This is a genomic window from Pseudomonas sp. BLCC-B112 (assembly GCF_028550695.1).
GTDB classification, from domain to species: Bacteria; Pseudomonadota; Gammaproteobacteria; order Pseudomonadales; family Pseudomonadaceae; genus Aquipseudomonas; species Aquipseudomonas danubii.
This window is the reverse complement of the sequence record NZ_JAQQGK010000007.1, coordinates 111770-335945: the sequence shown is the minus strand read 5'-3', so window position 1 is coordinate 335945 and position 224176 is coordinate 111770. Positions and strand designations below refer to the sequence as shown.

Here is a 224176-nt window from a genome sequence, read left to right as displayed (position 1 = left end):
TTGACTTCGACAAGATCGACAGCGCTCCAGAAGAAAAAGCTCGTGGTATCACCATCAACACTGCACACGTAGAGTACGATTCGCACATTCGTCACTACGCGCACGTTGACTGCCCAGGTCACGCCGACTACGTCAAAAACATGATCACCGGTGCTGCCCAGATGGACGGCGCGATCCTGGTTTGCTCGGCTGCCGATGGTCCGATGCCACAAACTCGTGAGCACATCCTGCTGTCCCGTCAGGTAGGCGTTCCGTACATCGTTGTCTTCCTGAACAAGGCTGACATGGTTGACGACGCTGAGCTGCTGGAACTGGTTGAGATGGAAGTGCGCGACCTGCTGAGCACTTACGACTTCCCAGGTGACGACACTCCGATCATCATCGGTTCGGCTCTGATGGCCCTGAACGGCCAAGACGACAACGAAATGGGTACCACCGCTGTTAAGCGTCTGGTAGAAACTCTGGATACTTACATCCCAGAGCCAGAGCGTGCAATCGACAAGCCGTTCCTGATGCCAATCGAAGACGTATTCTCGATCTCCGGTCGTGGCACCGTGGTAACTGGCCGTGTTGAGCGTGGCATCGTTCGCATCCAGGAAGAAGTTGAGATCGTTGGTCTGCGCGATACTCAGAAGACTACCTGCACCGGCGTTGAAATGTTCCGCAAGCTGCTCGACGAAGGTCGTGCTGGCGAGAACTGCGGCGTTCTGCTGCGTGGTACCAAGCGTGACGACGTTGAGCGTGGTCAGGTTCTGGTTAAGCCAGGCACCGTTAAGCCGCACACCAAGTTCACCGCTGAAGTTTATGTTCTGAGCAAAGAAGAAGGCGGCCGTCATACTCCGTTCTTCAAAGGCTACCGTCCACAGTTCTACTTCCGTACTACTGACGTGACCGGTAACTGCGAGCTGCCAGAAGGCGTTGAAATGGTAATGCCAGGTGACAACATCCAGATGACTGTCACTCTGATCAAAACCATCGCGATGGAAGATGGTCTGCGTTTCGCTATCCGTGAAGGCGGTCGTACCGTCGGCGCCGGCGTCGTAGCCAAAGTTATCGAGTAATCGACGACTCATGAAGAAGCCCCCGCTTGCGGGGGCTTTTTTATTGGGTTGACACTCTGTGGGGCCGTCTATAGAATTGCGCCTCCTTTTAACGGGCGTATTGCGCCCGGTGGGAATAGCAGCCTGGAGTCTGAAATCCAATGCAAAATCAGCAAATCCGTATCAGGTTGAAGGCTTTCGACCATCGCCTGATCGACCAATCCACCCAGGAAATCGTGGAAACCGCGAAACGTACTGGTGCTCAAGTGCGTGGTCCAATTCCACTGCCTACCCGTAAAGAGCGGTTCACCGTTCTGGTCTCCCCGCACGTCAACAAAGACGCGCGTGACCAGTACGAGATCCGTACTCATAAGCGCGTACTGGACATCGTCCAGCCAACGGATAAAACCGTTGATGCTCTTATGAAGCTTGATCTTGCGGCAGGTGTGGAAGTGCAGATCAGCCTCGGCTAAGACTCGGTCTTAGTCGTGTAACGCTCTGAAATGGGCGGCCATAGCGGGTGAAAGCCCCGTACACTCATGAGGTTTACAACATGACTATTGGTGTAGTCGGTCGTAAATGCGGTATGACCCGTATTTTCACCGAAGAAGGTGTCTCCATTCCGGTCACGGTCATTGAGATCGAGCCGAATCGCGTCACCCAGTTCAAAACTGAAGAAACCGATGGCTATCGTGCAGTGCAAGTCACTGTAGGTGAGCGTCGTGCTTCGCGCGTGACTGCTGCTCAAGCAGGTCACTTCGCTAAAGCGAACGTTGCTGCCGGTCGTGGCGTTTGGGAATTCCGTCTTGAAGAAGGCGAGTACCAAGCTGGCGATCTGATCAATGCAGAAATCTTCGCAGCTGGCCAACTGGTAGATGTTACCGGTCAGTCGAAAGGTAAAGGCTTCGCCGGTACCATCAAGCGTTGGAATTTCCGCGGTCAAGATAACACCCACGGTAACTCCGTTTCCCACCGCGTCCCGGGCTCTATTGGCCAGTGCCAGACTCCTGGTCGTGTATTCAAGGGCAAAAAAATGTCCGGTCATATGGGCGCTGAGCGCGTGACCGTGCAGTCCCTGGAAGTAGTGCGCGTCGACGCTGAACGCAATCTGTTGTTGGTCAAGGGTGCTGTTCCTGGCGCTACTGGCGGCAACCTGGTTGTACGTCCGGCGGCCAAGGCTCGCGGTTAAGGGGAAGCTGACATGCAATTAAATGTAAATGACGCTCAAGCGATCGAAGTTTCCGAACTGACATTTGGCGGCGAATTCAACGAGACGCTGGTTCACCAAGCAGTCGTGGCCTACATGGCTGGCGGCCGTCAAGGTAGCAAGCAGCAAAAGACCCGTTCCGACGTTTCCGGTGGCGGCAAGCGCCCATGGCGTCAGAAAGGTACTGGCCGTGCTCGTGCCGGTACTATCCGTAGCCCAATCTGGCGTGGCGGCGGTACCACTTTCGCAGCTCGTCCTCAGGATCACTCCCAGAAGCTGAACAAGAAGATGTATCGCGCAGCAATGCGTTCCATCCTTGCTGAGCTGGTGCGTACTGATCGTCTGGTCGTGGTTCAGGATTTCGCTGTTGAAACTCCGAAAACCAAAGATCTGCTGGGCAAACTGAACAACATGAGCCTGACCGACGTTCTGATCGTGTCGGACGCTGTTGATCAGAACCTGTACCTGGCTGCTCGTAACCTGCCACACGTTGATGTTCGTGACGTGCAAGGTTCCGATCCAGTTAGTCTGATCGCATACGACAAAGTGTTGATCACTGTGTCGGCCGTGAAGAAATTCGAGGAGCTGCTGGGATGAACCAGGAACGCGTATTTAAAGTTCTGCTTGGCCCGCACGTTTCCGAGAAGGCTACGGTTCTGGCAGACAAGAAAGGCCAGTTCGTTTTCAAGGTTGCTACTGACGCAACCAAGCTGGAAATCAAGAAGGCCGTCGAAAGCCTGTTCAGCGTGAAAGTGGAGCGCGTTACTACCCTGAACGTTCTGGGTAAGAGTAAGCGTACCGCTCGCGGTCTGGGCAAGCGTAATGACTGGAAGAAGGCAGTTATCTCCCTTCAGCCAGGCCAAGATCTCGATTTCAGCAGCAGTGCTGAGTAAGGAAGGGGTGCATCATGGCAATCGTTAAATGCAAACCGACTTCCCCTGGCCGCCGTTTTGTGGTCAAGGTGGTCAACCAGGAGCTGCATAAAGGCGCTCCTCACGCACCGCTGCTCGAGAAGAAATCGAAGTCTGGTGGTCGTAACAACAATGGCCGCATTACCACTCGTCACGTTGGTGGTGGTCATAAGCAGCATTACCGTCTGGTCGACTTCCGTCGCAACGACAAAGATGGCATCGCTGCCACTGTCGAGCGTATCGAATACGATCCAAACCGTACTGCTCACATCGCTCTGCTGCTGTACGCAGATGGCGAGCGTCGCTACATCATCGCCCCTAAGGGTGTGAGCGCTGGCGACCAGCTGATCGCAGGTGCTCTGGCACCGATCAAGCCGGGCAACGCTCTGCAACTGCGCAACATTCCAGTTGGTAGCACCGTACACGGCATCGAACTGAAGCCAGGTAAAGGCGCGCAAATCGCTCGTTCGGCTGGTGCTTCGGCTCAGCTGGTCGCTCGTGAAGGCGTCTACGTGACCCTGCGTCTGCGTTCTGGTGAGATGCGTAAAGTGCTGGCTGAATGCCGTGCGACCCTGGGCGAAGTCTCGAACTCCGAGCACAGCCTGCGTTCGCTGGGTAAAGCTGGTGCCAAACGCTGGCGTGGCGTTCGCCCAACCGTTCGTGGTGTTGCCATGAACCCGGTTGACCACCCACATGGTGGTGGTGAAGGTCGTACCTCTGGTGGTCGTCATCCGGTATCGCCATGGGGCTTCCCGACTAAGGGCGCGAAGACTCGTGGTAATAAGCGTACCGACAAAATGATCGTCCGTCGTCGCAAGTAAATAGAGGGATACGACAGTGCCACGTTCTCTGAAAAAAGGTCCTTTTATTGATCTTCACCTACTGAAGAAGATCGAAGTGGCGGCGGAAAAGAACGATCGCAAACCAGTTAAGACCTGGTCGCGCCGTTCCATGATCCTGCCACAAATGGTCGGTCTGACCATCGCTGTGCATAACGGTCGTCAACATGTTCCAGTTCTCGTGAACGAAGACATGGTCGGCCACAAACTGGGCGAGTTCGCCGGTACCCGTACATATCGCGGGCACGTGGCTGACAAGAAAGCCAAGCGTTAAGGGGTAAGGAATGATGGAAGTAGCCGCTAAGTTGTCGGGCGCTCGAATCTCCGCCCAGAAAGCCCGCTTGGTCGCCGACCAGATCCGCGGGAAGAAGGTGGGCGAAGCGCTCAACCTGTTGGCTTTCAGCAGTAAGAAAGCCGCCGAGATCATGAAGAAAGTGCTGGAGTCGGCCGTAGCCAACGCCGAGCATAACGAAGGCGCAGACGTTGATGACCTGAAGGTCTCCACCGTTTTCGTCAACGAAGGGCGTTCGCTGAAGCGTATCATGCCACGTGCCAAAGGCCGTGCTGATCGCATCGTCAAGCGGTCTTGCCATATCACTGTCAAGGTTGCTGACAAGTAACGGAGTCGAAGAGATGGGTCAGAAAGTACATCCCATTGGCATTCGCCTGGGAATCGTCAAGGAGCACACCTCCGTCTGGTACGCAGACGGTCGGACTTATGCGGACTATTTGCTCGCAGATCTGAATGTGCGTGAGTATCTCCAAGACAAACTAAAAAGCGCGTCCGTAAGCCGTATCGATATCCATCGTCCGGCTCAAACTGCACGCATCACCATCCACACCGCTCGTCCCGGCATCGTGATCGGCAAGAAAGGTGAAGATGTTGAGAAGCTGCGTCAGGACCTGACCAAGCAAATGGGTGTGCCTGTGCACATCAATATCGAAGAGATCCGCAAGCCGGAGCTCGACGGTATGCTGGTTGCGCAGAGCGTAGCTCAGCAGCTGGAGCGTCGCGTAATGTTCCGTCGTGCTATGAAGCGCGCCGTACAGAACGCCATGCGCATTGGTGCCAAAGGCATCAAAATCCAAGTGAGCGGTCGTCTCGGCGGTGCTGAAATCGCACGTACTGAATGGTATCGCGAAGGTCGTGTGCCACTGCACACCCTGCGTGCCGATATCGACTATGCCACCTACGAAGCTCACACCACTTATGGTGTGATCGGTGTGAAGGTTTGGATCTTCAAAGGCGAAGTAATTGGTGGTCGCCAAGAAGAGCTGAAGCCGCAAGCACCTGCGCCTCGTAAAAAAGCTGCTAAGTAAGGGGTACGCCAAATGTTGCAACCAAAGCGTACGAAGTTCCGCAAGCAAATGACCGGCCACAACCGTGGTCTGGCATTGCGCGGTAGCAAAGTCAGCTTCGGCGAGTTCGCGCTGAAGTCTGTTGCTCGTGGTCGTCTCACCGCTCGTCAGATCGAGTCAGCGCGTCGTGCTCTGACCCGTCACGTAAAACGTGGTGGCAAGATCTGGATCCGTGTATTCCCGGACAAGCCTATTTCCAAGAAGCCACTCGAAGTTCGGATGGGTAAAGGTAAGGGTAACGTCGAATACTGGGTTGCCCAGATTCAGCCAGGCAAAGTCCTGTATGAAATCGAGGGTGTTTCTGAAGAGCTGGCGCGTGAGGCTTTCGCCCTGGCTGCTGCAAAGCTGCCGCTCGCCACCTCCTTTGTTAAGCGGACGGTGATGTGATGAAAGCGAATGAACTTCGTGAAAAATCCGCACAGCAGCTGAACGAGCAACTGCTCGGCCTGCTGCGCGACCAGTTCAATCTGCGTATGCAGAAAGCAACTGGCCAGTTGGGGCAGTCTCATCTGCTCTCGCAAGTTAAGCGTGACATCGCTCGCGTGAAGACTGTGCTCAACCAGCAGGCAGGTAAGTAATCATGGCTGAAGCCGAAAAAACTGTCCGTACGCTGACTGGCCGTGTTGTCAGCGACAAGATGGACAAGACCATCACCGTTCTGATCGAGCGTCGCGTTAAGCACCCTATCTACGGTAAATACGTTAAGCGTTCGACTAAGCTGCACGCGCACGACGAAACCAATCAGTGCCACATCGGCGACAAAGTCACTATTCGTGAAACTCGTCCGATGGCCAAGACCAAGTCTTGGGCTCTGGTTGATGTTCTCGAACGCGCTGTGGAAGTCTAAGGGCTAGGGGTCGGAGAAATTATATGATTCAGACTCAATCCATGCTCGATGTGGCCGATAACAGCGGCGCTCGCCGCGTTATGTGCATCAAGGTGCTGGGTGGCTCCCATCGTCGTTACGCTGGTATCGGTGACATCATCAAAGTTACTGTCAAGGAAGCAATTCCTCGCGGTAAGGTGAAAAAAGGCCAAGTGATGACTGCAGTAGTAGTCCGCACTCGCCATGGTGTTCGTCGTGCAGACGGCTCCATCATCCGCTTTGATGGCAACGCTGCTGTTCTGTTGAACAACAAGCAAGAGCCGATCGGCACCCGTATCTTTGGGCCAGTGACCCGTGAACTTCGTACTGAGAAGTTCATGAAGATCGTCTCGCTCGCCCCAGAAGTGCTGTAAGGAGATCCGACATGCAAAAGATTCGTCGTGACGACGAGATCATCGTGATCGCCGGCAAAGACAAAGGTAAGCGCGGTAAGGTGCTTAAAGTTCTGGCTGATGACCGTCTGGTTGTCGGTGGCCTGAACCTGGTCAAGCGTCATACCAAGCCTAACCCGATGTCGGGCGTACAGGGCGGTATCGTCGAGAAAGAAGCGCCACTGCACGCTTCCAACGTCGCCATTTTCAACGGCGAAACCAACAAGGCTGACCGCGTTGGTTTCAAAGTAGAAGACGGCAAAAAAATTCGTGTCTTCAAGTCGACCCAAAAAGCGGTTGATGCTTGAACACTGCTAGGTAGAAGACCATGGCACGACTAAAAGAGATTTACCGGAAGGAAATCGCTCCGAAACTTAAGGAAGAACTTAAGCTTTCGAACGTGATGGAAGTTCCGCGCGTTACCAAAATCACCCTGAACATGGGTCTGGGCGAAGCTATCGGCGACAAAAAAGTCATCGAGCATGCTGTTGCTGACCTGGAAAAGATCACCGGCCAGAAAGTCGTTGTGACCTACGCTCGTAAATCCATCGCTGGCTTTAAAGTCCGCGAAGGATGGCCGATCGGCGTCAAAGTGACTCTGCGCCGTGAGCGTATGTACGAGTTCCTGGATCGTCTGCTGTCGATCTCCCTGCCTCGGGTTCGCGACTTCCGCGGCCTGAATGCCAAGTCCTTCGATGGTCGTGGTAACTACAGCATGGGCGTGAAAGAGCAGATCATTTTCCCGGAAATCGATTACGACAAGATCGATGCTCTCCGCGGTCTGGACATTACCCTGACCACCACTGCCAAGAACGATGATGAAGGCCGCGCTCTGCTGCGTGCTTTCAAATTCCCGTTCCGCAACTGATTGGAGTAGGAAAATGGCCAAGAAGAGCATGAAAAACCGTGAGCTGAAGCGTCAGCTCACCGTTGCCAAGTACGCCACCAAGCGTGCAGCGCTGAAAGCTATCATCGTGGATCTGAACGCAAGTCCAGAAGCCCGTTGGGAGGCTACCGTAGCGCTGCAGAAGCAGCCACGTGACGCAAGTGCCTCGCGCATGCGTAACCGCTGCCGCTTGACTGGTCGTCCGCACGGCGTTTACCGCAAGTTCGGCCTTGGCCGTAACAAGTTGCGTGAAGCTGCAATGCGTGGTGACGTACCAGGTCTGGTTAAAGCCAGCTGGTAATAGCTATCAAAGTCGCGGTGGTCGGGCTCGTAAGATCCCGATCACCGGTGGCCTTGAATCTGAATCAAGCCCCTTTTGGGGCTTGATTCATTTCTGGGGTGTGTCTAGAATGACCGGCTCGCCTGAGCCCGTGTTTTTTGCCCGGAATTTCTCGGCGACAGTTGTAGCCGCAAGGCTAATTCTTTTTGTATCAGGAGCATCTAGCCCATGAGTATGCAGGACCCGTTAGCGGACATGCTAACTCGAATCCGTAATGCCCAGATGGCTGAAAAGTCCGTCGTAAGCATGCCGTCTTCCACGCTGAAGGTGGCTGTAGCAAAAGTCCTGAAGGACGAAGGTTACATCGCGGGTTATCAGATCAGCAGCGAAATCAAACCTCTGCTGTCCATCGAGCTGAAATACTTCGAAGGCCGTCCGGTCATCGAGGAAGTGAAGCGCGTTAGCCGTCCAGGCCTGCGTCAGTACAAGTCCGTTGAAGAGCTGCCGAAAGTACGTGGCGGTCTTGGCGTGTCTATCGTCTCCACCAACAAAGGTGTGATGACTGATCGTGCTGCGCGCGCTGCCGGTGTCGGCGGCGAAGTTCTTTGCACTGTGTTCTAAGGGGGGATAAGCATGTCTCGCGTCGCTAAGAACCCCGTTAAGCTGCCAGCTGGTGTCGAAGTTAAATTCGCCGGCCAACAGCTTTCGGTGAAGGGTGCCAAGGGCACTCTCGAACTGAACGTTCACTCGTCCGTTGAAATTGTTGAGGAAGCTGGTGAGCTGCGTTTCGCTGCTCGCAATGGCGACCAACAAACTCGTGCAATGGCCGGTACCACTCGTGCTCTGGTAAACAACATGGTCCAAGGCGTTAGCCAAGGCTTCGAGCGTAAGCTCCAGCTGGTCGGTGTTGGTTACAAGGCACAAGCAAAAGGCACAGTGCTGAACCTGGCCCTCGGCTTCTCGCATCCAGTGGATTACGAACTGCCGGAAGGCATCACCGCTGAGACTCCTAGCCAGACCGATATCCTGATCAAGGGCATCGATAAGCAGCTGGTAGGTCAAGTGGCCGCTGAGATCCGCGACTTCCGTCCACCAGAGCCTTACAAAGGTAAAGGTGTGCGCTACGCGGACGAAGTCGTCCGTCGTAAAGAAGCCAAGAAGAAGTAGGGCATAGCAAATGACCGACAAAAAAGTTACTCGACTGCGTCGCGCTCGCAAAGCACGCCTGAAAATGCACGAACTCGAAGTCGTGCGTCTCTGCGTGTTCCGCTCTTCGCAGCACATCTACGCCCAGGTCATTTCGGCCGACGGCAACAAAGTCCTGGCGAGTGCCTCGACTTTGGATAAAGAACTGCGTGATGGCGCCACTGGCAACATCGACGCGGCCACTAAGGTTGGCCAGCTGGTCGCTACGCGTGCAAAAGCCGCTGGCGTCTCGCAGGTGGCTTTCGACCGCTCTGGCTTCAAGTATCACGGCCGCGTCAAGGCGCTGGCTGATGCTGCTCGTGAAGCTGGGCTGGAGTTCTAAGTTATGTCAAATAACGACCAAAAGCGCGACGAAGGCTACATCGAGAAGCTGGTTCAAGTTAACCGCGTAGCCAAAACCGTTAAAGGCGGCCGTATCTTCACTTTCACCGCGTTGACCGTGGTTGGTGATGGTAAGGGCCGTGTTGGCTTCGGCCGTGGCAAGTCGCGTGAAGTGCCTGCTGCGATCCAGAAGGCAATGGAAGCTGCTCGCCGCAACATGATCCAAGTTGATCTGAACGGCACCACTCTGCAGTACGCTATGAAGTCCGCTCATGGCGCTTCCAAGGTGTACATGCAGCCTGCTTCTGAAGGTACCGGTATCATCGCTGGCGGCGCTATGCGTGCTGTCCTCGAGGTTGCTGGTGTTCAGAACGTTCTGGCCAAGTGCTACGGCTCGACTAACCCAGTAAACGTGGTTCATGCCACTTTCAAAGGTTTGAAGGCTATGCAGTCCCCTGAATCCATTGCCGCCAAGCGTGGCAAAAGCGTCCAGGAGATCATCTGATCATGGCTACCGTTAAAGTAACGCTGATCAAAAGCATGACCGGCCGTATCCCTAACCACAAACTGTGCGTTAAGGGTCTGGGCCTGCGTCGCATCGGTCACACTGTAGAAGTCCAAGATACTCCCGAGAATCGCGGGATGATCAATAAGGCTTACTACATGCTGCGTGTCGAGGGTTAATCGATGAAACTCAATGATCTGAGTCCAGCGCCGGGTTCCCGTCGCGAAAAGCATCGTCCGGGCCGTGGTATCGGTAGTGGTTTGGGTAAGACTGGTGGCCGTGGTCACAAAGGTCAGACTTCCCGCTCCGGTGGCACCATCGCTCCAGGCTTTGAAGGCGGTCAACAGCCGCTGCATCGTCGCCTGCCGAAGTTCGGTTTCGTTTCCCTGAAAGCCATGGACCGCGCAGAAGTGCGTCTGTCCGAACTGGCCAAAGTGGAAGGCGACATCGTCACCGTGCAGTCCCTGAAAGATGCCAACGTGATTAACCAGAACGTTCAGCGTGTGAAAATCATGCTGTCCGGCGAAGTTACTCGCGCTGTGACCATCAAGGGTATCGCAGCCACCAAAGGTGCGCGTGCGGCTATCGAAGCAGCTGGCGGCAAGTTCGAGGAATAAATGGCTAAGCAAGGTGCTCTCTCTGCGCTCGGCAAAGGCGGTATGTCTGAACTCTGGGCTCGTCTGCGTTTTCTGTTCCTGGCGATTATCGTCTACCGAATAGGCGCACACATCCCGGTTCCAGGTATCAACCCGGACCGACTCGCAGACCTGTTTCGACAGAATGAGGGGACCATTCTTAGCTTGTTCAACATGTTTTCCGGCGGCGCGCTGGAGCGGATGAGCATTTTTGCACTGGGGATCATGCCGTACATCTCGGCTTCGATCATCATGCAACTTATGACAGCCGTCAGTCCGCAGTTGGAGCAGTTGAAGAAGGAAGGTGAAGCTGGCCGTCGCAAGATCAGCCAGTACACCCGCTACGGCACTGTCGTCCTAGCTCTGGTTCAGGCCATCGGCATGTCCGTTGGTCTGGCAGGGCAGGGCGTTGCGTTCACTGGTGACTTTGGCTTCCATTTCGTCGCGGTATCCACGTTTGTGGCTGGTGCGATGTTCATGATGTGGCTGGGTGAGCAGATTACTGAGCGTGGTGTTGGCAACGGTATCTCGATGTTGATTTTCGCAGGTATCGTCGCCGGTCTTCCGAGAGCGATCGGGCAGTCTTTCGAGTCTGCGCGTCAGGGTGATATCAACATTTTCGCCTTGGTTGCGATCGGTTTGCTGGCAGTAGCGATTATCGGTTTTGTGGTGTTCATTGAGCGTGGCCAGCGTCGTATTGCTGTTCACTACGCCAAGCGTCAGCAGGGCCGCAAGGTTTTTGCTGCGCAGACCAGCCACTTGCCGCTGAAAGTGAATATGGCCGGTGTAATTCCTGCTATCTTCGCGAGCAGCATTTTGCTGTTTCCGGCTTCGTTGGGTGCCTGGTTCGGTCAGTCTGAAGGTATGGGCTGGTTGCAGGACATCTCGCAGTCGATCGCTCCTGGTCAGCCGTTGAATATTCTGCTGTTTAGTGCAGGGATTATTTTCTTCTGCTTCTTCTATACGGCGTTGATGTTCAATCCGAAAGACGTAGCGGAAAACCTGAAGAAGTCCGGTGCCTTTATTCCGGGCATCCGTCCAGGTGAGCAGTCGGCGCGCTACATTGACGGCGTTCTGACCCGCTTGACCATGTTCGGTGCTCTATATATGACGGCCGTGTGTCTGTTGCCCCAGTTCCTGGTGGTTGCTGCAAACGTTCCGTTCTACCTTGGCGGGACCTCGTTGCTGATCGTGGTCGTGGTTGTTATGGACTTTATGTCGCAAGTACAATCGCACCTCGTTTCCCACCAGTACGAATCCCTGATGAAGAAAGCCAACCTGAAGGGTTACGGCAGCGGCATGCTGCGCTAATCCATAAGGTTCGAGGAGTTGGTGATGAAAGTTCGTGCATCGGTGAAAAAGCTGTGCCGTAACTGCAAGATTATTCGCCGCGAAGGTGTTGTTCGAGTAATTTGCAGCGCGGAACCGCGTCACAAACAGCGCCAAGGCTGAGTGTGATTGTGCTTCAAGCCCGGCAGCTAGTGCGCTGCCGGGTTGATTATTTGTTATTACAGCGATATTATCTCGCGCCCTATTTCTTGGCTTCCGGGGCGTAGGTAGCTGTCAATTGGAGTCCCACTGAATGGCCCGTATTGCAGGCGTTAACATTCCAGATAACAAGCATACTGTTATCTCGCTGACCTACATCTATGGTGTTGGTCGCACTACTGCGCAGAAAATCTGTGCAGTGACTGGGGTCAACCCAGCTGCGAAGATCAAGGATCTGAGCGACGAGCAAATTGAACAGCTGCGTGGCGAAGTGGCGAAGTTCACCACTGAAGGTGACCTGCGTCGCGAAATCAACATGAAAATCAAACGCTTGATGGATCTGGGCTGCTACCGCGGTCTGCGCCATCGTCGTGGTCTTCCAGTGCGCGGTCAGCGTACCAAGACCAACGCGCGTACTCGCAAAGGTCCGCGTAAGCCGATCCGCAAGTAATCGCACCAGCGAATCGACAGGAATTTAGTCATGGCAAAACCTGCTGCTCGTCCTCGTAAAAAGATTAAAAAGACAGTGGTTGATGGCATCGCCCACATCCACGCGTCTTTCAACAACACCATCGTGACCATTACCGACCGTCAAGGTAACGCTCTTTCCTGGGCAACCTCCGGTGGTTCGGGTTTCCGCGGTTCTCGCAAGTCCACCCCGTTCGCTGCTCAAGTAGCTGCCGAGCGTGCTGGTCAAGCTGCGCTGGAATATGGCCTGAAGAACCTCGACGTTAACGTCAAGGGCCCAGGTCCAGGTCGTGAATCCGCAGTCCGCGCTTTGAACGGCTGTGGCTACAAGATCGCCAGCATCACCGACGTGACGCCAATCCCGCACAACGGGTGCCGTCCGCCGAAGAAGCGCCGCGTGTAATCCAGGAGATTGTAAAGAATGGCTCGTTACATTGGTCCAAAATGCAAACTGGCTCGTCGCGAAGGCACCGATCTCTTCCTGAAGAGCGGCGTGCGCGCTATCGAATCCAAGTGCAACATCGAAGCAGCTCCTGGCATCCACGGCCAGCGTCGTGGTCGTCAGTCCGACTACGGTACTCAGCTGCGTGAAAAGCAAAAAGTTCGTCGTATCTACGGCGTACTCGAGCGTCAATTCAGCGGCTACTACAAACAAGCAGCTGGCAAGAAGGGCGCAACCGGCGAAAACCTGTTGCAACTGCTCGAATGCCGTCTGGACAACGTTGTATACCGCATGGGCTTCGGTTCTACTCGTGCCGAGTCCCGTCAGCTGGTATCGCACAAGTCGATCAGCGTAAACGGTCAGACCGTTAACGTTCCGTCCTACCAGGTTCGTGCTGGTGACGTGGTCGCTGTTCGCGAGAAAGCAAAAAATCAACTTCGCATTGTCCAAGCTCTCGATCTGTGTGCTCAACGTGGCCGCGTAGAATGGGTAGAAGTAGACACTGAGAAGAAGTCGGGCGTTTTCAAGAACGTTCCAGCTCGCAGTGATCTGTCCGCCGACATCAACGAAAGCCTGATTGTCGAGCTCTACTCCAAGTAAGGGCTAGAAAATAGGTGCATCCATGCAGATTTCGGTAAATGAGTTCCTGACACCCCGCCACATTGATGTGCAGGTTGTCAGTCCAACCCGCGCCAAGATCACTCTCGAGCCTCTCGAGCGTGGCTTTGGCCACACCCTGGGCAACGCGCTGCGCCGCATCCTGTTGTCCTCAATGCCCGGCTGTGCAGTAGTCGAGGCCGAGATTGACGGTGTGCTCCACGAGTACAGCGCCATCGAAGGTGTACAGGAAGACGTAATTGAAATCCTGTTGAACCTTAAAGGTCTGGCTATCAAGCTGCACGGCCGTGACGAAGTTACGCTGACCTTGTCGAAGAAGGGTTCGGGGGTGGTTACCGCTGCCGATATTCAGCTGGATCATGATGTCGAGATCGTTAACCCCGATCACGTAATCGCTAACCTGGCGTCTAACGGCGCCCTGAACATGAAGCTCGTAGTAGCTCGTGGTCGTGGTTATGAACCGGCCGACTCGCGTCAGAGCGATGAAGACGAAAGCCGCAGCATTGGTCGCTTGCAGCTCGACTCTTCGTTCAGCCCGGTTCGCCGCATCGCATACGTGGTGGAAAACGCCCGTGTCGAGCAGCGTACTAACCTGGACAAGCTGGTTATTGATCTGGAAACCAACGGTACTCTGGATCCTGAAGAGGCTATCCGTCGTGCTGCAACCATCCTGCAACAGCAGTTGGCTGCGTTCGTCGACCTCAAAGGTGACAGTGAGCCAGTGGTAGTCGAGCAGGAAGACGAGATCGATCCGATCCTGCTTCGCCCGGTTGACGATCTGGAACTGACTGTACGTTCGGCTAACTGCCTTAAGGCGGAAAACATTTACTACATCGGCGACCTGATTCAGCGTACCGAAGTAGAACTGTTGAAGACTCCGAACCTGGGTAAGAAATCCTTGACCGAAATCAAGGACGTTCTGGCCTCCCGCGGTCTGTCCCTCGGCATGCGCCTCGACAACTGGCCGCCTGCAAGTCTTAAGAAGGACGACAAGGCGACTGCCTGATCGTCGTAATCACCGAACGTTGTGTTTGGTAAGGAATGAACCATGCGTCATCGTAAAAGTGGGCGTCACCTGAGCCGCACCAGCTCGCACCGCAAGGCCATGTTCCAGAACATGGCGGTGTCGCTGTTCGAGCACGAGCTGATCAAAACTACACTGCCGAAAGCTAAAGAACTGCGCCGCGTTGCCGAGCCGCTGATCACTTTGGCCAAGACAGACAGCCTGGCTAACCGCCGTCTGGCTTTCGACCGTACTCGTTCGAAAGCTATCGTTGGTAAGCTCTTCAACGACCTGGGCAAGCGTTACGCTACCCGTGAGGGTGGCTACCTGCGCATCCTCAAGTGCGGTTTCCGCGCTGGCGACAACGCTCCTATGGCGTACGTTGAACTGGTTGATCGTGCTGTCGGCGGTGAAGCTGTATCCGCTGAGTAAGACGTCAGTCTGAAACAAGGAACCGGGCCTAGTGCCCGGTTTTTTGTGTCTTTATGTATTAGATATTTCTATCGTTAGCTAATGTGTAATGCATTGGATGTTGTAACACTGGTGGTCAATACTCTTCATCAGCCGATTAGCCGGCAGTTTCACAGACTGACAGAGGAAGATTGTGCATGAGCCAGACCAAAACTCTTACTACCGCTAGTGGCGCTCCTGTCGCTGATAACCAGAATTCCCGTTCCGCCGGCCCTCGTGGCCCGCTGCTTCTCGACGATTTTCACCTGATCGAAAAGCTCGCCCATTTCAATCGCGAGAATATCCCTGAGCGTCGCGTGCACGCCAAGGGCTCGGGTGCCTACGGCACTTTCACGGTCTCTCGCGACATCACCCAATACACCAGTGCCAAGTTGTTTGAAGCGGTTGGCAAGAAAACTCCGACCTTCCTGCGTTTCTCCACAGTAGGTGGCGAACGTGGTTCGGCTGACACCGAGCGCGATCCCCGCGGCTTTGCCCTCAAGTTCTACACCGAAGAAGGCAACTGGGACATCGTGGGTAACAACACCCCGGTCTTCTTCATTCGTGACCCGCTGAAGTTTCCCGATTTCATCCACACCCAGAAGCGCCTTCCTCAGAGCAACCTGAAAAGTGCTCAGATGATGTGGGATTTCTGGTCGCATTCGCCTGAGGCGCTGCACCAGGTAACCATTCTGTTTTCCGATCGGGGCATTCCAGACGGCTACCGTCATATGCACGGCTTTGGCAGTCACACCTACAGCCTGATAAACGCCAAGGGCGAGCGGCACTGGGTCAAGTGGCACTACAAGACCAAGCAAGGCATCAAGAACCTGGCGCCGGCAGAGGCTGCACGTCTGGCGGGTACCGATCCGGATTACGCTCAGCGCGATCTGTTCAACGCGATCGAGCGCGGCGACTTTCCGAAGTGGAGCGTGTGCATCCAGATCATGACTGAGGCGCAAGCCGCGGCGCACTATGAGAACCCGTTCGATGTGACCAAGACCTGGTCGCAGAGAGAATTTCCGCTGATTGAAGTTGGCGAGTTGGAGTTGAACCGCAATCCGCTGAACTACTTCGCTGAGGTCGAACAGGCCGCTTTCGGACCAAGCAACATGGTGCCAGGGGTCGGGCTTTCTCCAGATCGCATGCTGCAGGGCCGGGTGTTTGCTTACGCCGATGCTCACCGTTATCGCGTTGGTACCAATCACCAGCAACTGCCAGTGAATGCGCCGCTGAGCCCGGTGAACAGCTATCAGCGCGACGGCTCCATGGCTTTTGGAAGCAATGGCGGTGCTGCGCCGAACTACGAGCCCAACAGCTACAGCGATGCGCCTAAGCAGGCTCCACGCTACGCAGAACCGCCCCTGGCCCTTAGCGGCGGTGCAGACCGCTACGATCATCGCGAAGACACCGACTATTACAGTCATGCAGGAGCTCTGTTCCGCTTGATGAGTGATGAGCAGAAGGCTCTGTTGATCAACAACATTGCCGGTGCCATGACTGGAGTGACTGCTGATGTGGTTGATCGTCAGCTGCAACATTTCTATAAGGCTGACCCGGCTTACGGCGAGGGTATTGCCAAGGCTTTGGGTGTATCGCTCAAGTAAGTCTAAATAAGAAGCAGAACCGCCCTCATTTGGGCGGTTTTTGCGTTATTTATACTGCTTTTCTCAGATAATCTTCACTTTTTTGGTTATTTCTAAGTGACCTGCAAGTCAGCTTGGTTCACACTATCGACTTTCAAGCAGGGAGATGTAGGGCGATGCAAGGTCACCCGGACGTAATCGATTACCTCAACACGTTGCTGACGGGCGAACTGGCAGCACGCGACCAATATTTCATCCACTCGCGGATGTACGAAGACTGGGGCTTTACCAAGCTCTACGAGCGTATCAACCACGAAATGGAAGAAGAGGCGCAACACGCCGATGCCCTGATGCGCCGCATTCTGATGCTGGAAGGCACGCCGCGCATGCGGCCTGACGATCTCGACACCGGGACCACGGTGCCGGACATGCTGGCCAGCGACTTGCGCCTTGAATACAAGGTTCGCGCTGCGCTGTGCAAAGGCATCGAGCTGTGTGAACTGCACAAGGACTACGTCAGCCGCGACATTCTGCGTATCCAGTTGGCAGATACCGAGGAAGATCACACCTACTGGCTGGAGAAGCAGTTGGGCCTGATCAAATCCATCGGGCTGGAGAACTACCTGCAGTCGCAGTTCTGACTGCATAAGGCGTGGATACCGGTTTGCGAGCAAGCTCGCTCCTACGGTAGATGCGTCAATCCTGAGATGTAAAAAAGCCCCTGTCACCGTGAGATGACAGGGGCTTTTTCATGGGGCTCAGGCTCGATCGCGAGTTAGCAGCGGCTTGAGGTAGTGCCCGGTGTGGGACTGCGGCATTTCCGCTACCTGTTCCGGGGTGCCGACGGCGATGATCTGGCCGCCTTTGGAGCCGCCTTCCGGCCCCAGGTCCACCAGCCAGTCGGCAGTTTTGATCACATCCAGGTTGTGCTCGATCACTACCACGGTGTTGCCGTGATCACGCAGGCGGTGCAGGACGTCCAGCAATTGCTGGATATCCGCGAAGTGCAACCCAGTGGTCGGTTCATCGAGGATATACAGGGTCTTGCCAGTGTCACGCTTGGACAGCTCGCGTGACAGCTTGACCCGTTGTGCCTCGCCGCCAGACAGCGTGGTAGCCGACTGGCCGAGCTTGATGTAGGATAGGCCCACATCCATCAGGGTCTGCAGCTTACGCGCCAGGGCCGGGACGGGAGCGAAGAACTCGCGGGCCTCCTCGATGGTCATTTCCAGCACCTCGTGGATGCTCTTGCCCTTGTACTTGATCTCCAGAGTTTCGCGGTTGTAGCGCTTGCTCTTGCACACATCGCAGGGCACGTAGATGTCCGGCAGGAAGTGCATCTCGACCTTGATCAAGCCATCACCCTGGCAGGCTTCACAGCGTCCACCCTTGACGTTGAAGGAGAAGCGTCCAGGCCCATAGCCCCGGGAACGGGACTCTGGAACCCCGGCGAACAACTCGCGGATCGGCGTGAACAGCCCGGTGTAAGTGGCCGGGTTGGAACGGGGAGTACGACCGATCGGGCTCTGATCGATATCCACGACCTTATCCAGGTGCTGCAGACCATTGATGCTGTCGTGAGGCGCCGCCTCCAGGGTCGTGGCGCCGTTCAACGCCGTGGCGCTCAAGGGGAACAGGGTGTTGTTGATCAGCGTCGACTTGCCCGAACCGGAAACTCCGGTCACGCAGGTCAGCAGGCCGATGGGGATTTCAAGGTCGACATTGCGCAGGTTGTTGCCGCGAGCGCCCTTGAGTGTCAGGGACAGCTTCTTGTTGCGCGGCGTACGTTTGGCTGGAACCACGATCTTCACCCGACCCGACAAGTACTTGCCGGTCAACGAGTCCGGGTGCGCCATGACTTCAGCAGCCGTGCCTTCGGCGACGATGCGTCCACCGTGCACACCGGCGCCCGGGCCGATATCCACCACATAGTCGGCCAGGCGGATAGCGTCTTCGTCGTGTTCAACCACGATTACGGTGTTGCCGATATCCCGCAGGTGTTTCAGGGTCCCCAGCAGCCGATCATTGTCCCGCTGGTGCAGGCCAATGGATGGTTCGTCGAGGATGTACATGACCCCCACCAGGCCGGCACCGATCTGGCTGGCCAGGCGAATACGCTGAGCTTCGCCGCCGGACAGGGTATCGGCGCTGCGATCCAGGGTGAGGTAGTCGAGCCCGACGTTCACCAAGAACTGCAGGCGCTCGCGGATCTCCTTGAGGATCTTGTCGGCAATCTCACCACGGCGTCCGGTGAGTTTCAGCGTACCGAAGTAGTTCGTGGCATCGCCGATGGGCAGGCTGGTGACCGCCGGCAGGGTCTTCTCGCCGACCCAGACGTGGCGAGCCTCGCGACGCAGGCGTGTGCCACGGCAATCCGGACAGGGCTGGGTGCTGAGGAACTTGGCCAGCTCTTCACGGACGGTGGCCGATTCGGTCTCCCGGTAGCGCCGCTCCAGGTTCGGCACTATGCCTTCGAAGGGGTGGGAGCGCTTGACGATGTCGCCCCGGTCGTTGAGGTACTTGAAGTCGACGTTCTGGGTTCCACTGCCGTGCAGGATGACCTTCTGCTGATCCGCCGGCAGTTGGTTGAACGGTACTTCCAGGCTGAAGCCGTAATGAGAGGCCAGTGAACCGAGCATCTGGAAGTAATAGACGTTGCGTCGGTCCCAGCCGCGAATCGCCCCTTCGGCCAAGGTCAGTTCGCCATTGACCAGGCGCTTGATGTCGAAGAACTGCTTGACCCCCAGACCGTCGCAGGTAGGACAAGCGCCGGCGGGGTTGTTGAAGGAGAACAGCTTGGGTTCCAGTTCGCTGATGGCATGACCGCAAATCGGGCAGGCGAAACGCGCGGAGAAGATCATCTCTTCCCCCGGCTCGTCGTCCATCGGCGCTACCAGGGCAATCCCGTCCGCCAGTTTCAGCGCGGTTTCAAAGGACTCTGCTAGGCGTTGTTGCAGATCGCCACGCACCTTGAAGCGGTCGACCACCACATCGATGGAATGCTTCTTCTGTTTATCCAGCTTCGGCAGCTCGTCCAGTTCAAACAGCTTGCCGTTGACCCGGGCCCGCACGAAGCCCTGGGCCCGCAGCTCTTCAAAGACCGAGAGGTGTTCACCCTTGCGCTCACGAATGACCGGGGCCAGCAGCATCAGCTTGCTGCCTTCGGGCTGCGCCAGCACCAGGTCGACCATCTGGCTGACGGTCTGGGCTTCCAGCGGAATGTCGTGGTCCGGGCAGCGCGGGGTGCCCACGCGAGCATAGAGCAGGCGCAGGTAATCGTAGATTTCGGTAATGGTGCCGACGGTGGAGCGCGGGTTGTGAGAGGTGGATTTCTGTTCGATGGATATCGCCGGCGACAGCCCTTCGATGGTGTCGACATCGGGCTTTTCCATCATCGACAGGAACTGTCGGGCGTAAGCCGACAGCGATTCGACATAGCGGCGCTGGCCTTCGGCATAAAGCGTGTCGAAAGCCAGGGACGACTTGCCGGACCCAGACAGCCCGGTGATGACGATCAACTTGTCCCGCGGCAGGGTCAGGTCGATGTTCTTCAGGTTGTGGGTGCGGGCCCCACGAATCAGAATCTTGTCCAAAAGTGGCCTCGATCGGCGGGCGTAAAGGCAGGAGTATAAAACCAAACACTGGATGGATGCACACTATCATGCGGTGCTTTTTTGCTCGCTGATGGGGCTGCGCGGCAAAGCGTCGCCATATACCCCCTCAATCGATCGGACTGGTAGAATCGCCGCCGGTTCACATGAGGTTTATCCATGCACGATCCCCACAGCGAACGCATGAGTGGCAGCGAGACCCGCGCAGCGAGCGGTCTGGCCCTGGTGTTCGCCTTCCGTATGCTTGGCATGTTTATGGTACTGCCGGTCCTGGCGACCTATGGAATGGATCTCGCAGGAGCGACCCCGACTCTGATCGGCTTGGCGATTGGCGCCTATGGTCTGACCCAGGCGGTTTTCCAGATTCCCTTCGGCATCATTTCCGACCGTATCGGTCGTCGCCCAGTGATTTACCTGGGGTTGATCGTGTTCGCCCTGGGCAGCGTGCTGGCGGCCAATGCCGATTCGATCTGGGGCGTGATCGCCGGACGAATCCTGCAAGGTGCCGGGGCGATTTCCGCGGCAGTGATGGCGCTGCTTTCGGACCTGACCCGCGAGCAGCACCGGACCAAGGCCATGGCCATGATCGGCATGACCATCGGCCTGTCCTTTGCCGTGGCCATGGTGGTCGGTCCGCTGCTGACCCGCAGCTTTGGTCTGTCGGGGCTGTTCCTGGCCACGGGTGCCATGGCCTTGGTGGGCATCCTGATCGTGGCTTTCATGGTCCCGCGCTCCACCGGCCCGTTGCAGCACCGCGAGTCCGGCGTGGCGCGCCAAGCGCTGATCCCGACCCTCAAGCATCCCGATCTGCTGCGCCTGGATCTTGGTATCTTCGTGTTGCACGCCATGCTGATGTCGAGCTTCGTCGCCTTGCCCCTGGCACTGGTGGAAAAGGCTGGTTTGCCCAAGGAGCAGCACTGGTGGGTCTACCTCACCGCGCTGCTGATTTCCTTCTTCGCCATGATCCCGTTCATCATCTACGGCGAGAAAAAACGCAAGATGAAACGAGTTCTGCTCGGCGCGGTCATTACGCTGCTGCTCACCGAGCTATTCTTCTGGGAGTTCGGCGACAGTTTGCGGGCGCTGGTGATCGGCACCGTGGTGTTCTTCACCGCATTCAACCTGCTGGAGGCGTCGTTGCCGTCGCTGATCAGCAAAGTCTCGCCGGCAGGCGGCAAGGGCACGGCGATGGGGGTGTATTCCACCAGCCAGTTCCTCGGTTCGGCACTGGGCGGCATCCTCGGCGGCTGGTTGTTCCAGCATGGCGGTTTGTCGGTTGTGTTCCTTGGATGCGCAGGTCTGGCTGCACTCTGGTTGGGCTTTGCTGTTACCATGCGCGAGCCTCCATATGTGACGAGCCTGCGCTTGCCGTTATCGCCTGAAGCGATCCGCGAAGCTGGTCTGGTTGAGCGCCTGAAAGCCGTCGCTGGAGTAACAGATGCCGTGGTGGTGGCCGAAGAGGCTGCCATTTACATCAAATTGGACACCGAATTATTGGATCGCGCGACGCTCGAGCAGTTGGTCAACTCAGCGCCGTCGCCGCGCGAAGCCTAGGAGAACGTTATGGCCCGTGGGGTTAACAAAGTCATATTGGTCGGTACTTGCGGCCAGGATCCCGAAGTTCGCTATCTGCCTAACGGTAACGCCGTGACCAACCTGAGTCTGGCCACCAGCGAACAGTGGACCGACAAGCAGACCGGTCAGAAGGTCGAGCGCACCGAGTGGCACCGTGTTTCGATGTTCGGCAAGGTCGCGGAGATTGCCGGTGAGTACCTGCGCAAGGGTTCCCAGGTCTACATCGAGGGCAAACTGCAGACTCGCGAGTGGGAAAAAGACGGCATCAAGCGCTACACCACCGAGATCATTGTCGACATGCAAGGCACCATGCAGCTGCTGGGTGGCCGTCCACAGGGCGACCAGCAAGGCCAGGGCGGCATGTCCAACTCGGCACCGCGTCCTCAGCAGTCCCGTCCTGCTCCGCAGCCACAGCGTGAGTCGCGTCCAGCGCCACAGCAGGCCGCTCCGCAGCCGGCACCGGATTTCGACAGCTTCGATGACGATATTCCGTTCTGATCGCTCCCTCGAGCATTCAGTATCGATAAGAAAGGGGCCCCGTACAGGGCCCCTTTTTTATGCCGGACTGTTTCCTTTCAGGCGCTGGGATTGGGCTCAAAGTTGCACTCGGCGCAATCGACCGCTCAGGGCAACCACCTGATGATCCGGCGTGGGAATCGGCCGTCCACTGAGGCCCATGCCTTCGCTCACCAGCACCGCTCCCTCGACGCAGCACAGATTGGACGGTGTATCCAGTTCGTTGGCGAGCACTTGCACACTGCGTTGCTGCAGGTCGCAGCGCAGCAGCCGTCCACTGAAGCGGGCAAAGCCGCCGTGCAAGGTCTCGCCGGACCAGTCGGGCTGCAGGGGCTGCAACAGCCGGTCGCACAGTTCCAGCACCAGAATCCGCTCCTGCGGGTCCAGCGCCAGCCCGGTGGGCAGTTGCAGCCCGCGAATCAGTACCTCGATCCTGCCACTCTCGGGCCAGACCCGGATTACCTGGCCCGCCTTGTCGGCGAAGTCGATGCCCTTTCGCGCCGGGTCACTGTGCAGCTCGCCAGAGAACAGGCTGATCAGCACCGCGTCGGTCTGTGGCTCATGCACCAGGGTCACGGGTACGGCTTCCTGGCCCTGATCCAGGTCGGGCAGTTGGGCCAGGATCTGCTCCTCACCCTGAGTGAACTCCACCAACTGGTTGGTATCGGGCTTGACCGCCATCCAGCTCTGGCGCGTGGGGTGATAGCACAATGAGTTGAGGTTGCCGTGGCTGTGGAACAGCGGCTCGGGCGGGCTGTATTGCAGGTCCAGAAGCTTGGAACCGGCGACGTAATCGGTCTGGCTGGCCAGGTAGCGCCCGGCACCGAAGGCAATGTCCGACAGCCCCATGATTTCATCGCGCAGCATCCGCGACTGCATGTTCATCGAGCGAAAACCCTTGGCCAGAACCTCGGGTGGCAGGTAGGTGCCGGGGGCGTGAGGATCTGGTCGCAGGCGACTGATGAGACCGCTGAACGCTTGGTCCGGGAGGCCTGAGCCAGCTTCCACCAGCAGCAGGCTGCCATCGTTTTCCACGCAGATACCGCGAGGGTTGAGCAGCCCCTGGGCGATGATGCTGCTTGAGCGCAGCAACTGTTCTGGCTGGGCGGGAATGTGTAAAGCAACGGGCATGGTCTTCTCCTTGTTCAGGGCTGCCAGGGCGTGCCGTTGAGATAGGCGGTCAGCAGGGAGCGTTGGCTCGGCGACATCGAACGCACCACGGACATGTACAAGGTGGTGTTCTGGTACTCGGGGGATATCCGGGCCAGGATCGCCTGTTTGTAGCCCATCACCGCGTCGGGTTGATTGAGCTGGATGTAGCGCGACATGGCAGGGAAGGCCAGGTAATGAAAGCGCAGCACGTTTTGAAACGCCTGCTCCCAGGTGACGATGCTGCCGGTTGGAATGCCGAAGTCGCTCCAGGCGTACTTGCGGAAGTTGCTGAAGCTCTGGGTCAGAAGGTTGTTGTCGATGGTGTAGGTCAGTGTGGTGAAACCGGCCTGGGTATTGGAACCGGCGACGGGGACGACGTTGAAGCTCACCGAAGGTTGACCGGCCGGCACCGTTACCGAGTTCGGTAGCTCCAGGAAGTTCCAGTAGCGATTGGCTTGATAGGCGGCGGTCGCCGAGGCGTCGATGCTGATTGGCGTATCTTCCTGTACCGGTGCTCCCAGGTAACGGACTTGCAAGGTGATCTGCACGCCGCTGCTGTTGGGGTCCAGGTAGGTGTTGCGCTGATCGCTGTAGACCCGATACGGGCATTCGGGGGCCGACAGCGCCGGGTTGCGGGTGGTCCCGGGGGCACTGATGCACAAGGGCGTGCTCTGCACCAACTGTGTCTGGGTCGAGTTGAGCGGCACGTCGATGATGCCGCCGTACCGGTAGTAGTCCTGCAGCAGCGGGTCGCTGGGCTCAAAGCTCGCCAGGGGCGTCGTTCCGGCCGCGATGGTGACGGTCCCGTAGTCGGCGTTGGGGCCGATGGGGCTGGTGATGTCGTCGCGTACAGCCCTGAACGTCTGCTTGGGGATCAGGTTGACCATGTCGATGCTCAGTTGCCCGTTGGCAACCTCGGCATAGGCAACGCTGTTGATGTTCAGGTCTTTGTCGGCATTGATGATTTGCCGGCCCGGCGGACAGATTTGCGGCTCATCGGTAAACGCCGTGGCCAGGGTGCCGATGACTCGGCCGATGCTCGGGTTCGGGCTGAACTGGTTGGCGGCGTAGTCGGCATTCAGTTGCTCGGTGGTCAGGGTCGGACACATTTCGAACATCACGAAACGCAGCACGATCCCAGTCGCGTTGGGCGCTTCGATCAGGGCCCTGAGCCCGGCACTCTCCTTGTTGTAGCTGACGATGCTGCTCAGCGGAAAGGTCAGTTGAAAGGTGCCGCTGGCATGGAAGGAGCCCGGTGAGTCCATGGTTGCCGGCTCCAGCACCCGGGTGTTGAGGTCGAAACTGCTGCACACGGTATCCCAGCGAATCAGTAGCTCAGGCGTGTTGCCGTTGCCGATCTGCAGGCCTCCGACAAAGATCTGGGTCGTGGTGCTGGCTGTGGGGTCCAGGTCGACCATCATCGGGCCGGAGTAGGGCCCTTGTCCGGTGCCGGGTGTAACGGAGCCGAGCAGGTAGACCGGCTGGCCGACCATATCCCCTTCCAGCGCAATGTTGCCCGGGGTGCCTTGGGAACTGATCAACGCGTTGTGCAGCGTCACCACGTGTTCGCCATAGTGGTTCCAGCCGCCGGCCGTGTACCGGCTGTTGGGGCCGATTCTCGGGTCCGGGGCGTTGATCAGTTGGTACAGGTGCTCATCGCTGTAGGTTTTGGCCTGGTCCGCCACGGTCGAGGTGGTCAGGTCGAACAGCTCAAGGGACGTGGTGATGCCGTTGGGCAAGGTCGGTGAGTTGTTCGGCACGCTGACGTCGGTGGAGATACCGCCCCAGAAGTTCAGTCGGGGTCCATTCAATATGCTCATGTTCTATTCCTTATCCTTGGTGACGCTGCTGACCGGGGCTTGGGCGAATCTGAACAGGAAGGAGAAGTCGCTCTTGTACTGGCTGTTGAGCGGTGCCGCCATGGAGTGGCAGTTCATGCAGCTGCTGTTGGGCTGGATGTAACTTTCCATGGTGACGTTGGCCGAAAGTGACGGCGTTGGCTGCCCCAACGGATTGCCGGGGTTGTCCGGCGACTGTGGGCGTTGGGTGGTGATCAACTGGTAGTACTTGAACACGCTCTGCTGTACCTGCGGATCGCTCTGGTACTGGGTATTGATCTGCTGGGTGACGTCCGTGATCGGGGTGACCCGGTTCAGCGGGTCAGGGGTGCTGAAGCTGCTACCGGGTTTGGGCGTACAGACCATCTTTCCCGCCTGTTGCTGCCACAGGCACGGGGACTGGTTGAGGCTTTCGGCGGGCGCCTTGGCGTTGAAGTAGGAGTAGAAAATCCCCGAGGCCGGTTGGTCTACCCAACGGCCCCCCAGCTGGGTCTTGGGCGGCACGTTGTCGACCTGCTCGAAGGTCGACCAGATCCACTGCGGGAACCCCTCCACCTTGCTGATGATGTGCAGCCCCACCAATCCCAAGTTGGCCTCGGTGGTGCCGTTGGGCTGTCCCTGACTGTCGAACTGGGTGACCAGTGCCTTCATCGTCAGATAGCGGCTGCTGTCGTCGGCGCTGGTGAGGATGCGCCAGCTGCTCTTGATCTCGCCGGCGTTGTTGGGAAAGCCGATGTTCTTCGCGGCATCGACGACCACCGCGTTGTAGAAGTCGTTAGCGACGATGTAGTTGTAGGAGACCTCGTTGGCGGCGATGTCGTAGTAGGTCGGATTGCCGCGCTGATCAATCAGCCAGCCGCCCACCGCCTGGTTGTCCGCTTGCACCACCTGAGTGTTCTTGACCGCGGCAATGTTGATCAGGCTGAGGTTTCTGCGGGGCAGTTGCGAGTTCCAGGGGCCCGGATTCTTGGCCCCGGGGAGGAAGGTCTCGCTGACGCTCTTGTAGGTCTGCCACACGGTATCGCCTGGGCTGCCCAGGGGCTTGCTGCAATCGGCCACTCCGCGCTGTCCCGCCTGGGCCGGCCAACTCAGGTTAATGAACATCTGCCAGCTGTATTGATCGAAAGCCTGCTGCGAGGCGCCGGCGGCAGGCACCGTGGCTGTGGGTGGGCAGCTGGTTTGCGCCCCCGCTGCGCTGGGTTGCAGGGCGCTGGCTTGCTGGCTGCCCAGGCCAAGCAACAACAGGGCGGTGAAACGGCTCCAACGGTTCATGAGGCTGCTCCTGTCACTGCGGGGTGGGTGAAAGTTGGTTCCACTGTGGCCGTGCACCGTTCTTCAGCGATGGCGGTGGCGTGAAGAGCTGGCAGTTAGGCGGGTTGGCCGGGCACATCTTCGCCACCTGGTCCCAGGTCTTGGCCGGGTCCGGCTTTGCATTGCTCCAGTTGCGGTAGTTCTGGCTGACGATTGGCGCGTTGGCGACGCTGGCATCACCGGAGAAATAGAACGACTGCGGATGTTGATAGGCCGGTTGGCCCGGACCGTCGCTGGTGGCCTGCTTGTAGAAGGCATAGCCGAAGAGGATGGGGGGGCTGCCTTTGCCGGGTTTGAGCTCCAAGGCGTAGGCCTGCACGCTGCCGTCCAGATGCTGGCTGCGGGCGGCGCTGTAGGGCAGGTGCTTGATGAAGTCCCGGCGTGGCGGATGGTTCATGGGCGAGAACAGGCAGCAGGCTGGCATGTCCTTGGGCCGGTCCTCAGGGTAGGTGAGGAAGTAGGCCTTGTTACCCAGGGAGACAAAGGAGCAGGTGTAGTTGTTGTCCTTGATCGGGAAGATCGGCAGGCAGTATTTCTCGTAGTGCTCCATCATCGCCCCGGAGCCGTCACCGTCGGCCGGGACATAGTCGTTGTCGTAGTAGCTGCTGCCCTGGGACACGGTGTAGTCGGCAGGTTGCAGGGTGCTGGGCGGGCTGCTGTAGGGCGGCGGGTTCTTCTCGTAGTTGGCGGTGACCCGGTACATGGTCCAGTCACTGACCCAGGTTGCCGGATAGAGCGGATCGGTCGGCTCGCCGGCCTTGCGCTTGATCACGCAGTTGTTGTTCAGGGCATTGCAGCCCTTGGTGTTGTGCACGCCCATGTTGAAGTAGACGTTGTCGGGGTATTTCTGGGCCCACAGTGTCTGGCTGGCGCACAGCAGGGTGGCGGCCAACAGCAGGCGCTTGAAGAAACTGGCGTTCATCTGACTCTCCTTTGCAAAGCCGGGCGACCCAGGTCGCCCGGTGTTCCAGTGCATGGCCGTTGCGGCTCAGCCTTGCTGATAGTCGTCGAGGTTCAGCGGGGTCGGCGGGTAGCCGGTGCTCACCAGGTCCTTGGCCCAGATTTCCAGCACCTGGCGCCGGCTCTGCGGCAAGTCCCGGGTGATGGGCATGGCCAGGGTGCTGGCCTCCTGATACTCCTTGCTGATCAGTTTGATGAACTGCTCGATCGCGCCCTCAATGCGTTGCAGGGAGTTGAGCGGCATGTACTTGTTCATGATCGGGTAGAGGTAATAGAAGGGCTGGAGGATCTGCGGAAAGATGAACTCCTTCCAGATCCGCACATTGGCGTCGTCGAACTGGTACACCCGGTTCCAGCAGTCGATGAAGTCCTTGAGCATCTGCGGCTCTTGCGGCAGCACCCGCAGCGGCGAAAGGAAGTCGGTGAAGGCTTCGGTGTAGGAGAAGCTGAACGGAATGCCCGTCGGATCGTCCTGGATGAAAAACCGCACAGTGGGGAAGCCCGGCGCCACGGCATGCACCGTCAACTGGGCAATGCCGTCGGCATTGGTCTGGATGCGGGTCAGGCTGTACTTCACGGTGGCGCCCATGCCGGCGTTATTATCCAGTTTCCCGCTCATCGCTTGCGGGTTCTCGAACCTCAGGCAGGGCCTCAGATCGACCGCGGCCGGGGTTTTCAGGAACTCCTGATAGGTGATGGCGTTGCTGACCGACTCATTGCACGCGGAACCCCTGACGGTCATGGCACTCAGGCGTCTGCCACTGCCCTCCATTAACAGGCTCGGATGCTGCGAACCGCCGATGAACTGGGGCATTCCCTGCTCGTTCTTGGCACGTGCATCGGGATAGTCAGTGATCAGCACGAAATCCGCCGGGTTGCTGAACGCCAGGTAGTAGTTGCTGGTGGTCAGCATAAAGGCGTTGTTGTACTCGGCGACCCACAAGGTGGTGCCGGCCGCTGCGGGCTTGCCGTTGTTTTGCACCATGATGTTCAGCGTCCGGCTGTCACCGACGTCGATGAAGCTGCCGCTCTCGATGACTTCCGCGGTCCACGTCTGCTGAGTGGCGGCGATGGTTTCGCTACCTTTCAGCCGCAGCGCCAGGCTGCCCTGTTGCAGCAAGGTTTGGGCGCTGGCGTCCAGGGGCAGGTCCAGCAGACCGGAGCGCTTATCGAATGCCGTTTGCTGATACTGCTCGAAGCCAAAACTGGTCAATGCCTTGAAGGTTTCCGAGTCGCTTCCCTGCAAGACACCCAGTTCATACGCGCCGACGTTGAATTTGGCGGCGACCGGAAGGCCGGTGTTCAGCCGGTCCGGATCGGGGTCGACTGCTCCGTCATGGATGGCCGGGTAGATTGGGAAGGTGTTGCCCAAGTCCAGGGACAAGATGTTGTCATGCAGTTGGGCGCTGGTTACCCCCAGATTGATCACGGTTCTCGGATCGTCTGGCGCGCCGATCACCGTGTCTCCCGGTGTCACTTTATAGAACGGTACCCGAGCATTGGGCACCAGGCGCGGGCCTGCCGGCGCGGTAGGGAACTCATTTTTCAGCCACAGGCCCAATATGCCGGCTGTGCGGCTGTGGGCCGGGTTGAAAAAGGTTTCGGTCGGGTTGTCCAGGCCCATCTGGTACAGCATCTGCAGCCTGGATATGTCCCAGGGCGCCTGCGAGTGGCTGTTGACCACCTTGAAGTCATTGAACAGACCATTCTTGTCGTAAACGGTCAGGTAAGTGGTGAACCTGAGCATCAGGCCCTGGGCGTCCTTGTTCTGCTCCATTTCATCTTTCAGGCTCTGCAGCAATGGCGAACCGCCGACGACCCAGTCCACCTGATCCTTGGTAAAGCAGGTCTGCCAGGTGCAGGTCACATAAACCAGGCCGCCGAACGCCCCCCACTTGAAGTCAAGGAAGCGGTTGAGCATGCGGCAGCCTTGTTTCAGGGTTACACCGCAGGTGGCATCGCCCAGCGTTATCCTGTCGAAGTACAGGGCGGTGAAGGTGTTCTGCCAGGGGCTGACGTCGACAAAACGTGCCGCAGTCGGGCTCGGGTTACCGAACGAGTTGCCCAGCAGTTGGTAGGGCTTGTTGATCAGCGGATCACTGTCGATGTAGCTGTCGACCTTGGATTCCCCGCCAATGATCACCGAGCGGGCCTTTTGGTAATTGACGGTGCCGCAGGCGTTGTCGCCGAACAGATCCCACTCGGCGGGAATCATCGGGTAGTTGTCGGGATCGCCGTTGGTGGGCACCTGCAGCACGTAGTCGGGGACGTTCTTGTAGGCCAGCGGCGTGATGCCCCAGGGCATCAGCGTTTGCGGGGCATTCTTGTCGTTGATCCCGTACCGGTTCAGGAAAGGCCAGTTCATCTGCATCTTCACCGCGTCGTATAGCGGCAGCACATCGTTGTTGTTGAAGGTTGGCGGGTTCCAGAACATGAAACCGTTGAGGTAGATCCGTGGAAAGTTCAAGACGCTCATGGGCTGCTCTCCTTAGCGTTTCCACTGGGCGCGTTTGAGCGACCAGACGTAATCCAGTTTTTGATAACCGATGAAGTCTTTGTCCGGCAGTACGCTGGTGGGGTAGAGGATTCCGCCTGTGTGGTCGATGTTGAACGAGAAGAAGGTGTTCTTCTTCGTCGAATAGGCCGCCGTGCTGTGGCAGGCCAGGCACGATGAGGAGCCTTGGAACGCCGACTCCAGTTGGGAGTTGGCCAGCAGCTTGGGTTCGGCAAGGTTCTGGTCGTACTGCACACCGATCAGTTCGTACTGGGCCAGGTTCGAATACTGCTGCTGGAAGCTGGTGTTCACCGGTTTGGCCGCCTCGGTGGGGCCGGTGATGTTGGTCATCGGCTTGGGTGGGGTGTCATTGGTGACGGTGTACTTGGGATTGTTGCGGTTTTCGAAGGTGGTCCAGACCCAGTCCGGGGTCAGCTTGTTGATCACATGCATGCCGCTCAGGGCGGCGTAGCCCACCTGATACTGACCCGTGCTGTCCACGTAATAGGCCTGGGAGATGTAGTACCCGTCCTGGGTCAACAGGGCCTTGAAGTCCTGGTCGGTTCCGATCCAGAACCAGGAGGTTTTCAGCTCCCAGGCCGTGTCCGGGAAGTCCAGGTTGCTGGTGAGCTTGGCCAGGCCATCGCGGTTGTAGATCTTGTTGGCGACGATGTAGTTGAAGGTGTCCTCGCCCATCAACAGGTGAAAGCGCACCAACTGTTCGTTTTTCGACGGTGGCACCGGTGGGCCGCTGCGCATTTTCAGAGCCAGGCCATCCACCTGCTGGATGCCGTTCTGCGGGCTGCCTGGCATGTCGTTGCCGAGAAACTGAAACAGCCCTTTGGGGTCCATGCCCTGCTTTTGTGCCAGTTCCGGGACTTCGCTCGGCAGGTTTTCATGGTCGGAGTAGGGCAGGGGCTCGGCCCCCTTCAACAGGTAAACCTGATCGGAAGGCTTGAACGTTTCCCAGACCCGATTGTTGTTGTGGCTGGCATCCGGCTGGTTGAGGCAGACAAACCAGTTCCAGGCCATGGTTTCCGGGCTCTGCTTGAACGTCGCCAGAGTGGTCGTGGGGTCGTCTGCGAAGGTCAGGAACTTGTTGCAATCGAAGGTGTTCGGGCTCTGTGCCTGAGCGAGACCGCTCAACACACTGAGTACCGCTATAGGGATGGTTCGCCGCATGGAATCTCCTTGGCTTGAGCCGTGTCGTCATAGGGGCGCCCTAGGAAATGCTCTAGGAGCAGGTGCTTTACCGCAGTGGCCGGCAGATGCTCCGGCAGTGGTAAATCGCAATCGGTGATCAATAGCGGCCCCACCTCATCGTTGCTCGGCAAGCGTCCGTGGCTGCCGCGAATCAGTCGGGTGTCCAGGGGAATCAGGTCCATGTAGTAGCGAAAGCCGAGCTTCTTCTGCAGCAGGCGGCGGGCGACCCGCAGCTTGGGAAAGCGGATCGCCGGATCGATGAACAGCTCCAGCGGGTCATAGCCCGGCTTGCGGTGGATATCCACGGTGCGGGCGAAGTCCGGGGCCAGGCGGTCGTCGAACCAGTAGTAGTAATCGAACCAGAAGCCCGGGGCGGCCACCGCCACCAGCTCGCCGCTGCGCGGGTGATCCAGCTGCCAGGCCCGCTGTTCGGTTTTATCCAGCACCTGCTCGATGCCCGGCTGGCGCTGCAGCAGGGCCTTGACCCGAGCAATGTCCCTGGGCTGGCGCACGTAGACGTGGGCGATCTGATGGTCGGCCACGGCAAAGGCGGCACTGGCGCCGGGGTCGAGCAGCTCCCAGCTCAGGGAGCGGCGTACTTGCAGCAGGCCCTGTTCCCGTAGCACGCGGTTGATGGAGATTGATTGCTGCACCGCTTCGATGCCGTATTCGGAAACCAGCATCACCGCCGCGCCTTGTTGCTGGGCAAAGTCCAGCAGGCGCCCGACTTCATGGTCGATAGCCCGCACTTCGTCGCTGATGGACGGATGCTCGGGCCCCAGGCGTTGCAGGCTGTAGTCCAGGTGCGGCAGGTAGATCAGTTGCAGGTCGGGGCGGCTGATCTGGAACTCGGCGATGGCGCAGTCGACGATCCAGCGACTGGAGGCAATGCCCGCCGCCGGGCCCCAGAAGCCCGGAAAGGGAAACTCGCCAATCTGCCGTTCGATGCGTTCGTGCAGCCCGGGCGGTGACGAGTAGAGGCCGAACATCTTGCGCCCGTCGGCCGGGTAGTGGGGGCGTGGCGTAATGGCGGCATCCACCTCGGCGTACATGTTGAACCACCAGAACAGCTGGCTGCAGCGCAGGCCGGGGATCTCACGTTGCAAGGTCTGCCAGACCTTTTCACCCTGGATCAGCGCATTGGGCTGCAGCCAGAAGCGCACTTCGGCCTGATCGCGGAAATACCAGCCGTTGCCGACAATGCCGTGTTGCGAAGGCGGTAGGCCGGTGAGGATCGAGGCCTGTACCGTCGAGGTCACGGCCGGGAACACCGGGCGCAGCCGGGCCATTTTGGCCCGTTGCAGCAGGGCGTTGATCCGCGGCGTGGCCGGGCCCAGCAAGCTGGGGGTCAGGCCGACCACGTTGATCAGCAGCAGGGGCTGGCGCAGTGCTTCAGAGGGCATGGGCTGGCGCCTCCATGGGGGACGATTGCCCATGCAGCAAGTGCCGCTGGCGCAACTGTTGTTCAACCCACTGCAGCTCTGCGGCAATGCCTTGGAGCAGGGCTTGTTCGGTGTCCGGACGCAGGGTGCCGGGCAGTACGTTCCAGCTGTAGGTCTCGACTTCCAGCACCGGCTGGCACTGCGGATGGGCGGCGAGAAAGTCGAAGGTGCGCATCAGGGCCTGCTGGCTGCCGTTGAGCTCCGGCAACAGGAACTGTTCACTGAACAAGGGTACGTGAAAGTGAATGCGCAACTCGGGGCACTGGCCCTGCACCGGTTCCACCGCCTGCAGTGCCTTCGGCAGATCGGCCCAGGCCAGCAGTTGGCCTTTGCGGTCACGGGCTTTCACCTGATGCAGGTAGGTGGCTTCGGCGAAGTTGCCCAGGGCCTGCAGCACCTGCTCGCGGCGTGCCAGGTCCGTCACCGGCAAGTGACAGATCAGTGCATTGGACAGTTGGATCTTGCCCACCGGAATGCGCGCCTGCAGCAGCCGTTGCAGCGATTGGTAGCAGTCCTCGAAGACCACCGCCTGATGGCAGACGTCGAAGCACAGCGCCAGGTATTGATGGTGGGGATCGGTGGCTTTCCAGCGCTGAAAGAAGGCGATGGCCTGATCGGTGTTTTCCAGTACGCAGTCCGGCTCCATCTCCAGGCACAGCAGGATCTTCTTGCCGCTGCGCCGATGCAGGCTGGCCAGCCCGGCAGTCAACTGCAACAGTTGGGCCTCGGCCTGTTGTTGCTGGGCGTCGTCCCAAAGGGCGGCATAACCCAGGGGCACGCTGGAAATCACGCCCTGTTGGCAGTCCAGGGGCAGGGCGGCGGCGAGCAACTCCGCCAGTTGCAGGCTGTACTCCAGGCGTTGCGGTTCGGCCCAGGTCGGTCGGTAGACCTCGGCCTTCACCGCACCCTGATGGAACTGACCGTAGGGAAAGCCGTTGAGGGACGTCAGGCGCATCCCGCTGTCGTGCAACAGCCCGAGGAAGGATTCGCGCACTGCGGGCTGCTGCAGCTCGGCGGCCGCCTGGGCGCTGATCCACAGGCCGCTGTCCTGCACCGCCAGGCCACGCTGGCGGCGCACCCCCTGGAAGTGCTGGAGGATCGAACTCTTCAGGCCGGCCACGTCCCGCGCCGGGTGCACGTTGCTGCAGTAACCGATCTGCGCGGCGCTCCAACCGGCCCGGGCGCTCATTTGACCACCGGTTCCTGGCCGCGCAGGGCGGAGTTGTCCTGCCATTGGCGCCGCTGGTCGATGGGCAGCGGGGTGCTCACCTGTTGCTTGTCGAGTTGTCCGCTCTGGGCGAAGAAATCCACCGGGTTATGGAACAGCACCTGTTCCACCTGGGCTTCGCTGAATCCGGAGGCGAGCATGGCCTGGCCGGTCTTTGGCACCTTGAGCGGATCGCTGATGCCCCAGTCGGCGGCGCTGTTGACCACCATCTTCTCGGTGCCGTACTCCTTGAGCAGGGCCACCATGCGCTGCTCCGACATCTTGGTGTTGGGGTAGATGGAGTGCCCGCGCCAGCAGTCGCTGTCGAGCACCAGGGGCAGGGTCAGTTCGTTGAGGTGGTCGATGATCACCAGATGCTCGGCGATGCCCACTTCACGGATCACCGCCAGGGTGCGCTTGGTGCCGCCGATCTTGTCCCGATGTGGGGTGTGCACCAGCACCGGCAAGTTGAACTGCTTGGCCAGCTCCAGTTGCGCGGCGAGAAAGCGGTCTTCCTCGGGGGTGATGTCGTCGTAGCCGATCTCGCCCACCGCGACCACACCGTCCTTGACCAGATAGCGCGGCAGGATCTCCAGCACCTCGTTGGCCACCGACAGGTCATTGGCTTCCTTGGGATTGAGGCCGATGGTGCAGAAGTGGTGAATGCCGAACATGCTGGCGCGAAAGCGCTCCCAGCCCAGAAGGGTGTCGAAGTAGTCAATGAAGCTGCCGACGCTGGTGCGCGCCTGGCCTTGCCAGAAGGCCGGCTCGATCACCCCGGTGATCCCGGCGGCGGCCATGTTCTGATAGTCGTCGGTGGTGCGGCTGACCATATGAATGTGCGGATCGAAGTACTTCGGCATGGTGAGTCCCTGATGCAGTGGTAGAGAAAATTGAGTGGGTGCGCCGGTGTCGAATCAGGCGTCGGGTGGCAAGTGCTGGAGCCAGTGCGGTGGCAGTCGTCGCTGCTGGCACAGGTGGCGCAAGCGTTGGCGCTGGGCCTGGCTCAACAGCTCGAAGGCGATGGCATGGGGCAGCCCGTCGCTGACACTGCGGAACGCCGCCAACTGTTCTTCCATATGCTCCAGGGCCAGTTGGTTGAGGTCGACGCTGTGGCGCTGGGCCAGGCCTTTGACGCGGCCACTGTCCAGGCCCATGCCCAGGGTCTTGAGCAGCAACTGGTGAAAGGCCCGGTCGTGGTAGTGGCGAGCGGGAAAGGGGTTGTCCAGGGCGAGGGCGGCGAACACTTCACGGTTGTTGGTACGTCCTGCCTGGAGCGCCAGTTCGAGGCTGCGCCCTTCTGTGTCGAGGTCATCGAGGACCCTGAGCAGTACGCTTTTTTCCTGGTCATCGCCCCACAGAAACAGCTGGCGCAGCAGGGCCAGTTGATCGCCGCCGGCCTGCTGTTCCAGCAGTTGCTCCAGGAGCAAGGCGCGGGCCAGTTGAGTCCGGTTCCAGCCTGGGCTGGCGCTGACCTCGGCGTTGCCAAAGCGACGCTTGCACTGGCTGCTGAGCAGCACCAGGGTGTTGGCCGACGGTTGGCTGGCCAGTTGCTCCAGGGCGGCGTACCACCAGCGGCGGTTCTCGTCGTCGAGCTGGTCATCCAGTTGGCGGCGGCGTTCGGCAAAGGCCTCATGGCGCATGACGAGCGGGAGCGAGGCGGGGAAAGTGACGTCCATGGTCATGTCGGCTTGATCCAGCGTTGAAGGTGGGGCAGCAGAAAGAACACCAGCACGCACAGCAGGCTGCCCAGGGGTTGATTGGCCAGGGCCAGCACCAGGGCATCGAACAATGGCAGGGCGGCGAGGCCAGCACCGATAAAGGCACGAATCTGCCGCTGTCGCGGGTTGGCCAGGTGGCGCCGGTAGTGCCAGCCCAACCAGCCCAGCCACAGCAGCAGGACCAGCCAGAACACCCCGTTGTCTGCGTAAGCGGCGAGGGCCAGGGGGCTGAGCATCAGCAGCAGCGGCAGGCGGCTGAGCAGTTGGTTGCGATGCTCCAGCCGCGCCAGGTAGGTCAGGCCGGCGATGTAGGTGCCCAGCAGCGCGGCACATAGCCACAGCGGCTGCGGTGGCATGGCCAGGCTGGCGGCGGCGGTCAGGTACAGGGCCGAGCGGCAGCCGCCCATGAGCCAGACGCTGTGGGGGTATTTTTTGTGCAGCAGGTTGTAGGCCAGGATGAACAGCAGCAGCAAGCCGGCGCTGGCCAGCAGCCAATGAGGCTGCGCGATCAGGTGGCTCAGGCCCAGTACCGACAGCGCCGCCAGCAGCAACAGGGCGGCGGTGGCCAGGCTGACCTGAGTCCGGCTGACCAGGCCCAGGACAATCGGCCGCGGGTTCTGATGTTGCTGGTCCCAATCGGCATCCAGCAGGTCGTTGAGCAGCATCCCGGCCAGGTACAGCGCCGAGAGCGCCACCAGCAGCAGGGTCCACACCAGTGGCGAGGGCGGTGCCAGGGTGGTGGCGCTGCTGGCCAGCAGCGCGGCGGCCAGGGCGTTGGTCCACACCGTCGGCAGGTTGGATACCCGGCCTAGGGTCAGCCAGGTGGTCAGGGAGGAGTGGCTCATTGGGCGCAGCCTTCGGTCCAGGCGAAGTCCGGCCCACCGAAACTGCTCAGACGCAGCAGGGCCTGCTCCATGACCGGCAGTTCGATGTGGTGCACATCGGTGGACTGGCCCAGGCGGTTGAGCATCGGGATCGACAACTGGCCCCCCAGGTGCTGGCGAAACTCCTCCAGCCCCAGCAGCACCAGGGAGCGGCCCTGGGCATCCTGCAAGCGCAACTCCGGCGGGCACAGGTTGAAGCCGAGCTTGTCCAGCAGTTGCAACAGGCGCTGGGTTTCAGCATGGCTCAGCAAGCCGGTGGCATTGGCATAGAGCGCGTCCAGGGCCATGCCCACCGCCACCGCCTCACCATGGCGCAAGCGATGCTGGCTGAGGTTCTCCAGCTTGTGCGCAGCCCAGTGCCCATAGTCCAGGGGGCGGCCATTGCCCCGTTCGAAAGGGTCGCCGGCCCCGGTGATATGGCCCAGATGCAATTGCGCACAGCGGAAGATGGCGTAGCGGCTGGCGCTGTGTTCAAAGCTCGCCAGGGCCTCGGCCTGCTGCTCCATCCACTGGAAGAATGCAGCGTCCTTGATCACGGCCACTTTCACCGCTTCGGCCAGCCCGGCGATCTGGTCCCGGGGTGACAGGCTGAGCAGCAGCTGGAAGTCGTTGATCACCGCCGTGGCTGGGTAGAAGGCGCCCAGCAGGTTCTTCTGGGCGAACGCGTTGATGCCGTTCTTGACCCCGATGCCGGCGTCGTTCTGGGCCAGCACCGTGGTCGGGATGCGGATCAGCCGCATCCCCCGATGAAAGGTGGCGCAGGCATAGCCGACGGCGTCCAGTACCGCGCCGCCGCCCAGGGCCAGCACATAGCAGTGGCGGTCCAGGCCGTGTTCAAGCATGTGGGCATACAACCGCTGGAGCACGTCCGGGGTCTTGCTCAGTTCGCCCGCCGGCACCGGGATCGGTGCGGCCTGCAGATGCAGGTCGGCAGCGTGGGCGCTGAAATAGGCGTCGATCTGTTGCGGCAGTTGTGGGCAGCACTGCAGCAATTGTTCATCGATGAACACCAGCACGGTGGTGCGTCCCTGTTGCGCCTGGACCAGTTGCCGGTGCAGGCAGGGATTGTCGGCCTGGAAAATGTGATCGGTGAACAGCACCGGGTAGTGGTAGCTCACCTCGAAGCGTCCTTCCAGAGTATGGTTTTGCTCCATCGGCGGCTGCGCAGCGCGAGGCTTGAGCAGGCTGCGGGCGCCCAGGACCAGCCCCGGCAGCACCATGCTGGCGAGAATGGTCGCCAGCAGTGCGTTCTGCTCCACCAGCAAACTGCCGATGGCGGCGTAGGCCAGGGCCAGCCCGGCATTGGCCAGGGTGGTGACCAGCAGGAACTGGCGCAGTGGATAACGCTGCATGCCCGCGGCCAGCACCGAGGTCTCTGCCAGCACTGGAACTCCGCGCAGGCAGATCAGCGACAGGGTGCTGAGGCGATAGGCCAGTTGCCCCGGCTGCCAGCTCCTGAGCCCCAGCCAGTTGGATAACAGGCGAAAGTAGCCGGCCCCCAGCCAGTAGCCCAGACAGGCTCCCAGGCACAGGCCGATGAAAATCACCAGATAGCCGCCAACGGCGCCCAGGACCGCAACGGCCAGCAGCGCCACCAGGCTGGAAGGCACCGGCAAGAGCACGTCCAGGGCCAGCAGGGTGACCAGCAGCAGAGCGAGGCTGGTGCGTTGCACGGGATCGGAAGGGAGGAAGTTGCCAAGGTGATTCAGCAACTGTTGGATCTGTTGTTCAAACAGCAGGAAGCTGGCGACCACCAGGATCGAAAACAGCACTAACGAGAGCCAGTAATTTTCGGCCGCACCCTTGAATGAAAAAACTCGAGGCAATGAACTGCGCTTCATCAAGCATCCCTCTTGATTAATATGACTAATTCCGTGTCAGTCTCAGCTGGGGCAGGCGGGGGGCGTCCGGTTATTGAACTCCTCGACAGTTATTATTGGTTTTCTGGCGGCTGAAGAGCACTTCAGTGGCGAGTAGCTATCAACTTAGCCAAGGCCGCTGGATTTGCAAGTAAGGTGATTGAAGTGGCTCGCAAGGCTCTTTTCTGGCGCGCTGGGAAAGTATCGGGTTCGGCTGCTGATACTGTTGAAAACACCCTCACAAGGGACGTGGTGCAACCTTGTTGCTTGGCTTTAAGGGCAATGAATCCGGGGTGGGGAGTCCTGTGATAGGTGAGTTCTTGTTTTTTGCTATATGTCTTATTTGCTTTGGTTATATTGAATTACAGGTAACCGTAAGAAGTAAGCACTGAGATTTATAAGTGTTGATGTTATTAGGCGCGAAGCGACTCTTGGTAAAGCTCAAGGCAGGATTTGAAATAATCAGGGGTTAAAACATTTCCATTAGTCAGCTATTGAATGTCGACCATTGTTAATGGCGCCATTTATTTGACCGCTTTGAGTTGTGACGGCGAGAGTTTGGTCGTAACTAACAATTAGCCTGGATAACAAGAATCATTCTTAAGTAGTTCGGGAAGTTGTCTTGCTGGCGACAACAGGCGGTGTGGCGTGCTTGCCTGTGGATACCTGTCCGGGGCAGGTCTGCCTGCCCAGACACAAACGGCGGTGAGGCTGAGCTCACCGCCATCGTCGGCGCAGAATGCAAGCGATCAGGCCGCGAGGAACTCTTCGGTGGACAGGACATCGGCGTAGGCGAATGACAGGGCCGACATCACCGCGCTTTGTACTTGCGCCGCCGGTACTCGCTGGCCGTTGAACTCCAGGTCGAGGGTGGCACAGGCGTCGTGTATCACCTTGACCGGGTAGCCCAGGTCGGCAGCAGCCCGTGCGGTGCCCTCTACGCACATGTGGCTCATGTTGCCCACGATCACCAGTTCATCGATGCCCTGTTGCTGGAGGATCGCCTGCAGCTCGGTTTCCCGGAACGAGTTGACGAAGTGCTTGAGCACCACGGGTTCGTCGGCGCGGTTCAGCACCTTGGGGTGCAAGTGCGCACCCTCGGAGCCTGGGGTGAAAAAGGGCGCGCTGTCGGAGGTGAATTCGTGGCGGATGTGCACCACCGCTTGCGCCTTCTGGCGAAAGGCCTGGATCAGCCTTGCCGCGTTGTCCGCCGCCGCGTCGACCCCGACCAGGGGCCATTTGCCGTGGGCGAAGTAGTCGTTCTGGATATCGATTACGATGAGCGCCTGTTTGGCCATGGGTGTTGCCTCCAAGTGAGTGGATAACCTGGGGCCCAGTATCGGTGGCCCTTGCTCCCAGGAGGATTGGCCGCATCGACATTAACAGGGGGAAAACTGACAGTGGGCATTCAAGGCTCGGTCGCCGAACTGGGCGTACTGCTTTATCCCGGGGTACAGATGGCGGCGGTGCATGGTCTGACCGATCTGTTCGAAGTGGCCAATCGGATTGCCGGTGAACAGCCCCTGGCGCAACTGCCGCGGTTGCGGGTCAGCCATTGGCAAGCCTCTGAGGCACAAGGCCCACGGCGGATCTATGACAGCCAGGAGGGAGAGAGCGGCAACCTGCTGGCCGTGGTGATACCGCCTTCGTTGGCAGGTTTTTCCGCGAACCAGTCGTCCTCTGCCCTGGTGAGCTGGTTGAGCCAGCAGCATGCGGCCGGCGCTACGCTTGGCGGGGTCTGTGTGGGCTCGATCCTGCTGGCCGAGAGTGGCCTGCTCGATGGCCGCAGCGCCACCACCCACTGGACCTCGGCCAAGGCGTTCGCCGCCCGTTATCCACAGGTGCGCCTGGAGGCCGACCAACCCATAGTCGACGATGGCGACCTGATCACCACGGCCGGGCTGATGGCCTGGGCCGAACTGGGACTGCGCCTGGTGGACCGCCTGCTGGGGCCGAGCATCGCCAGTGCCACGGCGCGTTTTCTAGTGATGGAGCACAGCGACAGCGCCAGCCAGTGCGGCAGCAATTTCGCGCCGATCCTCAACCATGGTGATGGGGCGATCCTCAAGTTGCAGCACTGGCTGCAGGCCAATGGCGCGGTGGATGTGTCGCTGCCGACGATGGCGCAACAGGCGGGTCTTGAAGAGCGCACCTTGCTGCGACGTTTCCGCGCCGCCACCGGCCTCAAACCGACCCAGTACTGCCAGCACCTGCGGGTGGGCAAGGCGCGGGAGATGCTGGAGTTCACCAACGGCACCATCGATCACATCGCCTGGACCGTGGGTTACCAGGACCCGGCGACCTTTCGCAGCCTGTTCAAGAAAATCACCGGTCTGGCCCCCAGCGAATACCGCAACCGCTTCGGTGTGTCTCCCAGTGCCGCCAATCGGGGGCAATAGACTCGGCGCCGGTTAAGTCTGATCCCATAGCCGTTGCGCAGGCGGGGCAATGGGCCGGGATTGACGGGGCCGCCTTCGCCGGCAAGCCGGCTCCTGCGGGGGAAGGTCAGTGCTGGATGAGTTTGTTGCGCAGGGCCTGGGCGGCCTCGGGTTCCAGTTCCAGCCACCAGTGTTGGGTGCCGCCGATCTCGGCTGCGGCGGGCAGGCCGTCGCGATACACCAGGCGGTTGCCACTGAGTGCCGCCACCTTGGGCCCGGGCAGCAGGGTGCCGGCAAGGTTCAGCGGGTCCACGCCACATACCGCGGTCAGGCTGCCGTCATGGGGCCGGCGGCGTACCTCCCGTAGCAGCGGGATGGCTTCCGGCAAGGCGAACTGCTCGCCGGCCAGACCGCTGACAAAGCGCCCGCCACGGATCTCTCCCCGGGCTTCCAGCCGATGGAAGGTGCGCAGCAGTTCGCGCCAGTTGGGCAGCCAGTCCGCCTCGCGTTCCAGCAGTCGCCAGAACACCACGCCGTAACGGCGCAGCAAGGTCATGGCCACCTGTTCCAGGGTGACTGTCGAGTCTTGAGTCGCTGAACGACGCAGCAAGGCCCAGCGTCCGGCATCGTCCATGCCACCGACAAAGGCCCCGCGACCTCGTCGGCTGCTGCGGTTCTGGCGTTTGCTCGCCGGTGTAATCAGGGCGCGCAGCCCGGCGAAACTGTCGGCGTTCACCAGGCCGGCGCCCACCAGTTCCTGGAGCACGCTTTCCAGTTCGCTGCGCAGCAGGTGGGCTTCGTGCAGCAGCTCATCGAAAAACAGAGCGCCTTGCTGGCTCAGTACGCTGTGGACTTTCTGCGCCCTGGGCGAGAGCTCGTGGCTGTCGGCCGGGCAGGTCAATGCGCTCCAGAGAGCGGCCTGGGAGCGTGGCAGCAGCACGATCGGCGTACTGCGCAGGGCGCTGCTGGCGGTCTTGCCCGTGCTGTTGATCCGGCTCCAGACTACCTTGCCGCTGCGGCACAGCTCATCCAGCCAATTGGCGGAGTAATCCTTGATCCGCGCCGGCAGCAGGTCGCTGTCCCAGGCTGAGGCCGCCGCCGGGTAGCCTGCGAGCTGGCTGACCACTTCGGCGAGCATGGCGCTGCCCTGGCCTTGGGTGCCTGGGGACAGGTGCTGCCAGTCGAACAGGAAGCGCATGAAGTCCTGCAGGGCCACGGGTTCGATCTCCCGGCGCAAGCGCTTGACCGTGTAGCGGTGAATTCGCGCCAGCAGATGGCGTTCGCACCACTGTTCTTCTTGGCAATCGGGGCTGAAGCGCCCCCGCAGTACATAGCCTTCGGTTTCAAGCTGGACCAGGGCCTGGGCGATTTGCCCGGGAGGCAGTCCCAGGGGGGCGGCGATCTGGCTCAGGGTCTGGGGGGCAAAGCCGCTGAGGCGCGCGCGAATCAGTTCCACTCGCGCAGGTTCCGGGTCCCAGGCCTGATCGAAGCCGGGCACGGGGTTCAGGGCCGGCTGCAAGGGAGCGTGGGGATACAGGGCTTGCAGGCAGGTAATGCGTTCCAGGGCCAGCCACAGCTGTGCACTGGGACCCACCGGCAAGCGGCAGGCACGGCCTTGGGCTGCCAGGGTTGCCAGCCATTGCGGCCACTGGGGGTTGGCTTGGGCTTCAGCCTCGCTGATGGCGGCGAGGCTCATCAGGGCTTCGTGCATTTCATCGGCCGTGGCCGGGTTCGGCCACGCCTCTTGAGCCACGGCGGTTATGGCGTCGGCATCCAGGGCGCCAAGGTCGTCGGTGGCTTGCGGGTCGCTCCAGCGCCGCGCCAATACCGCCTGGGTGCGGCGTTCCTCCAGCGGTGCATCATCGAGAAAGGTGTAGGGCTTGGCGCTGAGGATTTCCGCCGCCAGGGGCGAGGGCGCTGGTAACTCGCGGCTGAGCAGGCGCACCTGGCCCTGTTCCATGCGCCGCAACAGCTGCAGCCAGCCTTCGCTGTCCATGGCGTCGTGCAGGCAGTCGTCGAGGGTCTGTTCCACCAGCGGGTGATCGGGAACTTCCCGTTCGCCGGCGAGGTTTTCCAGGCAGGCGATCTGGTCGGGAAACACACTGGCGATCAAGTCTTCGCTTTTCATCCGCTGGATCTGCGGCGCCACTTTGCGCCCGCCGCTGTAGCGCGGCAGCGCCAGGGCGATCCCGGCGTTCCAGCGCCAGCGCACGCCGAACAGTGGGGCGTCCAGCAGCGCCTGGATGAGGATGTGCTCGGCGCTGTTGCTGTGCAGATACCGCCAGACTTCATCCAGGGCGAAGCTGTGGCTGGTAGACAGCGACAGGACGATGGCGTCCTCGCTGGCGGCAGCCTGCAGTTCGAAGTTGAAGGTGCGACAGAAACGCTTGCGCAGGGCCAGGCCCCAGGCGCGGTTGATGCGGCTGCCGAAGGGGCTGTGGATCACCAGTTGGGTGCCGCCGGATTCGTCGAAGAAACGCTCCATGATCAGCGTGTCCTGGGACGGCAGGGCGCCCAGGGCCAGGCGCGCGGGCGCCAGGTAGTCCACCAGTTGCTCGGCGCTGGCGCGGTTCAGCCCCAACGCCTGCTGCAGCCAGTCGATGGCCGGTTGCAACTGGCCCGGAGTCGCGCCGAGCAGGGCGTCGAGCTGCGCCAGCAAGCGGGCCACGGCGCTGGACAGCTCGGCGCTGCGCCCCGGGGCTTCACCGAGCCAGAAGGGAATGTTCGGCGGCTGGCCCTGGGCATCCTCGACCCGCACCTTGCCGGTTTCCACCCGCAAGATGCGGTAGGAGGTATTGCCCAGCTGGAACACGTCGCCGGCAATGCTTTCCACGGCGAAGTCTTCGTTGACGCTGCCGATGTTCAGGCCCTGGGGTTCCAGCAGCACGCTGTAGTCGGCGTTGTCGGGAATGGTGCCGCCGCTGGTGACCGCCGTCAGCTTGGCCCCACGACGGCCGCGCAGGGTGCGGGTCAGGGCATCACGATGCAGATAGGCGCTGCGCAGGCCCTGGCGACCGTTGAAGCCTTCGGCAAGCATCTGCAGCAGGGCCTGGTAGTGGGCTTGATCCAGGTCGGCGTAAGGCGTGGCCCGGCGCAGCAGGTCCAGAAGGGCTTCTTCCGGCCATTCCTGGCAGCTGACTTCGGCGACGATCTGCTGGGCCAGCACATCCAGCGGCGCATGGGGGATCAGCAGACTGTCCAGCTCGCCGCGGTGCACGCAGTCCAGCAGAGCGGCGCATTCGATCAGGTCGTCCCGGGTCAGGGCAAACAATCGGCCCTTCGGGGTGCCGCCGACCTGGTGGCCGGAGCGCCCGACGCGCTGTAAAAAGGCCGAGATCGAGCGCGGCGAGCCGATCTGGCACACCAGATCGACATCACCGATATCGATGCCCAGCTCCAGGGAGGCAGTGGCGATCAACACTTGCAGGTCCCCGGCCTTGAGCCGCTGCTCGGCCTCCAGGCGCTGCTCCTTGGCCAGGCTGCCGTGGTGCGCGGCCACCGCCTGTTTGCCCAGGCGTTCGCTCAGGTGCCGGGCCAGCCGCTCGGCCAGGCGTCTGGTGTTGACGAAAATCAGTGTGGTGCGATGTTCCCGGGCCAGGGCTGCGAGACGCCCGTACACCAGCTCCCAGACATCATTGGACATGACTGCCGACAGCGGTACGGGCGGCACTTCGATATCCAGGTCCCGGGGGCGGGCATGGCCGATGTCGACGATGTCGCAAGGCCGCTCATGCCCCACCAGAAAACGTGACACGGCCTCGATGGGCTTCTGCGTGGCCGACAGACCGATGCGCAACAGGGGCTCGGCGCACAGCGCCTGCAAGCGCTCCAGGCTCAGGGCCAGGTGGCTGCCGCGCTTGCTCCCGGCCAGGGCGTGGATCTCGTCGACGATCACGCTGCGGGTGCTGGCCAGCATCTTGCGCCCGGAGTCCGAACCCAGCAGCACGTAGAGCGATTCCGGGGTGGTGACGAGAATCTGCGGCGCGCTCTTGCGCATGGCGTTGCGTTCTTTCTGCGGGGTGTCGCCCGTGCGCACCGCGGTGCGGATGCACAGCTGCGGCAGGCCCATCAATCGCAGTTGTTCGGTGATGCCGGCCAGCGGCTGCTGCAGGTTGATCTGGATATCGTTGCTCAGGGCCTTGAGCGGCGAGACGTAGACCACCAGGGTGGCGTCCGGCAACTGGCCGCCAGCGGCCAGGCCCTGGCGCACCAGGTCATCGATCACGGCGAGAAAGGCGGTGAGGGTCTTGCCCGAGCCGGTGGGGGCGGCGATCAGGGTCGAGCGGCGCTGGGCGATCAACGGCCAGGCGCGGGCCTGGGCCGTGGTCACGGCGGCAAAGGTGCGCTCGAACCAGGCGCTGACGGCGGGATGAAAACCGTCCAGGACCGGGTTCATGGATTCGGCGAGGGTCATGGATGGGTTTATGCGGCCGCTCGGGGCAACTTGCAAGTAGCGTGCTGTGCAGCTGGCGCCGCAGTCGGCGCTGAGGGCACAAGGTCGCACCGACACTTTCTCAGTGACGCTTGCGCCACAAACCCGCAAAATGCAACGATTCCGGCAATTCTCGACGGTCAAACCCACGGGACTGGCCGATCCAAACCATCGTTCTGAACAGACTGGGCCTGCTGACTCTATGCGAATGCGCCTTATGTTACTGGGCGGCGGAAATGCCCTTGGGCAGGCGCTGATTCGCCTGGGTGCGGAGGAGGACATCGGTTTCCTCGCCCCCCGTCCGCCGCAAGACGGTTGGGATGCCGCGAGCCTCACGCAACTGCTCGACGACACCCGCCCGGATGCCTTGATCAACCTGGCTTACTACTTCGACTGGTTTCAGGCGGAGACGGTGAGCGAGGCACGCCTGAGTGCTCAGGAGCGCGCGGTCGAACGGCTGGCGGAGCTTTGCCAGCATCACAACATCATTCTTGCGCAGCCTTCGAGCTATCGAGTGTTCGACGGTTCCCGGGCCACCGCCTACAGCGAGAAAGACGAGCCGGTGCCCCTGGGGCTGCGCGGTCAGGCACTGTGGCGGATCGAGCAGAGCGTTCGCGCCACCTGTCCGCAGCACGTCTTGCTGCGTTTCGGCTGGTTGCTGGACGACAGCTCCGACGGCATTCTCGGGCGTTTCCTGGCCCGGGCCGAATCCCCGGAAGAACTGTTGATGGCGGACGACCGTCGGGGCAATCCGACCCCGGTGGACGACGCCGCGCGGGTGATCATCTCGGTGCTCAAGCAGCTCGATTGTGCCGCGCCGCTGTGGGGCACCTATCACTATGCCGGTCAGGAAGCGACCACGCCCCTGGCTCTGGGCCAGGCGGTCCTGACAGAAGCACGGCAACTGCACCCGCTGGCCATCGAGGCCCCTACTGCCCAGGCCCATGCCGCCTGTGGCGATGCTGCCGAAGAACCGCAGCACGCGGTGCTGGCCTGCAAGAAGATTCTTCATACCTTCGGGATCAAGCCGCGCGCCTGGCGTGCCGCGCTCCCGGCCTTACTGGATAGGTTTTATCGTCATGGCTGATGGCCCTGTATTGATCACCGGCGGCGCCGGTTTCATTGGTTCGCACTTGACCGACGCCCTACTCGCCAAGGGCTACTCGGTGCGGGTGCTGGACGACTTGTCCACCGGCAAACCGAGCAACCTGCCGCTGGACGACCCGCGGGTAGAACTGATCGAGGGCGACGTCGCCGACGCGGATCTGGTGAGCCGTGCCATGCAAGGCTGTTGCGCCGTGGCGCATCTGGCGGCAGTGGCCTCGGTACAGGCCTCGGTGGACGATCCGGTGCAGACTCACCAGAGCAATTTCATCGGCACCCTGAATGTCTGCGAGGCCATGCGCCAGTGCGGCGTCAAACGGGTGTTGTTCGCCTCCAGCGCGGCGGTCTATGGCAACAACGGCGAAGGCCAGTCCATTGATGAGGACACGGCCAAGGCGCCGCTGACCCCTTATGCGTCGGACAAGCTGGCCAGCGAGCATTATTTTGATTTCTATCGGCGCCAGCATGGCCTGGAACCGGCGATCTTCCGCTTCTTCAATATCTTTGGCCCGCGTCAGGACCCGTCCTCGCCCTATTCCGGGGTCATCAGCATCTTCAGCGAGCGGGCCCAACAGGGGCTGCCCATCACCGTGTTCGGCGATGGCGAGCAGACTCGGGACTTTGTTTACGTCGGTGATCTGGTGCAGGTGCTGGTGCAGGCCATCGAGGCACCGCAGCTTGAAGTGGGGGCGGTCAACGTCGGCCTGAATCAGGCCACCACCCTCAAGCAGATGCTTGCGGCCCTGGCCGAGGTGGTCGGCGAATTGCCTGTCATCAGCTACGGTCCGGCCCGGGCCGGTGACATCCGTCATTCCCGTGCCAGCAACCAGCGTCTGCTGCAGCGCTTCACGTTTCCCGAGCCGACTCCGATGAGTGTCGGCCTCGCCCGCCTGATGGGGCGCTGAGGGAAAGTGCAGGCATGAAAAAGGCGCCTTTCGAGGCGCCTTTTTTCATTGTCGGCGGGCTTAGAACTTGTAGCCCAGACCCACCATGTAGACCCAAGGATCAACGTCGACATTGACCTTGGCGCGGGTGCCGGCGGCCAGGGCGTTGTTATCCACATACGCACGGGTATCGATATCGATGTAGCGCACCTGGGCGTTGACCATGATCTTGTCGGTCAGCATGTAGTCGGCACCGACCTGCCAGGCCAGGCCCCAGGAGTTCTTGGCGCGGAAATTGTCGAAACCTGCGGCCTGGGCGCGGCTGCCGACGTGCTCGTCGTAGATCCAAGTGTAGTTGATACCGGCACCGACGTAGGGTTGGAACGCCGATTTGCTATCCAGCGGGTAGTACACAACGCTCAAAGTCGGCGGCAGGTGCTTGAGGGTACCGAGCTTGCCGTTGGCGGCGGCCAGCGAGGTGTCCTTGATCTTCACATCGTGTTCGAACGGGGTGGCGGCCAGCAGTTCGATACCGACGTTATTGGTCACCATGTAGGCGAAGTTCAGACCCAGCTGAGTGTCGCTGCTCATGGTCGCCTTGCCGCCCAGGTTGGCGCCGGCCAACGGGCCGCTGTCGACCTTGACGTCGGAGCTGTTGGCTTTTGGGTTGACGGTAATGGCACCGGCGCGGATCAGGATATCGCCAGCTTCATGGGCGTTGGCAATCGGGGCGGCGAGTGCGAGCGCGATCAGGGAAGCGCTAAGCAGAGACTTGTGCATGGGAGCTCCAAAGGACGATTCAAATTGGCTATGTCCAATGGTAAGGATCGTCAAGTTGACTGCCTTGACTCAGCTCAATGAAATGGCGAACCCCGGTGGCAGGGCTGAACTATTCTTTTGTTCTGCACTCTTTTGGCCTGGTGCCCGAACCTTGTCCGAGCCGGCACCGCTGCTGCACTCACTCCTGCAACTCATAGACATAGATCTTCTGCGCCGCCATCTGGTAGCCGGCGTCCGCCAGCTCGCTGGTAGAGGGTTTGACCTGCATGGCGCCCTCGATCCAGTAAGGCTGATACAGCTCGTCGAGCTTTACCCCGAGCTCGCTGGTGACGTGGACGATCTGGTTCGACGGCGGGGGTGGCACGTGGATGCAGGCGCCGAAGTAGGGCACCAGGAGAAATTCCGTGGTGCGGCCTTCCTCGTTTACTTCCAGGGGCACTATATAGCCGGGCAGGCGCACCGTCTGGCCGTCCAGGCTCTTCACCACCGGCGCATTGGGCAGGTCCTGCTTGGCGGCGGGGGCCGATTCGGCGGCCAGTGCATCGCTCATCTGCGACAGGTCGTGCAGCGGCTGCATGTTCGGCACTTCCGGCGGTGCGTCCGGCGGGATCATTTCCGACCAGGTCAGATCCTTCGGTGCTCCGGCCGCCCACAACGGCGTGGCGATCAGCAGCGACAGGGCAAGCAGGGGGCGCAGCAGGCGTTGGGCTTTCATAAAGCGATGCTCATAAACGAATCGACAGGCCATCGGCCAGGGATTGCCGGTAGGCGCGCCAGGCCGGCACGCTGCCCATCAGCAGCGCGGCGATCAGGATACCGCCCAGCAACGTCCACTCATACTGGCTGGGCCAGGACAGCGGCAGGTACAGGCCGTAGTTCGATTGCACGTAGCCCTGGGCCAGGGCGATGCCCAGGTACAGCAGGCCCAGACCGGCCAGGACCCCGAACAGTGCCAGGGCGAACGCCTCCAGTACCAGCAGGGTTGCAATATGCCAGGGACGGGCGCCTACCGAACGCAGGATGGCCATCTCCCGACGACGCTCGTTGAGGCTGGTGAGGATCGCCGTGAGCATGCCGATCAGGCCGGTAAGAACCACGAACAGCGACACCACGAACAAGGCTTTCTCGGCGGTGCCCATCAGGCTCCAGAGTTCCTGCAGGGCCACGCCGGGCAGGATCGCCAGCATCGGCTCGCCGCGAAATTCGTTGATCTCCCGTTGCAGGGCGAAGGTCGAAATCTTGCTGTTGAGGCCAAGCATGAAGGCGGTGATCGCCTGGGGCGTCAGGTCCAAGTTGCGCGCCTGATCGGCAGTAATACGACCGTCGCCACGGGCTGGCACGCCGTTGTGCCAGTCGATGTGGATCGCCTCCATACCGCCCAGGCTGATATGCAGCGTGCGGTCCACCGGAGTACCGGTGCGCTTGAGGATACCCACCACGGTGAAGGGCTTGTCGTCATGCTTGACCAGGCTGATGGCCGCCACGCCGTGGGCCAGCACCAGCTTGTCGCCAAGTTTGTAGTGCAGGGCATCGGCGACTTCGGCCCCCAGTACCACCTCGAAAGGATCACTGGCGAAAGCCCGGCCCACGGCCAGTTGCAGGCTCTGCTGATGACCGTACTGGTAGTGCTGGAAGTAGGCCTCGGTGGTGCCCATGACCCGGTAGCCACGATGGGAGTCGCCCAGCGAAATCGGGATCGCCCACTTCACCTTTGGGTTGTTGGCGAAGTGCTCGAAGCTGTCCCAGCGGATGTTGTTGGTGGCGTTGCCGATGCGAAACACCGAGTACAACAGCAGGTTCACCGAGCCGGAGCGGGCGCCGACGATCAGGTCGGTGCCGCTGATGGTGCTGGCGAAACTGGCCCGGGCTTCGGTGCGGACCCGTTCCACCGCCAGCAGCAGGCAGACCGAGAGAGCAATGGCGAAGGCGGTGAGGATCGCGGTGAAGCGGCGGTTAGCCAGGCTGGCCATGGCTAGACGGAACAGATACATCTCAGACCTCTGCGGGCGTGGCGGCGCGATTGAGTTCGGCCAGCGACAGGTTGCGATCAAACAGCGGCGCCAGGCTCTGGTCATGGCTGACGAACAGCAGGCTGGCTCCAGCCTCGCGGCACTCGGCGAAGAGCAGTTGGATGAAGGCTTCCCGGGCGTCGTAGTCCAGCGCCGAGGTGGGTTCGTCGGCGATCACCAGCTCTGGCTGGCCGATCAAGGCCCTGGCGGCGGCGACCCGTTGCTGTTGACCGATGGACAGCGAGTCGGCACGACGGCCGAGCAGGTCGGGGTCCTTCAGACCCAGATGGGCCAGCAAAGTGGCGGCCGCCTGATCGACGCTGCCGTGGCGCTGAATGGCGCGGCTGGCCCGCAGTTTGGAGAAGTGGCAGGGCAGTTCGACGTTCTCGCGCACCGAGAGAAACGGCAGCAGGTTGAACTGCTGGAAGATGTAGCCGGTGTGATCGACGCGAAAGCGATCACGTGCTCCGGCGGCCAGCTCGGTCAGCTCCTGGCCCAGCAGGCGGATGCTGCCCTGATTGGGTTTCTGCACCCCGCCCAGCAAGCCCAGCAGCGTGGTCTTGCCGCTGCCGCTGGGGCCCTTGAGGAACAGTGTTTCGCCGGCTTCCAGGCGGAAACTCGGGATGTCCAGCAACTGAGGGTGGCCGGGCCAGCTGAAGCCCAGGTCGGACAGTTCGATAAGTGCTTGGGTCATGTTGGGCCGATCATGCAGTGAGTGGTGTAGCCGCTGCTGGAGCCGCGGCTACAGGCGCAGCGCTTAGAACTTCAGGGTGGCAGCCTTGGCGGTGGCTTCGACACCTTGCTGGCCGTTTGGCGAAATCAGTTGTACCTGAATTTTCTGGGTGGCGGGGAAGGTCTTGAAGACTTGTCCCAGGTCGAGGTTCTTCAGGGCGTCCGGCTTGGCGCAGGTGAACTGGTAGTGAGCGTGGATCTCGCTGTGTTCGTGGTGATGTTCATGACCTGCCGCGTCCTTGTCATCGTCATCGTGGGCATCGGCATCGGGCTTGTCGCCGAACAGCGGGCTCTCCAGTTCCTGTTTGGCCACGGTGCAGGCGGCGGCCTTGGGCAGGCTGAACAGCACCAGGGGCTGTTCCAGTTGAGTGCGGGCGGCAGCGACCTTGGCCTTGTCGGCGTCGGTGCTGGGGGCGTGTTCGAAACCCACCAGGTTCATCGCCGGGCTTTCCAGTTCCAGATCCAGGGCCTGGCCATCGAGCACCGCATTCAAACGGGCCACGCCGTGTTCATGGGCGCCGAGGCTGCCGTGTTCATGCTCGTGATCATGGGCTTGCGCGGCCTGGGCAACGGCCAGCGGCAACAGGGCGAAGGGCAGGGCGAGTAGCAGACGGCGCATAGCAAGTCTCCAGGGCGAAGATGAAATAAATGTTATGTGATCTTATAACAATTGGCCGCAGAGTTTGACCGCCCGCTTGGCGTTGCGCAAGACGCGTGGGAGCATGCTCGTCAGAAAAATGTGGGAGCACAGCGATGTTGCGGATTCGTGGAAGCATCGGCGATTGGCCGGTGGATTTGACCCTGGAACTGGACGAAGGCGATTGGGCGCAACTGGGCGCGCAGTTGCAGGCGGCCAAGCCTGAAAGTGTCGCGGTAGCCACCCGGCCGGCCAGTCAGGACGATGCGTTGTGGCAGACCGCCAAGGATCTGTTGCGCAAGGCGGGCCAGATCAGCGGGCCCGAGTTGCTGGAGCAGTTGCAGGGGCTGACCGGCAGCGCGGCGGCGGGCAAGCGTTTGCTGGTGCGCTTGCGCCACTGCGCCGAGGTCAAGGTGATCAGCGGCGCCGATACGCCGCTCTACAGCTGGGTGCAATGATCCTGTAGGAGCCAGCTTGCTGGCCAATGGGTTCTGTCTGTCAGAACCCTTTCGCTGGCAAGCCAGCTCCTACATAAGTCGGCAGATCAGTCTCAGTACAGCGCGGCGAACAGTTTGCGGCGATACGCGGTCACTAGCGGGTGATCGTTGCCCAACAGGTCGAAAACTTGCAGCAGGGTCTTGTGGGCAATGCCTTCGTTGTAGCTGCGGTTGCGCATGAAGAGTTTGAGCAAGGCTTCCAGCGCCGCTTCGTATTGCTGGCGGGCCAGTTGCTGGATCGACAGCTGGTAGGTTGCCTCGTCGTCCAGCGGGTCCTTGGCCAGGCGCGCCTTGAGGTCGGCGGCATCCGGCAGATCCGCCGCTTGCTTGAGGAAGGTGATCTGCGCCTTGGCACCGGCCAGGGCAGCCTTGTGTTCATCGCTCTTGACCGCGTCGAGCACGGTCTGGGCTTCGCCCAGTTCGCCGCGTTCGGCCAGGCAGCGGGCGTAGAGAATCAGGGCCTTGGCGTTGCTGTTGTCTTCCCCCAGCAGCACTTTGAGGAGGGCCTCGGCGTCGCCGATACGAGCGTCGTTGAACAAGGCTTCGGCCTGCTCCAGCGGGTCGGCGGCAGGGGGTGGCGGCATCTGCACATGGGGTTCGAGCATGGCCCGTACTGCGGACTCCGGTTGTGCGCCGGCAAAGCCGTCCACCGGTTGACCGTCCTTGAACAGCACCACAGTGGGCAGGCTGCGGATGCCGAAGCGGGCGACGATGTCCTGCTCGATATCGCAGTTGACCTTGGCCAGCAGCAACTCGCCCTGATAGCTCTCGGCGATCTGTTGCAGCATCGGCATCAGCGCCTTGCAGGGCGCGCACCATTCTGCCCAGAAGTCCACCAGGACTGGTTTGTGGAAGGAGTTCTCGATCACCGACTGGTCGAAATCAGCGGTGCGGGCGTCGAAGATATACGGCGTGTCCTGACTCATGGGGTATCTCGAATAAGCGGGAATGGAACCACTATAAAGTTGCGCGAAGTAGATCGCTATTGCCCGTGGCAGCCGGGTCGCCGGTGAATGGCCGCAGCGCGTGATACAGGCTCACATTGCGAAACTCCCAAGGCTCGGCCAGGTCAGGCAGAGTCAGGGCGTTGAGCATTTCCAGGCGCTGATACAGCGGGTGCTGGAAGTCCCTGACCCGGGAATCCGCCACCAGGGCTTCGCGGCCGCGGCTGAGGAATTCATCCAGCAGCGGCAGGTTGGCTCGGTCATAGAGCACGTCCGCCACCAGGATCAGGTCGAAGCGATCAGCCTCGGCGAAAAAGTCCGTTGAATAGCTCAGTTCGACGTCGTTGAGTGCGGCGTTGGCCCTGCAGGCGGCGATGGCCAGTGGGTCGAGGTCGCAGGCCACCACTTCCAGGGCGCCGGCCTTGGCCGCGGCAATCGCCGCCACCCCGGAACCGGCACCGAAGTCCAGCACCCGCTTGCCTTGCACCCAGTGCGGGTGTTCGGCCAGGTAACGGGCCAGGGCCAGGCCGCTGGCCCAGCAGAAACTCCAGTAAGGCGGTTCATGGAGAATGCGTCGGGTTTCTTCCGGGGTGAAGGCGCGGTCCATGTTCTGGGCGTCGATCAGCCAGAGTTTCAGGCGCGTGTCGGGCAGCTCGCAGGCCACCAGTTGCGCATCACCCAGCAGATCACTGAGGGCGTCTTGCAGGTCGAGCGGTACCTTCATGGGGCTTTGACGAATTGCAGTGGTCCCAGGGCCTGGGTGGTGGGTTGGTCGATGCGCACCGCCGGCAGGTGCAGGATCAACTGGCCGGATTGGCTGGCGCGGCCGCGCAGTTCGACCCGGGCGCCGGCGGGGAAGGCGTCGGGAGCGAAACGCAGGCGAAAGGGCAGGGCCTGGTTGGTGCCGGTCAAGTTGTTGCTGGCCAGCAAGCGTTGCGGACGGCCGCGCTCATCGATCACCAGCAGCGCCAGCTCGACGTTGGCGCCGGCCGGCACCCCGTCGAGGGTACCGCTCAGTTCGCGCTGGTAGGCCGGCAATGGCCCAAGATCGGCAGGTTCCTGATTTTTTTGCGTGGTCTGTTGCTGTGAAGAAGAGGGGGCCGCAGGTTTCGGGGCATCGCTGCTGCAAGCGACCAGCAGGCTGACGAGACTGAGCAAAACGAGCGGTCTGAGCGGCATCTGAAGCTCCAACAAGGCGAATGTCCATGTGCGAAACATAATAGTCGGTCTGTATACCGTAAAGGCTATGGCTTGTCTTGCCAGTGGGATGCGCTACCATGGCCCTCCCTTTTTTTGTTGCCTGCCACCATGCACTGTCCCTTCTGCGGTGCCAACGACACCAAGGTCATCGACTCGCGTCTGGTCGCCGAGGGCGAACAGGTGCGCCGCCGGCGTGAATGCCTGGCCTGTGGTGAACGTTTCACCACCTTCGAAACCGCCGAACTGGTGATGCCGCGCCTGATCAAGACTGACGGCAGCCGTCAGCCCTTCGACGAAGAAAAACTGCGCGCCGGTATGCAGCGCGCCCTGGAAAAACGCCCGGTCAGTGTCGAGCGTCTGGAGGCGGCGCTGGTGCACATCAAGCACAAGCTGCGGGCCACTGGCGAGCGCGAAGTCAAATCCCTGGTCGTGGGTGAACTGGTGATGACCGAGCTGCAGAAGCTTGATGAAGTCGCCTATATCCGTTTCGCTTCGGTCTATCGACGTTTCCAGGACCTCAACGAATTCCGCGAAGAGATCGACCGTCTCGCCCGCGAGCCGGCCAAGCAATGAGCCTGTCCCCGGAGCAAGCGGTACTCGACGCGCACTACATGGCCCGTGCCCTGGAACTGGCGCGCAAGGGCCGGTATTCCACCCATCCCAACCCCCGCGTCGGCTGTGTCATCGTTCGCGACGGCCAGGTGGTAGGCGAAGGCTGGCATGTGCGTGCCGGTGAACCCCACGCTGAAGTCCATGCCCTGCGTGCCGCCGGGGAACTGGCCCGTGGCGCCACTGCCTATGTGACTCTCGAGCCTTGCAGCCATCACGGCCGCACACCGCCTTGCGCCGATGCCCTGGTCAATGCCGGGGTGGCGCGGGTGGTTGCGGCGATGCAGGACCCGAACCCGGAAGTGGCCGGTCGCGGTTTACAGCGTCTGGCCCAGGCCGGCATCGATACCCACAGCGGTGTACTGGAAGCCGAGGCCCGTGCGATCAACAAGGGTTTCCTGAAACGCATGGAGCACGGCCTGCCTTATGTGCGGGTCAAGCTGGCGATGAGTCTCGACGGTCGCACTGCCATGGCCAGTGGCGAGAGCCAATGGATTACCGGGCCTGCCGCTCGTTCTGCGGTGCAGCGTCTGCGGGCCGAATCTTCGGTGGTGCTGACCGGTGCCGACACAGTGCTGGCGGATGACGCCCGGCTGACCGTCCGCGCCGCTGAGCTGGACCTGGACCCTGAGCAGACTGCCCTGGCCATGAGTCGCCCACCGCTGCGGGTGTTGATCGATGGTCGTTTGCGGGTGCCTCTCGACGCGCCGTTCTTCAAGGCCGGACCGGTGTTGGTGGCCACCTGTGCGGCCGTGGAAGAGCAATATGCCAACGGCCCGGAGTGCCTGATCGTTCCCGGTCCCGATGGCCAGGTCGACCTGCATCGCTTGCTGTTGGAGCTGGCCGCCCGTGGCGTCAATGAAGTGCTGGTGGAAGCCGGCCCGCGGCTGGCGGGAGCCTTTGCCCAGCAGGGGCTGGTGGACGAGTACCAGATCTTCGTCGCCTGCAAGTTCCTCGGTTCCTCGGCGCGGCCGTTGCTGGACTGGCCGCTGGCGCAGATGAGCGAGGCACCGTTGCTCAAGATCATTGAAATGCGTGCGGTGGGCGATGACTGGCGAGTCACTGCCATCCCGGCCCCGCCAGCGAGCGTATAATTCCCGACTTTCGCCTACCCGGCGGCCCTGTTCTCGAGGAGGACTCCATGTTCACCGGCATCATCGAATCCATCGGCAGTATTCGCGCATTGACCCCAAAAGGCGGAGATGTGCGGGTCTATGTAGAAACCGGCAAGCTTGATCTGGCCGACGTCAAACTGGGCGACAGCATCGCGGTGAACGGCGTCTGCCTGACTGCGGTTGAGCTGCCTGGCGATGGTTTCTGGGCCGATGTCAGCCGCGAGACCCTCGATTGCACGGCCTTCCATCAGTTGAAAGCCGGCAGCCGGGTCAACCTGGAGAAAGCCCTGACCCCGACCACCCGTCTGGGCGGTCACCTGGTCAGCGGTCACGTCGACGGTGTCGGCGAAGTGGTGGCGCGGGAAGAAAATGCCCGGGCCATTCAGTTCCGCATCCGCGCACCGAAAGAACTGGCCAAGTACATCGCCCATAAAGGCTCGATCACCGTCGACGGCACCAGCCTGACGGTCAACGCGGTCAATGGCGCCGAGTTCGAGCTGACCATCGTGCCCCACACCCTGGCGGAAACCATCATGGCCGACTACCGGCCGGGTCGGCAGGTCAACCTCGAGGTCGACCTGCTGGCGCGCTACCTGGAACGCCTGCTGTTGGGTGACAAGGCGGCTGAAGCCACCACCGGCGGCACCATTACCGAAAGTTTTCTGGCCGCTAACGGCTATCTCAAATCCTGACCCAAGGGGGTGCCGCGTGGCGCTCAACAGCATCGAAGAACTGGTTGAAGACATCCGCCAAGGCAAGATGGTCATCCTCATGGATGACGAAGACCGCGAGAACGAAGGCGACCTGATCATGGCCGCCGAGTGCTGCAAGGCCGAACACATCAACTTCATGGCCAAGCACGCCCGTGGCCTGATCTGCATGCCCATGAGCCGCGAGCGCTGCGAGCTGCTCAAGTTGCCGCTGATGGCGCCGCGCAACGGTTCCGGCTTCGGCACCAAGTTCACCGTTTCCATCGAGGCCACCGAAGGCGTGACCACCGGCATCTCTGCCGCTGACCGTGCGCGTACCGTACAAGCGGCAGCGGCCAAGGACGCCAAGGCCGAGGACATCGTCAGCCCGGGTCACATCTTCCCGCTGATGGCCCAACCCGGCGGTACCCTGGCCCGTGCCGGCCACACCGAAGCCGCCTGCGACCTGGCGCGCATGGCCGGTTTCGAGCCAAGCGGGGTGATCTGCGAAGTGATGAACGACGACGGCACCATGTCCCGTCGTACCGAACTGGAAGCCTTCGCCGCTGAACACAACATCAAGATCGGCACCATCGCCGACCTGATTCACTATCGGATGATCCACGAACGTACCGTTCAGCGGATTGCCGAGCAGCCCCTGGACAGCGAATTGGGCCAGTTCAACCTGGTGACCTATCGTGATTCGGTGGAAGGCGACGTGCACATGGCCCTGACCCTGGGCGATATCTGTGCTGAAGAGCCGACCCTGGTGCGCGTGCATAACATGGACCCGCTGCGCGACTTGCTGATGGTCAAGCAGCCGGGCCGTTGGAGCCTGCGCGCGGCCATGGTCAAAGTGGCCGAGGCCGGCAGTGGCGTGGTGCTGTTGCTGGGTCACCCGCTGGATGGCGATGTACTGCTGGCGCACATCCGTGAAACCGCGGAACACCAGCCGGTGAAGAAACCCACCACCTACAGCATCGTCGGTGCCGGTTCGCAGATCCTTCGCGACCTGGGCGTACGTAAAATGCGCCTGATGAGTGCGCCGATGAAGTTTAATGCGATATCCGGTTTCGACCTGGAAGTTGTAGAATACGTGCCCTCCGAATAAAAGCCGGTCGTTTCCGGCTTGAAATTCGCGGTTCAAATATCACTGAAGAGTGTGTGCTAGACACGCTCTGGCTCTTTAAGAGATTTGTCGAATGACCCTGAAGACCATCGAAGGTACCTTCATCGCCCCTAAAGGCCGCTATGCCCTGGTGGTCGGCCGTTTCAACAGCTTCGTCGTCGAAAGCCTGGTCAGCGGCGCGGTTGACGCCCTGGTTCGCCATGGCGTGAGCGAAAGCGACATCACCATCATCCGTGCCCCTGGCGCCTTCGAAATTCCGTTGGTCGCGCAGAAAGTCGCACAGAAAGGTGAGTTCGCGGCGATCATCGCCCTGGGCGCGGTCATTCGTGGCGGTACTCCGCACTTCGAATACGTGGCCGGCGAGTGCACCAAGGGCCTGGCCCAGGTGTCCATGGAGTTCGGCGTGCCAGTGGCCTTCGGCGTGCTGACCGTTGACTCGATCGAACAAGCCATCGAACGTTCCGGCACCAAGGCCGGCAACAAAGGGGCCGAAGCTGCCTTGTCCGCCCTGGAAATGGTCAGCCTGCTGGCGCAGTTGGAGGCCAAGTGATTAGCGACGATAGCGATCGTTTCAACCCGCGCGATCCCAAGCCTGCCAACGCCGGCAAGCCATCCAAGAGCGCCAAGCGTCGCGAAGCCCGTCAGCTCGCGACCCAGGCGCTGTACCAATGGCACATGGCCAAGCATTCGCTGAACGAGATCGAAGCACAGTTTCGGGTCGACAACGATTTCACTGACATCGACGGCGCCTACTTCCGGGAGATCCTGCACGGAGTTCCGGCCAACAAGAACGAGATCGACAACGCGCTCGTGCCTTGCCTGGACCTGGCCATCGATGAGCTGGACCCGGTTGAGCTGGCGGTCCTGCGGCTGTCCACCTGGGAACTGCTCAAGCGCGTCGACGTGCCGTACCGCGTTGTGATCAACGAAGGTATCGAACTGGCCAAGGTTTTCGGTTCCACCGACGGCCACAAGTTCGTCAACGGTGTTCTCGACAAGCTGGCCCCACGCCTGCGTGAAGCTGAAGTGAAGGCGTTCAAGCGCTGAACCGCGCTTGCAGCTGCCATGGGCGAGTTTGAGCTGATCCGTAACTTCTTCGCTGCCGCGCCTTGTGCGCAAGGCGGCGAGGGTGTTGCCCTGGGGATTGGTGACGACTGCGCCTTGCTGGCGGTTGCTCCGGGCGAGCAGTTGGCGATTTCCACCGACACCCTGGTGGCCGGTGTGCATTTCGCCGATCCCTGCGACCCCTATCTTTTAGGCCAACGCTCCCTGGCGGTGGCTGTCAGCGATCTGGCTGCCATGGGCGCCACCCCGCTGGCCTTTACCCTTGCCCTGACCCTGCCGACGGTAAGCGCCGATTGGCTGCAGGCCTATGCCCGCGGCTTAAACGCCATGGCCCAGAGTTGCGACGTGCGCCTGATTGGTGGCGACACCACTCGTGGCTCGCTGACCTTGACCCTGACCGTCTTCGGGCGAGTGCCCGCAGGCCTTGCCCTGACCCGCAGTGGTGCCCGTGTGGGTGATTTGCTGTGCGTCGGCGGTGAGTTGGGCAATGCCGCCGGAGCCCTGCCGCTGGTCCTGGGCCAGCGCAGCGCTGATGCAACCATCGCCGCCCCCTTGCTGGCTCACTACTGGTCACCGCAACCGCAATTGGCCCTGGGCCAGGCACTGCGGGGCAAGGCCACCTCGGCCCTGGATATCTCCGATGGCCTGCTGGCCGATTGCGGGCATATCGCGGCCGCTTCGAAGGTCGCCTTGCAGGTGGAGGTGGAGAAATTGCCACTGTCGCCAGCATTGTTGAGCTTTCTTGGCGAACAGGGTGCCCGCGCTGCGGCCTTGAGTGGCGGCGATGACTATGTCCTGGCCTTTACCTTGCCGCCTGCCGAGCTGGCGCCGCTGTTGGCGGCTGGTTGGCCGGTGCAGGTGGTGGGGCAAGTGGTGGCCGGGCAGGGCGTGACCCTGCTGGACGCCGGCGGCCAGGACATCACCCCCGGCACCCGGGGTTATCAACACTTTGCGGAGACACCGTGACAGATCATCCCAAACAGGTCCCGGCGGAGTTCGTACCGCCGTCGGTCTGGCGTAATCCCTGGCATTTCCTGGCGTTCGGTTTTGGTTCCGGCACCTTGCCCAAGGCGCCAGGCACCTGGGGCTCGCTGGTTGCACTACCCTTCATCCCGCTGTGGCAGATGTTGCCGGACTGGGGTTACTGGCTGATGCTCGGCGTCACCATGCTGTTCGGCTTCTGGCTGTGCGGCAAGGTCGCCGACGATCTGCGGGTGCATGACCACGAAGGTATCGTCTGGGACGAGATGGTCGGTATGTGGATCACCCTGTGGCTGGTGCCCGAGGGCTGGTACTGGCTGTTGGCGGGGTTTCTAATGTTCCGTTTCTTCGACATTCTCAAGCCGTGGCCGATTCGCTGGGTCGACCGGCATGTGCATGGCGGTGTCGGCATCATGCTCGATGATGTGCTGGCTGGCGTGTTTGCCTGGTTGGCGATGCAAGGGCTGGTGTGGTGCTTCAACTGAGGAATTAGGCATGGATGTCTGCCGCGTGCTGCTGGTGTTGCTGGTTGCCTGGAGCTGTTGCAGCGTCCGGGCCGGCGAGCTGCAGGCGCCATCCGGGCAGATTCGCATCGCCAGTGAGGTCTGGAGCGAATACACCGAGGCCGACGGCGATGGGTTGGCCTGGGACATCCTGCGCGAAGTCTTCGAGCCCGTGGGAATCACCATCGAGCGTTACAGCGTGCCTTATACCCGTTCGGTCGGGTTGGTGCAGCGCGGCGAGGTGGATGCACAGGTTGGGGCTTATCGCGACGAATCGCCGGGCGTGCTCTACCCGCACTGGAACTACGACACGGACCACATCTACGCCCTGGGCCTGGCGAGCAGTCCGGAACTGAGCCTGGCGACGCTCGGCAGTTACCGGCTGGTCTGGGTGCGTGGCTACAAGTACCAGGACTACCTGCCCAATGTTCGCCGCTACAACGAGATCCGGCGGCGTGTCGGTATCCTGCCGATGCTGCTCTACAGTCGCGCCGACTACTATATCGATGCCCAGACCGAGATCGATTATGTGCTGAGCCAGGCTCAGGACCCGAGCCAGTTCAAGCGCACCCATTTGGCCGAGCTGCCGCTGTACCTGGGGTTTGCCAGTAATCCCCGGGGCCGGGAAATGCGCGAGCTGTATGACCAGCGCATGGCGCAGTTGGTGAGTACAGGGCGATTACGGCCAATCTTCGAGCGTTGGAAGCAGCCTTATCCCTTTGATGGGAGTCCGCGTCCGGCGGTCCGTTGATCAAACTTATCGATCTTTATCTCCGATAATTCAGCCTAAGCGTACAGTGGAGGCTGCTGTTACAATGCCGCCTCTGCGAATCTCCAGTCCTCATACAGATCAGGAGCACAACAGTGCCCGTCGTTTTTGTTGCCGCCTCCAAGCTGCCTACACCTTTTGCGCAATTCACCATGCATGGTTTTCTCGATGAAGCCACCGGTCGCGAGCACGTCGTGCTCAGCCTGGGGGACATCGCCGATGGCGCGCCGGTTCTCGGTCGCCTGCACTCCGAATGCCTGACCGGTGACGCCCTGTTCAGCCAGCGTTGCGATTGCGGCTCGCAGCTGGAAGCCGCCCTGCGGGCCATCGCCCGGGAAGGGCGTGGCGTATTGCTGTACCTGCGTCAGGAAGGTCGCGGTATTGGCCTGCTGAACAAGATCCGTGCCTATGAGCTGCAAGATGGTGGTGCCGATACCGTGGAAGCCAACGAGCGCCTGGGGTTCGCCGCGGATCAGCGTGACTACGGCATGTGCCTGCCGATGCTCGAGCATCTGGGGGTCAAGTCCCTACGCCTGATGACCAACAACCCGCGCAAGGTCAAGGCACTGACCGAGATGGGCATCCAGGTTGCCGAGCGGGTGCCGCTGCACACCGGGCACAACCCCCACAACAAGCTGTACCTGGCGACCAAGGCCAGCAAGCTCGACCACATGATGGGCAACGAGCACCAGGGCGAGGTCGACCGCGCGTGACTCGGGGTCAAGTCAAACGGCGTCTGACCGTAAGCTGGTGGCAATACCTGGCTCTGGCCTTGCTGCCGCTGTTTGTGATCAACCTGGTGTTTGGTCAGGGCGAGGCGTTGATGCCCGTGCTGGCGATGCCATTCTTTATCGCCGGTACGGCCTCGATGTTCGTCAGCCTGCGTTTTTTCAACGGCTACAAGCATGCCTTGATCGCCGCCGGCAAAGCCCTCGATACCCCTGAGGAGCCTGCCGCCTGGATCACCCTGGCGGCCCGTCGTCGCGCCGCCTTCCTGGCGGCATCCTTGCCCGCCTGGATCGGTGCCCTGGCAGTGTTTGTCGGCCTGGAAGCGGTGCCGCTGATGCTCCTGGCGCTGTCCACCGCGGTGCTGTTCTACCTCTACCGTATTCCTCGTCAGCTGGGCTGATGTGGCGCTGGCTGGCGGTCCTGTGCCTGCTGGCCAGCGTTCCGACGCTGGCTGCGCCGCGAGTGGTCAGCCTGGCGCCGTCGCTCACGGAAATCGTCGTGGAGCTGGGCGCTGCCGAGTTGCTGGTGGGAGTGCTGGACGCCGGTGAGCGGCCAGCGTCGCTCAAACACCTGCCTTCGGTGGGGCGTTACGGCCAGCTGGATATCGAGCGCCTACTGAGCCTCAAACCTGACCTGCTGTTGCTTTGGCCGGGCAGTGTTGGCCCGGCCCAGCGCGACCAACTGGCGCGCCTGGGCATTCCCACCTATGTTGCCGAACCCCATGATTTCCTGCAGTTGCTGGCGCAGATCGCCGAGATCGGCGAGCGCCTGGGCCGCCCGGCCGCCGGGCGAAAACTGGCAGACGAGTTGAATGGTCAGTTGGCCAGCCTGCGTGCACGCTATCAGCGCGAGCCCGCCGTGCCGGTGTTCTATCAGGTCTGGGATCAGCCGTTATACACCGTGGGCGGTGGGCAGATCATCAGTGAAGCCTTGAGCGTCTGCGGGGCGCGCAATGTATTTGCCGACCAGCACCTGCCGGCGCCCCAGGTCAGTATCGAATCGGTATTGCAGCGTAATCCGCAGGCGATCCTGGCCACCGCCCAGGGGCAGCTGGATGCCTGGAAGGCCTGGCCGCAGATCGCGGCGGTGCGGCAGGGACGGTTGTTGCTGGTGAGGGACAAGGGTCTGGAACGGCCCAGTGGGCAGATGATCGCGGCCACTGCCAAGCTCTGTGCCTTGATTGCGCCTGAGCGCTGAGCCCCTTCGGCGGATCTTACAGTTCGGGCGTCCAGGTCACGCCGAGCATCCAGGTGCGGCCTTCTTCGCGGTAGCCGTAATCGTTGCCGTTGTATTCGTAAAGCTCGCGGGTATAGGACTTGTCGAAAACATTGTCGAGTTTCAGGTCCAGCTTTAGCTCCCGATTGAGTGCCCAGCTGCTACGCAGACCAAACAGGCCGTAGCCGCCCACAGGTACCTGCTTTTTCACGTTCAGGTCTTCATAACTCTTGCTTACCAGTTGCCAGCTGGCACCGAACGCCAATGGGTCGAATTGTCGGTCCAGGTCCAGGCTCAAGGTGCGCCGGGCACGGCGCGGCAGTTGATGGCCATCCTTGCGGTTGCGTGGATCGATGATTGCGGTGCCGATGCTGGTCTGCCAGCCGAGCAGCTCCTGTTTCAGGGCCGCCTCGAAACCATTGATCCTTGCTGCGCCAACGTTTTCCGGGCGCTGCGCAACACGGTCATAAATAATCGCCTCTTTGATATCGGTCCGGTAGATCGAAGCTTCCAGACGGCTGCTTTGCGTCAGCTGGCTACGCCATTGCAGTTCATAGCTCTTGGAGTGCTCCGGCTTGAGATCTTGATTGCTGAAACCGGGGTAATACAGATCGCTGAAATTGGGCGCCCGGAAGCCTTCGCTATAGGACAGCAGCAGGTCATTGTCCGGGTTCAGCGGCAGGGTGAAGGTGCCGCTCCAAGTGTTCTGGCTGCCATATTGCTGGTTCTGATCGCGGCGCAAACCCAGTTCGGTGGAGAAGCTTTCACCGTGAAAACGATGCTGGATGAAGGCTGCCCGGTTCCAGCGGCTGTCTTCGGCAAATGGTGCTGGGCTGGTATTGAGCCGGTCTTCGTACCAGTCTGCGCCGAGGATCAGGCTGTTGTCCTCGTCCAGGCGCATATCGTTCTGCCAGTTCAGCGAGTCCCGGTAGGTATTGAACACGCTACGTTCGTCGCTGAGCTTGTCGCGTTTGAGGTCGCGGTTTTCGCTATGTCCGAGCTCCAGCCGCGATTTCCAGTAGTCATTGAGGTTCGCGTCGAGATAGCCGCTGACGCTGCTGACACTGAAGTCGGTGTAAGGGGCCTGGGCGAAGACGTTGTAGCTTGAATCGTAGCGTCCGAAAGGGTTGTCGTAGCGAGCGCGGCCACGGTTATCCAGCAGGTTGAAGCCCACCTCTAAATCATCGTTCAGCGCGTGGCTGAGGGTGAAGCTCAACGACTGGTTGCGGTAGCCATCATGGTCGGTATCGCTGGGGAACGACTCATGGGTCCAGTCGATCCCCGCCGTTTCATCCAGGCTGGCGCCAAGGCTGAAGCGCGTCTGCTGATCGCTACCGGATAGTCCCAGGCTGCGTTCCCAAGTCTGGTTGCTGCCCACCCCCAGATGCATGCGTGCTTGCAGGCCTTGCTGGGCGCCACGCCGGGTGAAAATCTGGATCACCCCGCCAATGGCGTCGCTGCCGTAGATCACCGAGCGCGAGCCGCGCAGCACTTCCACTCGCTCGATCTGCTCGATGCTGATGAATTGCAGATTGCTGTCGCCGGAAGATGAGCTGCTGATGCGCTGGCCATCCACCAGCACCAGGCTCTGGGCCGAGTTGGTGCCGCGAATGAAGATGCCTGGCAGGCTGCCGCGGCCGCCGCTTCGGGCGACCTGCACACCAGGCACCCGTTGCAGCAGATCGGTCAGGCTGGTGGGTTGCAGGCGGTCGATGTCTTCCCGGGTGAACACGGTGTTGGCCGCGCTGCTGTCGTTGCGAGCTTCCACCTGACGGTTGGCGCTGATCAGCATCTCGGGCAGTTTCAGCGCCTGATCGCGCTCGGAGGTGTCGGCCAGCAGATCGGCGCAGGGCAGGAGACATAGCGGCAGGGCCAGGCGAGAGAGTTTCATGGCTATTCCGTTAGCGCGGCTCGGCCTTCGCCGCAGTGTGTGAAGCCGGATAAGGAAGGGAGCAAAAGCGACGCCCGCATGGCGGGCGTGCAGCAGCGGCTACAGGTAGCCGCTGTGGATCAAGCCAGGCCCAGCAGTTCCAGACGCTGGCGTACCGAAGCTTCGATGCCGGCTTCGTCGAGGCCGCATTCGGCAAGCATCTGCGCCGGTTTGGCGTGCTCGACGTAGGCATCCGGCAGCCCTAGGTGCAGGATCGGCTTGAGGATGTTCTCGCGGGCCAGGAATTCGCTGACCGCGCCTCCGGCGCCGCCCATGATGGCGTTTTCCTCGATGGTCACCAGCAGTTCGTGGCTACCGGCGATCTCGCGGACCAGGGCTTCATCCAGGGGTTTGACGAAACGCATGTCGACCACGGTGGCGTCGAGCTTTTCGGCCACTTGCAGGGCTTGGGCCAGTTGCACGCCGAATACCAGCAGGGCCACTTGCTTGCCTTGGCGGCGGATCACGCCCTTGCCGATCTCGATCGGTTCCAGGTCCTTGTCGATCGGCGCGTTGGGGCCAGTACCGCGCGGGTAGCGCACGGCGGCGGGGCCGTTGTACAGGTGCCCGGTGCTGAGCATCTTGCGCAACTCGTTCTCGTCGCTCGGGGTCATCACCAGCATGCCGGGGATGCAGCGCAGGTAGGACAGGTCGAAGCTGCCGGCGTGGGTCGGGCCGTCTTCGCCCACCAGGCCGGCACGGTCGATGGCGAACAGCACATCGAGGTTCTGTACCGCCACGTCGTGGATCAGTTGGTCATAGCCGCGCTGCAGGAAGGTGGAGTAGATCGCCACCACCGGCTTGGCGCCTTCGCAGGCCATGCCGGCTGCCAGGGTCACTGCGTGCTGCTCGGCAATCGCCACGTCGAAGTAGCGCAGCGGGAAACGCTCGCTAAAGGCCACCAGGTCCGAGCCTTCCTTCATCGCCGGGGTGATGCCCACCAGGCGCGGATCGGCGGCGGCCATGTCGCACAGCCACTCGCCAAAGACGCCGGAATACTTCGGACCGCCGGCCTTTTTCGGTGCGGCCGCCGGAGCATCCAGGGGTTCCAGTTTGGTGATGGCGTGGTAGCCGATCGGGTCGACTTCCGCCGGGGCGAAGCCCTTGCCCTTCTTGGTCACCACATGCAGGAACTGCGGGCCCTTGAGGTCACGCATGTTGCGCAGGGTGGCGATCAGGGTCGGCAGGTCGTGGCCATCGATGGGGCCGATGTAGTTCCAGCCCAGTTCTTCGAACAGGGTGCCGGGGACCAGCATGCCCTTGGCGTATTCTTCGGTGCGGCGAGCGATTTCCCAGGCACCGGGCAGGCGCGACAGCACTTTCTTGCTGCCTTCGCGCATGCTGGCGTAGGTGCGGCTGGAGAGGATCTTGGCCAGGTAGTTGGACAGCCCGCCGACATTGCGCGAGATCGACATGTCGTTGTCGTTGAGGATCACCAGCATGTTGGCGTCCACTTCCGGCGCGTGGTTCAGCGCCTCGAAGGCCATGCCCGCGGTCAGGGCGCCGTCGCCGATCACTGCGATGGCCTTGCGCTCGCTGTGCTGCAGGCGGGCGGCGATGGCCATGCCCAGGGCGGCGCTGATGGAGGTGCTGGAGTGGCCGACGCCAAAGGTGTCGTACTCGCTCTCGGAGCGCCGCGGGAAGGCCGCGAGGCCATCTTTCTGGCGCAGGCTGGCCATCTGTTCGCGACGACCGGTGAGGATCTTGTGCGGATACGCCTGGTGACCCACGTCCCACACCAGCCGGTCGTCCGGGGTGTCGAACACGTAATGCAACGCAATGGTCAGCTCGATGACCCCGAGGCCGGCACCGAAATGCCCGCCGGTCTGGCCGACCGTGTAGAGCAATTCCAGGCGCAACTCATCGGCCAGGGTTTCCAGCTCGGCTTCACCTAACCGACGCAGGCCGTCCGGCGTCTGGGCACGGTCGAGCAGCGGCGTGGTAGGGCGTTTGCGGGGAATCTCATGAAACGTCGTGGGCATCAGGCGAATCGTTATAGGTATAGAAAGAGGCGGCAGTTTACCTTATGCATCGCAAGCTGCCCACGCGGAGCGCCGAACTTGGCCGATATGCGGTCCGGCTATCGGGAGTTGATCAGCTGCGGCGCTCGACGATATACCGCGCCAGCTCGCGCAAGGGCTCGGCCGCTGCGTCAAACGGACGCAGCGCATGCAGCGCCTGGTCCCGCAATTCCAGGGCGTATTCCTTGGCTGCGGCCAGGCCCAGCAGCGCCGGGTAGGTCGGTTTGTCCCGAGCGATGTCGGCACCCTGGCGCTTGCCCAGGGTTGCGGTATCGCTTTCGACGTCGAGGATGTCGTCCTGCACCTGGAATGCCAGGCCGACTGCCTGAGCGTAGGTCTGCAGGGCCTTGAGCTCGTCTTTCTCGGCCCGGCCGCTGGCCAGGGCCCCGAGAATCACGCTGGCTTCAATCAGCGCGCCGGTCTTGTGCCGGTGCATGTACTCCAGGGCTTTCTGATCGAGCTTGAGCCCCACCGAGCCCAGGTCGATGGCCTGGCCGCCCACCATGCCCGCCGGGCCTGCGGCCTGGGCCAGGGTGGTGACCATGCGCAGGCGGATCTCGGCGCTTGCGTCGCTCAGGTCCGGGTCCAGCAGGGCGCTGAAGGCCAGGCTCTGCAGGCCGTCGCCGGCGAGGATCGCGCAGGCTTCGTCGAACGCCTTGTGGGTGGTGGGCTGGCCGCGACGCAAATCGTCATCGTCCATGGCCGGCAGGTCGTCGTGGACCAGGGAGTAAGCATGAATCAGTTCTACCGCGCAGGCCGCGCCGTTGGCTTGCTCGGGCCGGCCGCCCAGCGCCTCGCAGGCGGCGTAGGCCAGCAGCGGGCGCACGCGCTTGCCGCCATTCATCACGCTGTAGCGCATGGCTTCATAAAGGCGGGCAAGTTCGGGGCTTGGAGCGGTGAACAGGGTGTGCATTGCAGCGTCGACGCGGGCCTGGCTGGTGGCCTGATAAGCGGCAATCATTCTGGCTGTTCCGCGTCGAAAGGTTGTTCGGCCAGTTCGCCATCGCGCTCCAGCAGGATCTGCACCTTCTGCTCGGCCTGGGCCAGGGCGGCCTGGCAATCACGGGTCAGGCCGATGCCTTGTTCAAAGGCGGTCAACGAGTCTTCCAGCGACAGCTCGCCGTTCTCCAGACGCTCGACCAGGGTTTGCAGGTCGGCGAGGGATTGTTCGAAATCTAAGGCAGCTTTTTTGCGGGCCATGGCGGCTATCCCGGTTGACGTTAAACCGGCGCGACACTAGCAGACACCGGTATTTCGGGCAAATGAGAAGCGCTTGCTGGCCCGGGTTTCAGTGGCCTTGGCTTGCGCTTTTCACGGGGTTTTTCCTGGGGCTCCAAGACGCTCCGGCAGGTTCGCTGCATAGCGGGTGCTGCGGCCACCTCCGGGCAAGCGGATGATGCAGCCTTTGGCCAGCAGGTCGGCCAGGTGGCGGGTTGCGGTGGCCTTGGAGACCTTGGCCAGCGCCTGGTATTGGCTGGCGCTGATGCCATGGGCAAAGCTGTCCTGATCCCCGTTGAACAGGCGATTGAGCACTTTGATCTGTTGCGCAGACAGCGCCTGCTGGCGGTGCTGCTGCCAGAAGCGAGTCTTGTCCAGTACCCGGTCGATGCGTGACATCGCCTGCTGCAGGCTGCTGAGCAGGGTTTGCAGGAACCACTCCAGCCAGGCACTGATATCCATCCTGCCGCGCTGGCTGTTTTCCAGTATCCGGTAGTAGCCCGCGCGGTCCTTGAGGATGCTGGAGGACATGGCATAGAAGCGAATAGCCTGGTGTTCGGCCTGGGCCAGAGCCAGGTCAGTGATGGCTCGGGCCAAACGGCCGTTGCCGTCATCAAAGGGGTGCAGGGTAACGAACCAGAAATGCGCGACCCCGGCCCGCAGCAGCGGGTCGAGCCCGGGCAGATGACGGCTGGACTCGAACCATTCCAGGAAGCTCTGCAACTGTTGCTCAAGGCCGGCTCTGGGCGGCGCCTCGAAGTGTACGGTGGGACGATCGAGGCGACCTGACACCACTTGCATCGGTGCCTCCCCGCGCAGTTCGCCGACCCGGATCGGCAGGCTCATCAGGTGCTGCTCTTGCGTGGGAAACAGCCACTGATGCCAACGCATCAGTCGTGCAGGGCTCAGGGGTTGGGCAAAGTGCTGGGTGGCATCCAGGGTCAGCTCCGCCAGGCCTTCGCTGCGTGGGCTGGTGCGACTTTCCAGAGGGAGCTCCAGGCCCAGTCGCCGCGCCAGGGATGAACGCACCGAGCCGACATTCAGATGTTCACCTTCGATGGCAGATGAAGTGAGGATGTTCTGCAGCAACGCGTCCAGTTCACTTTGGACGCTCAGTTCCTGGTCCACCACGCCCGACATGCCCAACAAACGGCCTTGAGCCTGAGCGCATTCGCGCAATAGCGGCGCAAGACGCTCGGCCTGCCAGTCGAAGCTGTGCCAGGTAGGGTGTTGCCAGATCCAGCGTGGGTGGTCCATGGACGGGCTCTCTGGGGATGAGCCGAATACATGCTCTATTCAGCTCTTGCAGTGAGCCGAATAGAGCATGTATTCGGCTCAGCGTCCAATTAAACCCTGCCTGAATCAGGCGGATGCAGCGTCGGTCTTGAGCGTGCTGCGCCCTGGTTCACCGGGCGGCGGCGCCTGGATCAGCCACTCCCCGGGCACAGCCTCGATGCGTGGATCAAGGGTCGAGGCCTGAACGCTTGGCGGATGCTCGGGCATGGCCACGTGCTGCAACGGCGCGTCGTCGACCCGGAACTCCCCGCTGACCTTGCTCGGTTGTACCCGCCAGGCCAGCAGCAGGGCGAACAGCGAAAACACCATGTATAAGGCGTTGTGGCCATAGAGGTTCATCAGCGCGCCGCTGAGCAGCGGCCCCAGACAGGCGCCGACGCCGTGGGTGGCCAGGAGCATGGCGCTCAGGGCCACGCGTTGGGGTTGCTCAATGTGGTCGTTGGCCAGGGCGACCGCCAGGGGGTAGAGGCTGAACAGCAGCAGGCCGCTGAGGCAGGCGAACAGCAGCAAGAAGGTAAACGACAGGCCGAACAGCCCCCACAAAGGCACAGTCACCAGGCACAGCAGCAGCGCGCAGGCGCGGATCAGTCGTGCGCGGTCGAGGCGATCCGAAAGCCAGCCGAGGGGCCACTGGCCGCACAGCCCGGCCAGGATCGCCACGGCGACGAAAGTGCCGGCCTGGGCTGTGTCCAGGCCGCTCAAGGTGATGAACACCGGTGCCAGGGCATAGAACGAACCGACCAGCAGTCCGGTGATGAACACCGTGCTCAGGGCTTGCGGCACCCGGCGCCAGAAAAAGCCGATCTGCAGGGGGGCTGCCACCAGCTTGGCCGGGTGCAGGCGTCGGGTCAGGGCGACGGGTATCAGGCAGGCGGCGAAACACAGGGCGACGATCAGCAGAGGCTTGAAGTCCAGCTCGGGACGCCAGATCAGCACGCTCTGACCCAGCATCAGGCCCAGGGAGACCGCCACCATGTAGCCGGCGAACACCGCGCCGCGCTGCTGGTTGCCCGCCTGCTCGTTGAGCCAGCTTTCGATCACCATGTACTGGTTCATCATCACCAGGCCGGTGATGAAGCGCAGCACTAGCCACAACCACAGATCTTCGAACAGCAGGTGCAGGAGCACGATCATGGTCGCGGCACCCGCGCAGGCGACGTAGGAGCGGATATGGCCCACGGCGGCAATCATCCGATGGCCGAACTTGGCGCCGCAGACCATGCCGGCGTAATAGGCGGCGGTCAGGCCACCGATCCACAGTTCGCCGACCCCGTCGCTGGTCAGGCGCAGGCCGATAAAGCTGAAGAACAGCCCGTTGCCGGCAAGCATCAGGAGGGTGGCGCAGTAGAGCGCGGGGAATGTCAGCAGGTTCAGGTTCATGAGTCGTCAGGTCGGGGCGGTCAAGGACCGGTGTCGTGGGCAAGGTGGGTGTGTTCCAGCAGCCATTGGCGAAAGCGGCGTACGGCGGATGGTGGATTGCGGTGGTGCGGTTGCATCAGGTTCAGGCGCCCGCGGCTGGGCATGCGCTGCGGCAGTGCGCGTTGCAGGCGTCCGGCGGCGAGTTCGTCCTGCAGCAGGCTTTCCCAGCCCAGGGCTACCCCCTGGCCCATCACTGCCGACTGCATCAGCAACTGGTAGCTGTTGGTGCGCAGGGCATGTTGCGGGGAGTGATAGGTCGCGCCCACGGCACTGAACCAGTCAGACCAGGTCAGCCAGTCGTGATAGTGGTCTTCGACAATCAGCAGCCGGTGTTCCTGCAGCAGGTGTTGCGGATCGCGAATCGGCCCCTTGCGGCTCAGGTAGTCCGGGCTGCAGACGCAGATCACCTGCTCCCCGGCAAAGACCGGGGTCAGCTCCAGGCCCAGGGGCGCCGGCAACTCGTCCAGGTGATAGAACAGTCCCAGGTCGTACTCGCTGACATCCAGGTGCTGGGGGCTTTCACTGCAGAGGATGCGGATGTCCAGCTCCGGATACAGGCTCTGGAACGCTGGCAGCAGGCGCGCCAGCCAGATCGAGCTGATGGTCGGGGTGCTGGCCAGGGTCAGCTGGCGCTCGGCGCCGCGCCGGCGCAGTTCCGCCGACTCGCGGTCCAGCTCGCGCAGCAGGCGCTGGATGGTGCGAAAGTAGCGCTCGCCCGCCGGGGTCAGGCTGATGCCCAGGTTGTGGCGGTGGAACAGCGGCCGGGCGAGGTTTGCCTCCAGACGCTTGATCTGGCGGCTCACCGCGCTCTGGGTCAGGTTCAGCTCCTGGGCGGCCCGGGTAAAGCTCAAATGACGGGCCACGGCCTCGAAAGGCTGCAGGCAGTTGAGAGGGGGCAGATCGACGTTTCGATGCGACATGCGGGTACCAGTCTACAGGGGCGGGCGCTGTGTCCTGCGTCCCGCCGAGTCTCGGAGATTGGGCATCCTGCCACGCTTTACAGCGTGGATCGGGCGATCCGTTTGTGCCACTGGCGTTGATGAATCTGCCGGCCATCGAGTCGCGCAACCTGGGTGGCGCGCAGGTAGAACCATTGCGCGTCGGCGTGCAGGCCCAGGGTACTGTCCACTTCCACCGACCAGGTGCCGCGACCGGCCCGGTAATGCCATTGGATATCGGCTCGGGTCGACAGCGGGTCCCAGGGCAGGGTGCGGTACTGCTCGGTGCAGCGCTGGTCGACCCACAGGCCGTGATCGAGCAAGCGCATGGCGCCCAGGTCGTCGTCGATACGCACGCAGACTTCGCCGCTGGCCACGTCTTCGCTGAGGCTGCGCTTGGGGGCGGCGGCGCGGATGATTTCCAGGTTGGCCGGCGGGGCGCTTTGCGGGGCTTCGAACGGACACGCCACGGGTTCGCCGATGAACACCGGCAACTGCACGCTCTGCACCTCGGGCAGCAGGGTCAGGGTGGTCAGCTCCCGGGCCGGCCACAGCAACGGGAAGCTGGCGGTGCTCAACGCTAGGCGCAGGCGATAACCGGCCGGCAGGCGATAACCGACATGGTCGAGGTTGAAGCGAACCTGGAGGGGCGCGCCGGGCTCGGGTGGGCTGGCCACGGCGAAGTCGTCGCGCAGCGACAGGTTCAGGGTGCCGTAGGTGATCTGCGCCACCTGACCGTCCGGGGCCACGGCATTGAGCCGGGCGACGATCTGCCCGCAAGGCCGGTCCGAGGTCAGGCGCAGGTCCAGGCGCACATCACCCAGCAAGGCCAGGGGCTCGCTCAAGGGCTGGCTGTCGAAGCACAGTGAATGGGCATCGTCCCGGCGCTGGTCGGTGGGGCCGTCCGGTCCGAACCAGATGGCGCAGTACTCGCCCTGATGCAGGCCGGTGGTCAGGGGCGAGCAGATGCTGCGACTTGCGCTCAGCGCTTGCGCTCCCGCGCTGAGCCCGCTGTCGCTAAGGCTGAAGGTCTGCCACTGGATCTGTGGATCGGGCCAGCCGGCGGTCTGCACCCAGACACCCGGGCGTTCGGCGTAGCTGGCTTTGGGCGGCACGGCGTCCTGCAGGTAGAAGGTGCAGGCGGGCTCGTCCATCACCCCGTTGTCGATGCCCTTGAGCCAGTGGTCCCACCAGCGCTTGGCCTCCTGGAGAAAACCAATGGCCGGGTTGGGCACGGCAAAGTGCGGGTACTTGTGAATCCAGGGGCCGAGCAGGGCTTTCTTCGGGCCATTCAGGTGCTGCATCAGGCGCGGCACGCTGTTCTTGTAGGCATCGCCCCAACCGCCGATGCAGTACACCGCGGCCTTGATCGCCGCGTAGTCCTCGCACACCGAGCCCTGGCGCCAGTAGTCGTCACGGGTCTGATGCTGCAGCCAGGTTTCGGCCAGCATCGGCATGGCGTCCAGGCGTTGCTGCCATTGCGCCTGCCAGTCCTGTACCAGCAGCGGGTCCGGTACGGCGGCGCTGAAGTTGAGCATGGTGGCGGCCCAGCCCTGGTTTTCCATCAACAGGTTGCCACCCTTGTAATGAATGTCGTCGGCGTAGCGGTCGTCAGTGGAGCACAGGGTAATGATGGCTTTCAGTGCTGCGGGTTGATGGGCCGCCACTTGCAGGCCGTTGAAGCCGCCCCAGGAGATGCCCATCATTCCCAGGTTGCCGTCGCACCAGGGTTGGGCGCAGAGCCAGTCGAGCACTTCCAGGGCGTCCTGTTGTTCCTGAGGCAGGTACTCGTCGGCCATCAGGCCCTGGGACTCGCCGTTACCGCGCATGTCCACGCGCACGCAGGCGTAACCCTGGCCCGCCATCCAGGGGTGGGTCAGGGCATCGCGCACTGCCGTGCCGTCGCGCTTGCGATAGGGCAGGTATTCGAGAATTGCCGGGTAACGCCGGGTGCCGGCATCGGCCGGCAGCCAGATACGCGCGGCCAGTTGGGTGCCGTCACGCAGAGGGATCAGGCAGTGCTCGATCTCGCGGATCGGATGGGGAAAGTCGCGGATGATGTCCATGGGCTACTCCAGTCGAAAAAGGGGCCGGCACCGGGCCGAGCGCGGTGGATCACAGCAGGCTGAAGGGGTACTCGGTGACCAGGCGGATGTGGTCGACATCGCCGTTCGAGGTTCCGTGAATGCGGTAGGTGCCCTGGCGCAGGCTCAGGGACAGGTCCTTGGCGACGCCGCTCTGCACCCGGTAGCTCAGGTCGATGTCCCGCTCCCATTGGCGCTCCTTGTCGGCGTAGTAGCGGTAGGGGCTGTCTTTGGGGATCCGCCGGCCGTCGACATGGCTGCCACGGATGTAGCGGGTGCCGAAGGACAGGCCGGGCAGGCCCAGGTGCTCCAGGTCGAGTCGGTAGCCCAGGCTCCAGGAGCGTTCGCCGGGGCCGTTGAAATCGGCGATCAGCGAGGCGTTGGCCAGGTAGATCGAGCCGTGGAAGCCGCCGCCGCTCAGGGCCAGATAGTCGAAGGGCTGCTGGCCATGGATGCGTTGGTGGGCCAGGGTCACGGTGTGCGGACCATCCTTCAGGGCCAGCGCCGCCGACCAGGCCGTTACGGCGATATCCCCGGCCAGGGCCTTGCCATCGTCCAGGGAACGATAGAGCCGCAGGTCCAGGTTCAGGCTGCGCCGATCCTCGGCGTCCAGGGGCTGGTCGAGGTTGAGGTTGACGTAGTGCTGGCGCCACAGGTCCTGGTAGCGCGAGCTGTAGAGCCCCAGCCCCACCTGCGGATGCAACTGGTAGGTGCCGCCCAGATAGCTGGCGTCGCCGCCCTCGACCCTGGCGTAACCGGCGTGGAAGCCGCCCCGATGACCGGTCTGGTTGAAGTCCCGGGAGGCGGTGAAGTGTCCGCCCTCCAGCAACAGGCCTTCCACCTCGCGGCTGCTGAAGGCCAGGCCGGTGGCGGTGGCCGGCATCAGCCGGTTGTCGGCCAGGGCCAGCACCGGGGTCTGGGGTCGCAGGTCGCCGTATTTGAACTCGGTATTGGACAGGCGCATTTTCAGCGCGGCCCCGGCAGTGGCCGATTCCCGGCGGCTGCTGCCGTCGCTGTCGCTGACCAGCATCATGGTGCGCGCCCGGCCACCGCCGCTGTCGAGTCGGGTGGCGAAATAGGCATGGGCATCCAGGCCCCAGCCCAGGGTGCCCTGGGTGTAGCCGGAGGCGTAGTCCAGCTGCAGGCCCTGGCCCCACTCGCGGGCATCCAGGTCCAACTGACGATGGTCGTTGTTGCGGTAGTTGTTGCGCACCAGGCCGTTGATTCGGCTGTCTTCGACAAAGCCCCGGGATTGCGCCTGACTGGCGTGGGCCAGCGCGGGGCAGAGCAGCGTCAGGCCCAGGCCGCCAAGGATCAGGAGACGGACGTTCATGGGGTAGGCCCTCGTGGCGAGTGGCTTTCCCCGAGCTCGTCCGCTGGCAACGGCGGTGTCAGCAAGGACGGGTTTTTCATCCAGATGATCAGTGCGCTGCTGGAGAGCAGGACAATCAGCATGCCCGGCAGGCCGCCCAGGTTGGAGAGCATCTTGACCCCGTCGATGCCGACGTAGGCCACCATCACCCAGGACACGCAGCCGATGATCGCGCCCCAGATCACCTTGAGCAGCGGGTTGCCGTCCAGATCGGAGTCGGCGGTGACCCCGCGACTGCACAGATTGCCGATGACATCGGTGCTGGAGTCGGCAGCAGTAACGAAGGAGATGAAGGCAATGAACAGCAGGAAGGCAATGATCAGGCCGCTCGCCGGCAGCTGTTGGAACACCTGGTACAGCACATGCTCCACCCCTTGCTCGTTGAGCACGCGGTTGAGTACCCCATCACCCTGGGCGTCGAAGTACAGGCTGCTGCCGGAGAAGATGCAGATCCACAGGGCGGTGAACAGCGCCGGGTAGAGCATGGAGATGTGGATGAATTCGCGCACGGTATAGCCACGGCCGATCTTGCCCAGGAACATGGCGCTCACCGGGGCCCAGGCGAACCACACCGACCAGTAGAACACCGTCCAGCTCTGGGGCCAGTTGTCGCCACTGGCCGCGCCGGTGAACAGGCTGCGGCCGAAGAAGGTCTGCAGGTAGGTGCCGAAGGACTCGATGCCGAGGCTGAAGATGTACAGGGTCGGTCCGCAGATCAGGACGAACAGCCCCAGGGCCAGCATGATCCAGGTGTTGAAGGTGGAGAACTTGACGATGCCCTTCTGCAAGCCGCTGGCGGCGGAGAACACGAAGGTGGCGACGATCACCGCGATGATCAGTCCCAGGCGCAGCGGCGTGGTGTCACCGCCGATGTACTGGCTCAGGCCACCGGACAGGGTCAGGGCGCCGGTGCCCAGGGAAGAGGCCATGCCCGCCACCAGGGCGAACATCGCCAGGGTGTCGATCAGTCCGGCATGGCGCTTGACCCATGCCTGGCCGAGCAGAGGTTGCAGCATGGCGCCGATGGAGAAGTGGCCGCGCAGGTTGTAGAAAACCAGGGCGAACACCAGTGAGGGCACCAGATAGATGGCGTAGGGCGTCAGGGTCCAGTGCAGGAACATGCTGGACATGGCGAAGTGCTTGGCCTCGCTGCTGCCGGCTTCGATGTTCAGGCTCGAGGGCGGGCCATACAGGTGATAGAGCGGCTCGGCGGTGGTCCAGAACAGCACGCCGACCGCCAGGGTGGTGCACAGGGCCACCATGAACCAGCGCGGCTTGCTCAGCAGGGGCTTGGCGTCTTCGCCACCGATGCGCACCCGCCCCAGGGGCGAAAAGTAGACGATGGCGGTCAGTACCAGGAGAAAGAAGCTGCCGGCACTGAACAGCCAGGAAAAGTTGTCGAGGATGATCCGGTTGAGCTGCCTGCTCACCGCCAGGAAACCCTGCAGATCAAGGTAGCTGGCGATCACCGCCGCCAGCAGAATCAGAAAGGTGGGCCAGAAGACCCAGGCTCTTAACGGATACTTCATCAGTGAGGCACTCCCGTTGCTTATCTTTTTTATGGCCAGGCGAGGCCGCAATCACAGGGCGCCGCGGTGCAACGCTGCGGCGTTCTTAGATAAGCGTTGAGTGGTGCGCTGTAGCAATCGACTAATGGGTATGGGGTCATTCCCTGAGGGAATGCGCGATGGCCCCTGGCTGCCATGGGCGATGGCCGGGCCGATTGATGCAACAGGCATTCCAGAGCGCTTGCCGCAGGGTCGATCGGCAGCCGTCGGTGGTTGGCGGCCGGACGCTTGCGAGTGCTGGAGAGAGGGGGCCTCTGGGGCAGATTCGTACTTGAACTAAGGGTTTTTGTTGTCGGCTGATGAGGTGCGCAATTAATGGCGTATGGCCACCTTTCTCGGCGCGGATAATGTCGCCGTAGTGGCACCTGCGGGGCGGACTTCAGCAGGGTGTCGATTGCCTTGCAAAATCCCTTTGCCCCAATTGTGCAACAGGCGCCAAGTCGCTAATCTGCGGCCTTTCCAGCGCCCTTTGTCGCCGGGCACTCTTTCTGAATATTTGTAGCCGCGCCGAGGATCTGGCGCCAGGGTTTTCCCATGCATGGCAGGACGCATTACATGCGCGTTTTATCCTCCCTCCTGCTGACCTTGCTGGTGGCCGGGGCGGTGTTCGCCGAACCTTCCGCCGAACTTCAGGAACCCCTGGCCGGCTGGCGCTATTCCGGACTGCTGGACCGCACCGAGCAGGACCGGGTGGCCTATCCGACGCCCCCCATCGACCGCGGCATTCAACGCAACCGCACCCTGATCGAGGGCCAGCTCAAGGCGATCGGTCACTTGCGCCAGCCCCATAGCCTGTCGGTCAACGGCAATCCGCTGAACCTCTACACCGACGAACAGGGCCGCTTCGCTCGCCCTTATGCGTTTGGCGCCGGCTCCAACAGCGTCGAAGTGCGCAGCTCCGAGGGCAAGTCCCTCAAGCGCGTGCAATTCTACGAAGCCAATCAGAACAAGACGCCCCCACGCATTCGCGTGGTGCTGGGCTGGGATGATCCCAAGGCCGAGCTGGACATGCACATCATCACCCCCGACGGTCAACACGCGTTCTTCGGTCATCCCGGTTTGACCAACGGCGGCGGCCTGGACCCGGACGGCGTCGACGGGCCGGGCCCGGAAATGTTCACCATGACCGCGCCGCTGCGGGGCACCTATCTGATCTACGTCAACTACTGGGGCAACTTCGGCGGTGGCGGGTACAACTTCGACGAAGGCAGCAATCAGAACGAGGTGATCACCTCGCAGATCAACCTGATCCTTAACGAAAACACCGTCGATGAGAAACGCGAGACCTTTATCGTGCCCATGCGGGCCATCGGCGACCTGTTGCTGGTCAAGTCTTTCAACTATTGAACATCCCGCACCACGGATGAATTGGGCTTTGTGAATCATGAGCGAAAACACAGTATCCCCGGCGGCCGGCGTTCCCGGCCCTGTTCAACCCGGTAGCAAACGGCGCTGGCCAGCACTGGTCGCGGGCCTGTGTCTGGTCGCCGCCGCAGTCGCGGGTGTGGGCTGCAAGCCCAAGACCCCGGTGGCCGAACTGGCCGGCGACAAGCTGGGCCTGAGTCGCCCCGACGGACTACTGGAAACCCACTCCCTGACGCAACTGCCCAAGGACCTGCTGGCGGTGCCTTTCCTCAAGGAAACCCTGACCGAAGACTTCGTCTTCTATTACCAGGCCCACGCCGACCGCCTGGGCCTGATCGGCAGCCTGCGGCGGATCATCTACGAGCATGACCTGAAATTGCAGGACAACCTGATCGAGCAACTGTTCGACCAGCCGGCGGATGTGGCGCTGTGGCGCGGTGTCGATGGGCGCCTCAAGGATTTCCTGCTGGTGATGGATCGTGGCGGGCTGGCCAAGCTGCTTGAGCCCCTGGCCAAGGTTGCCCTGGACGACACGCAACTGAGCAAGCTGGCTGAGCTGAAGGTCGGCGGCGATGCGGTGACCCTCTACCAGTTGAACTACAACGCCGGTAAATCCCTGGCGTTCGCTTCCCACGGCGACAAACTGGTGGTGCTGTCCAACCCGGCCAAGCTGTATGACCTGAGCGGCGGTGCCGACGATGAGCACGGCGCCGTCTCCACCGCTGCCCTGGAAGCCCTGCTCAACGGTGACAAACTGTTCCCCGAAGCCTTTGGCCTGGAGGCGCGCAAGCCTGAAGTGCAGCAGCGGTTGGCGGTCAACTCCAGTGTCCTGGCCATGGGTTACCAGCGTTTCATCCCCAACTTCGCTGGCCTGCGTTTCGATATGGACGCCCAGGGCTGGCACAGCTACCTGGCCATGCAAGAGCAGGACAACCAGCCGGCCTTTGACTTCAAGCCGATCTGGCAGGCCATGCCCATGGGCGCCAGTGCCTGCGTGGCGTTGCCCCTGGCAGCGGAGCAGCAGAAACCGCTGCTGGTCAAGCTCGGTGCCGAAGAGGCGGTGGCCAGCAGCCTGACTGAACACATGGCCGGCACCGCCGGCCTGTGCTGGTACGCCGACTCGCGGCTGTACACGCCGCTGCTGGTGGCCAGCCTCAAGGACAAGGACAACACCCAGCTCGATGGGGAACTGGGCAAGCTGTTCGGTTCCATGGTCGGGGCCCGGGAAAGCAAGGTGCCGGAGCGCATCTTCCCCGTGGTCGAGCAGCAGAACGGCGAGGTGCACCAGTGGCAGCGCCAGGTCAGTTCCAACTTCGGCCAGTACCCGGCCAAGGAGGCCAAGGACCCGCAAGCCATCACCGGCCGCGCCTTCATGCAGGTCAGCCTGGCTCGCCATGGTTCGACCCTGGTGTTCTCCCTGGACGACAAGCTGGTGAGCAAGGCCCTGGATACTTTGGATAAACGCTTCCCGCCCCTGGCCGATGTGGTACCCAAGGATGCACTGATGCCGGTGTACCTGGGGCCGCAATCCCTGGCGCAGTTGATCCAGCAGGAAACCTTCGACAGCTTGCCCCAGGACATGGAGCCGGTGTTCAACAACGCTGCGCAAACCTACCTGGTGCCCAAGCTGCGCACCCTTGGCGGTTACGGCAAGTACGCCTTGACCCTGCCCGAAGGCAGCGAGCCCAACGGTCACTGGCAATGGCTGCCCCTGCAATGGCGCGCACTGTGAGTGCATGGCGCAAAAGCCTGGGCAGTCTCGGCCTGCTGGCCCTGTTGCTGAGCAACGCCGTGGGCGCGACCCAGGCGCCGCCACTGGACGTGCAGCAGTCCCAGGTGTTTCGCGCCTGGTTCGTGCGCATCGCCCAGGAGCAACTGAGTCAAGGGCCGAGCCCGCGCTGGTACCAGCAGGACTGCGCCGGCCTGGTGCGCTTTGCCGCCAACGAAGCGCTCAAGGCCCACGACAGCAAATGGCTGCGGGCCAACGGCATGTCCAATCGCTACCTGCCGCCGGAGCTGCAACTGAGCGAAGGCCAGCGTGGCCTGGCCCAGCAGTGGCAGCAGGGCGGCGGCCAGACCGGGCCCTACGTCAACGCCATCAAGCTGATCCAGTTCAACAGCCATCTGGTCAGCCGTGACCTGGGCCAGGCGCGCCCCGGCGACCTGCTGTTCTTCGACCAGGGCGACGACCAGCACCTGATGATCTGGATGGGCCGCAACATCGCCTATCACACCGGCACCACCACCCCCACCGACAACGGCATGCGCTCGGCCAGCGTGCAGCAACTGATGACATGGAAGGACACTCGATGGATACCCGACCCCGCCAACCCCAACTTCATCGGCATCTATCGACTGAACTTCCTCACCCAATGAGCGAATCGCGTATGTGGCGTTTTCTGTTTCGACTGACTGTTGTTCTGACCCTCGCGGCCCCCGCGAGCTTGGTCAATGCCGAAGACTCGGTGCCGTCCAGCGATTACGCGGCGGTCTCCGGCGAGAGTTTCTTCCTCCTGGCCGACAGCAGCTTTGCCAGCGACGAGCAGGCCATGGTGCGCCTTGAGGCCCCGGGTCGGGATTACCGGCGCTTTCGCATGGAGCCCTACGGCGGTGCGGACATCCGGGTGTACCGGATCAACCAGCCGCTGGACTTCCTCAAGCGCCAGAAGAACCTGCACCGGGTGGTCAGTGACGGCCAGTTCAAGGGCGAGGGCCTGTCCAACACCTTGGCCTACCTGTGGGACAACTGGTATCGCAAGTCGCGCCGGGTGATGCAGCGCGCCTTCTCCTACGAGTCACGCAAGCAGGTGACCGAGGAGGTGCCGGAATTGAAGGTCGGCAACTCCATGCTGGCGCCCACGCCCTATGACGCCCAGCCGCAATTCGCCCTGATTCCGGGGCTGCCGCTGGTGACCCAGTTCCGTTATCCGCTGTGGCAGGCCAAGCCGATCCAGCCGCCGGCCGGGGTTGACCTGTCCGGTTCCTCCAGCCAGTTCATCAACGTCGCGCCGGGCAACGTCTACATCCCGCTGGGGCAACTCAAGCCGGGCCTGTACCTGGTGGAAGCCCTGGTGGGCAAGTACCGCGCGACCACCATGGTCTTTGTCTCCAACACCGTGGCGGTGAGCAAGATTGCCGGTGACGAACTGCTGGTCTGGGCCGCGGGCAAGCATGAAGGCAACTCCGTGCCCAAGGTCAACGTGCTATGGACCGACGGCCTGGGCGTGATGAACAGCGGCGCCACTGACGAACAGGGCCTGGTGCGCCTGAAACACGTCAGCCCCGAGCGCTCCTACGTGATCGGCGAGGACCAGGAAGGCGGGGTATTCGTCTCCGAGAACTTCTATTACGACAGCGAAATCTACGACACCAAGCTCTATGCGTTCACCGACCGGCCGCTGTATCGCCCGGGGGATTGGGTATCGCTGAAAATCGTCGGCCGCGAGTTCAAGAACGCCCGGGATTCGGTGCTGCCGGGTGCCGGCACGGTGAATGTCAGCGTGCTGGATGCCGCCGGCACCGCGCTGCAGAACCTGACCCTGAATCTGGATTCCAAGTCTGGCACCCAAGGCCGTTTCCAACTGCCGGAAAATGCCGTGGCCGGTGGTTATGAGTTGCGTTTTGCCTACAAGGACCAGGTCTACAGCAGCGCCTTCCGCGTGGCCGAATACATCAAGCCGCACTTCGAGATTGCCCTGAGCCTGGCCAAGCCGGACTTCAAGACCGGCGAGCCGGTGAAGGGCAACCTGGTGCTGCTCTATCCGGACGGCAAGCCGGTGGCCAATGCGCGCCTGCAACTGAGCCTGCGGGCCCAGCAGCTGTCCATGGTGGACAACGAACTGCAGTACATGGGCCAGTTCCCGGTGGAACTGACCAGTGCCGAGCTGACCACTGACGCCAAGGGCAGTGCCACCCTCGATCTCCCGGCGGCCAGCAAGCCGAGCCGCTACATGCTCACCGTGTTCGCCAGCGACGGCGCGGCCTATCGGGTCAAGACCACCAAGGAAATCCTCATCGAGCGGGGCGCGGCGAGCTTCAGCCTGAGTGCGCCGCAGCGTTTCAGCGCCGCTGGCGACAAGGTGCAGTTCAGCTACGTCAACCAGAACACCGGTGAGCAGAGCCAGAAGGTTTCCCCCAGCCGCTACAGTTGGGTGCGCCTGGAAGACCAGTCCACCGGCGAGGGCAAGCTGGGCGAGGCCGACAAGGGCTTTGCCCTGGCCTTCGAGCGTCCCGGCACCTACAACCTGACCCTGAAGGACGAGCACGACCGAGTACTGGGCGGCACCAGCCACTCGGTCACCGGCGAAGGCGTTAAAGCGGTGCCGGGCACCGTGGAAATCGTTCTCGACAAGGCCGAATACAAGACCGGTGACGAAGCCCTGGCGCTGATTACCTTCCCCGAGCCGATCAACGATGCGCTGCTGTCGCTGGAGCGCGACAAGGTCGAAGCCACGGCGCTGCTGTCCAAGGGCGGCGACTGGCTGAAAGTGGAAAAACTCAGCCCTACCCAGTACCGCGCCCGGGTACCGGTGAAGGACAACTTCGCACCGAACCTGACGTTCTCTGTGCTCTACACCAAGGGCGGCGAGTACAGCTTCCAGAATGCCGGGATCAAGGTGCTGACACCGCAGATCGATGTGGCCATCCACACCGACAAGGACAAGTACCAGCCGGGTGACCTGGTCACCGTGGACCTGTCCACCCAGTTCGCCGGCAAGCCGGTGCCGGCGCACCTGACCGTCAGCGTGGTGGACGAGATGGTCTACGCGTTGCAGCCGGAAGTAGCGCCGAGCATCGACCAGTTCTTCTACCACCCGCGGCGCAATAACGTGCGCACCAGCGCCAGCCTGTCGTTCATCAGCTACGACGTGGCCCTGCCGGGCAGCCCGACGGCCCCGGGCAAGGCCAATCGCAGCGAGCGTGGGGTCAAGGTGCTGGAGCGGCCACGTCGTGAAGACGTCGACACCGCCGCCTGGCAGCCGGAGCTGGTGACCGATGGCAGCGGCAAGGCGCGTTTCACCTTCCGCATGCCGGATTCCCTGACCCGCTGGCGCATTACCGCTCGGGCCATCGCCGATGACGGCCAAGTGGGGCAGAAGAAACAGTTCGTTCGTTCCGACAAGGCTCTGTACCTGAAGTGGAGCGGCCCGACCCGCTTCCGCAGCGGCGACAAGCCGGACCTGGGGGTGTTTGCCTTCAGCCAGTCCGAACAACCGGTCAAGGCCGAGCTGGTGATTCATTACGCCGGGGAATCCCAGCGCCTGCCGCTGACCTTGAACAGCGGCATCAACTATGTGGCGCTGCCGGCCATTGCCCCGGGCAATGGCGAGTGGAGCGCGGAGCTGGTGCAGGGCGGCAAGACTGTGGACGCCCTCGCCGTGCGTCTGGTGAGCAGCGCGGCCGGCTGGCAGACGGTGCAAACCCAGAGCCTGGACGTGGTCAGCACCACGACGCCGTTGGGCCTGCCGGCCGATGCCGCAGAGATTCGCCTGCGTCTGGACGACAGCCCGCAAGCGCTGTTCCGTTCGGCCCTGGATGGGTTGCTGGAATACCCCTATGGCGGCGTCGAGCAGACCGCCAGCCAGTTGCTGCCGTTGAGCGTTGCCTACCCGGCGCTGGCCAGTAACCCGCAGATCCGTGATCGGTTGCGCCTGATCATGCAGAACAGCCGCCTGCGCCTGGTGCATATGGCCGGGCCGCAAGCAGCCTTCACCTGGTGGGGCGAAGACGCCGAACCGGATGCGTTCCTCACCGCCTATGCCTATTACGCTGACTGGAATGCCAGCAAGGTCATGGACCTGAACTTGCCGCCGGAACACTGGCAGCGGGTGCTGGAGGTCTATGCCAAGCAGGCCGGCAGCACGCCATTGCTGCAACGGGCGCTGATCCTGTCCTTCGCCCGTGAGATGAACCTGCCGATCAATACCCTGGTCAGGGGACTGATGGATGACCTGGCCAAGGTGGGGGCCGGTCCGGCTGCCAGCATGGATGACGACAGCAGCGACAGCCTGGTGATGGTGGACCCGGATTCGGCCCTCGGCCTGGCCAGCGCCCGGGTGCTGACAGCCGCCCTGGCGCGGGACGCCAAGGTCACGCCGCCACCTGCCTTCGTGGCGCAGTTGGAGGCGGCACAGCAGCAGGTCGACATCAGCTCGCAGCCGTTCGCTCAGGCAATGAATCTGTCCTTGAAGCCTTTCGATCAAGCGACGGCGCGCGCATTGCTGCAACGTCTGCTGCCATCGCAACCGACCCTGGACCGTGCTCTGGCCCTGACCTGGCTGCAGCGTAGCGTGGCCCAGTCGGCACCGGCCGAGGCCCTGAATCCGGGGCAGGGCTGGCAACAGCAGCAGGGCGCCAGCGGCGAACGCTACTGGCAGTGGCAAGGGCCGCAGGTGCCGGCCGTGCTGACCCTGGACAAGGTGCCGGAGCGTCCGCTGCAGGCCTCGGTCAGCTACCTGAGCAAGCTGGACATGGGCACGCCGTCGCCGGTGAACATTACCCGTCGCCTGTTGCGCCTGGTGCCCGGGGATGAAGCCTTCACCTTCAAGCTGGAGCCGGTGGGCAACAAGCCGATCGCCAGTGACGGCCTGTATCTGGACGAAGTGATCATTGCCAACGAGGGCAACCGGCCGCTGCTGTACGGCATGCTGGAAGTGCCGTTGCCGCCGGGCGCCGATGTCGAACGCACCACCTGGGGTATCAAGCTGGCCGGCCCAGCAGGTACTGAAGCGGCGTCTCTGGAAAAAGCGCGTTTCGAACCCGGGCAGATGAGTTACGCGGTGCCGCTGGATGCGTTGAACGACAACAGCGAAGTGCGTCTGCGGCATCTGATCCGCTTCTCCCAGAAGGGCCAGTTCAACCTGCCTGCGGCACGTTACTACCAGGTGTATGCGCCAGAGCATCAGGCCCAGGAACGTACGCCGGCACTGGGTCAGGTCACGGTCAAATAACATGACGCGGTGTTGGGCCTGGTTGTGCCTGTGTCTACTCCCTGGGCTGGTGACAGCCCAGGACGAGCCTCTGCGCCTGGCCTGGAAAACCGCCCCGGACAGCGAGCTGGTGAGCCTGAGCAAGACTCAGGTGCTGGCTCGTGAGCCGTTGCCGCAGGACCTGCAAGCGCCCTTGGGCAGCATCTGGAAACTCTTCGTCTACGCCTGGCTGGTGGATACCGGCGCACAAGAACCGGCCTATGCCTGCCAGGGCAAGTCCAAGGACGAGGTCTATTGCTGCACGGCAGGCGGCAGCATTGCCCGGGATCAGGCCCTGGTTCGCTCCTGTGGTCTGTACTTCGAGCCTCAGCGCTTGCAGCTGTCCAGTGCTGACTGGCGCGCCTACTGGCAAGCGCGCAATGCTCCGGGTTGGCTGCAGGACCTGGACCAGTTGCAACCCCAGACCCGGGTTCCGGTGGCGCAGCTGTTGCAGGTGCTGGCGCTGCTGCCGGCACGGGATACGGCGCGGCGTGTGCTGCTGGATGTGGTGCTCAATGCCGGTGACGGTGCCGTAGTGGGCGAGGTGGGTGGGCGCCTGCGGGTCAAGACCTGGAGCTGGCTGGCGGATCAGGACCCGCAGTCGCGCCAGGGCGGCTTTGCCGGTTGGCTGGTGGATGGTACGCCGCTGTGGGTGGGCGGGCGCGGTACTAGCCAGCGGGTGCTGAAGGACTACGCCCAGGCCCTGAACCAAGTGCTGCCGGACAATCCGCCTGTGGATAAAGGCCGTTGTGTGGAAGTCAGCCTGTTTTCCCGCTACCCGCTCAAAAGCGTCAGCCAGAAGGGTCAGCCAGCCAGGCCGGGCGCTCTGCAAGGGGATTATCGGGTGGAATTTGCCAACGGCAACCAGCTGGATATCCACAGCGCCGGCGAGTTGTTCCTGCAGCAAGACCCTACGGCCCAGCGACTGGTGGCGCGCCTGGACCGTGAAGAATATGTGGCCCGTGTGCTGCAACGCGAAGCCAGCAGTGAACCGGCGGAGGCCGCCAAGGCCCTGGCCGTGGCGATCCGCACCTACCTGCTGCAGAACGCCGGACGCAGCGGCGAATGCCTGAGCATCGACGACAGCAGCAATCGCCAGCGGGTCGCGCCGCGCCCGGCGACCGCCGAGGCCCGGGCCATTGCCGCCTGGACCAGCGATCTGGTGCTGGCCGGCACGCAAGTCACCTACCACTCGGACCTGAGTGCGCCGGACAAACTGTCCTGGCAGCAGGCCGTTGAACAGGCGCGCGCTGGCCAGCGTTACGACGCCATCCTGCTGCATGCCTACCCTCGGGCCAGCCTCAGCCGCTGGGACAACCCGGTGGCGTCTTGCGAACCCTTGCCCGCAGCTCAGGAGTGGCTGTTGAAACAGCGTCGGCGCTGGCGCCAGCCGCTGGAGCAAGAGATCGGCTACAACGAAATCAGCCAGTTCGCCGTGTGCCGCCTGAGCTTCGGTCGGCCCTACGTCGACCGCGAACGACAACGCATCTACGTGCGTGGCGTGCTCTCGCTGCAAGACCGCCTCGACCTGACTCACGAATACCTGCACCTGGCCTTTGAAGCTCATCCCAACGGCCAGGATGAAACCTACATCGAAGGGCTCGCCCGTCATCTTTTATTGGAATAGGCCATGAAACTTCCTGCTCCCCCGGTCCTCCTGTTCCTTTGCGGAATGTTCAGCCTGCCCATGGCCCTGGCCGACAGTGGCATCCAGCTCGACACCCCCAAAGGCGGCTGGCGTACCCGCGCTGTCGATGGCGAGCAATACATTCAGGAGGTCAACTACCCGGCCTCTTCGGTGAACACGCCCCAGGGCCAGGCCAATACCGCGCGTATCAGCGGGCAGATCAAAGGCGCGCCCAAAGCGAGCAAGGAGCCGGGCCAACTGATCGTCAATGGCGTCAGCATGCCGCTCAAGTTCAATGAGCAAGGTGGTTTCGACCGGCCGTATTCCTTCCCCAATGGCAGCAACAGCGTTGAAGTGCGCAGCCCGGACGGCCAGCAGCGCAAGCGCGTGCAGTTCCTCAATACCGGCGGTGGCGTGACTCCGCCCAAGTTGCGGGTGCTGCTGTCCTGGGACAGCGACAACACCGACCTCGACCTGCACCTGGTGACCCCAGACGGCGCGCACATCTGGTATGGCGAGCGCGTGGCCCCCAACGGCGCGGCCCTGGATGTGGACGTGACCACCGGCTACGGCCCGGAGATCTTCTCCATGCCGGCGCCGCTCAAGGGCCAGTACCTGGTGTATGTGAACTACTACGGTGGCGGCTATCGCAGTGACGATGAAGACGGCGGCCAGGAAAACGCCGTGCAGCCCCTGACCACGGCCCAGGTCACGGTGATTACCGAGGAGGGCACACCGGATGAGAAGAGCGAATCCTTCATCGTGCCGATGCGCGCCCCCGGAGAGCTGACCCTGGTACGCAGTTTCAGCTATCCATGATCGGGCTCAATCTATCCGCCTGCCCGAGCATTGGTTCATTGCCCTGAGACAATACGATTGCCCGGTGTTTGCCTTGCAATGAATCACCATTCATTGGCAGGGAAATGCGCAACATGGGTAGGTTTCAATCGTGGTTGAAGTGTTGTGTGGTGGTTGGCAGCTGCGCCTGCGGCGTGGTGTTGGCCGCAGGGGCCGACGGGCTGCAGAGGGTCAAGGTTGACCTGGTGGCGCCGCCTCAGGTGCACGCCCATGAACAAGTGGTCAGCGGGCCGCCGAAGGTCGTGCAGTTTCGCATGACTGTGGAAGAGAAAAAGATGCAGGTGGATGACCAGGGCACCACCTTGCAAGCAATGACCTTCAACGGCTCCATGCCCGGCCCGACGCTGGTGGTGCATGAGGGCGACTACGTCGAGCTGACCCTCAGCAACCCGGCCAGCAACAGCATGCCCCACAACATCGACTTCCATGCGGCCACCGGCGCCTTGGGCGGCGCGGCCCTGAACCAGGTACTGCCGGGGCAGGAGGTGGTGCTGCGCTTCAAGGCCGATCGCAGCGGCACCTTTGTCTACCATTGTGCGCCGCCGGGCATGGTGCCCTGGCACGTGGTGTCGGGCATGAGCGGGACCTTGATGGTGTTGCCTCGCGAGGGCTTGAAAGACCCCACCGGCAAGCCCTTGCGCTATGACCGGGCCTACACCATCGGTGAGTTTGACCTGTATATCCCCAAGGACAAGGACGGGCATTACAAGAGCTACCCGGACCTGGCATCCAGCTACCAGGACACCCGTGAAGTGATGCGCACGCTGACGCCGAGTCATGTGGTGTTCAACGGTCGGGTTGGTGCTCTGACCGGGGCCAACGCCCTGACTGCCAAGGTCGGCGAAAGCGTTCTGTTCATTCATTCCCAGGCCAACCGCGACAGCCGTCCGCACCTGATCGGCGGTCATGGCGATTGGGTCTGGACCACCGGCAAGTTCGCCAATGCCCCGCAACGTAACCTGGAGACCTGGTTCATTCCTGGCGGTTCGGCGCTGGCGGCGCTCTACACCTTCAAGCAGCCGGGCACCTACGTGTACCTCAATCACAACCTGATCGAGGCCATGGAGCTGGGGGCCCTGGCGCAGGTCAAGGTCGAGGGGCAGTGGGATGACGACCTGATGACTCTGGTAAAAGCCCCCGGGTCCATTACTTCGGGCAAGTGATAGCAGCCGGTGCTCAAGCCCCGGCACCTGGCATCAGAGGTTCAGGGCGAACTTCAGGTAGCCCGGATACACCTGGCGCCAGTCGTCCTGGAAGGTGTGGCCTTCGGCATGTTCATGGCTCTGGACCTGGTTGCCGGGCTCCAGGGCCTGTTGCGTGGTGGCGGTGAGCTTCTGGTTGCTCTCGTGCTCCTGGGCGCCATGGACAATGACGATGCGCTTGTCCCGGGCCCGGGTTTCGCCGAACGGAATCCGGTAGCCGCCGGGGGACAGCAGCAACGCGCCGCTGTACTGCTGCGGGTATTCGGCGATCAGGTGCGAGGCGTGCTCGGCGCCTTGGGAGAAGCCCATCAGGGCAATGCGCGAGCGGTCGATGCGAGTCTGTTTTTCCAGCTTCTTCAGGGCGGCGTTGACCGCCTCCTGGGTGGTGTCCACCGAATGCTGCTGCCACATGAACTGGTGCTCGTCGCGCTTGAGGGTGCCGTTGATGCCCACCAGCACGGCCTGCTCGCCCACAAGGTCGGTGCGCATATCGACGCCGTCGCTGCCCTCGGTGCCGAATCCCGATAGCCAGACCACCACCGGCCAGCCTGCGGCCGGGGCCTTGCCCTGGGGAATGCTGAAGGCTGCAAGGCCGGCATCCTTGGCCTTGGCCGGGTAGTTCTGTTCCGCGGCTCGCAGCAGCTTCTGGTAGGCCGGGGTCTGCTGCAGGGATTGCAGTTCGTCGTCTTCCTTGAGAATCACCAACTGCCAGAAGCCTCGCTCGCGGGCCTGATCGAGGAATTCGGCGGCGCGCTTGTTCTTGTCCATGGCGGCCAGGCTGCCAGCCGCCTGGTAAGAGGCGTAGGCATTCTTCGGGTCGAGGCGGGCGGCGGTCAGGTAGTAGGCGAGAGCGCCGGCGTAATTGTCATGCTGGCTCTTTTCGTTGTCCCCGGCCTCGATGAAGTCCGCCGCTGTGGCGTCGTCCAGGTACAGATTGGCCATACCGGCCAGGCCTTGCCAACGGCCCTTGGCGACGTCCTGTTGCGCATCGGCATGGGCCCAGGAACCGCTGAGGCTCAGAGCCCCGAACAACGAGAGGAATGACAGGGGCAGGCGTACTGCGGCCGGCAACGACATGACTGAGCGTCCTTTTTCAGTGAAGGAAGTCCCGGGCCGTTGCCCGAAACGGCGCGCAGCTTAGCATGGTGGATCGCCCTGGCGGACGACCCGTGCACTGGCTGGATTCAACGCCCAAACGCCAGAATCAGTCGCTCTGATCGGCGGTGGAAAGTACCTCGTCGATCTTCCAGCAGCCCTTGTCCTTGATCATCCGCACATCGACGATCTGGGTGGTATCCGGGGTGCTGCCCAGCGTCACCTGTTCCTTGGCGCTGGAGCCCTGGATCTGCGGTTCACTGACCTTGATCTGAGTCAGCCACTCGTCCATGTAGTCCTGGGCCTTGAGGAAGTAGTCCTCTTCCAGGCCGTCGGGGCTGGCCATCTGTTTCTTGATCTTGGCGATCAGTGAGTCAGAGACGTATTTCTTCATCTCGGGGACGTTGTCGGTCAGAGGGTCCTTGTCTTCGCTGAAGGTTTGCAGGTACCAGCTATAGAACGCCTGAGTGGCGGGTTTTGGCGAGCTGGCGCAGTCGGCCAGGGCGACCGACTGATGCATGGCGACCGCTGCCAGCAGCGAGCAGAACAGCATTCTCATGGGGAACCCCTTACGGATGGCGATAGATTTTGTAGGCAGGCTTTTGCACCCGATAGGAGTGACCCGGGTAAAAACCGTGCAGTTGCTTGAAGTCTGACACCCAGATGGTGCCGTTGAACATCGCCATGTGGCCGTGAGGGTGCCCGGGAATGGGCTGGATAATGACCACATCGCCTGCTGCGGGCGTCTGGCCGGCCGGTTGCTCGATAAAACCGGCGGAGGTCAATGATGAGCCGAAATCCTTGGCCGAGTGCTTCCTGTGCAAAATCACCCCACCGCCACCGGCTTCGATCGCTTTGCGGGTATAGGCCGCGCAGCGCCCGGTACTGCCGGCGTGAGCGTGCGCGTTCAAGTGACTGATAGCGGCTTGTTTATTCCACATTCCTTGTTATCCGAGAGTCCTGAAGAGCGGCGATTCTATGCTTGCGCAGGGGGGGCGGAAATACTGGCTAAGTGCCTTTTCTTCGGGCGTTGGGGGGCGTATCACAGTTATCGTTCAGGCCGCTAAAACCGCGTTGAGTCCACTTCGGCAAAGGTTGCCCTGACCATTCAACCTGGCTGTAGCTCATGGACGTTGCGCGCCGCCGTTTGCACCCGGTTGCGCCCCCGATCCTTGGCGCCATACAGCGCTTCATCGGCCAGGGAAAGCAGGCGCGGCAGATCGTAGCCTTGGGTTTCACTGGTTACTACGCCAATGCTGACACTGAGCAGCCCTGGCTCCAAAAGAGGCAACCGGGCAAATGCCTGGCGAATCCGTTCGGCGACCCGCACGGCGGACTGCTCGTCGGTCGATTCCAGCAGGCAAGCGAACTCTTCACCGCCGATGCGGGCAAACACGTCTTTGTCGCGCAGGTTTTCCGAGAGCACCCGACTGAAGGCGATCAGCGCCTGGTCCCCGGTCTGATGGCCAAAGGCGTCGTTCAAGCGCTTGAAATGGTCCAGGTCGCACAGCAGCAAGGCTATCGGCGCGCCTCGACGCTGGCATTCGAGCAGCATCCGCTCGCCATGGACCAGGAACGCCCGGCGGTTGCCGATGCCCGTCAGGGCGTCGCAGAAGGCTGCGGCCTTGAGGCGCAGTTCGACCCGTTCCTTGACCATGCACAGGGTCACGTAGGCGATGCCGATCACATACAGCATCGATTCGAACAACATGAGCGAGAACAGCGGCACTCCGGCGCCGTAGCCTTTGAACACCTGATCCATGGCCAGGCCCTGGTCAATCACCGCGCGCACGCTGTAGAACACGGTGTGCAGCAGAGTCAGGGCCAGGGCAGGCATATAGGCAACTTCCAACTGCCGACGGCTGCGCCAGAACTCCAGGATGATCAGCAGGCCATAGCCGGCCACCAGCAGCGAATACACCGAGACCCGAACCGTCATCGACTGGTAGAACGCTGGAACCATGCACAGGGCCAGCCAGATGCCGGCCCCGGCGAGCATGCCCGGTGCATGGGGCGGACGTCCGGCGAACACCCGCATGGCCGTCCAGTTGAGACCGGCGCTCAGCAGCAGGACCAGGTTGCCGAGCACCTTGGGTACGAAGTCCATGCCCAGATCGCGCAGGCTCACCAGCAGCATTCCCGCGGCGGCCAGCAGCATCATGCCGCCCAGGTAGGCCAGCGGGCGCTCACGGGTTTCCTGCCGCCAGGCGTGGAAGGTCAGCAGGCTCATGAGGAAGAAAATGAACACCGAGACGACCAGCAAGGTGGGGATATGCAGGGCCATGTCCGGGGTTCTCGTGAAGTCGCGTCAAGGGCGGGGAAGCAAAGCCGCGGCCGGAAGCGGGCGAATTGCCATCAGTGGGCGCGATTGTAGCGAGAACTTCCGGGCCTTGGTGGATGTTGCTGCAGGAAGTGCCCGGTCTAGCGAAATACGCCGCAGACTGCGTTGCCCTGGTAGCCGTGCGCGATCGGTCCGAGAAACATGAACGGGCCGCAGGCGTAGAAGTCCGAACTGATTTTCCGATTTGTGTACAGCAGCGGCACTTCGACGCCATTGATATCGTCGCCATAGGCGGTGGCGCTGTAGGACTCGCAGACTGGCAGCTTGAGTGGAATCGGCAGGATCACGACCAAGAGGGTGGTGCCACACCACTGGCGTTCGGGCGTGCTCTTTTGCGTGTGGGTGACAACCGGCTTCATGGAGTTGCCGATGAGCTTTTGGTGAGCTTCGGTCTTCGATACTTGCTGGTAGGGCATATCCACCCAGGCCCCCACGCAGCCGCTGAGGCCAAGCGTTGCAAGCGTCGCTATCAGTGCGCCTTTCATGGTCCGCTGCACGGGCCGCGGGAGGACCAGGCCGGGGTTCATGGCCGGTGCTTCGGGCTTGGATTCCATGGGGGCGGCAAAGCTGTGTAGGTCGTGCATCCTGCACCTGCTGTCGGAGTGGTCAGTTCTTCGCGTGCCCGGCTTGCAGGCATTAAAAAGCCGGCTTGTGGCCGGCTTCTCGGGGACTGGCTTGGTTCATTTTTGGTAAACCGCACCAGCCTTCAAAACGTACACCCAGCTCTTGCGGCTGGCTGTGGGACTGGGCAGGAAAGTCATCCGCTTCGTCGGGCGATCTGACCGCAGGGAGGGTCGATGCGCAAATGTGGGGCGCAGCATACGCATATTCGCCGGCAATTCCCAGTGCGAAGCACTATCCAGAGGCCCTCGGGACGAAAATAGTGCGTGGGAATTTGTTGCCGGGTGCGTGTTTGGTGCGGCCTTGTTGGCTGGCAAGACGACTGCGATGGGGGAACAGGTACGAAAAAGCCCCGATCACTCGGGGCTTTCTCTTGAAGCTTGTCGCTCGAAGCTTAACGCTGCTTCTCAGCCTTTATAGGCGGCAACCGACTTCAGGATCTCGGCGCGGGCTGCATCGGCATTGCCCCAACCGTCGATCTTCACCCACTTGCCTTTTTCGAGGTCTTTGTAGTTCTCGAAGAAGTGCTTGATCTGTTCCAGCAGCAGGGCTGGCAGGTCGGTGTATTCCTTCACGTCGACATACAGCTGGGACAGCTTGTCGTGAGGAACCGCGATCACTTTGGCGTCGCCGCCGCCGTCGTCGGTCATGTTCAGGATGCCCACTGGGCGAGCACGGATCACCGAGCCTGGCGCTACTGGGTACGGGGTCACGACCAGCACGTCGAGGGGGTCGCCGTCGTCAGCCAGGGTGTTGGGGATGAAGCCGTAGTTGGCCGGGTAGAACATGGGGGTGGCCATGAAACGGTCAACGAACAGGCAGTCGCTGTCTTTGTCGATTTCGTACTTGATCGGCGCGTGGTTGGCCGGGATTTCGATAGCGACGTAGATGTCGTTCGGCAGGTCTTTGCCCGCCGGAATCTTGCTGTAGCTCATTGGGCGTTGCCCCCGTTAGTTGACCAAATGACTTGGCCGGATTGACCAAAAAGTGGCGGCGATTATAGACACACTCCGCAACCGATGCTACGTGCCAAGGGTCGTAGAACCTTGGTTGTACTGTCTCGCAGACATGTTCGGGTGGGCCGTGCGACCGGCGGTTTTGCCATCGGTCGGCAGGCTTGGCAGTGGTCTTTCAACTGGCCTTCAGATGAACAACGTATCAGCGCGACAGGACATTAGTGGTGCGTTTGATAGACCGGATCTTCAGCTTGAAGTTGCTGCAGTCGGGCCAATGGATTCTGCCGATAAAACAGCTGCAACTGTTCATAGACTTTCGGATAGGCCGCCACGAGCAAGTCCGGGGCGCTGAAGAAGTACTCGCTGGTGACGGCGAAGAACTCCGCCGGGTTTTCCGCCGCGTAGGGATCGATGGCGGTTTCCGCCTCCGGATCATGGTCGAGCTGGCGGTTGAGATCGTCGTAGGCACTTTGCATCACCTGCGCCCAGTCGCTGACCCGCATGTCGCTGTGCAGCGGCGGCAGGCCATTGGCGTCGCCGTTGAGCATGTCCAGCTTGTGGGCCAGTTCGTGGATCACCAGGTTGTAGGCTTCCCAACCGCCACTGGCCAGCACCCCAGGCCAGGCGAGGATGATCGGGCCCTGCTGCCAGGCTTCACCGCTGTGCTCGCCGTCCCATTCATGCTCGATACCGCTGGCATCGCGGTGGCGCTGGGGGCTGAGGAAGTCGTCGGGATAAAGAATGATTTCATGGAAGCCCTGGTACCAGTTCAGGTCGCCCAGGTGCAGCAATGGCAGTTGCGCCTGGGCTGCCAGCAGCAGGCGTTGCTCCTGATGCAGCTCCACGCCGGGCAGGGCGGTGAGGTGCTTGTCATCGAGAAACAGCACGCTGGCTTCCCTGAGCCACTGGTCCTCGGCAACGCTGAGGCCGTCGAGGAAGGGCAGGTGCTGGCGCACCCGCTGCCAGGTTTCATTGCTGACCGGGTGCTTGGCCAGCCGGCGCTTGCGGCGCCAGGCACTGAGGGACCACATGGTGTTTAGCGGGTTTCGGCTTTTTCAGCGCTGCGGCCGAAGCGGCTGCGCAGCACGCCAATGATCATCGGCACCAGGGACAGCAGGATGATGACCACCACCAGCAACGACAGGTTTTTCTTGATGAACGGTACGTTGCCGAAGAAGTAGCCCAGGGTCACCAGGCCGCCGACCCAGAGGATGGTGCCGATCACGCTGAAAGCGAAGAATCGTGGGTAGGGCATGCGGGCCACGCCAGCGACGAACGGTGCGAAGGTGCGGATGATCGGCAGGAAGCGCGCCAGGGTTACGGTCTTGCCACCGTGTTTTTCATAAAAATCATGGGTTTTCTGCAGGTAGTCGCGACGGAAGATCTTCGAATTGGGGTTGCTGAACAGCCGTTCGCCCGCGGTTCGCCCGATCACGTAATTGGTGCTGTCACCGAGGATCGCCGCCAGCATCAGCAGGCCCCCCAGCAGCACCGGGTCCATGCCGCCGCCCGCAGCGACTGCGCCGGCGATGAACAGCAAGGAGTCCCCGGGCAGGAACGGCGTCACCACCAGACCGGTTTCACAGAAAATCACCAGAAACAGGATGGCGTAGATCCAGGGCCCGTAGTTGGTCACCAACATGTCGAGGTAAACGTCGAGATGAAGGAGTAGGTCGATCGGGTTGAAATCCATGGGGGCACCTGTGGTGACAGCCTGGCTCGGCAGGCCTGTGCGATGACTCGGAGAAAGGGACTACAAGGATGTGTAGATTTTCTTACGCGCCGAAAAGGGCGGCCATTATAAAGGCAGAGAGGTGAAATGCGTGTTCAGATTGTAGCGGGGCGTTTCGGCGCGCAAAGCGCGGCAGGCCACCTGGGATCACCCCGGCCTGAGGGACTAAAGCGGCCCGCAGGCCGCTGTCGGTGAGATCAGCTATCGCTCAGGGGCAGGACGTAGTTCTTGAACTCGCTGTCTTCGCGAAAGCCCATGGACTCGTAGGTTTTCTGCGCCACGGCGTTGTTGCTGCTGGTGGACACACGCAGGCGGACGGCGTTGGTTTCCTTGGCCATCTTCTTTGCAGTGCGCATCAGGTTGTCGGCCACCAGCTGGCGCCGGGCATCTTCAGCGACGTAGATGTCGTTGAGAATCCATACGCGCTTGAGCGACAGGGAGGAAAAGCTTGGGTACAGCTGGCAAAAACCCAGCAATTTGTTGCTGTCATCATCGGCCAGGGCCAGGTAGATCACCGATTCCTTGCGTCGTAGGCGCTTTTCCAGAAAAGCCCGGGACGAATCCGGATAGGGCAGGGCGCCATAGAACTCGCGGTATTTGACGAATAACGGGGTCAACAGATCCAGGTGCTCGAGGGTTGCTTGAGTAATCCGCATGGTGGCTCTCAACTTCAAGTGGATGTGACGGCACAGGTTGGATGACTCGGGCAGCCGTGTTCCGATGCTGCCCAAAGCGGGAAAAAAGCGCAATCGTCTTGCAAAATCACGCTTGGGGCGGCCCCAGAAGGAAGTTGCCCTTCATGTCTGCCGTTGAGTCGCTGTCCAGAGTCTGCACTTGTGCTTCGTCTTTGAGGTTTACTCCCGACAATTGCCGGCGGCAGGCTTCACGCATCAAGTACAGCAGGCGATGGGCGGCCATGCCATAGCTCAGGCCTTCCAGGCGCACATTGGAGATGCAGTTGCGATAGGCATCGGTGAGCCCGACTTTCGGCTGGTAGGTGAAGTACAACCCCAGGCTATCGGGAGAACTGAGCCCGGGACGCTCACCGATCAGGATCACAGTCATCTTCGCCCCCAGCAGTTCGCCAATCTCGTCGGCTACCGCTACCCGACCCTGTTCCACCAGGATCACCGGCGACAGCGACCAGCCTTCGGCGGCGGTCTGTTCCTCCATGCGCGCCAGAAAGGGCAGGGTGTGGCGATGCACCGCCAGGGCCGAAAGACCATCGGCCACCACCACCGCCAGGTCGACCCCACCGGGATGGGCGCTGGCGTAGTCGCGCAGGCTCTGGGCCGATTCATCACTGAGCCGGCGCCCCAGGTCGGGGCGTTGCAGGTAGCTGTGGCGATCGGTAGCGGCGCTATGGAGCAGCAGGCTGTCACGGCCGCGCTCGGCCAGTTGGGCGCTCAGGCCGGCGTGGTCGAAGGGCAGGTGCACGGCATCCCGGGCCTGGGCGTGGGCGAATTGGAAGTCCAGTTGGGCGCCGGTCGGCAAGCTGGTGCCGGTGCGGCCCAGGGCAATGCGCGCGGGGGTCAGGCGGCGCAGTTCCAGCCAGGGATTTTGCGAGTCGGTCGGATGTTTTTGCATGTGCCTGTTCCTTATCCCAGCTGGGCCAGTGCCTGGCGGAAAGCCGGTGGCAGGTTGTTGCCGAAATGCACCTTGCCGTCGGCCTGGGTGAAGATGCCGGTCCTGGCTAGCCATTGTTCGAACTCAGGGGCAGGTTTCAGGCCCAGGGTCTGGCGAGCATAGAGTGCGTCGTGGAAGGACGTGGTCTGGTAGTTGAGCATGATGTCGTCGGAGCCGGGGATGCCCATGATGAAGTTGATGCCGGCCACGCCCAGCAGGGTCAGCAGGTTGTCCATGTCATCCTGATCGGCTTCGGCGTGGTTGGTGTAGCAGATGTCGCAACCCATGGGCACGCCCAGCAACTTGCCGCAGAAGTGGTCTTCCAGGCCGGCGCGGATGATCTGCTTGCCGTTGTACAGGTATTCCGGGCCAATGAAACCGACCACGGTGTTCACCAGGAACGGCTTGAAATGCCGGGCCACGGCATAGGCGCGGGTTTCACAGGTCTGCTGGTCGATGCCGAAGTGGGCGTTGGCCGAGAGGGCGCTGCCCTGACCGGTCTCGAAGTACATCAGGTTCTGCCCGAGGGTGCCGCGGTTCAGGCTCAGGCCTGCTTCATAGCCTTCCTGGAGCACGTTGAGGTTGATGCCGAAGCTGGCGTTGGCGGCTTCGGTGCCGGCAATCGACTGGAACACCAGATCCAGGGGAACACCGCGATTGATCGCCTCGATGGAGGTGGTGACGTGGGTCAGCACGCAAGCCTGGGTGGGGATCTCGTAGCGCTGGATGATGGCGTCGAGCATTTCCAGCATGGCGCAGATCGAGGCGATGCTGTCGGTGGCCGGGTTGATGCCGATCATCGCATCGCCGTTGCCGTACAGCAGGCCGTCGAGAATGCTCGCGGCAATGCCCGCTGGCTCGTCGGTGGGGTGGTTGGGTTGCAGGCGGGTGGACAGGCGCCCGCGCAGGCCCAGGGTGCCGCGAAACTTTGTCACCACGCGAATCTTCTGCGCCACCAGGATCAGGTCCTGCACGCGCATGATCTTCGACACTGCGGCGGCCATTTCCGGGGTCAGGCCCGGCGCCAGGGCCTGCAGGCTCTGCTCGTCGGCGGCGTCACTGAGCAGCCAATCGCGAAAACCGCCAACGGTGAGGTGGCTGACGGTGGCGAAGGCCTGCTTGTCATGGCTGTCGATGATCAGCCGGGTGACTTCGTCGGACTCATAGGGAATCAGCACTTCTTCGAGAAAGTGCTTGAGGGGGATATCCGCCAGGGTCATCTGGGCAGCAACCCGTTCGCCGTCGTTGAGGGCGGCGACACCGGCCAGAAAATCTCCGGAACGGGCCGGGCTGGCCTTGGCCATGACTTCCTTGAGGCTGTCGAAGCGATAGGTCTGAGAACCTACGCTGTGGGAAAATTGGGCCATCTCAGTCTCCGTTTCAACGATGTAGGGGCGTTGCCGAGTGCTGGCGGATCATCAGGATGCCACCTTCTTCAGCAGGTTTTCCAGACGGTTGCCGGCAGCCCGGTGGTGGAGGATGGCAAAGGCCTTTTCCGCCACCAGGCTGCCGCCTTCCAGCGGTGGCAGGCCACCGCTGTAGATGTTCGAAATCACGGTGTATTCGTAGCGAATGTCCGGGTTGCCGCTGAACTGGGCGGCGGCGCGGCGGGCCTGGTCGTCCGGCAGGCGGTAGCCCAGGTAGGCGGACATGCTGCGCGAGGCCAGGGCATCGCCGCCGGGACGCTCGCCGATCAGTACGATGATCAGTTGCGGTTGCAGGGCTTCGCCCACCGATTCCGCCAGCTTGACCCGGCCATAGGGCGCGAGGATCGGCTGGCCGATGCGCAGCTCGCGACTCTGCAGACCGTCCATCAGCACCGGCAGCAGCTCGGGAATGTTGTGGTGGATGGCTTCGGCGCTGAGGCCGTCGGAAATCACGATCTGCACGTCGTTGTATTCCGGTTGCAGGCGCCGCAGCACCTCCTCGGTCAGCCGCGCGCCCAACTCCGGGTCCTGCAGGTGGGCCAGCTTGTCCGGGGCGGCGGTGCGCAGTTCCCGCAGGGGAATGGCGCCGATTTCGGCAGGGCGCAGGTCGACGTAGATCGCCTCTCGGGCCACCGCGAGGTTGGCGCGCACGGTCCGCGACACCGCGTTGGCCGGGCGTGGGCCGGCGTTGTCAAAGCCGTAGGTGGCCGGGGTGGATTCGAGCAGGCGCTGGAAGTCGATGTCCGACTCACAGAAGATTCGCGGGTTGCCCCAGTTCGGTCCGCGTTCCACGTTGCCGTGGGCGTCCTCCTGGAAAATCCCCTTGCCCAGGGCCCAGCGCAGGTATTCCGGGGCCGGCGCCAGGTCGTGGACTTCGCGCAGGGTCTGGTTGTCGTGGGCGCTGGTGTCGAAGTAGGCGAGCATGCGGTCGGTGCTCAGGTACACGTCCATGAAGAAGTTGGCGCCGGCGGCGGTCAGCAATTCGGTGGCCATTTGCTGGCCTTCCAGGGTCACCTGGGAGTGCAGGGTGTAGCAGGGCGCCATGCCCATGGGCAGCCCCAGTAGCTTGCCCATGAACTGGTCCTGCAGGCAGGAATAGGTCATCTCGAAGTTGTCGAGGTGGGTTTCCGGGCCGATGAAACCGGTGACGTTGTTCACCATGTACGGCCGATAGCGCCGGGCCAGTCCATAGCACAGGGCTTCGCAGGTGGTCATGTCGATGCCTTCGTGCTTGCCGTAGGTCAGTTCGCTGCCCTGGCCGGTCTCGAAGTACATGAAGTTTTCTGCAACATCGCGCAGCGGGCCGCGCTCGGTCATGGTCTGCCAGGCCTGATCCAGCAACTGCACGGTGACATCGAACTCGTCGGTCAGGGTGCGTTCGGTGCCGGCCAGGCTCTGGAACATGATTTCCACTGGCGCGCCCTGGTCGAGGCAGGCCAGTTGGGTCTTGATGTGGGAGAGCACGCAGATCTGCGTCGGCGCTCCGGTTTCCCTACGCAATTTATCCAGGTGGCGCAGGGTGGCACTGATGTTGTCCACGGTGTCGATGGCCGGGTTAAGGCCGATCAGCGCGTCCCCCGAGCCCATGCTCAGGCCGGTGTAGACCAGCAGCGTAATGCCACTGAGGTTGTCGGTGGGATGGTTGGGCTGCAGCCGCGACGACAGAGTACCGGGCAGGCCCACCAGGGTCCGGGCCTTGGCCGCCGCGCCGCTCTTGAGCTTTTTCGATAGCAGGATCAGTTCATGCACGTCCAGCAGCTTGGCCAGGGCCGCCACCATGACCCCGGTCAGGGCCGTGCCGATACGGCGTATTTCAGTGCCATGGCTGCGCAGCAGGCGATCTTTCAGGGCGCCCAGGGTCAGGTCGGCGATCTCGCCAAAGACGCTGTGGTCGATGTCGTAGTTGACCTGCATGACGCTGTCGATGCGGCCGTGGCGATCTGTCAGCGGATGCTGGAAGTAGTGATCCAGGGTCAGCTCTGAGAGCACTTTGCGCGCCGCCTCGCGGGTGATTTCATCAGCCGCCGCGAGCCCTGCCACCCGGTCCCCGGCCTTGCTGATGTCGGCGGCGCCGAGCACCGCCTTGAGGCTGGCGAAGCCTATCTCGCGGTCCAGCACCCGGGTGCTGTAGGTCCGTTCGGCAAGCGCTTCGGGAAGGCGGATGTGCTGCAGTGCGGTGAGTGACATGGCAAGACGCTCCTTGGCCGGCATCGGCTCAGTGCACGCCGTAGAAGGCGACGGGCACGATGTGCTGGTGGGGTTTTCCCAGGTTGATGAAGTGTGCCGAACGCTCGCGTACTTCATCGATGACAATCAGGTTGCAAGATCTGCGCCCCCAATCCGTGGCGTAGTTGCCCAGGACCTTGCCGACGTTGCTTTCCAACAGCAGCACCAGCGGCCAGTGCGGGGCGGGTCGTGCCTGCTCCAGGGCGCGGGCCACGCGTGCGCCCAGCTGTCGGATGTCCTCCAGTCGTGGCGCCCGGCCGTTGTCGAGCAATTGCAGGCAAGCGCCGTCGCAGCTGCTCAGTGCCAGGGCCAGGGCGTCGTCCAGTTGCTGCTCGGTGGCATCCATGGGCAGCCGGGCGACGATGGGCAGGTCCTTGAGGGGCAGCACCTCGGGCTGGGGCAGAAACAGGGTGCTGCCGGAAATCTCGGTGTTGTGCAGGGTCAGGCCGTAGACCGTGGCCCGGCCGCGGTTTTCCGGCACCAGTCGGGAGGCCGCCCGCACCAGTCGCGGGTGGCGGGCAATGGCCAGGGCCAGATCGATGCCCAGATCGCCGTAATAGGTGATGCCGGGCATGGGTTCGCCTTGCAGGTGGCGATAGAGCAGCTCGCCCACACCACCGGAAAAAGTCAGGGCCGGGTCGGCATTGCGTGCAGGGAGGATCAGCGGCAGTTGCTCGGTCAGTTGGCCCAGCGGGCTGGCAAAGAAGTGGCGATCACCTTCGGCAATGGCGACCAGGGCATCGATGTACCAATTGACCACCGCCTCCAGCTCGGAACGCTCCAGGACCTGTCCGGGATGCTTGCAGATTGCCAGGTGATCGAGCAGTGCCTGACCGAACTCCGATACGCCGCTGAGACGATAACTGCCCGGCTCGAACTGCAAGTGCCGAGCCCCGATGAAATGGCAGCCGCTGGCCAGGACGTTGCCATCCAGGCCCCAGGCGGCGTTGGTGGTGCCCCCGCCGATATCCAGGTTGAGTATCGGTTGCCGAGCGTGGAAGCGGCTCAGCGCCGAACAACTGCCCATGAAGGCCAGCCAGGACTCCAGCCCGCCGTCGTCGGCGCGCGTGATCAGGGCGTTGCCGATCAATTGGCCGACCAGTTGCGCCAGGGCCTGGGCGTTGTGCCGCCGCGCCGCCAGACCGGTGATGATCACACCACCGGAAAACAGCTGTTGCGGGCTCACGCCGGCCTGTTCGAGCCAGGTTTCGATCAGGGCCCGGATCGCGGCCTCATCGATGACCTGGTCCTTGAACGGGGTGAACACCGGCTCGCCACGAAACAGTACCCGTGGCTCGTTGAGGGCCATGCGTCCGGTGATGCAGTGGCTGCTCAGGCTGGCCTGGGCGATCAGTGCGCTGCTGGTGGTGGACCCGAAGTCCAGCCCCAGCAGCAGTACCGATGCGCCGCCCGTGATGGCTTGCATGCAGGCGTTCCTCGCCGCGCCGCAGTCAGGCGGTGGCCTTCTGGCCGGCAGGTTCCGGCGTGTCCAGCGCGGTGCCGCCCAGGTACTCGCCCGGGGCGATGATCCCCGCGGCCCGATCCTGGGCTTCCAGTTGCAGCGCCTTGGGCACCGACAGCCAGTAGGCCAGGCCGACGGCGACGAAGCCGGCGCAGAGCTTGCCGATCAGTACCGGCAGGATGATGGTGGGCTGGAAGTTGGCAGTGAAGGACAGGTGGTCCCCCAGCAGGAAGGCGGCGCAGACGCCGAAGGCGATATTCACCACCTTGTCCTTGGGCGGCATGAGGCGCACCAGGCGGAACATGGCGAGGATGTTGGCGATGGTCGCCAGCATGCCGGCGCTGCCCACCGCGCTGAGGCCGATCTTGCCGCCGAGGTTCTCCAGGGGTTTGCCCAGGTACTTGCGCAGCAGGTAGACCATGGGGAAGGCGCCGGCCAGCATGATGCCGATGTAGCCGGCGGTTTCCAGGGCGCGGGTCTGGTCCTGGGCGTCGGCGATGATCGGGTGGAAGCCCCAGCCGCCAAATACCGCGGAGAAGACCCCGGTGAAGTATTCGACGATGGAGAACACCAGCACCAGCTTGATGGCCGCGTCCATGGCGCGGCCGAAGATGATGAAACCCTTGATCATCATGTCCGGCAAAAAGCGCAGGCCCAGGGCCAGGGCCACGACGAAGATCAGGATCGGCAGCAGGTTGGCGAAGATGCTGCCCAGGCCCAGGGCCAGTTGGTAGCTGGCTTCACCGTTGGTGCTCACCAGTTCGCGTACCACCGGGTTGCTGAAGGCCAGGATCAGGCTGGCGATCATCACTCCGACGGGGATGGTGAGGATGCCGGACATGATCCCCAGGGCCATGTACTTGTGGTCGCGCTTGTCGAGCATCGCCAGGCCCATGGGGATCGAGAAGACGATGGTGGCGCCGCCCATGAAGCCGGTGATCAGGGCCATCACCAGGGCTTCCTTGCTGGCGGCCAGGGCCGAGGCCAGCTGATAGCCACCCATGTCCGAGGCGATGATCATGGTCGCCGCCAGGGCCGGATCGGCGCCCAGGGAGTTGAAGAACGGACCGAAGACGGTCTCGATGACCACCGTCAGGTAGGGAATGGAAGCCATGATCCCTGCGGCCGGTACAAAGATGTAGCCGGTGGCATGAATGCCTTCCATGAATTCTTTGCCCAAGCCTCGCTCGCTGTCATAGATGGCGGCGAAGGCACCGATTACGGCGCAGAGCATGATGAGGTAGAGCACGTAGTTGCCGATCTGATCCATTGCGTTTGTCCCTTGTTATTGTTTTTCAAGCAGGGTCTGTGCACGACTGGTTTGGCGCAGAACTTCCGACAGCAGTGTCCCGTCCGGCAAGCCTTCGGCACCGGATCAGAGCAGGTGAACAAGTGCGGCAAGGCCGCCAAAAGGCCTCCCGGCGACCTGGGTCGCCGGGAGGTTCGATCAGAAGAAGCCCAGCGGGTTGATGTCGTAGCTCACCAGCAGGTTCTTGGTCTGCTGGTAGTGGTCGAGCATCATCTTGTGGGTTTCACGGCCAACGCCGGACTTCTTGTAGCCACCGAACGCGGCGTGCGCCGGGTACAGGTGGTAGCAGTTGGTCCAGACGCGGCCGGCCTTGATCCCGCGGCCCATGCGATAGGCGCGGTTGATGTCGCGGGTCCAGACCCCGGCACCCAGGCCGAACTCGGTGTCGTTGGCAATCGCCAGGGCTTCGGCTTCGTCCTTGAAGGTGGTGACGCTGACCACCGGGCCAAAGATTTCTTCCTGGAACACGCGCATTTTGTTGGTGCCCTTGAGCAGGGTCGGCTGGATGTAGTAGCCGCTGGACAGGTCGCCTTCGAGTTTCTCCACCTTGCCGCCGGTGAGCAGCTGCGCGCCTTCGTTCTTGGCGATGTCGAGGTAGGAGAGGATCTTGTCGAACTGCTGCTCGGAGGCCTGGGCGCCGACCATGGTGTCGGTGTCCAGCGGATCGCCACGCTTGATCTGCTCGATCTTCTTCATCACCACTTGCATGAATTCGTCGTAGATCGATTCCTGCACCAGGGCACGGGATGGGCAGGTGCAGACTTCACCCTGGTTGAAGAACGCCAGCACCAGGCCTTCGGCGGCCTTTTCGATGAACTTCGGTTCGGCCTGCATGATGTCTTCGAAGAAGATGTTCGGCGACTTGCCGCCCAGTTCCACGGTGGACGGAATGATGTTCTCGGCGGCGCACTTCATGATGTGCGAGCCCACCGGAGTCGAGCCGGTGAAGGCGATCTTGGCGATGCGCTTGCTGGTGGCCAGGGCCTCGCCGGCTTCACGGCCGAAACCTTGCACCACGTTGAGCACGCCCGGTGGCAGCAGGTCGCCGATCACTTCCATCAGTACGGTGATGCCCAGTGGGGTCTGCTCGGCGGGTTTGAGTACCACGCAGTTGCCGGCAGCCAGGGCTGGGGCGAGTTTCCAGGCGGCCATCAGGATCGGGAAGTTCCACGGGATGATCTGCCCGACCACGCCCAGGGGTTCATGGATGTGGTAGGCCACGGTGTTGCCGTCGATTTCCGCGGCGCTGCCTTCCTGGGCCCGCAGGCAACCGGCGAAGTAGCGGAAGTGGTCGGCGGCCAGGGGAATGTCGGCGTTCAGGGTCTCGCGTACCGCCTTGCCGTTGTCCCAGGTTTCGGTGATGGCCAGCAGTTCCAGGTTCTGTTCGATGCGGTCGGCGATCTTCAGCAGGATCAGCGAGCGGGCCTGTACCGAGGTGGCGCCCCAGGCGTCGGCGGCGGCATGGGCGGCGTCCAGCGCCTTGTCGATGTCTTCGGCGGTGGAGCGGGGGAATTCGGCAATCGGCTGGCCATTGACCGGCGAGGTGTTGGTGAAGTACTGGCCTTTGACTGGCGCAACGAATTCGCCGCCGATGTAGTTACCGTACTTGCTCTTGAACGAAACGATAGCGCCTTCAGTACCGGGGTGTGCGTAACGCATGGTGGGTATCTCCTGGCTTTTATGCTTATGGGGGAGGACGCGCTATAGCGCATACCAAGCGTAGAGCAAAGGTCGGGCCAGTGGGGCGCAGGCCATATGAATCAAGGGTTTGCGGATGTTTCGAAGCGGTGCCAATGGCCGCGTGTGACGAATCTGGTACGGCACCGAGTGACAGTTTGTAACCTGGATGGCACAAGCTGTGACTCATGGGTCAAGCCGGCATTGCAATGAAACAGCGGCTGGAGGATGCTGGTTCGCGTGTCGAATCTTGTCGGATAGATCTGATGGTCTGTCCTTCTTTACAGGGCCGATTGCGGCCGGCAGCGGCGCCAGTGTTCCGTCTGAGCGTGACAGCGCATCAGGAGAATAATAAGAAATGCACAGTAGTAATCATCTGAGTCGACATGCCCAGCAGGTGCTGACGGTGGCCCAGGGTAAAGCCCATTTGCAGGGCCCCGGCAGCGATCCTTCCATTGCTCGCTCCTGGCTGCGCTGCCTTGAGGACTATCACCTTGATCCGGCCCAGGCCATGGCCCCCACAGTGCTGGAGCATGGTCGCCTGCTGGAAAGTCGCGAACGCCTGCAGGATGTGCTGCAAATAGCCAGCACCGAGATGGCCAACCTGCACCAGCAGTTGTCCGGCGCGGGCCATGCCGTGCTGCTGACCGATGCCCGGGGGGTGATCCTCAACTGCATCACTGCCCCTAGCGAGCGCAAGATTTTCGAGCATGCCGGTCTCTGGCTGGGCGCCGACTGGAGCGAGGCCCGGGAAGGCACCAACGGCATTGGCACCTGCCTGGTGGAGCGCCAGTCGCTGACCATTCACCAGGGCGAGCACTTCCGTGGCCGGCACACTGGCCTGACCTGCTCGGCGAGCCCGGTGTTCGATCCTCATGGCGAATTGCTGGCGGTGCTGGATGTGTCCTCGGCGCGTCAGGACGTTTCCCGGCAGAGTCAGTTCCACACCATGGCCTTGGTCAATCTCTCGGCGAAAATGATCGAGAGCTGCTATTTCCTGCGTTATTTCGAGAACCAGTGGCTGCTGCGCTTTCATCTACAGGCGGAGTCTGTGGGGCTGTTCAGTGAGGGCTTGCTGGCGTTTGACGGCGAAGGGCGAATCTGTGCGGTGAACCAGAGCGCCCTGAACCTGCTGGGACATATTCGCGGTGGCTTGCTGGGTAAACCGGTGGACAGCTTTTTCGACTGTTCCCTGGATGAATTGCTCAGTCGCGCCAGCATCAATGCCAGCGCCAGTTGGCCCTTGCGTACTCGGGATGGGCGGCGCCTGTTTGCCTTGTTGCGCGGTCAGCCGCACCCGGTATCGCAACCTGCGCCGCGGGTGCCGGCTGGTGTTACGCCGCCGCGCACTTCAAGCATCTGCCTTGGGGATGAAGGGCTGCAGAATGATTTTCGCCGGGCCTCGCGGGTGTTCGAACGTGATGTGCCGCTGTTGATCAATGGTGAAACCGGCTCCGGCAAGGAGGCTTTCGCCAAGGCCGTGCACCAGGGCAGTGCCCGTTCGGATAAAACCTTTGTCGCCCTCAATTGCGCGGCGATTCCGGAGAGCCTGATCGAGAGCGAACTCTTCGGTTATCGCGGCGGCAGCTTTACCGGGGCGCGCAAGGAGGGCATGCGCGGCAAGTTGCAGCAGGCCGATGGCGGCACCTTGTTCCTCGATGAAATCGGCGATATGCCCCTGGCCCTGCAGACGCGCTTGCTGCGGGTGTTGGAAGATCGCCTGGTGGTGCCGATTGGTGGTGAGCCGCAATCGGTCAACGTGCGGATCATCAGCGCCACCCACCGGGATCTGCTGGAGCGGGTACGCGACGGCAGTTTCCGTGAGGATCTGTATTACCGGCTCAATGGTCTTGAGATCGCGCTGCCGGCCCTGCGTGAGCGCAGCGACAAATCCCAGTTACTGGACTTTCTCCTGGCCGAAGAAGCGGGCGGGCAACCGGTGGTGCTGGACGAAGCGGCGCGTCAGAGCCTGTTGAGTTATTCCTGGCCGGGAAACGTGCGGCAATTGCGCAACGTCCTGCGAACCCTGGCGGCCTTGTGTGAAAACGGCCGCATTGGTCTGGAAGACCTGCCGCCGCTGATCCGCAACAGCCGCCCGGCGCCAGTTGGCGAGCCGGTTGCTGAAGCGCAGGAGCGCCCCCTGGAGGACGCCGAGCGGGTTGCACTACTGGCAGCCCTGGAGCAACAGCGCTGGCACATGACCCATACCGCCGAACAGCTGGGGGTCAGCCGCAACACCCTCTATAGAAAGCTGCGCAAACACGGTATTGCGCGTTAAAACGCACCTGTGACTGCCGGTACAGGGCCGCTTGCCTTGTGCCAGCGGCGGCAAACGCAACAGCCTCCCGGTCAGCTAATGGGTGCGATTTGCAGCCCTCTAGGCTAACCTGCGCCGATGTTTTATGAGGTCGACTATGCACATCCATATTCTCGGTATCTGCGGCACTTTCATGGGCTCGATGGCGGTTCTGGCTAAAGAACTGGGCCATCACGTCACCGGCTCCGACGCTAACGTCTATCCCCCCATGAGCACCCAGCTGCAAGCCCAGGGCATCGAGCTGACTCAAGGCTATGACCCGGCCCAGCTGGACCCTGCTCCGGATCTGGTGGTGATCGGCAATGCCATGTCCCGGGGCAACCCGGCCGTGGAATATGTGCTGAACAAAGGCCTGCCCTATGTTTCCGGCCCGCAGTGGTTGGCGGACCATGTCCTGCAAGGGCGCTGGGTCTTGGCGGTAGCCGGCACCCACGGCAAGACCACCACCAGCAGCATGCTGGCCTGGGTACTGGAGCATGCCGGCATGAGCCCGGGCTTCCTGATTGGTGGGGTGCCGCAGAATTTCGCCGTTTCGGCCCGCCTGGGCGGCACACCGTTCTTCGTGATCGAGGCCGATGAGTACGACAGCGCGTTCTTCGACAAGCGCTCGAAGTTTGTCCACTACCGCCCGCGCACGGCGATCCTCAATAACCTTGAGTTTGACCATGCGGACATCTTCCCTGACCTGGCAGCCATCGAGCGGCAGTTCCACCATCTGGTGCGGACCATCCCCAGCGAAGGCCTGGTGATTCATCCCACCACCGAACCGGCCTTGCAGCGGGTCATCGAGATGGGCTGCTGGACGCCGGTGCAGACCACCGGTGCCGGTGGTCAGTGGCAGGTCAAGTTGCTCAGTGCCGACGGTTCGGCCTTTGAAGTGATGTTCGAGGGTGTGAGCCAGGGCGTGGTGGAGTGGGAACTGACCGGGCAGCACAACGTGGCCAATGCCCTGGCGACGCTGGCCGCTGCTCGTCATGTTGGCGTGGTGCCGTCGATGGGCATTGCTGGCCTGAGTGCGTTCAAGAGCGTGAAGCGCCGCATGGAGAAGGTCGCCGAAGTGCATGGCGTGACCATCTACGATGACTTCGCCCACCACCCGACGGCCATCGCCACCACCCTGGACGGCCTGCGCAAGCGGGTCGGCGACGCACCGGTGATTGCCATCATCGAGCCGCGCTCCAACTCCATGAAGCTTGGCGCCCACCGTGATGGGCTGCCGGAAAGCGTCAACCAGGCCGATCAGGTGATCTGGTACGCACCGGCCAACCTGGGCTGGGACCTGGCGGCAACGGCGGCTTTGTGTTCGGTGCCATCGATTGTCAGCGACTCTCTGGAAGGCATCATCGAACGGGTGAAAAGCCAGGCCAAGCCGGGCACCCAGGTGGTGATCATGAGTAACGGCGGCTTCGGCGGCCTGCACGGCAAACTGGCCGAGGCACTGCAATGAGCAACGGCCCGGAACGCATCACCCTGGCCATGACCGGTGCCTCGGGCGCCCAGTACGGTTTGCGCTTGCTGGATTGCCTGGTGCGTGAGGATCGGGAAGTGCACTTCCTGATCTCAAAGGCTGCGCAGTTGGTCATGGCCACGGAAACCGATGTGACCCTGCCGCCCAAGCCGCAGATGATGCAGGCCTTTCTCACCGAGTACACCGGTGCGGCGGCGGGGCAGATCCGGGTGTACGGCAAGGAAGACTGGATGTCGCCGGTAGCCTCGGGTTCCGGCTCGCCGGCGGCGATGGTGGTGGTGCCTTGCTCCACCGGCACCTTGTCGGCGATTGCTACCGGGGCTTGCAATAACCTGATCGAACGGGCTGCGGACGTGACCCTCAAGGAGCGCCGGCAGTTGATTCTGGTGCCTCGCGAGGCACCCTACTCCAGCATTCATCTGGAGCACATGCTCAAGTTGTCGAACATGGGCGTGACTATCCTGCCGGCCTCGCCGGGTTTCTATCATCAGCCGCAGACCATCGATGACCTGGTGGACTTCGTCGTAGCGCGGATTCTCAATCTGCTGAACATTCCCCAGGACATGTTGCCGCGCTGGGGCGAGCATCATTTGAGCAGCGATGAATAAATCCCTGCTGATGCTGCTGGCTGCCCTGCAGCTGGGGGGCTGTGCCACGGTCCGCACCTTGAACGCCGCACAACCTGGGGCACCGGTGGTGTATTCGGGGACGCGCCTGGATCTTTATGCCATGCAGGGTGGTTGCTGTGCCATGGACCGCTTTGGCGCCGAGGCACCGAGCTATCCAGGAGTAGACCTGCCGGCCAGTGCCTTGCTCGATACGCTGTTGCTGCCGTTGTCGGTGCTGACAGTGTTGGGGGTGGGGTTTCAGGCAACGGGTGGGTTGTAGTGTTAGTCGGCAAGCCGGCTCCTGCAGCTATGTGCAGGAACCGGCTTGCCGGCGAGTGCTTCATTTACCTAGCTTGCGCAACTCATCGGATTCGACGACCCGAGTGCCGCTTTGCTCTTCCAGGGCCAACCGCCACATGGCGCGTGCCAACTGACAGGCTTCGATGCCGTGGTACTTGCCCGGGATCAGTCGCGACAACGGGCCGGCCAGTTGTTCGGTCAGGCGCGGTTCGATCCGGTCTCCCAGCAGCAGTGACGGCCGGCAAATGGTCAGCTGTGGCCAGCCCTGCTGTTTAAGGGCCTCTTCCATTTCACCTTTGACCCGGTTGTAGAAAATCGATGACTTGGGGTCGGCGCCCAGGGCGCTGACCACTATCAGGTGCCGCGCGCCCATTTCCAGGGCGCGTTTGCCGAAGGCCACCACCATGTCCAGGTCCACGGCGCGAAAGGCTGCTTCAGAACCCGCCTGCTTGATGGTGGTGCCCAGGCAGCAGAAGGCGATCTCCACCTTGCCGCTTAGTTGCGGCAGAAACACCGCCGGATCGCCGACGGGGTTCTCCAGGCGTGGGTGCTTGCTTAGCGGGCGTCTGCTGGGTGCCAGAACACGAATGATGGTGGGCTCGTTGAGCAGGCGATCGAGTAGATGCTCTCCGGTTAGTCCGGAGGCGCCGGCGAGCAGGATATGCTGAGGCGTCAAGTACATAGTCATTCCCCCTTGATACTGTTTCAGCTTAGTTGCTCTGTGCTTCCTTGCTGCCTATAGAGACACTTTGCAGCGCTTTTCGTGCCTGCTGTTTGCGCAATTGTTGCCAATGCGCGATGACGCCTTTGGGGGCCCAGATCTGTGGTTCTGACGCTTCGAAACCATCAGCCTGTTCACGTTCGGCCACTGTCGCCCGGGCCAGCTTGAAGGCGTGCTCCAGGTCATCGGTCTGGTTCAGTGCCTGGGCGAATAAAGCATCGCCGAAGTAGGTGAAGTCGGCTTCTTCGGAACAGCCGAAAGACACCCGGTCGGCCTGGGAGGCGGTCATGATCAGGGTTCGTTCGTCCTTGAGCGCAGGGATGAAACCGCCCGAGTAGCAGGACGAGATGACAATGATCTTGTCGCGGTTTTTCAGGGGGGCCAAGGCGATGGCCAGTTCATCGGCTGGTAGGTCGGTCAACTCCATGCGCGGCTGATCCAGCACCAGTTCGTGCTCGCTGGTGCCATGGCTGGTGAGGTAGATGAACACCAGGTCTTCGGGGCCGCTGCGTTCGGCCAGGGTCTGTGCGGCGCGGCGCAGGTTCTCCCGGGTGGCCATGGGCCGGTTCATCAGGTGGTCCCGGTGGTTGACCAGGCGGATCTGACCGTAGGCGCCGAAGCGGCTCGCGAGCATGTTGCTGACGTAGTCGGCTTCGCGCAGGAAGACGCTCTGCTTGCCGTCGCCGGCCAGGGTCAGGCTATAGAGTTCGATGGTTGGGCTTGAGGCAGGTACCGCATCGAGGGCCTCCTTGAGCAGGCGACCCTGGACCAGCAGAGCAGTTTCCAATGGGTCCGGCAGTAGTTTGCCGTCGGCGTCGCGAACCCGCATGCCATTGCTCCAGACACCGCTTTGCACGCTGCCATCGCGCAGCACCAGCACACCGTGGCCCTGGTAGTTGTCGCTGTCGAAGCCGCCGATGTAGAAGCTGCCGTCACTGAGGTTCAGTCGTCCTTCGCCGCTGAAGCGCCAGTCGCTGAAGGTGCCGACATAATGGCTGCCATCGGCGCCGATCAGCTCGCCCTTGCCACCCAGGGCACCTTCCTTGAACTGGCCGATCCAGACGTCGCCGTCGGAGTTTTCGTAGCGGCCCTTGCCATTGAGCTGGTTGTGTTTGAAACCACCGACATAAATGTCACCTTCGGCGCTGTTGAAGGTGCCGTTGCCTTCCAGTTGGCCGTTGACGAAGTTGCCGCTGAACTGGTTGCCGCTGGCATCGCTGCGCTGGCCTTCGCCATTGGGCTTGCCCTTGGCGAATTGCCCCTGGTACTGGCTGCCGTCCTCCAGTTCCAGGCGGCCCAGGCCCGAGTACAGGTCGGCCTTGAACTCGCCGCGATAGGTCATGCCGTCTTCTTTGAGGGTGCCTTCGCCGTCCCGGCGGCCTAGTTTGAAGCCGCCGCTGTAGCTGCTGTCCTTGGTGGTCAGGGTGCCTTGTCCGTGGAACAGCCCTTGCTGGAACTGGCCGCGATAGACCTCGCCATTGCTGCCATGCCATTCGCCCTGGCCATGCCATTGGCCCTTGTCGAACTGGCCGGCGTACCAGCTGCCGTTGGGGTAGTCGATGCGTCCCTGTCCCTGGAGCAGGCCATTGACCAGGTCGCCGCGATAGCGCCCGCCGTCGGGCAGTCGGGCATCGGGCGGCAACAGCGATTCGCCGTCTCCGCAAGCGCTGAGCAAGAGAGTCAAGACCAGGGGTACAAGTGGGCGCATAACGGGTTCCGGATAATTAGGGGACCGAGTATGCCGCAGCGGTGTGACTTATATATAGAGAGGTTGAGCGAAACAGCATGAGCTGTTTCGCATCAGGGACATTTCAGACGAAGCAGAGCGAAAGAGGCTCAGCGATATAGGCAGGTTTTTCCTCGCCGTCGATTTCCAGGGTGGCCGTGGCCTTGAGCAGCCATTGGCCGGGCTTCTTCTCGGTGACGTCGGTCAGTTCGACCTTGAGACGCACCTTGGAGTCGACTTTCACCGGCTGGATGAAGCGCACGCTGTCCAGGCCATAGTTGACCACCATCTTCAGGCCCTCGGGCAGCACGAGGATGTCTTCCATCAGTTTGGGGATCAGCGACAGGGTCAGGAACCCATGGGCGATGGTGGTGCCGAACGGCGTTTTCGCTGCCTTGACCGGGTCCACGTGAATGAACTGGAAGTCGCCAGTGGCTTCGGCGAACAGGTTGATACGCTCCTGGTCAATGGTGAGCCACGCGGAACGTCCGAGTTCCTTCCCGACATAATCTTTGAGCTCTGCAACAGGAACATAGGGCATTGAGACTCTCCTTGGTTCAACGATTTTTTAGTATTCGACCCAGTGCTTTGTGGTCTGAAGTATCCACTTTAGATCATCATGGCGATCCTTCCCGGTAAACATCCATGCTTTTGGCGAATGCCGGTTCATAGCGCCTGCGTGCTTATAATGCGCCACGGGATCTGGCTGGAGAGGCGGTATGTTGTTACGCGGTTTGACATGGCTGGTGCTGTTCCAATTGCTCGGCACGGCGCTCAATCATCTGCTGTTGCCCGTACTTCCCGGGCCGATCATCGGCCTGTTGTTGCTGCTGGTTTTTCTGGTGGTGCGCGGCGAAGTGGGCGAGCCGTTGAACCTGGCAGCCAGCAGTTTGCTGCGATACCTGCCGCTGTTACTGGTGCCGCCTGCGGTCGGAGTGATGGTCTATGCCCGTGATATTGCCGCGGACTTCTGGGCGATCAGTGGCGCGCTGGTGCTGTCTCTGGTGATCTCCATGGCCTTTGTCGGTGTGCTGATGCAGCGCCTGGTCAAGCGCCAGTCCCGCCGGGAGGACAGTCAATGAGTGTTGATTGGCAAGGCGCCTGGGCGGCGGTGATTCACCATCCGCTGTTCGGCATCGGCATCACCCTGGGCGCCTACCAGTTGGTGCTGGCGGCCTTTGAGAAAACTCGCTGGATGTTCCTGCAGCCGGTACTGGTGTCCATGCTGCTGGTGATCGGTGTGCTGCTCGGCTGTGGTTTGAGTTATGCGGAGTACCGCAAGAGCACCGAGATTCTGAGCATTCTGCTGGGCCCTGCCACGGTGGCCCTGGCGGTGCCCCTGTACCTCAACTTGCGGCGCATCCGCCAATTGTTCTGGCCGATATTGACTACGCTGGTGGTGGGCGGGGTGCTGGCCACCAGCCTGGGGGTACTGCTGGGGTGGTGGTTCGGTGCTGAGCACATGATCCTCATGACCATGGCACCCAAGTCGGTGACTTCGCCGATCGCTATGCTGGTGGCCGAGCAGATTGGTGGCGTCGCGGCTCTGGCGGCGGTGTTCGTGCTGATTACCGGGGTGATCGGGGCGATCTTCGGCCCGAGTATCCTCGACCGCCTGGGCGTTCATGGGCCTGAGGCGCGAGGCATGGCCCTGGGCATGACCGCCCATGCGGTGGGCACTTCGGTGGCCTTGCAGGAGAGTGAGGAGTGCGGCGCCTTTGCCGCGCTGGCCATGAGTCTGATGGGCGTGGCCACGGCGGTACTGCTGCCGTTGGCGGTGTCTTTGCTGGTTTAAGGATGGGTGTATGAGCCTGGCGCTGTTTCCTTTGAATACCGTGCTGTTCCCTGACTGCATCCTCGATCTGCAGATTTTCGAGGCGCGCTACCTGGACATGATCGGCCGCTGCATGAAGCAGGGTTGCGGCTTCGGAGTGGTGTGCATCCTGGAGGGCGAGGAGGTCGGTACGGCCGCGCCAGGCTATGCCCTGGTGGGTTGCGAAGCACTGATTACCGACTTTCACCAGCAGGACAATGGACTGCTGGGAATCAGGGTCAAGGGTGGTCGACGCTTCCGCGTGCTGGAGAGCGAAGTGCAGAAAGACCAACTGACGGTGGCCCAGGTCCAGTGGCTGGCGGAGGCTGCGGAGCAACCATTGCAGGATGAGGACGCAGACCTGATCGCGCTGCTCAAGGCTCTGGCCGAGCATCCGATGGTGGAGGCCCTGGACATGGGCAGCGAGGCCCAGGGGCAATTGTCCCTGGCCAATCAGCTGGCCTACCTGTTGCCCTTTTCCGAGCAGGACAAGATCGACCTGCTGCAACTGGATGATCCGCAGCAGCGTCTCGATGCCATCCAGCAACTGCTGGATGAACTGCAGGGCGAGCTCTTCGCCTGAGTCCTGAACCTCTAGCGGCAGCTACGGGTTGCCGCTTGCACGCTTAATAGGCGTATCGCAGCAGGGCGTGAGGCAGATGCCGTGTCGCCATGAACCCGCACATCAACAGCATGACTGGCAGTAGCAGCCACCAGACCTTGGCCGACATCGGCTTGAGCGATTCTTGCCATTGAATCAGGGTCAGGCTGGCGGCGCAGACACAGGTCGCGAGCATGGCGCCGGCGAGAATGTCGGTTGGCCAATGGGCCCCCAAGTAGACCCGGGACAAGGCAATGGATGCCGCCGGCAGGCAGCCCAGCAGCAGCCAGGTCAGGCGCATTCGTGGTGGTTGGCCACGGCCTGCCAATACCGCCAGGGTCAGGAACAGGGCGAAGGAGCCAGAAGAGTGCCCGCTGGGCATGCTGAAACTGGTGAGGGGCTCGGTCAGGACCTCGGGACGTACCCGCGCAAAGAACCATTTGCTGCCAGTGTTGGCCAGTGCAGTGCACATCAGGGTGGCACCGGCGAACACGGCGTGACGCCATTGGCGCAGGGCCAGAAGCAGCAGGGTCAGTACCGCGCTGATGATGAACATGGCGCGAAACTCGCCGATCTGGGTGACCATCACCATGATCTTGTCCAGGGTCGGGTTCCGGTGTTCCTGCACCAGGGCGATCAGCCCCTGGTCGAACTGCGTGAGATAGGGGTAACCGATGAACAGCCCTGCCAGGATCAACAGGCTCAGGCCGGACATCAGCAGGGTAGCCCGACGATGGCGACGCAGGCTGCTGGCAACGCTCAAGCCGATCAGTATTGCGAGGCTGCCGGCCACGACACCGGCTTGTGGCCAGAAGCCTTCGGGCAGCGGCAGGCGAATCGCCGCACCCGTGGCCCAGCCTGGCAGCAGGTAAGCCACCGACCAGCCCGCGGCAGCCAGCAGGCTGACGGCGAAAAATCGTACAAATGGCATGTCGAACATGCCGGCAACCATTGGCAACATTGGCCGCAGCGGGCCGATGAAGCGTCCTACCAGCAGACTGGCGATGCCGTAACGCTGAAAATAGGCTTCGGCGCCGTTGATCCATTCCGGATGATGGCGCAGTCCTGGCAGGCGCCGGATGCTCTGGTGAAAGTGACGCCCCAGCAGGTAGGACACCAGATCCCCGAGCAAACCGCCGAACAACCCCAGAAGCAGGGTTTCTCCCAGTGACAACGCGCCGTTGCCCGCCAGCACGGCAATCGCGAACAGCAGCACCGTTCCCGGAACAATCAGGCCGGCAATGGCCAGGCACTCCACGCAGGCCACAATAAATACAGCGGCGGCCAGCCACTGCGGGTTGGTGGTCAGCCAGGCGGTCACGCTGTCGAGCCATGGGCCCATAATTTCAACTCCATTGTCAGTGTCTGGCGGGTACGGGGTTGCGCTAATCAGTCGAGGATCAGGTAGTCGCGACCTTCGACTTGGCCACGGCGCAGCGGGTTCCGTGTGCAGTAGGGCGCATAGGCGGCATCGACGAAGCGGTACATCAGGTGTTCGTCACGACCGCGGGGGATACCCAGGCGGGTGGTCTGGATGATGTGCGGCACTGCGCTGCCGACGTCCTCGACGAAAAGGGTTTCGTGATCGAAGCGCTTTGCATCCCAGACTGGGACTTTCAAGCCCATGGCCTTGCATAGCAGGGTCTGGCCGGCGCAGAGCTTTTGCGAGGGGCGCGGCCGGCCGCTGGCGTCCGGGTTGTTCAGCAGCATCTGCGCCAGGCTGGCCGGGCCGGAGACGGCGTCGACCCAGGGATAGGCGGACTTGATCAGTACCGCATTGCCGGGGCCCTGGGCGCTGAAGTTCAGCGAGTCGCCACCGCGTGCGTAATACATATAGATGTGGCCGCCATCGAGAAACAAAGCCTTACGTTTTTCTGTGTAGCCGAGGGAGGCGTGGCTGCCTTTTTCCTCGCAGTAATAGGCTTCGGTTTCGATAATGCGCGCGGATAACCACAGCTCGCCGACTTTATGGCGAATGACTTTGCCCAGCAGTTCACGGGCCAAAAGCTCGGCGTCACGGTCGAAAAAGCCGTCAGGCAAGGCTTTGGGCGGGTTCGCAGAGGTCAGGATGGACATGGTGACGAGGGTTATGGCGGAAAAAGTGACGTAATGGTAACAACTCCAGGCTTAATTCAGGCTGAACTGCGGGTATTTACACTCCATTTCGACCATCCGCCCGTGACCGCTGTCCGTGAACGGGCGCGACAGCTATAATCAGCCGCTTTCCTCTTTGCCAAGACCACACCAGACCATGACTGAGTCCGTTCTTGACTACATGACCCGTTTGGGTCGCGCTGCCCGCCAAGCTTCCCGGGTGATCGCCCGTGCCACCACTGCGCAGAAGAACCGTGCGCTGTTGGCGGCTGCCGATGCCTTGGACGCTGCGCGACCGGAGCTGACCGCAGCCAACGAGCAGGACCTGGCCAACGGCCGGGCCAATGGTCTGGAACCGGCTCTGCTGGATCGTCTGGCGCTGACTCCAGCGCGTATCGATGAAATGATCGAAGGCCTGCGTCAGGTGGCCAAGCTGCCTGACCCCATCGGTGAAATCCGCGACATGCGCTACCTGCCTTCGGGCATCCAGGTGGGCAAGATGCGTGTGCCCCTGGGCGTGATCGGCATCATCTACGAGTCCCGTCCGAACGTGACCATCGATGCTGCCAGCCTGTGTCTGAAGTCTGGCAACGCCACCATCCTGCGGGGTGGTTCCGAGGCCATTCATTCCAACCGTGCCATTGCCACCTGCATTCAGCAGGGATTGGCGGCTGCCGATTTGCCGCCTCACGTGGTGCAAGTGGTGGAAACCACTGATCGCGCCGCGGTGGGCGCGCTGATCACCATGCCCGAGTTTGTCGACGTAATTGTGCCTCGTGGCGGCAAGAGCCTGATCGAGCGGGTCAGCCGCGATGCCAAAGTGCCGGTGATCAAGCACCTGGATGGCGTCTGCCACGTGTATATCGATGTGGCGGCGGACCTGGACAAGGCGATTCGTATTGCCGATAACGCCAAGACCCAGCGCTACGCGCCGTGCAACACCATGGAAACCTTGCTGGTTCACGCCGCCATTGCCGAGCGCGTATTGCCGCCATTGGCTGCGATCTATCGCGACAAGGGCGTCGAGTTGCGTGGCTGCGAGCAAACCCGAGGAATTCTTGGCGCCGATGTGCTGCAAGCGACCGAAGAAGACTGGCGTACCGAGTACACCGCGCCGATCCTCTCGATCCGGGTGCTGGACAACCTGGAACAGGCCATCGAGCACATCAACACCTACGGCTCGCACCATACTGACTCCATCGTCACCGAGAACTTCAGTGACGCTCGGCGCTTCCTCAATGAAGTGGATTCCAGTTCGGTCATGGTCAATGCCTCTACGCGCTTTGCCGACGGTTTCGAATATGGCCTGGGCGCTGAGATCGGCATTTCTACCGACAAGCTGCACGCCCGTGGCCCGGTGGGCCTGGAAGGCTTGACCAGCGAGAAGTATGTGGTTTTCGGCGACGGTCACGTGCGCACTTGATGGGCAAACGTATCGGTCTGCTGGGCGGCACCTTCGATCCAGTGCATATCGGCCACTTGCGTGGTGCGCTGGAGGTGGCTGAATCCATGCAACTCGATGAGCTGCGCCTGACACCCAGTGCCAGGCCGCCGCATCGGGATACACCGCAGGTGTCGGCGCTCGATCGTCTGGCGATGGTCGAATATGCGGTGGCGGGCGTTTCACCCCTGGTGGTGGACGACCGTGAGCTGAAACGGGACAAGCCGTCCTACACCATCGACACCCTGGAGCAGATGCGGGCCGAGTTGGCCGCGGATGACCAGTTGTTTCTGTTACTGGGCTGGGACGCGTTTTGCGGCCTGCCCACCTGGCATCGTTGGGAAGAATTACTCCAGCATTGCCACATCCTGGTGCTGCAACGCCCGGATGCCGACAGCGAGCCACCGGATGCCTTGCGCAACCTGTTGGCGGCGCGCTCGGTGAGCGACCCACTGGCCCTGCAAGGGCCGGGGGGACACATTGCATTCGTCTGGCAGACGCCGCTTGCGGTGTCCGCCACCCAGATCCGTCAACTGCTGGCCAGCGGTAAGTCGGTACGTTTCCTGGTGCCTGACGCGGTCCTGGCCTATATCGATGCTCACGGACTTTACCGTGCGCCGAACTGAGGGAACGCTGCCGGCCTGTGCTGAGCGGCGCTCCAAACATACGAGCTGAACGAGTTTTATATGACTAACCAAGTAATGAAAGGCGAAGAGCTGGTCAAGGTGGCTGTTGCCGCGCTGGAAGACGTCAAGGCCCAGGATGTCCTGGTGATCGATGTTCGCGACAAGCAAAGCATCACTGACTACATGATCATCGCCACCGGTACCTCCAATCGCCAGATCGGCGCGATGCTGGAAAAGGTCCGCGAAATGGTCAAGGCCCAGGGCGTGCGTCCGCTGGGTGAAGAAGGCAAGGGCGACAGCGACTGGGTGCTGCTGGACCTGGACGATGTGATCGTGCACATGATGACTGCCTCGGCTCGTCAGTTCTATGACCTGGAGCGTCTGTGGCAGGGCGCCGAGCAGAGCCGCGCGGCCGATGGCAAGCACCACAGCCCAGAGCATGGCCACGAGCACTTCACCAAGCTCAACAAAGACCAGCAATAAGGGACCGCTGTGCGCCTGCGTCTGATCGCTGTTGGTTCACGCATGCCCAAGTGGGTGGAAGAGGGTTGGCACGAGTATGCCAAGCGTCTGCCCTCCGAGCTGGCGCTGGAACTGGTGGAAATTCCGCTCAATACCCGGGGCAAGAACGCCGACGTGGCTCGCTTTATCCGTCAGGAAGGCGAAGCCATGCTGGCCAAGGTCGGGCATAACGAGCGCATCGTCACCCTCGAGGTGCACGGCAAACCCTGGAGCACCGAGCAGTTGGCGGTGGAACTGGATCGTTGGCGTCTCGATTCGCGCACCGTGAATTTCATGGTCGGCGGCCCGGAAGGGCTGGCGCCGGAAGTCTGTGCGCGAGCGGATCAGCGCTGGTCGCTGTCGCCGCTGACCTTGCCGCACCCGCTGGTGCGGATTCTCATCGGTGAACAGCTGTATCGCGCCTGGACCGTGTTGTCCGGGCACCCTTACCACAAGTAGCCCGCGCCCCTAATGTCCCAGCCGATCCGCATCAAGGACCACGAAAAAGACGCCCGTCTGGTGCGTAGCCGGGTCGTGTTCGGCGCCATTATGGTGGTCTGCCTGATTGGCGTGCTGATTGCCCGGCTGTATTACCTGCAGGTGATTCAGTACGACTATCACTCCACGCTGTCGGAGAACAATCGGGTGCATGTGCAGCCGATTCCTCCGACTCGCGGACTGATTTTTGACCGCAATGGCGTGGTAGTTGCTGATAACCGGCCCAGTTTCAGCCTGAGCATGACCCGCGAACGTTCCGGCAACTGGCAGCAGGTCCTCGATGTGATTGTCGAGGTGCTGGAACTGACCCCGGAAGACCGGGTGCTGTTCGAAAAGCGCATGAAACAGGGGCGGCGCCCTTTCGAACCGGTGCCGATCCTGTTCGAGTTGACGGAAGAGCAGATAGCCCGCATTGCGGTGAACCAGTTCCGTCTGCCCGGGGTGGAAGTGGTTGCGCAACTGGTCCGGCACTACCCGCAGGGCGCGCACTTTGCGCACTCCGTGGGCTATATGGGACGGATCAACGAGAAAGAGCTGAAGTCCCTGGACCCGGTGAACTACAGCGGCACCCACCATATCGGCAAGACTGGCATCGAACGTTTCTACGAGCCGGAATTGCATGGCCAGGTGGGTTACGAGGAAGTTGAAACCAACGCCCGTGGCCGAGTGCTGCGGGTGCTCAAGCGCACCGATCCGATTCCCGGCAAGGACATTGTCCTGAGCCTGGATATCAAGTTGCAGGAGGCCGCGGAGCTGGCTCTGGGCGGCCGCCGCGGTGCGGTGGTGGCGCTGGACCCGAGCACCGGTGAAGTTCTGGCGATGGTCAGCCAGCCAAGTTTCGATCCGAACCTGTTCGTCACCGGTATCAGCTTCAAGGCTTATGCCGAATTGCGTGATTCCATTGATCGGCCGCTGTTCAACCGGGTGCTGCGCGGTCTGTATCCACCGGGTTCGACCATCAAGCCGGCGGTGGCGATTGCCGGGCTGGATGCCGGGGTGGTGACGGCCTCGTCCCGCGTCTACGACCCGGGCTACTACCAACTGCCCAACTACGATCACAAGTACCGCAACTGGAACCGAAGCGGTGACGGTTATGTCGACCTGGACACCGCGATCATGCGGTCCAACGACACCTATTTCTATGACCTGGCCCACAAGCTGGGGATCGATCGGCTCTCGGCCTACATGACCAAGTTCGGCATCGGCCAGAAGGTCTCCCTGGACATGTTCGAGGAATCCCCCGGGCTGATGCCGACCCGCGAGTGGAAGCGCGCCACCCGGCGTCAGGCCTGGTTCCCGGGAGAAACCCTGATTCTCGGGATCGGCCAGGGCTACATGCAGTCGACGCCGTTGCAACTGGCCCAGGCGACCGCTCTGGTTGCCAGCAAGGGCAAGTGGAACCGACCGCACCTGGCCAAGAGCATCGAAGGCGAGAAGCCGGTGGATCACAACCCGATGCCGGACATCGTCCTGCGCGACCCGTCGGACTGGATGAGGGTCAATCACGGCATGCAGCAGGTGATGCACGGCGCCCGCGGCACTGCGCGCAAGGCTGCGGTTGGTTCGCAGTACCGGATTGCCGGCAAGAGTGGTACCGCCCAGGTGGTGGCGATCAAGCAGGGCGAGAAATACGACCGCTCCAAGGTTCAGGAGCGCCATCGCGACCACGCCCTGTTTGTCGGCTTCGCCCCGGCGGAAAACCCCAAGATCGTGGTTTCGGTCATGGTCGAGAACGGCGAGTCGGGCTCCGGCGTCGCGGCTCCCGTGGTGCGCCAGGTGATGGATGCCTGGCTTCTCGGCCAGGACGGCCAGCTCAAGCCTGAGTTCGCCAGCCCTATCAGCGCGGAGGCTACGGCCCGTGAAGAGTAATTTTGACCGCATCCTCTCCAGTGAGGATGTGATGCGCCGTCGTGCGACGCTGTTGCAGCGCCTGCATATCGATGGTCCCTTGCTGGTGTTGCTGTTGACGCTGGCCGCCGGCAGCCTGTTCGTGCTGTATTCCGCCAGTGGCAAGAGTTGGGATCTGCTGGCCAAGCAGGCCACGTCCTTCGGCATCGGCTTGGTGTCGATGATTGTCATCGCCCAGTTCGAGCCACGTTTCATGGCGCGCTGGGTGCCTCTGGGCTATGTGTTCGGCGTGGTGTTGCTGGTGGTGGTGGACGTCATGGGCCACAACGCCATGGGCGCGACCCGCTGGATCAACATTCCCGGGGTGATCCGCTTCCAGCCGTCGGAGTTCATGAAGATCATCATGCCGGCGACCATCGCCTGGTACTTGTCCAAGCGCACCTTGCCGCCCCATCTCAAGCATGTGGGGATCAGCCTGATACTGATCGGCATTCCGTTCATCCTGATTGTGCGTCAGCCGGACCTGGGCACCGCCCTGCTGATCCTGGCCGGTGGCGCCTTCGTGCTGTTCATGGGTGGCCTGCGCTGGCGCTGGATTCTGAGTGTGCTGGCGGCCGCGGTGCCGGTGGCCATCGCCATGTGGTTCTTCATCATGCATGACTACCAGAAACAGCGAATCCTGACTTTTCTCGACCCCGAGAGCGACCCCCTGGGCACGGGCTGGAACATTATCCAGTCCAAGGCGGCCATCGGTTCCGGCGGGGTTTTCGGCAAGGGTTGGCTGCTGGGTACGCAGTCGCACCTGGACTTTTTGCCGGAGAGCCACACCGACTTCATTATTGCGGTCATGGGCGAGGAGTTCGGCCTGGTGGGCATTTGTGCGCTGCTGCTGATCTACCTGCTGTTGATCGGGCGCGGGTTGGTGATCACCGCCCAGGCGCAGACGCTGTTCGGCAAGTTGCTCGCAGGCAGCCTGACCATGACGTTTTTTGTTTACGTTTTCGTCAACATCGGTATGGTCAGTGGCTTGTTGCCGGTAGTGGGGGTTCCGTTGCCGTTCATTAGCTACGGAGGAACTTCGCTGGTGACGCTACTGTCAGCGTTTGGGGTTTTGATGTCGATCCATACCCATCGCAAGTGGATCGCGCAGGTTTGATTAAGGTGAAGAATTCAATGCAAGTAATGCGTGGCTGGGCTGCTCGGCATGCGCCGTGGGTCGGCCTGGTAAGCATCCTTGGTGCAGCGCAACCCGCGTTCGCCGGTGATTACGAAGGTTCGCCGCAAGTGGCCGAATTCGTTGGCGAAATGACCCGGGACTATGGTTTTGCCGGGGAACAGCTGATGGGGGTGTTCCGCGAGGCCGAGCGCAAGCAATCGATTCTTGACGCCATTTCCCGGCCGGCCGAGCGGGTCAAGCAGTGGAAAGAATACCGGCCGATGTTCATCACCGACGCGCGCATTGCCCGCGGTGTGGATTTCTGGCGTCAGCATGAGGCGGTTCTGGCTCGCGCCGAGCAGGAATATGGCGTACCGGCCCAGGTCATAGTGTCGATTATCGGTGTTGAGACCTTTTTTGGGCGTAATACCGGCAATTACCGGGTGATCGATGCGTTATCTACCCTGGGCTTCGATTATCCGCCCCGTGCCGAATTCTTCCGCAAGGAACTGCGCGAGTTCCTGCTGCTGGTCCGTGAAGAGCAACTTGATCCCTTGAGCCTCAAGGGCTCCTACGCGGGAGCCATGGGGCTGCCGCAGTTCATGCCGAGCAGTTTTCGCGCCTATGCGGTGGACTTCGACGGTGATGGCCACATCAATATCTGGACCAACCCGGACGATGCCATCGGCAGCGTTGCCAGCTACTTCAAGCGTCATGGCTGGGTGGCCGGCGAGCCGGTGGTGAGTCGCGCCGACGTGCGTGGCGATCGCGTGGACGAAGGCTTGACCACAGGGATAGAGCCGACCAAGACGGTCGGGGAGTTGCGGGCCCTGGGCTGGTCGAGTCATGATGCGCTGCGCGATGATCTGCCGGTCACCGCTTTCCGTCTGGAAGGTGACAGTGGCCCGGAATACTGGATGGGCCTGAAGAACTTTTACGCGATCACTCGCTATAACCGCAGCGTGATGTATGCCATGGCCGTACATCAGTTGTCTGAACAACTGGTCCAAGCACGGGGCGTCAAGTAATGCTGGCAATGCCAATCCGCAAACCCCTGAAGCTGGTGGCTTTTGCCGCGTTGTCCTTGTTGTTGGTCAGTTGCTCGACGAGCCGCTCGCCGCAGCAGAAGTCCACGAGTGGCGTGCGCGCCATGCCGGGCCTGGACGTCAACCGTGCGCACAAGGATGGCGCGCCCTGGTGGGACGTCGACGTCTCGCGCATTCCCGATGCGACCCCGACCCTGCACACCGGCCCGTACAAGGCCAACCCCTATACGGTACTGGGCAAAACCTATTTCCCCATCCAGGAGTCCAAGAACTACGTGGCCTCCGGTACGGCGTCCTGGTACGGCACCAAGTTCCATGGTCAAAACACCGCCAATGGCGAGGTCTATGACCTGTACGGTATGAGTGCCGCACACAAGACCCTGCCCTTGCCCAGTTACGTGAAGGTCACCAACCTGGACAACAATCGCAGCGTGATCCTGCGGGTCAACGATCGTGGTCCGTTCTACTCTGACCGCATCATCGACCTGTCCTACGCGGCTGCAAAGAAGCTCGGTTATGCCGAGACCGGCACCGCTCGGGTCAAGGTCGAAGGCATCGATCCGCAGCAGTGGTGGGCCCAGCGTGGCCGTCCGGCGCCGTTGATGCTCAATGAGCCGCAAGTGGCGCAAAATAGCGCGCCGGTGATCACGGCTTCGGCCGGTACTGTCGAGCAATGGACGCCGCCGCCCCAGCAACACGCTGCCGCAGTGGTTCCCGTACAAGTTAAAAACACTCCTGCAGCCGCCTCAGGCCAGTATCTGCAGGTGGGGGCCTTCGCCAACCCGGACGCTGCGGAGCTGTTGAGGTCTAAATTGAGCAGCATGGTGAGCGCCCCGGTGTTCATCAGCTCGATCGTACGTAATCAGCAGACGCTGCATCGGGTACGCCTGGGGCCATTCGGCACGCCGGGTGAGGCTCAGCAAGCGCAGAACAGTGTGCGCTTGGCTAACCTTGGCCAGCCCAGCGTGGTCACTGCCGAGTAAGAAGATTGAAGGTCCGCTTGCGGTATTGGGGGGTGGACCCTGGTTGTTGGCTCGTCGAACAACAAAAGCCCGGCAAGGGTCAGTGAGTGAACAACTGAACACGCGACAGCCCTTTAGAAGGCTGTCTGAAATAGTTTTGCCCTCGGGCAAGTTTCCATTAGCAACTTCGAGAGACGGATGAACATCACCACCTTTGCCAAACGCCTGTGCCTGCTTGTCCCGCTGATCATCACGCCCGCCGCCTGGGCGGTCGAAGCGATGCCGTCGCCACCGCAACTGGCCGCCAAATCCTATGTGCTCATGGACGCCAGCAGCGGTAACGTGCTGGTGGAGAACAATGGTGACCAGCGCCTGCCACCAGCCAGTCTGACCAAGCTGATGACCGCCTACATCGCGACCCTGGAAATCCGTCGCGGCCAGATCGGCGAGAACGATCCGGTAACCGTCAGCGAGAACGCCTGGCGTACCGGCGGGTCGCGGATGTTCATCAAGGTGGGTTCGCAAGTCTCCGTCAGCGACTTGCTGCACGGCATCATCATTCAGTCGGGCAACGACGCCAGCGTTGCGGTTTCCGAGCACATTGCCGGCAGCGAAGACGCTTTTGCCGACATGATGAACAAGACGGCTGCCGATCTGGGCATGAGCAACAGCCACTTCATGAACCCGACCGGCCTGCCGAACCCTGAGCACTACTCGTCGGCCCACGATATGGCGGTGCTGGCTCGCGCGATCATCCATGAAGATCCTGCCCACTATGCGATCTACTCGCAGAAGGAGTTCTTCTGGAACGGCATCAAGCAACCTAACCGTAACCTGCTGCTGTGGCGCGACAAGACCGTCGATGGTCTGAAAACCGGCCACACCGATGAAGCCGGCTACTGCATGGTGTCTTCGGCAGTACGTGATGGCATGCGTCTGATCGCCGTAGTGTTCGGCACCAACAGCGAGCAGGCCCGCGCCGCCGAAACCCAGAAGCTGCTGACCTACGGTTTCCGCTTCTTCGAAACCCAGACCTTCTACCAGAAAGGCACCGAGCTGGCTCAGGCGCCGGTGTGGAAGGGCACCACTCATCAGGTCAAGGCCGGTCTGGCTGAAGATCTGACCATGACCATGCCTAAAGGCCAGTTGAAAAAGCTCGCCGCCAGCATGACCATGAACCCGCAACTGGTTGCGCCGATCGCCAAGGGCGACGTGATTGGTAAAGTCGAAGTGAAACTGGACGACAAGGTGGTGCACAGCGCTGACCTGATCGCCCTGGAAGCGGTCGACGAAGGTGGTATCTTCCGCCGCATGTGGGATAGCATCCGTCTATTCTTCTACGGCTTGTTCAACTGATATTGTCGACCTGCATGGCCCTCGCTCCGAAGTGGAGCGGGGGCCATGTCCGTCGTCCGGCTTACGAGGCCGTTACTGCCATGACAGACACTGACGTTAAGTCGCACAAGATTGAATTCCCCGTCGATGACTACCCGATCAAGGTGATCGGTGACACGGTTGTCGGCTTCAAGGACACCGTGATCGAGATCCTCGCCAAGTACGCCAAGCTGGACATCAAGTCCCTGGCCGAGCGTCAGAGCAGCAACGGCAAGTACACCACGGTACAACTGCACATCACCGCCACCGGTGAAGACCAACTGCGTGATATCAATAGTGCCCTGCGTGCTACCGGTGTCGTCCACATGGTGCTGTGATGCCACAGACGCTGGGCTTTCGTGAGCTTGGCCTGATGGCTTACGAGCCGGTCTGGCAGGCCATGCAGCGCTTTACCAATGAACGTGGCACCAGCGCCCCAGACGAAATCTGGCTGGTGCAGCACCCGCCGGTGTTTACCCAGGGCCAGGCGGGCAAGGCCGAGCATCTGTTGCTGCCGGGAGATATACCGGTGGTGCAGGCCGATCGCGGCGGACAGGTGACTTATCACGGTCCCGGCCAGTTGGTGGCCTACTTGCTGCTGGATGTGCGCAGGCTGGGGTTCGGCGTGCGTGACCTGGTCAGTCGCATGGAGCAATGCCTGGTGGAGTTGTTGGCCAGCTACGGCGTGCCGGCGGCGGCCAAGCCCGATGCACCGGGTGTCTACGTCGAAGGGGCGAAAATCGCCTCCCTGGGCCTGCGTATCCGCCATGGATGTTCCTTTCATGGCCTGGCCTTGAACGTGGACATGGATTTGCAGCCGTTTCGACGGATTAACCCCTGTGGTTATGCCGGGTTGGCGATGACCCAACTGAGCGACCATGCAGGGCCGATTGAATTTGCCGAGGTAAGTGCCCGGCTGCGTGCGCAGCTCGTCAAACACCTCGACTATGCTGAGCAGACGACCCTAACGGGCGGAATCGACTGATATGACTACTGCGCAAGACGCTGTTCAAACCCTGATCCCGACGGTGGATGTCTCCGAGCGGGCGCCACGTCCGAAAGTTGAAGCCGGCGTCAAATTGCGCGGTGCGGAAAAGGTTGCGCGCATTCCGGTGAAGATCATTCCGACCACCGAGCTGCCGAAGAAACCGGACTGGATCCGGGTACGTATTCCGGTATCCCCGGAAGTCGACCGGATCAAGCAACTGCTGCGCAAGCACAAGTTGCACAGCGTCTGCGAAGAAGCATCCTGCCCGAACCTGGGCGAATGCTTCTCCGGCGGTACCGCAACCTTCATGATCATGGGCGACATCTGCACCCGTCGCTGCCCATTCTGTGACGTTGGCCACGGTCGTCCAAAACCTCTGGATGTCGACGAGCCGATGAACCTGGCAGTGGCCATCGCCGACCTGCGCCTGAAGTATGTGGTGATCACTTCGGTGGACCGCGACGACCTGCGTGACGGCGGTGCCCAGCACTTTGCCGATTGCATTCGCGAGATCCGCAAGCTGTCGCCGAACGTACAGTTGGAAACCCTGGTGCCCGACTACCGCGGTCGCATGGATGTAGCCCTGGAAATCACCGCTGCCACGCCACCGGATGTGTTCAACCACAACCTGGAAACCGTGCCGCGCCTGTACAAGGCTGCGCGTCCGGGCTCGGATTACCAGTGGTCGCTGACCTTGCTGCAGAAGTTCAAGCAACTGGTGCCCCATGTACCGACCAAGTCCGGCTTGATGCTGGGCCTGGGCGAAACCGACGACGAAGTCATCGAAGTCATGAAGCGCATGCGTGAGCACGACATCGATATGCTGACCCTTGGCCAGTACCTGCAGCCGTCCCGCAACCACTTGCCGGTTCAGCGTTTCGTGCATCCGGATACCTTCGCCTGGTTCGCCGAGGAAGGTTACAAGATGGGCTTCAAGAATGTCGCTTCGGGCCCGCTGGTACGTTCCTCGTATCACGCCGACGAACAAGCGAAACTGGCCAGAGAAGGCCTGGTTTCCTGATTTGCCTGCCCGCAAGGCTTGGGTCTTGCGGGCAGTTTCCCGGCTCTTTCGAGCACCTCTGCAGTCTCGGTTGTTTTTCGCCCCTCCGGTCGCGTCCTCCTCTTCTGTTTAACGAGATTCATGGCTACTGTGCTTGAGTGAATTCACACAGGGAGAATCTGCATGCCCATCCAACCGACTGCTGCCCTTCATGCTCACCTGCCGGTGCCGGCACTGGCTGCGGAAGGCGTCATCGGCCTTATTGCCCCCGCCGGTCCCGCAGTGCTGGATACCGAAAAAGCTTTTCAATGGATGCGTTCCCGTGGCTATACGCTGCGGATCTTTCCCGGCGTCGGGCAGCAGGAGGGATATCTGGCTGGCAGCGACGAGGTGCGCCTCGATGACTTGCACAGCGCCTTTGCCGATAGCCAAGTCGACGCCATTGTGTGCCTGCGCGGGGGCTATGGCAGCCCGCGTTTGCTGGACAAGATCGACTTTGAGTTGCTGCGGCGCAACCCCAAGCCCTTTGTCGGCTACAGCGATATCACCGCCCTGCACCTGGCGATCAACCGCTATGCCGGGTTTGTGAGTTTTCACGGACCCATGCTCAATGCCGACCTGCTGGGTGACAAGCAACCGCCAACCGAGGCGTCCTTTTTCAACCTGCTCCGGGGCCAGGTAAAGGCGGGTAGTCTGCTGTCTCATCCCGTGGCTTTCCCATTGACCACTGTGGAGCCGGGCATTGCGTTGGGTGCGCTGTTGGGGGGGAATCTGTCGATGATTGCCTGCACGCTGGGCACGCCTTACGAAATCAATACCGACGGCGTCATCCTGTTTATCGAGGACGTCAACGAGCCGTTGTACCGTATTGACCGCTTGCTCAATCACCTGCGGCTGGCCGGCAAACTGGACAACCTGCGGGGCGTCTTGGTGGGGGATGTGGCCGGTGTGGACTTCAGCGCATTGTGCCGCCTGCTCAAGCAGACCTTCGAGCCGCTGCGGATTCCAGTGCTGGCAGGATGGCGCAGTGGCCATTGTGACCCGAACCTGACTTTGCCCATGGGCGCTCTGGTCAGGCTGGACGCAGGGGCGAGGGAGTTGACCCTGGCACAGGACGTGGTGTTCAAGTAGGACTGGTCCTGGCGAAGGGGGAACCCTTCGCCAGCTCCGGGCTTAGCGGTTGCGCAGGCTGTCCAGCAACTTGTGAGTAGGGTAGCCGTCTGCGGGCCAACCCAATGCTTGCTGGGCGCTACGAATGGCTTTGCGGGTGTTGGCTCCGATGATGCCGTCGGGGTTGCCGGCGTCATACTGGTTGGCGTTGAGCAGGGTCTGCAATTCGATGCGCTCGGAGCGGCTCAGAGGCAGGTCGTCCTTGGGCCAGTCGCCACTGATCAGGCCGGCGCCGCCGAAGCGTTCGGACAGCAGGTTGACTGCCAGGGCGTAGGACGATGAGTTGTTGTACCTGAGCACCGCTCGGAAGTTATCCAGGATCAGGAACGCCGGCCCCCGATAACCCGCAGGCAGCAGCAAGGAGGCGGACAATTGCTCTGATCCGTAAGGCAGCGCCTTGCCATTGGCGGTTGTCATCCCCAGGCGCATCCACTCGGCCACGGTCTTGCGGGTGGAAGCATCGGCCAGGGCATAGTCGAAGCCGCTGTTGAGCTGGACTTCAACACCCCAGGGCTGGCCCTTTTGCCATCCTGAGCTTTGCAGATAGTGGGCGGTGGAGGCCAGGGCGTCGGCCGGGCTGTTCCAGATATCGCGACGACCATCGCCGTCGAAGTCCACAGCGTGGGTGTTGTAGGTGGTTGGAATGAATTGGGTCTGGCCCATGGCCCCGGCCCAGGAACCCAGCATCTTCTCTGGCTGGATATCGCCGTGTTGAATGATCTGCAAGGCGGCAATCAGCTGGCTGTTGGCAAAGGCCGGGCGCCGTCCTTCATATGCCAGGGTTGCCAGGGAGCGAATCACCGACTTGTTGCCCTGGAAGTCACCGAAATTGCTCTCCATGCCCCAAACGGCCACCAAGGTCTGGCGATCAACGCCATAGCGCTGTTCGATCCGTTGCAGGATGTCGCTGTACTGGACCAGCAGTGCCTTGCCCTTGCGTACCCGTACCGGGGACAGCGCGCCATCCAGGTATTCCCAGACGGGGCGGGTGAATTCCGGTTGGCTGCGATCGGCCTTGATCACGCTCATATCCGGGGTGACCCCGGCGAAGGCGCGGTCGAATACATCGGCGCGAATCCCGGCGCCCAAGGCTTCGGCGCGGAACGCGTTCATCCATTCATCGAAGGTCTGAGTGGGCTGGATGTCCAGATTGTCGACGGCCAGTGGTGCGACGGTGGCAGGTGCGGCAAGGGGGGCTGCCTGGAGGTTGGGTAGCGGCTGGGCGTCGGCGGCAGTGGGTTTCTCCGCGCAGGCGACGAGTAGAACAAGGCTGGAGGCAGCGATCAGTTGGCGCATGTGCCAACGACGAGAAAGACAAAAGGGCATGCACGGGTCCAGAGAGAATAACAATCAGGTGCAGACCTTATCATGCCAACGGGGTTCAGGGCTTTAGGCGGCCAGAAAGTAAGAAGCCTCCCAGCTTTTAGACTGGAAGGCTTCGCGGCGGTAGCTGCCTTTGCCCTTGGCCGGGCGTTCCTGACGGCTGCGGAACAGTGGCTGGGCGATGATGGATTTGGCCTTGTTGGGGCCATGCTTGGATGGCTTGCTCATGGTGAGTGCTCGCTGTTTCAGGATGAGAAGTGTTGCGGTGCGAATCATCGGCCAGAGTGGCGTTGCTGTCTAGGGTCTGTTCCCGTTTGGTGACGAGCCGCGTTGCTGGGCCAAACGAGAACAGACCCTAGTGCAAGCAAAAGATAAGTAGCGCGATTATTCGGCAGGCAGGGCCAGGCGTTGGCCGGCCATCAGCAGCGACAGGCGGCTCAGGCTGCTCCAGGGCGAACCACTGGCTTGGCCCTTGATCTGGGCATCGATGCGCTGGGCATCCAGTAGCAATTGACCCCAACGTTGCGCCGAATAGCGCTGCAAGGCTTTGCTCATCAGGGGTTTGCGCTTGTCCCAGACGGGAGGGCGAGCCTGACTGAACACCTTGTCCAGTGGCACGCCCTGGCTGAATTGCAGTGCCAGGTTGGCCAGCAGTCGCAGTTCCCGGGACAGGGCCCAGAGAATGACCGGCGGTTCGACGCCTTCGCCCCTCAGCCCTTCAAGCATGCGCAAGGCATGGGCGGCCTCGCCGTTGAGAATCGCATCCACCAGCCCAAACACGTCGAAGCGAGCACTATCGGCCACGGCGGCCTGTACCGTTTCGACGGTGATCTGCCCACCTTCGGCCATCAGCTTGAGCTTTTCGATTTCCTGTGCGGCCGCCAGCAGGTTGCCTTCTACCCGGGCGGCGATCAGCTCGACGGCGTCCTGGCTGGCGGACAGGCCGGCCTGTGACAGGCGCTGGCGAATCCACTGTGGAAGCTGGTTGGCGTCCACCGGCCAGATCTGCACGAACTGAGTCTGGGCACCTTCGACCAGGGCCTTGCCCCACTTGGTCTTCTGTGCGCTGCCGTCGAGCTTGGGCAGGCTGATCAACAGCACCGTGTCTTCGGCCGGACGCGAACAGTATTCGATCAGTGCTGCTGCACCCTTGTCCCCAGGCTTGCCCGAAGGCAGGCGCAACTCCAGCAGGCGCTTTTCTGCGAACAGCGACATGCTGGCCCCTGCTTGCAGCAGGGTGCCCCAGTCGAAGCTGGCATCGGCGCTGAAGACCTGGCGCTCGTCGAATCCCTGCTGGCGCACGGCAGAGCGAATGGCGTCGGCGGCTTCCTGGCACAGCAGGGGATCGTCGCCGCTGATCACGTAGACCGGCGCTAGTGTGCCTTGCAGGTGTTTGCCGAGTTGGGCGGGGGCGAGTTTCATAGGCGGGGGCCAGAGGGGCGCCTGAGCGCCCCGCAAGGCTTACTGGTTCGGCAGTTCCAAGGGAGACTGTTGCGGAGTTTCCGCCTCAGCCTTGCGTGCGGCTTCCAGGGCCTCGGCTTCTGCCTTGGCTTTGGCCTCGGCGGTCGCCTGCAACTGAGCAAGCTGTTCCGGGGTCAGCAGTTGCAGACGGATCAGCATGCGCTGGATCAGGTCGCGACGCATTTCCTTGCGGGTTTCCGACGATTCCTGATCCGAACCAGTGATGTTGTTGCCGTCGTGCAGGAAGACTTTCTGCACTTCCAGCTTGTCGTTGAGCAGGTGCAGGTTGTCGTGAGTCAGGATCTCGTACCTGAGGGTTGTGCTGATCTCGTATTCGGCCGAGCTGCCACCGCCGGTGTAGCTGAGCGTGCGCTGGGAGTTTTCCTCATTCAGCAGCACCAGCTTGTAGGGCGCGCCGGCATGGACCCGTACGCCACTGTTTTCCAGTTGCTGCTGGAGCATTTTCACGGTGGTGCCGTAGGCGTCCCGAGCACTCAGGTCGAGCTCCTTGATGGTCAGCTCCTGGGTTCCCGTGCCGCGCAACTGGAAGCCACAGGCGCTCAGCAGAACAGCCAGGCCCATCACCAGCAGGTTACGTTTGATCATGTATTGCTCCCCTTGAAACCATATGGGCCAACCTTGTGGCCCTGAAGGTTTTGTTCGGCACCCGGTACCGGACCGGGCGCCTGATCCAATTAGCTGGCGACGATGTTGACCAGTTTGCCAGGCACCACGATGACCTTGCGGATGGTCAGGCCTTCGGTGAAGCGCAGCACGTTCTCGTTGCTGCGCGCCGCGGCTTCGACTTCTTCACGGCTGGCGCTGGCCGGCATTTCGATCTGGCCGCGCAGCTTGCCGTTGACCTGGATGACCAGTTGCAGGTTGTCCTGAACCAGGGCGCTTTCGTCCAATACCGGCCAGCCTGCGTCGATCACCGGGTCGGCGTGACCCAGGCGATTCCACAGTTCGTGGCTGATGTGCGGGGTGATCGGCGCCAGCAGCAAGGTTACGGTTTCCAGACCTTCCTGAACCAGTGCGCGATCCTGCTCGGTACCTTGCGGGGCTTTTTCCAACACATTCATCAGCGTCATCACCTGGGCGATTGCGGTGTTGAACTTGTGGTTCTGGCCCACGTCGTGGCTGGCCTGCTTGATGGCTTGGTGGATCGAGCGGCGAATGGCTTTCTGCTCGTCGTTCAGGCTGGCGATGTCCAGTGTGCCCGGCAGGCCCTGGGTGACATGTGCTTGAGCCAGGCGCCAGACGCGCTTGAGGAAACGGTGCGAGCCTTCAACGCCGGAGTCCGACCATTCGGCACTCATGTCAGGTGGCGAGGCGAACATCATGAACAGGCGGCAGGTGTCTGCGCCGAACTGGTCAATCATCGACTGTGGGTCGACGCCGTTGTTCTTCGACTTGGCCATCTTCTCGGTGCCGCCGATTTCCACCGGCAGGCCGTCCGCGATCAGCTTGGCGCTGATGACCTTGGCCTTGCTGTCGCGTTCGAGTTCGACGTCCGCCGGGTTGAACCAGGTGTAGGCACCGTTGGCTTCACGACGGTAGTAGGTCTCGGCGATCACCATGCCTTGGGTCAGCAGGTTCTTGAATGGCTCGTTGGAGCTCACCAGGCCTTCGTCACGCATCAGCTTGTGGAAGAAGCGCGCGTAGAGCAGGTGCAGGATGGCGTGTTCGATACCGCCGATGTACTGGTCCACCGGCAGCCAATGGTCGGCTGCCGATTTTTCCACCAGGCCGCCTTCATAGTGCGGCGAGGCGTAGCGGGCGTAGTACCACGACGATTCGACGAAGGTGTCCATGGTGTCGGTTTCACGCTTGGCCGGTGCGCCGCATTTCGGGCAACTGCACTCGTAGAACTCAGGCATGCGTGCCAGGGGCGAACCGGCGCCGTCCGGCACCACATCTTCCGGCAACACGACCGGCAATTGGTCTTCCGGCACCGGCACATCGCCGCAGCTGTCGCAGTGGATGATCGGGATCGGGCAGCCCCAGTAACGCTGGCGGCTGATGCCCCAGTCCCGCAGGCGGAACTGGGTACGCGATTGGCCGAGGTTCTTCTTCAGCAGGGCCACTTCGATGGCATCGAACGCGCCGGGGAAGTCCAGGCCGTTGAATTCGCCGGAGTTGATCAGTTCGCCGTGCTCGCCGTAAGCGTCCTGCCAAGGGGCAGGCGTCTCATCGCCGGCGCTGGTGCGCACCACGGCCTTGATCGGCAGGCCGTACTTGCTGGCGAATTCGAAGTCGCGCTCATCGTGGGCCGGCACTGCCATTACTGCGCCATCGCCATAGTGCATCAGCACGTAGTTGGCGACCCAGACCGGAAGCTTCTCGCCAGTCAGTGGGTGCTCGACGAACAGCGAGGTCGGCAGGCCTTTTTTCTCCTGGGTCGCCATGTCGGCTTCGGCAACGCTGCCGCCTTTGCATTCGGCAATGAACGCCTGCAGCTCGGGGTTGTTCTGTGCGGCCAGGGTGGCCAGCGGGTGTTCGGCCGCGACGGCGACGTAAGTCGCGCCCATCAGGGTGTCGGGACGGGTGGTAAAGACTTTCAGGGTGCCGGTTTCGCCGATCGATGCCTGGTCATAGGGGAACTGCACTTCCATGCCACGGGACTTGCCGATCCAGTTGCGTTGCATGGTCTTGACCTGCTCGGGCCAGCCCGGCAGCTCGTCGAGACTCTCCAGAAGCTCATCCGCGTAGGCGGTGATCTTGAAGTAGTACATCGGGATTTCGCGCTTCTCGATCAGCGCGCCGGAGCGCCAGCCGCGGCCATCGATCACCTGTTCGTTGGCCAGGACGGTCTGGTCGACCGGGTCCCAGTTCACGGTGCCATTCTTACGGTAGATCACGCCTTTTTCGAACAGGCGGGTGAACAGCCACTGTTCCCAGCGGTAGTAGTCCGGCTTGCAGGTGGTGACCTCACGAGACCAGTCCACCGCCAGGCCCAGGCTGCGCAGTTGGGTCTTCATGTAGGCGATGTTTTCGTAGGTCCACTTGGCCGGTGCGACGTTATTCTTCATCGCAGCGTTTTCCGCCGGCATGCCGAAGGCGTCCCAACCCATGGGTTGCAGGACGTTCTTGCCTTGCATGCGCTGGTAGCGGGAAATCACGTCGCCGATGGTGTAGTTGCGCACGTGCCCCATGTGTAGCTTGCCGCTGGGGTAAGGGAACATCGATAGGCAGTAGTAAGTTTCCTTGCCTGGCTGTTCTCTGACTTCAAAGGACTTTTGCTCATCCCAGAACGACTGGGCGGCGGCTTCGATTTCACGGGGCTGATAGTGTTCGTGCATGGCTACTTTTGTACTGAATAGGGGTGGCCTAATCCTCTTCAACGCAACCTCGGGTAGTGATGGCGCCAAATACGGCGTTTTTCAGGGCCCGGTGGAGCTGGAAGTGGAGTTACAGGAAGCGCCGTAGCATACATGACCGCACTCTGCCGAGGGAAACCCTGATTGCTCGCGCGGGCCGTTGGTCGCGGCGGCGCGTCGCTTCCAGCTGTCCGACTAAGCTCAAAAAGGGGAGTGATTCTTATCTTCGATGAGGTGAACGGATGCTTGAGTCGCAGCGAAAAGTAACAGAACCGGAGGTGTATGAAAGGCTGCTGAATCGACTGGCTCTGGCCCTGGATGCGGCAAGAACTGCGGATCGACTGCGCAATGAACGGCCGGTCGAGTTGGAGCTGCGGGGGTTGAGCCCTGCTGAGTTCGAGTTGATCAGGGCCTACCTGGCCCGCAGTCAGCATGAAATGCAGGTCAATGTATCGGGCTGTCCGCAACACCAGGAAAGGCCCCGTTCGGCCAAGGTCATTTGGTTGAAGGATCAGGCGCCCCTCAGGGATTCGGTAAGCGTCCGGTCCCAGCAGTTCAAGTAGGTCCCGAGCCCTTCATTGGGTTGAGAGGTCGTTGCCGAGGACCTCGAAAGCGAAAGTGCCTGGCAGCGGTTGTTGCCGCATGGGTATCCCCTTTAGGCTTCGAGCATCTTTTGGAGATGCTCGATGCCTTTTCGTTATTTCATCAAACAGTTACTGCTGCCGCCCGGCATTCTCTTGCTGTTGCTTCTACTGGCCTGGAGTCTGCGTCGGTCCAGGCCTCGGCTGGCGCGATGGTGCTTTGTCCTGGGGTTGGGCGGCTTCTGGTTGATGAGTCTGCCGGTAATGGTGGAGTGGGGTGCCCGTGGGCTTGAACGGGTGCCGCCCTTGCCACAGAGCCAATGGGCCAGCCTGGCAGAGCAGGCGGACGCGATCGTGGTCCTGGGTTCCGGCCGTGAGCGGGGTGATCCGGCTTGGGGTTCTGATCAGCCCACGGGCGTGGGGTTGGAGCGCGAGCGTTATGCCGCGCGGCTGGCCAAGGCTTCCGGGCTACCCCTATTGACCAGCGGCGGCCTGCATTACGGTACGCCGCCCACCGAAGCTGCGCTGATGGCCGAATCGCTGCTCAATGACTTTGGCGTGAGCGTGCGCTGGCAGGAAGGTCGTAGCCGCACCACCTGGGAAAACGCCCAGTTCAGCGCCGAAGTCTTGCAGCCACTGGGTATCAAGCGCGTGGTGGTCGTGACCCAGGCCTGGCACATGCCACGTTCGGTCTGGAGTTTTGAGCGCGCAGGGTTTGTTGTGGTGCCAGCACCGGTAGGTTTTCTGGGCGTGGACAACGCCCGGCCGTTGGGAGGCTGGATGCCGGAGTTCAAGTCGATCTGGCAGAGCGGCCAGTTGCTGAACGAGGCGGTGGGCCAGTTAGGTTATCGCCTCTTTTATCGCTGATCACAGGGCCGACTCCAGTCGGAGCCGGCTTGCGGGCGAAGGCTTCTAAACGGTTTTGGCGATGCGGCTGGCCAACAAGGCCCAGCCAAACAGCAGGGCGCAGAGCACTGCCAGTGGCCATGAGCGCCACTGCAAGTACGGTGTCAGGTTATGCATGGGCACCACTTCGCCATAGAGAATGCCCCGTTCGAACTGTGGAATCTGCACGGTGATCTTGCCGAATGGATCAATCAGCCCGGTGACCCCGTTGTTGGTGGCGCGGATCATCCAGCGTCCGGCTTCCAGGGCGCGCATCTGCGCCATCTGCAAATGCTGAAGAGGGCCGATGGAGGTGCCGAACCAAGTGTCGTTGCTGATGGTCAGCAGCAGGTCGCTGCGGGCCGAAAGACCGGCGGCGAACTCAGGGTAGACCACTTCGTAACAGATGAACGGCGCAATCTGATACCCCTTGGCTTGCAGTAACGGCTGGTCGGCCGGGCCGCGGGCAAAATCCGACATTGGCAGGTTGAAGAAGTCGATCAGGCCACGCAGCAGCTCCTGTAGGGGCACATACTCGCCAAAGGGCACCAGTTTTTGTTTCAGGTAGGTGCCATCGCCTTCGCCGGTCACGGTGATGCCGTTGAAGTAGCGTTTTTCATGGTGCACCAGCTGGCGCACCGGAACGCCGGTAATCAGTGCGGAATGACGGTCGGCGGCAAAGTTGCCCATCATCGTCAGGTAGCCCTCGGCGGACTCCTTGAGCACCGGAACCGCGGTTTCCGGCCAGACCAGCAGGTCTACCCGCTTGCTGCTGAAACTCATGTCGCGGTACAGAGTCAGTTGGGCATTGAGCTCGGCCGGGTCCCATTTCATGCTTTGTTCGATATTGCCCTGAATGGCGGCGACCGAAAGCGGATCACCCGAAGGGCTGGTCCAGGCGTGACCTCTGAGTGCCAGGCCAACTGCCCAGGGCGCAGCCAGCAGCAACAGGCCGGCGGCGATAAACCCCTTGCGTCCGGCCTTGATCAGGCGCGGCAGGTTGTAGAGCAATGCAGCTGTCAACGCCAGGGAGAAGGAAATCAGCCAGATGCCGCCCACAGGCGCGAGTCCGGCCAGGGGGCCGTCGAGCTGGCTGTAGCCGGAGTAGAGCCAGGGGAAGCCGGTAAGGAACCAGCCGCGAAACGCTTCCTGCCCCAGCCACAGGGCAGCGAAAGCCAGAGCATCCGCCAGCGGTGCTTCGTTGCGCCGCAGCCAGCGGGCCCAGAGCCAGGCGGGCAGGGCAAAGAACCAGGCAATGGCGGCGATGAAGGCCAGCATCAGCACACCGGCGAGCAAAGCCGACGCGCCGCCGTAGGTGTGGATGCTGACGTAGATCCAACTGGTACCGGCGCCGAACAGGCCGAAGCCGAAGCACCAGCCACGGCCCAGGGCCTGGCGGGGCGTGAGCTCCCGCAGACCGGCATAGAACAGTCCTACCGCCAGCAGCGCCAGCGGCCAGATGTCATAGGGCGCCAAGGCCAGGGTGGTAATGGCGCCGGCTGCAACGGCCAGCAGGTTGCCGGGCCAGCCGGGTCGGGTTGAGCGCTGCAAGAGGCGTTTCATCAGCTCTTTCCTGTTTCGCGCCGGGCGGGGCACGAGGAGATGGGGTGGGTGGATTCAGATGAGCGGCGAATCCTGCAGCGCTGTTTGACAGTCCGCCCCCGAGATCTGTCGTCCCCAGGCCAGGTCGTTGGCCTGGGGACGATGATTCTGTGCGGGGGAGGGCTGATGCCCCTTGTCCCTAGCGGGAGATAGGGGTCAGGCGCAGCAGATGAATCCGCCGACTGTCGGCGTTGAGCACGCGGAAGCGATAGGCGCCGATTTCAGTGATTTCGTTGCGTTTTGGCAAGTGGCCGAAAGCACTCATCACCAGGCCGCCCACGGTATCGAACTCGTCATCGGAGAAGTCGCTGTCGAAAAACTCGTTGAAGTTCTCGATCGGCGTCAGCGCCTTGATCAGGAAGTCGCCGCTGGGAAGCGGTTTGATGTAGCTGTCTTCCTCGACGTCATGCTCGTCCTCGATGTCGCCGACGATCTGTTCCAGCACGTCTTCGATGGTCACCAGGCCTGCCACGCCGCCGTACTCGTCGATGACGATGGCCATGTGGTTGTGGTTGGCGCGGAACTCGCGCAGCAGCACATTCAGGCGCTTGGACTCGGGGACGAAGGTCGCCGGGCGCAGCAGGTCCTTGATGTTGAAGCTGTCGCCGTTCTCCTTGAGGATCAGCGGCAGCAGGTCCTTGGCCAGCAGGACGCCCATCACGTCGTCATGGCTTTCGCCGATCACCGGGTAGCGCGAGTGCGCCGAATCGATGACTGCAGGCAGGAACTCCCGGGGTGTCTGGGTCGCCTTGATGCTGATCATCTGCGAGCGCGGAACCATGATGTCCCGGACTTGCAGGTCAGCTACCTGGATGGCGCCTTCGACGATGGCCAGCGCTTCGCTGTCCAGCAATTTGTTCTGATGGGCTTCGCGCAGCAGCTCCAGCAGCTCCTGGCGGTTTTTCGGCTCATGGGCAAAAGCCTGGGTCAGTTTGCCCAGCCATGACTTTTGCCCGTTGCTCGATCGATCTTCGCTCATAGCGATTGCTCTGAATCCTTGGTTGTTACAGGTGGTTGTTGATCAGCTTTCGTCGTCTGCATACGGGTCGGGGTGACCCAGCTCAGCAAGCAACGTTCGTTCCAGTGCTTCCATTTCTTCGGCTTCGTCATCATCTATATGGTCGTAACCCAACAGATGCAAGCAGCCGTGAATGACCAGATGGGCCCAGTGGGCCTTAAGTTCCTTGCCTTGTTCGGCGGCCTCGCGTTCGACCACCGCAATGCAGATCACCAGGTCCCCCAGCAAGGGGATATCCAGCAGTTCATCCGGCACGTCGGCAGGAAAAGACAGCACATTGGTTGCGTAATCTTTGTGACGCCAGGTGTGATTCAGCTCACGGCCTTCGTCTTCATCCACCAGGCGGATGGTCAGTTCCGAATCGGCGGTGCGCTGGCGCAGAGCCAGCTCGCACCACTGGCGGAACTCTTCATCGCTGGGGGCCGGCTGCTGGCTGGCGCGTTGCAGGTCAAGCTCAAGCATCGCGGCGGTTGCCTCTGTCGGCTGAAGCCTTGGCGGCCTCGTCCTCGGCTCGCAGCTCGAAGCGTTCATAGGCTTCGACAATGCGTTGCACCAGTGGATGGCGCACCACGTCCTTGGGCATGAAGTGAGTGAAGCTGATGCCGGGTACATCCTTGAGCACGTTGATCACTTGGGCCAGGCCCGACTTGGTGCCCTTGGGCAGGTCGACCTGGGTGATGTCGCCGGTGATCACTGCGGTGGAGCCGAAACCGATTCGGGTGAGGAACATTTTCATCTGTTCCACGGTGGTGTTCTGGCTTTCGTCGAGGATGATGAAGCTGTTGTTCAGGGTCCGGCCGCGCATGTAGGCCAGAGGCGCGATCTCGATGACCTGGCGCTCGATCAGCTTGGCTACTTGTTCGAAACCGAGCATTTCATACAGCGCGTCATACAGCGGGCGCAGGTACGGGTCGATTTTTTGTGCCAGATCGCCGGGCAGGAAACCGAGCTTCTCGCCCGCTTCCACGGCTGGCCGCACCAACAGGATGCGCCGCACTTGCTCGCGCTCCAGGGCATCTACAGCGCAAGCCACCGCGAGGTAGGTCTTGCCGGTACCGGCCGGGCCAATGCCGAAGTTGATGTCATTGCCGAGGATTTCTTTGACATAGCGCTGCTGATTCAGGCCGCGAGGGCGAATCATGCCTTTCTTGGTGCGCAGGGCTATGGCGGCATCGGCCACCGATGGGTTGTCCAACTCTTCCACGGCGGATTCCTGGAGGAACAGGTGTACCAGGTCCGGCGATAGCTCGGTGCCCTTGGTTTCCCGGTAGAGACGGCGCAGAAGATTTTCCGCGGAGGTGGTGTGCTTGGGTTCGCCAATCAGCTCGAACTGATTGCCGCGGTTGCGGATCTCGATCATCAGGCGCTGTTCGATCAAGCGCAAATGCTCGTCGAATTGCCCGCACAGATTGGCGAAGCGGCGAGCCTCGAAGGGCTCGAGGATGAAACGATGAGGTTCTATGGGTGCGTTCAAGGTCGTTTTTTAGCCGCCCAACGGCAATTAAGATGAATTCAAGGATAACGCCAGCGGCCTGGGTGCGAAAGCTCTTATGCGGTGCAATGGCCGGTGATGCTTTCTTTGTAGGAGTCGGCTTGCCGGCGAAGGTGCTCTTGAAGGTTTCTTCGCCGGCAAGCCCGCTCCTGCACAAGCCCGCTCCTACACAAGTCAGTGCTTACGATAACAGCGAGCCGCGTAGCGAATGGGGCTGAGCCGAATCGATGTGCACGTCGGCGAACTGGCCGATCAGTGTGGGATTGTCGCAACGGAAGTTGACGATTCGGTTGTTCTCGGTACGGCCCTGCAATTCGCCAGGGTCTTTCTTGGAGTAATCGGTGACCAGAATGCGTTGGGTCGAGCCGACCATTTGTCGGCTGATCTCGAATCCTTGCTGGTTCAGGCGATGCTGCAGTGCGTTCAGGCGCTCCTTCTTCAGCGCTTCGGGTGTGTCGTCGGCGAGGTCTGCAGCCGGGGTACCTGGGCGCTGGCTGTAGATAAAGGAGTAGGAGAAGTCGAAGCCTACGTCCTCGATCAGCTTCATGGTCTGCTGGAAGTCTTTCTCCGTCTCGCCGGGGAAACCGACGATAAAGTCCGAGCTGATGCAGATTCCCGGGACTGCCGCCCGTAGCTTGCGCAGCTTGGACTTGTATTCCAAAGCTGTGTGGTTGCGTTTCATCGCCGCCAGAATGCGGTCCGAGCCCGATTGCACCGGCAGGTGCAGGTGTTTCACCAGCTCTGGTACTTCGGCATGAGCCTGGATCAGGCTGTCGGAGAACTCCAGAGGGTGCGAGGTGGTGTAGCGAATTCGTTCGATACCATCGACAGCGGCCACTACGCGGATCAACTCGGCCAGGTCCGCCATGCGCCCGTCGTGGGTCTGACCCCGGTAGCCGTTGACGTTCTGGCCCAGCAAGGTGACTTCACGCACACCGTTCTCCGCCAGGTGGATGATCTCGGCGATCACGTCGTCAAATGGCCGGCTGACTTCTTCGCCGCGGGTGTAAGGCACTACGCAGAACGTGCAGTACTTGCTGCAGCCTTCCATCACCGACACATAGGCGCTGGGGCCGTCGATGCGCGGCTCGGGCAGGTGGTCGAACTTTTCGATTTCCGGGAACGAGACATCCACTTGCGGCAGTTTGGTGGCGCGAGCGACGTCGATCATTTCCGGCAGGCGGTGCAGCGTCTGCGGGCCGAAGACCACGTCCACGTAGGGCGCTCGATCACGGATGGCCGCGCCTTCCTGACTGGCCACGCAGCCACCGACGGCGATCACCATGTCCGGGTTGGCCAGCTTCAGCTCGCGCCAGCGACCCAGTTGCGAGTAAACCCGGTCCTGGGCGCGCTCGCGAATGGAGCAGGTGTTGAGCAGGATGACGTCAGCGTCTTCGGCGCGGGCGGTGACTTCCAGGGCCTGATGTTCACCCAGCAGGTCCACCATGCGCGAGCTGTCGTACTCGTTCATCTGGCAACCGTGGGTTTCGATGTAAAGCTTCTTGGCCATGGACCTCGGTCTCACGTGATTCAAAGAACCGCGCATTATAGGGGCCATACCTACAGGTTCCTAGCGTTGTGCATCGGGTAGCTATGCTATAGTTCGCGCCCTATTTTTATCCCCCGATGTGTTGCCCGCCCACCATGACCAAACGTGAAGCCCCAATCTATAAGGTGATTTTTCTCAACCAGGGCCAGGTGTTCGAAATGTACGCCAAGCAGATCTATCAAAGTGATCTGTGGGGTTTTCTGGAAGTGGAAGAGTTCGTCTTTGGCGAGCGCACGCAAGTGGTCGTCGATCCGAGCGAAGAAAAGCTCAAGGCTCAATTCGAGGGCGTTGTGCGCAGTTTTGTGCCGATGCATTCGATTGTGCGCATCGACGAAGTGGAGCGCCTGGGCACACCGAAGATCAGCGAGGCCCGCGGCGTAAGCAACGTCATGCCGTTTCCCATGCCAATGCCCGAAAAGTAAGCCTAGTTTGCGTAGGCGCCAGTTTGCCGGTGAGTGACGCGAAGGTGTTACGGCAGGGGCGAGAAAGGCGAACGCCCATCGGCGCTTTGCAGTTCCATCAGGTATTTACGGAAGATCTGCCCCAGCACTTGGGTCGCAACTTCCAGTTCGTCACGCTGCATGTGCTCGGCGACTTCGTCGGCGGTGTCCAGGGCGTCTTCGGCACCGTTGACCGCAGCCATCTTCAGCACGATGTAGGCTTGAACGTTGTTGGCCGGCACGCCTTCGCCGTGGAAGAACATGGTGCCGAGCTTGAACTGCGCCTGGGCATGGCCTTGCAACGAGGCCTTTTCGAAATAGCTCAGGGCTTGATTGAGGTCCTGCGGCGCGCCTTTACCCTCGTAGTAGAACTCACCCAACTCGTATTGCGCCTGTGCGTCCCCTTCATCGGCGGCTTTCTGGCACGCGGCTAGCGCCTCGGCCTGTTCCTGTGCCTGGGGATCGAGGGTGCAGCGACCCATCGCTGGGATCAACAACGAGTTGCCGCCTGCTTGTGCGTGCGCGAGCAGGGGCTGAAGGAGCAACAGGCAGCCCAATGTCAGGGCGCGGCCGGTGCGGTTCATGGGAATCGACTTACCTCTGAGGGGCGCGCGGACCCGGCGAGGGGGTCCAATAAGCGCGCATTATGAAATAAGCAGGGCCAACCTTACAAAGTCTTTACTCGTTTTTCTGCTGCGTGGCCGCGATATCCGCTGGTTTGCCGCGTATTTCCCCCTTTGCCAAGGGAAAGTTCGAGTAAAGCACGAAGCTGGCATGGTTGATCACCATGCCAGCCATATGGCGCTTATTTCAGGGCGGCAAATGCGCGCTCTGCGGCATCCAGGGTCAGTTGCAGCTCAGTCTCGCCGTGGGCGATCGAGGTGAAACCGGCCTCAAAGGCACTTGGCGCCAGGTATACACCGCCTTCCAGCATCAGGTGGAAGAAGCGCTTGAACAGGTTGGCATCGCTGGCCATCACATCGTCAAAGGTGACGATATCGTCGGCGCCACTGAAGTACAGGCCGAACATGCCGCCCGCCTGAGTGGTGACGAACGGAATGCCCGCGGCATCGGCGCGTTGCTGCAAGCCTTCGAGCAGGCGGCTGGTGTAGTCGCTCAGTTCGGCGTGGAAGCCCGGGCGGCTGATCAGGCGCAGGGTGGTCAGGCCGGCAGCCATGGCCAGCGGGTTACCGGACAGGGTGCCGGCCTGGTAGACCGGACCCAGGGGCGCAATGTGTTCCATGATCTTGCGTTTGCCGCCGAAGCAGCCCACTGGCATGCCGCCGCCGATGATCTTGCCGAAGGTGGACAGGTCTGGAGTCACGCCGTAATGGGCCTGGGCGCCGCCTAAAGCGACACGAAAGCCGGTCATCACTTCGTCGAAGATCAGCACTACGCCGTGTTGGTCGCAAAGAGTGCGCAGCCCCTCGAGGAAGCCCGGCGCCGGCGGCACACAGTTCATGTTGCCGGCCACAGGCTCGACGATGATGCAGGCCACTTCCTGGCCCACTTCCGCCAGCATTTTTTCCACTGCAGCGATGTCGTTGAAGGGCAGGGTCAGCGTGTGTTTGGCGAAAGCTGCAGGTACACCGGCAGAGCTGGGTACGCCTTGAGTCAGGGCGCCGGAACCGGCCTTGACCAGCAGACTGTCGGAATGTCCGTGGTAGCAGCCTTCGAACTTGATGATGCTGTCGCGGCCGGTAAAGCCACGGGCCAGGCGAATCGCGCTCATGGTGGCTTCAGTGCCGGAGCTGACCATGCGCACCATTTCCATGGAGGGAACGATGGAGCACACCAGATCGGCCATTTCGGTTTCCATGGCAGTCGGGGCGCCGTAGGACAGGCCATGCTCCAGCTGCTTGCGTACCGCGTCCAGCACGTCTGGGTGACTGTGGCCGAGAATCATCGGGCCCCAGGACCCGACATAGTCGACATAGCGCTTGTCGTCTTCGTCAGTGACGTAGGCACCTTCGGCGTGCTTGAAGAACAGCGGGGTGCCGCCCACGCTCTTGAAGGCGCGGACCGGCGAGTTGACGCCACCAGGGATGTGTTTCTGGGCGTCGGCAAACAGGGTTTCGGAACGGGACATGATCGGGCTCTCAAAAAATCAGCTGTTGAATAGGGCGTTGAAGGCGCGGGCGCGACGGGTCACTTCGTCGGCGCTATCGGCGCCGAACAGGCCGTGAACCACCGCCAGCAGGTCGGCGCCGTGGTTCACCAGGGGGGCGGCATTTTCCAGGGTGATGCCGCCAATCACGCAGATCGGCAGATGCAGGCTGGCCCGGGCCTGATCCAGCAACTCCAGGCTGGCCGTGGGCGCGCCGGGTTTGGTGGTGGAATTGAAAAAGCGGCCGAAGGCGACATAGCTGGCGCCTTCCTTCGCGGCTTGCTCGGCCAGTGGCAATTGGTCGTGGCAGGTCGAACCGATGATGGCCTGGCGCCCCAGCAGGGCCCGGGCCGGCGTCAGGGGACCGTCGCTCTGGCCCAGATGCACGCCGGCACCGATGCGTGCCGCCAGCTCGGCGTCATCGTTGATGATCAGGCGGGTCTTGTAGCGCTCGCACAGGGTCAGCAGGGTTTCGGCTTCCCGCAGACGGCGGGCCTGGTCGTCGCTCTTATCGCGGTACTGCAACAGGGTGACGCCGCCTTCCAGCGCCGCCTCCACGTACTTCAGGAACTTGCCGGCCAACAGCTGGCTGTCGGTGATGGCGTACAGACCACGTAGTTTCATTGAGCGGGCCTCATGACATTACGAGCAGAAATCCAACGGCAAGCGGCGCGGGACAAACTGGCCGCGGCCCAGTTGCTCGGCGTCGCGCAGGGTGCGCCAGGTGTAGTCCAGGGCCGACTTTACGGCGCTGGCCAGATGTTCGCCTTGGGCCAGACGTCCGGCCAGGGCACTGGCCAGGGTGCAGCCGGAGCCGTGGTAGCTGCCCGGCAGGCGCTGGCAGGTGTAGGTCTCGCGCAGGCCGTCACGGCTGTACAGGCGATTGTGCACTTCGTGTTCATCGCCATGGCCGCCGGTGATCAGCAGGTGCTTGACGAACGGCAGGAGCTTTTCGGCGCATTGGTCGGCGCTGCCTTCGGGCAGTTCCGCAAGAATTCGGGCTTCGGGAAGGTTGGGAGTGGCAATGGTGGCCAGGGGCAGGAGGCGTTCGCGCATGGCGTAGCCCACTTCATCCTTGCCCAGTCGGCCGCCGCCGCCGGCGCGCAGCACCGGATCGCACACCAGGGGCAGGTGCGGGTGCGCCTGGAGCAGTTCGACCACGGTGTCGACCATCTCCAGGGAACCCAGCATGCCCAGCTTGACCGCGGCGACAGTGGAGTCGTTGAGCACGGCATTGGCCTGGGCCAATACCCACTCGCGATCCAGAACGCGGAAATCGCTGACGTTGACCGTGTCTTGCACGGTCAGGGCGGTGACAGCCGGAGCTGCGTGACAACCCTGAGCCAGCAGGGCTTCGATATCTGCCTGCAAGCCGGCGCCACCACTGGGGTCGTGGCCGGAGAGACAGAGGACAACGGGGCGAGAGCTGTAGATATTCATGGGCGGCGAGCTTACCACCAAACGCTTTTTTTCGCGGCGCCTGGTGCGCAATGGAAGTTGTCGCTTTGCCGTGTTCGATCTTCTTGACCGATGCAACAGCTCTAGCTCGCTGGATTGCGCTGAAAGGCCCGTTCTAGAGCCTTTAGACTAAAATTTTCAATGGTGTTCATTGGCCATCAACGGCTATGCTAGAGTGCATTCAAACCAATAACAGGTCATGCCGGTCTTGCGTCTGCTCAAGGGAAATGGGGGACTTCCTGACACCACCGGACAAGCCACGCTGGGGCTTTAATGCGCTATTTGCTGATGTTGCTGTTGAGCTTGCCGATGTTGGCTGGCGCCGTCGAGTTCGACGAGTTCACTCAACGCTTGCCTTTGGGCCGAGTGATGCAAGTATTCGAAGACGCGGGTAGCGAAGCAACAATTGCCGATGTCAGTTCGGGGCCCTTGGCTGAGCACTTCAAACCCCACGATAAAGATACCCTCAATGCCGGTTACTCACGTTCGGCCTTCTGGCTGAAGATCGACCTTCAATACCGCCCCGGCAATCCCACGGCACAGCGCAGCTGGTTGCTGGAACTGGCCTATCCGCCCCTGGATCACCTGGATCTGTACGTCCCCGATGAAGCCGGTGGCTTTCGTCTGGCGGAGCGCACCGGCGATGCCTTGCCATTCGACAGCCGACAGATTCGCCAGAACAATTACCTGTTCAACCTGAATTTCTCCCCCCATGAGCACAAGACTGTCTATTTGCGCCTGGCCAGTGAAGGTTCGATCCAGGCGCCGCTGAGCCTCTGGTCCAACACGGCCTACCTCGAGGCGCAGCCAGTGCGGCTCTACGTGCTGGGGCTGATCTACGGGGTGTTGCTGGGCATGCTGGTGTACAACCTGTTCATCTATCTCAGCGTGCGTGACACCAGCTACCTCTACTACATCGTCTACATCGCTTCGTTCGGTCTTTATCAACTGTCGGTCAACGGTGCCGCAGTGGAGTACTTCTGGCCCAACAGTCCGTGGTGGGCCAATGCGGCGACGCCATTCTTCATCGGCGCCGCGGGGCTGTTCGGCAGTCAGTTCGCCCGCAGTTTCCTGCAGACCTCCCGGCACAGTCCCTGGGTTGACCGGGTGCTGCTGGCGCTGATGGCGTTCGGCGCAGTGGTCATGGCCTTGTCACTGATGACCAGCTACGCCCTGGCCTTGCGCCTGGCAACCACCTTGGCGCTGCTGTTTACCGTGGTGATTTATGTGGCGGGGATCGTCGCCTGGTGTCGCGGATTGCGGGTGGCGCGTTATTTCATCATTGCCTGGTCGGCCTTTCTGTTCGGTGGGGTGATCAACACCTTGATGGTGCTGGGTTACCTGCCGAACGTATTCCTGACCATGTACGCCAGCCAGATCGGCTCGGCGATCGAGGTGGCGCTGCTATCGCTGGCCCTGGCCGACCGGATCAACTCGATGCGTGAGCAACAAGCCCAGACGCTGCTTGAGGCCGGGCAGAAGCTTGAAGTGCTGAACCAGCAACTGGCTCACAGTAACCGTCTCAAGGATGAGTTCCTGGCTACCCTGACCCACGAGTTGCGTACGCCGATGAACGGTGTCATCGGCTCGCTTGAGCTGATGCAGACCCTGGAACTGGACCCGGAGATGGAGCAGTACCAGCAGACCGCCGCCGGCTCGGCACGGGACATGATGCGCATGGTCAACGGCATCCTCACGTTGACCGAACTGCAAGCCGGCAAGCTCAGCGCCCAGCGCCAGCCGTTCAGCCTGCGTTCGATGCTCAGCGCACTGCAAACCCAGTTCGGCGCCAGCGCGGCGGCCAAGTCCCTGTCCTTTCAGGTCGACCTCAGTGCCGGGCTGCCCGACCGCTTGCAGGGCGATCGCTGCAAACTCAGCCATTGCCTGGAGTGCCTGCTGGAGAATGCCGTCAAGTTCACCCATTCCGGTGGCGTGGTGTTGCGGGTGGTCACCCGGTCTGTTTCGGCCGAGCGGGTGAGCCTGAGCTTTGAGGTGATCGACAGCGGGATAGGTTTTGTCAATCTGGACGAGGCGACGCTGTACCAGCGTTTCTTCCAGCTCGACGGTTCCATGACGCGTGAATACGGCGGATTGGGCATCGGCCTGGCGATCTGCCGGCAATTGGTGGACTTGCTGGGCGGGCAGTTGACCCATGAGTCCACGCCTGGACAGGGCAGTTGTTTCCGCTTGCTGGTGGAGTTCGATGTCCAGGAACCCACTCCTCGGGCGCCGACAGCCCTTCATCGGCGTGCGCCCCAGGACTGTACCGTGCTGCTGATGGATGATAACGACGTCGATCAACTGGTGGTGCGGGGCATGTTGCTCAAGCTGGGGTACCGAGTTCGCACCGTCGGCAGTCCCACCGATGCGCTGCAACTGCTGGGGCGTGAACTTGTCAGCGCGGTGCTGATCGATGGCCAGATCACTGCAGCGCAACTGGGGGCATTTCGTCTTCAGGCCCAGGCAATGCCCGGATACGCCCACCTGCCCATCTTGCTGGCTTGCGCTCCTGGTACTGAAGGTTGTGCAGCGACAGCAGGGGCCGACTGCCTGGGCAAACCGGTGAAATTCGAGGCACTGCAAGCGGTGTTGTTGAAGCGGGTACTTTGTGTTGAGCAAGGCGAAAGTGCCGATATTTAGGCTGATATGCCACTTTGTTCGGGGTAGAGCGGGTGCTTAACTGGGGTCTTGGCACACCCTGAAGGAGTCCCGCAATGAACCTCCACCAGTTCGCTGAAACTCACGAAGTCACCAACCAGCCGCCCGCCCTGGATGGCGCCAACCTCTATCGGATCGACCTGCCGTTGCAGCAGTGGATGCGGCGCTTCGATGCCGGCTGGGCCGAATCCCGGGTCGATGCCTATGGCGCCTTGGCGGGTGGTCCGCTGATGGAGGCGGGGTTCCTGGCCAATCAGAACAAACCGGTTTTTTCCAGTCACGACCGCTTTGGTCACCGGATCGACCTGGTGGAGTTTCATCCGGCGTATCACCAGTTGATGCAGGCGGCCATCGAGGCCGGGCTGACCTCACTGCCCTGGACCGACCCACAAGCGGGGGCTCATGTAGCCCGCGCCGCCATGACCTATCTGCACAGTCAGGCCGAGGCGGGCAGCGGTTGCCCGTTGACCATGACGTTTGCCTGCGTGCCGGCGCTGAAACTGCAGCCGGACATCGCCGAGCAGTGGCTGCCGAAGATCCTCGCCACTCAATACGACCCGCGTAATGTTGGCATGCAGCACAAGACCGGGCTGACGATTGGCATGGCCATGACCGAGAAGCAGGGCGGGACCGACGTTCGTGCCAATACCACCCGAGCCTATCCGGTGGGAGCCCCGGGACCGGGGCAGGCTTATGAACTGGTGGGGCACAAGTGGTTCTGCTCGGCGCCGATGTGCGATGCCTTTCTGACCCTGGCCCAGACCGACAAGGGCCTGACTTGTTTCCTCCTGCCCCGTCATCGTCCGGATGACAGCCGCAACCAGTTCTATATCCAGCGCTTGAAGAACAAGCTGGGCAACCTCTCCAATGCTTCCAGCGAAGTGGAGTTCCGTGGCGCTCTGGCCTGGATGATCGGTGACGAGGGGCGCGGCGTACCCACCATTATCGAAATGGTCGCCATGACTCGCTTTGACTGCATGGTCGGCTCCAGCTCGCTGATGCGCCAGGCCTTGACCCAGGCCAGCCATCATTGTGCCCATCGCCGCGTCGGCGGGCGGGTGCTCAGTGAGCAACCGCTGATGCAGAACGTGCTGGCCGACCTGGCCTTGGAAAGCGAAGCGGCCCTGGCCTTGAGCATGCGCATGGGACGAGCCCTGGATCATCAGGACGATGCCCAGGAAGCGAAGTTCTCTCGGCTAGTGACGGCAGTGGGCAAGTATTGGATCTGCAAGCGCGCCCCGGCCATGATCAACGAGGCCGCCGAATGCATGGGAGGCGCCGGATATGTCGAAGACAGCATCCTGCCGCGGCTGTACCGCGAGGCGCCGGTGAACTCCACCTGGGAAGGCTCAGGCAACGTGCAATGCCTGGATGTGCTGCGGGCCTTGTCGAAAGAGCCCGGGGTACTCGATGTATTGTTTGCCGAGCTGGGAGACGGGCATGGCGAGCAGCGTTTGGCGGCGCATATTGCGGCGCTCAAGGACAGCTTCAGGGACACCGACGACATCCAGTACCGCGCCCGCCAACTGACCGAGGACATTGCCTTGGGCCTGCAGGCCAAGCTGCTGCTGGAGGCCGGTAACGAGGTGGTCAGCGATGCCTTTATCGCCAGTCGTCTTGGAGGGCAGAGCGGTCGGGTCTACGGTACCTTGCCCCGCGGGCTGGACGTAGCCGCCATTGTTGCCCGCTCCACGCCTCAAGGCTTCTGACCTTTCGTAGCAGCCGGCTTGTCGACGAAGAGGTGTTGTCGCCATGGTCAGCGCCGACACGCCGGCTCCTGTAACTCCGCTGTTCCCGTGGGGCGGTGTTGCAGGCAAGATGAACGCCTGCAAGATCAGAACACAGGATGCTTACCGTGACCGAAGCTTTTATTGTCGTTCAAACCGCCGAGCAAGCCGTGGATCGGCTTGCTGCTTTGCATGAGCGGGCCACTACGGCGCTGAGCCAGGCGCTCAAGCGTTACCTCAAGGACCGGGTCGAGCCGGATGCTGAGCAAAGAGCGCTGTTTCGCTATCCCGAATTGCGCCTGACCTACCTCTGCCATGGCGAAGTTCCGCAGACCACCCGGGCTTATGCCAAGGTGCAACTGCCGGGCACCTACAGCGTCACCGTCACTCATCCCGCGGCCTTCCGCAATTACCTGCTCGAGCAACTGGTGCCTTTGATGCATGACTTCACCGTCACGGTGGAAGTGGGTGTCAGTGAGCAGAACATTCCTTATCCCTACGTGGTGGAACAGGGCGACGAACTGGCCGGTTCCGGCGTAACCGCGGCGGCCCTGGCCCGGGTATTCCCCAGCACCGACCTGTCGGCTGCCACCGACGGTATCGCCGACGGTCTCTACGACTGGGAAAACACTCACCCGCTGCCTTTGGCGCTGTTTGATGCGGCGCGGGTCGATTTCTCTTTGCGGCGCCTGGTGCATTACACCGGCAGCGACTGGCGTCATGTGCAGCCGTGGATCCTGCTAACCAACTATCACCGTTACGTCGACCAGTTCATCGTCCATGGTCTGGAGCAACTGCGCAGTGATCCGCGTTTTGTGCGCATGGTCCTGCCGGGCAACGTGATCATTGAAAAAAGCATGGATCACGGCGAGGCTTCGGCAATCGCCGCCGGTGTTGTCTGGCATCGCTACCAGATGCCGGCCTATCACCTGCAGGCCAGCGATGGCCACGGTGTGACTCTGGTGAATATCGGCGTCGGCCCCTCCAATGCCAAGAACATCACCGACCACTTGGCGGTGCTGCGCCCTCATTGCTGGTTGATGATTGGCCACTGCGGTGGACTGCGGCAGTCCCAGACCATCGGCGATTACGTTCTGGCTCACGCCTACATGCGGCGTGACGGCATTCTTGATCGTGTGGTGCCGCCGAATATTCCGATTCCGGCCTTGGCCGAGGTCCAGCTGGCGTTGCAGCAAGCGGCGGCCAATGTCACCGGGGAGAAGGGCGAGCAACTGAAGAAGCGCCTGCGCACCGGCACCGTCCTGACTTACGACGACCGCAACTGGGAGCTGCGCTGGGCCGAGGAACGTCCGTTCATCAACCTGTCCCGGGCCGTGGCGGTGGACATGGAAAGCGGCACTATCGCGGCCCAGGGCTATCGCCTGCGGGTGCCTTACGGCACCTTGCTGTGTGTCTCGGACAAACCCCTGCACAGTGAGATCAAGTTGCCGGGGGCGGCCAATGCCTTCTACGAGCGGGCGGTCAGCCAGCATTTGAAGATCGGTATCGAAGCCGTGGACCTGATGCGCAGTGAGCTCAACTCCCTGCACTCGCGCAAACTGCGCAGCTTCGACGAGCCGCCTTTCCGCTAAGCGTTTAATCCATGGTCATTTGGCGATCAGGCCACTAGCATTGTCGGTCCTGATCGCTGAATGTTCCTGATCCCATGTCCCGTCCGTCCCGTCCTGCTTCCCGTCGCCCTGGCGCGAAGCCGTTTTCCGTTTCTCCCTCCAAGCGCGTGGCCAAGGCGCCACCGGCCGAGCCGAAGCTGATCCTGTTCAACAAGCCTTTCGACGTGCTGACCCAGTTCAGCGATGGCGAGGGACGGGCGACGCTCAAGGATTTCATCGCCATTCCCGGGGTCTACCCGGCCGGGCGCCTGGATCGCGATAGCGAAGGGTTGCTGCTGTTGACCAATGACGGGCAGTTGCAGGCGCGGATCGCCGATCCCAAGCACAAGTTGGCCAAGACCTATTGGGTGCAGGTCGAAGGCGAACCCAGCGCTGAGCAGTTACAGCGCTTGCGTGACGGTGTGGAGTTGAACGACGGCATGACCTTGCCGGCCGAGGCGCGACGGCTGGAAGAGCCAGAGCTGTGGCCACGCAATCCGCCAGTGCGCTTTCGCAAGAGCGTGCCTACCCATTGGCTGGAATTGGTGATTCGTGAGGGGCGCAATCGCCAGGTACGGCGCATGACCGCCGCCGTCGGCTTGCCGACCTTGCGGCTGGTGCGGGTCAGGATTGGCGACTGGACCCTGGATGGCCTGGATCAGGGCCAGTGGAAGGAAGTGCCGGCGCGCTTATAGAGCGCCGGATTCGATCAGGCCGATCACCACGCTCTTGATGATGAAGGCGGCCACGCCCAGGCCCAGCACGAAGAACAGGATAAAGGAGCCGAAGCGTCCGGCCTTGGACTTCTTGGCCAGGTCCCAGACGATGAAACCCATGAATATGATCAGGATGCTGACCAGACCGGTCATCATCCACTCTTCGAATACTGCTGGGTCCATCGATCATCTCCATTGCAGGCAGGTCAAAAAATGCCGGGCGAGTATACGCCAAGGGACACTTGCCGAGCATTGATCTGCCTGCGTTACGTCGCCACAGCCGCTATTCAACTGCGCAGGTGGGTCAGGGGCAGTTCGGTGCTGTTGAGTACCTGATTGAGCACGAAACTGGAGCGCACACTGGTCACGCCGTCGATACGGGTCAGGTGGCCGAGCAGCAACTTCTGATAGTGATCCATGTCCGGCACCACCACCTTGAGCTGGTAGTCGGCGTCCACACCGGTCACCAGGCTGCATTCCAGTACCTGGGGCAGGCTGCGGATGGCCGCTTCGAAGTTCTCGAAGCGTTCCGGCGTGTGCCGGTCCATGCCGATCAATACGTAGGCGGTCAGGCTCAGGCCGAGCATCTTGCGGTCCAGCAGGGCGACCTGGCGGGAAATATAACCGTCGTCTTCCAGTTGCTTGACCCGGCGCGAGCAGGGCGAGGGCGACAGACCGATGCGCTCGGCCAGTTCCTGGTTGGAGATGCGGGCATCGCGTTGCAATTCCGCCAAAATACTCAGGTCATAGCGGTCGAGTTTGCTCATCAATCAGGCCTTTGTCATAAGTATTGCGTTGAATTATCTATCTTGAGTTAAAAATTGCGCAAGAGGTGTTTTTGCAAGCAATCTTCGCAATCCGCTGTCGCCGACCCAAGCCTATTCTTATCACCAGAATCACTGCCCGGACATAGAGTCCACTGCGGCCCGCCGAATCAGGCCTGCCGCGGCCGCCAACCCCACAGGGTTGATCCGGCCCCCGGGCTACACCCTGTCCAGAAGACGGAGTGAGGTGAGCCGGCGCCACAAGCGTCGAGCACGGACAAAATCTCAAAGGGTGGCCGACGGGCCGCCCTTTTTTATTGCCTGCGAAATAAGTCTCGTGACTGATAATCTGCTGCAGAACCGCCCCGGGCTTTTTCAGTCTTAGGTACAGGCCCCAATCCGCAGTGAGGAATAGCATGAAGTCGCGCATCTGGCGTTTGGCAGGTGTTGGTGTGTTGTGCGTGAGCGTCAGCGCGCAAGTGCTCGCCGATGAGCGGGACGAGGGACTGCAGGGAACGCCTTCCGGCGGGCAGCGTGAGCATGCCCCCGAAGGGCGTGGCGAGGGCCATCAGGGCCGTCCGGCGAACTCGCCTGAACGTGCGCAACCTGCCCCGCAGCAGCCGCGTCCGCAGAATGAGATCATTCGTGGCGATAACAGCCGGCAGTTCGAACACAACGGCCAGAATACGGGTGGGCAGTGGCAGAACCGTCTCCAGCATGATCCCAATCAGCAGGGGCGACCGGCTCCTCAGCAGCCGCAGCCGGCGCCAGGGCTGCCCATCCAGAGCCGGCCCGATACCGTGCGCCAGACCCAGGAACCCCAGCGCGGCTACTACCAGGACATTCCCCGGCGCAATGACTACAACCCGCATTGGCAGGCCGGTGGTCCAGGCTCGCGTCCCGACCATGGTCGCCCCAACGACTATCGCTGGCCGGGCCGTCCCGACGGGCATGGCAACGGCTGGGGGCCAGGTCCGCAGTATCGCCCGGGCTACGTGATTGACCGTTTCCCCGAGCGCAATTACCGGGTGCCTTACCGTGGTCAGGATTACTTTTTCTCGGGGGGCTACTGGTATCGTCCACAAGGTCCACGGTATGTGGTGGTGCGCCCGCCTTATGGGATTCGAGTGGCCTACCTGCCTGACTATGCACGGGAAGTCTGGATCGGCAGCGCGCTGTTTTTCCTCGCCGCCGGAGCCTATTACACCTATGAAGCCAACACCCAGCAGTATGTCGTGGTCGAACCGCCCGTGGGTGTGCCGCCGCCGGACCAGCAGCCGGCTGGCAATGGCTATGACGTGCTGGCGTACCCGGTCAACGGCCAGTCGCCACAGCAGATCGATCAGGATCGCTACGACTGCTATCGCTGGGCGGTGCAGCAGAGTGGCTTCGATCCGGCTAGCGCAACCTATCAGCCGGCCCCGCAAGTGGTGCAGGCCTACCGTCAGGCCCAGGGCAACTGCCTGAGCTCGCGGGGTTACCAGGTCACTTACTGAGCCCTGGCGGCCTCGACCACTTCCTGCGGATCGGCGTGTACCAGCACCTCGGCCCGTGGATAGGCCTGGTGGATCGCGTCGGCGGCCTGATCGCTGATGGCGTGGGCCACCGACAGGCTCAGGTCGCCGGGCAGTTCCAGATGCAGTTGGACGAACCAATGGCTGCCGGAAATCCGCGTGCGCAAGTCATGGGCGCCCAGCACGCCGGGCACACTGCAGGCCAGTTCCAGCATGTGTTGGCTGACATCGGCGGGCAATTCCTCGTCCATCAGCACCGAGAAGCTTTCCCGGGCGATCTGGATCGCGCTCCAGAGAATGTAGACGGCGATCCCCAGGCCGAACCAGGCATCCACCTGATGCCAGCCGAAGGCCGCCAGTACCAGGGCCAGGAGGATGCTGCCATTGAGCAGCAGGTCGGAGCGGTAGTGCAGGGAGTCGGCCCGTACCGCGTTGGAGCCGGTTTCGCGGATCACCCGATGTTGCAGGATCAATAGCGCCATGGTCAGCACCAACGACAGCCCGATCACCCCGATGCTCAGCCAGGGCGCACCTACCGGTTCCGGGTGCTGCAGGCGTTCGAACGCCTGAAAGGCAATCAGCACCGCACTGCCGGCGATGAACAGCGCCTGGGCCATGCCCGCCAGGGACTCCGCCTTGCCGTGGCCGTAGCGGTGATCATCATCGGCCGGGCGCAGGGCGTAATGCACCGCCAACAGATTGAGCAGCGAGGTGAAGCCGTCGAGCACCGAGTCGGTCAGCCCCGCCAGCATGCTCACCGAGCCACTGAGCCACCAGGCGATGGCCTTGGTCACAATCAGGATGCCTGCCACCGTAACCGAGGCGCGGGTGGCCAGGCGCAGGAGGCGAGCGTGTTCCGGGTTGCCAATCATCGGCGGCGGGTTCCTTGAAGGTGGGGTCAGGCTGCAGGCTGCAGACCGTACAAGGCCAATTGCTGCACGCTGCCCTTGTGCTGGATCAGGCGTGGGTCATCCAGAGGGAAGCTGCCCCCCAGTTCGCTTTCCAGAATGGCCTGCAGTTTGCGGTTGTCGACTTTACCGTCGGCGCCAATGGCCTGCTGGAGTTTTTCCGGAGCGATTTGCGCGGTCTTGCCCGGCTCCAGGTAGATCGCCCCGGTGGCGAAGTCGACGCCAAAGGCGATCAGCCCCGGAATGACATAGAACAGCAGGCCCACGGCATCGAGCACCACCACCACTGGATCGATCTTGCCGTCGATCTGGCCGCGGCGGTCGGGAAAGAAGATCGAGCCACAGGCTGTGAGTTGGGTCAGCAGAGTGGTCACCAGAACGCCGCCAATGACTCGGTGGGGAATACGCATGGATATCTCCTGGTAAATATGCAGACAAAGCGAAATGGAGCGGGGCATTGAGTCTTGTCGATCAGCACTCAGACCATGATTAACCCCAGGCAGTTCGCCGTTATACTCGCGCCTCTGTTTTGGAGCCAGCATGAATTCTTTGCCAATTGATGAAGTTTTGCCTGCATTGCGCGAGGCCCTGGCGGCGCGCCATGAAGCGGTGCTCGAAGCCCCGCCCGGTGCCGGCAAGACCACCCGTGTGCCCCTGGCGCTTCTGGATCAGGACTGGCTGGCCGGACAGACCATCCTCATGCTCGAACCCCGGCGCCTGGCGGCCCGGGCTGCGGCGGAGCGCCTGGCCAGCGAACTGGGGGAGAAAGTCGGTGAAACCGTGGGCTACCGCATCCGCCTGGAGAGCAAGGTCGGCCCACGGACCCGTATCGAAGTGGTCACCGAAGGCATCCTCACCCGACGCCTGCAGGACGACCCTGCCCTGGAAGGGGTTGGCCTGCTGATCTTCGATGAGTTTCACGAGCGCAGCCTGGATGCCGACCTGGCCCTGGCCTTGAGCCTCAATGGCCGGGAGCTGTTTCGTGACGAGCAGCCCCTGAAGATTCTGTTGATGTCGGCGACCCTGGAGGGCGAGCGTCTTTCCACGCTGCTGGGCGATGCGCCGATCCTGCGCAGTGAGGGGCGCATGTTCCCGGTGACCCAGCGCTGGGGGCGGCCGTTCCAGCCCGGCGAGTTCATCGAACCGCGGGTGGTGCAGACCGTGCTTGAAGCCATCAACGATGAAAGCGGCAGCCTGCTGGTGTTTCTCCCAGGCCAGGCCGAGATTCGTCGAGTGCATCAGCAGTTGGCCGAGTCCTTGGGACAACGCAGTGAGATTCTGCTCTGTCCACTGCATGGCGAGCTGGACCTGGCCGCCCAGCGCGCAGCCATCGATCCGGCCCCGGCGGGGCGGCGCAAAGTGGTATTGGCCACCAACATCGCCGAAACCAGCCTGACCATCAACGGCGTGCGGGTGGTGGTGGACGCCGGGCTGGCCCGAGTGCCGCGCTTCGATCCCGGCAGCGGCATGACCCGCCTCGACACCCAGCGCATCTCCCGGGCCAGCGCCACCCAGCGCGCCGGCCGGGCCGGGCGCCTGGAGCCTGGCGTGTGCTATCGCTTGTGGTCGGCCGATCAGCAGGAACAACTGGCGGCCTATGCCGGCGCGGAGATCCTTCAGGCCGACCTGGCCGGTCTGGCCCTGCAACTGGCGCGCTGGGGCGTGACCCCGAATCAGCTGGCCTGGCTGGACCCGCCTCCCAGCGCCGCTTATGCACAGGCCCAGGACCTGTTGCAGCGCCTGGGAGCGCTCAACGATGACGGCACATTGACCCGCCACGGTCAGGCCATGGCCGAGTTGCCGGCCCATCCGCGCATTGCCCACTTGCTGTTGCGCGGCCAGTCCCTGGGGCTGGCGCAGATGGCCTGCGACGTCGCGGCCCTGCTGGGGGAACGGGACATTTTGCGCGGTGCCGGCGCCGACCTGCACAGTCGCCTGGTGCTGCTTTCCGGGGAGGAGCGCGCGGCCCGTGGTGCCCAGGGTGGTGTCCAGCGTGCGCGGCAACTGGCGCGGCAGTACCGTGGCTACCTGCGAGGGCAGCCCGAGGCAGCCGTCGCCGATCCCGAGCATCCGCGCTGGCTTGGTGCCTTGCTGGCCCTGGCCTATCCCGATCGCGTGGCCCAGCAGCGCCGTCCCGGTGGTGCCGAGTATCGACTGGCCAACGGTCGCGCGGCGCTGTTCAGCGAAACCGACAACCTGATGAAGCAGCCCTGGCTGGTGATCGCCGACCTGGGCAGCCGCCAGGGCCAGCGTGAGGAGCGCATCTACCTGGCCGCGGATTTTGATCCGACCCTGTTCGATACCGTGCTGGCAGAGCAGGTGCGCAACGTCGACCAGCTGGATTGGGACGAGCGTGAAGGCGTGCTGCGGGCCGAGCGTCAACGCAAGGTTGGTGAGCTGGTACTCAGCCGTGAACCGCTCACCGGCCTGGACGAGTCAGCCCGTAGCCAGGCCCTGGTCAATCTGGTGCGGCGCAAGGGCCTGGAGCTGCTGCCCTGGACCCCGGAGCTGCGCCAGTGGCAGGCTCGGGTGACCTTGCTGCGGCAGCTGGATCTGGCGGACAAGGGCGAGAGCCAATGGCCGGATGTCAGTGATGGCGCCTTGCTCGCAGGGCTGGAGCAGTGGCTACAGCCCTACCTGGGCAAGGTGTCGCGACTGAGTCACTTTGCCAACCTGGAGCTGGCCGGCATCGTCCACAACCTGTTGCCCTGGCCGCTGCCCCAGCGCCTGGACGAGCTGGCTCCGCATCATCTGACAGTGCCCTCGGGCTCCTCGATCCGACTGGACTACAGCGAGCAGCCGCCGATTCTGGCGGTGCGCCTGCAGGAGCTGTTTGGGCTGTCGGACACGCCGCGGATTGCCGGTGGCCGCCAAGTGGTCAAGTTGCACTTGCTGTCGCCGGCGCGGCGTCCGGTGCAGGTCACCCAGGATCTGGCGAACTTCTGGCGCAGCACTTACGCCGAGGTGAAGAAGGATCTCAAGGGCCGTTATCCCAAGCATTACTGGCCAGACGATCCACTGATTGCCGAGGCTACGGCGCGGATCAAACCCCGCAAGTAAAGCGGGGTTACAACGCCGGCAACAGGAACCGGGCAAGCACCGGCAGGTGGTCGGAGATGCGCTGGGTGTCGTCCTGGCGTACTCGGGATTCAACCCGCTTCAGTCGTGGGCTGTAGAACAGGTAGTCCACCGTACGATCCGGGCCGTCGAGGCTCGGGTCGTTGGGGTAGTGGGTCAGCCAGCGAGCACGGTCGACGCCACTGGCCTGAGTGTTGCTGGGGATCATCGGGTACTTGTCCCACAGCAGGTGCAGCGGGCTGTCAGCGTTGTAGGGCGCGCGCTGTTCTTCGCTCAGGCGTTGGTACTGGCTCAGGGGCAGCAGGTTGAAATCGCCGCCAATCAGCCAGGGGGTGCCGCGGCTCTCCAGTTTGTCCAGAACCTTGGCAATGGCCGTCACCTGCTTGTGCTGAGTGTCGTCGGCGCGCTGCGCACGCTCCAGATGGGTGTTCAGCACCACCAGTTGGCCGCCATCGCTCAGGGGCAGGTAGCTCAGCAGCAGGGCGTCCTTGGGCTGGAATTGCCGGCTGATGAGCGAGTGCGGGGCAACCGGCAGTTGCAAGCGTTCGGCGTGATCGATGCGGTAGCGGCTGAGGGTCGCCAGTTGTCGGCCGACGCTGCCGAAAATGTGCGGCGAAGGCACGAAGTCCGCCTTCCAATCGTAAGCCTGGGTGCTGCAGGGGTAGAGGTCGGCGAGCCGCTCCTGCAGGAGTTTGAGTTGATCCTGGTAGGCGCTGGCCTTGGCGCCGTTGTCCACTTCCTGCAGCAGCACCAGGTCCGGCTGTTCGTCGCGGATGACCCGGGCCACTTCGTCGAGGCTGAAGGCCATGTCTTCCAGGGTCGGACGTTCGTCCTCGCCCCGAGCCTGGTCGTTCCAGAACACGTAGCGCTTGCCCGCCAGGTACTGCAGGTTCCAGGTCATCACCTTGAGTGCCTGGCCCGGCACCAGCGGCGTGGCCTGGGCGCTGCAACTGACCATCAGGGTTTCCTTGGGCAGAGGGCGCCAGGTCAGGCTGTAGATCAGGCCGGTCAGTACCAGGCCGATCAGGAGCAGGCTCAACAGGGTGATGCGCAGTAGACGGGTCATCGGCTCGGCTTATGGCGTTGCAGGATGGGCCGGAGCATAACCGAGTGCGCGGCCGTCACCCAAGGGGTAGAGCGGCCGCAAGGTGAATCAGCGGTTGTCCGTTGGCTCGTTGATGAGCATGAACAGGCGGAACAGCACCACGCTGGTGAACAGCTGCAGGAAGCTGTAAGCGCTGTCGATGGCCAGGGACAGGATCGGGTTGTGCGGATCGGGATAGGCGGCTTCGCTCGCCCCCTTGAGCAGCCACAACGGGGCCATGACCGCCAGGATGCACAACAGGATGCGCAGGAAGTGTCCGCGGCTCAGGCGCAGGCTTTCCTTGATGGCCGCCAGGGGCGCCAGGCCCTTGAGCACCAGCAGGTACTCGGCGAAGGCCAGCACCACCATCAGCCACAGCCCCGGCAGCAAATACAGCGACAGCCCGAGCAGAATCAGCAGCGTGCTGACCGCTGTCAGCACGGCGAAGCGCGGCCACAGGCTCAGGGCCATGGCCCAAAGATCACGGTTGCGGGGCGATTCCCCCCGGGTGCGGGCGTCGAGAAACAGGATCAGCGCGCCGGTGTACAGCGGATAGAGCAAGAGCCCCACCACCACGCTGGAGCCGGGAAAGGCATTCTCGCCCAGGGCGCTGCTGACGCCTTGTTGCAGCAGCGCTTCGAGAATCACCAGGGGCAGGCACAGTTGGGCGATGCGGCCGAAGTTGCGTTGGAAAAAATAGAAAGAGTCGCGCAGAACATCTAACGGAGTCATTGATGGGGATCGCAGTTGACCAAGCGGTTGAACACTTTAACCGAAGCAGGCCCTTCGGGAGCAAACGTAAACCTTGAGTAAAGACCATTGAAAGTCGTCGCCCCAACCCCATAACTGGTGCGTACCGCAGCCCTGTGGGGGCACGGACCAGATTTTTACCGGCAATCTAAAGAGGTCGCCATGAACAGCGAAGAGCAAACCCTGATCGATGGACTGTTTTCACGGTTGCAACAAGCCGAGACGGACTCAGCTCCACGTGACGCCCAGGCCGAAGCGCGGATCAAGGAACACCTGATCCGCCAGCCTGCGGCCGGGTATTTCATGACCCAGGCGATCCTGGTGCAGGAGGCTGCCCTGAAAAGCCTCGATGAGCAGAACAAACAATTGAGCCAGCAAGTGCAGCAGTTGCAGGCCGAACTGCAACAGGCTCGCTCCCAGGCCCGCGCTGCGGCTCCGGCGGCCAGTGGCGGCTTTCTGTCGAGCATCTTCGGCGGTTCCCGCGAGCCGCAACCGGCTCCCGCGCAGGCCCCGAGTGTGGCGCCATCCTCCGGCGGTGGCTGGCGTGAGCCGTCCCGTTCTTCCTTCGGCGCGCCTGCGCAGCAGAATTTCGGCGCCCCGCAGCAGAACTATGCGCCGCAACCGGCACCGGCCGCCGGTAGCAGCTTCCTCGGCGGGGCTTTGAAAACCGCTGCCGGGGTGGCCGGCGGGGTGATGCTGGCCCAGGGCATCAGCAGCCTGTTCCACAGCAACCAGCAACCTCAGGAAGTCGTCGAAGTCATCAAGGAAGAACCGGCACCGGCCAGCGACAACAGTGGCTGGGGCAATGACGATCAGCGGCTGGCCAACAACGACTCCTGGGGCAACAGCGACCAGGGCGGCTTCAGCAACGCCGATTACGGCAACGACGACAGTTCGTTCTTCTCCGACGACGATTCCTTCGTCTGAGGCTCCGTCGGTCCGGGGCAGGCGCCTGCCCCGGACCGATTATTCGCGGAACATTCCTTGTGACTGGCATACTGGGCGACTTTTCGGGTCTTGAGCCCCGTTCCAGCCCTTGCGCTGCTGCGCCATGAGGATTAGCGGTGAAGAAAATCGCGGTGTTCGCCGACGTCCAGAACCTCTATTACACCGTCCGCCAGGCCTATGGTTGTCACTTCAACTACGCGGCGCTGTGGGCGGATATCAGTAAGGAGGGGCAGATCGTCGAAGCCTATGCCTATGCCATCGATCGCGGTGACAGCAAGCAGCAGCAGTTTCAGCAGATCCTGCGCAACCTGGGCTTCACGGTAAAACTCAAACCCTACATTCAGCGCAGCGATGGCTCGGCCAAGGGCGACTGGGACGTGGGCATCACCATCGACATCATGGACGCTGCCGCCCAGGTCGACGAAGTGGTGCTGGCCTCCGGCGACGGCGACTTCGACCTGCTGCTCGAGCGCATCATCCACAAGCATGGGGTCAGCGCGGTGGCTTATGGCGTGCCGGGTCTGACTGCCAATTCGCTGATTCGCGCCGCCACCCGCTATGTGCCGATCGAAGGCGCCTTGCTGCTGAAAAGCTGATCATTTTTTATACGGAGCTGCACAGGTTTGGAACGTATTGCCGTCATCGACTTTGAAACCACCGGGATCTCCCCGAGCAGCAGTTGCCGGGCCACGGAAATCGCCGTGGTGATTCTTGAGCAGGGGCGCATCGTCGAGCGTTACCAGAGCCTGATGAATGCCGGCGTGCGGGTGCCGGGCTTTATCGAACAACTGACCGGCATCAGCAACGCCATGCTGCGCAGCGCCCCGCCAGCGGAGCAGGTGATGAACGAGGTCAACGAGTTTGTCGGCACCACGCCGTTGCTGGCCCACAACGCGGCCTTCGACCAGAAGTTCTGGGATTTCGAGCTGGGGCGGATCAAGCGCACCCGCTTGCAGAATTTCGCCTGTTCCCTGCTGCTGGCCCGGCGCCTGATGCCGGCGGCGCCGAACCACAAGCTGGGCACCCTGACCTCATTTGCCGGCTTGCCCCACACCGGTCAGGCGCACCGGGCCATGGCCGACGCGGAAATGGCCGCCAACCTGGTGGCGCACCTGGCCGGCGAGCTACGCCACAAGCATGGCTTGCGTGAACTGTCCCACGACTTCCTCTGCAAGTTGCAGAAGGTCCCGGCTGCCAAGATCCCCGAGCACCTCAAGCGCCAGCGCGGTTTCTGAGGCAGAGCTGCGGCTCACTTGCCGTTGTTTTCCAGTTGCCCCAGGGGGACACGCCGTTCGATGGCGCTGGAAAGCACGATGGAGGTCTTGCTGAAACCGAACTGGGCCACGCGGTTGATCAGTTCCTCCAGCTCCGGCATCGAGCCCACGGCAGCCTGCATGATCACGCAAGGATCTCCCGTCACCCGATGACACTCGGTGAGCTGGGGGATCTTGATCAGTTCGTCATAGTTCTTCTGGTTGCCATGCTGGGCCAGGCGCAGTTCGATCACGCACTGGATCGGCAACCCCACCTTGGCCATGTCGACCTTGGCCTGATAACCGGTGATCACGCCGCTGGCCTCCAGCTTGGCCACGCGCTCGGCCACTGCCGGCGCCGAGAGGTTGACCTTGCGCGCCAGCTCGGCATAACTCGCCCGGCCGTTTTCCAGCAGGCTGGCCAGGAGCAAGCGATCGTATTTGTCCATGGAAGGCCTCTAATAGGTACGACTTTCGAAAGCACGGCATATAGCCCTGAACTCCATGCTTTGGAAAGTGTACTGCCGTTATAAACAGGTTTTGTAACTTAAGTTCCCCGGGTCGCCTTTCTAGAATAGTTCTCCCCCTGCCTGCTCCGAGCTGCCTCCCATGCCTGGCCAAAGCCGTTTTCCCTTGCCGTTGATCGCCGCCTTTTTTGCCCTGTACGTGATCTGGGGGTCGACCTATCTGGTGATCCGCATCGGCGTCGAGTACTGGCCACCGTTGATGCTCGGCGGCGTGCGTTTCATCATCGCCGGCAGCTTGATGTACGCCTTCCTGCGCTGGCGCGGGGTTCCGGCGCCGACCTGGGCGCAATGGAAGGCCGCGGGGATCATCGGCGTGTTGCTGCTCAGTTGCGGCAACGGTGCGGTGACGCTGGCCGAACACTCCGGGGTGACCTCTGGAGTGGCGGCCCTGGCGGTGGCCACGGTGACTTTGTTCACCTTGCTCTGCGGCTATTTCTGGGGTGCACGCAACACGCGTCTGGAGTGGGCCGGGATCATCCTCGGGATGATCGGTATCGGCATGCTCAACCTGGGTTCGAACCTGCAATCGAGTCCGCTGGGTGCGGCCTTGTTGCTGTTCGCGGCGGCGGCCTGGGCCTTCGGTTCAGTGTGGAGCAGGCACCTGCCGCTGCCCCAGGGGGCCATGGCCAGCGCTGCGGAAATGCTCGTCGGTGGCGTGGTGCTGATGATCGGCAGCGTCTTGAGCGGCGAGCATCTGGATGCCATGCCGCCCCTGGAAGGCTGGTTGGCCCTGGCCTATCTGGCCGGCTTCGGGTCGATCATCGCCTTCAACGCCTACATGTACCTGCTCAAGCACGTACGGCCGGCCGCGGCCACCAGCTATGCCTACGTCAATCCGGCGGTGGCGGTGCTGCTGGGGATCGTCTTTGTCGGTGAAACCATCGGCATCGAGGAGGGCCTGGCCATGCTGGTGATCATCAGCGCGGTGGTGCTGATCGGCCTGCCCCAGTGGCGTAAGCCGAAAGCCGCTCCTCAGCAAGAGGTTGTCTGATCAGCCTGCCGGTGGTTGGCCGGCAAGCTTCTGATCCAGAAAGTCGCCGATCAGCTTTGCCACCCGCCGGTGGATATCCTGGCGATCACCGGCATCGCCATCGCGGCAGATAATCTCGTCCCCAGGCGCCTCTTCCTTGAGCAGGGCCAGGGCGCCTGGCTTGCAGACTTGCATGAAGCTGAAGTGGCTGGCATTGGCCAGCACCTCATAGCGCGAAGGCGGGGACGCCAGATGGGCGTTCAGATAGCCCGACTCTTCTTTCACGGGCATGTCCGCGATGTTCACTCCGGCCCCCAGGACCAGGACCGGTGTGTGCAGCGTCGACAAACTCTCGGGGGTAAAGCCGCGGGCGAACCCCAGGTCCAGCGCAACGACGGCCTTGACTCGCGGGTCTCGCAGATCGGCGCTCAGCGGGCCTTGATTGTGCGCGGTGATTCCCAGTTCCGGAGCTATTTGGCAAAGGCGTGGATTGGGATGCAGCCGGCATTCCTCCAGGTAACGTTGCGGGCTGTAGCGGGCGCCGGCCAGCGCGGTGACCGTCCAGCCGCCCAGGGAGTGGCCGATGGCGGCGATGCGTTGCGGGTCGACCGTGCCGGCCAGGGTGTTATCGCGGGTGAGCTTGTCGATGACCCGGCTCAGGTCGCGCGGGCGTTCCCAGAGCTTCGCCGCTTCTGCAGGGCGTTGGTCGAATGTGGTGGTGCCCGGATGGTCGGGGGCCGCGACTATATAGCCTTGGTCCACCAGGCTCGATACCAGCCAGCTGAGATTGCGCCAGTTGCCGCGATAGCCATGGGACAGCACTACCAGCGGATGGGCAGAGCCGCTAGGGGCGGCATCCTTGATGGTCGCTACACCCTGGAAAATCGGGTTTTCAGCCGATGGTCGGAGGGGGGCGGTGGTCGTGGTGGGGTACCAGAGGGCGACATGCAGGGGGCGCTGCTGACTGGCGTCGGCCAGCGTCACTTCACGAAAGCCGATGAGTTCGGCGGCATGCACCAGGGGCAGGTGCAGGCAAAGGCCCGCTAGCATCCATGCGGACAGGGCAAATTTGCGCATTCAGATCTCCATTGGCAAAGCATCGGTGTTCTGCCAGTGGGGGCGCGCTTTGGAGGAATCAACGGCGTTCAGCGGCAGAGGGTGGACGACGACTGATGGCAGTCGCCGTCCACCCTTTTACCTGAAGTGGCCGGGAAAGGGTGACCGGATTGCGGAGCAAGCGGTCACGCCTCTGGCATCAGTTACAGGCGCCGGCGTCGCGCCAGACCTTGCCACTGCCTTCACCGCCGACGGTGGCAGCAGACGGCTCGTTGCCTTTGGTCCACCAGCGGGCGATGTAGTAGCGGCCGTTGTGGCTGACCTTGTCATTGGCCAGGTAGGTGCCTTGACGGCTCCAGGCGCCCAGGCAACCGGCCGGCGTTTCCACGATGTCGGCCAGCACGGTCACACTATGGTCACGGCTGACCGTATGGCTGCCGTTGCCCAGGTTCAGGGTGAAGCGGTAGCTGATGTCCTTGTCGTTCTTGGGCGCGACAAAGGTCAGTTTCGAACCCGAGACCTGGAAGGCGACGCTGGGCGTCACTGTCCATTGGTAGCTCAGCGCCAGACCGGCCGGGTCGCTGGAACCGGCGGCGTCCAGGGTCACTGTTTCACCGCCCTTGGCCTGACTGGCCCCGGCGATGCTCGCCAGCGGCGGCTTGACCGGTGCCGGCTTCTCGGCCAGGACCTTGACCTGATGGGTGCGGGTGGCGCTGTGCTTGCCGTTGTTCACCGTCAGGCTGACGTTGTAGGTGACATCCTGCTCGGCCTTCGGGGCGACGAACTTCATCAGGGTGCCTGCCGCTTGGAAGTCGACACTGGGGCTGATTTTCCAGCTGTAGTTCAGTGCCAGGCCTGCCGGATCACTGGAGGCGGTGGCATTGAGGTAGACCGTTTCACCAGCCTTGGCCTCGGTTGCACCGCCGATGACCGCCACCGGCGGTTTGACCTCTTCCACCGGTGGCTCGACCGGTTTCTCGCCCTCGCTCTGGCACGGGCCCAGGTCACGCCAGACCTTGCCGGCGCCGTCCGGGCCGGTGGTGCTGGCCAGGCCCGGCTCGGCGCCGGAGGTCCACCAGCGAGCCTGGTACTGACGACCTTTCCACTGCACCACATCATTGCCGACGTAAGTGCCTCTGAGCGTCCATTCTGGTTTGCAGCTGGCATTGGCGGCCTTGCCCTTGATCAGCACCTCGTGGGTTCGGGTGCTGCTCTGCTTGCCGTTGCTCAGGGTCAGGGTGAAACGGTAGCGGGTGTCGCTCTGCAGTTCCGGCGCGGTGAAGCTGATGCGCGCGCCGTCGAAGTCGAAGTCCAGGCGCGGCGAGGCTTCCCAGGCGAAGTTCAGGGCATTGCCCTGGGGATCGCTGGAGGCCGAGGCATCGAGGACGATCTTGTCCCCGGCATTGGCTTCGGTCTTGCCGCTGATCACCGCCACCGGAGGTTGACCGGCATTCACGGGCTTGAGGGACGCGGCCTTGATGTCGTTGTCGGCGCTGAATTCGCCGTCGGCCAGCAGGGTCCAGGCGCCGTTTGCACTGTTGCTGCCATAGACCTGATAACCCTTGATGTTGCCGCTCAGGCCGGCGTCCTGGCGCGGCAGATAGTGCAGTTGCGAGAAGCGGCTGTCGGCCCCCAGGTCGATCAGTATTTCATGGGGGTAGCGCGCACCCGCCGCCGTGCTCCAGTACGAGTTGGGGTTGCCGTCGATGGCGTGGTTGCCGACCGCAGCGCCAGGCACCGCGCTGCTGGTGGACATGACCTTCCAGCTATCGCGGGGCAGGGCCTTGCCCTTGGCATCCACCAGCAGCAGTTCGGCGACGCTGGCGTTGTCCTTGCCGTCCACCGCGGAGGTGGCGACGAACTTCAGGTAGCGGCCCTGGGCCGTGTCCTGGGTCAGACCGTAGGCGTGGCCTTCAAGCACCTGATCCTGGGTGGCCCGGTTGTCGGTGTTGATCGCCAGGTACCAGCGCCCCGGCTGCGGGTCGTTCACCCCCAGGGACACGTTGTGGCTGCGTGTCGAGCGGTAGTCGTAGCTTGAGCCGCTGGGCTGGGCGCCGCGCTTGAGCAGCAACTGGATCTGGCCGGCCTTCTCGGTGAGTTCGCCGTCCACCACGGTGAATACCAGGCGCCGGGTGCCTTCGGGAACATCCACCGGGAAGTAGCGCGTCTGGCCGCTGGCCAGGCTGACTTTCTGGTTGAGGATCGAGGTGCTTTGCTCCTGTTCGAGCGGGACCACGGAAGGGCTATAAGCCGACATCCGCGCCGCGTTTTCCCGCCAGACCCGGGCCATGTTGGCGGTTGTCGCGTTGCCCAGCGGCACGCCCCGGCTGTCCTTGACGTCCGGGTTGGAGAAATAGCCCACATGGTTGCCGCAGAGGATGGTGCCGACCCGGCCGTTGTTGTAGCCGAAGCGGTAGCTCTTGCCATCGGAACAGTGGTTGCCGCCGATGTTGTGGCCCAGCTCATGACGGAAGACGGTGGCCGACTTGATGGAGTTGATGGTGTAGCGGCCGTTGATGTAGCCCCACCCTACGGCGGTGTCCTGGCCGGGGGTGCCCACGACGAAACTGGCCACCACGTCGGGGCTGTAGCGACGCATGCCTTCGGCGAAGACCTTGCTGACCTGGCCCAGGTTGGTGCCGGTGATGGCCGCATCCTGGGGCACCACCTGAGTGCCCACCAGGCGCAGGCGCACGCCCTGGACCTTGGACTGTTGCAAGGCGCGGTTGACCGAGGCCACCTGGACCAGGGCGTAGGCTTCGTGGTCACCGATATAGTCGGCGGCGGCCTGGGAGAACCCGGCCAGCAGGTCGATCACGGTTTCGCCCTGGACGTTGCGGTTGACCTGGAAACTGCGCAGGCCGCTCTGCGACTCCTTCAGGGCTGGGGTTTCGCTGCCGTCATCGGCGATGTAGTCGACGCTCGACGGGTCAAAGGCGGCTCCGGCGTCGAAGTGGATCATCGACTGCTGGCCGTTGGCGTCGCCGCGAATGATGGCATTGGCGTCCGGCAACAGGGCGATGAAGCTGCCGTCGGGGCGCGCGGCGAGGGTCATCTCTCCGGGGGCGCTGAGGGTACGGGCGCGTCCCTCCAACTGGCCGGTCATGACCCGCAGGTCCTTGAAGGTATCGTCCTGTTGCGCGATCAGGCTGCGGATGCGCATCCCGGTGACCTGTTGCAGCTGTTCGGTGCCGGTTTCGGCGGCGCCGAATGGCATCGCCCTGGCGCCGGGCAACTGCAGGTTGATGAAGTGACCCTGGATCACCGTCGCGCCGAGAGCGGCATCGGGGCTGTGCTGGACGACATCGGCCTGCGCCATGCCGCCAAGCGGCAAGAGCAGGGCAGCGCCCAGGCTGGCGCCCCAAAGGCGGGTCGCGCGGGACAAGGCGGTCAATCTGAAGCTCGACATAACTATTCCTGGATAGTCTCAGCGCGGTGCGAAACCTGGCGAACAGGACCGCTAAAGCGTCCGCGCTGAGGAGGTGGATAAGGAGTTTTGCCGGCGGAGGGCATCATAGGCAGGGGCGCTGCGGGCGTACATCGAACAGGGGGCTTTTCGTACCGGTCCTAGGCAGCGGGCGCAATCGCCGGAGCGTCCAGGCCGGCACACCACGGCATGGGTGCGCTGCCATAGAGAGGGGGGCGAGGTCATGCAGGCAGCGGCCATCGGGGCCGCCGCCTGCGCTGGGGGAAGGGGGCTGGTTGCCGGGGACGTGAAGCCCCCGGCGGCTGTCAGTGACAGGGGCCGAGGTCGTTCCAGACCTTGCCGCTGAAGTCCGGCCCGGTGAACGCCGGGTTGCCCGGCTCCTGGCCTTGGGTCCACCAGCGGGCGAGGAAGAAGCGCCCGTTGTGGCTGACTTTCTGACCGCCCAGGTAGGCCGTGCTGCGCGTCCAGGCAGCTGTGCAGCCAGGCGCCGTTTGCGGTGGGGGGGCGAGGACCGTGATGCTGTGCTCGGCGGTCGCGGTTTTCTGGCCGTTGTCCACGCTCAGGGTGAAGCGGTAGCGGGTGTCCTGCTTGAGCTGCGGGGCGTTGAAGCTGACGCTTGCGCCGTCATGGCTGAAGTCCAGTGCCGGCGTGACTTGCCAGGCAAAGCTCAAGGCTTTGCCTTGCGGGTCGCTGGAACCCGAGGCATCCAGCAGCACCCGTTCACCGGCGTTGGCCTGGCTGCGACCGCTGATCACGGCGACAGGTGGCAGGCTGGCCTCGACTGGTTTGAGGGCAACGGATTTGACCTCGTTGTCGGCACTGAACTCGCCTTTGGCCAGCAGCGCCCAGGCGCTGGTCGGGCTGTCACCGCCATACACTTCGTAGCCCTTGATGTTGCCGGCGGTATCGTTGTTTTGCCGCGGCAGGTAATTCAAGGAAGAGAAGCCCCGCTCTGCTCCGAGGTCGATGATGATCTCGTGGGGATAGCTGGCACTGCCCGAACTCCAGTACGAGTTTGGTCTGCCATCGACGAACCACAGGCTGTTGTCGATGCCGGAGGTCTTGCCGTTGACCGAGTGGACGCGCCAGCCGTTTCTCGGCAGCGGCTTGCCCTTGGCGTCGGCCAGCAGCAGTTCGGCGATGCTGGCGACTTTGCTGCCGTTGATCGACGACGTGGCGACAAAACGCAGGTAGCGAGCCTGGCTGGTTTCCTGGGTCTTGGTGAAGACATGGCCTTCAAGCAACTGGTCGCTGGCGCTCTTGTTCTTCTCGGCTCGTACCCCGACGTACCAGCGTCCGGGCTTGGGATGGCTCACTCCCAGGGCGACGCCATGGTTTTCCAGGGAGCGGTAGTCATAGTCGCTGGCGGTGGGGCGGGCGCCGTGCTTGAGCAGCAGTTGCACCTTGCCCGCTCGTTCATGGCGCGGGCCGTGGTTGATCGACAACGCCAGGCGCTCGGTGCCCTCGGGAATATCCAGGGCCTCGTAGTGGATGACGTTCTGTTTCAGGTCGATGGACTTGCTCAGCAGCGGTGTGACCTGTTCGTGGTCCATGGGGATCACCGCCGGGCTGTAGGCGGACATGCGCTGGGCGCCTTCACGCCACAGGCGAGCCATGTTGGCGGTGCCCAGTTGGCCCAGGGGCACGCCCAGGTTGTCCCTGACATCAGGGTTGGAGTAGTAGCCCACGTGGTTGCCACACAGGATCGTGCCCACCCGGCCGTTGTGGTAGCCGAAACGGTCGCTGCTGCCGTCCGAGCAATGACCGCCGCCGATGTTGTGTCCCACCTCGTGGCGAAAGGTGGTGGGCGACTTGATGTTGTTGATCGAGTAACGGCCATTGACATTGCCCCAGCCGAGCATGGTGTCGACCCCCGGGGTGCCGACAAAGAACCCAGTCACCAGATCGGGGCTGTATTGCCGCATGCCTTCGGCGAACAGGGTGCTGACCTTGCGCATGGTTCCGTCGGTGCCGGAGGTGATCGGGTGATCCTCGGCAATGACCTGGGTGCCCACCAGGCGCAGGCGTACCCCTTCGATCTGTGACTGGCGCAAGGCATGGTTGACCGAGGCGACCTGGGCCAGGGCGTAGGCTTCGTGGTCGCCGATGTAGTCGGCGGCGGCCTGGGAGAAGCCGGCCAGCAGGTCGATGACGGTTTCGCCCTGGGCGTTGCGGTCGACCTGAAAGCTGCGCTGGCCGTTGCGGGTCTGCAGCAGGTTGGGCTCCTGGGCTTGCTCGGACTGCACATAGTCGATGTTGCCGGGCGCATGGGAGTGCCTGGTTTCGGCGGGGATCAGCGTCTGCTGACCATTGGCGTCGCCGCGAATGGTGGCATTGGGCAGCAGGGCAATGAAGCTGCCATCGCTGCGGGCAGTGACGACGACGTTGCTTTCACCCAATGCCAGGCGAGCGGGGCCCTGGGCCCGGCCCACCAGGACCTTGATGTCCTTGAAGCGATCGTCCTGCTCCAGGCGCAGGGCGCCGATACTTAGTCCGGTGGCCTGGGTCAGGCGCTCGGTACTGGCGGCGGGCGCGTTGCGCAGCCTGGGATCGGGGTTCAAGGCCTGGATGTCGATGAACGGGCCGCTGATTACAGCGGCGCTGGCAACGGCAGGTGTGGCGGGTGATGTCTCGTCGGCCAGGGCCGGGTTGGCCAAGGGCATGAGCAGGACCGCACCCAGGCTAGCGGCGCGGATGGCATCGGCCAGGGAAAGGTAAGGCAGTCGGCGGTGGGGCATAACCACTCCAGGGCAAGCACAGCGCAGCGCGAAACCAGTTTTGGGAATCGTTAGATGACGGGCGCTGATGAGGTGAGTTTGGGAGGTTTGCCGGCGCGGTGAATCTTATGAATCGACCTGTTGCTTGTACATGTCCGCCAGGCCTTTTCGGTCATGTACGAAGCAGCGGATGCGCGGGGATGCCAAGCGGCGGTAGGGAAAGCAAGCGCTTAAAATTGCGGTAAACTGCCGCCCATTGCCTCTTCAGTGCTGACTTTTTCCTACGGTACCCCCCCCATGACATTCGCCACTCTTGGCCTGATCGAACCTCTGCTGCGCGCCCTCGAAACCCTCGGCTACCAGACCCCGACCCCGGTGCAGGCGCAAGCCATTCCGGCGGTGCTGGGCGGTCGTGACCTGATGGCGGCGGCCCAGACCGGCACCGGCAAGACTGCCGGTTTTGCCTTGCCGCTGCTGCAGTTGCTGACCATGGAAGGGCCGAAGGTCGACAGCAACTCGGTGCGCGCGCTGATCCTGGTGCCGACCCGCGAGCTGGCCGAACAGGTCCACGAAAGCGTGCGTCAGTACGCCGAGCACCTGCCGCTGCGCACCTACGCGGTGTACGGCGGGGTCAGCATCAACCCGCAGATGATGAAGCTGCGCAAAGGTATCGATCTGCTGGTGGCGACCCCGGGGCGTCTGCTGGACCTGTTCCGCCAGAACGCGGTGAAGTTCAGCCAGTTGCAGACCCTGGTGCTGGATGAGGCCGACCGCATGCTGGATCTGGGCTTCTCCGAGGAGCTCAAGAGCATCTATGCCGCGCTGCCGAAGAAGCGCCAGACCCTGCTGTTCTCCGCCACGTTCTCCGACGCCATCCGCCAACTGGCCGGGCAGATGCTCAGCGACCCGCTGAGCATCGAGGTCAGCCCGCGCAACGTGGCCGCCAACACGGTCAAGCAATGGGTGGTGCCGGTGGACAAGAAGCGCAAGCCGGAACTGTTCAGCCACCTGCTGCGCAAGAACCGCTGGAAGCAGGTGCTGGTGTTCGCCAAGACCCGCAACGGCGTGGATGCGCTGGTGGAAAAGCTTCAGGGCCAGGGCGTGAACGCCGACGGCATCCATGGCGACAAGCCCCAGGCCACGCGCCAGCGCGCCCTGGACCGGTTCAAGGCCAGCGAGATCCAGATCCTGGTGGCCACCGACGTGGCGGCCCGTGGCCTGGACATCGAAGACCTGCCGCTGGTGGTCAACTTCGACTTGCCGATCGTCGCTGAGGACTACATCCACCGCATCGGTCGTACCGGCCGTGCCGGCTCCACCGGTGAGGCAATCTCCCTTGTGTGTGCCGACGAAGTCAACCTGCTGTCGGCGATCGAGATGCTCACTCGCCAGACTTTGAAGCGCCATGAAGAGCAGGACTTCGAGCCCGAGCACCGGGTGCCGGAAACCGACGCCAGTGGCCAGGTGGTGAAAAAACCGAAGAAGCCCAAGAAACCGAAAACTTCCGGCGGTGGCGGCAAGCGCAACCTGGGCAAGTGGGTGGACAGTGGTGAAGTGGCCGAAGCGCCAGCGGTGAAACCGGTACGCAAGGTCCCGGCGTTCAACACCGGGCCACGCAAGCGCAAGCCTTGATCTGAATTGTGCTGACCTCTTCGCCGGCCAGTCGGCTCCTACAATCCCCCGTAGGAGCCGGCTGGCCGGCGAAGCTATTTATGGCCGGTGTTGCAGCCACTCCAGCATTCCCAGCCCGGCCCGACGGCCGCTGGCAAAGCAGGCGGTCAGCAGATAACCGCCGGTGGGGGCTTCCCAGTCGAGCATTTCCCCGGCGCAGAACACCCCGGGTAGTTGCTCCAGCATCAGTCGTTCATCCAGCGCTTCGAAGGCGACGCCGCCGGCGCTGCTAATGGCCTCGTCCAATGGGCGGGTCTTCACCAGCGTCAAGGGCAGAGCCTTGATCGCCGCCGCCAGGCGCGCCGGATCGTTGAAGGTGTCGGCGCCCGTCAGCTCACGCAGCAACCCCGCTTTCACCCCCTCGATCCCCAACTGACTCTGCAGGTGCTTGGCCATGGAGCGCGAGCCACGCGGCTTGGCCAGGGCGGCCTGGACCTTGTCCCGAGGCTTGCCCGGCAGCAGGTCGATATGAATGGTGGCTTGCCCGTGTTGGTGGATGCTGTCGCGGATCGGCGCCGACAGGGCATAGATCAGACTGCCTTCGATGCCGCTGGCAGTGATCACGCATTCCCCCAGCCGGGGGATGTCGTCATTGAGGCCGATGGCCACGTTCTTCAGCGGCGCCCCGGCGAATTTGCTGCGCAGCAACTCGCTCCAGGCATTGACCTCGAACCCGCAATTGCTTGGTTGCAAGGGGGCTACCTGCACTCCGCGCTGTTGCAGCAGGGGCAGCCACGCTCCATCGGAACCCAGGCGCGACCAACTGCCACCGCCCAGTGCCAGCAGGGTTGCATCGGCCTCTACCGCGCGCTCGCCTTCGGGGTATTGGATGCGCAGGCTGCCGTCGGCATTCCAGCCCAGCCAGCGGTGCCGGGTGTGGATAACCACCCCGGCGTCGCGCAGGCGCTTGAGCCAGGCGCGCAGCAGCGGCGCGGCTTTCATGTCGGTGGGGAACACCCGTCCCGAGCTGCCGACGAAGGTGTCGATACCCAGGCCGTGAATCCATTGGCACAAGGCCTCGGCGCCGAACTCGCGCAGCAGCGGGGCGATGTGCGGGGCTCGCTCGGCATAGCGCGAGAGGAAGGCCGGGTAGGCTTCGGAGTGGGTGATGTTCATGCCACCGACCCCGGCCAGGAGGAACTTGCGGCCCACCGATGGCATGCCGTCGTACAGATCGACCCGAACGCCGGCCTGGCTCAGTACCTCGGCAGCCATCAGACCGGCAGGGCCGCCGCCGATGATCGCGACGTGGGAAGTAGGGGAGGGGGACATCAAAAAGCCTAGAAAATGGGAGGGGTGGTTATTGTAAGCAATGCTCGGGAACAGCACCTGCTGGATGAGTTGCCGGCCATTGGTACAACGTCATGACCGGCAGTAACCAAGTCCTTGATTAAATCTGCACGAACCCCGTAAACGCATGAAACAGTCGCGCCGGCCAGTGCAGTCTTCATTTAAGACGACCGGTATCCATCTGGGTTATTCGACTGCCAACGCCACGTATCCTCCATCATCTCCTTCAACCCTAGCTCCGCCCTCCAGCCCAGATCCTTAAGTGCCTTGGACGGGTCTGACCAGCATTGCGCAATGTCGCCTTGGCGGCGTGGGGAGAAAGTGTGGGGAATGCTGCAGCCAGAGGCGTCCTCGAAGGCTTGGATCATCTCCAGTACTGAGTAACCCACCCCAGTCCCGAGGTTCCAGGCATTTATACCGGTGTGCTGGGAAATGTAGTTCACGGCTGCTACGTGCCCTTTGGCAAGATCAACTACATGAATGTAGTCCCGAACACCGGTGCCATCGGGGGTCGGATAGTCGTTGCCATAGATGGAAAGTCTTTCGAGTTTTCCCACTGCGACACGGCTTATGTAGGGCAGTAGATTTTCCGGCAGGCCGTTGGGGTCCTCGCCCAGAAGTCCACTCTGATGTGCGCCCACCGGATTGAAGTAGCGCAGCAGGGCAACTGACCAGCGTGGATCGGCTGCTGCCATATCCTGCAGCATCTTTTCTACCATTAACTTGGAGGTGCCATAGGGGTTGGTAGGTGTTCCCAGCGGGCAGCTCTCGACAATCGGTATCTGCACCGGGTCGCCGTACACTGTGGCGGAGGAACTGAACACCAGGCGGTAGACGCCTGCGGTGGCCATGGCCTGGCACAAGGTGATGCTGCCACTCACGTTGTTCTGATAGTAGGACAAGGGTTGCTTTACGCTCTCACCGACGGCTTTCAGGCCAGCGAAGTGCAGTACCACATCAATCTCGTGCTGGGTAAAAATACGGTCAAGGATGGCGCGGTCGCAAACATCACCTTGAACAAATACAGGGGTGCGACCGGTAATTTGTTGCACGCGCTGTAGCGAGAGCATGGAACTATTGCACAGGTTATCCAGAACCACCGCCTCGTGGCCTGCTTGAAGCAATTCCAGCAATGTGTGTGAACCAATATACCCTGCACCGCCAGTTATTAAGAACCGCATAGTTATGAGCCTGTTTCAAGTGAGTGCTGACAGTCCGGCCGCAGTATTATCTGGATCTGATGGTGGATTTTGAAAAATGATACAGCACTGCCAATAGGTTTTTAACGCTTTCATTCGGACAACATAATAAAATTTGCTCGCGTCAAGCCCGATGTCCAGTGCGCTTGTCAGATCGCAGGATCTTGCTTTTGATCACTCGCAAACGTGGTCCCCTCACACAAGTACACGGTTATGTAACGGAAAAAGCGCTCGACCATGTTCATCCAAGAGCTGAACGTCGGGGGGGAAATGCATTTGGAAGTGTTTATGTTTTTCCAGCGACGCTTTCATATTGGGATGCTTGTGGGGGGTGTAGTTGTCGGTCATCAAATGCAGTTGTAGATGCTTGGGTATTTCTCGATTGATCTTCTTGAGCAACTTCCAGCCACTGTTGATGCCGATGTTGATATTCAATATTCCTAATCAAATGCCCCTGTAGTTAGTTCAGGCCGTGAACAGCGTGGCGGTGCCATGACGCACATAATCGTGGGACTGCATCATGCTTCGGCAGCTCCATCGAGCTTTACCGATGCGTGGTTGAGTGACTGGCTCAAGGACGCGACGCACAGCTTCGAGGGGCAGAAAAGGTTTACGGCCCCACCTGGCTTATCGAGCAAACCGTTATCTGGCAACGAGTGTGGGCGTCGAAAAACGCCAGGGAGGTGTGTCGCTACCCTGATCAAAAAACAGACACTGCTCTGCAAGCCTTGCAGAGCAAGGGATCTAGCGCCTTTCACTCAGGTTATCCACAGGCAGCTCCACAGGTATTGGGGGTAAGCGATCCACAACAACATGACCGTCTGGTGACATTGATCAAAAAACAGGCGATTGCCTTGAGGCCCCGTAGAGCAAGGGCTGTAGAGGCTTTCTCCCAGGTTATCCACAAGCGGCTCCACAGTGGATGTGGGTAAGGCCGCAAGGGCTCAGTAGCAGCCTGACGACTCCCAGACGCGTTGTGCGCTGTGATGGAGGATGCCGTGGCGTCGGGCCAGGGCCTGGCGGTCCTTGCTGTAGCCGCCGCCGATCACGCCGACCACCGGGATGTCGCGGCCCAGGCAGTGGCGCATGACTCGCTCGTCACGCTCGGCCAGGCCGGCATCGGTGAGCTTGAGGTAGCCCAGGGCATCGTCCTGGTGCACGTCGACCCCGGCGTCGTAGAGCACCAGATCCGGCTGATACAGGGGCAGCAGGTAGTTGAGAGCGTCGTCCACCACCTTGAGGTAGTCGGCGTCGCCCATGCCCATGGGCAGCGGGATATCCCAGTCGCTCTGGGCCTTGCGTGCGGGGAAGTTCTTTTCACAGTGCAACGAGACGGTCACCGCGTCGGGGGTATGTTGCAGGATCCGAGCGGTGCCATCGCCCTGATGCACGTCGCAGTCGAAGATCAGCACCCGTCCCACTCGCCCGCTTTGCAGCAGGTAATGGCTGATCACCGCCAGGTCGTTGAAGATGCAGAACCCCGCCGGGTAGTCGTAGTGGGCGTGGTGGGTACCGCCGGCCAGGTGGCAGGCCAGGCCATGTTGCAGCGCCTTTTCGGCCGTCAGCAGGGAGCCGCCGACAGCGCGCACCGTGCGCCGGGCCAGGGCTTCGCTCCAGGGCAGGCCGAGGCGCCGCTGGTCTTCCCGGGACAACTCGCCGCTCATGTAGCGTTCGATATAGCCAGGGTCGTGGGCCAGGGCGAGGATGTCGGCCGGGCACAGCTCGGGGCGCAGCAGATCGGCATCGTGGGTCAGGCCACTGTCCACCAGGTGGTCGCGCAGCAGGCGGAACTTGTCCATGGGAAAGCGGTGCTCCGCCGGGAACTCGGGGCTGTAGTCGTCGTGATAGATCAGTGGCAATGACATGGCATTTTCTTAGAGGAACCCGTGAAGGATCCTACCAGCGATGTAGACTTGCACCCACGGAAACGGAGGGGCCTGATGGAGCCAATACTGCAACTCGAAAGCGCGCGTCTGCTGCTGCGCCAGTGGCGTGACGATGATTTGCCGGCATTTGCCGCGATGTGTGCCGATCCGCAGGTCATGCGCTACTTTCCCGCGCCCCTGAGTCGTCTGGAAAGTGCCGCGCTGATCGGGCGCATACGCGGGCATTTCGCCGAACATGGCTTTGGCCTCTGGGCGCTTGAACGTAAGGATAACGGTGCCTTTATCGGCTTTACCGGGCTGCTGGAGGTGGGCTTCGAAGCGCCCTTTACCCCTGCGGTGGAGATCGGCTGGCGCCTGGCCCGGGAACACTGGGGCCTGGGGTATGCCAGCGAAGCGGCCTGGACTGCCTTGCGTTGCGCTTTCGATCGACTGGCCCTGGACGAAGTCGTGGCCTTCACCACCCGCAATAACCTGCCGTCGCAGAAAGTCATGCAGGCCATTGGCATGCATCACGCGGCCCAGGAGGATTTCGAACACCCGAAACTCGCCGACGATCATCCGTTGCGCGAGCATGTGCTGTACCGCATTACCCGCGAACAATGGCTGGAAACCTTGCATGGATAGCAGGCGCGCACGTTTAGAATGTGCCGACGAGATACCTGGCCCCAATTGATATCACCGCCGCAGCCGAGATTGCGCGGTGTTGCCCTGTGTGAGGAGAGTCTGAATGAGTCATGTGCTGGATGATCTGGTCGATCTGTTGACCCTGGAAGCCATTGAAGAAAACCTGTTTCGCGGTCGCAGCCAGGACCTGGGTTTTCGCCAGCTGTTTGGCGGCCAGGTGCTCGGCCAGTCGTTGTCCGCGGCCAGTCAGACGGTAGAGGAAGCACGTCACGTGCATTCCATGCACGGCTATTTCCTGCGTCCCGGCGACGCCGCCTTGCCGGTGGTCTATCAGGTGGATCGGGTGCGCGACGGCGGCAGCTTCAGCACCCGGCGGGTGACGGCGATCCAGAAGGGCAACCCGATCTTCACCTGCAGTGCTTCCTTCCAGTACGACGAAGAAGGCTTCGAGCACCAGAACAGCATGCCCCAGGTGGTCGGGCCGGAGAACCTGCCGTCGGAGCTGGAAATCACCACCCAGCGCGCGCACCTGATTCCCGAGCACATGCGCGAGAAGCTGCTGTGCCCCAAGCCCATCGAAGTGCGCCCGGTGACCGAGAAGGACCCCTACAATCCGCAGCCGATGGATCCTGTGAAGTACGTCTGGTTCCGCGCCGACGGTGCTCTGGCGGACATCCCGGCGCTGCACAAGTACCTGCTGGCCTACGCGTCGGACTTCGGCCTGCTGACCACCTCGATGCTGCCTCATGGCAAGTCGGTGTGGCAGAAGGACATGCAGGTCGCCAGCCTCGATCACGCCTTGTGGTTCCACGCCGACCTGCGGGCCGACGACTGGCTGCTGTACGCCATGGACAGCCCTTGGGCCGGTAACTCCCGGGGCTTCTCCCGGGGCAGCGTGTTCAACCGTGCCGGTCAACTGGTAGCCTCGGTGACTCAGGAAGGGTTGATCCGTCATCGCAAGGATTGGGCATGAGTCTTTCAGACATAGAACATTGGGTGTTCGACATGGACGGCACCCTGACCATCGCCGTGCATGATTTCGCGGCGATCCGCCAGGCGCTGTCGATTCCTCCGGAGGACGACATCCTCACTCACCTGGCGGCCTTGCCGGCAGAGGAGTCTGCGGCCAAGCACGCCTGGCTGCTGGAGCACGAGCGCGACCTGGCACTGGGTTCGCGCCCGGCGCCGGGTGCGGTGGAACTGGTGCGGGAGCTGGCCGGACGCGGTTATCGCCTGGGCATCCTCACCCGCAATGCCCGGGAGCTGGCCCACGTGACCCTGGAAGCCATCGGCCTGGCGGACTGCTTTGCCGAAGCTGATGTGCTGGGGCGCGACGAGGCCCCGCCCAAACCCCATCCCGGTGGTTTGCTGAAACTGGCCGAGGCTTGGGATGTGGCGCCGCAGCGCATGGTCATGGTCGGTGACTACCGCTTCGACCTGGACTGTGGACGGGCAGCGGGGACGCGCACGGTGCTGGTGAACCTGCCGGACAACCCCTGGCCGGAGCTGACCGACTGGCATGCCCGGGATTGCGCGCAGTTGCGCGAACTGCTGTCGGCCTGAGGGCCTGTTCGCTGGTAAGTCGGTTCTTACCCGTCCTGTAGGAACCGCCTTGCCGGCGAAAGCGTCATTTCAGACAGCGCCTTTCTCTACTTGAACAGCGCCGCCTGCCCTGCGGGGGAGGTGAACATCTTGTCGCCGTCATGCCCGACCCCGGGCACTTCCACCAGCCGTTGTGGCAAGCCTTGCGGGTGACGCCGCATCAGGTAGTCGAAGTAGTTGTGCCCGCGAATCAGCCGGTAGGCGCCCTGGGTCTCGGCCGCGCAGCTCTTGTCCAGGGCCGGGTGGTTGGGGTCGATGTCCTGCTGGCCCAGCAGGTAGGTGATGTGGCGTGTGACGTAGCCTTGTTCGAGCTGCGCCGGGGATGGGGCGCTGGCATAGGCCGGGAGCCGGTTCAGGCCATATTTCCAGTCGTTGAACCCCGGGCAACTGGCCGGCTCGAAAGCCACCGGGCGCGTTGCATCGAAGTAGGCGTAGGACGACGGATTGGCGATCACGTAGCGCAGTTCGATTCCGGACTGCTTCAACTCGGCATGTTGCCCTGTGGTCAGGGCATAGCGCTGCACCACCTGGGCGCCGCCGGAGTGGCCGGCAATCACCACTTCCTTGAGTGCAGGAAAGAACTGGCGGTCCTGCAGACGCTGGAGGACGGCATCCAGTACCGCGTAGGAGCTGATGGCCACGGGGCCGGCAGCAGGTTCGCCGGCCATCCAGTCATTACCTTTCCAGCGCAGTAGCGCGTCCGGTAGCTGATGGCGGGCGATGTCACTCTGGTTGAGAAACTGGGGGGCGATCACCAGGGTTGCGGCGCTTTGCCCTGCTTGTCGTGAAGCACTTTCGCCGCTCTTCAGGTAAGTCTGGGCGTTGCGCAGCCGACCATGAACCATGATCAGCGCGCGCTGCACCCCGGGCAGTGGCTGGCGCCAGTCCTGGCTCAGGCCCAGGGCCAGTTGCCCGCCCTCCAGGGGCAGGCGTTCGGGGCTGACGACCTTGACTGTGTGTTCCGCGGCCTGGGCACCCAGGCAGCCCAGGCACAGTAATGCCGCCAGCAGTCGGCCCATCTACAGGCTCTTGGCGGCGAAGGTATCGCACTGGCCAACCTGGCCCTGGCTGAAGCCGGTCTTGAACCAGCGCACCCGTTGCGCCGAGGTGCCGTGGGTGAAGGAATCCGGTACGACCCGGCCCTGGCCTTGTTGCTGCAGTCGGTCGTCACCGATGGCATTGGCAGCGTTCAGGGCTTCTTCCACATCCCCGGGCTCCAGCCAGTTCAGGCGCTTCTGCCCATGGTAGGCCCAGACCCCAGCCAGACAGTCGGCCTGCAATTCCTGGCGCACCAGTAGACCGCCGTCACCTTCCATTTGCCGGCCTTGCTGGCGTGCGGCCTGCATTTTTGCCGAGACCCCCAGCAGGGTCTGTACGTGGTGCCCGACTTCATGGGCAATCACGTAGGCCTGGGCGAAGTCGCCGGCAGCGGAAAAGCGCTGGGCCATCTCGCGGAAGAAGTCCATGTCCAGGTACACCTGCTGATCGGCAGGGCAATAGAAGGGGCCGCTGGCAGAGGTGGCGGAGCCGCAGGCGGAGTTGACCCGGCCACGGAACAGAATCAGCTTGGGCGCCTGATACTGGCGGCCGGCCTGCTGGAAGATCTGGCCCCAGGTGTCTTCGGTGTCGCCGAGGATGGCGCGGACGAACTCCGCCTGCTCGTCATTGGCCGGTGGGCTCTTGCGCGCCTGGGTGGTGGCCGGGGCCGAGGTCTGGCCGCTCTGGCCCACCAGTTGACCGAGGATCTGCAGCGGGTCCTGGCCGGTGGCCCAGCCGATACCGACGATCAGGATGATCGCCGTCAGGCTCAGCCCCTTGCCACCGCCAAAACGCAGGCCGCCACCACCGCCGCCACCGCTGTCATTTCGCGCATCCACGACGTTGTCGCTGCGCCGGCCTTTTTTCCAAAGCATGGGGGAGTCCTCGTTTTTTTCTGCTGGTCAGTGTTGCTGCTGGCATGAAGCGGCGCCAGTCCGGTCGTCAGGGATTTTTGCGCACGCTACCATGGCCCGATTGCGGATCTCTCCGCTCCTGGCGCATTCGGGGCTCCCTATTGAACATCGATACCCGCATCAAATTCCGTCACTTGGTGTGTTTTCTTGAAATGGCCCGCCAAGGCAGCCTGGCGCGGGCCGCCGACGTGCTGTCGGTGAGCCAGCCGGCAATGTCGAAAACCCTCAAGGAACTGGAGGAGCTGCTGGACACTCGGCTGTTTGCCAGGAGCAAGGCCGGGCTCAGCCTGACCGAAGCCGGGCGAGCCTTCCTGCGCTATGCCGGGCCTTCGGTGCAGGCCCTGCGCGAAGGCGTCAGCAGTTTGCGCGGCGGCGAATACGCTGCCGGGCTGGTGCGTATCGGCGTGTTGTCCACGGTGGAAAGCCTGCTGCTGCCGGAGGTGATGCGGCGCCTGCACCAGCGGCATTCGGCGTTGACCGTGAGTGTGCTGACCGGCCCCAGCGCCCATCTGCTTTCGCAACTGCGAGTCGGTGATCTGGATCTGGTGGTCGGCCGCATGACCGAGAGTCCGGAGATCCACGGCCTGAGCTTCGAGCACCTGTACAGCGAATCCATGACCCTGGTGGCCCGCCCCGAGCATCCCCTGGCGACCGGGCCCCTGGATCGCGACGCGCTCAGCGCCTATCCGCTGGTACTGCCCCTGGCTGGCACCAGCATTCGCAAGCACGCCGACAGCCTGTTCATTCAGTGCGGTATCGCCCAGTCGCAACAACGCCTGGAAACCCTGTCGGTGGCCCTGAGCCGGCGCTACACCCTGTCCAGCGATGCACTGTGGATAGCGCCGCTGGATGCAGTGCGCCTGGACCTGGCCAATGGCGAGTTGCAGGAGCTGGATCTGGGCCTGCGCGAGCCCGGCGGTTCGGTGGGTATCTCCAGCAATGCCAGCCTGCCGCTGTCCCTGGCGGCGCAATGGGCGGTGGATGTGCTCAGGGAAGTGGGGCGGGCCTATCACGAGGGCAGTTATCCATAACCTTTTGGTTATGGATGGTGGGCGGCTTTTCAATTTTCCCCGCTCCTGGTTTGTTTGAAACTGCGCCGGCTGCGCTCCATAAATCAAACAACAGGAGATCGACATGTCTGATGCAGACAGCAGTCGCTTCGTGATTCGCGACCGTAATTGGCACCCCAAGGCCCTGACCCCCGACTACAAGACCTCCGTCGCCCGCTCGCCGCGCCAGGCACTGGTGAGCATTCCGCAATCGGCCAGCGAAACCAGCGGCCCGGACTTCTCCCACTTGCGCACCGGGCGTTTCGATAACGACCTGCTGCTCAACTTCAACCACGGCGGCTTGCCAGTGGGCGAGCGGATCATCGTTTCCGGGCGGGTCTGCGATCAATATGGCAAGCCGATCCCCCACACCCTGGTGGAAATGTGGCAGGCCAACGCCGGTGGCCGTTACCGGCACAAGAACGACCGCTACCTGGCGCCCCTCGATCCGAACTTCGGCGGCGTCGGCCGAGCCCTCACCGACCGTGACGGCTACTACAGCTTCCGCACCATCAAGCCCGGGCCTTACCCCTGGCGCAACGGTCCCAACGACTGGCGCCCGGCGCATATCCACTTCTCCATCAGCGGCCCGTCGATTGCCACGCGGCTGATCACCCAGCTGTATTTCGAAGGCGACCCGTTGATCCCGCTGTGCCCGATCGTCAAGTCCATCGCCAACCCGGACGCGGTGCAGAGCCTGATCGCGCGCCTGGACATGGGCAACGCCAACCCCATGGATTGCCTGGCCTACCGCTTCGATATCGTGCTGCGCGGCCAGCGCAAGACCCACTTCGAAAACTGCTGAGGAGCCTGCCATGCCTGTTCAACTGCTGCCTGAAACCCCCTCGCAAACGGCCGGCCCCTACGTGCACATCGGCCTGGCCCTGGCGGCGGCGGGAAATCCGACCCGTCCCGAGGAAATCTGGAACCAGATGGCCAAGCCTGATGCGCCGGGCGAGCGGATTCTGCTGATTGGCCATGTGTACGACGGCAACGGCCACCTGGTGCGCGACTCCTTCCTGGAGTTCTGGCAGGCCGATTCTGCCGGGGTCTACGACCCGGTGTTCGACACGGAAAAGCCCTTCAACTGCTTTGGCCGCACCGCCACCACCTTCGATGCCGGGGAATGGACCCTCCATACCGTCAAGCCCGGGGTGGTGAACAACGCCGCCGGCGTGCCGATGGCGCCGCACATCAACCTGTCGCTGTTTGCCCGGGGGATCAACATCCACCTGCATACCCGGTTGTACTTTGCCGACGAGCCGGAGGCTAACGCCCAGTGCCCGGTGTTGAACCTGATCGAGCAGCCGCAACGTCGGGAAACCCTGCTGGCTCACCCCTGTGAAGTGAACGGCCAGCGCGCCTACCGCTTCGATATCCGCATTCAGGGTGAGGGCGAGACGGTGTTCTTCGATTTTTGACCCCGCGTCCCGCCACGGATGGCAAGCTTCGGTCCTGACTGGTTTATGGAAGGTTGTTCCAAAAAATAGCCGGGCTCGGCTAATCTGCGCACAAGACGTTGTGCCGGGCCCCAAGGTCCGGCCTCGTCGCTTCTGGGCGGTCATCGAACCCTGCCGCGCAGTTCCCCAACCGGCCCGTTGTCACTAGAATCGGCCAAATTTTGTCGGGACCCGACCATGGCTGGCAGTCAAATCGAACGCGTCTTCAGCGTTCTCGAACGTCTTACCGGTGATCCCCGCGGCCTGCCGTTGCAGACCCTGGCGGAACAACTGGAGATCCCCAAAAGTGCAACCCATCGCCTGCTGGCGGAGTTGATTCGCCTGGGCTACGTGCGCCAGAACCCGGACAACCTGCGTTACCAGCTGTCCACCCGGCTGGTGGCCATGGGCTTTCGCTACCTTTCGGTCAGCGGCGCCGACATTGTCCAGCCGGTGCTCGATCGTCTGGCCCAGGAGTCCGGCGAGCTGGTGCGCCTGGGAGTGATCGAGGGCGAGCGCCAGACCTGGATCGCCAAATCCCAGGGCGCCCGTTCCGGGCTGCGTTACGACCCGGACATGGGCCGCGAGGCGCCGCTGTTCTACACCGCTTCCGGGCATGCCTGGCTGGCCACGCTGAGTGACGCCGAGGCGTTGTCGCTGGTGGAACGCCAGGGTGTGGAGCCCCCGGCGGACCTGGGGCCCAATGCACCGCGCTCGAACATCGAGTTGCTGGAGCGCCTGCGCCTGGCCCGCGAGCAGGGCTATGCCTGGGTCGAAGAAAGCTCGGCGGTCGGCACCTCGGCGATTGCCGCGGTGGTGCGCCATCCCATCGATGGCCGGGTGGTGGGCGTGCTCAGCATCGCCGGTCCCAGCGCGCGCCTACCGTTGGCGCGGCTGCATGAAATGGCGCCGTTGCTGCTGCGATTTGCCGAAGAGCTGTCGGCCGCCAGCCAGGCTTCCGAACTGTTCAACCTGTAGCCGCTGCCGAGCCTGCGAGGCTGCGCAAAGGCCCGCAGGGCCTTGCTTGTCGATCTACCGTCGGGCGGGTGGTGGCTTTGATATCGCCGCGTCTGTTGCACAGCCGTTCGCAGCCTGCGGCAGCGGCTACACAGACTTCGCCTCGGCACAAAGCCGTTCGATAATCGGACGGTATTTTTTATCCCTCTTGTATGAAAATGGAACTGAGTTCTAAATATTTGGAATTCATTGTCCCTATAACAATCACAAGAGGATCTTCCATTGAATCCGCCACTGCGCATTGCCCTGATCGGCGTCGGCAATATGGGGCAGCAGCACTATCAGCACCTCAAGACCCTGGCCGATGCCCGACTGTGCGCCGTGGCCGATCCCGGGCCCCAGGCGCAAGCCATCGCCGGGCAATGGCAGGTGCCGCATTACAGCGATCACCGGACCTTGCTCAAGGACGTGCGCCCGGATGCGGTGATCGTCGCCAACCCCAATAACCTCCACGTCAGCACGGCCCTGGATTGCCTGGCCGCAGGCGTGCCGGTGCTGCTGGAAAAACCGGTGGGCGTGCACCTGGATGAAGTGCGCGAGCTGGTGGCGGCATCGCGCAACACTGGCGTGCCGGTGCTGGTGGGGCACCATCGACGACACAACCCGTTGATCGCCCGTGCCCATGAACTGGTGCACAGCGGCGCTCTGGGCCGGCTAACCACGGTCACTGCACTCTGGCAGTTGCAAAAGCCCGAGAGCTACTTCGACATCCCCTGGCGCCGTGAGCCCGGCGCCGGCATGTTGCTGACCAACCTGATCCACGACCTCGATCTGTTGCGCCACCTGTGCGGCGAAGTGCAACAGGTGCAGGCCATCACCAGCAATCACGTGCGTGGTTACGCCAATGAAGATTGCGCCGCGGTGCTGCTGCAGTTCGACAATGGCGCCCTGGGCAGCCTCACCGGTTCCGACGCGGTGGCCGCGCCCTGGAGCTGGGAGCTGGATTCCGGGGAGAACCCGGTGTACCCGCGCCAGGCCGATCAGCCTTGCTACCTGCTGGCCGGCACTCAGGGGGCCTTGAGCATTCCTCAGCTCAAGCGCTGGCACTACGCCGAGGCGGGCGCCGGTTGGCACCAGCCCTTGTTGATGCAGCAGGAAAGCTTCGTGCCGGATGAGGCGTTGCGCTTGCAACTGCAGCATTTCGTCAAGGTCGCCCGGGGCGAAGTCGCGCCCCTGGTCAGCGCCGCCGATGCCGCGCGCACCCTGGCGCTGATTGAAGCCATTCGCCAGGCCGCCGCCACGGGCCGCGCCTGCACCCCCACCCCTATTGAGTGAACGACTGATGAGTGAGCGGATTTTTTCCCTGGCCAGCCTGACCGTGCTGGAGCTGTCGCCGCCAGAGATGGTGGACGTGGCGGCCCGTGCCGGCTACAGCCATGTGGGCCTGCGGCTGGTGCCGGCAACCCCGGAGGAACATCACTTCCCGCTGGTGGCCGATGCCGGCTTGCGGCGCCAGACCCTGGCGCGCCTGCGTGATACCGGCGTGCGGGTGCTGGATGTGGAGATCCTGCGGCTCAAGCCACAGACCCGGGTCCGCGACTTCGAGGCGGTGCTGGCGGTGGGCGCCGAGTTTGCCGCCAGCGAGTTGCTGGTGGCGGGCAATGATCCCGATGAGGCGCGCATGACCGACAACTTCGCCGCCTTGTGCGATCTGGCGCGGCAGTACGGGCTGCATCCCCATCTGGAATTCATGCCCTGGACCGATGCACGCAACCTGGAACAGGCGCTGCGGGTGGTGGAAAACGCCGGCCGTGACAATGGCTGCGTGCTGGTGGACGCCTTCCATTTCGACCGTTCGGGTTCGCGCCTGGAGGACCTGGCCAAGGTTGATCCGGCGCGCCTACGTTATGCACAGTTGTGCGACGTTGCCGGGCCACGGCCGGACGATATGCAGGAGATCCTGCGTCAGGCCCGTAACGAGCGGCGCTTTCCAGGGGAGGGCGATTGTGATCTGGCGGGGTTGCTCAAGTGTCTGCCGCCGGAGTTGCCCCTGAGTCTGGAAATTCCCACGGTGCAATTGCTCGAACAGGGCGTGAGTGCCTTGCAGCGGGCACAGATGGCGCTGGATGCAACCCGCGCGCTGCTGGCCAGGACCTGAGACGGCGGGAGGGCTTTCGCCGGCAAGCCGGCTCCTACAAATACCCGCTAGGAGCCGGCTTGCTGGCGAAGCTGTGTCTTCAATCACCTTCAAGGAATGCCCATGACCCGCAGCACGCCCCTCTCCGGGACCAATCACCCCTTCAAGGGCATCCTGCTGATCGTCCTGGCGACCTTTCTGTTCGCCAGCCACGATGCCCTGTCCAAATACCTCTCGGGGTTTTTCCCGGTGATCATGGTGGTCTGGGCCCGTTACCTGATCCATACCTTGCTGATGGCCGGGATCTTCCTGCCGCAATCGGGCCTGCGGGTGCTGCGTAGCAAGCGACCATTGCTGCAATTGCTGCGGGCCTTGTGCCTGCTGAGCACCAGTTTGCTGTTCACCTCGGCACTGCTGTTCATTCCCCTGGCCGAGGCCACGGCGGTCAACTTTCTCGCCCCGGTGCTGGTCACCGCGTTGTCGGTGCCCTTGCTCGGCGAACAGGTGACCCGCGGCCAATGGCTGGCGGTGATCTGCGGTTTCATCGGGGTGCTGATCATCGTGCATCCGGGGGGCGAGCTGTTCACGCCGGCGGTGTTGCTGCCGTTCTGCTCGGCGCTGTTCTTCTGCTTCTATCAGTTGCTGACCCGCAAGCTGGCCGAGCATGACAGCCCCACCACCAGCAACTTCTTCGCCGGGCTGTGCAACACCCTGGTGATGAGTGCGCTGGTGCCGTTCTTCTGGCAGACCCCGGGCTTGGTTCATGGCCTGTTGATGCTGGCGCTGGGGGCTTGCGGCATGAGTGCCCATCTGTTTCTGACCCAGGCCTTTCGTCACGCGGCGCCGGCGCTGCTGGCGCCGTTCGGCTATTGCCAGATTGTCTTTGCCGGGCTGCTGGGCTGGCTGCTGTTCAACCACACACCGGATGCGATTACCCAAGTGGGCATCGCCGTGATCTGCCTCAGCGGGCTGGCGGCGGCCTGGCAGCAACGCCGCCGCTGAGACGACTCAGAAACGGAAGCGCACCACCAGGTTCTGCAGGCCGGCCGCCAAGTGCGACAGCTCCTGGCTGGTGGCGTTGGTGCGCGTGGCGGCGTCGGCGCTTTCCAGGGACAGGTCGCGGATGTTCAGCAGGTTGCGGTCCACTTCACGGGCCACCTGGGCCTGTTCTTCCGAGGCACTGGCGATCACCAGGTTGCGCTCGTGGATCTGCTCCATGGCCCGGGTGATTTCCCCCAGGGCCAGCCCGGCCTGTTCGGCGATGGACAGGGTCTGGGCCACCCGCTGATTGTTGCCGTGCATGGACTGCACCACGCTGTCGGTGTCGCCCTGGACCCGGCCGATCATCTGTTCGATTTCCTGGGTCGACTGCTGGGTGCGATGGGCCAGGGCCCGCACTTCATCTGCCACCACGGCAAAGCCGCGGCCGGCTTCCCCGGCCCGCGCGGCCTCGATGGCGGCGTTCAGGGCCAGCAGGTTGGTCTGTTCGGCAATGGCGCGGATCACGTCCAGCACCTTGCCGATTTCCCGTGACTGCTCGGCCAGGGTCTGCACTTGCTGCAAGGCGGTGCCGACATCGCTGCTCATGGCCTGGATCGAGTCCAGGGTCTGGATCACCCGGGCCTGCCCCTGGGTCGCCTGGGTGGTGGACTGGCGGGTGGTGTCGGAGGTGGACACCGCGTTGCGCGCCACTTCCTCGACGGCCACGGTCATTTCGTTGACGGCGGTGGCTGCTTGCTCGATTTCGTTGTGTTGCTGCTGCAGGCGGCTGGAGTCCTGGTGGGTGCTCTGGCTCATCTGTTGCGCGGCGGCGGCCAGCTGGGTCGAGGTGCTGCTGATCAGTTGCAGGGTTTCACGCAGGCTGGCCTGCATGCTGGCCAGGGCCTTGAGCAGGCGCGCGGTTTCATCGCGGCCCTCGCTGTGGATCGGTCGGCTGAGATCGCCGGCGGCCACTTGCTCGGCCACGCCCACGGCCTGGCGGATGGGCACGACGATGCTGCGAATCAACAGCCAGGCCAGGCACAGGGTCAGCAGGGCGACGGCGATCAGGGCGCCGATCACCGTGATTTTTACCTGGGTGTACAGCGCGTCTGCATGCTGGGCCGACTGGCTGACTTCCTCGGCAGTGAGGTTCATCAGTTCGGCGAACTGGTCGCCGGTCTGGGTCGAGTAATCCTGGATCTTGCCGTTGAGCAGGGCCGTCATCTCGCTGCTGCGATTGTCCTGGGACAGGGCTTCGTACTGGGCCAGGGCCTGTTGGTAGCTTTTTACCGTGGCGAGGAATGTCTCGTATTGCACCCGGTTGTGATCGCCCACCAGCGGCGCGAACCTGGCCAGGGCCTGGTCGAGCCAGGTTTGTACCTGATGCAGGCGGGCAATGGTGCTTTCCAGCACTTTGGGTTCACGGTTGAGGGCCATGCGCAGGCTCAGCACGCGGATGCTCAACACGTAGTCGCGCACTTCTCCCAGGTAGCGGGTGCTGGGCAGGGAAATGTTTTCGGTGTGCTGGCCGGTGGCGCGGACTTCGGCCACTTGTTTGAGGGCGAACAGCCCCTGCAGCAGGACCAGCAGGGCAATCACGCCGAAGCTGATCACGGCGCGTTTGGCGATGCTCAGGTTACCCAGCGTCATGGGACGATCTCCGAGTGTGGAAAAACAAAAGGGGGAGGGGGGGCGATAAAAAAACGCAGGCCCTGAGCGGGCCTGCGTGAAAGGAGCATCAGTCTTCTACGTGAGGAATCTTGCGCGGGGCCATGAAGTACATCCAGGTCAGGGCGATGAAGTACATGGCCGGGATCAGGGTGAACAACAGGGTGTAGTTGTTGTTGGTGACGGTCAGGATGTGGCCGACGATCTGGGTCATGAACATGCCGCCGATGGCCGCGCACATGCCGCCAAAGCCGAACACGGTGCTCATCATGTGCTTGGGCGTGTAGTCCATCACCAGGCTCCAGATGTTGGCAGTCCAGGCCTGGTGGGCACCGATCCCCAGGGAGATGGCGAACACGGCCAGCCACAGGTTGGCGGTGCCGGCGGCCATGATCACGCCGATGATGCAGCAGGCGAACAGGAACATCGACAGCAGCCGCGCCTTGATCGGGTTCATGCCGCGACCGATGAGGAACGAGGAGAGGATGCCGCCACCGACGCTGCCGAAGTCGGCGGTCAGGTAGATGATGATCAGCGGGATGCCCATCTGGGTGACGTTGATCCCCAGGTTGTACTGCTGGTTGAGGAACGGCGGCAGCCAGTACAGGTAGAACCAGAACACCGGCGCGGTCAGCGAGTAGGCCAGGGCGAAGGCCCAGGTGCCACGCATGCGCAGGATGCGGCTGAAGGGCACGCGGGTCGGCTCGGGTTCCACTTGTTGCTGGATGTAGGCCAGTTCCGAGGCTTTGACGCTGGGGTGATCTTCCGGGTTGAAGTACTTCAGGCCCCAGAACAGCAGCCACACACCGCCCAGTGCCGCCATGCACAGGAACGCCGCTTGCCAGCCCCAGGCGTGGAGGATCAACGGCAGCAGCATGGGGGTGAACATAGCGCCGACGTTGGTCCCGGCGTTGAAGATGCCGGTGGCTACCGCGCGTTCGCCGGCCGGGAACCACAGGCGCGTGGTCTTCACGCAGGCCGGGTAGTTGGCGGCTTCAGTGAGCCCGAGAATGAAGCGGCAAACCATGAAGCCTGCCGCCGAAGTGGCCAGGCCATGAGCGCCGGTGGCCAGGCTCCACAGCAGCACGGCGAAGAAGAACACCCGTTTCACGCCGACTCGGTCGATCAGTCGCCCTTGCAGCACGAAGCCCACGGCGTAACCGACCTGGAACCAGAAGTTGATGTTGGCGTAGTCCATCGCCGTCCAGTTCATTTCCTTGGCCAGGATCGGCTGCATCACGCCCAGTGCGGCGCGATCGATGTAGTTCAGGGTGGTGGCGAAGAACACCAGGGCGAGCATGCCCCAGCGGGTCTTGCCGACGGCCATGGCGCCGCGGATCTTGTCGCCGATGCCGCCGGCAACACTGAGGCTCGGGGCGATGCGAGAGCTTTGGGAAGGAATCATATAGGCCATCCGTTCAGTGACTGACGAGCCAGGGCTCGTCGGAACTCAAGGGCGCGTGATCAATCGTCAGCGAGGGCATGAGCGCCTGGGACTGGGTGATTGATCGGCTGGTTTGGTTCGTCGAGCCGTTGATTGCGGACCGGCGAACGCCATCGGTACGACGCTCCGCTCAGGGCAGTAGCGGGTCGTGATCCAGGGTGCCGATTGAGGCCGTTCCAGGCGCGAGCCAAAGGGATGAGCAGCAGGGCGGGGCGTTGAGTGCAAGCATGAGGATGTACCCGATTTTTAAAATTTTTATGGTGTGTTCTGGGTCTGGGTGATTGAAGCCACGGTTTCTTGGGGCGGCTCAATGTGCTGTCGATGGTGCGCAGTGGCTGAAAAATCGTCAATTCGCCAAGCGGCTTTTTGTTCGATAATCGAACACAAAACTAACTGGTTCGTACACTTTAAATCATGCTGTGGAATAATCCGCAACATCGAATAAAAGGCTCGGGTGCCACCGGCCGTCATCCCCCGGGAGTTCAATCATGCAGCGTTCCATTGCCACCGTTTCCTTGAGCGGCACCCTGCCGGAAAAACTCGAAGCCATCGCCGCCGCCGGCTTCGATGGGGTGGAGATTTTCGAGAACGACCTTCTCTATTACGACGGTAGCCCTCGGGAAATCAGGCAGATGTGCGCCGACCTGGGGATCGCCATCACCCTGTTCCAGCCGTTTCGGGATTTCGAGGGCTGCCGCCGCGATCGCCTGTCGCGCAACCTGGAGCGTGCCGAACGCAAGTTCGACTTGATGCAGGAGCTGGGCACCGACCTGGTGCTGGTGTGCAGTAACGCCCAGGCCGACAGCCTCGGCGAGCGGCAGATTCTCATCGATGATTTGCACCTGTTGGCCGAGCGGGCCGCGCTGCGCGGCTTGCGCATCGGCTACGAAGCCCTGGCCTGGGGCCGTCACGTGAATACCTATCAACAGGTCTGGGACATCGTGCGCAGCGCCGATCACCCCAACCTTGGGGTGTTGCTGGACAGCTTCCATACCCTGTCGCTCAAGGGCGACCCGGCGGCGATTGCCGAGATTCCCGGGGACAAGATCTTCTTCGTGCAGATGGCCGATGCGCCGATCCTGGCCATGGATGTACTGGAGTGGAGCCGGCATTTCCGCTGTTTTCCGGGCCAGGGCGAGTTCGATCTGCCGGGCTTTCTGGCGCCGATCATCAAGAGCGGCTACACCGGGCCGCTGTCCCTGGAGATCTTCAACGACGGCTTTCGCGCCGCGCCGCCGCGGGCCAATGCCGCCGACGGCTTGCGCTCCTTGCTGTACCTGGAAGAGAAGACCCGCGAGCGCCTGCTACAAGAGGCGCAACCGGTGGCCAACCTGGACATTCTGTTTGCCCCGCCAGCGGTTGAAGCCTATGGCGGCACCGAGTTCCTTGAGTTCGCGGTGGACGATGCCCTGGGCGCCAAGCTGGGGAGCTGGCTGGAGCGCCTGGGTTTTGCCAAGGCCGGACAGCATCGTTCCAAGAACGTGAGCCTGATGCGTCAGGGCGATATCAACCTGATCCTCAACTCCGAGCCCTATTCCTTCGCCCACAGCTTCTTCGAGGCCCATGGCCCTTCGGTGTGTGCCACGGCCATCCGGGTCAAGGACAGCGCCAAGGCTCTGGAGCGGGCGGTGGCCTACAAGGGCCAGCCTTATCGCGGGCTTGTAGGCCCCAACGAGCTGGAACTGGCGGCGGTGCGCGAGCCCGATGGCAGCCTGATCTATCTGGTGGACCCGCAGCAGGGCGGCCAGCACCTGTACGACACCGACTTCAACATGCATGACGGTGTGCAAGCCAAGGGCGGCCTCAAGCGTATCGACCACATGGCCATGGCCCTGCCGGCGGACAGCCTCGACAGCTGGGCGCTGTTCTACAAGAGCCTGCTGGATTTCGAGGCCGATGATGAAGTGGTGCTGCCTGATCCTTATGGCCTGGTGAAAAGCCGCGCCCTGCGCAGCCGTTGCAGCTCGATCCGCTTGCCGCTGAACATCTCGGAGAACCGCAACACCGCGATTTCCCACGCGCTGTCCAGTTATCGTGGCAGCGGGGTGCATCACATTGCCTTCGACTGCGACGACCTTTTCGCCGAGGTCAGCCGGGCCAAGCAGGCCGGAGTGCCGCTGCTGGATATTCCGCTCAATTACTACGACGACCTGGCGGCGCGTTTTGATTTCGACGACGAGTTTCTCAGCGAATTGGCCTACTACAACGTCCTGTATGACCGCGATGCCCAGGGCGGCGAGCTGTTTCACGTCTACACCGAACCGTTCGAGGGGCGGTTCTTCTTCGAGATCATCCAGCGCAAGAACGGCTACGCCGGCTATGGTGCGGCCAACGTTGCGGTGCGCCTGGCGGCCATGGCCAAGTCTCGCAGTGGCGCGGTGCGCCAGGCCAAGTTGTAGCGCATTGGTAACCGGAGGCGGTAATCCACCGCCTCTGTGCTTTCTTTCGCGACAGGACGCGGCTCATAATCGCCCGCGTGTTCAGTGATGGCCGTGAGCCCAGAATGACAATGACCAGTGAACGCTCGATTGCGTCCGATGAGCCTGCTCTCGAACCGCGCAAGAGTCGCAAGAACAACCCGGAAAAAACCCGCGAGAACATCCTTCAAGAAGCTATTGTCGAGTTCGTCCAGCAGGGACTTTCCGGTGCGCGGGTGGATGCGATCGCCGAGCGCATCCATACCTCCAAGCGCATGATCTATTACTACTTCGGCAGCAAGGAGCAGCTGTACGTCGAAGTCCTGGAAAAACTCTACGGCGATATCCGCAGCACCGAGAGCCGCCTGCATCTGGCCGAGCTGGCACCGCGGGAGGCGATTCGCCGGCTGGTGGAGTTCACCTTCGATCACCACGACCGCAATGTCGATTTCGTGCGCATCGTCAGCATCGAGAATATCCACAAGGCCGAGTACGTGAAGCAGTCCGGCGTAATCAAGGCAATGAACAACACCATCCTCCATGCCCTGGGCGAAATCCTTGAGCGCGGCGCGCAGGAAGGCGTGTTCCGCAGTGGCCTGGACCCGCTGGACGTGCACTTGCTGATCAGCTCGTTCTGCTTCTATCGGGTGTCGAACCGTCACACCTTTGGCGAGATCTTCCAGATCGACCTGCCGGACGAAAGCATCAAGCAGCGGCACCGGGAAATGATCTGCGAATCGGTGCTGCGCTACCTGCAGGCCTGACCCGGAGCTTTAGGGCCGGGTTGGCTTGTCAGGCGCTGGCTTGCTGGCGAAAGCGTCCGTAAGATCGCCTCGCCACCCAGGCTCTCGCATCATCCCCCACGACAAGGAAGGCACCATGGGTAACCCCGTCCCAACGCTTAAAATCATCCTGATCCTGATGATCGTCGTTGACTCGTTCTGGTTCGGTGAGCGCCTGCTGTCCCTGACCGGTTTCAGCGTATTCGACTGGCTGCCGAGCTCGGTGATCAATCTGGTGGGCCTGTTCGGCAGTCTGCTGATGATTCTCTTCAACGTGCTGTTGATCGGCCTGCTTGCGCGCCTGCAGCTCAAGCCCGAGTAAACGCAGGACCTGTAGCCGCTGCCGAAGGCTGCGAACGAGCCGCAGGCTCGTCAGCGTCCTGACGGATGCCGAGGCCCCTGCGGGGCCTGTCGCAGCCTGCGGCAGCGGCCACAGGCGTATTTCAGCCATTCATGCTGTGGAAGTGCGCCAGCATGCGTTGCGGGTCGGCGCTCTGGCCGCTGAACAGCTCGAACGCCTTGACCGCCTGGAACACCGCCATGGTGCCGCCGTCCAGGGTTCGGCAACCCAGGGCGCGGGCATTGCGCAGCAGCTCGGTTTCCAGCGGGAAGTAGACGATCTCGGCCACCCACAGCTCCGCCCGCAGCAGTTCCACCGGCACCGGCGTGCCCGGCAGCTTGGCCATGCCCATGGGTGTGGTGTTCACCAGGCCGTCGGCGCTCGCCAGGGTGCTGGGCAGGTCGCCACCGGCCTTGGCCCGAGCGGCGCCGAAATGCTGGTTGAGGTTGTCCGCCAGGCTCTGCGCCCGCTGGTTTTCCACATCGAAAATGCTCAGTTGCTCCACACCCTCACTGAGCAGGGCGTGGGCCACTGCCGCTCCGGCGCCGCCGGCCCCCATCTGCACCACGTGCCGTCTGGCCACGCCTTGCAGGCCGCGCCGGAACCCTTCGGCAAACCCCAGGCAGTCGGTGTTGTGGCCAACCCGCTTGCCGTCCTTGAGGACCACGGTGTTGACCGCGCCAATGCCGCGAGCTTCCGGGGACAGTTCGTCCAGTAGCGGCAAGATGCTCTGCTTGCAGGGAAAGGTGATGTTCAGGCCGGTGAAGTTCATCCGTTCGGCGGCGCTGAGCAGGTCGGGCAGGGCGCTGCTGTCGAGCCCCAGCTGGTCCAGATCGATCAACCGGTACAGGTAGCGCAGGTTTTGCGCGTCGCCTTCTTGTTCATGCAGGGCCGGGGTGCGTGAAGCCTGGATGCCGGCGCCGATCAGTCCGGCGAGTACGCCTGTATGGCCTGTCATAGACCTTGCTCCTTGAACCGCAGGCTGAAGTGTTCCAGCGCCAGGCGATAGCCGTGGCTGCCAAAGCCGCACATCACCGCCAGGGCAATACCCGAGACAAAGGAGTGATGGCGGAACGGTTCGCGGGCGTGGACGTTGGACAGGTGCACTTCGATCACCGGCAGTTCACTGGCCACCAGCGCATCGCGGATCGCCACCGAGGTGTGGGTCCAGGCGGCGGGGTTGATCACGATGCCGGCGCAGCGCCCGCGGGCGGCGTGAATCCAGTCCAGCAATTCGCCTTCGTGGTTGGTCTGGCGAAACTCCACGGCCAGGCCCAATTCCTCGGCGGCACGGCCGCACAAGGCCGAGACATCGGCCAGTGTTTCGTGGCCGTAAGTGGCAGGTTCACGGCTGCCGAGCAGGTTCAGGTTCGGGCCGTTAAGCACCAGAACGATAGGACGCATGGGGGTAGATCTCCGTTGTTATTGTCAGCCTCGGGAGAGGGTACGAGGCACTGGGGAGGTAAATTGTACTAACTGGTTAATTTGGTCAATTGATCGCCGAGAGCGGAACCCGGGAAGGCTGATTAAGTGTTCGATAACCGAACGCTGTTATTGACGATGGCCGTGGCGAGGCCTTGTCCGGCAATAAATGCTGACGACTTTGCGGCCGCCCGGAGGCCTTCCTGACCTTCTCCGGGGCTAACCTCAAGCAGGTCACCTCACTGCTGCCCTTTCAGGCCGGTGGTCGGATTAATCATGGAAACACGAGTCTTTGGACTCGGTAACCTAACGGATGGGTTAGCATGAAAGTGTTCGTTTACAAGGGCTATGCGGTCGTCGTCATGTTGCGTGACGAACATTGCCCACCCCATGTGCATGTGGATGGCGGTCGTTGGAGTGCCCGTTTTCGCTTCAGCTTCTGGCACAACGGCGTCGAGCTCTGGGACGTTGTCCCCCATGGCCGTCGCCCGGCACTGGCAGTCCTTGAAGGCTTGCGCCAGGCCTTGAAGCAACGGGTGCATCTGGCTCGGCGTATCTGGTGGAGCAAGCTGCGCACCTTGTGCCTTGAGCAGCAGTTGTGGGATTGGCAAGCGAACGCTGTGGTGGAAGGTTCAAGCGCCGGCTGCAGGGTGTACCTGATCGAGTCAGCGCATTACGAGGAACAACGAAACCTGACTCGCCTGACCCTGGTGGGTGCGGCGCAAGGAGTGGAGATCGAACTATGAAAGTCGTCAAAGCAGCGGTGCCCGTCGATGTGCCCTTGACCCAGGAGCAGCTGGATCACGCGGTCGAACGCGGTGAGGCGCGTCACGACGCGGGTTTGCAAGTCAGTACCTTGAGCTATGCGGCCGGGTGCCTGTGCCTGGGCTTTGCCGATGGCAGCTCGATTCATTTGCCTGTGGAAAACTATCCGGAGCTGGCGGCGCTGAGCGACACCCAATTGCAGCAACTGCAGTTGGGCTTTTCCGCCACGGCGGTGTGTCATGAGGCCGTGGATCTGCAGCTGTCGATTGTCGGGCTGCTGTCGGCCAGCGAGCCGCTGATGAAACTGGCGACCCAGTTAGTCGCCTCCCGTAACGGTCGGCAAAGCAGCGCGGCCAAGGCTCGGGCGGCGCGCCTGAATGGCAAGAAGGGCGGCCGGCCGCGCAAGGTCGAGGTGCCAGCCTAGGTCCTGGAAAGCGGCTGGCAGCTGGTGTAAGCGGTCGCTAATGAATACTGATATCAATTGAAAATCATTCTCGACTGACCGTAAGATGCCGGCAATTTCCTTCATGTTCCAGGGAGTCGGTTTGTCGGACGTGGATCTCAAGGGACTGTTTCTCAAGCATGCCGCGACCTTGCGTGGGTACCTGGCGCGCAAGGTACGTGACCCGCAGTTGGCCGCAGATCTGGTGCAGGAGAGTTTTCTGCGGCTGGCCGAGCAAACGCGCGGTGAGCGGATCGACAACTCCCAGGGCTATCTCTACCGCACGGCGAACAACCTGCTGATCGACCATGTACGTCAGGAGGCGCGGCGCAAGACCGAGACCGTGCCCCATGAAGTACTGGCCGACATCGAGGATGAGGCGGCCGGGTTGGAGGCTCAGGCGATGGCGCAACAGCAGCGCAAGGCACTGAAACAGGCGATCACGGAGCTGCCTGCGCGCACTCAGGAAATCTTCCGCCTGAACCGTATCGAAGGCATGACCCACGCCGAGGTGGCCCGGCACCTGAATATCTCCGACAGCTCGGTGCAAAAGCATCTGTCCCGGGCGCTGGCTTATGTGATGCAACGCCTGCAGGCTACCGACGGTCGGCCGGTTGACCAGTGAGTTACGGTAAAAGTCGGGGTCAGACGTCACTGCTTATATATAACGAGAAATCGAGATTCACACGTGAATAGCCAGGGTCCGCAAGAGCGCAGTATCACCGAGGCCGCCGCCGATTGGGCGGTGCGTTTGCACGCGGGAGGCTTGAGCGCCACCGAGCAGGCGCAGCTTGCCCAATGGCAGGCCGAGGACCCGCGTCATCCCCAGGCTCTGGTGTTTGCCCGGCAGACCTGGGAGGCCTTGGGCGAGCTGCGCCTGGACCCCGAGCTGGCGGCCACTGCCCCACCAAGACGCCAGGTGGAACGGCCTGCGGCGACAATACAGCGCCCGCGCCGTCGACGCCGGCTGGTGCGGGTCGCCAGTGCGGCCATGCTGGTTCTGGCGGTGGCCCTGGGCTGGCTGCAAGGGCCGCAGGCACTGCTGTACCTGCAGGCCGACTACCAGACCGGCAAGGGCGAGGTGCGCACCGTGCAACTGGCCGATGGCAGCCAAGTGGAGCTGGACTCGAGCAGCGCCATTCGCCTGGATTACAGCGGCGACAAGCGTCAGATCCAATTGCTGGCCGGCTCCGCAGTATTTGATGTGGCGCCCATGGTCGGTGAGGAGCAACGACCTTTCATCGTGCACAGCGCCAGCGGCCAGACCCGGGCCCTGGGCACCCGTTTTGTGGTCGGGCGTGAGAGCGATCAACAAACCTGGGTTGGGGTGTTGCAGCACAGTGTCGCCGTGAGCCTGGATACCCCGGCGCAACGCGGCGTTTCCGAGCGGGTTCTGCAAGAGGGACAGAGCGTGCGCTATGACTCGCAGTCGGGGGTGGTGGCACTTGATGGGCTCGACCTGCAGCGCGCCACCAGTTGGCGACGTGGAGTCCTGGTGTTCGATCGCCAGCCCTTGAGCGTGGTGGTGGAGCGCCTCAATCGCTATCGACCCGGGCGGGTGGTGCTGACCAACAGTGCCCTGGCCCAGCGTCAGGTCAGCGGTGTGTTCCGTCTGGATATGCTCGACGCGGCCCTGGTCACCCTCACCCAGGAGTTGCAGGTGCAGCGTTTCGACCTGGCCGGCGTCAGCCTTATTTATTGAGGCCTGCGGGTCTTTTTTCACCTTCGGCGAAAAATAACTGAAAAAACCTTACTGAGTTTTCCTGCCTGGCACGTCTAGCTAATTGAGATGCATTCGCATGCACTAAAAGTAGCCAGCGCAGGAATCAGGAACATGAGGGTAGGCAGTCGCACTGGAATTCACGCCGCAAGTCGTCTGGCCCTGGCCATTCACTTGGGCGTAGCAGGGCTGTTGGCAGGAGGCGGTTTGTTGCACGCGGCAGAGCCCGTGGGCGTAGTCCCGCAGAGTGCTCAGCAACCACGCGAACTGGATTTCGATATCCCTGCCCAGGCCCTCGGCAGTGCGGTGCTGGCTTTTGCCGAGCAGGCCGGGGTGCAGGTGCTGTTCGACAGCCTGCGCCTGCATGGCTTGCACAGCTCGCCGCTCAAGGGCCGCTACGGCGCCGAGGAAGGACTGGCCCGGCTGCTGGGCAATGCGCCGGTGGAGTACCGCTTTAGCGGCGAGCGCCAGGTGACCCTGAGTCGGGTGGAAACCGGACGTGATGGCGCCCTGGCCTTGGCCCCCACCACGATTTCCGGCGACCTCGAAGGCCGGCAGAGCGATTGGGTATACAACGCGCCACGCTCGGTGAGCGTGGTCGGGCGCGAGCAACTTGATCGCAATCCACCGCGGCATGCCGCCGAAATGCTGGAGGAAACGTCCGGCGTGTATTCGGCGCTCAGCCAGCAGGACCCGGGCGTGTCGGTGAACATCCGCGGCATCCAGGACTATGGTCGGGTCAACATGTCGGTGGACGGCATGCGCCAGAACTATCAGCAGAGCGGCCACCAGCAGCGCAACGGAACGCTCTATGTCGACCCCGAGCTGCTCTCCGAAGTGGTGGTGGAGAAGGGCGCCACCTCCACCATGGGCGGGGCTGGAGTGATCGGCGGGGTCGCCAACTTTCGCACCATCGAGGCCCGCGACCTGCTCAAGCCCGGCCAGGAGATCGGCGGCCGAATTCGCCTGACCACCGGCCTGGGCGGCCGCAGCAACGGCACTCACTTCATCGGCAGTTCCGCCTTCGCCATCGGCACCGAAGTCTGGGACATGCTGCTGGCTGCCAGTGAACGACACCTTGGGGACTACAAGCCGGGGACCCGTGGCGGCATCGGCGAATTGCGCACCGGCAGCTGGATGGACCCGTCGATCAATGACCGGGTGAAGCATTCCAAGGTGGCCTATTCCGCTTCGGTGATGCGCTCGCGCCTGGTCAAGCTGGGGCTCAACCTGCCCCAGGACCAGCGTCTGCAACTGAGCTACCTGACCACTGAGGTGTCCTACGACGACGCCAACATGATGAACACCGAGAACAAGGATCAGCTCTGGGAAAAGCTCGGCAGCAGCGATGTGCATTCGCAGAACTTCGGCCTCGACTACAGCTACACCCCGGACAACCCGTTGATCGACTTCAAGGCCAAGCTCTATTACGTCGACAACAGCAATGACCAGAGCACCCTGACCCGCCGCAGCAGCCCTGGCTACTCGATCACCTACCAGACCGATACCTATGGCGCCCAGGCGCAGAACACGTCGACCTTTGCCCTGGGCGGGCTGTCCACGCTGAAGGCCAACTACGGCCTGGAGTTCTTCTACGACAAGGTCCGTCCCGACTCCAGCCAGCCGGTGCCCAAGGGCTCGGCGGTCAGTGCCTCGCCTGCGGCGAGCATGACCCCCGAGGGCGATCGAGCCCTGGGCAGCCTGTTCACCCGCCTGGACTTCGACTACGACGGCTGGTTGAACCTCAATGCCGGCTTGCGTTACGACCGCTACCGCCTGCGCGGCGAAACCGGAATCAACACCCGCACCTTCGTGATCGGCAAGACGCCCCAGCAAATCTCGGTGCCGGTGGCCTATGACATCGACAACCAGGAAGGGCGCTTCTCGCCGACCTTCGGCCTGTCGGTCAAGCCCGGGGTCGAGTGGCTGCAACTGTTCGCCAGCTATGGCAAGGGGTGGCGGCCACCGGCGGTGACCGAAACCATGATCACCGGACGCCCCCATGGTGGAGGTTCTGAGAGCACCTTTCCCAACCCTTTCCTCAAGCCAGAGCGCTCCACCACCTGGGAAGCGGGGGTCAACGTCTTCAAGGAAAACCTCTGGTTCAACGATGACCGCCTGGGCATCAAAGTGGCCTACTTCGATACCCGGGTCGATGACTTCATCTATATGGCCATGGGCGTGCAGCCCCCGGGCTATGGCTCCCCCGGCATCGGCAACAGCGCCTACGTCAACGATCTCAGCAGCACCCGCTTCAAGGGCGTCGAGTACCAGCTCGACTATGACGCCGGTCGCGCCTACGGCCAGCTCAATTACACCCACATGATCGGCGACAACGATTTCTGCATGAAGACCGCCTGGCTGGGAGGGGTGACCCAGCCGGTGAAGAACGGCACAGGGCGGGGCGCGATTGTCACCGGCATGCGTCCCGATGATGCGGCCAACAATGCCAGCCGCTGCAACGCCGCGATCCTCGGTTCGGCCGAACACATGCCCATGGACCGCGGCACCCTGACCCTGGGCGCGCGCTTTTTCGAACGCAAACTGGATATCGGTGCCCGGGCCCGCTACAGCGCCGGCTACTCGATCGCCGGCTCGGCGACCGGGACCGTGAGCCAGACCGGTGTCTACCCGGCCGACTGGAAGCCCTACACCGTCTACGACCTGTATGGCAGCTACCGGGCCACTGAAGAACTGACCCTGCGCCTGGCCATGGAAAACGTCACCGACCGCGCCTACCTGGTGCCCCTCGGCGATGTCCTGGCCTTCACCCTCGGCCGTGGCCGCACCTTGCAGGGCACCGTGGAATATCAGTTCTGACCGCTTTTGCCCATTGAAGGGCAAAACCGCAGCAGGCACTGGCGTGCTGCGGACCTGACCCACCTAATGTATTGGAGTTTTGCATGAGCATTTCGATCTCTTACAGCGCTACCTACGGCGGTAACACTGTTGCGCAATACCTGACTGACTGGTCGGCCTACTTCGGCGACGTCAACCATCGCCCAGGCGAAGTGGTTGATGGCACCAATACCGGTGGTTTCAACCCGGGCCCGTTCGACGGCACCCAGTACGCCATCAAGAGCACCGCCAGCGACGCCGCCTTCGTGGCCGACGGCAACCTGCATTACACCCTGTTCAGCAACCCGAGCCACACGCTGTGGGGCTCGCTGGACAGCGTATCCCTGGGCGACACCCTCGCCGGTGGTTCGGGCAGCAACTACCACCTGGTCAGCCAGGAAGTCAGCTTCAGCAACCTGGGCCTCAACAGCCTGAAAGATGAAGGCCGTGCCGGTGAAGTGCACAAGGTGGTCTACGGCCTGATGAGCGGCGACAGCTCGGCGCTGGCCGGCGAGATCGATGCCCTGCTCAAGGCGATCGACCCAAGCCTGTCGGTGAACTCCACTTTCGACGACCTGGCCGCCGCCGGTGTTGCCCACGTCACCCCGGCTGCCGCCGCCGCAGCCGATGTCGGCCTGGTGGGTGTGCAGGACGTGGCCCAGGACTGGGCACTGGCGGCCTGAGTGCCGGCTTGAGGCATAAAAAAGCGAATGCAGGATCGCTCCTCCATTCGCTGGTTTGACTCACCTCCGTCGCCCGAGTTTTCGAAGGCCAGGGCGGCGGCGGTGGCAAATTCTGGGGAGCGCCGGGGTGCCTGTCAACGCACCGGGCGCGCCTCTTGTCGTTCCGCTCTGCCTGAGCGGAAGACCCTGTATCCCTAAACTCTGCACAGGACACCTTGATGAGCAGGCCGAATCCACTTGCCGCTTCCGAGACGCTGGCGGCCCTGACGGCCTACAAGGGCGGCTTCTTCAACATCGGCCTGTTCTCGGCGGTGATCAATCTGCTGATGCTGGCCCCGGCCCTGTACATGCTGCAGGTCTACGACCGGGTGCTGGCCTCGGGCAATCAGATGACCCTGTTGATGCTGACGCTGATGATCCTCGGCCTGTTCGGCCTGATGGGGGCGTTGGAGTGGGTGCGCAGCCAGGTGGTGATCCACCTCGGCACCCAGATGGACATGCGCCTGAACCAGCGGGTGTATGACGCGGCGTTCGAGGCCCAGCTCAAGGGCAGCCCCCAGGCCGCCGGCCAGGCCTTGAATGACCTGACCGCGCTGCGCCAGTTCGCCACCGGCAATGCCTTGTTCGCCTTCTTCGACGCGCCCTGGTTCCCGGTCTATCTGCTGGTGATCTTCCTCTTTCACCCCTGGCTCGGTCTGTTGGCCCTGGGCGGTGCGCTGCTGTTGGTGGCGCTGGCCTGGATCAATCAGCATATCTGCCAGGCGCCGCTGGCCCAGGCCAGCCAGTTGTCGATCATCACCAGCCAGCAGGCCACGGCCAACCTGCGCAACGCCGACGCCATCGAAGCCATGGGCATGCTCGGCGCGCTGCGCGAGCGCTGGTTCGTCGGTCACCAGGGCTTTCTCGCTCAGCAGAACCTGGCCAGTGAAAAGACCGCCACTATCAGCGCCTGGTCCAAGGGCGTGCGCATGGCCTTGCAGTCCCTGGTATTGGGCCTGGGCGCGTGGCTGGCGGTGCAGGGGCAGATCACTCCGGGGATGATGATCGCCGGCTCGATCCTCATGGGCCGGGTGCTCAGCCCCATCGACCAGTTGATCGCGGTCTGGAAGCAGTGGAGCTCGGCGCGCCTGGCCTACGAGCGCTTGTCCGAGCTGTTGCAGGCCAATCCGCCACGGCCGGTGCGCATGAGCCTGCCGACGCCCAAGGGCAAGTTGAGTGTCGAGCAATTGAGTGCCTGTGCCCCGGGAAGTCGCCGTCCGGCCCTGAGCAACCTCGGCTTCACCCTGGAGGCCGGCCAGGTCCTGGGGGTGATCGGCCCTTCCGGTTGCGGCAAGTCCACCCTGGCTCGGCTGTTGGTCGGTGCCTGGACGCCCCTGACGGGAAAGGTGCGCCTGGATGGCGCGGACCTGGCCCAGTGGGACAAGCAGCAACTGGGCCCGCATATCGGCTACCTGCCCCAGGACATCCAATTGTTCGCCGGCAGCATTGCCGAGAACATCGCGCGTTTCGGCGCGCTGGACTCCGATCAGGTCCTGCAGGCTGCGCAAATGGCCGGGGTGCATGAGTTGATCCTGCAACTGCCCCAGGGCTATGACACGCGCCTGGGTGAGGGCGGTGCCGGGCTGTCCGGCGGGCAGCGCCAGCGCATCGGCCTGGCGCGTGCGTTGTACGGCTTGCCGGCGCTGATCGTGCTCGACGAACCCAACTCCAACCTTGATGAAGCTGGCGAACAGGCGCTGTTGCAGGCCATCAGCCAACTCAAGCAACGGCAGCGGACCCTGGTGCTGATCACTCACAAGCCCAATGTGCTGAGCCTGACCGACCAGCTGATGATCCTGCGCGAAGGCCAGCTGCAAGCCTTCGGCCCGACGGCGCGGGTGCTGGAAGCGAACCAGAAGGCCAAGGCCGCGCCGCCGCCCGCGGTACCGGTGAGCAATCCGGTGACCAGCCTGAACATGAATTACCGACTGGGCGTGGCCGGCGGCGAAGGGAAAAAAGCATGAAGGCGAATGTATCCACAGGCTCTGTTGCGCCGCTCGCGGGGCCCGCCGCCAGCAATGTGTTATCCCTGGACGACAGGAAGTATTCACGCCTCGGCTGGCTCCTGGTGCTGGGAGGCTTTGCCGGGTTTATCGGCTGGGCCGCCCTGGCGCCGCTGGACAAGGGCGTGGCGGTATCGGGCAAGGTCATGGTCTCGGGCCATCGCAAGACGGTGCAGCACCAGAGCGGCGGCATCGTCGAGCGGATCGAGGTCAAGGAGGGCGACCGGGTCAGCGCCGGGCAGGTGCTGCTGCGCCTCAACGAGACCCCGCTGCGCACCCAGATGCAGTCCTTGCGCAGTCAGTACCTGGGGTCCCTGGCCAGCGAAGCGCGACTCAATGCCGAGCGCGAAGGCGCCAGCGAGATCGTCTTCGATCCACAGCTCCAGGCCTTGGCGAGCGAACCTGAGGTGGCCGCCAGCCTGGCCCTGCAACGGCAGCTGTTCAGCAGTCGGCGCCAGGCCCTGAGTATGGAGCAACAGGGGATTGCCGAAACCATTGCCGGCTCCGAAGCGCAGTTGCGCGGTACCCGGGATTCCCAGGCCAGCAAGCGGCAACAGCGCAGTGCCTTGAACGAACAGTTGCAGGGCCTGCGGGAGCTGGCCCGGGACGGCTACATCCCGCGCAATCGCCTGCTGGACAGCGAACGCCTGTACGCGCAGATCGACGGCTCGATCGCCGAGGACTTCGGCCGCATCGGCCAGTTGCAGCGGCAGATCCTCGAACTGCGCCTGCGCATCCGCCAGTCCACCGAGGACTTCCAGAAAGACCTGCGCAGCCAGTTGGCCGACACCCGGATTCGCACCGAAGACCTGCGCAATCGCCTGGCCTCCGCCGAGTTCGAACTGGCCAACAGCCAGGTGCGCGCCCCGGCTGCCGGGGTGGTGGTGGGCCTGGAGGTGTACACCGAGGGCGGAGTGATCAAGCCGGGCCAGCCGCTGATGGACATCGTGCCCCAGGACGAGCCGCTGCTGGTGGAGGCGCGGGTGCCGGTGCAACTGGTGGACAAGGTGCACCCGGGGCTGCCCGTGGAGCTGATGTTCTCGGCCTTCAACCAGAGCACCACGCCGAGGGTGCCGGGGGAAGTGACCCTGGTGTCCGCCGATCGCCAGGTCGACGAACGTACCGAAGAGCCCTATTACACCTTGCGCGCCACGGTCAGCGCCGAAGGCATGCAGCAGTTGCAGGGCTTGCAGATCCGTCCGGGGATGCCGGTGGAGGCCTTTGTCCGTACCGGCGAGCGTTCGATGCTCAATTACCTGTTCAAGCCCCTGCTGGACCGGACTCATATGGCGTTGGTGGAAGAATGACTCGCGCCTTTTGCTTTCTCGCGCTGCTGTGCCTGCTGAGCAGCCCGTCGGCCCTGGCCCTGGGTTTGCTCGATGCCTACGATCTGGCTCTGCGTAACGACCCGACCTTCCAGGCGGCGATCAAGGAGCGCGATGCCGGTGAAGAGAACCGGGCCATCGGCCGTGCCGGGCTGTTGCCGAACCTGTCCTGGAGCTACAACAATTCGCGCAACCAGTCCGAGGTGACCCAGGACACGGTTCGTGGCGATGTCACCACCGATCGTGACTATCGCAGCTATGCCTCGACCCTGACCCTGCAACAGCCGTTGCTGGACTACGAGGCCTATGCGCGCTATCGCCAGGGCTCGGCCCAGGCGCTGTTTTCCGACGAGCGTTTTCGCGGCAAGAGCCAGGAACTGGCGGTGCGCCTGCTCAGTGCCTACAGCCAGGCGCTGCTGGCCCAGGAGCGCATCGAGCTGAGCCGGGCACAGAAGCGCGCCTACGCCGAACGCTTGCAGCTCAATGAACGTCTGCTCAAGGGCGGCGAGGGCACCCGCACCGATGTGCTGGAGACCCAGGCCCGTTTGAGCCTGGCCCTGGCGCAAGAGATCGAGGCCCAGGACCAGCAGGATGCGGCCCTGCGCGAGCTGCAAGCCATAGTCGGCGAGCCGTTGCAGATCGACGAGCTGGACCCGCTGACCCGGCAGTTCGAGATCCAGCCGCTGCAGCCCAACCGCTTCGACAGTTGGCGCGACCTGGCCATGGCCAACAACCCTGAACTGGCTTCCCAGCAGCAGGCCCTGCGGGCGGCGGAATACGAAGTGGAGCGCAAGCGCGCCGGGCACCTGCCCAAGATCAGCCTGTACGCCAGCAGCCGGCAGACCCGTTCTGATTCGGAGAGCACCTACAACCAGCAGTACGACACCAACACCGTGGGTATCCAGGTCAGCCTGCCGCTGTTTGCCGGTGGTTCGGTCTCGGCCTCGACCCGCCAGGCGGCCAGTCAGCTGTCCCAGGCGCAATATGAACTGGATGCGCAAACCGCCAATACCCTCAACCAGCTGCGCAAGCAGTTCAACCTCAACACCAGTGCCGCGGCCAAGGTCCGCGCCTATGAAATGGCCGTCAGCTCAGCCGAGGCCCTGGTGACCGCGACCCGCAAAAGCGTGCAGGGTGGCGAGCGGGTCAACCTCGATGTGCTGGACGCCGAGCAGCAACTGTTCACTGCCCGTCGTGACCTGGCGGATGCCCGGCATGCCTACCTGCTGGCACGGATTGAGCTCAAGTACTACGCCGGCCTGCTCAATGAACAGGACCTGCAGCAACTGGCTGGGTACTTTCAACCCGCGGGCTGACCTTGTGGCCGCTGCCGCAGGCTGCGACCGGGGCGCAGCCCCGCACACCCGGCGACGCAGACGTGCCTGATGCACCGCGGTGTCAGGTTTGCGCCTGCTTCGCAGTCGATCGCAGCCTGCGGCAGCGGCTACAGGAAGCGGTAGGGGGATCGGAGGCCCAGAATGACAACGGCCGTCTCGAGGACGGCCGTTGGGGAGCGGGGCAAATCAGCGGCGGGTCAGCAGGACCCCGGATTCCATGTGGTGAGTCCAGGGGAACTGGTCGAACAGCGCGCAGCGGGTGATGCGGTGGGTGTCGTGCAACTGGGCGATGTTGGCCGCCAGGGTTTCCGGGTTGCAGGAGATGTACAGGATGTTGTCGAAGCGCCGGGTCAGTTCGCAGGTGTCCGGGTCCATGCCGGCCCGGGGCGGGTCGACGAACACGCTGCCGAATTCGTAGCTCTTCAAGTCCACGCCCTGCAGGCGGCGGAACGGCCGCACTTCGTTCAGGGCTTCGGTCAGCTCTTCGGCGGACAGGCGCACCAGGGTGACGTTATCCACAGCGTTTTCGCTGAGGTTGCTCAAGGCGGCGTTGACCGAGGTCTTGCTGATCTCGGTGGCCAGTACCTTGCGCACCCGGGTGGCCAGGGGCAGGGTGAAGTTGCCGTTGCCGCAGTACAGTTCCAGTAGGTCGTCCTGGCGCTCGCCCAGGGCTTCATAGGCCCAGTTGAGCATCTTCTGGTTCACCGTGCCGTTGGGCTGGGTGAAGGCGCCTTCGGGTTGGCGGTAGCTGAAGGTACGCCCGCCGACTTCGAGCTTTTCCACCACGTAGTCCTGGCCGATGACTTCGCGCTTGCCCTTGGAACGGCCGATCACACTGACATTGAGGTCGGCGGCCAGTTGGCTCGCGGCCTTGTGCCAGTGCTCGTCCAGCGGGCGGTGGTAGCACAGGGTGATCATCGCATCGCCGGCCAGGGTGGTGAGGAACTCCACTTGGAACAGCTTGTGGCTCAAAGGCGCGCTGGCCTGCCAGGCGGCCTTGAGCCGGGGCATCAACTGGTTGATGCGCTGGCTGGCGATGGGGAACTCTTCAATGAGGATCGGCGTGCGTTTGTCGTCCTGGGAGAACATCGCGTAGTGGCGTTCACCGGCCTCGCGCCACAGGCGGAACTCGGCCCGCAGGCGGAAGTTCTGCAGGGGCGAGTCGAAGACCTGGGGCTCGGGCGCAGCGAAAGGCGCCAGCAGGTCACGCAGGCGCGCGACCTTGTCGTTCAATTGGGTGCTGTAGCTTGCGGCGTCAAAAGTCATGCGGCGAACCAACCCAGCTTGATCACGAACAATATCGACAGGATCACCAGCGGTGCGTTCAGCTCGCGGGCGCGGCCCGACAGCAGCTTGATCGCGGTCCAGGCAATGAAGCCGAAGGCGATGCCGTTGGCGATCGAATAGGTGAACGGCATGGCCAGGGCAGTGACCACCACCGGCGCGGCGACGGTGATGTCGTCCCAGTCGATTTCCGCCAGGCCCGAGGTCATCAGCACGGCCACGAACAGCAGTGCCGGCGCGGTGGCGAACGGTGGCACGCTGGCCGCCAGCGGCGAGAAGAACAGTGCCAGCAGGAACAGAATCGCCACCACGATGGCGGTCAGGCCGGTGCGGCCACCGGCGCTCACGCCCGCAGCGGATTCGATGTAGCTGGTGGTGGTCGAGGTGCCCAGCAGGGAGCCGGCCATGGCGGCGGTGCTGTCAGCGATCAGCGCGCGGCCCATTTTCGGCATGTGGCCGTCCTTGCCCATCAGGCCGGCGCGCTTGGCGACGCCGATCAGGGTGCCGGAGTTGTCGAACAGGTCGACGAACAGGAAGGCGAAGATCACGCTCACCAGACCAATGTCCAGGGCGCCCTTGATGTCCAGTTGCAGGAACGTCGGGGCCAGGGACGGAGGCATCGAGGTCACGCCGGCGAACGGGGTGAAGCCCATGATGATCGAGGCAATGGTCACCGCGAGGATGCCGATCAGCACCGCCCCGCGCACTTTCAGCGCTTCCAGGGCGACGATCAGGGCAAAGCCCAGGGTGGCGAGGATCGGCGCCGGCTTTTTCAGATCACCCAGGCCGATCATGGTGGCCTGGTTGCTGACCACGATGCCGGCGTTGTGCAGGGCGATCAGCGCCAGGAACAGGCCGATACCGGCAGCAATCGCCGAGCGCAGCGGCAGGGGGATGCTGTTGATGATCCATTCGCGGATCTTGAAGATCGACAGCAGGAAGAACAGCACCGCCGAGATGAACACCGCACCCAGCGCCACTTGCCAGGTGTGGCCCATGTGCAGGACCACGGTGTAGGTGAAGAAGGCGTTCAGGCCCATGCCCGGGGCCAGGGCGATCGGGTAGTTGGCGATCAGGCCCATGATGGTGGAGCCGATGGCGGCAGCCAGACAGGTGGCAACGAACAGGGCGCCCTTGTCCATGCCCGTCTCGCCGAGAATGCTCGGGTTGACGAAGAGAATGTAGGCCATGGCCAGGAAGGTGGTGACGCCCGCAAGAATCTCGGTGCGCACGTTGGTGTTGTGTGCCTTGAGTTGAAACAGCCTTTCCAGCATGTCTGCTCCCCGTGGCGCCGCCGGGCGCCGTGAATGTATCGACTCCAACAGCAAAGCACAGACTTTATAAGGTGCCTGTGGATTTGCCCTGGGTCGGAAAAAGCCGCGCATCATACCAGCAGCGTGGGCCAATGGCTGCGATCGTCGGCGATGTTTTGCACTGCTGGCAAGTAGCGCATACTGCGCGCTGCTTTTAAGGGGGGATTTATGCGCAGCACAGTGAAAATGACAGCATTGACGCTGCTGGGGGCAGCGGCCTGCTGGTTGGCGGCTCCGGCCCTGGCGCGTTCGGCGCCGCCGTTGAGCCAGGTGGAAATTCTCAAGGTGCTGTCACCTTCCTGCGGCCTGGAAGATGTCTCCGATGGGCGTGAACGCACCCAGTGCGACCACAACGGCCCGAACATCAAGGTCTACGTGCTGGAGATCGGCTACGGCCGCGAGCCCCATGTGAACCTGGACGGTTTCGAGGTCGACGGCACTCGCTCGCCGGTGTGTGAGGACGGCTCCGCCTATGTGCCCTGCGGCAACTCGGGAATCACCGTGGGCTACATCTATGTCTTCGACCTGGCGGGCAAGCAGGAAGGCACCTTCAGCTTCAGCAACACCTCGATCAACGCACCGGGCAATACCCTGAGTGCGCAGATCTACATCCGGTAGCCCCGAACGGCGTTCGGCAAAGCTGACTAAGCTCTAAAGACCTTCCTTGTGGAGTCATCCCCATGACCTTCAGAGCCTTGGTCACCCTTGCCGAAGGCATTGATGACCTGCAAAGCGTGACCCTGATCGACGTACTGCGCCGTGCCGAAATCGAGGTGTTGGCGGCCAGTGTCGAAAACCGGCGCATGCTCACCTGCGCCCGCGGCACCCGACTGACCGCCGACGCCATGCTGGTGGATGTGCTGGCCCAGCGCTTCGACCTGATTGTGTTGCCCGGCGGCGCGGTAGGTGCCCAGCATTTGGCGGGCCATCAACCCCTGATGCAGTTGCTCAAGGATCAGGCGGCCGCCGGCAGGTTCTTCGCCGGCATCGCCGAAGCACCGGCCCTGGCCTTGCAGGCCTATGGCGTGCTGCGCCAGCGGCGCATGACCTGCCTGCCCAGCGCCAGCCATCAGCTGTTGGGCTGTACCTTTGTCGACCAGCCGGTGGTGGTGGATGGCAACTGCATCACCGCCCAGGGTTCCGGCGCGGCCCTGACGTTTGCCCTGGCCCTGGTGGAGGCGCTGTGCGGTCGCGGCAAGCGCGCCCAGGTGGCAGCAGAGTTGCTGGTCTAGGGGCAATTGCGTTGATGAACCGCGACCTCACTTTCCATGGCGAGTGGCTCAAAGTCGGGTAACAAAGGCTAACCAGCCGCTCCTTGCACGGCTCGTCCCATCACCCCTATAGTTCGCGCCGTCGCTGCCAATTCAGCGAACGGGTTTGGTCACCCGAAATTAGAAGGCGCACGCGCCACCCTGGTTTGCAGGCACTTTTTCGTGTCCGCACGCTTCATGGTGGACTGTGCGCGGGACACCTTCGGGTGTGCCGGGTGCCTTCTTCCCGGTTGACCAACCTGTGCACAGTCCGCCACCCATCGTTTGGTCACGATTGGGGCGGTCATTCATAAAGAAGGATCTAATGATGAGTACCCCGAAAACTGCTGCTCACTATGTGCCGCTCAAATCCAACATAAGCCGGCCTGGTGTTTTTTTCATCAACGCCAATGCGTCCACTGAGGCGTTGCACGAGGCTGCAGAGCAACGCATGCGCACTGCTGCCAACCTGCTGGAAACCCTGTGCTGCCTGAACTTCAGCCACGGCGATGTGAAGGACATCCCGCACATCATCGATGTGCTCTATGTACTGACCCAGGATGGTTGCGACCTGCTGGAGGCGGCGAAATGGCGTGTAGCCGCTGAGGCTCAGCCCAGTCACTGATACCTGAATCTGGCCGCGCCCGTCCGGCGCGGCTTCAGGTCTTGGCCTCTTCCACTCGCTCGATCATCCGATCGCGCTTGGCCAGGGTCGGAAACAGCTTGATCCAGACCCCGGTCACGACCAGCGTGCCGACCCCGCCCAGCACCACCGCCGGCACGGTGCCGAACCAGTGGGCGGTCAGCCCGGATTCAAATTCCCCCAGCTGGTTCGAAGCGCCGATGAACAGGCCGTTTACCGCGCTGACCCGGCCGCGCATTTCGTCCGGGGTTTCCAGCTGCACGAAGGACGCGCGGATCACCATGCTGATCATGTCCGCCGCCCCCAGCACCACCAGCACCACCAGGGAAAACCAGAACGAGGTCGAGAGGCCGAAGGCGATGGTGGCCACGCCGAATACGCCGACGGCGGTGAACATCACTCGCCCGACCTTGCGCTCGACGCTGAAACGCGCCAGCCACAGCGACATCAGCAAGGCGCCCACCGCCGGTGCCGAACGCAGCAGGCCCAGGCCCCAGGGGCCGGTGAGCAGGATGTCCTTGGCGAACACCGGCAAGAGTGCTGTGGCGCCGCCCAGCAGGACCGCGAACAGGTCCAGGGAGATGGCGCCGAGGATGTCCGGGCGGCTGCGGATGAAGCGAATCCCCGCCAGCAGCGAATCGAGGGTGGCCTTGCCCTTGTTCAGCGGCGTCTGCCGGGCCGGCAGGTTGAGCATCAGCAGGCAGGCGATCAGGTACAGGACCACGGTGGGGCCGTAGACCCAGACGCTGCCGAAGGCATACAGCAACCCGCCCAGGGCCGGGGCGACGATGGTCGCCGACTGTTGCGCCGATTGCGCGGCGGCCACTGCCCGGGGAAACAGCGCCGCGGGCACGATGCTCGGCAGCAGGGCCTGGGTGGTGGGCATCTCGAAGGAACGGGCGCCGCCGAGGAGGAAGGCCAGGATGAAGATCATTTCCCGGGTCACGCTGTCGGTCAGGCTGCCGACGGCCAGGGCCAGGGCGATCAAGGCTTGTAGCGACTGACAGATAGCCGCCACTCGGCGCCGGTCGTAGCGGTCGGCCACATGCCCGGTGTGCAGCATGAACAGCACTCTTGGGGCGAACTCCACCAGCCCCACCAGGCCCAGGTCGAGCACATTGCCGGTCAGCTGGTAGAGGTTCCAGCCGATGGCCACAGTGAGCATCTGGAAACCACTGGCGGTGAAGATCCGGGCCAGCCAGAACGCAATGAACGGACGATGGTGACGGAGCAGCAGAGGGTCTTGGCTGGGCATCGGGCGGTCGATCTGAGCGGGGAGTGCGACGAGGTTATCACCAAGATGTAACCAATAGTTGCGGGGCGGGGGAAATCGTTAGCCACGCATCTATCTCGTTTTTCGCTCGAACACCGGGTCGCGAACCCTGTAGCCGCTGCCGCAGGCTGCGAACGCTTTGGGCGGCGCTCCGTCGCAGGAGACGCCAGGATCTTGAATACGCCGCAGGTTCGCCGGGAAATGGCCAGGCAAGACCCTGCGTACCGAACGCGGCCCGGCCTTTCGCAGCTTCGCAGGCTCAGCAGCGGCTACAGGCGTTTTGTGTGGGGAAAAGCCGGGAAAACCCCGGGTTTGGCGGGGTGAGGCAAGCTGTCACGCGGCAAATAACCACAGAGTTGCGCGCTGAAAATAAGACTACTCTTTTAACGTTGCTTGACCCAGATCAAAACCTTTTCCAGTGGTTTGATGTGGCGGCCGAAGGGCCAGAATCCCTACGTTGCGATGGTTTAAAAAAGAACGAATCCGAATTCGCCGAACTCCATATCCGTGGGGGCAGTAGGCGCTGGCCTGTGGCCCGCAGCCGGTTTTACCTGATAGAGGAAAGCTTATGTTCGGTTTAGAGGCGCTTGATCTCGCCCGAATTCAGTTCGCATTCACCGTTTCGTTCCACATCCTGTTCCCGGCCATCACCATTGGTCTGGCGAGTTATCTGGCGGTACTCGAAGGCCTGTGGCTCAAGACCCGCGACGATACCTATCGTGATCTTTACCACTTCTGGTCGAAGATCTTCGCTGTCAACTTCGGCATGGGGGTGGTTTCCGGTCTGGTGATGTCCTACCAGTTCGGTACCAACTGGAGCCGTTTCTCCGATTTTGCTGGTGCTGTCACCGGCCCCTTGCTCACCTATGAAGTGCTCACCGCGTTCTTCCTCGAGGCTGGTTTCCTCGGGGTGATGCTGTTCGGCTGGAACAAGGTCGGACGCAAGCTGCACTTCTTCTCCACGGTGATGGTGGCCATTGGCACCCTGATTTCGACCTTCTGGATTCTGTCCTCCAACAGTTGGATGCAGACCCCGCAAGGCTTCGAAATCGTTGACGGCCGAGTGATTCCGGTGGACTGGCTGGCGGTGATCTTCAACCCGTCATTCCCCTATCGCCTGGCGCACATGGCGGTGGCGGCGTTCGTCGCCACGGCGTTCTTCGTCGGCTCGTCCGCAGCCTGGCACTTGCTGCGGGGCCGCGACAACCCGGCCATTCGTCGCATGCTGTCGATGGCCATGTGGATGGCCTTGATCGTGGCACCGGTGCAGGCGGTGATCGGCGACTTCCACGGTCTTAATACCCTCAAGCACCAACCGGCGAAAATCGCCGCCATCGAAGGTCACTGGGAAAACGTCGGTAATGAGCCGACCCCGCTGATCCTCTTCGGCTGGCCGGACATGAAGGCTGAGAAAACCAAATACGCAGTGGAAATCCCTTACCTGGGCAGCCTGATCCTCACCCACTCGCTGGACAAGCAGGTGCCGGCGCTCAAGGAGTTCCCGCCCGAAGACCGCCCCAACTCGACCATTGTGTTCTGGTCGTTCCGGGTCATGGTGGGCCTGGGCATGCTGATGATCTTCACCGGCCTGTGGAGTGTCTGGCTGCGCAAGCGCGGCACCCTCTACACCTCGCGTCCGTTCCTGTACCTGACGTTGTGGATGGGGCCGTCCGGCCTGATCGCGATCCTGGCGGGCTGGTTCACCACCGAGATCGGCCGTCAGCCCTGGGTGGTCTATGGCCTGATGCGCACGGCGGATGCTTCGTCCGCACACAGTTTTGTGCAGATGAGCATCACCCTGGCGTTGTTCGTGGTGGTGTATTTCTCGCTGTTCGGCGTGGGTCTGGGCTACATGATGCGCCTGGTGCGCAAAGGCCCGGTCACCAACGAAGGTGCCGAAACCAGCCACGGTGGTCCCGGGCAGAAACGTACTCCGGCCCGTCCGCTGTCCGCAGCCGACGATGACCACGACGCCGACCACGGCACCCGCCTGAACAAGGGGAACTGAGTCATGGGTATTGATCTTCCGCTGTTGTGGGCCGTGATTATCATCTTCGGCATCATGATGTATGTGGTCATGGACGGCTTCGACCTGGGGATCGGGATTCTCTTCCCGTTCGTCAAGGACGACCGCGACCGTGACGTGATGATGAACACCGTCGCCCCGGTCTGGGACGGCAACGAGACCTGGCTGGTGCTGGGGGGCGCGGCTTTGTTTGGCGCCTTCCCGCTGGCCTACTCGGTGGTGCTCTCGGCGCTGTACCTGCCGCTGATCCTGATGCTGATCGGCCTGATCTTCCGCGGGGTGGCCTTTGAGTTCCGCTTCAAGGCCAAGGAAGACAAGCGTCATATCTGGGACAAGGCGTTTATCGGCGGCTCGGCGGCGGCGACCTTCTTCCAGGGCGTGGCTTTGGGCGCATTCATCGACGGCTTGCCGGTGGTTGACCGCCAGTTTGCCGGTGGCTCCCTGGACTGGCTGACGCCCTTCACCCTGTTCTGCGGCCTGGCGCTGGTGGTGGCCTATGCCTTGCTTGGCTGCACCTGGCTGATCATGAAGACCGAAGGCAAGCTGCAGCAGCAGATGCATGACCTGGCCCGGCCCCTGGCCTATGTGGTGCTGGCGGTGATCGGCATCGTCAGTATCTGGACGCCCTTGGCCCATGCCGATATCGCGGCGCGCTGGTTCACCCTGCCCAATCTGTTCTGGTTCCTGCCGGTGCCGATCCTGGTGCTGGTGACCATGTACGGCCTGCTCCGTGCTGTGGCCCGCAACGCGCATTACACGCCGTTCCTGCTGACCCTGGTGCTGATCTTCCTCGGCTACAGCGGCCTGGGTATCAGCCTGTGGCCGAACATCGTGCCGCCGTCGATCTCCATCTGGGACGCCGCGGCGCCGCCGCAAAGCCAGGGCTTCATGCTGGTGGGCACCTTGTTCATCATCCCGTTCATCCTGGGTTACACCTTCTGGAGCTACTACGTGTTCCGCGGCAAGGTCACCCACGAAGACGGTTACCACTAGGTAGGAGCCGGCTTGCCGGCGAACAGGCCCTTGCACCTTGTGCCTGGCTGGCCGGCGCTTTCACTGGCCAGCCAGCTCCGACGAGGGTTTGGGTCAAGCAGGAGTTGAAATCATGAGCGATAAACACTCTTTGCAGGAAATCGAACAGGCGGAAAAACAGCCCCTGTGGCGGCGCCTGGGCTGGCTGGCGATGATCTGGGGTGGCAGTGTGCTGGCCCTGTTCGTGGTGGCCAGCCTGATGCGCATGTTCATGAGCGCCGCGGGCCTGACTACCCACTGATCATCCCATCCCGTTGCCTTGCGGCACGGTTTCAACCCTCCGCTTGCGGAGGGTTTTTTTTGCCTGTTACTTGCGCGCTTTGAGGATCACGAACTTGGGCGTGGCCGCCACTTGTTCGACGCCGCGGAACAGCCGCGCCAGCTTGCTGTGATAACCCAGGTGACGGTTGCCGACGATATACAGCGCACCGCCCACCACCAGGGCTTCCCGGGCCTGTTGGAACATGCGCCAGGCGAGGAAGTCGCCCACCACCTGCTGCTGGTGGAACGGCGGGTTGCACAGCACCACGTCCAGGGACTGCGGCGCCTGACCGGCCAGGCCATCGCCGGCGCGCATCTCGGCTTCGCGCTCGCCCAGCACTGCCTGCCAGTTCTCCCGTGCCGACTGCACGGCCATGAAGGATTCGTCCACCAGGGTGTAGTGGGCCTGGGGGTTGTCCAGGGCGCTGGCGATCGCTAGCACGCCGTTGCCGCAGCCCAGGTCCGCGACCCGGGCGCTGCCGAGGTTCTGTGGCAAGTGCGGGAGGAAGGCGCGGGTGCCGATGTCCAGGCCTTCGCGGCAGAACACGTTGGCGTGGTTGAGCAGTTCGATGGCCGGCTGCTCCAGGCGATAGCGGGTCGGGTAGGGCGACACGACCGGCGGTCTGGCTTCTGGCGTGGCGACCAGCAGGCGGGCCTTTTTCACCGCCAGGGAGGCCTGCACCGGGCCGATGTAGCGCTCCAGCAAGTCACCGGCGGCGCGGGGCAGGTGCTTGACCATGGCCGCCGCCACGACCTGGGCGCCAGGGGCCAGTTGTCCCTGCAGGCGGATCAGCTGTTCTTCCAGCAGGGCCAGGGTCTTGGGGACGCGAATCAGCACCCGGTCGAAGGGACCGTGCAACGGCTCGCTGGCCGGTATCACCCGCAGGGCGTCAAAGGGCAGGCCGTTGCGCACCAGGTTCTTTTCCAGGGCCAGGGCGCCCAGGTACGAATCGCCGCTGCTGCTGACCTGGACCTTGCCCAGCAGGCTTGCAGCCAGGGCGCCGAAGCTGTCGTTGAGGATCAGCACCCGGGTATCGCTGGTCGGTTGCTGCTCGGCCAGATGGTTGAGCAGGTATTCGTCCGCTGCGTCGAAGGCTTGCAGCGGCTCGTTTTGCTGTTCGGGCTGGCGGATCAGGTCGAGCTGGGCGAAGGGGCTTGCAAGCAGGGGCATGGGGCGGACTCTAGGTAATCGGTGAATGTCCCGGCGGTGGGGGCTGTCGCGCGTACGGGAACCCTCGAACAGCGCAGGCGCGGGCCGTTCGAAGCGGGGCTAAATGGTACGTTTTTTTGCCGGGGATTGCCCGCGCTCTATGCCACTACAAACCGCCGGTGTTTCTGTCCGGCGCTTTGCGGGACACTAGCGCATCGCTTTTGTGGAGCCCGTCATGACCGCCAGTGAAGAAAAGTACACTCGCCAGACCCTGCTCGAGGTCCAGCCGCTGACCTCCAGCCTGTTCACCCTGCGCACTACCCGGGATGCGGGTTTTCGCTTTCGCGCCGGGCAGTTCGCTCGTCTCGGGGTGACCAAGGCCGATGGCAGCACGGTGTGGCGCGCCTATTCCATGGTGTCGTCGCCGTTCGATGAGTTTCTCGAATTCTTCTCCATCGTGGTGCCCGGCGGCGAGTTCACCAGTGAGCTGAGCCGCCTGGAAGTGGGGGACAGCCTGTTGGTGGATCGTCAGGCCTTTGGCTACCTGACCCTGGATCGTTTCGTCGACGGTCGCGATCTCTGGTTGTTATCCACAGGCACCGGGATTGCGCCGTTCCTGTCGATCCTCCAGGACTTCGAGGTCTGGGAGAAATTCGAACGCATCATCCTGGTCTACAGCGTGCGCGAGGCCAGGGAGCTGGCTTATCAGCAGTTGCTTGCCGAGTTGCCGCAACGTGAGTACCTGGCCGAGTTCGCGCATAAGTTGCAATTCATCAGCACCGTGACCCGCGAGCAGCACCCGGGCAGCCTCAATGGGCGCATCACCCAACTGATCGAGAACGGCGAGCTGGAACGCGCCGCTGGCGTGGAACTGACCCCCGAGCATTCCCGGGTGATGCTCTGCGGTAACCCACAGATGATTGACGACACCCGTGCCCTGCTCAAGCAGCGAGGGATGAACCTGAGCCTGAGTCGACGGCCGGGGCAGGTGGCGGTGGAGACTTACTGGTAACCAAAACGGCGCCTTGAGGGCGCCGTTGATGTATTGCAGGACTCGCCTCAGGGCTTGTTGTTCTGCGCCTTGAGCAGATCGCGGATCTCTCCCAGCAGCTCTTCTTCCTTGGTCGGTACCGGTGGCAGGGTAGGGGCCACGGCTTCTTCGCGTTTCAGGCGGTTGATGACCTTGACGCCCATGAAGATGGCGAAGGCGATGATGATGAAGTCGATGATGCTCTGGATGAACTTGCCATAGGCCAGAACCACCGCGGGTGCATCCCCTGCCGCCGCTTTCAGCGTGACCGCCAGGTCCCCGAAGTTCACCCCACCGACCAACACGCCGATGGGCGGCATGACCACGTCGCCGACAAAGGACGAGACGATCTTGCCGAACGCGGCGCCGATGATGATACCCACGGCCATATCGACCACGTTACCTTTGACCGCGAAGGCCTTGAACTCACTTAGCACGCCCATAGGTTATTCCTTGTTACAGATGAGGTTGGTTACGGCAGTGTAATTCAGCAAAAAGCATTTTGCCGACACAACTTTTAACAGCACGCGGGGTTATTGACCGATAAACAGGCAAAGAGTTTTTTCAAAGTGCCATCGGATCGCGCGCGATATACCCCGCATTTGACGAGATAACCAGAACATTCTGTCAATCGATGGGTTATGGCCTTTCTATTTATCTTTCAAATGTTTAGTCACTAGCCTCTAGCAGGCGCACCGAGATGCGCCTTATATAACTAGAGGAATTCAACATGACCGCTTCTCTTGGCCTTGGGAGTTTTTCCCAGCGACGCGTACTGGGCGTGCTTGCCGCCAGTCTGCTTTCCCTTTCCGTACAGGCCGCCACGCTGACCCGCGACAATGGCGCGGCAGTGGGCGATAACCAGAATTCACAGACCGCAGGCGCCACCGGCCCGGTGTTGCTGCAAGATGTGCAACTGATCCAGAAACTTCAGCGTTTTGATCGCGAGCGCATTCCAGAGCGCGTGGTACACGCCCGTGGCACCGGCGCCCACGGCACCTTCACCGTCACCGACAACCTCAGCGACCTGACCCGTGCCAAGGTGTTTGCCGCCGACGAGGTGACCCCGGTATTCGTGCGTTTCTCGTCGGTGGTGCATGGCAACCACTCCCCGGAAACCTTGCGTGATCCACGGGGTTTCGCCACCAAGTTCTATACCGCAGAGGGGAACTGGGACCTGGTCGGCAACAACTTCCCGACCTTCTTCATTCGCGATGCCATCAAGTTCCCGGATATGGTGCACGCGTTCAAACCCGATCCGCGTACCAATCTGGATGATGACTCGCGACGTTTTGATTTCTTCTCTCATGTTCCCGAAGCCACTCGCACATTGACCGAGCTGTATTCCAACTCCGGAACTCCGGCCAGTTACCGGGAAATGGATGGTAATGGGGTGCACGCCTACAAGTTGATCAACGCCAAGGGTGAAGTGCACTACGTGAAGTTTCACTGGAAGAGTCTGCAAGGTCTGAAGAATCTCGATCCGAAACAGGTGGTCGAGGTACAAGGGCGCGATTACAGCCATATGACCCATGACTTGGTAACCCACATTAATAAAGGGGACTTTCCCAAGTGGGACTTGTATGTCCAGGTATTGAAACCCGAAGACTTGGCCAAGTTTGATTTCGACCCGCTGGACGCCACCAAGATCTGGCCGGATGTGCCCGAGCGCAAAGTGGGACAGATGGTGTTGAACCGTAACCCGGCCAACGTCTTCCAAGAGACTGAGCAAGTGGCCATGGCCCCGTCCAACCTGGTACCGGGGATCGAGCCTTCGGAAGACCGCCTGCTGCAAGGCCGGGTGTTCTCCTACGCCGATACCCAGATGTACCGCATCGGCGCCAATGCTCTGCAACTGCCGATCAACGCACCGAAGAACCCGGTGAACAACGGCAACCAGGACGGCGCGATGAACCTGGGTCACACCAGCACGGGGGTCAACTACCAGCCGAGCCGCCTGATGCCCCGCGAAGAGCCGCAAACCGCGCGCTACAGCCAGCTGGCACTGTCGGGCAGCACCCAGCAGGCGAAGATCCAGCGCGAGCAGAACTTCAAGCAGGCCGGTGATCTGTACCGTTCCTTCAGCAAGAAGGAACGCCAGGACCTGATCGACAGCTTCGGCGGCTCCCTGGCCACCACCGATGATGAGAGCAAGCACATCATCCTGTCGTTCCTGTATAAGGCCGACCCGGAGTACGGCACCGGCGTGACCCGCGTGGCCAAGGGCGACCTGACTCGGGTCAAGGCGCTGGCGGCCAAGCTGAGCGATTGATCGAGCGCGTTTCACTCCGTCACGCCCGCCCGGGCGTGACGACTTTTTCCGACAGAGGAGTCGCGCCATGCGTCTTTTTACAGCGCTGCTGTCAGTGGCCTGTTCGTTTGCCGCCTACGCGCAGCCGGCGGCCGAAGCCGCGACCGCCGCCGACCCGGTGGCGGTCAAGGTGCAGCTGGAACAATACTATTTCGATGCCGCCCGCCGGGGCGATGTGGAAATGCTCGACACCTTTATCGAGGCCGGTTACTCCCTCGATACCCAGGATGAAAAGGGCTACACCGCGTTGATCCTCGCCGCTTATCACGGCCAGGGTCCGGCGGTGGAGCGCCTGCTGGACGCCGGCGCCAATGCCTGTGCCCAGGACAAACGCGGCAACACGGCGTTGATGGGGGCGATCTTCAAGGGCGAGGTGCAGATCGCTCGGCGTTTGCTGGCGACCGATTGCAGTCCCGATCAGCGCAATGGCGCCGGGCAGACGGCGGCCATGTACGCCGGGTTGTTCAAGCGGGTCGAACTGTTGGACGCCTTGGCCGCCAAGGGCGCTGACCTGAATGCCGAAGACCCGCTGGGCAATAGCGTCACGCGGCTGGCCAGCGGGCAGATACGCACCACGGCGCCGCGCTGATCGGTTCCAGCTGAGCTATCATCGCGGTTTTTGCCGGGGGTTCAGATGGCCAAGGCCAAGCGCATGTACGGCTGCACCGAGTGCGGCTCCACCTTTCCCAAATGGGCCGGGCAATGTGGCGAGTGCGGGGCCTGGAACACCCTGACCGAGACCATGATCGAAAGCGGTGGTGCCGCGGCTCCCGCCGGGCGCACTGGCTGGGCCGGGCAACAGGCGCAGATCAAGACCCTGGCAGAAGTCAGCGTCGAGGAAATTCCACGTTTCTCCACCGCTTCCGGCGAGCTCGACCGAGTGCTGGGCGGCGGCCTGGTGGACGGCTCGGTGGTGCTGATCGGTGGTGATCCGGGGATCGGCAAGTCGACCATCCTGCTGCAGACCCTGTGCAACATCGCCACGCGCATGCCGGCCTTGTACGTCACCGGCGAGGAGTCTCAGCAGCAGGTGGCGATGCGCGCCCGGCGCCTGGGCCTGCCCCAGGATCAGTTGCGGGTGATGACCGAGACCTGCATCGAAACCATCATCGCCACCGCTCGGGTGGAAAAACCCAAGGTCATGGTGATCGACTCGATCCAGACCATCTTCACCGAACAGCTGCAATCGGCTCCGGGCGGCGTGTCCCAGGTGCGCGAGAGCGCCGCCTTGCTGGTGCGTTACGCCAAGCAGAGCGGCACGGCGATTTTCCTGGTGGGCCACGTGACCAAGGAAGGCGCCCTGGCCGGGCCGCGGGTGCTGGAGCACATGGTCGACACCGTGCTGTATTTCGAGGGCGAGTCTGACGGTCGCCTGCGGTTGCTGCGGGCGGTGAAGAACCGTTTTGGTGCGGTCAATGAGCTGGGTGTGTTCGGCATGACCGACCGCGGTTTGAAGGAGGTGTCCAACCCTTCGGCGATTTTCCTCACTCGGGCCCAGGAAGAAGTGCCCGGCAGCGTGGTAATGGCGACCTGGGAGGGGACCCGGCCGATGCTGGTGGAAGTCCAGGCGCTGGTGGATGACAGCCACCTGGCCAATCCGCGCCGGGTCACCCTGGGCCTGGATCAGAACCGCCTGGCCATGCTGCTGGCGGTGCTGCACCGCCACGGCGGGATTCCGACCCATGACCAGGACGTGTTCCTCAACGTGGTGGGTGGGGTCAAGGTGCTGGAAACTGCCTCCGACCTGGCGTTGATGGCCGCCGTGATGTCGAGCTTGCGCAATCGTCCGCTGCCCCATGACTTGCTGGTGTTCGGTGAAGTCGGCCTGTCCGGTGAAGTGCGTCCGGTGCCCAGCGGCCAGGAGCGTTTGAAAGAGGCCGCCAAGCACGGCTTCAAACGGGCCATCGTGCCCAAGGGCAATGCGCCGAAAGAGTCGCCGCCGGGCTTGAAGATCATTGCCGTGACCCGCCTGGAACAGGCGTTGGATGCGCTCTTCGAATAAATCGAGCTGGGCTCTCATGGAAGGAAGCAGGTAATGGGCATGACAAAGTTGAAGGGCTGGTGGCTGGGCCTCAGCCTGCTGTGTGGCAGCGGCTTTGCCGTGGCGCAGCCGAGCGAGGTGCCCGAGGGCTATCGCGTGGCCCAGCAAGTGCTGGTGGGCGATGGCTCGCTGCTGGAGGTGCTGGAGGATGTGCGCATCACGCCGCAACTGCATGCCGACAGCTGGGGCAATGGCTTGGACGCCGACAGCTTTGCCCAATCCGAGGACGATCACCCGACCACGCCCTTGGGCGCTCAGGTGCGCCTGGTTTCCGACGGTGGCGAGGTGCTTGCGCAGAGGTCCTTGGGCTATCCCCTGGCCACGGTGGAAAAGGCG

At 62.3% G+C, this 224176-nt stretch carries 214 protein-coding genes and 2 pseudogenes (2 of these 216 cut by a window edge); 123 read left to right on the top strand and 93 right to left on the bottom strand.

The window, feature by feature from the left end:
• From tuf to bfr, 31 genes are all read left to right on the top strand, one after another.
• On the top strand, positions 1 to 1061 hold the 3' portion of the coding sequence (gene tuf / locus PQT43_RS20805; protein ID WP_060841339.1) for an elongation factor Tu. Its footprint begins 133 nt before the window's first position; 1061 of the gene's 1194 nt are visible here — the last part of the coding sequence; the start codon falls outside the window, past its left edge; it ends in the stop codon at positions 1059 to 1061.
• A gap of 140 nt (positions 1062 to 1201) precedes the next feature.
• The gene (gene rpsJ, locus PQT43_RS20800; RefSeq protein WP_003186070.1) at positions 1202 to 1513 is read left to right on the top strand and encodes a 30S ribosomal protein S10; all 312 of its coding nucleotides are present in this window, start codon (positions 1202 to 1204) and stop codon (positions 1511 to 1513) included.
• Between the two features lie 80 nt (positions 1514 to 1593).
• On the top strand, positions 1594 to 2229 hold the full coding sequence (rplC, locus tag PQT43_RS20795) for a 50S ribosomal protein L3 (protein ID WP_007924205.1): 636 nt from the start codon (positions 1594 to 1596) through the stop codon (positions 2227 to 2229).
• Positions 2230 to 2241: 12 nt separating this feature from the next.
• Positions 2242 to 2844: a 50S ribosomal protein L4 gene (gene rplD, locus PQT43_RS20790; protein WP_007924200.1), complete on the top strand. Its 603-nt coding sequence runs from the start codon at positions 2242 to 2244 to the stop codon at positions 2842 to 2844.
• Positions 2841 to 3140 (top strand): 50S ribosomal protein L23, encoded by a 300-nt coding sequence (gene rplW / locus PQT43_RS20785; RefSeq protein ID WP_002555488.1) that lies wholly within the window; start codon positions 2841 to 2843, stop codon positions 3138 to 3140. Before rplD ends, rplW begins: the two co-directional genes overlap by 4 nt.
• A 14-nt stretch (positions 3141 to 3154) precedes the next feature.
• Positions 3155 to 3979, top strand: a complete 825-nt coding sequence (rplB, locus tag PQT43_RS20780) for a 50S ribosomal protein L2 (protein WP_011063775.1) — start codon at positions 3155 to 3157, stop codon at positions 3977 to 3979.
• A 16-nt stretch (positions 3980 to 3995) separates the two neighbouring features.
• On the top strand, positions 3996 to 4271 hold the full coding sequence (rpsS, locus tag PQT43_RS20775) for a 30S ribosomal protein S19 (protein WP_002555486.1): 276 nt from the start codon (positions 3996 to 3998) through the stop codon (positions 4269 to 4271).
• 13 nt (positions 4272 to 4284) lie between these two features.
• Positions 4285 to 4617, top strand: coding sequence for a 50S ribosomal protein L22 (gene rplV / locus PQT43_RS20770; RefSeq protein WP_003103908.1), 333 nt, complete (start codon positions 4285 to 4287; stop codon positions 4615 to 4617).
• A gap of 13 nt (positions 4618 to 4630) precedes the next feature.
• A complete protein-coding gene (rpsC, locus tag PQT43_RS20765) occupies positions 4631 to 5317 on the top strand; it encodes a 30S ribosomal protein S3 (RefSeq protein WP_007924192.1) in 687 nt (228 codons plus the stop codon).
• A gap of 12 nt (positions 5318 to 5329) precedes the next feature.
• The gene (gene rplP / locus PQT43_RS20760) at positions 5330 to 5743 is read left to right on the top strand and encodes a 50S ribosomal protein L16 (RefSeq protein WP_003228729.1); all 414 of its coding nucleotides are present in this window, start codon (positions 5330 to 5332) and stop codon (positions 5741 to 5743) included.
• Positions 5743 to 5934: a 50S ribosomal protein L29 gene (gene rpmC / locus PQT43_RS20755; protein WP_002555481.1), complete on the top strand. Its 192-nt coding sequence runs from the start codon at positions 5743 to 5745 to the stop codon at positions 5932 to 5934. The genes rplP and rpmC overlap by 1 nt, the downstream gene beginning before the upstream one ends.
• Positions 5935 to 5936: 2 nt before the next feature.
• A complete protein-coding gene (gene rpsQ, locus PQT43_RS20750; protein WP_003194644.1) occupies positions 5937 to 6203 on the top strand; it encodes a 30S ribosomal protein S17 in 267 nt (88 codons plus the stop codon).
• 23 nt (positions 6204 to 6226) lie between these two features.
• Positions 6227 to 6595: a 50S ribosomal protein L14 gene (rplN, locus tag PQT43_RS20745; protein WP_002555479.1), complete on the top strand. Its 369-nt coding sequence runs from the start codon at positions 6227 to 6229 to the stop codon at positions 6593 to 6595.
• An 11-nt stretch (positions 6596 to 6606) separates the two neighbouring features.
• Entirely contained in the window at positions 6607 to 6921 is a 315-nt protein-coding gene (rplX, locus tag PQT43_RS20740; RefSeq protein ID WP_007896770.1) for a 50S ribosomal protein L24, read from the top strand.
• Between the two features lie 20 nt (positions 6922 to 6941).
• A complete protein-coding gene (rplE, locus tag PQT43_RS20735; RefSeq protein ID WP_003210069.1) occupies positions 6942 to 7481 on the top strand; it encodes a 50S ribosomal protein L5 in 540 nt (179 codons plus the stop codon).
• A gap of 13 nt (positions 7482 to 7494) precedes the next feature.
• Positions 7495 to 7800 carry a 30S ribosomal protein S14 gene (gene rpsN / locus PQT43_RS20730; RefSeq protein WP_003228726.1) on the top strand — a complete coding sequence of 102 codons (306 nt, stop codon included), beginning with the start codon at positions 7495 to 7497 and terminating at the stop codon, positions 7798 to 7800.
• A gap of 207 nt (positions 7801 to 8007) precedes the next feature.
• On the top strand, positions 8008 to 8400 hold the full coding sequence (gene rpsH, locus PQT43_RS20725) for a 30S ribosomal protein S8 (RefSeq protein ID WP_011063773.1): 393 nt from the start codon (positions 8008 to 8010) through the stop codon (positions 8398 to 8400).
• Between the two features lie 12 nt (positions 8401 to 8412).
• On the top strand, positions 8413 to 8946 hold the full coding sequence (gene rplF, locus PQT43_RS20720; protein WP_025129400.1) for a 50S ribosomal protein L6: 534 nt from the start codon (positions 8413 to 8415) through the stop codon (positions 8944 to 8946).
• Positions 8947 to 8956: 10 nt separating this feature from the next.
• Entirely contained in the window at positions 8957 to 9307 is a 351-nt protein-coding gene (gene rplR / locus PQT43_RS20715) for a 50S ribosomal protein L18 (protein ID WP_003186037.1), read from the top strand.
• A gap of 3 nt (positions 9308 to 9310) precedes the next feature.
• Complete coding sequence (gene rpsE, locus PQT43_RS20710; RefSeq protein WP_007924184.1) at positions 9311 to 9811, top strand: 30S ribosomal protein S5; 501 nt, start codon at positions 9311 to 9313, stop codon at positions 9809 to 9811.
• A gap of 2 nt (positions 9812 to 9813) precedes the next feature.
• Positions 9814 to 9990 carry a 50S ribosomal protein L30 gene (gene rpmD, locus PQT43_RS20705; RefSeq protein WP_003176408.1) on the top strand — a complete coding sequence of 59 codons (177 nt, stop codon included), beginning with the start codon at positions 9814 to 9816 and terminating at the stop codon, positions 9988 to 9990.
• A gap of 3 nt (positions 9991 to 9993) precedes the next feature.
• A complete protein-coding gene (gene rplO, locus PQT43_RS20700) occupies positions 9994 to 10428 on the top strand; it encodes a 50S ribosomal protein L15 (protein ID WP_007924183.1) in 435 nt (144 codons plus the stop codon).
• Complete coding sequence (gene secY / locus PQT43_RS20695) at positions 10429 to 11757, top strand: preprotein translocase subunit SecY (RefSeq protein ID WP_007924182.1); 1329 nt, start codon at positions 10429 to 10431, stop codon at positions 11755 to 11757.
• A gap of 24 nt (positions 11758 to 11781) precedes the next feature.
• Positions 11782 to 11898, top strand: a complete 117-nt coding sequence (gene rpmJ, locus PQT43_RS20690; protein ID WP_002555468.1) for a 50S ribosomal protein L36 — start codon at positions 11782 to 11784, stop codon at positions 11896 to 11898.
• Positions 11899 to 12028: 130 nt separating this feature from the next.
• Positions 12029 to 12385, top strand: coding sequence for a 30S ribosomal protein S13 (gene rpsM, locus PQT43_RS20685; RefSeq protein ID WP_003186020.1), 357 nt, complete (start codon positions 12029 to 12031; stop codon positions 12383 to 12385).
• A gap of 30 nt (positions 12386 to 12415) precedes the next feature.
• Positions 12416 to 12805, top strand: a complete 390-nt coding sequence (gene rpsK, locus PQT43_RS20680) for a 30S ribosomal protein S11 (RefSeq protein ID WP_007924177.1) — start codon at positions 12416 to 12418, stop codon at positions 12803 to 12805.
• 18 nt (positions 12806 to 12823) lie between these two features.
• On the top strand, positions 12824 to 13444 hold the full coding sequence (rpsD, locus tag PQT43_RS20675) for a 30S ribosomal protein S4 (RefSeq protein ID WP_011063772.1): 621 nt from the start codon (positions 12824 to 12826) through the stop codon (positions 13442 to 13444).
• Positions 13445 to 13466: 22 nt separating this feature from the next.
• Entirely contained in the window at positions 13467 to 14468 is a 1002-nt protein-coding gene (locus tag PQT43_RS20670; protein WP_007970428.1) for a DNA-directed RNA polymerase subunit alpha, read from the top strand.
• A gap of 42 nt (positions 14469 to 14510) precedes the next feature.
• Entirely contained in the window at positions 14511 to 14897 is a 387-nt protein-coding gene (gene rplQ / locus PQT43_RS20665) for a 50S ribosomal protein L17 (protein WP_007924175.1), read from the top strand.
• A gap of 176 nt (positions 14898 to 15073) precedes the next feature.
• Positions 15074 to 16522, top strand: a complete 1449-nt coding sequence (locus PQT43_RS20660) for a catalase (protein WP_253085977.1) — start codon at positions 15074 to 15076, stop codon at positions 16520 to 16522.
• Positions 16523 to 16677: 155 nt separating this feature from the next.
• A complete protein-coding gene (gene bfr / locus PQT43_RS20655; RefSeq protein ID WP_025129396.1) occupies positions 16678 to 17142 on the top strand; it encodes a bacterioferritin in 465 nt (154 codons plus the stop codon).
• 117 nt (positions 17143 to 17259) lie between these two features.
• On the opposite strand, the gene uvrA is transcribed toward bfr, so the two are convergent.
• Complete coding sequence (uvrA, locus tag PQT43_RS20650; protein ID WP_102882401.1) at positions 17260 to 20094, bottom strand: excinuclease ABC subunit UvrA; 2835 nt, start codon at positions 20092 to 20094, stop codon at positions 17260 to 17262.
• Positions 20095 to 20271: 177 nt separating this feature from the next.
• Here uvrA and PQT43_RS20645 point away from each other — a divergent pair, with 177 nt between their 5' ends.
• Positions 20272 to 21666 (top strand): MFS transporter, encoded by a 1395-nt coding sequence (locus PQT43_RS20645; RefSeq protein ID WP_110596282.1) that lies wholly within the window; start codon positions 20272 to 20274, stop codon positions 21664 to 21666.
• A gap of 9 nt (positions 21667 to 21675) precedes the next feature.
• Positions 21676 to 22185 carry a single-stranded DNA-binding protein gene (locus tag PQT43_RS20640; RefSeq protein WP_011063767.1) on the top strand — a complete coding sequence of 170 codons (510 nt, stop codon included), beginning with the start codon at positions 21676 to 21678 and terminating at the stop codon, positions 22183 to 22185.
• Positions 22186 to 22281: 96 nt separating this feature from the next.
• On the opposite strand, the gene PQT43_RS20635 is transcribed toward PQT43_RS20640, so the two are convergent.
• The 13 genes from PQT43_RS20635 to PQT43_RS20575 all read right to left on the bottom strand — a co-directional run bounded on the left by PQT43_RS20635 (position 22282) and on the right by PQT43_RS20575 (position 39572).
• Positions 22282 to 23334: a hypothetical protein gene (locus PQT43_RS20635; RefSeq protein WP_272754522.1), complete on the bottom strand. Its 1053-nt coding sequence runs from the start codon at positions 23332 to 23334 to the stop codon at positions 22282 to 22284.
• 14 nt (positions 23335 to 23348) lie between these two features.
• On the bottom strand, positions 23349 to 25175 hold the full coding sequence (locus tag PQT43_RS20630) for a hypothetical protein (RefSeq protein WP_110596280.1): 1827 nt from the start codon (positions 25173 to 25175) through the stop codon (positions 23349 to 23351).
• A gap of 3 nt (positions 25176 to 25178) precedes the next feature.
• Positions 25179 to 26465 carry a hypothetical protein gene (locus tag PQT43_RS20625; RefSeq protein ID WP_253085106.1) on the bottom strand — a complete coding sequence of 429 codons (1287 nt, stop codon included), beginning with the start codon at positions 26463 to 26465 and terminating at the stop codon, positions 25179 to 25181.
• A 13-nt stretch (positions 26466 to 26478) separates the two neighbouring features.
• Positions 26479 to 27426 (bottom strand): hypothetical protein, encoded by a 948-nt coding sequence (locus PQT43_RS20620; RefSeq protein WP_253085105.1) that lies wholly within the window; start codon positions 27424 to 27426, stop codon positions 26479 to 26481.
• A 66-nt stretch (positions 27427 to 27492) separates the two neighbouring features.
• Positions 27493 to 29940, bottom strand: coding sequence for a hypothetical protein (locus PQT43_RS20615; protein WP_253085104.1), 2448 nt, complete (start codon positions 29938 to 29940; stop codon positions 27493 to 27495).
• A gap of 12 nt (positions 29941 to 29952) precedes the next feature.
• Positions 29953 to 31140 (bottom strand): hypothetical protein, encoded by a 1188-nt coding sequence (locus PQT43_RS20610; protein WP_250330465.1) that lies wholly within the window; start codon positions 31138 to 31140, stop codon positions 29953 to 29955.
• Entirely contained in the window at positions 31119 to 32564 is a 1446-nt protein-coding gene (locus PQT43_RS20605; protein ID WP_102882393.1) for an alkaline phosphatase family protein, read from the bottom strand. The genes PQT43_RS20610 and PQT43_RS20605 overlap by 22 nt, the downstream gene beginning before the upstream one ends.
• Positions 32554 to 33792, bottom strand: a complete 1239-nt coding sequence (gene eboE / locus PQT43_RS20600; RefSeq protein ID WP_267268992.1) for a metabolite traffic protein EboE — start codon at positions 33790 to 33792, stop codon at positions 32554 to 32556. Before eboE ends, PQT43_RS20605 begins: the two co-directional genes overlap by 11 nt.
• Complete coding sequence (locus tag PQT43_RS20595) at positions 33789 to 34673, bottom strand: TatD family hydrolase (RefSeq protein WP_102865272.1); 885 nt, start codon at positions 34671 to 34673, stop codon at positions 33789 to 33791. Before PQT43_RS20595 ends, eboE begins: the two co-directional genes overlap by 4 nt.
• Positions 34674 to 34727: 54 nt before the next feature.
• A complete protein-coding gene (locus tag PQT43_RS20590) occupies positions 34728 to 35495 on the bottom strand; it encodes an EboA domain-containing protein (RefSeq protein ID WP_110596273.1) in 768 nt (255 codons plus the stop codon).
• Positions 35492 to 36376: a UbiA family prenyltransferase gene (locus PQT43_RS20585; protein ID WP_213665109.1), complete on the bottom strand. Its 885-nt coding sequence runs from the start codon at positions 36374 to 36376 to the stop codon at positions 35492 to 35494. The genes PQT43_RS20590 and PQT43_RS20585 overlap by 4 nt, the downstream gene beginning before the upstream one ends.
• Positions 36373 to 38256 carry a 3-dehydroquinate synthase gene (locus PQT43_RS20580; protein ID WP_272754519.1) on the bottom strand — a complete coding sequence of 628 codons (1884 nt, stop codon included), beginning with the start codon at positions 38254 to 38256 and terminating at the stop codon, positions 36373 to 36375. The genes PQT43_RS20585 and PQT43_RS20580 overlap by 4 nt, the downstream gene beginning before the upstream one ends.
• A gap of 767 nt (positions 38257 to 39023) precedes the next feature.
• A complete protein-coding gene (locus tag PQT43_RS20575; RefSeq protein WP_267268990.1) occupies positions 39024 to 39572 on the bottom strand; it encodes a cysteine hydrolase family protein in 549 nt (182 codons plus the stop codon).
• Positions 39573 to 39731: 159 nt separating this feature from the next.
• Between PQT43_RS20575 and PQT43_RS20570 the strand changes: the two genes are divergently transcribed.
• Positions 39732 to 40673, top strand: a complete 942-nt coding sequence (locus PQT43_RS20570; protein ID WP_416375985.1) for a GlxA family transcriptional regulator — start codon at positions 39732 to 39734, stop codon at positions 40671 to 40673.
• A gap of 106 nt (positions 40674 to 40779) precedes the next feature.
• Here the strand turns inward: PQT43_RS20570 and PQT43_RS20565 are convergent, their stop codons facing one another.
• The gene (locus PQT43_RS20565; RefSeq protein ID WP_272754518.1) at positions 40780 to 45066 is read right to left on the bottom strand and encodes a DEAD/DEAH box helicase; all 4287 of its coding nucleotides are present in this window, start codon (positions 45064 to 45066) and stop codon (positions 40780 to 40782) included.
• 220 nt (positions 45067 to 45286) lie between these two features.
• On the opposite strand from PQT43_RS20565, the gene PQT43_RS20560 reads away from it, so the two are divergent.
• Together PQT43_RS20560 and PQT43_RS20555 are read left to right on the top strand one after the other, a co-directional pair.
• The gene (locus PQT43_RS20560; protein ID WP_102865279.1) at positions 45287 to 46171 is read left to right on the top strand and encodes a sugar nucleotide-binding protein; all 885 of its coding nucleotides are present in this window, start codon (positions 45287 to 45289) and stop codon (positions 46169 to 46171) included.
• Positions 46164 to 47093 (top strand): NAD-dependent epimerase/dehydratase family protein, encoded by a 930-nt coding sequence (locus PQT43_RS20555; protein WP_253085098.1) that lies wholly within the window; start codon positions 46164 to 46166, stop codon positions 47091 to 47093. Before PQT43_RS20560 ends, PQT43_RS20555 begins: the two co-directional genes overlap by 8 nt.
• A gap of 60 nt (positions 47094 to 47153) precedes the next feature.
• Here the strand turns inward: PQT43_RS20555 and PQT43_RS20550 are convergent, their stop codons facing one another.
• The 5 genes from PQT43_RS20550 to PQT43_RS20530 form a co-directional block, all read right to left on the bottom strand.
• Positions 47154 to 47852: an OmpW/AlkL family protein gene (locus PQT43_RS20550; protein WP_041120027.1), complete on the bottom strand. Its 699-nt coding sequence runs from the start codon at positions 47850 to 47852 to the stop codon at positions 47154 to 47156.
• Between the two features lie 178 nt (positions 47853 to 48030).
• Positions 48031 to 48552, bottom strand: a complete 522-nt coding sequence (locus PQT43_RS20545; protein ID WP_102865508.1) for a DUF3299 domain-containing protein — start codon at positions 48550 to 48552, stop codon at positions 48031 to 48033.
• A 25-nt stretch (positions 48553 to 48577) separates the two neighbouring features.
• Complete coding sequence (locus tag PQT43_RS20540; RefSeq protein ID WP_102865281.1) at positions 48578 to 49843, bottom strand: ABC transporter permease; 1266 nt, start codon at positions 49841 to 49843, stop codon at positions 48578 to 48580.
• A gap of 1 nt (position 49844) precedes the next feature.
• A complete protein-coding gene (locus tag PQT43_RS20535; RefSeq protein ID WP_110596268.1) occupies positions 49845 to 50555 on the bottom strand; it encodes an ABC transporter ATP-binding protein in 711 nt (236 codons plus the stop codon).
• 63 nt (positions 50556 to 50618) lie between these two features.
• Positions 50619 to 51212: a DUF2796 domain-containing protein gene (locus tag PQT43_RS20530; protein WP_267268987.1), complete on the bottom strand. Its 594-nt coding sequence runs from the start codon at positions 51210 to 51212 to the stop codon at positions 50619 to 50621.
• A 134-nt stretch (positions 51213 to 51346) separates the two neighbouring features.
• On the opposite strand from PQT43_RS20530, the gene PQT43_RS20525 reads away from it, so the two are divergent.
• Positions 51347 to 51688, top strand: coding sequence for a hypothetical protein (locus tag PQT43_RS20525; RefSeq protein WP_102882381.1), 342 nt, complete (start codon positions 51347 to 51349; stop codon positions 51686 to 51688).
• A gap of 92 nt (positions 51689 to 51780) precedes the next feature.
• Here the strand turns inward: PQT43_RS20525 and trxA are convergent, their stop codons facing one another.
• From trxA to PQT43_RS20510, 3 genes are read right to left on the bottom strand one after another with little or no spacing between them, the layout of a single operon-like run.
• Positions 51781 to 52653, bottom strand: a complete 873-nt coding sequence (gene trxA, locus PQT43_RS20520) for a thioredoxin (RefSeq protein WP_102882380.1) — start codon at positions 52651 to 52653, stop codon at positions 51781 to 51783.
• Between the two features lie 31 nt (positions 52654 to 52684).
• A complete protein-coding gene (locus tag PQT43_RS20515; protein WP_267268986.1) occupies positions 52685 to 53395 on the bottom strand; it encodes a class I SAM-dependent methyltransferase in 711 nt (236 codons plus the stop codon).
• Positions 53392 to 53850: a hypothetical protein gene (locus tag PQT43_RS20510; RefSeq protein ID WP_102865287.1), complete on the bottom strand. Its 459-nt coding sequence runs from the start codon at positions 53848 to 53850 to the stop codon at positions 53392 to 53394. The genes PQT43_RS20515 and PQT43_RS20510 overlap by 4 nt, the downstream gene beginning before the upstream one ends.
• Positions 53851 to 53979: 129 nt before the next feature.
• Here PQT43_RS20510 and nrdR point away from each other — a divergent pair, with 129 nt between their 5' ends.
• The 12 genes from nrdR (at position 53980) to PQT43_RS20450 (ending at position 62657) form a co-directional block, all read left to right on the top strand.
• Positions 53980 to 54444 carry a transcriptional regulator NrdR gene (gene nrdR, locus PQT43_RS20505; protein WP_019095943.1) on the top strand — a complete coding sequence of 155 codons (465 nt, stop codon included), beginning with the start codon at positions 53980 to 53982 and terminating at the stop codon, positions 54442 to 54444.
• Positions 54441 to 55574: a bifunctional diaminohydroxyphosphoribosylaminopyrimidine deaminase/5-amino-6-(5-phosphoribosylamino)uracil reductase RibD gene (ribD, locus tag PQT43_RS20500; RefSeq protein ID WP_272754515.1), complete on the top strand. Its 1134-nt coding sequence runs from the start codon at positions 54441 to 54443 to the stop codon at positions 55572 to 55574. The genes nrdR and ribD overlap by 4 nt, the downstream gene beginning before the upstream one ends.
• 47 nt (positions 55575 to 55621) lie before the next feature.
• Positions 55622 to 56287, top strand: a complete 666-nt coding sequence (locus PQT43_RS20495) for a riboflavin synthase (protein WP_047306287.1) — start codon at positions 55622 to 55624, stop codon at positions 56285 to 56287.
• Positions 56288 to 56303: 16 nt separating this feature from the next.
• Positions 56304 to 57395: a bifunctional 3,4-dihydroxy-2-butanone-4-phosphate synthase/GTP cyclohydrolase II gene (gene ribBA / locus PQT43_RS20490; protein ID WP_102882377.1), complete on the top strand. Its 1092-nt coding sequence runs from the start codon at positions 56304 to 56306 to the stop codon at positions 57393 to 57395.
• 91 nt (positions 57396 to 57486) lie between these two features.
• Positions 57487 to 57963 carry a 6,7-dimethyl-8-ribityllumazine synthase gene (gene ribH / locus PQT43_RS20485; protein WP_003228649.1) on the top strand — a complete coding sequence of 159 codons (477 nt, stop codon included), beginning with the start codon at positions 57487 to 57489 and terminating at the stop codon, positions 57961 to 57963.
• Entirely contained in the window at positions 57960 to 58460 is a 501-nt protein-coding gene (gene nusB / locus PQT43_RS20480; protein ID WP_102865291.1) for a transcription antitermination factor NusB, read from the top strand. The genes ribH and nusB overlap by 4 nt, the downstream gene beginning before the upstream one ends.
• A gap of 18 nt (positions 58461 to 58478) precedes the next feature.
• The gene (thiL, locus tag PQT43_RS20475) at positions 58479 to 59444 is read left to right on the top strand and encodes a thiamine-phosphate kinase (RefSeq protein ID WP_213665102.1); all 966 of its coding nucleotides are present in this window, start codon (positions 58479 to 58481) and stop codon (positions 59442 to 59444) included.
• Positions 59441 to 59944, top strand: a complete 504-nt coding sequence (locus PQT43_RS20470) for a phosphatidylglycerophosphatase A family protein (protein WP_102865293.1) — start codon at positions 59441 to 59443, stop codon at positions 59942 to 59944. The genes thiL and PQT43_RS20470 overlap by 4 nt, the downstream gene beginning before the upstream one ends.
• Before the next feature lie 10 nt (positions 59945 to 59954).
• Positions 59955 to 60713 carry a substrate-binding periplasmic protein gene (locus PQT43_RS20465; protein ID WP_102882375.1) on the top strand — a complete coding sequence of 253 codons (759 nt, stop codon included), beginning with the start codon at positions 59955 to 59957 and terminating at the stop codon, positions 60711 to 60713.
• Between the two features lie 113 nt (positions 60714 to 60826).
• A complete protein-coding gene (gene ribA / locus PQT43_RS20460) occupies positions 60827 to 61444 on the top strand; it encodes a GTP cyclohydrolase II (protein WP_102865295.1) in 618 nt (205 codons plus the stop codon).
• Entirely contained in the window at positions 61441 to 61860 is a 420-nt protein-coding gene (locus tag PQT43_RS20455) for an MFS transporter (RefSeq protein WP_102865296.1), read from the top strand. The genes ribA and PQT43_RS20455 overlap by 4 nt, the downstream gene beginning before the upstream one ends.
• Complete coding sequence (locus PQT43_RS20450; RefSeq protein ID WP_272754513.1) at positions 61860 to 62657, top strand: cobalamin-binding protein; 798 nt, start codon at positions 61860 to 61862, stop codon at positions 62655 to 62657. The genes PQT43_RS20455 and PQT43_RS20450 overlap by 1 nt, the downstream gene beginning before the upstream one ends.
• Positions 62658 to 62673: 16 nt before the next feature.
• On the opposite strand, the gene PQT43_RS20445 is transcribed toward PQT43_RS20450, so the two are convergent.
• The 10 genes from PQT43_RS20445 to PQT43_RS20400 all read right to left on the bottom strand — a co-directional run bounded on the left by PQT43_RS20445 (position 62674) and on the right by PQT43_RS20400 (position 76482).
• On the bottom strand, positions 62674 to 64566 hold the full coding sequence (locus PQT43_RS20445) for a TonB-dependent receptor plug domain-containing protein (RefSeq protein WP_272754512.1): 1893 nt from the start codon (positions 64564 to 64566) through the stop codon (positions 62674 to 62676).
• Between the two features lie 119 nt (positions 64567 to 64685).
• Positions 64686 to 66587, bottom strand: coding sequence for a 1-deoxy-D-xylulose-5-phosphate synthase (gene dxs / locus PQT43_RS20440; protein WP_110596265.1), 1902 nt, complete (start codon positions 66585 to 66587; stop codon positions 64686 to 64688).
• Between the two features lie 112 nt (positions 66588 to 66699).
• Positions 66700 to 67587, bottom strand: a complete 888-nt coding sequence (ispA, locus tag PQT43_RS20435; RefSeq protein ID WP_272754511.1) for a (2E,6E)-farnesyl diphosphate synthase — start codon at positions 67585 to 67587, stop codon at positions 66700 to 66702.
• Positions 67584 to 67826, bottom strand: coding sequence for an exodeoxyribonuclease VII small subunit (locus PQT43_RS20430; protein WP_011063724.1), 243 nt, complete (start codon positions 67824 to 67826; stop codon positions 67584 to 67586). The genes ispA and PQT43_RS20430 overlap by 4 nt, the downstream gene beginning before the upstream one ends.
• Positions 67827 to 67937: 111 nt before the next feature.
• Positions 67938 to 69101 (bottom strand): Fic family protein, encoded by a 1164-nt coding sequence (locus PQT43_RS20425; protein ID WP_272754510.1) that lies wholly within the window; start codon positions 69099 to 69101, stop codon positions 67938 to 67940.
• A 105-nt stretch (positions 69102 to 69206) separates the two neighbouring features.
• Positions 69207 to 70520, bottom strand: a complete 1314-nt coding sequence (locus PQT43_RS20420) for an MFS transporter (RefSeq protein ID WP_110652022.1) — start codon at positions 70518 to 70520, stop codon at positions 69207 to 69209.
• A gap of 20 nt (positions 70521 to 70540) precedes the next feature.
• Positions 70541 to 71479 (bottom strand): LysR substrate-binding domain-containing protein, encoded by a 939-nt coding sequence (locus PQT43_RS20415; protein ID WP_102882368.1) that lies wholly within the window; start codon positions 71477 to 71479, stop codon positions 70541 to 70543.
• Positions 71480 to 71556: 77 nt separating this feature from the next.
• Positions 71557 to 73563 carry a CocE/NonD family hydrolase gene (locus tag PQT43_RS20410; RefSeq protein ID WP_272754509.1) on the bottom strand — a complete coding sequence of 669 codons (2007 nt, stop codon included), beginning with the start codon at positions 73561 to 73563 and terminating at the stop codon, positions 71557 to 71559.
• A 49-nt stretch (positions 73564 to 73612) separates the two neighbouring features.
• Positions 73613 to 74914 carry an OprD family outer membrane porin gene (locus PQT43_RS20405; protein ID WP_272754508.1) on the bottom strand — a complete coding sequence of 434 codons (1302 nt, stop codon included), beginning with the start codon at positions 74912 to 74914 and terminating at the stop codon, positions 73613 to 73615.
• Positions 74911 to 76482: a BCCT family transporter gene (locus tag PQT43_RS20400; protein ID WP_272754507.1), complete on the bottom strand. Its 1572-nt coding sequence runs from the start codon at positions 76480 to 76482 to the stop codon at positions 74911 to 74913. Before PQT43_RS20400 ends, PQT43_RS20405 begins: the two co-directional genes overlap by 4 nt.
• 594 nt (positions 76483 to 77076) lie before the next feature.
• Between PQT43_RS20400 and PQT43_RS20395 the strand changes: the two genes are divergently transcribed.
• The 7 genes from PQT43_RS20395 to nirK all read left to right on the top strand — a co-directional run bounded on the left by PQT43_RS20395 (position 77077) and on the right by nirK (position 88502).
• The gene (locus tag PQT43_RS20395) at positions 77077 to 77868 is read left to right on the top strand and encodes a YfaP family protein (protein WP_102882364.1); all 792 of its coding nucleotides are present in this window, start codon (positions 77077 to 77079) and stop codon (positions 77866 to 77868) included.
• A gap of 37 nt (positions 77869 to 77905) precedes the next feature.
• The gene (locus tag PQT43_RS20390) at positions 77906 to 79618 is read left to right on the top strand and encodes a DUF2138 domain-containing protein (RefSeq protein WP_272754506.1); all 1713 of its coding nucleotides are present in this window, start codon (positions 77906 to 77908) and stop codon (positions 79616 to 79618) included.
• Positions 79603 to 80262, top strand: coding sequence for a DUF1175 domain-containing protein (locus PQT43_RS20385; protein WP_102882362.1), 660 nt, complete (start codon positions 79603 to 79605; stop codon positions 80260 to 80262). Before PQT43_RS20390 ends, PQT43_RS20385 begins: the two co-directional genes overlap by 16 nt.
• Entirely contained in the window at positions 80259 to 84836 is a 4578-nt protein-coding gene (locus PQT43_RS20380) for an alpha-2-macroglobulin family protein (protein ID WP_272754505.1), read from the top strand. The genes PQT43_RS20385 and PQT43_RS20380 overlap by 4 nt, the downstream gene beginning before the upstream one ends.
• 1 nt (position 84837) lies before the next feature.
• Complete coding sequence (locus PQT43_RS20375) at positions 84838 to 86481, top strand: DUF2300 domain-containing protein (protein WP_253085087.1); 1644 nt, start codon at positions 84838 to 84840, stop codon at positions 86479 to 86481.
• A 3-nt stretch (positions 86482 to 86484) separates the two neighbouring features.
• The gene (locus PQT43_RS20370; RefSeq protein WP_102882359.1) at positions 86485 to 87300 is read left to right on the top strand and encodes a YfaP family protein; all 816 of its coding nucleotides are present in this window, start codon (positions 86485 to 86487) and stop codon (positions 87298 to 87300) included.
• Positions 87301 to 87413: 113 nt separating this feature from the next.
• Positions 87414 to 88502, top strand: coding sequence for a copper-containing nitrite reductase (nirK, locus tag PQT43_RS20365; protein ID WP_253085086.1), 1089 nt, complete (start codon positions 87414 to 87416; stop codon positions 88500 to 88502).
• Between the two features lie 33 nt (positions 88503 to 88535).
• Here the strand turns inward: nirK and PQT43_RS20360 are convergent, their stop codons facing one another.
• From PQT43_RS20360 to exaC, 15 genes are all read right to left on the bottom strand, one after another.
• Positions 88536 to 89618, bottom strand: coding sequence for a dienelactone hydrolase family protein (locus PQT43_RS20360; protein ID WP_253085085.1), 1083 nt, complete (start codon positions 89616 to 89618; stop codon positions 88536 to 88538).
• 127 nt (positions 89619 to 89745) lie between these two features.
• Entirely contained in the window at positions 89746 to 90195 is a 450-nt protein-coding gene (locus tag PQT43_RS20355; protein WP_102882357.1) for a DUF3828 domain-containing protein, read from the bottom strand.
• A gap of 10 nt (positions 90196 to 90205) precedes the next feature.
• Entirely contained in the window at positions 90206 to 90577 is a 372-nt protein-coding gene (locus tag PQT43_RS20350; protein ID WP_102882356.1) for a cytoplasmic protein, read from the bottom strand.
• Between the two features lie 167 nt (positions 90578 to 90744).
• On the bottom strand, positions 90745 to 91920 hold the full coding sequence (locus PQT43_RS20345; protein ID WP_272754501.1) for a GGDEF domain-containing protein: 1176 nt from the start codon (positions 91918 to 91920) through the stop codon (positions 90745 to 90747).
• Positions 91921 to 92057: 137 nt separating this feature from the next.
• Complete coding sequence (locus PQT43_RS20340; RefSeq protein ID WP_253085083.1) at positions 92058 to 92561, bottom strand: hypothetical protein; 504 nt, start codon at positions 92559 to 92561, stop codon at positions 92058 to 92060.
• 444 nt (positions 92562 to 93005) lie between these two features.
• Positions 93006 to 93533 (bottom strand): inorganic diphosphatase, encoded by a 528-nt coding sequence (ppa, locus tag PQT43_RS20335; RefSeq protein ID WP_011063696.1) that lies wholly within the window; start codon positions 93531 to 93533, stop codon positions 93006 to 93008.
• 239 nt (positions 93534 to 93772) lie between these two features.
• Positions 93773 to 94585 carry a zinc-dependent peptidase gene (locus tag PQT43_RS20330; RefSeq protein ID WP_253085082.1) on the bottom strand — a complete coding sequence of 271 codons (813 nt, stop codon included), beginning with the start codon at positions 94583 to 94585 and terminating at the stop codon, positions 93773 to 93775.
• A 5-nt stretch (positions 94586 to 94590) separates the two neighbouring features.
• Positions 94591 to 95247 carry a DedA family protein gene (locus tag PQT43_RS20325; RefSeq protein ID WP_102882346.1) on the bottom strand — a complete coding sequence of 219 codons (657 nt, stop codon included), beginning with the start codon at positions 95245 to 95247 and terminating at the stop codon, positions 94591 to 94593.
• Between the two features lie 236 nt (positions 95248 to 95483).
• Positions 95484 to 95942 (bottom strand): GNAT family N-acetyltransferase, encoded by a 459-nt coding sequence (locus tag PQT43_RS20320; protein WP_102865325.1) that lies wholly within the window; start codon positions 95940 to 95942, stop codon positions 95484 to 95486.
• A gap of 106 nt (positions 95943 to 96048) precedes the next feature.
• On the bottom strand, positions 96049 to 96873 hold the full coding sequence (gene eutC / locus PQT43_RS20315; protein WP_102865326.1) for an ethanolamine ammonia-lyase subunit EutC: 825 nt from the start codon (positions 96871 to 96873) through the stop codon (positions 96049 to 96051).
• A gap of 11 nt (positions 96874 to 96884) precedes the next feature.
• Positions 96885 to 98279: an ethanolamine ammonia-lyase subunit EutB gene (locus tag PQT43_RS20310; protein ID WP_272754497.1), complete on the bottom strand. Its 1395-nt coding sequence runs from the start codon at positions 98277 to 98279 to the stop codon at positions 96885 to 96887.
• A gap of 51 nt (positions 98280 to 98330) precedes the next feature.
• Positions 98331 to 100526: an ethanolamine ammonia-lyase gene (locus PQT43_RS20305; protein WP_110652035.1), complete on the bottom strand. Its 2196-nt coding sequence runs from the start codon at positions 100524 to 100526 to the stop codon at positions 98331 to 98333.
• A 28-nt stretch (positions 100527 to 100554) separates the two neighbouring features.
• On the bottom strand, positions 100555 to 101991 hold the full coding sequence (locus tag PQT43_RS20300; protein ID WP_272754495.1) for an ethanolamine ammonia-lyase reactivating factor EutA: 1437 nt from the start codon (positions 101989 to 101991) through the stop codon (positions 100555 to 100557).
• 25 nt (positions 101992 to 102016) lie between these two features.
• Positions 102017 to 103297 carry an ethanolamine utilization protein EutH gene (gene eutH, locus PQT43_RS20295; RefSeq protein WP_213665088.1) on the bottom strand — a complete coding sequence of 427 codons (1281 nt, stop codon included), beginning with the start codon at positions 103295 to 103297 and terminating at the stop codon, positions 102017 to 102019.
• A 177-nt stretch (positions 103298 to 103474) separates the two neighbouring features.
• The gene (gene exaC / locus PQT43_RS20290) at positions 103475 to 104995 is read right to left on the bottom strand and encodes an acetaldehyde dehydrogenase ExaC (protein ID WP_011063687.1); all 1521 of its coding nucleotides are present in this window, start codon (positions 104993 to 104995) and stop codon (positions 103475 to 103477) included.
• 376 nt (positions 104996 to 105371) lie between these two features.
• Here exaC and PQT43_RS20285 point away from each other — a divergent pair, with 376 nt between their 5' ends.
• The 4 genes from PQT43_RS20285 to PQT43_RS20270 all read left to right on the top strand — a co-directional run bounded on the left by PQT43_RS20285 (position 105372) and on the right by PQT43_RS20270 (position 109686).
• On the top strand, positions 105372 to 107291 hold the full coding sequence (locus tag PQT43_RS20285) for a sigma-54-dependent Fis family transcriptional regulator (RefSeq protein WP_272754494.1): 1920 nt from the start codon (positions 105372 to 105374) through the stop codon (positions 107289 to 107291).
• A gap of 136 nt (positions 107292 to 107427) precedes the next feature.
• Complete coding sequence (gene mpl / locus PQT43_RS20280) at positions 107428 to 108777, top strand: UDP-N-acetylmuramate:L-alanyl-gamma-D-glutamyl-meso-diaminopimelate ligase (RefSeq protein ID WP_102882340.1); 1350 nt, start codon at positions 107428 to 107430, stop codon at positions 108775 to 108777.
• Positions 108774 to 109406 carry a flavin prenyltransferase UbiX gene (ubiX, locus tag PQT43_RS20275; protein ID WP_102865334.1) on the top strand — a complete coding sequence of 211 codons (633 nt, stop codon included), beginning with the start codon at positions 108774 to 108776 and terminating at the stop codon, positions 109404 to 109406. The genes mpl and ubiX overlap by 4 nt, the downstream gene beginning before the upstream one ends.
• Entirely contained in the window at positions 109399 to 109686 is a 288-nt protein-coding gene (locus tag PQT43_RS20270; RefSeq protein ID WP_102865335.1) for a YceK/YidQ family lipoprotein, read from the top strand. The genes ubiX and PQT43_RS20270 overlap by 8 nt, the downstream gene beginning before the upstream one ends.
• A gap of 60 nt (positions 109687 to 109746) precedes the next feature.
• Here the strand turns inward: PQT43_RS20270 and PQT43_RS20265 are convergent, their stop codons facing one another.
• From PQT43_RS20265 to PQT43_RS20255, 3 genes are all read right to left on the bottom strand, one after another.
• The gene (locus PQT43_RS20265) at positions 109747 to 110388 is read right to left on the bottom strand and encodes an oxidoreductase (protein ID WP_102865336.1); all 642 of its coding nucleotides are present in this window, start codon (positions 110386 to 110388) and stop codon (positions 109747 to 109749) included.
• A gap of 28 nt (positions 110389 to 110416) precedes the next feature.
• Positions 110417 to 112135: a C13 family peptidase gene (locus tag PQT43_RS20260; RefSeq protein WP_110652037.1), complete on the bottom strand. Its 1719-nt coding sequence runs from the start codon at positions 112133 to 112135 to the stop codon at positions 110417 to 110419.
• A gap of 103 nt (positions 112136 to 112238) precedes the next feature.
• The gene (locus tag PQT43_RS20255; protein WP_102865338.1) at positions 112239 to 112694 is read right to left on the bottom strand and encodes a MaoC family dehydratase; all 456 of its coding nucleotides are present in this window, start codon (positions 112692 to 112694) and stop codon (positions 112239 to 112241) included.
• A gap of 178 nt (positions 112695 to 112872) precedes the next feature.
• Between PQT43_RS20255 and PQT43_RS20250 the strand changes: the two genes are divergently transcribed.
• From PQT43_RS20250 to PQT43_RS20240, 3 genes are read left to right on the top strand one after another with little or no spacing between them, the layout of a single operon-like run.
• Positions 112873 to 113235 (top strand): CidA/LrgA family protein, encoded by a 363-nt coding sequence (locus PQT43_RS20250; protein ID WP_110596251.1) that lies wholly within the window; start codon positions 112873 to 112875, stop codon positions 113233 to 113235.
• The gene (locus PQT43_RS20245; RefSeq protein WP_102882337.1) at positions 113232 to 113948 is read left to right on the top strand and encodes an LrgB family protein; all 717 of its coding nucleotides are present in this window, start codon (positions 113232 to 113234) and stop codon (positions 113946 to 113948) included. Before PQT43_RS20250 ends, PQT43_RS20245 begins: the two co-directional genes overlap by 4 nt.
• 10 nt (positions 113949 to 113958) lie before the next feature.
• Complete coding sequence (locus PQT43_RS20240) at positions 113959 to 114549, top strand: LON peptidase substrate-binding domain-containing protein (protein WP_102865341.1); 591 nt, start codon at positions 113959 to 113961, stop codon at positions 114547 to 114549.
• A gap of 43 nt (positions 114550 to 114592) precedes the next feature.
• Here PQT43_RS20240 and PQT43_RS20235 read toward each other — a convergent pair whose 3' ends face one another.
• Both PQT43_RS20235 and PQT43_RS20230 read right to left on the bottom strand, forming a co-directional pair.
• A complete protein-coding gene (locus tag PQT43_RS20235; protein ID WP_272754491.1) occupies positions 114593 to 115909 on the bottom strand; it encodes a bifunctional DedA family/phosphatase PAP2 family protein in 1317 nt (438 codons plus the stop codon).
• Between the two features lie 47 nt (positions 115910 to 115956).
• On the bottom strand, positions 115957 to 116643 hold the full coding sequence (locus PQT43_RS20230) for a DNA-3-methyladenine glycosylase (RefSeq protein ID WP_110652038.1): 687 nt from the start codon (positions 116641 to 116643) through the stop codon (positions 115957 to 115959).
• A gap of 175 nt (positions 116644 to 116818) precedes the next feature.
• Between PQT43_RS20230 and PQT43_RS20225 the strand changes: the two genes are divergently transcribed.
• From PQT43_RS20225 to PQT43_RS20165, 13 genes are all read left to right on the top strand, one after another.
• A complete protein-coding gene (locus PQT43_RS20225; protein WP_102865344.1) occupies positions 116819 to 118084 on the top strand; it encodes a glutamate-5-semialdehyde dehydrogenase in 1266 nt (421 codons plus the stop codon).
• A complete protein-coding gene (gene nadD, locus PQT43_RS20220) occupies positions 118084 to 118728 on the top strand; it encodes a nicotinate-nucleotide adenylyltransferase (RefSeq protein ID WP_102865345.1) in 645 nt (214 codons plus the stop codon). The genes PQT43_RS20225 and nadD overlap by 1 nt, the downstream gene beginning before the upstream one ends.
• A 60-nt stretch (positions 118729 to 118788) precedes the next feature.
• Positions 118789 to 119211 (top strand): ribosome silencing factor, encoded by a 423-nt coding sequence (gene rsfS / locus PQT43_RS20215; RefSeq protein ID WP_267268966.1) that lies wholly within the window; start codon positions 118789 to 118791, stop codon positions 119209 to 119211.
• A 9-nt stretch (positions 119212 to 119220) separates the two neighbouring features.
• On the top strand, positions 119221 to 119688 hold the full coding sequence (rlmH, locus tag PQT43_RS20210) for a 23S rRNA (pseudouridine(1915)-N(3))-methyltransferase RlmH (protein WP_011063671.1): 468 nt from the start codon (positions 119221 to 119223) through the stop codon (positions 119686 to 119688).
• Between the two features lie 12 nt (positions 119689 to 119700).
• Positions 119701 to 121596, top strand: coding sequence for a penicillin-binding protein 2 (gene mrdA / locus PQT43_RS20205; RefSeq protein ID WP_102865346.1), 1896 nt, complete (start codon positions 119701 to 119703; stop codon positions 121594 to 121596).
• Positions 121597 to 121627: 31 nt separating this feature from the next.
• Positions 121628 to 122731: a rod shape-determining protein RodA gene (rodA, locus tag PQT43_RS20200; RefSeq protein WP_102865347.1), complete on the top strand. Its 1104-nt coding sequence runs from the start codon at positions 121628 to 121630 to the stop codon at positions 122729 to 122731.
• Positions 122732 to 122736: 5 nt separating this feature from the next.
• On the top strand, positions 122737 to 123759 hold the full coding sequence (gene mltB, locus PQT43_RS20195; protein WP_371826211.1) for a lytic murein transglycosylase B: 1023 nt from the start codon (positions 122737 to 122739) through the stop codon (positions 123757 to 123759).
• Positions 123759 to 124760 carry a septal ring lytic transglycosylase RlpA family protein gene (locus PQT43_RS20190; RefSeq protein WP_110596248.1) on the top strand — a complete coding sequence of 334 codons (1002 nt, stop codon included), beginning with the start codon at positions 123759 to 123761 and terminating at the stop codon, positions 124758 to 124760. The genes mltB and PQT43_RS20190 overlap by 1 nt, the downstream gene beginning before the upstream one ends.
• Before the next feature lie 177 nt (positions 124761 to 124937).
• A complete protein-coding gene (locus PQT43_RS20185; protein WP_102882332.1) occupies positions 124938 to 126095 on the top strand; it encodes a D-alanyl-D-alanine carboxypeptidase family protein in 1158 nt (385 codons plus the stop codon).
• 80 nt (positions 126096 to 126175) lie between these two features.
• Complete coding sequence (locus tag PQT43_RS20180; RefSeq protein ID WP_011063665.1) at positions 126176 to 126451, top strand: DUF493 domain-containing protein; 276 nt, start codon at positions 126176 to 126178, stop codon at positions 126449 to 126451.
• Complete coding sequence (gene lipB / locus PQT43_RS20175; RefSeq protein ID WP_102865351.1) at positions 126451 to 127098, top strand: lipoyl(octanoyl) transferase LipB; 648 nt, start codon at positions 126451 to 126453, stop codon at positions 127096 to 127098. Before PQT43_RS20180 ends, lipB begins: the two co-directional genes overlap by 1 nt.
• A 1-nt stretch (position 127099) precedes the next feature.
• Complete coding sequence (lipA, locus tag PQT43_RS20170) at positions 127100 to 128122, top strand: lipoyl synthase (protein ID WP_102865352.1); 1023 nt, start codon at positions 127100 to 127102, stop codon at positions 128120 to 128122.
• Between the two features lie 162 nt (positions 128123 to 128284).
• A complete protein-coding gene (locus PQT43_RS20165; protein WP_102882331.1) occupies positions 128285 to 129232 on the top strand; it encodes a S66 peptidase family protein in 948 nt (315 codons plus the stop codon).
• Between the two features lie 42 nt (positions 129233 to 129274).
• On the opposite strand, the gene PQT43_RS20160 is transcribed toward PQT43_RS20165, so the two are convergent.
• The 5 genes from PQT43_RS20160 to leuS all read right to left on the bottom strand — a co-directional run bounded on the left by PQT43_RS20160 (position 129275) and on the right by leuS (position 135357).
• Complete coding sequence (locus PQT43_RS20160; protein ID WP_267268965.1) at positions 129275 to 130597, bottom strand: lytic murein transglycosylase; 1323 nt, start codon at positions 130595 to 130597, stop codon at positions 129275 to 129277.
• Between the two features lie 63 nt (positions 130598 to 130660).
• Complete coding sequence (gene arfA / locus PQT43_RS20155; RefSeq protein WP_007927093.1) at positions 130661 to 130822, bottom strand: alternative ribosome rescue factor ArfA; 162 nt, start codon at positions 130820 to 130822, stop codon at positions 130661 to 130663.
• 156 nt (positions 130823 to 130978) lie between these two features.
• Positions 130979 to 132016: a DNA polymerase III subunit delta gene (gene holA, locus PQT43_RS20150; protein ID WP_115581007.1), complete on the bottom strand. Its 1038-nt coding sequence runs from the start codon at positions 132014 to 132016 to the stop codon at positions 130979 to 130981.
• A 39-nt stretch (positions 132017 to 132055) separates the two neighbouring features.
• Positions 132056 to 132661: an LPS-assembly lipoprotein LptE gene (locus PQT43_RS20145; RefSeq protein ID WP_102865356.1), complete on the bottom strand. Its 606-nt coding sequence runs from the start codon at positions 132659 to 132661 to the stop codon at positions 132056 to 132058.
• 89 nt (positions 132662 to 132750) lie between these two features.
• Positions 132751 to 135357, bottom strand: coding sequence for a leucine--tRNA ligase (leuS, locus tag PQT43_RS20140; RefSeq protein WP_170002114.1), 2607 nt, complete (start codon positions 135355 to 135357; stop codon positions 132751 to 132753).
• Between the two features lie 260 nt (positions 135358 to 135617).
• Between leuS and PQT43_RS20135 the strand changes: the two genes are divergently transcribed.
• Both PQT43_RS20135 and PQT43_RS20130 read left to right on the top strand, forming a co-directional pair.
• Positions 135618 to 135938: a hypothetical protein gene (locus tag PQT43_RS20135; RefSeq protein ID WP_272754483.1), complete on the top strand. Its 321-nt coding sequence runs from the start codon at positions 135618 to 135620 to the stop codon at positions 135936 to 135938.
• Positions 135939 to 136061: 123 nt separating this feature from the next.
• Positions 136062 to 136823, top strand: coding sequence for a YdcF family protein (locus tag PQT43_RS20130; RefSeq protein ID WP_272754482.1), 762 nt, complete (start codon positions 136062 to 136064; stop codon positions 136821 to 136823).
• Between the two features lie 45 nt (positions 136824 to 136868).
• Here the strand turns inward: PQT43_RS20130 and lnt are convergent, their stop codons facing one another.
• From lnt to miaB, 5 genes are all read right to left on the bottom strand, one after another.
• The gene (gene lnt, locus PQT43_RS20125; RefSeq protein WP_272754529.1) at positions 136869 to 138392 is read right to left on the bottom strand and encodes an apolipoprotein N-acyltransferase; all 1524 of its coding nucleotides are present in this window, start codon (positions 138390 to 138392) and stop codon (positions 136869 to 136871) included.
• A gap of 190 nt (positions 138393 to 138582) precedes the next feature.
• Complete coding sequence (locus PQT43_RS20120) at positions 138583 to 139422, bottom strand: HlyC/CorC family transporter (RefSeq protein ID WP_011063653.1); 840 nt, start codon at positions 139420 to 139422, stop codon at positions 138583 to 138585.
• A gap of 42 nt (positions 139423 to 139464) precedes the next feature.
• Complete coding sequence (gene ybeY / locus PQT43_RS20115) at positions 139465 to 139923, bottom strand: rRNA maturation RNase YbeY (protein WP_102865360.1); 459 nt, start codon at positions 139921 to 139923, stop codon at positions 139465 to 139467.
• A complete protein-coding gene (locus PQT43_RS20110) occupies positions 139916 to 140935 on the bottom strand; it encodes a PhoH family protein (protein WP_102865361.1) in 1020 nt (339 codons plus the stop codon). Before PQT43_RS20110 ends, ybeY begins: the two co-directional genes overlap by 8 nt.
• Before the next feature lie 199 nt (positions 140936 to 141134).
• A complete protein-coding gene (miaB, locus tag PQT43_RS20105) occupies positions 141135 to 142463 on the bottom strand; it encodes a tRNA (N6-isopentenyl adenosine(37)-C2)-methylthiotransferase MiaB (protein ID WP_162884095.1) in 1329 nt (442 codons plus the stop codon).
• Positions 142464 to 142597: 134 nt separating this feature from the next.
• Here miaB and PQT43_RS20100 point away from each other — a divergent pair, with 134 nt between their 5' ends.
• A complete protein-coding gene (locus PQT43_RS20100; protein ID WP_007927079.1) occupies positions 142598 to 142924 on the top strand; it encodes a DUF1820 family protein in 327 nt (108 codons plus the stop codon).
• Between the two features lie 47 nt (positions 142925 to 142971).
• On the opposite strand, the gene PQT43_RS20095 is transcribed toward PQT43_RS20100, so the two are convergent.
• From PQT43_RS20095 to PQT43_RS20080, 4 genes are all read right to left on the bottom strand, one after another.
• Positions 142972 to 143526, bottom strand: a complete 555-nt coding sequence (locus tag PQT43_RS20095) for a tetratricopeptide repeat protein (RefSeq protein WP_102865363.1) — start codon at positions 143524 to 143526, stop codon at positions 142972 to 142974.
• 221 nt (positions 143527 to 143747) lie between these two features.
• A complete protein-coding gene (gene hemL, locus PQT43_RS20090) occupies positions 143748 to 145031 on the bottom strand; it encodes a glutamate-1-semialdehyde 2,1-aminomutase (RefSeq protein WP_102865364.1) in 1284 nt (427 codons plus the stop codon).
• A gap of 18 nt (positions 145032 to 145049) precedes the next feature.
• Entirely contained in the window at positions 145050 to 145673 is a 624-nt protein-coding gene (gene thiE, locus PQT43_RS20085) for a thiamine phosphate synthase (protein WP_102882323.1), read from the bottom strand.
• Between the two features lie 18 nt (positions 145674 to 145691).
• The gene (locus PQT43_RS20080) at positions 145692 to 146489 is read right to left on the bottom strand and encodes a hydroxymethylpyrimidine/phosphomethylpyrimidine kinase (RefSeq protein WP_042941299.1); all 798 of its coding nucleotides are present in this window, start codon (positions 146487 to 146489) and stop codon (positions 145692 to 145694) included.
• A gap of 291 nt (positions 146490 to 146780) precedes the next feature.
• Here PQT43_RS20080 and PQT43_RS20075 point away from each other — a divergent pair, with 291 nt between their 5' ends.
• The 4 genes from PQT43_RS20075 (at position 146781) to PQT43_RS20060 (ending at position 153197) form a co-directional block, all read left to right on the top strand.
• Positions 146781 to 149147 carry a hybrid sensor histidine kinase/response regulator gene (locus PQT43_RS20075; protein WP_272754480.1) on the top strand — a complete coding sequence of 789 codons (2367 nt, stop codon included), beginning with the start codon at positions 146781 to 146783 and terminating at the stop codon, positions 149145 to 149147.
• Positions 149148 to 149221: 74 nt separating this feature from the next.
• On the top strand, positions 149222 to 150874 hold the full coding sequence (locus PQT43_RS20070) for an acyl-CoA dehydrogenase family protein (RefSeq protein ID WP_272754479.1): 1653 nt from the start codon (positions 149222 to 149224) through the stop codon (positions 150872 to 150874).
• Positions 150875 to 151011: 137 nt separating this feature from the next.
• Positions 151012 to 152484: an AMP nucleosidase gene (gene amn / locus PQT43_RS20065; RefSeq protein ID WP_181430847.1), complete on the top strand. Its 1473-nt coding sequence runs from the start codon at positions 151012 to 151014 to the stop codon at positions 152482 to 152484.
• 146 nt (positions 152485 to 152630) lie between these two features.
• Entirely contained in the window at positions 152631 to 153197 is a 567-nt protein-coding gene (locus tag PQT43_RS20060; protein ID WP_162884158.1) for a pseudouridine synthase, read from the top strand.
• On the opposite strand, the gene PQT43_RS20055 is transcribed toward PQT43_RS20060, so the two are convergent.
• Together PQT43_RS20055 and PQT43_RS20050 are read right to left on the bottom strand one after the other, a co-directional pair.
• Positions 153192 to 153401, bottom strand: a complete 210-nt coding sequence (locus PQT43_RS20055; protein WP_003228500.1) for a DUF2788 domain-containing protein — start codon at positions 153399 to 153401, stop codon at positions 153192 to 153194. The two genes, PQT43_RS20060 and PQT43_RS20055, sit on opposite strands and share 6 nt — an antisense overlap.
• A 104-nt stretch (positions 153402 to 153505) precedes the next feature.
• A complete protein-coding gene (locus PQT43_RS20050; protein ID WP_102865370.1) occupies positions 153506 to 153985 on the bottom strand; it encodes an Lrp/AsnC family transcriptional regulator in 480 nt (159 codons plus the stop codon).
• A 413-nt stretch (positions 153986 to 154398) separates the two neighbouring features.
• Between PQT43_RS20050 and PQT43_RS20045 the strand changes: the two genes are divergently transcribed.
• A complete protein-coding gene (locus PQT43_RS20045; RefSeq protein ID WP_272754478.1) occupies positions 154399 to 155478 on the top strand; it encodes a DUF6515 family protein in 1080 nt (359 codons plus the stop codon).
• Here PQT43_RS20045 and PQT43_RS20040 read toward each other — a convergent pair.
• Together PQT43_RS20040 and PQT43_RS20035 are read right to left on the bottom strand one after the other, a co-directional pair.
• The gene (locus PQT43_RS20040; protein WP_123390350.1) at positions 155472 to 156368 is read right to left on the bottom strand and encodes a cation diffusion facilitator family transporter; all 897 of its coding nucleotides are present in this window, start codon (positions 156366 to 156368) and stop codon (positions 155472 to 155474) included. The two genes, PQT43_RS20045 and PQT43_RS20040, sit on opposite strands and share 7 nt — an antisense overlap.
• 26 nt (positions 156369 to 156394) lie before the next feature.
• Positions 156395 to 156814, bottom strand: a complete 420-nt coding sequence (locus tag PQT43_RS20035; RefSeq protein WP_102865373.1) for a polyribonucleotide nucleotidyltransferase — start codon at positions 156812 to 156814, stop codon at positions 156395 to 156397.
• 130 nt (positions 156815 to 156944) lie between these two features.
• Between PQT43_RS20035 and hrpB the strand changes: the two genes are divergently transcribed.
• Entirely contained in the window at positions 156945 to 159464 is a 2520-nt protein-coding gene (hrpB, locus tag PQT43_RS20030; RefSeq protein WP_213665080.1) for an ATP-dependent helicase HrpB, read from the top strand.
• Between the two features lie 7 nt (positions 159465 to 159471).
• Here hrpB and PQT43_RS20025 read toward each other — a convergent pair whose 3' ends face one another.
• Together PQT43_RS20025 and PQT43_RS20020 are read right to left on the bottom strand one after the other, a co-directional pair.
• Entirely contained in the window at positions 159472 to 160548 is a 1077-nt protein-coding gene (locus tag PQT43_RS20025) for an endonuclease/exonuclease/phosphatase family protein (protein WP_272754477.1), read from the bottom strand.
• A gap of 87 nt (positions 160549 to 160635) precedes the next feature.
• Entirely contained in the window at positions 160636 to 161298 is a 663-nt protein-coding gene (locus PQT43_RS20020) for a YciC family protein (RefSeq protein WP_123390357.1), read from the bottom strand.
• Between the two features lie 180 nt (positions 161299 to 161478).
• Between PQT43_RS20020 and PQT43_RS20015 the strand changes: the two genes are divergently transcribed.
• The 3 genes from PQT43_RS20015 to PQT43_RS20005 all read left to right on the top strand — a co-directional run bounded on the left by PQT43_RS20015 (position 161479) and on the right by PQT43_RS20005 (position 163499).
• Positions 161479 to 162243 carry a DUF2076 domain-containing protein gene (locus tag PQT43_RS20015; protein ID WP_110652051.1) on the top strand — a complete coding sequence of 255 codons (765 nt, stop codon included), beginning with the start codon at positions 161479 to 161481 and terminating at the stop codon, positions 162241 to 162243.
• Between the two features lie 137 nt (positions 162244 to 162380).
• Entirely contained in the window at positions 162381 to 162860 is a 480-nt protein-coding gene (locus tag PQT43_RS20010) for a LabA-like NYN domain-containing protein (RefSeq protein WP_102882313.1), read from the top strand.
• A 27-nt stretch (positions 162861 to 162887) separates the two neighbouring features.
• On the top strand, positions 162888 to 163499 hold the full coding sequence (locus PQT43_RS20005; RefSeq protein ID WP_110596235.1) for a 3'-5' exonuclease: 612 nt from the start codon (positions 162888 to 162890) through the stop codon (positions 163497 to 163499).
• Between the two features lie 14 nt (positions 163500 to 163513).
• Here the strand turns inward: PQT43_RS20005 and PQT43_RS20000 are convergent, their stop codons facing one another.
• Positions 163514 to 163966, bottom strand: a complete 453-nt coding sequence (locus tag PQT43_RS20000) for an Lrp/AsnC family transcriptional regulator (protein WP_016963834.1) — start codon at positions 163964 to 163966, stop codon at positions 163514 to 163516.
• Positions 163967 to 164126: 160 nt separating this feature from the next.
• Between PQT43_RS20000 and yedA the strand changes: the two genes are divergently transcribed.
• Positions 164127 to 165035 (top strand): drug/metabolite exporter YedA, encoded by a 909-nt coding sequence (yedA, locus tag PQT43_RS19995; RefSeq protein ID WP_272754476.1) that lies wholly within the window; start codon positions 164127 to 164129, stop codon positions 165033 to 165035.
• Here the strand turns inward: yedA and PQT43_RS19990 are convergent, their stop codons facing one another.
• The 3 genes from PQT43_RS19990 to PQT43_RS19980 all read right to left on the bottom strand — a co-directional run bounded on the left by PQT43_RS19990 (position 165036) and on the right by PQT43_RS19980 (position 172235).
• Positions 165036 to 166091, bottom strand: a complete 1056-nt coding sequence (locus PQT43_RS19990; protein WP_272754475.1) for an alpha/beta hydrolase family protein — start codon at positions 166089 to 166091, stop codon at positions 165036 to 165038.
• Positions 166092 to 166269: 178 nt separating this feature from the next.
• Entirely contained in the window at positions 166270 to 169479 is a 3210-nt protein-coding gene (locus PQT43_RS19985) for a discoidin domain-containing protein (RefSeq protein ID WP_272754474.1), read from the bottom strand.
• A 323-nt stretch (positions 169480 to 169802) separates the two neighbouring features.
• Complete coding sequence (locus tag PQT43_RS19980) at positions 169803 to 172235, bottom strand: discoidin domain-containing protein (RefSeq protein ID WP_272754473.1); 2433 nt, start codon at positions 172233 to 172235, stop codon at positions 169803 to 169805.
• Between the two features lie 276 nt (positions 172236 to 172511).
• On the opposite strand from PQT43_RS19980, the gene PQT43_RS19975 reads away from it, so the two are divergent.
• Entirely contained in the window at positions 172512 to 173846 is a 1335-nt protein-coding gene (locus tag PQT43_RS19975; protein ID WP_272754472.1) for a DEAD/DEAH box helicase, read from the top strand.
• Between the two features lie 78 nt (positions 173847 to 173924).
• Here the strand turns inward: PQT43_RS19975 and PQT43_RS19970 are convergent, their stop codons facing one another.
• The 4 genes and pseudogenes from PQT43_RS19970 to PQT43_RS19955 all read right to left on the bottom strand — a co-directional run bounded on the left by PQT43_RS19970 (position 173925) and on the right by PQT43_RS19955 (position 178239).
• Complete coding sequence (locus PQT43_RS19970; RefSeq protein ID WP_272754471.1) at positions 173925 to 175157, bottom strand: TIGR03862 family flavoprotein; 1233 nt, start codon at positions 175155 to 175157, stop codon at positions 173925 to 173927.
• A gap of 179 nt (positions 175158 to 175336) precedes the next feature.
• Entirely contained in the window at positions 175337 to 176356 is a 1020-nt protein-coding gene (gene galE, locus PQT43_RS19965; protein WP_272754470.1) for a UDP-glucose 4-epimerase GalE, read from the bottom strand.
• A 206-nt stretch (positions 176357 to 176562) separates the two neighbouring features.
• A pseudogene (locus tag PQT43_RS19960) lies at positions 176563 to 177018 on the bottom strand (transposase); the annotation flags it as partial.
• Positions 177019 to 177318: 300 nt separating this feature from the next.
• Positions 177319 to 178239, bottom strand: coding sequence for a histone deacetylase family protein (locus PQT43_RS19955; protein WP_102882304.1), 921 nt, complete (start codon positions 178237 to 178239; stop codon positions 177319 to 177321).
• A gap of 75 nt (positions 178240 to 178314) precedes the next feature.
• Here PQT43_RS19955 and PQT43_RS19950 point away from each other — a divergent pair, with 75 nt between their 5' ends.
• The 3 genes from PQT43_RS19950 (at position 178315) to PQT43_RS19940 (ending at position 180447) form a co-directional block, all read left to right on the top strand.
• Positions 178315 to 178884, top strand: a complete 570-nt coding sequence (locus PQT43_RS19950) for a GNAT family N-acetyltransferase (protein ID WP_102882303.1) — start codon at positions 178315 to 178317, stop codon at positions 178882 to 178884.
• 103 nt (positions 178885 to 178987) lie between these two features.
• Positions 178988 to 179857: an acyl-CoA thioesterase II gene (gene tesB / locus PQT43_RS19945; protein ID WP_102865388.1), complete on the top strand. Its 870-nt coding sequence runs from the start codon at positions 178988 to 178990 to the stop codon at positions 179855 to 179857.
• Positions 179854 to 180447: an HAD family hydrolase gene (locus PQT43_RS19940; RefSeq protein ID WP_102865389.1), complete on the top strand. Its 594-nt coding sequence runs from the start codon at positions 179854 to 179856 to the stop codon at positions 180445 to 180447. The genes tesB and PQT43_RS19940 overlap by 4 nt, the downstream gene beginning before the upstream one ends.
• 86 nt (positions 180448 to 180533) lie before the next feature.
• Here PQT43_RS19940 and PQT43_RS19935 read toward each other — a convergent pair whose 3' ends face one another.
• Together PQT43_RS19935 and ypfJ are read right to left on the bottom strand one after the other, a co-directional pair.
• Positions 180534 to 181505: a hypothetical protein gene (locus tag PQT43_RS19935; protein ID WP_102865390.1), complete on the bottom strand. Its 972-nt coding sequence runs from the start codon at positions 181503 to 181505 to the stop codon at positions 180534 to 180536.
• A complete protein-coding gene (ypfJ, locus tag PQT43_RS19930; protein ID WP_110596228.1) occupies positions 181506 to 182399 on the bottom strand; it encodes a KPN_02809 family neutral zinc metallopeptidase in 894 nt (297 codons plus the stop codon).
• Positions 182400 to 182539: 140 nt separating this feature from the next.
• Between ypfJ and pcaQ the strand changes: the two genes are divergently transcribed.
• The 7 genes from pcaQ to PQT43_RS19895 all read left to right on the top strand — a co-directional run bounded on the left by pcaQ (position 182540) and on the right by PQT43_RS19895 (position 189022).
• Complete coding sequence (gene pcaQ / locus PQT43_RS19925) at positions 182540 to 183469, top strand: pca operon transcription factor PcaQ (protein ID WP_102882301.1); 930 nt, start codon at positions 182540 to 182542, stop codon at positions 183467 to 183469.
• A 103-nt stretch (positions 183470 to 183572) separates the two neighbouring features.
• Positions 183573 to 184292: a protocatechuate 3,4-dioxygenase subunit beta gene (gene pcaH / locus PQT43_RS19920; protein WP_102882300.1), complete on the top strand. Its 720-nt coding sequence runs from the start codon at positions 183573 to 183575 to the stop codon at positions 184290 to 184292.
• Positions 184293 to 184302: 10 nt separating this feature from the next.
• Entirely contained in the window at positions 184303 to 184908 is a 606-nt protein-coding gene (pcaG, locus tag PQT43_RS19915; protein WP_102865394.1) for a protocatechuate 3,4-dioxygenase subunit alpha, read from the top strand.
• Between the two features lie 216 nt (positions 184909 to 185124).
• A complete protein-coding gene (locus PQT43_RS19910; protein WP_110652060.1) occupies positions 185125 to 185904 on the top strand; it encodes an IclR family transcriptional regulator in 780 nt (259 codons plus the stop codon).
• A 261-nt stretch (positions 185905 to 186165) separates the two neighbouring features.
• The gene (locus PQT43_RS19905; RefSeq protein WP_267268951.1) at positions 186166 to 187218 is read left to right on the top strand and encodes a Gfo/Idh/MocA family protein; all 1053 of its coding nucleotides are present in this window, start codon (positions 186166 to 186168) and stop codon (positions 187216 to 187218) included.
• 7 nt (positions 187219 to 187225) lie between these two features.
• Entirely contained in the window at positions 187226 to 188041 is an 816-nt protein-coding gene (locus PQT43_RS19900; protein WP_102882297.1) for a sugar phosphate isomerase/epimerase family protein, read from the top strand.
• 102 nt (positions 188042 to 188143) lie between these two features.
• The gene (locus tag PQT43_RS19895; RefSeq protein ID WP_110596223.1) at positions 188144 to 189022 is read left to right on the top strand and encodes a DMT family transporter; all 879 of its coding nucleotides are present in this window, start codon (positions 188144 to 188146) and stop codon (positions 189020 to 189022) included.
• Positions 189023 to 189028: 6 nt separating this feature from the next.
• Here the strand turns inward: PQT43_RS19895 and PQT43_RS31485 are convergent, their stop codons facing one another.
• From PQT43_RS31485 to PQT43_RS19885, 3 genes and pseudogenes are all read right to left on the bottom strand, one after another.
• Entirely contained in the window at positions 189029 to 189817 is a 789-nt protein-coding gene (locus PQT43_RS31485; protein WP_404942565.1) for a methyl-accepting chemotaxis protein, read from the bottom strand.
• Between the two features lie 66 nt (positions 189818 to 189883).
• A pseudogene (locus PQT43_RS31480) lies at positions 189884 to 190651 on the bottom strand (MCP four helix bundle domain-containing protein); the annotation flags it as partial.
• A gap of 88 nt (positions 190652 to 190739) precedes the next feature.
• Positions 190740 to 192074, bottom strand: coding sequence for an MFS transporter (locus PQT43_RS19885; RefSeq protein ID WP_102882294.1), 1335 nt, complete (start codon positions 192072 to 192074; stop codon positions 190740 to 190742).
• Between the two features lie 527 nt (positions 192075 to 192601).
• On the opposite strand from PQT43_RS19885, the gene quiC reads away from it, so the two are divergent.
• From quiC to PQT43_RS19870, 3 genes are all read left to right on the top strand, one after another.
• On the top strand, positions 192602 to 194512 hold the full coding sequence (gene quiC / locus PQT43_RS19880; protein ID WP_272754467.1) for a 3-dehydroshikimate dehydratase QuiC: 1911 nt from the start codon (positions 192602 to 192604) through the stop codon (positions 194510 to 194512).
• A 104-nt stretch (positions 194513 to 194616) separates the two neighbouring features.
• Positions 194617 to 195294, top strand: coding sequence for a TetR family transcriptional regulator (locus PQT43_RS19875; RefSeq protein ID WP_102882292.1), 678 nt, complete (start codon positions 194617 to 194619; stop codon positions 195292 to 195294).
• Positions 195295 to 195409: 115 nt separating this feature from the next.
• Positions 195410 to 195634, top strand: a complete 225-nt coding sequence (locus PQT43_RS19870) for a hypothetical protein (protein ID WP_016967259.1) — start codon at positions 195410 to 195412, stop codon at positions 195632 to 195634.
• A 121-nt stretch (positions 195635 to 195755) separates the two neighbouring features.
• On the opposite strand, the gene PQT43_RS19865 is transcribed toward PQT43_RS19870, so the two are convergent.
• The gene (locus tag PQT43_RS19865; RefSeq protein ID WP_272754465.1) at positions 195756 to 196610 is read right to left on the bottom strand and encodes a shikimate dehydrogenase; all 855 of its coding nucleotides are present in this window, start codon (positions 196608 to 196610) and stop codon (positions 195756 to 195758) included.
• Entirely contained in the window at positions 196607 to 197056 is a 450-nt protein-coding gene (gene aroQ, locus PQT43_RS19860; protein ID WP_102865405.1) for a type II 3-dehydroquinate dehydratase, read from the bottom strand. Before aroQ ends, PQT43_RS19865 begins: the two co-directional genes overlap by 4 nt.
• A 341-nt stretch (positions 197057 to 197397) precedes the next feature.
• Between aroQ and PQT43_RS19855 the strand changes: the two genes are divergently transcribed.
• The 9 genes from PQT43_RS19855 to PQT43_RS19815 all read left to right on the top strand — a co-directional run bounded on the left by PQT43_RS19855 (position 197398) and on the right by PQT43_RS19815 (position 208205).
• Positions 197398 to 197820: a DUF4160 domain-containing protein gene (locus tag PQT43_RS19855; RefSeq protein ID WP_102882290.1), complete on the top strand. Its 423-nt coding sequence runs from the start codon at positions 197398 to 197400 to the stop codon at positions 197818 to 197820.
• The gene (locus PQT43_RS19850) at positions 197817 to 198263 is read left to right on the top strand and encodes a DUF2442 domain-containing protein (RefSeq protein ID WP_267268948.1); all 447 of its coding nucleotides are present in this window, start codon (positions 197817 to 197819) and stop codon (positions 198261 to 198263) included. Before PQT43_RS19855 ends, PQT43_RS19850 begins: the two co-directional genes overlap by 4 nt.
• Positions 198264 to 198384: 121 nt before the next feature.
• Positions 198385 to 198906: an RNA polymerase sigma factor gene (locus tag PQT43_RS19845; protein WP_102865512.1), complete on the top strand. Its 522-nt coding sequence runs from the start codon at positions 198385 to 198387 to the stop codon at positions 198904 to 198906.
• 63 nt (positions 198907 to 198969) lie between these two features.
• Entirely contained in the window at positions 198970 to 199983 is a 1014-nt protein-coding gene (locus PQT43_RS19840) for a FecR family protein (RefSeq protein ID WP_253085063.1), read from the top strand.
• Between the two features lie 132 nt (positions 199984 to 200115).
• Positions 200116 to 202821, top strand: a complete 2706-nt coding sequence (locus tag PQT43_RS19835) for a TonB-dependent receptor (protein WP_267268947.1) — start codon at positions 200116 to 200118, stop codon at positions 202819 to 202821.
• Between the two features lie 83 nt (positions 202822 to 202904).
• Complete coding sequence (locus tag PQT43_RS19830; protein WP_102865410.1) at positions 202905 to 203522, top strand: heme acquisition protein HasA; 618 nt, start codon at positions 202905 to 202907, stop codon at positions 203520 to 203522.
• A gap of 218 nt (positions 203523 to 203740) precedes the next feature.
• Positions 203741 to 205525, top strand: a complete 1785-nt coding sequence (locus tag PQT43_RS19825) for a type I secretion system permease/ATPase (protein ID WP_102882286.1) — start codon at positions 203741 to 203743, stop codon at positions 205523 to 205525.
• Positions 205522 to 206871: an HlyD family type I secretion periplasmic adaptor subunit gene (locus PQT43_RS19820; RefSeq protein WP_272754462.1), complete on the top strand. Its 1350-nt coding sequence runs from the start codon at positions 205522 to 205524 to the stop codon at positions 206869 to 206871. Before PQT43_RS19825 ends, PQT43_RS19820 begins: the two co-directional genes overlap by 4 nt.
• Positions 206868 to 208205 carry a TolC family outer membrane protein gene (locus PQT43_RS19815; protein ID WP_102882284.1) on the top strand — a complete coding sequence of 446 codons (1338 nt, stop codon included), beginning with the start codon at positions 206868 to 206870 and terminating at the stop codon, positions 208203 to 208205. Before PQT43_RS19820 ends, PQT43_RS19815 begins: the two co-directional genes overlap by 4 nt.
• A 207-nt stretch (positions 208206 to 208412) precedes the next feature.
• Here PQT43_RS19815 and trmA read toward each other — a convergent pair whose 3' ends face one another.
• The gene (gene trmA, locus PQT43_RS19810) at positions 208413 to 209492 is read right to left on the bottom strand and encodes a tRNA (uridine(54)-C5)-methyltransferase TrmA (protein ID WP_110596216.1); all 1080 of its coding nucleotides are present in this window, start codon (positions 209490 to 209492) and stop codon (positions 208413 to 208415) included.
• Positions 209489 to 210784 (bottom strand): NCS2 family permease, encoded by a 1296-nt coding sequence (locus PQT43_RS19805; RefSeq protein WP_272754461.1) that lies wholly within the window; start codon positions 210782 to 210784, stop codon positions 209489 to 209491. The genes trmA and PQT43_RS19805 overlap by 4 nt, the downstream gene beginning before the upstream one ends.
• A gap of 207 nt (positions 210785 to 210991) precedes the next feature.
• On the opposite strand from PQT43_RS19805, the gene PQT43_RS19800 reads away from it, so the two are divergent.
• From PQT43_RS19800 to PQT43_RS19790, 3 genes are all read left to right on the top strand, one after another.
• Positions 210992 to 211441, top strand: a complete 450-nt coding sequence (locus PQT43_RS19800) for a DUF4879 domain-containing protein (RefSeq protein ID WP_102882281.1) — start codon at positions 210992 to 210994, stop codon at positions 211439 to 211441.
• Between the two features lie 62 nt (positions 211442 to 211503).
• On the top strand, positions 211504 to 212055 hold the full coding sequence (locus PQT43_RS19795; RefSeq protein ID WP_102882280.1) for a DJ-1 family glyoxalase III: 552 nt from the start codon (positions 211504 to 211506) through the stop codon (positions 212053 to 212055).
• Between the two features lie 346 nt (positions 212056 to 212401).
• Positions 212402 to 212698, top strand: coding sequence for a hypothetical protein (locus PQT43_RS19790; RefSeq protein ID WP_181433925.1), 297 nt, complete (start codon positions 212402 to 212404; stop codon positions 212696 to 212698).
• A gap of 34 nt (positions 212699 to 212732) precedes the next feature.
• Here the strand turns inward: PQT43_RS19790 and PQT43_RS19785 are convergent, their stop codons facing one another.
• Entirely contained in the window at positions 212733 to 213971 is a 1239-nt protein-coding gene (locus PQT43_RS19785; RefSeq protein ID WP_272754459.1) for an MFS transporter, read from the bottom strand.
• A gap of 586 nt (positions 213972 to 214557) precedes the next feature.
• Here PQT43_RS19785 and PQT43_RS19780 point away from each other — a divergent pair.
• From PQT43_RS19780 to PQT43_RS19770, 3 genes are all read left to right on the top strand, one after another.
• On the top strand, positions 214558 to 215997 hold the full coding sequence (locus PQT43_RS19780) for a cytochrome ubiquinol oxidase subunit I (RefSeq protein ID WP_102865419.1): 1440 nt from the start codon (positions 214558 to 214560) through the stop codon (positions 215995 to 215997).
• 3 nt (positions 215998 to 216000) lie between these two features.
• The gene (gene cydB, locus PQT43_RS19775) at positions 216001 to 217008 is read left to right on the top strand and encodes a cytochrome d ubiquinol oxidase subunit II (RefSeq protein ID WP_102882278.1); all 1008 of its coding nucleotides are present in this window, start codon (positions 216001 to 216003) and stop codon (positions 217006 to 217008) included.
• Positions 217009 to 217120: 112 nt separating this feature from the next.
• The gene (locus PQT43_RS19770; protein WP_102865421.1) at positions 217121 to 217288 is read left to right on the top strand and encodes a DUF2474 domain-containing protein; all 168 of its coding nucleotides are present in this window, start codon (positions 217121 to 217123) and stop codon (positions 217286 to 217288) included.
• Between the two features lie 66 nt (positions 217289 to 217354).
• On the opposite strand, the gene PQT43_RS19765 is transcribed toward PQT43_RS19770, so the two are convergent.
• Positions 217355 to 218479 carry a methyltransferase gene (locus PQT43_RS19765; RefSeq protein ID WP_267268945.1) on the bottom strand — a complete coding sequence of 375 codons (1125 nt, stop codon included), beginning with the start codon at positions 218477 to 218479 and terminating at the stop codon, positions 217355 to 217357.
• A 214-nt stretch (positions 218480 to 218693) separates the two neighbouring features.
• Here PQT43_RS19765 and PQT43_RS19760 point away from each other — a divergent pair, with 214 nt between their 5' ends.
• Positions 218694 to 219470, top strand: a complete 777-nt coding sequence (locus tag PQT43_RS19760; RefSeq protein WP_102865423.1) for a ferredoxin--NADP reductase — start codon at positions 218694 to 218696, stop codon at positions 219468 to 219470.
• 47 nt (positions 219471 to 219517) lie between these two features.
• Here the strand turns inward: PQT43_RS19760 and mscL are convergent, their stop codons facing one another.
• The gene (mscL, locus tag PQT43_RS19755) at positions 219518 to 219931 is read right to left on the bottom strand and encodes a large-conductance mechanosensitive channel protein MscL (protein ID WP_102882276.1); all 414 of its coding nucleotides are present in this window, start codon (positions 219929 to 219931) and stop codon (positions 219518 to 219520) included.
• Between the two features lie 287 nt (positions 219932 to 220218).
• Here mscL and PQT43_RS19750 point away from each other — a divergent pair, with 287 nt between their 5' ends.
• From PQT43_RS19750 to PQT43_RS19735, 4 genes are all read left to right on the top strand, one after another.
• A complete protein-coding gene (locus PQT43_RS19750; protein WP_267268944.1) occupies positions 220219 to 221760 on the top strand; it encodes a catalase in 1542 nt (513 codons plus the stop codon).
• Between the two features lie 67 nt (positions 221761 to 221827).
• Positions 221828 to 222388, top strand: a complete 561-nt coding sequence (locus PQT43_RS19745) for an ankyrin repeat domain-containing protein (protein WP_272754457.1) — start codon at positions 221828 to 221830, stop codon at positions 222386 to 222388.
• Between the two features lie 45 nt (positions 222389 to 222433).
• Positions 222434 to 223801 (top strand): DNA repair protein RadA, encoded by a 1368-nt coding sequence (radA, locus tag PQT43_RS19740; protein ID WP_025129215.1) that lies wholly within the window; start codon positions 222434 to 222436, stop codon positions 223799 to 223801.
• A 33-nt stretch (positions 223802 to 223834) separates the two neighbouring features.
• Positions 223835 to 224176: the 5' portion of a hypothetical protein gene (locus PQT43_RS19735; protein ID WP_375538621.1), read on the top strand. 387 nt of this gene lie beyond the right edge of the window; only the first 342 of its 729 coding nucleotides appear in the window; it begins with the start codon at positions 223835 to 223837; its stop codon lies off the right edge, out of view.

Excerpts from the sequence above, each read along its gene's own strand:
- PQT43_RS20260 (WP_110652037.1), bottom strand. The coding sequence starts at position 112,135 with ATGCGCCCACTTGTACCCCTGGTCTTGACTCTCTTGCTCAGCGCTTGC.
- PQT43_RS20590 (WP_110596273.1), bottom strand. The coding sequence starts at position 35,495 with ATGACCATGGACGTCACTTTCCCCGCCTCGCTCCCGCTCGTCATGCGC.
- PQT43_RS19950 (WP_102882303.1), top strand. The coding sequence starts at position 178,315 with ATGGAGCCAATACTGCAACTCGAAAGCGCGCGTCTGCTGCTGCGCCAG.
- PQT43_RS20265 (WP_102865336.1), bottom strand. The coding sequence starts at position 110,388 with ATGTACTTGACGCCTCAGCATATCCTGCTCGCCGGCGCCTCCGGACTA.
- lipA (WP_102865352.1), top strand. The coding sequence starts at position 127,100 with ATGACTACTGCGCAAGACGCTGTTCAAACCCTGATCCCGACGGTGGAT.
- PQT43_RS20570 (WP_416375985.1), top strand. The coding sequence starts at position 39,732 with ATGGCGGCGGTGCATGGTCTGACCGATCTGTTCGAAGTGGCCAATCGG.
- PQT43_RS20395 (WP_102882364.1), top strand. The coding sequence starts at position 77,077 with ATGCGCGTTTTATCCTCCCTCCTGCTGACCTTGCTGGTGGCCGGGGCG.
- PQT43_RS20135 (WP_272754483.1), top strand. The coding sequence starts at position 135,618 with ATGCTTGAGTCGCAGCGAAAAGTAACAGAACCGGAGGTGTATGAAAGG.
- pcaG (WP_102865394.1), top strand. The coding sequence starts at position 184,303 with ATGCCTGTTCAACTGCTGCCTGAAACCCCCTCGCAAACGGCCGGCCCC.
- trmA (WP_110596216.1), bottom strand. The coding sequence starts at position 209,492 with ATGACTTTTGACGCCGCAAGCTACAGCACCCAATTGAACGACAAGGTC.
- hrpB (WP_213665080.1), top strand. The coding sequence starts at position 156,945 with ATGAATTCTTTGCCAATTGATGAAGTTTTGCCTGCATTGCGCGAGGCC.
- radA (WP_025129215.1), top strand. The coding sequence starts at position 222,434 with ATGGCCAAGGCCAAGCGCATGTACGGCTGCACCGAGTGCGGCTCCACC.
- PQT43_RS20310 (WP_272754497.1), bottom strand. The coding sequence starts at position 98,279 with ATGGCCCAATTTTCCCACAGCGTAGGTTCTCAGACCTATCGCTTCGAC.
- rplP (WP_003228729.1), top strand. The coding sequence starts at position 5,330 with ATGTTGCAACCAAAGCGTACGAAGTTCCGCAAGCAAATGACCGGCCAC.
- ybeY (WP_102865360.1), bottom strand. The coding sequence starts at position 139,923 with ATGCTTGAGCTTGACCTGCAACGCGCCAGCCAGCAGCCGGCCCCCAGC.
- yedA (WP_272754476.1), top strand. The coding sequence starts at position 164,127 with ATGCCTGGCCAAAGCCGTTTTCCCTTGCCGTTGATCGCCGCCTTTTTT.
- PQT43_RS20385 (WP_102882362.1), top strand. The coding sequence starts at position 79,603 with ATGGCGCGCACTGTGAGTGCATGGCGCAAAAGCCTGGGCAGTCTCGGC.
- PQT43_RS20340 (WP_253085083.1), bottom strand. The coding sequence starts at position 92,561 with ATGCACGACCTACACAGCTTTGCCGCCCCCATGGAATCCAAGCCCGAA.
- rplW (WP_002555488.1), top strand. The coding sequence starts at position 2,841 with ATGAACCAGGAACGCGTATTTAAAGTTCTGCTTGGCCCGCACGTTTCC.
- PQT43_RS20355 (WP_102882357.1), bottom strand. The coding sequence starts at position 90,195 with ATGAGAATGCTGTTCTGCTCGCTGCTGGCAGCGGTCGCCATGCATCAG.
- PQT43_RS20430 (WP_011063724.1), bottom strand. The coding sequence starts at position 67,826 with ATGGCCCGCAAAAAAGCTGCCTTAGATTTCGAACAATCCCTCGCCGAC.
- PQT43_RS20305 (WP_110652035.1), bottom strand. The coding sequence starts at position 100,526 with ATGTCACTCACCGCACTGCAGCACATCCGCCTTCCCGAAGCGCTTGCC.
- PQT43_RS20250 (WP_110596251.1), top strand. The coding sequence starts at position 112,873 with ATGTTGTTACGCGGTTTGACATGGCTGGTGCTGTTCCAATTGCTCGGC.
- PQT43_RS20045 (WP_272754478.1), top strand. The coding sequence starts at position 154,399 with ATGAAGTCGCGCATCTGGCGTTTGGCAGGTGTTGGTGTGTTGTGCGTG.
- PQT43_RS20595 (WP_102865272.1), bottom strand. The coding sequence starts at position 34,673 with ATGCCGAAGTACTTCGATCCGCACATTCATATGGTCAGCCGCACCACC.
- PQT43_RS20055 (WP_003228500.1), bottom strand. The coding sequence starts at position 153,401 with ATGGACCCAGCAGTATTCGAAGAGTGGATGATGACCGGTCTGGTCAGC.
- PQT43_RS20450 (WP_272754513.1), top strand. The coding sequence starts at position 61,860 with ATGTGGCGCTGGCTGGCGGTCCTGTGCCTGCTGGCCAGCGTTCCGACG.
- eutC (WP_102865326.1), bottom strand. The coding sequence starts at position 96,873 with ATGCAAAAACATCCGACCGACTCGCAAAATCCCTGGCTGGAACTGCGC.
- PQT43_RS19895 (WP_110596223.1), top strand. The coding sequence starts at position 188,144 with ATGACCCGCAGCACGCCCCTCTCCGGGACCAATCACCCCTTCAAGGGC.
- PQT43_RS20145 (WP_102865356.1), bottom strand. The coding sequence starts at position 132,661 with ATGATCAAACGTAACCTGCTGGTGATGGGCCTGGCTGTTCTGCTGAGC.
- PQT43_RS19790 (WP_181433925.1), top strand. The coding sequence starts at position 212,402 with ATGAGTACCCCGAAAACTGCTGCTCACTATGTGCCGCTCAAATCCAAC.
- PQT43_RS20020 (WP_123390357.1), bottom strand. The coding sequence starts at position 161,298 with ATGACTCCGTTAGATGTTCTGCGCGACTCTTTCTATTTTTTCCAACGC.
- lipB (WP_102865351.1), top strand. The coding sequence starts at position 126,451 with ATGCCACAGACGCTGGGCTTTCGTGAGCTTGGCCTGATGGCTTACGAG.
- PQT43_RS20320 (WP_102865325.1), bottom strand. The coding sequence starts at position 95,942 with ATGCGGATTACTCAAGCAACCCTCGAGCACCTGGATCTGTTGACCCCG.
- PQT43_RS20230 (WP_110652038.1), bottom strand. The coding sequence starts at position 116,643 with ATGTCCATCCTGACCTCTGCGAACCCGCCCAAAGCCTTGCCTGACGGC.
- rplR (WP_003186037.1), top strand. The coding sequence starts at position 8,957 with ATGACCGACAAAAAAGTTACTCGACTGCGTCGCGCTCGCAAAGCACGC.
- PQT43_RS19825 (WP_102882286.1), top strand. The coding sequence starts at position 203,741 with ATGAGCAGGCCGAATCCACTTGCCGCTTCCGAGACGCTGGCGGCCCTG.
- PQT43_RS20375 (WP_253085087.1), top strand. The coding sequence starts at position 84,838 with ATGACGCGGTGTTGGGCCTGGTTGTGCCTGTGTCTACTCCCTGGGCTG.
- PQT43_RS20540 (WP_102865281.1), bottom strand. The coding sequence starts at position 49,843 with ATGTATCTGTTCCGTCTAGCCATGGCCAGCCTGGCTAACCGCCGCTTC.
- PQT43_RS19975 (WP_272754472.1), top strand. The coding sequence starts at position 172,512 with ATGACATTCGCCACTCTTGGCCTGATCGAACCTCTGCTGCGCGCCCTC.
- holA (WP_115581007.1), bottom strand. The coding sequence starts at position 132,016 with ATGAAACTCGCCCCCGCCCAACTCGGCAAACACCTGCAAGGCACACTA.
- rpmJ (WP_002555468.1), top strand. The coding sequence starts at position 11,782 with ATGAAAGTTCGTGCATCGGTGAAAAAGCTGTGCCGTAACTGCAAGATT.
- nirK (WP_253085086.1), top strand. The coding sequence starts at position 87,414 with ATGGGTAGGTTTCAATCGTGGTTGAAGTGTTGTGTGGTGGTTGGCAGC.
- PQT43_RS19990 (WP_272754475.1), bottom strand. The coding sequence starts at position 166,091 with ATGCGCAAATTTGCCCTGTCCGCATGGATGCTAGCGGGCCTTTGCCTG.
- rpsN (WP_003228726.1), top strand. The coding sequence starts at position 7,495 with ATGGCCAAGAAGAGCATGAAAAACCGTGAGCTGAAGCGTCAGCTCACC.
- PQT43_RS20410 (WP_272754509.1), bottom strand. The coding sequence starts at position 73,563 with ATGGACATCATCCGCGACTTTCCCCATCCGATCCGCGAGATCGAGCAC.
- rplV (WP_003103908.1), top strand. The coding sequence starts at position 4,285 with ATGGAAGTAGCCGCTAAGTTGTCGGGCGCTCGAATCTCCGCCCAGAAA.
- PQT43_RS20530 (WP_267268987.1), bottom strand. The coding sequence starts at position 51,212 with ATGCGCCGTCTGCTACTCGCCCTGCCCTTCGCCCTGTTGCCGCTGGCC.
- rpsQ (WP_003194644.1), top strand. The coding sequence starts at position 5,937 with ATGGCTGAAGCCGAAAAAACTGTCCGTACGCTGACTGGCCGTGTTGTC.
- PQT43_RS20495 (WP_047306287.1), top strand. The coding sequence starts at position 55,622 with ATGTTCACCGGCATCATCGAATCCATCGGCAGTATTCGCGCATTGACC.
- pcaH (WP_102882300.1), top strand. The coding sequence starts at position 183,573 with ATGTCTGATGCAGACAGCAGTCGCTTCGTGATTCGCGACCGTAATTGG.
- PQT43_RS19855 (WP_102882290.1), top strand. The coding sequence starts at position 197,398 with ATGAAAGTGTTCGTTTACAAGGGCTATGCGGTCGTCGTCATGTTGCGT.
- PQT43_RS20515 (WP_267268986.1), bottom strand. The coding sequence starts at position 53,395 with ATGAAGGTACCGCTCGACCTGCAAGACGCCCTCAGTGATCTGCTGGGT.
- PQT43_RS20000 (WP_016963834.1), bottom strand. The coding sequence starts at position 163,966 with ATGGACAAATACGATCGCTTGCTCCTGGCCAGCCTGCTGGAAAACGGC.
- PQT43_RS20025 (WP_272754477.1), bottom strand. The coding sequence starts at position 160,548 with ATGACCCGTCTACTGCGCATCACCCTGTTGAGCCTGCTCCTGATCGGC.
- ispA (WP_272754511.1), bottom strand. The coding sequence starts at position 67,587 with ATGATTGCCGCTTATCAGGCCACCAGCCAGGCCCGCGTCGACGCTGCA.
- PQT43_RS20380 (WP_272754505.1), top strand. The coding sequence starts at position 80,259 with ATGAGCGAATCGCGTATGTGGCGTTTTCTGTTTCGACTGACTGTTGTT.
- PQT43_RS19800 (WP_102882281.1), top strand. The coding sequence starts at position 210,992 with ATGCGCAGCACAGTGAAAATGACAGCATTGACGCTGCTGGGGGCAGCG.
- PQT43_RS19795 (WP_102882280.1), top strand. The coding sequence starts at position 211,504 with ATGACCTTCAGAGCCTTGGTCACCCTTGCCGAAGGCATTGATGACCTG.
- PQT43_RS19940 (WP_102865389.1), top strand. The coding sequence starts at position 179,854 with ATGAGTCTTTCAGACATAGAACATTGGGTGTTCGACATGGACGGCACC.
- PQT43_RS19875 (WP_102882292.1), top strand. The coding sequence starts at position 194,617 with ATGACAATGACCAGTGAACGCTCGATTGCGTCCGATGAGCCTGCTCTC.
- mrdA (WP_102865346.1), top strand. The coding sequence starts at position 119,701 with ATGTCCCAGCCGATCCGCATCAAGGACCACGAAAAAGACGCCCGTCTG.
- thiL (WP_213665102.1), top strand. The coding sequence starts at position 58,479 with ATGGGCGAGTTTGAGCTGATCCGTAACTTCTTCGCTGCCGCGCCTTGT.
- PQT43_RS20270 (WP_102865335.1), top strand. The coding sequence starts at position 109,399 with ATGAATAAATCCCTGCTGATGCTGCTGGCTGCCCTGCAGCTGGGGGGC.
- PQT43_RS20095 (WP_102865363.1), bottom strand. The coding sequence starts at position 143,526 with ATGAACCGCACCGGCCGCGCCCTGACATTGGGCTGCCTGTTGCTCCTT.
- PQT43_RS20580 (WP_272754519.1), bottom strand. The coding sequence starts at position 38,256 with ATGAAGCGCAGTTCATTGCCTCGAGTTTTTTCATTCAAGGGTGCGGCC.
- PQT43_RS20550 (WP_041120027.1), bottom strand. The coding sequence starts at position 47,852 with ATGCACAAGTCTCTGCTTAGCGCTTCCCTGATCGCGCTCGCACTCGCC.
- PQT43_RS20670 (WP_007970428.1), top strand. The coding sequence starts at position 13,467 with ATGCAGATTTCGGTAAATGAGTTCCTGACACCCCGCCACATTGATGTG.
- PQT43_RS20185 (WP_102882332.1), top strand. The coding sequence starts at position 124,938 with ATGAACATCACCACCTTTGCCAAACGCCTGTGCCTGCTTGTCCCGCTG.
- PQT43_RS20300 (WP_272754495.1), bottom strand. The coding sequence starts at position 101,991 with ATGCAAGCCATCACGGGCGGCGCATCGGTACTGCTGCTGGGGCTGGAC.
- PQT43_RS20050 (WP_102865370.1), bottom strand. The coding sequence starts at position 153,985 with ATGAGCAAACTCGACCGCTATGACCTGAGTATTTTGGCGGAATTGCAA.
- PQT43_RS20660 (WP_253085977.1), top strand. The coding sequence starts at position 15,074 with ATGAGCCAGACCAAAACTCTTACTACCGCTAGTGGCGCTCCTGTCGCT.
- PQT43_RS20035 (WP_102865373.1), bottom strand. The coding sequence starts at position 156,814 with ATGCGTATTCCCCACCGAGTCATTGGCGGCGTTCTGGTGACCACTCTG.
- PQT43_RS20100 (WP_007927079.1), top strand. The coding sequence starts at position 142,598 with ATGACCAAACGTGAAGCCCCAATCTATAAGGTGATTTTTCTCAACCAG.
- rpsD (WP_011063772.1), top strand. The coding sequence starts at position 12,824 with ATGGCTCGTTACATTGGTCCAAAATGCAAACTGGCTCGTCGCGAAGGC.
- PQT43_RS20040 (WP_123390350.1), bottom strand. The coding sequence starts at position 156,368 with ATGATTGGCAACCCGGAACACGCTCGCCTCCTGCGCCTGGCCACCCGC.
- PQT43_RS20510 (WP_102865287.1), bottom strand. The coding sequence starts at position 53,850 with ATGCCGCTCAGACCGCTCGTTTTGCTCAGTCTCGTCAGCCTGCTGGTC.
- rpsJ (WP_003186070.1), top strand. The coding sequence starts at position 1,202 with ATGCAAAATCAGCAAATCCGTATCAGGTTGAAGGCTTTCGACCATCGC.
- PQT43_RS20345 (WP_272754501.1), bottom strand. The coding sequence starts at position 91,920 with ATGGCCCTGCATATCCCCACCTTGCTGGTCGTCTCGGTGTTCATTTTC.
- PQT43_RS20330 (WP_253085082.1), bottom strand. The coding sequence starts at position 94,585 with ATGTGGTCCCTCAGTGCCTGGCGCCGCAAGCGCCGGCTGGCCAAGCAC.
- ribD (WP_272754515.1), top strand. The coding sequence starts at position 54,441 with ATGAGCCTGTCCCCGGAGCAAGCGGTACTCGACGCGCACTACATGGCC.
- PQT43_RS20180 (WP_011063665.1), top strand. The coding sequence starts at position 126,176 with ATGACAGACACTGACGTTAAGTCGCACAAGATTGAATTCCCCGTCGAT.
- PQT43_RS20605 (WP_102882393.1), bottom strand. The coding sequence starts at position 32,564 with ATGCCCTCTGAAGCACTGCGCCAGCCCCTGCTGCTGATCAACGTGGTC.
- cydB (WP_102882278.1), top strand. The coding sequence starts at position 216,001 with ATGGGTATTGATCTTCCGCTGTTGTGGGCCGTGATTATCATCTTCGGC.
- rpsC (WP_007924192.1), top strand. The coding sequence starts at position 4,631 with ATGGGTCAGAAAGTACATCCCATTGGCATTCGCCTGGGAATCGTCAAG.
- PQT43_RS20130 (WP_272754482.1), top strand. The coding sequence starts at position 136,062 with ATGCCTTTTCGTTATTTCATCAAACAGTTACTGCTGCCGCCCGGCATT.
- PQT43_RS20390 (WP_272754506.1), top strand. The coding sequence starts at position 77,906 with ATGAGCGAAAACACAGTATCCCCGGCGGCCGGCGTTCCCGGCCCTGTT.
- PQT43_RS19770 (WP_102865421.1), top strand. The coding sequence starts at position 217,121 with ATGAGCGATAAACACTCTTTGCAGGAAATCGAACAGGCGGAAAAACAG.
- PQT43_RS20630 (WP_110596280.1), bottom strand. The coding sequence starts at position 25,175 with ATGAGCATATTGAATGGACCCCGACTGAACTTCTGGGGCGGTATCTCC.
- PQT43_RS20625 (WP_253085106.1), bottom strand. The coding sequence starts at position 26,465 with ATGAACCGTTGGAGCCGTTTCACCGCCCTGTTGTTGCTTGGCCTGGGC.
- PQT43_RS31485 (WP_404942565.1), bottom strand. The coding sequence starts at position 189,817 with ATGAGCCAGAGCACCCACCAGGACTCCAGCCGCCTGCAGCAGCAACAC.
- rplD (WP_007924200.1), top strand. The coding sequence starts at position 2,242 with ATGCAATTAAATGTAAATGACGCTCAAGCGATCGAAGTTTCCGAACTG.
- PQT43_RS19765 (WP_267268945.1), bottom strand. The coding sequence starts at position 218,479 with ATGCCCCTGCTTGCAAGCCCCTTCGCCCAGCTCGACCTGATCCGCCAG.
- PQT43_RS19820 (WP_272754462.1), top strand. The coding sequence starts at position 205,522 with ATGAAGGCGAATGTATCCACAGGCTCTGTTGCGCCGCTCGCGGGGCCC.
- ubiX (WP_102865334.1), top strand. The coding sequence starts at position 108,774 with ATGAGCAACGGCCCGGAACGCATCACCCTGGCCATGACCGGTGCCTCG.
- PQT43_RS19760 (WP_102865423.1), top strand. The coding sequence starts at position 218,694 with ATGACCGCCAGTGAAGAAAAGTACACTCGCCAGACCCTGCTCGAGGTC.
- PQT43_RS20325 (WP_102882346.1), bottom strand. The coding sequence starts at position 95,247 with ATGGATTTCAACCCGATCGACCTACTCCTTCATCTCGACGTTTACCTC.
- rpsH (WP_011063773.1), top strand. The coding sequence starts at position 8,008 with ATGAGTATGCAGGACCCGTTAGCGGACATGCTAACTCGAATCCGTAAT.
- PQT43_RS19935 (WP_102865390.1), bottom strand. The coding sequence starts at position 181,505 with ATGGGCCGACTGCTGGCGGCATTACTGTGCCTGGGCTGCCTGGGTGCC.
- rplC (WP_007924205.1), top strand. The coding sequence starts at position 1,594 with ATGACTATTGGTGTAGTCGGTCGTAAATGCGGTATGACCCGTATTTTC.
- PQT43_RS20245 (WP_102882337.1), top strand. The coding sequence starts at position 113,232 with ATGAGTGTTGATTGGCAAGGCGCCTGGGCGGCGGTGATTCACCATCCG.
- nadD (WP_102865345.1), top strand. The coding sequence starts at position 118,084 with ATGGGCAAACGTATCGGTCTGCTGGGCGGCACCTTCGATCCAGTGCAT.
- PQT43_RS20190 (WP_110596248.1), top strand. The coding sequence starts at position 123,759 with ATGCTGGCAATGCCAATCCGCAAACCCCTGAAGCTGGTGGCTTTTGCC.
- PQT43_RS19835 (WP_267268947.1), top strand. The coding sequence starts at position 200,116 with ATGAGGGTAGGCAGTCGCACTGGAATTCACGCCGCAAGTCGTCTGGCC.
- mscL (WP_102882276.1), bottom strand. The coding sequence starts at position 219,931 with ATGGGCGTGCTAAGTGAGTTCAAGGCCTTCGCGGTCAAAGGTAACGTG.
- PQT43_RS19785 (WP_272754459.1), bottom strand. The coding sequence starts at position 213,971 with ATGCCCAGCCAAGACCCTCTGCTGCTCCGTCACCATCGTCCGTTCATT.
- PQT43_RS20465 (WP_102882375.1), top strand. The coding sequence starts at position 59,955 with ATGGATGTCTGCCGCGTGCTGCTGGTGTTGCTGGTTGCCTGGAGCTGT.
- arfA (WP_007927093.1), bottom strand. The coding sequence starts at position 130,822 with ATGAGCAAGCCATCCAAGCATGGCCCCAACAAGGCCAAATCCATCATC.
- thiE (WP_102882323.1), bottom strand. The coding sequence starts at position 145,673 with ATGAAACTACGTGGTCTGTACGCCATCACCGACAGCCAGCTGTTGGCC.
- PQT43_RS20635 (WP_272754522.1), bottom strand. The coding sequence starts at position 23,334 with ATGCCCGTTGCTTTACACATTCCCGCCCAGCCAGAACAGTTGCTGCGC.
- PQT43_RS20285 (WP_272754494.1), top strand. The coding sequence starts at position 105,372 with ATGCACAGTAGTAATCATCTGAGTCGACATGCCCAGCAGGTGCTGACG.
- PQT43_RS19885 (WP_102882294.1), bottom strand. The coding sequence starts at position 192,074 with ATGATTCCTTCCCAAAGCTCTCGCATCGCCCCGAGCCTCAGTGTTGCC.
- aroQ (WP_102865405.1), bottom strand. The coding sequence starts at position 197,056 with ATGCGTCCTATCGTTCTGGTGCTTAACGGCCCGAACCTGAACCTGCTC.
- PQT43_RS20235 (WP_272754491.1), bottom strand. The coding sequence starts at position 115,909 with ATGGGCCCATGGCTCGACAGCGTGACCGCCTGGCTGACCACCAACCCG.
- PQT43_RS19780 (WP_102865419.1), top strand. The coding sequence starts at position 214,558 with ATGTTCGGTTTAGAGGCGCTTGATCTCGCCCGAATTCAGTTCGCATTC.
- quiC (WP_272754467.1), top strand. The coding sequence starts at position 192,602 with ATGCAGCGTTCCATTGCCACCGTTTCCTTGAGCGGCACCCTGCCGGAA.
- PQT43_RS19900 (WP_102882297.1), top strand. The coding sequence starts at position 187,226 with ATGAGTGAGCGGATTTTTTCCCTGGCCAGCCTGACCGTGCTGGAGCTG.
- dxs (WP_110596265.1), bottom strand. The coding sequence starts at position 66,587 with ATGCCCACGACGTTTCATGAGATTCCCCGCAAACGCCCTACCACGCCG.
- PQT43_RS19750 (WP_267268944.1), top strand. The coding sequence starts at position 220,219 with ATGACCGCTTCTCTTGGCCTTGGGAGTTTTTCCCAGCGACGCGTACTG.
- rplO (WP_007924183.1), top strand. The coding sequence starts at position 9,994 with ATGAAACTCAATGATCTGAGTCCAGCGCCGGGTTCCCGTCGCGAAAAG.
- PQT43_RS19850 (WP_267268948.1), top strand. The coding sequence starts at position 197,817 with ATGAAAGTCGTCAAAGCAGCGGTGCCCGTCGATGTGCCCTTGACCCAG.
- PQT43_RS20565 (WP_272754518.1), bottom strand. The coding sequence starts at position 45,066 with ATGACCCTCGCCGAATCCATGAACCCGGTCCTGGACGGTTTTCATCCC.
- PQT43_RS19955 (WP_102882304.1), bottom strand. The coding sequence starts at position 178,239 with ATGTCATTGCCACTGATCTATCACGACGACTACAGCCCCGAGTTCCCG.
- PQT43_RS20370 (WP_102882359.1), top strand. The coding sequence starts at position 86,485 with ATGAAACTTCCTGCTCCCCCGGTCCTCCTGTTCCTTTGCGGAATGTTC.
- ppa (WP_011063696.1), bottom strand. The coding sequence starts at position 93,533 with ATGAGCTACAGCAAGATTCCGGCGGGCAAAGACCTGCCGAACGACATC.
- rplN (WP_002555479.1), top strand. The coding sequence starts at position 6,227 with ATGATTCAGACTCAATCCATGCTCGATGTGGCCGATAACAGCGGCGCT.
- nrdR (WP_019095943.1), top strand. The coding sequence starts at position 53,980 with ATGCACTGTCCCTTCTGCGGTGCCAACGACACCAAGGTCATCGACTCG.
- PQT43_RS20560 (WP_102865279.1), top strand. The coding sequence starts at position 45,287 with ATGCGAATGCGCCTTATGTTACTGGGCGGCGGAAATGCCCTTGGGCAG.
- rodA (WP_102865347.1), top strand. The coding sequence starts at position 121,628 with ATGCGCCGTCGTGCGACGCTGTTGCAGCGCCTGCATATCGATGGTCCC.
- PQT43_RS20610 (WP_250330465.1), bottom strand. The coding sequence starts at position 31,140 with ATGCGGCGAACCATCCCTATAGCGGTACTCAGTGTGTTGAGCGGTCTC.
- PQT43_RS20120 (WP_011063653.1), bottom strand. The coding sequence starts at position 139,422 with ATGAGCGAAGATCGATCGAGCAACGGGCAAAAGTCATGGCTGGGCAAA.
- galE (WP_272754470.1), bottom strand. The coding sequence starts at position 176,356 with ATGCGGTTCTTAATAACTGGCGGTGCAGGGTATATTGGTTCACACACA.
- PQT43_RS20405 (WP_272754508.1), bottom strand. The coding sequence starts at position 74,914 with ATGAACGTCCGTCTCCTGATCCTTGGCGGCCTGGGCCTGACGCTGCTC.
- PQT43_RS19830 (WP_102865410.1), top strand. The coding sequence starts at position 202,905 with ATGAGCATTTCGATCTCTTACAGCGCTACCTACGGCGGTAACACTGTT.
- PQT43_RS20555 (WP_253085098.1), top strand. The coding sequence starts at position 46,164 with ATGGCTGATGGCCCTGTATTGATCACCGGCGGCGCCGGTTTCATTGGT.
- PQT43_RS19815 (WP_102882284.1), top strand. The coding sequence starts at position 206,868 with ATGACTCGCGCCTTTTGCTTTCTCGCGCTGCTGTGCCTGCTGAGCAGC.
- PQT43_RS20420 (WP_110652022.1), bottom strand. The coding sequence starts at position 70,520 with ATGAACCTGAACCTGCTGACATTCCCCGCGCTCTACTGCGCCACCCTC.
- PQT43_RS20165 (WP_102882331.1), top strand. The coding sequence starts at position 128,285 with ATGCCCATCCAACCGACTGCTGCCCTTCATGCTCACCTGCCGGTGCCG.
- PQT43_RS20160 (WP_267268965.1), bottom strand. The coding sequence starts at position 130,597 with ATGCCCTTTTGTCTTTCTCGTCGTTGGCACATGCGCCAACTGATCGCT.
- tesB (WP_102865388.1), top strand. The coding sequence starts at position 178,988 with ATGAGTCATGTGCTGGATGATCTGGTCGATCTGTTGACCCTGGAAGCC.
- PQT43_RS20615 (WP_253085104.1), bottom strand. The coding sequence starts at position 29,940 with ATGAGCGTCTTGAACTTTCCACGGATCTACCTCAACGGTTTCATGTTC.
- PQT43_RS19910 (WP_110652060.1), top strand. The coding sequence starts at position 185,125 with ATGGCTGGCAGTCAAATCGAACGCGTCTTCAGCGTTCTCGAACGTCTT.
- PQT43_RS19865 (WP_272754465.1), bottom strand. The coding sequence starts at position 196,610 with ATGACAGGCCATACAGGCGTACTCGCCGGACTGATCGGCGCCGGCATC.
- PQT43_RS20075 (WP_272754480.1), top strand. The coding sequence starts at position 146,781 with ATGCGCTATTTGCTGATGTTGCTGTTGAGCTTGCCGATGTTGGCTGGC.
- PQT43_RS19745 (WP_272754457.1), top strand. The coding sequence starts at position 221,828 with ATGCGTCTTTTTACAGCGCTGCTGTCAGTGGCCTGTTCGTTTGCCGCC.
- leuS (WP_170002114.1), bottom strand. The coding sequence starts at position 135,357 with ATGCACGAACACTATCAGCCCCGTGAAATCGAAGCCGCCGCCCAGTCG.
- PQT43_RS20585 (WP_213665109.1), bottom strand. The coding sequence starts at position 36,376 with ATGAGCCACTCCTCCCTGACCACCTGGCTGACCCTAGGCCGGGTATCC.
- rpsE (WP_007924184.1), top strand. The coding sequence starts at position 9,311 with ATGTCAAATAACGACCAAAAGCGCGACGAAGGCTACATCGAGAAGCTG.
- PQT43_RS20445 (WP_272754512.1), bottom strand. The coding sequence starts at position 64,566 with ATGAAACTCTCTCGCCTGGCCCTGCCGCTATGTCTCCTGCCCTGCGCC.
- ribH (WP_003228649.1), top strand. The coding sequence starts at position 57,487 with ATGACCCTGAAGACCATCGAAGGTACCTTCATCGCCCCTAAAGGCCGC.
- eboE (WP_267268992.1), bottom strand. The coding sequence starts at position 33,792 with ATGAGCGCCCGGGCCGGTTGGAGCGCCGCGCAGATCGGTTACTGCAGC.
- PQT43_RS20620 (WP_253085105.1), bottom strand. The coding sequence starts at position 27,426 with ATGAACGCCAGTTTCTTCAAGCGCCTGCTGTTGGCCGCCACCCTGCTG.
- PQT43_RS19980 (WP_272754473.1), bottom strand. The coding sequence starts at position 172,235 with ATGCCCCACCGCCGACTGCCTTACCTTTCCCTGGCCGATGCCATCCGC.
- rplF (WP_025129400.1), top strand. The coding sequence starts at position 8,413 with ATGTCTCGCGTCGCTAAGAACCCCGTTAAGCTGCCAGCTGGTGTCGAA.
- PQT43_RS20645 (WP_110596282.1), top strand. The coding sequence starts at position 20,272 with ATGCACGATCCCCACAGCGAACGCATGAGTGGCAGCGAGACCCGCGCA.
- secY (WP_007924182.1), top strand. The coding sequence starts at position 10,429 with ATGGCTAAGCAAGGTGCTCTCTCTGCGCTCGGCAAAGGCGGTATGTCT.
- rpmD (WP_003176408.1), top strand. The coding sequence starts at position 9,814 with ATGGCTACCGTTAAAGTAACGCTGATCAAAAGCATGACCGGCCGTATC.
- PQT43_RS20350 (WP_102882356.1), bottom strand. The coding sequence starts at position 90,577 with ATGTGGAATAAACAAGCCGCTATCAGTCACTTGAACGCGCACGCTCAC.
- PQT43_RS20415 (WP_102882368.1), bottom strand. The coding sequence starts at position 71,479 with ATGTCGCATCGAAACGTCGATCTGCCCCCTCTCAACTGCCTGCAGCCT.
- trxA (WP_102882380.1), bottom strand. The coding sequence starts at position 52,653 with ATGAGTCAGGACACGCCGTATATCTTCGACGCCCGCACCGCTGATTTC.
- rsfS (WP_267268966.1), top strand. The coding sequence starts at position 118,789 with ATGACTAACCAAGTAATGAAAGGCGAAGAGCTGGTCAAGGTGGCTGTT.
- ypfJ (WP_110596228.1), bottom strand. The coding sequence starts at position 182,399 with ATGCTTTGGAAAAAAGGCCGGCGCAGCGACAACGTCGTGGATGCGCGA.
- PQT43_RS19805 (WP_272754461.1), bottom strand. The coding sequence starts at position 210,784 with ATGCTGGAAAGGCTGTTTCAACTCAAGGCACACAACACCAACGTGCGC.
- PQT43_RS19970 (WP_272754471.1), bottom strand. The coding sequence starts at position 175,157 with ATGTCCCCCTCCCCTACTTCCCACGTCGCGATCATCGGCGGCGGCCCT.
- exaC (WP_011063687.1), bottom strand. The coding sequence starts at position 104,995 with ATGCGTTACGCACACCCCGGTACTGAAGGCGCTATCGTTTCGTTCAAG.
- hemL (WP_102865364.1), bottom strand. The coding sequence starts at position 145,031 with ATGTCCCGTTCCGAAACCCTGTTTGCCGACGCCCAGAAACACATCCCT.
- PQT43_RS20400 (WP_272754507.1), bottom strand. The coding sequence starts at position 76,482 with ATGAAGTATCCGTTAAGAGCCTGGGTCTTCTGGCCCACCTTTCTGATT.
- PQT43_RS20255 (WP_102865338.1), bottom strand. The coding sequence starts at position 112,694 with ATGCCCTATGTTCCTGTTGCAGAGCTCAAAGATTATGTCGGGAAGGAA.
- rplB (WP_011063775.1), top strand. The coding sequence starts at position 3,155 with ATGGCAATCGTTAAATGCAAACCGACTTCCCCTGGCCGCCGTTTTGTG.
- PQT43_RS20525 (WP_102882381.1), top strand. The coding sequence starts at position 51,347 with ATGTTGCGGATTCGTGGAAGCATCGGCGATTGGCCGGTGGATTTGACC.
- PQT43_RS20425 (WP_272754510.1), bottom strand. The coding sequence starts at position 69,101 with ATGGACCACCCACGCTGGATCTGGCAACACCCTACCTGGCACAGCTTC.
- PQT43_RS20225 (WP_102865344.1), top strand. The coding sequence starts at position 116,819 with ATGACTGAGTCCGTTCTTGACTACATGACCCGTTTGGGTCGCGCTGCC.
- rplE (WP_003210069.1), top strand. The coding sequence starts at position 6,942 with ATGGCACGACTAAAAGAGATTTACCGGAAGGAAATCGCTCCGAAACTT.
- rpmC (WP_002555481.1), top strand. The coding sequence starts at position 5,743 with ATGAAAGCGAATGAACTTCGTGAAAAATCCGCACAGCAGCTGAACGAG.
- PQT43_RS20240 (WP_102865341.1), top strand. The coding sequence starts at position 113,959 with ATGAGCCTGGCGCTGTTTCCTTTGAATACCGTGCTGTTCCCTGACTGC.
- PQT43_RS20360 (WP_253085085.1), bottom strand. The coding sequence starts at position 89,618 with ATGTCGTTGCCGGCCGCAGTACGCCTGCCCCTGTCATTCCTCTCGTTG.
- rplQ (WP_007924175.1), top strand. The coding sequence starts at position 14,511 with ATGCGTCATCGTAAAAGTGGGCGTCACCTGAGCCGCACCAGCTCGCAC.
- rpsK (WP_007924177.1), top strand. The coding sequence starts at position 12,416 with ATGGCAAAACCTGCTGCTCGTCCTCGTAAAAAGATTAAAAAGACAGTG.
- PQT43_RS20015 (WP_110652051.1), top strand. The coding sequence starts at position 161,479 with ATGAACAGCGAAGAGCAAACCCTGATCGATGGACTGTTTTCACGGTTG.
- PQT43_RS20080 (WP_042941299.1), bottom strand. The coding sequence starts at position 146,489 with ATGAATATCTACAGCTCTCGCCCCGTTGTCCTCTGTCTCTCCGGCCAC.
- mpl (WP_102882340.1), top strand. The coding sequence starts at position 107,428 with ATGCACATCCATATTCTCGGTATCTGCGGCACTTTCATGGGCTCGATG.
- PQT43_RS19870 (WP_016967259.1), top strand. The coding sequence starts at position 195,410 with ATGGGTAACCCCGTCCCAACGCTTAAAATCATCCTGATCCTGATGATC.
- PQT43_RS19985 (WP_272754474.1), bottom strand. The coding sequence starts at position 169,479 with ATGTCGAGCTTCAGATTGACCGCCTTGTCCCGCGCGACCCGCCTTTGG.
- PQT43_RS20640 (WP_011063767.1), top strand. The coding sequence starts at position 21,676 with ATGGCCCGTGGGGTTAACAAAGTCATATTGGTCGGTACTTGCGGCCAG.
- amn (WP_181430847.1), top strand. The coding sequence starts at position 151,012 with ATGCTTACCGTGACCGAAGCTTTTATTGTCGTTCAAACCGCCGAGCAA.
- rpsM (WP_003186020.1), top strand. The coding sequence starts at position 12,029 with ATGGCCCGTATTGCAGGCGTTAACATTCCAGATAACAAGCATACTGTT.
- miaB (WP_162884095.1), bottom strand. The coding sequence starts at position 142,463 with ATGGCCAAGAAGCTTTACATCGAAACCCACGGTTGCCAGATGAACGAG.
- bfr (WP_025129396.1), top strand. The coding sequence starts at position 16,678 with ATGCAAGGTCACCCGGACGTAATCGATTACCTCAACACGTTGCTGACG.
- eutH (WP_213665088.1), bottom strand. The coding sequence starts at position 103,297 with ATGGATCAGATCGGCAACTACGTGCTCTACCTCATCATGCTCTGCGCC.
- PQT43_RS20070 (WP_272754479.1), top strand. The coding sequence starts at position 149,222 with ATGAACCTCCACCAGTTCGCTGAAACTCACGAAGTCACCAACCAGCCG.
- PQT43_RS20575 (WP_267268990.1), bottom strand. The coding sequence starts at position 39,572 with ATGGCCAAACAGGCGCTCATCGTAATCGATATCCAGAACGACTACTTC.
- PQT43_RS20535 (WP_110596268.1), bottom strand. The coding sequence starts at position 50,555 with ATGACCCAAGCACTTATCGAACTGTCCGACCTGGGCTTCAGCTGGCCC.
- rplX (WP_007896770.1), top strand. The coding sequence starts at position 6,607 with ATGCAAAAGATTCGTCGTGACGACGAGATCATCGTGATCGCCGGCAAA.